The sequence below is a fragment of the Psychrobacter urativorans genome (genome assembly GCF_904846695.1).
Lineage (GTDB): Bacteria > Pseudomonadota > Gammaproteobacteria > Pseudomonadales > Moraxellaceae > Psychrobacter > Psychrobacter urativorans.
Map to the genome: position 1 here is coordinate 1 of NZ_CAJHBR010000001.1, position 230686 is coordinate 230686.

Consider the following 230686-nt stretch of genomic DNA (forward strand, 5'->3'; position numbering starts at 1 on the left):
CAAAGGTCATGCCATTTGCTAAGCTTTTAAGAACTTGTTTGCGATAGTCTAGTGAATAAGTCATGATAATTAAGTATATCTGTTGAGATGTTTTATCTTATAACACTTTTGTATTTGATACACTATAACACTTTTAAAAATTATTGTAGGTTAAATCTACCAGCCTTGAAGATCAAAACCTTTTATATCGGCTAAATGTCCGGTCTTTAGATAGATCGTGACACCATTGCCAGCAGCAGTGATGGTTGAGAGTTCAGCTACTGGTAAGCGCAGCCAACTGCCTGGTTGATAAGTCTGACCATCCTCGATCAACTCGCCCTCTAACACTAATAATTCTGCACCTGCTACTATCTCACTGGTGAATAGCAGTTGATTTGCATCCAGCTTTTGCAAGCTCACTTGTTCACTATTATCTGAGAACAAAGGACAGACTTGACCACTATCTTGCTGCTGCCAGTTTGCTGGATCCTGAGTATTGATGGCCACAGGCTGATCTTCAGCTGTAGACATCTGCCAGAGTTTGACAAAAATAACCGCACCTTCACGACTATAAGGCCTATGACCTGAGGTTGGTGGATTGCGCAGATACCAGCCAGCTGGATAATCGGTATCATCAGCAGAAAAAGTGCCAGATAGCACCAAAATCTCCTCGCCGCCAGGATGTAAATGATGGGGAAAATAAGAATTGGGGGCATAGCGCACAATACTAGTAGCACGGGCTTTTTCGGCACCCACGCGGTCAAGCATAACGCGTTCAACGCCATTCTGTGGGGAATCAATCCAGCGGTAGTCTTCAAAGGCTAACGCTGCACGTTGTAAAAAATCGGCATTAATAAGCATAAGGTTGTTCCCAAAATAAGGTGGAAAGTGACGAATTAGCGTTAGGGCAATTGCCAGCTCTGTGATTTTATAAGTAGAAGCTAGATACTTTTAAGCTAGATGCTATCTCAAAATCAGCGTCTAAAAATAGTAGCTGACGAAAAGGTATAAATACTGTGCTCGAATGGTCAACTTATCCTAAATTATCTACTGATTTACTTGTACTGACAAATCAGATAATATTTATGGCTCTAAAAGAAAATGTTTATCGCTATGACTAATCTTGTTCATTTAAATGCCTTGCGTGCTTTAGAAGCTAGTGCACGTCATCAAAGCTTCTCTGCCGCTGCTGAGGAATTAAAAGTCACACCTGCTGCGGTGGGTCAGCTGGTACGTACTTTAGAGCAATGGGTAGGGGCACCGTTGTTTTATAGGAAAACTAGTGGCAAAGCTCGATTGATAGCTACTGAAAATACTAAATTAGCTCTACCTGATATTAGGGCAGGCTTAGATAACTTAGGGTTGGGGCTAGACAAGTTGCAGGCTGGATCAGATAGCGGGGTACTTACCGTAACTGTAAGTCCAGCCTTTGCTGCTAAATGGTTATTGCCACGTATCGATAGTTTTCAGAGCAGCTGGCCAGATATCGATATGCGTTTAGATATTAGCGCTAAATCAGCTGATTTTGCCCTGCAAGCTGTTGATATAGGAGTGCGCTACGGAGCAGGGGATTGGTCAGGATTGATAAGCGAGAAGTTAATGATAGAAGATGTGTATCCTGTCTGTTCCCCACAACTATTAAAGCAGACTGGCGGGGTAGATTTAACGCAACAAACGCTCATTCATGACTTATCTATGACTGATTATAGTGGCTTGCCTTCATGGGATGAGTGGCTTAAAAAAGCAGCTTTAACAGCAGTAGGCTTAACGGAGATAGATACCTCTCGTGGTATGCAAATTAATAATTCTGCGGCAGTGCTGCAAGCCGTTATTAATGGACATGGGGTAGCGCTGGCTCGTAGTGTTATGGCCCGTGATGATTTGGCGGCTGGCCGCTTAGTTCGACTATTCCCTGAGATTGAGTTTGTCTCTTCACTTGCTTATTACGTGGTCTATCGTCCTGAAAGCGCTAGCATAGTCAAGCTACAAGCATTTCGTGATTGGTTGTTTACGCAGGCTTCAACAGATGATAGCTTTGAAATAAATAAGAATGTCGATAATGCTGGTGGCATTGAGCAAGTGATAAAAAATATTTAACAGAATTAAAAAGCAGTTACATCAGTGTATGAGGAAGTTCTGATAGGTTAAATAATAGACTGCTTTGCTTTGTTGAAGGGGATGCTCTTTTAATTGTGTACTGTTGCCTGACGATTAAAAAATAGCTCTGATTTGTAGGGTTAGCTAATGCAAATTTCACTTAACTGACTAGCTTAGCAACTTACCATTAGTCTTACCGTTCATCTATCCGACCAAGGGTAATTGATTGATTACCTAAAAATCAATATGATGTAGGTCATTCAATAGTTATTGAATAACCTGAGGAGTAGTTTATAAAGATCGAAGGGTTTGTAGTTCAAGCAATAGCGACATGCTTATTAATCATTGCATTAACAGCTGCCATCATAATTAGATTAAATTTGTATCATTTTTCGGTTATATAGCAAAAATAAATAGACAGATCAAAGCCTTAGTAGGGCTTTTTTTTATGCCTAAAATTAACTTCAGCGGCTGAGTGAATAGATGATCGGTCAGCGGTAGATTATCATGAAGCTAAGCTTTTGCTGGTAATTGGCCCCGCTAAAGAAACTAATAGCTAGTTAGCCAATGACTTTGGTGGCTACTTAGATAGATAGATAGTTATTTTCCTCAGCAATACTACAGCAGTCATGAACGTTATAAATAACTATTATCGCAGCTGACTTCTGTGCGGTTTACTTATTACAGAATTTAAACGATGATAGCTATAGAGGGAGAATGGTCTATTGCAACGACATCTAGTTTTTTGCGTGCAGTGCTTACTCGCTCAGTGGTTAGCTCAATGCTTGGCCTCAGTCATTAGCTCGGTTTATTAGCCATAATATAAGAGTAAACTCTATGAAGAAACCAATTATGATTTTGGCTATTGTGTTTTTAGGCCAGAGCACTATTGTCAATGCCACAACTGACTGGAGCCCGTATTTAAAACCAATGCTGTTAGGATGTGGTTATCCTGATCCAACGGATAAGTTACCGACCCATTATAAAGCATCGATTATAAATAAGAAGATAAAAGGCAATGAAAACAATGAGTTTGAAGAAATACTAACTACTTATACCTTAAAAAATGCCACTACGTTTGGCTACCCTTTGGCAGAAGTTGAATATCTACAAGGACAAGAGTGGAGTCATTTAAAGTTATATTTTAAAGATAGTAAATTTACAGCGTTACGTCGGCAATTTAAATTACCAGAACTTAATAAAGATCCAGATTTAATCGCCAAAGTTATTAGCAATAACCTTGAGGGTTACGAAGTGGATGATGGTGTAGGCAGTTTAGTATTAAAACTTGATAGGGCAGAGAAAAGCATCAGTTGTTTTTGGGGGCACTAACTATTTATGAGCAAAGGTACGTTAGCTATTAGCTCTGTCACAGTGATTTATGGCATTCAGTAGCTACTATCCGTAATACTAGCTAGCCGTGCAATACGAATTGGCAAAATAGCATTTTATCCGACAAAAAATTATAAAAACTCTTGTGTTATATTCATGATACGTCCATCTACCGTGCGCTGTATTTTTTCTTCAATTTGACTACATAACGACTCAATCTTGTTTTTAGAAGTTGCTACTATCACTAAGGTGCATTCACTAGCCTCGTGCTTATCAAGTTCACCGCTCTCACAAATTGCCACTGCTGGATTACGTCCAAAGCGCTCATGTAGGCCACCCATACGTTGGCGTTTTTCTTTTAAAGAGCCACACCCCGGTAAAGAAAAACTTATAGTCAAAATACCGATATGCATATTAGTCTCCTCGATATAGTAGGGCTGCACTTACTATCTGCTGGTTGAAAGTCTGCTACCTCAGTCGATAGCTTTAGTTTAAAAGTAACTATAAAAGTATTAGCCTATACACAAACTGGTTATTTAGCAGCAGAAATTATATAGGCGCTATTGTATACACCATAGTTTCAAGGTAATTCTCTATTAAATTTTTTACTCTATCAAGCTCGTTATGCTTGTTGACTATATAAGAGGCCTAAATTACCAGTAGCAGGGCTTGATAAGTTATCCTTTCTTATTCTATTTTCTGATTTCAATACTTTTCTTTAAGCTATCTTTTAGTAAGTAATCGAATATAAATGGACCAAAAGGCAATAACGATCCGAGTACGCCTGCAGGCACAGCCCAAACTGGCATTTTAATTTTGCTAGCGACTAATAGCAGTATTAACAGATAGGCTATGAATAATATACCATGGGTCATACCAGTATATTTGACCGCTTCGGGAATGCCCATCATATATTTTAACGGCATGGCGATGCCGAGTAATAATAAGTAAGAACTGCCTTCTAAATAGCCCATGATAGTGAGTCTTTTCAATGCGGTATCTTGTTGTTTTGTGAGAGGGGGTAGGGGTTGAATAGTTGGCTGAGCCTCTATCACTTTATGTTCCTTTTGCGACTAGTAAGTTTAATGAGATCTTAACCATTATACTGATTTTTGCCAACGTAGATTACCGCTGTGATGGTAGTCACTTGCACTCAGCAGCGAACTATTACTCATTTTGCTAGCAGTATCAATAAATGATCATATAACCAATTCGCCCTACTGCTAAATAGCCAAACCCTAGAGAATAAAAAATCCAATGCCAAACGTTTAGTTCAAACGTCTAACATTGGATTAGTAGCATGATAAGTGAGCTAAATAACTCTATAATTATTTATCTAATTTATCAATCATACCTTGGTATTTTTCTTTTTTGCTAGCAATTTTTTCGCGTTGCTCTTCGGCAGTAGCTACTAAATTTTTAGCAACTTCTAAGCTCTTATCAAAAGCTGCTAGTTCAAAATCAACAGCGTCTAGCAGTTTGCCAAGAGTCATAGCAGCTGCTTTTTCAGTAACATCATGGGTTATGTCAGCAGCTTCAGACTTAAAGTCGTCTTTTAGCTTAGAGGCCCATTGATAGATACCCGCCATAGTTATACCAGATTTATCATCTTCAGAAGACTTGTCTTTTTTACTAGCTTTGTCTTTTTTATCAGATTTATCAGACTTTTCTTCTTTGCTAGATTTGTCATCTTTTTTAGACTTACTGTCCTTCTCAGACTTATCGTCTTTTTCTTCTTTACTAGGTTTCTCAGAACTAGTCTTCTCAGAATTATCGTCTTTTTTATCAAATTTTTCAGAATCTGTGTTAACTTCGTAGTCTTTATCAGCATTATAATCTTCAAAATTACCGTCTTCATAGACCACAGTGTCGTCTTTTACCACTTCTACAGCCGTTACAGCATCGTTGTTAATCGATTTCTTTTCGTTTTTGGCATTATTGTTATTAGAATCATTGTTTGACATTACGGCTTCCCTTTACTTAAGTTTTGGTTAACAGACATTTAATCTCAGTCTTGCTTGAGGTTAATATTAGGCTAGGGCCATTTATTAAGCAATAGGTAGATATAAATGTACTGCTTAAGCTCTACAGAAGAATACATTGTAGTGCTCGTCCCGCTACAAACAGCCCGCAAATGTTATCTAGCGTTAATGACAAGTAAACTATTAGCAAAATATTTTAGCCATTAACTACAGAAAAAGTAGCCTATAGCTGCTCCCGCCATTGTAACCATAACCTAGTATCTAACTCGAACTGATGATATGCAGGTTCCATATGACAACATAATTGATAAAAAGATTTATCATGATCTTTTTCTTTAAAATGTGCTAACTCATGTACCACAATCATCCGCAAAAACTCAGGCGGCGCTTCTTTAAATAGACTCGCAACCGTAATGCTATTATGTGCTTTGAGCTTATTACCTTGTACTCGTGATTGAAAAGTATGGATGCCAAGTGCCTGATTAAGCACTGCCAGCTTACTGTTATACGTCACTTGGGTGAGCGAGCTGGTTTTACGCATATACTGATTTTTTATCTGATTAATATACTGATATAAAGCCTTATCACTTTGTACTTGATGCTTAGTAGGGTAGTTTTTATCGATATAATCACCTAGCTTGCCTTGGCTGATTAACTCAGCTGCTTGGCTTTGAATATGCTCTGGATAATGAGCGATATACTTTAGAGTACTGGCTTGAGTCACGGAGTTTATCCTTGGTTCTTTTCTAATAGGGCTAGGGTTTCTATCTTATTTAATAATAACCGCTAATAGCTATTAATGACTACTAATAACTATTAATGACCGCTAATAACTATTAATGATCACTAATAACTATGCTTGGTTCACTGACTGGTTATAAGCTGCTAAAGCCTTATAGTGGCAAGGTTTAAATCTTAAACTTTACAGTGCCACTAGTACCAGTAGCCATCGCATCACGTGCTAGCTGATCCTCAAGGTGATTTTTAGCGCTGATAGCGTCAGGATCGGGACGATGTTCTGTATGACCACACTTAGTACATTCAATATACTCATCAAGGCTAGGCTCGGTGATATTTACTTGTACTACGGCATCTAAGGCTTGGCATTTAGGACAGCTGACGCCGGCCAAAAACCGACGTTTAGGCTGAGTAGATTGATAGCGCATTTAGCTGGCCTCGCTATTGCTTTTAGCTTCGCTATCAACGTTAGCAGCTTTGATATCTTGAAAGCCGCTATGACGTAGTAACGCCTCAATGTTGGCACTGCGCCCACGGAAGTTCTCAAAGTTGGTTTTAGCAGGTAAGCTACCACCGACTGACAGCACGGTATCACGGAAGGCTTTACCAGTATTAGCATTAAAGATGCCTTCTTCTTCAAACTTACTAAAAGCATCGGCTGATAGTAGCTCGGCCCATTTATAAGAGTAATAGCCTGCTGCATAGCCCCCAGCGAAGATGTGACTAAAGCCATTAGCAAAACGGTTATATTCAGGAGTTTCCATAATAGCAATATCGTTACGTACGGTATCTAAGGTCGCTAAAATACCAGCATAATCAAGCGCTGGTGACTGCGCATGAATCATTAAATCGAACAATGAAAATTCAATTTGACGCAAAGTTTGCATGCCACTTTGGAAGTTCTTAGCCGCTAGTAGCGCATCGAGCTTATCTTTAGGTAACGGCTCGCCAGTCTCAACATGGCTACTAATCAAGGCAATACCTTCAGCATCCCACGCCCAGTTCTCCATAAACTGACTAGGTAATTCAACAGCGTCCCACTCAACCCCATTGACACCAGCGACATCTGCAACGCTTACTTGAGTTAACAGATGGTGCAGACCATGACCAAACTCATGGAACAAAGTTAACACTTCATCATGGGTCAATAAACTAGGCTTGCCTGCTAGCGCTGGGGTAAAGTTACCGACCATAAAGCATACTGGTAACTGCTGATAACCGGTTTCATCATGACGATAGCGTGCCTGAAAGCCACTCATCCAAGCGCCACCACGTTTGCCAGTGCGTGCAAATAAGTCAAAGTAAAAACCACCAATTAAGCTATCGTCAGTATCGAATAACTGATAAAAGCTCACATCCTCGTGCCAAAGTGAAGCGTAGGCATTAGTAGCTGTCTCTTTATCCTGCTTCTGCTCCACTGGTTGCTGTTTTACCGTTATACCATATAACCGCTCGACGATAGCAAATAGACCGTCGACGACTTTTGGTAGTGGGAAGTAAGGACGAATTTCTTCTTGCGACAAGCTAAACTGGTTTTGCTTAACTTTTTCAGCGATATAAGCACTGTCCCAAGGTTGTAATTTAGCGATGCCATACTGTTGGGCACAAGCTTGCAATTGCGCTAAATCTTGCTTGGCGGTCGGTGTTGCTTGTGCCGCTAGATCGCGTAAGAAGCGCTCAACTTCTGGCACATCTTCCGCCATCTTAGTCGATAACGACACTTCAGAATAATTATTAAAGCCTAATAGCTTGGCTTTTTGCTCACGCAATTGCAGGATTTCGCTCATGATATCAGCGTTATTGAACGACTTACCTTCAGTACCTTTACCAGCAGTCTGGCTGTCAAATTCAGAGGCGCGAGTCACATAAGCGTGATACAAGGTTTCGCGTAGCTCACGGTCATCCGCGTGCGTCATCACCGCAATATACAAGGGAATATTTAGGCTAGCCACATAATAAGGGCTAGGTAGCGCATCGATTTCAGCTTGGCTCAAAGTGCCTTTTGATAACGCTTGCGCTTTATATTGCTCACCATTATCAGCTAATAGCGCCAAACCGCTCTCAGTCAGACCTGCTAGCTGTTCTGGTTGTAGTGGCTGCGCAAACGCTTGAGTGGCATCTAAAATATTATCTGAAAAAGTTGCTGATAGGGTAGAGAGTTCGCTTTGGATAGCCGCAAACTTATCTTGCTGGGCTTTAGGTAACGCCACCCCAGATAGCTCAAAACTGTGGATAGCAAGCTCGATAGCCCGAGCTCTTGCAGGCTCAAGCTGTGCAACAAACGCCTCATCAGCGACGATAGCTTTATAACAGTTAAACAGTGCTTGATGTTGGCCAACACGAGTACCGTAGGCTGATAAAGTAGGCAACAGCTCATGATGAATATGGCGAATCTCATCGTTACTCATCACCCCGTTAAGATGCGAGAGTACACCCCAACTACGCTCCAAACCCAAATTGATATGATCAAAGGCTATGACATCTTGCAGCGCTTGCTCAGCACTTATAGAGGTAGACTCTTTGTCTTGGCGTGCTGTTAGATTGTCCAAAAAACCATTGGCTTGATCTATTGCTTGAATAACTTGTGTTTTTAAGGTGTCTGGCGCTGTTTGTAAAAAGTCAACGAGGTGTAGATTAGGATCTAAAGTTGGCATAAGTATTTCCAGTAGGTAAAAATTTAATAAGTGAATATCTAATAGGTAACGCTAAATCAGATTTATTATAGTTTTAACAATTTGTTCAACTCAAAGCGGTCCTATAGCTAGACCATACTTTCAGGGTTTGACTAATTCATACTAGTTACCTAAAAGATGGGTATGGCCGAGTGAAAATACAAGCTAACAGCAAAGGTATACAGTGACAGTAGCTTGTATGAGCTACTATTTTAAATGACTCACTTACAAAGCGTTATCATTTGCTTGCAAACTAACCCTATAGCCGAGATGCCTAAGTTGGTAGGCTAATAGAGATGATGTAGTGATTTATAAAATAACAACATTGTTCGATTAATTTTGTTCTACTGAAGTTAGTTGTACTGAGTAGTATTGAAGAAGTAATATCGGATGAGTAGCATTAGATAATTAGTATCGAGCTAATCTAGTATCGAGACAAGTTAGTATCGAGATAAGTCATAATCACTACAATAATCGTTAGTTTTACTGTTCAACCTCAAAAATCAATGATAATAAAACAAGGAGTGTCCTTTATGAAAGCAACTCTCAAAAGTTTACGTGAGACTAAAGCTGACCCAGCCGTTAGTATCTTTGTTAAAACTCATCGTGAGCATCCTGCTAATGACCAAGATCCTATTGCTCTGAAAAATCAATTAAAAGTAGCCGAAGAGCGTCTGATTAAAGAGTACGATAAGCGTACGGCAACTACTATTCTTGATAACATCCATGCTAAGACTAAAGAGCTAAATCATAATTATAACTTAGACACTTTAGCTATTTTTGCTAGTATTGATGATGTGCAAATCGTTCGTATGCCTTTAGATACTACCGAGCGTGTGGTTATTTCTTATCGCTTTGCTACTCGTGACTTAGTGCGTGATATGGCCAGTGCTGTACATTACTATATTGTAGTATTGACCCGTGATGGTGCGCGTCTGATCGAAGCTTCTAATGACCGTGTGGTTGCAGAGTTCGACAAAGATAACGATAAGCAAAATAATATGGAAAGTATTCCTTTTCCTATCGATAATAACGGCTTATATACTACAGGTGATGGCGGCTCTGACCGCTCATCTAATAACGAAAGTAGCTATCTAAAAGAGTTCTTTAACCAAGTAGATAAGAGTGTGCAAGAGCTGTGGGGCGAGCATAAAATGCCTCTAGTAATCGTTGGCGATATTCGTAACATCGGCTACTATAAAGATGTTTGTGATCGTCCAGAGAACATCATTGCAACGGTATCTAACGTTACAGAGTTAGAAGAAGGCAGTGCGCAGCATATCGTTGATAGCGTACAAGAAGCAGTAGAGAAGTATCGTACGTCATTACATGAAGCTGCACTAGGCGAGATTGATAAAGCTCGTGGTGCCAATATGCTACGTACAGACTTACAAGATGTCTATCGTGCCGCTTTCCAAGGTGCAGGTGAGACTCTGTATGTGCGTCGTGGTTATATCCAATCTGCTAAGATTGATGAGACAGCACAAACACTAACCCTAGTGGATGATGCTGCTGAGGGCGTTACTGATGATGCAGTTGGTGAGATCATCGAACACGTAATACATAATGGTGGTAAAGCGGTATTTATGCCACAAGATATTATGAGTGCCGATCAACCTATTGCTCTAGTAACTCGCTACTAGTACGGTATGATGACTACTGATAAAAGTACTGATAAGAAGTATAGATAAAAAGTACGGATAGATTGGTATTAGTAGATATAAAGTAGAGCATTGGTTCGTTACGGATCAATGCTCTTTTACCTTTGCCCCAGCCATTTATATGGGCAACTTAGGACCAGATAATGATTATTCCCAATAACGCTCTAGGTCATAAACTCAAAAGTGCCCAAGCTTTTACCTCGCTATTGCTACGTGGTGGACGTGGAGTCATGGGCACACCAAAACCTATGCAGCCAGAGCAAGCACTAGTATTATATGAGTATGAGGCTTGTCCTTATTCACGTCGGGTACGAGAAGTGATGACTTTGCTTAATTTAGACTTCGAGAGTCGCCCAAGTCCCCATAAAGGCCAGCTTTATCGTGATGAGTTAAAAGAGCTGGCGGGAAAAGCGCAAGTCCCTTTTTTGCTTGATCAGAACTTTGCTGATGAGCACGAAAATAATAAGATATTAGACTCGCAAGCTATTATCGATCATCTATTTGCTAACTATTCTAAAAAAGGCTCTACACCCGCTAAATATCAGCGTCAAACCAAAAGAGATAATGCATCCTTAGCCAATAAGGCAGCTAGCCTGGCCTCGATGATGCGTGGTGCCATCGCTGACCATCCTAAAAAAAACCATGCTCGTGGTAAGCCGGAGCAATTACTGCATCTATACGGTTTTGAGGCCAGTCCTTTTTGTCGCTTAGTACGCGAAAAACTTAGCGAGCTGGAATTGGGTTATATCAATCATAACGTTGCTCGTGAGCGTCTACAGGATATTGGTGCTTTTGGTTTTCATCTCACCCTAAATGAGTATCAGCCTATCAAAGGCGGCAAGAGAGATCGTCTTATGAATGAGCAGATTAAGGACAAGCTCCTGTTCCCCTATCTGGTAGACCCTAATACAGATACTAAGATGTACGAGTCGCAAGATATTATTGATTATTTAGATACACATTATGCTTGATACGATTCTAGTAGGGTGGCTCTAAAAAGCTTATATAATAATTCTCGCTAGCCTCTGTTATTGGGTTAAGCTGTTATGATTTGATTCTATAACTTTAGTCGGCATGATTCTAATCATCACTATCTATTTTGTCCGACCCCTTATTTTATGACTATAAGCCTATGACTAATACTAAATCCTTTGTTCTAACTAGCTATAACATCCACAAAGGCATGTCACCATTAAACCGCCAAGTCAAAATGCAAGGTATTGCGCAAGCATTAGAAACGGTCGGCGCAGATATCTTATGCCTGCAAGAAGTGCAAGGACAGAATTTAAAACGTAACATGCAATATAACGAATATCCAGATCAGTCGCAACATGAGTGGTTTGGAGAGTTTTTACAGTTGCAAAATAGCTATGGTAAAAATTCAGAGTATGAGAACGGTCATCATGGCAATGCGGTACTGAGCCGCTTTCCTCTTGATCCTAAACACAATGTCAATATCAGCGTCAATAAGCTTGAACAGCGCGGAGTATTGCATTGTGAAGTTCAGCCGATAGGATGGGAGAGACCAGTAGTAGTATTGTGCGCACACCTTAATTTATTTGAGCATGATCGAGTCAAACAGTACCAAGCTATTACTGATTACGTGCGTCATGAAATTAGTGATGATCAGCCCTTGATCTTAGCAGGGGATTTTAATGACTGGAAAAAAATGTCTTGTGATAAGTTGGCTAATAGCTTGGGGCTGACAGAAGCTTTTAAACACCATCATGGCAAGCTATTACCGACTTTTCCAGCCAAGTTGCCAGTACTGAGTTTAGATCGTATTTATGTGCGCAATTTGATAGTCAAAAATGCTTGGGTGCATACTGGAAAACCTTGGTCTACTTTGTCAGATCATTTGCCGATAAGCGCTGAGCTAGCCTTATTGTAGATAGCTCATGTGCTGGCAAGCTATTACCACACTGAAGTTTTTATAACGAAGCTTTTCCATAATGGCCAAATAATGCCATTTTACATAGTGATTAATAACTATAAGGATGACTATTTATGTCTGCCACTACTAACAATCTACCTAATCAGCAACAGGCCGTGCTTATTACCGAGTTTGGTGCCCCTGAGGTCATGAAGTATCAAGATGATGTGGCCATTCCAGAGTTGATGCCTGAGCAGGTATTAATAAAAGTGGCCTACGCCGGAATCAATCCTGTTGATTATAAAACCCGTCAGGGTAAAGGCTGGGGCGCTGATAGTATACGTAAAGAGAAATTCGACAAAAATCAACCAGCAGGATTAGGGTTCGATGTCTCTGGTACTGTGGTCAGGAGTAATAGTGATCAGTTTGCCGTTGGTGCTAGGGTAGCCGCGCTTAACTTTGGCGGTGCTTGTTATGCTCAGTACGTGGCCGTTGATGCAAAGTTGTTAGCTATTGTCCCCGAAGCAGTAAGCTTAGAGCAAGCTGGAGCGCTACCTTGCGTGGGTCAGACAGCATTACAATTTGTCGAGTTTGCCGGTATCAAAGCGGGGGAGCAAGTAGTGATGAATGCGCCAGCAGGGGGCGTTGGTCAATTAGTGATTCAGCTATTGATGGTCAAAGCTGCTAAAGATGATATTAAAGTTACCGTTATTTGCTCGCCAGAAAAGTATGATCAGCTCGATCAGTTAATCAATAAGGATAAGCTGGCAGGTTGGATTGACTACACTCAAGACCAAGCCTTTCCAAAGTTGCAAGCGGATGTGCTATTAGACTTGGTTGGTGATGAGGCGGGCGTAAGGGCACTAGAGACTCTTAAGTCCGATGGTCGAGTTTATGTGCTGCCCTCAATCTGGGTTGATAAACTCAAAGCAGCTGGTAGTGATGAGTTGACTATAGAGGGTTATACGGTCAAACCTAACGGGAACGATATGGCAAAAGTGTTAGCTCAAGTCGCTGACGGCACTCTTAAGTTGCATATCCAACACAGTTATCCTTTGTCAGAAGTGGTTACCGCTCATACTGAACTACAAAAAGGCAATGCTTTTGGCAAAATAGTATTAGCGGTTTGATTATATTTTTTACAGTATTAGCAGTGACAATAGTCTAGCTGATACTGTAGCTAATACTCTAGCTAGTAGTCTAGCTGGCAGGATGGTTTTATGATTAAGCTCGCTTCTTTTAATTTGCTATTATTTTAAGAGTAGCGCTTAAAAAACAGTCTCTGTCAGTGTTCTGCTGGTTGGTCCAACAGTCTTTAAATTAAAGATAAGATAAAACGCAAAATAGAGCTATGCTTGAAGTTGCGTTTTTTTATGGCTAAAATTTTTGTATAGTAGTATTTTTGAATTAGTAAGGCCGCTAAATATTTATCATACGTCGAAAAGTTAAGCTAATACGGCCTTCATTGACAGTCGTCGTCTTGGCTATACTATGCTTCCAATATTGTTGAGTGACACCAGCCATGACTATTAACTGTCCTGAGTTTAGATAGATATCCACTTTATTGGACTTAGGATTGTCTCTAGCTGTCTTATGTCTAAATAGCATTTTACGAGTAGCGCCTAGAGATAAGGCGGCGATTAGTGGTTGCTCACCTAGCTCCTTTTCATCGTCAGCATGGTAGCCCATACCCTCAGAACCTGAAGGATAATAATTCAGCAAGCAAGCGTTAAAATATGAGTGCTGTTTATTACTAGCTTGTCCATCAGTGTTACTCACAGTACCCAACAAAGTACGAATACTATCCTCAATAATTTGTTTCACGTGAAACACGATAGGATGCCAGTCATGAGCGTTATGAGTGTGTCCAGCATAACGATAGCTTAAGCCTTGATCGCCCATCCATACTATTTGACGCTTAGTTATATGAGTTTTACCGAACAAAGTCACTATGTCAGATTGCCAAGGTAGAGTCGCTAATAGCTGCTGATATAATTGTTTATCGCTAGCTGCTACGGTGTCTAAGGCTAGAGTACCCAAGTCATAGAGCTGACCATCAAAGGGCAGTAAATTATCAGTAGCCTCATTGCCAAATAAGTCATTCATAGCGCGGGCTCACAGTTAGATTTTGGCGTTACTTTGATCTAGAGTCTAGTCTAAATTAAGAGACTAGCCTTAATCATTAGTGCCATTAGCCAAAGTAAAGATAGTGTCCGCGCATAATTTTGGTGCTTCAATTGGCAGTAGATGGCCGTAATCTGTCAAAGATACTAAGCGCTCAGTCGGCACAAACTTACACCAGTTATTGCGCACTTTATCGCTAATGAATAAAGTAGGTTTGCCAGTGATTAAGGTATAAGGTAAGTTAAGCCTATTTAAGCTCTTTAGCGCCTTATCGATATAGGGAGTGCCGAAATAGTTAGCCATCTCTTGCTCAGGGCTAAACATTAAAGTATAACTGCCGTCCTGTTGTTGAGTGAGACTGTTCTGAGCGAATATCTGCAAGTGCTCATCACTAATACGGCGATAGGCACGCAGCTTGCGTAGATGGGCATAAAAGTCTGCTACCGTTGACCAGTGGGCTTGTTTAGCAGACGTGCTTTTGAAAGGTTCACGGTTTAGTTTTAGCGAGCGTGGTAGTAAGTTATAAAGCAAGGTTTGGGTTTTAGTGAAAGTCACCGGCTCTATCAAATACAACTGTGAAAACAAATCAGGACGCTTGGCAGCAGCAATAGCGGTAGCAGTAGCCCCTTGTGAATGGCCGATAGCCACGATAGGAGCTTTTTGCGTGCGCTCTAAAAACTCAATCAGCATGTCGGCATCTTGCTCACGAGTTAGGCATTTAGCAGTTGGCTTATCATACCAGTAGCCACGCATAGCAAGCGAAGATAGATCAAATTTTCTTGCAAGGTTAGTTAGTAGTGGGCTATAGACACCTACCGTAAAGCCATTGCCCCCATAAAAATGCGCTGGCTGGCGAGTATCAGCTACTACCGACTTATCAAGCGGCTCTAGTTGATAGTAGCGTGCTTGTTTACCCTTAATCTCGATGCTTTTTTCTAAGGCTTGCATACAGCGACTCATCCTAGTATTTTTCAAATTAAGGTAGCTAATAGCTGATTAAGTCCGTTTAAGGCAGTTGGTACTTAGTAGTTAGCTAACAACTAGTAACCAGCTGATTCTATTCAGACTCGCCTAAGAAGCCACCGCTTTGACGATGCCACAATCCGGCATAAATGCCATTCATATTTAGTAATTCTTCATGGCTGCCTTGTTCGATGATACGACCTTGATCCATTACTACTAGTCTATCGAGGGCGGCAATAGTAGAAAGACGATGGGCGATAGCGATAACCGTTTTGCCAGTCATAATGTCATTGAGGCTCTCAGTAATAGCAAACTCAATCTCAGAATCTAGAGCACTAGTAGCTTCATCGAGTAATAAAATAGGCGCGTTTTTAAGCATGACTCGTGAGATCGCGATACGTTGACGCTGACCGCCAGACAGTTTTACCCCACGTTCACCAACTTGAGTATCCAGACCTTTATTGCCTTTATCGTCATATAAGTCTTTGATAAAGTCCCATGCTTGTGCCTGCTTAGCCGCAAAGATGATCTCTTCATCGCTCGCATCAGGACGACCATAGGCGATGTTTTCGCGTACGGTACGATGTAATAAAGACGTATCTTGAGTCACCATACCGATCTGCTGACGTAATGACTCTTGAGTAACCTCGTCAATAGCCTGGCCATCGATAATGATCTTACCGCTATCGACATCAAAGAAGCGTAATAGTAAGTTAACTAAGGTTGATTTACCGGCACCAGAGCGTCCGACTAAGCCTATTTTTTCGCCTGCTGTGATATCTAAATAAAAGTCATCTAACAGTTTTGTTTGTGAGTTAATAAGCGCTGATTCGACCGTTTGCACTCCATCGACTAGTTCGCCTTCTACATTAACGCCCTCGACATGACCTTCATAGCTAAAATTGACATGATCAAAGACAATATGACCAGCGCTGACTTTTAGTTCTGGAGCATTAGGAATATCAACGATAGTTTGCGGTGCAGAAAGAGTGCGCATACCGTCTTGTACAGTACCGATGCTCTCAAACAAGCTAGCAGTTTGCCACATAATCCACTGGGTTAGGCCATTGAGACGGAGCGCCATCGCTGTCGCAGCGGCAATAGCACCTACTCCGACTGCACCCTGTTGCCACAGATATAAGGCAATACCAGCAGTACTACTAACCAAAATAACACTAATAAGGTGAGTTGAAACCTCAAGATAGCTGACCCAACGCATTTGCGCGTGTACAGTACCTAAGAACTGGCCCATAGCATTTTGGGCATAGCCCAACTCACGCCGCGAATGACTAAATAGCTTGACCGTCATGATGTTGGCATAAGCATCAGTGATACGTCCGACCATCAGTGCACGGGCATCAGCTTGCACAATAGCAGTCAGTTTGAGCTTAGGAATAAAGTACCACATGGTAAGGCCAACTAGCACGAACCAAATAATAAAGGGTATGAGTAGCAAGCTATCTAGATTGAATAAAATAACCCCGGTAGTAATAAAATAAACCGTGACATACATAAACATGTCAGTGACAGTCATCACCGTGTCGCGGACAGCAAGCGCGGTTTGCATCACCTTGGCGGAGACCCGTCCAGAGAACTCATCTTGATAAAACTGCATCGACTGACCAAGCATACGCTGATGGAACCGCCAGCGCATCTGCATTGGAAATACGCCTTGAATAGTCTGAAAGTGAATGAATGACGACAAGGCAATCCAAAAAGGACTGACTATCATGACTGCTAACATCAACAGCATAATATCGCCTTTTTCGGCCCATAAGTTCTGTGGGGTATAAGTACCCAACCAATCAACTATGTTGCCAATCCAAGCGAACAGCATTGCCTCATAAATTCCAATCCCTGCGGATAGAATCATGAACACTAACAGCCAACCACGTAGACCTTTAGTACAAGCCCACAAAAACTTCAACAGTCCATCACGAGATGAAGGTAGTACCATAGGCGTGTCAGGAAAAGCGGACAAACGGTTTTCAAAAAAACGAAATAGAGCATTCATAGGCAATAGCAGTACATCAATAGCAGAACGTCAAGATAAACACCAATATAGGTTATCTTGCGCTGTAACTTGTGGGGTTAAAATAGCTTCTATTTTAACAAAATCTCGAAACTAGTCCTGCATGCTAATTGTAATTTGCACAATATAAAGGGTATATAGGCAGCATACAGCTGAATAGATAGCTTAATATTCATGGTTATAACCAAGGCTACTATTACTGATCAAAAAGTGTGCGTATTGGTATTGAATGGGAAAATATAACCATTGATATTTTTGACATACCTTGTTACATTTGACGACTTTCTATTGGCTATATTGATCTTATAACTAGCAGCAAATAATAGCAGCTAAAAAAATTATAATTTATAAGGTGAAGTTTTATGCTGTATCTAACGATTGCGGTACTTTGTAGTGTCGCCGTCTCCGTCCTGTTAAAACTGCTACGTCAACGCAATATAGATATTCGCCAGACTATTGTAGCTGGTTATCCAGTGGCTTTTTTACTGACTTGGCTGTTATTAAAGCCTGACCTTAGCAGTATTAATACTCTTGGTAGCGCTTGGGGCATTATCATCGCTTTGGCTATCCTATTACCCTTAGTGTTTGTCATTCTGGGTCGAGCAATCGCAGCAGTGGGTATGGTCGCCACTGACGCAGCTCAACGGCTATCGTTAATTATTCCTATTGTTGCGGCCTTTTTGTTATTTGGCGAAGTGCTGACGGGCATTCGCATATTCGGTCTAGCGTTAGGGTTGTTAGCGTTAGCGGCATTAGTCTATCGGCCACAGCAACCATCAACTAATGAAACTATTAATAGTCATGCTACAACGATCAAGGCGATCAATAAACAGGCGCTACGTACCCCTCTATGGCTGTTTGGGGTATGGATAGGCTATGGAGTCATTGATATATTGTTCAAACAAGTGGCCAAGCAAGGCGCTGCATTTCCGCTAACGTTATTTGTTAGCTTTGGCTTGGCAGGCTTGCTATTGCTCATTTATTTGCTGGTCACTCGGGTGCGCTGGCAAGGCAATGCTTTAGCGGCAGGACTGTTATTAGGTGTGCTAAATATGGGCAATATTTATGCGTACGTACGCGCTCATCAGTTACTATCTGAATCACCAAGCATCGTATTTACTGGCATGAATGTTGGGGTCATCACTGTAGCGACGCTTATTGGTGTCGGTGTCTTTAAAGAAACGCTCAATCGTATCAATATGCTTGGCATACTATTGGCTATTAGCTGTGTGACAGTATTATTCTTAGCTTAAGATGTACTGCTCATATCAATATAATTATGGCTGGTGATTTGCTGTTAACTTATTGTATATAGGCACATTGCGCAGCATATGGTAAGGTGATTTACAAATGTAGGATAGTAGCTATTGGCATACTTGCAGCTCTTTAAATTAACGATTTAAGCTAAATTTTTTATTACGATAATAGGATAATTATTCAATGGAATATCAAAAGCAATTACAACGTATAAAAGCAGGTTCAGGATTTATTGCAGCGCTAGATCAAAGTGGCGGCAGCACGCCTAAAGCGCTAGAGAGTTATGGGGTTACTAGTGAAGATTATGACACTGACGAGGCGATGTTTGGTCAAGTGCATGAGATGCGTTCTCGTATTATGACTTGTGACTGCTTCGATAGTACTCGCGTGCTTGGAGCAATCTTATTTGAAGATACTATGGAGCGTGAAGTCGAAGGCAAGCCTACCGCTAACTATCTGTGGGAAGATAAAAATATTGTACCTTTTTTAAAGGTAGATAAAGGTTTAGCAGAGCGAATGAGTGGCGTACAAGTGATGCGTCCGATAACTAATTTAGACTTATTATTAGACAAAGCTAAACAATATCCAGTATTCGGTACTAAAATGCGTTCAGTAATCTATGAGCCAAATGTTGATGGTATCGAGTTAGTGGTGCAGCAGCAATTCGATGTTGCCAAGCAAATTATCTCTAAGGGTCTGATGCCAATCGTTGAGCCAGAAGTTGACATCAATAGCGTTGATAAACATGATTGTGAGCTGTTATTAAAAACCAATCTTTTGCATAATTTGGATCGTTTGGCTGAGGATAAGCAAGTGATACTTAAGCTAACCTTGCCAGAACAAGCAGGCTTCTATCAAGAGTTAATTGACCATCCAAAAGTGTTAAAGGTGGTTGCTCTATCAGGTGGTTACAGCCGTAGCGATGCTTGTGATAAGCTCAAGCAAAACCCAGGGATGATTGCCAGCTTCTCGCGCGCCTTCACTCAAGGCTTAAGCAAGCAGCAGAGTGATAAAGAGTTTGCTGATACTATTAATAATTCGATTGCTGAGATCTATGAGGCTTCGAGAGTTTAGAGTTAACTTAGCAAGCATAAAGTTTATTTTTAAATAAAAAACACCCGTTGCTCAGGCAGTGGGTGTTTTTTTATGCACAAATGATAGTGTATCAATTCACTATGTTCAAAAGGCTTTAATTAATTAAAGGCTATAAAAAAGCTCGAACCTAGGATAACTAGATTCAAGCTTTTACATTTTATAAGCGTATTAATTAATAACGATATTTATGATTAGAACTTGGTTTGCAAGGCAATGCTCGCGCCTTGATCGTCATAATTGTCACGCCACTCGCCGCGATAGCCGACGGACAGCTTAGTATTGATGGTCGGCATATAGCTTAGACCAATACCTGCAATACCAATCTCACGACCGACTTCTTGACCAACAGTCGTGAACTTATCATTAGGCAGACTAACGAAGCTTGCCGTAATATCTGAGTATTTATTACCATTTTCAATAGCAGCTGCTAGCTGACCGGTAATAGCCAGTTTTGGGGTTATTAGCTGTGACATATTTAATCCTGCTGTCCAGCGCATTGACTCATAAGTGTTCTCATCGACATTTAGGTTATAGACGCCAGCGCCCGTTTCGCGATAGCTATCACTTTCAGCACGAGCATAATTCACTTGCGTGAAAGGAGTCACATTACGTAGCTCTGTACCAATACGATGACTCACGCCAAATCCTGCTTGCAAAGTATCGACTGAGTAATCAGAATTTGCAGTAGCGTTAGATAGTATTGACAAATGACGTTCGCCATCAACATTACTATTACCAGCACCAGCATGGAAATTGACATGCGTAGCGTCGCTTGCTGCATAATTACCATAGCCTAATACCTGCCAGCTCTTAGCTTTTAGCTCATGATCTAAGCGGCTATCAGCAGTATCAGCATCACTTTGGATATAAGATACGGCAAGTCCTAGATTTAGGTTGTTACTAACAGGGCTGTCTAAACCAACGATAGCTCCGTAACCTTTAGAGTCATAACCTGTAACGCCATTTTCGGCATCATGACTGCTGTCATTGCCAATTATTTTGGCCCAAATGCTGCTTTGCGATGTGGCTGGACGATGTTCAGTAATAGCGTCGCTTACTGCATAGTTAGCATCGGTAATGATACGATTAGTAGCACCCATAAATAATGGCTGTAATTGATAGACAGTTTTATTCATTCTGATTTGGCGTTGCTCTAACGTCGGGTCATCTACGAGGTCTTCAGTATCGACAATCAGCTGAAGAGCTAATGGACTTTTTTTATTCATCATTGCTTTATCTAATACAGCAGCAAGACTTAACGCCTGTTTATCAGACTGACTAATGGCAGCTACAACAAAAGTGCTATCTGTATCGGTTGGATCAACAACCACTGGTGGCTTAGGTTCAACTGGCTTTTCAGGCTCAACTGGCTTTTCAGGTTCAACTGGCTTTTCAGGTTCAACTGGCTTTTCAGGCTCAACTGGCTTTTCAGGCTCAACTGGCTTTTCAGGTTCAACTGGCTTTTCAGGTTCAACTGGCTTTTCAGGTTCAACTGGCTTTTCAGGCTCAACTGGCTTTTCAGGCTCAACTGGCTTTTCAGGTTCAACCGGCGGTACAATGACTGGTGGTGGAGGCGTTCCCATTCTCAAATGTACAGCATTAGCATCACTATAGTCGGCATAAAAGCTAACCAATGGGCTATTGTCATTTACCGATTTAAATTCGCCCTTACGAGTCGTGGCTTTAACTATGTCCTTCCATTCGTTACTGCCAGTCATATTTTTTATGGCTTCAGAAGCATAGACATTCAATTTGCCTTTACTGATATCTGCATTGCCATTGACGAGTAATTTACCATAACTGTCTAAATTCCCTTCATTCTCGACATCCAGGGCAATACCTAGCGACTCATTTGCCGCCATAATATAGTTGCCGTTTAATTTTAAAACACCTTCTGTAATGAGTGTCTCGCCAGTCCATTGTTTGCTATTAGTAGAGAGCTCCAAAGTACCAGTGCCAACTTTAGCAAAGCCTCCTTTCACACCATCCCAATCTACAGAGCCGACATTGCCTGTTAATACAGCATTTGGATTAATAGTGACATAATTTTCAAGGACATCAAGTATCAGCCCGTTTGAACCAATTTTAATAAGCTGTTTATCAGTAAAGTTCGCAAAAAGATTAGATTGGTCATTTGCAATAGTCAAATTTGCCTGATCGAAATAGACATCAGACAGTGTTGAGTTAACACCACGTGAAATATTATCGACACTTAAAAAGCCGTTGTTAGTAACTTTTAAAGTTCCTGAACCTTCATTACCTACTATAATATTGCTAGCAGAAGCCAAGCTACTGTCAACAGTAAGCTGACCTACGCCTGTTTTCTCATTGCCAATAGTAATATCTTGATTGACATCTAAACCAATACTCCAAGCTGTATCAGCGACATCATAGGTGTTTTTGATGTTCATCACACCTTGACCTGCTCCACCAATTACGAGGTCATAAGCCTGAATGTTATTACCATTTGTATTTGATCCACCGTCAAAATCGACAACGCCAACGCCTGTCATAGCGTCGCCTACAGTCATAAGGCTATTGACAGATACACCACCTCCGTTCTTGACATTAAGAACACCTTTGCCAGACAACCCAACAGCAAGACCATTAGTGCCAATACTAATATTTGATTTATCGACATTGACTATACCTGTAGAGCCCTCGTTATAACCGATACGCATCTGGTTTGCGGTTAATGCAGACTGTCCAGCTAGGTTTAAGCTACCTGTCGTTTCTGCACCGACTAACACTTCATTGGCAATGTTAACTATAGCGTTATTGATATTCACGTTACCTATATTGCCACCTTTAGCATTTAGCTCTTTATTGCCAAGCCAAAGATTAGTTGCAGTAACTGAAGCATTGCTATTTACCAATAAAGCACCACTACCGTCGTTCTGTCCAATAATGATATCTTTTGCGTTGAAAGCACTGTCTTGGTCAGATACCTTAATAGCGGCATTGCCGACCACAGCTGTAATATCCTTTACAGTGACAGTGCCTTTATTAGTAATAGAAAGCTCTGAAGGTTGCCCTGCTTGTGTTTTTTCCAAAATTAATTTATTTACTACTAGCTGCGTTCCCGCATTACTAACGATGTCTTTTTCAACGAAGTACACATCATCACTAATAGTCGTCGTTTGCCCATCATCATAGGTAACTGCCATTGCCGTCCCTGATAAACCAAGCATCGCTACAGTTAGGGGAGCGAGGATAAGCTTAGTAGCAACTTGAGATTTGCCTGAGGATTTGCCACGAGATTTAGCAAGCTCAGATACGCATTGATATACACCTAGAGAATGATTAAAGACTACACGGTAAATATGATTCATACGAAGACCTTAAGAAATAGTTGACAGTTATGTAACATTTTATTAATTATATAAAGATATATTACAATAGAATTTTTTTTGTCTACGTTTGATTACACAAATGTTCATATTCCATAAAAGACGTTTAAAGCCTACTATTTAGTGTTTTATGATTATACGTTTGTTACGATGTTATCTAACTTTGAAGCCTGCTTATTGACAGCTTTGATACTATTGATAGCCTAGTATTAGAGGATAATTTATTTTGCCATTATGGTATTAATTAATTATTAAAAACACAAGAAGCCCTGCTAATTAAAGAGCAGGGCTTTTTCCATAATGAAATAAATCTTATTGACTAGCTAAGTATTTTCTAAAAAAATATTAGGATTTTTTACTCTGCAAACCAGCTGCATACTCCCGCACGTTTTGCGTAATTTTCATCGAACAGAATTTTGGCCCGCACATCGAGCAAAAATGTGCAGACTTATGTGCGTCTTTCGGTAAGGTTTCATCATGGAACTCACGGGCAGTATCGGGATCGAGTGCTAGATTGAACTGGTCATCCCAGCGGAATTCAAAGCGGGCTTTTGATAAGGCATTGTCACGTGCTTGTGCACCAGGATGACCTTTGGCCAGGTCAGCGGCATGAGCAGCAATCTTATAAGTGATAATGCCGTCTTTAACATCCTTCTTATTAGGCAAGCCTAAGTGCTCTTTTGGCGTCACATAACATAGCATAGCGGTACCAAACCAGCCGATCATCGCCGCCCCGATAGCACTAGTAATATGGTCATAACCCGGTGCGATATCCGTGGTCAAAGGCCCTAAAGTGTAGAATGGGGCATCAGCACAGAGCTCAAGTTGTAAGTCCATGTTCTCTTTAATACGGTTCATTGCTACGTGACCTGGACCTTCTACCATCACTTGTACATCATGCTCCCAAGCGATTTTAGTGACTTCACCAAGGGTACGCAGTTCACCAAATTGTGCCGCATCATTAGCGTCTTGTAGACAGCCAGGGCGCAAGCCATCACCCAAACTAAAGGCCACATCATACTGCTTCATAATTTCGCATATGTCTGCAAAATGGGTATATAAAAAATTCTGTTTTTGATGGGCTATGCACCACTGGGCCATGATGGAGCCACCACGTGAGACGATACCAGTCAAGCGTCCAGCAGTTAGCGGTACATATTCCAGTAGCACCCCAGCATGGATAGTAAAATAGTCGACGCCTTGTTCGGCTTGCTCAATTAGAGTATCGCGGAATATCTCCCACGTTAAGTCTTCAGCGACACCATCGACTTTTTCTAGTGCCTGATAAATAGGTACAGTACCAATAGGCACCGGTGAGTTACGAATCAACCATTCACGAGTTTCGTGAATGTGATTACCAGTTGATAAATCCATGATGGTATCTGCGCCCCAACGCGTCGCCCAAGTCATCTTTGACACTTCTTCATCGATTGAAGAGCCTAATGCTGAGTTACCGATATTGGCATTGATTTTAACCAAAAAATTGCGTCCGATAATCATCGGTTCAGATTCAGGGTGGTTAATATTATTAGGAATAATGGCGCGACCAGCGGCTACTTCACTGCGGACAAACTCTGGGGTGATAATCGTAGGAGTATTAGCACCGAAACTTTCGCCGTCATGTTGGCGCATATCGGTTAGCTCGTGCTGCTTTTGGGTTTCGCGAATAGCGATGTATTCCATTTCAGGAGTAATGATACCGCGGCGAGCGTAGTGCATCTGAGTGATGTTGCCGCTGTGGTCAGCGCCAGTCTTAGCACGGCGTGGCTTATCGATATGAGCGAATCTTAAGTTAGCAGTGCTGATATCGCGTGCGCGCGCTAGTCCGTATGAGCTAGATAAACCACTGAGTTGTTCGCTATCAGCACGTTCATTTATCCAGCCTTGACGCAATTTAGGCAGACCACGAGTCAAGTCGATTTGCACACTGGGATCAGTATAGACGCCAGAAGTATCATAGACATAAAACGCTGGGTTCTGCTGCCAATCACTCTCAGGAATGCCTTCTACTGGAGTATTTGCCAAGCTGATTTGACGCATTGGCACTTGGATATCAGGTCTTGAGCCTTCGATATAGACTTTATGCGAGGCGGGTAGGATACGATGCAAGTCGCGAGCATCTTCTTCAAAACGAGCATCAGCCGCGCTGCGATGGGCAGGTGTTTTAAAAGCATCGGCTTTTTTATTTGATTTTTGATCTGAACCGGAGTTAGTTGAGCTGGCTGCATTTGCTAGGTAAGTGCTGGCGCTAGGTGTATTGATGTTTGGAGTGGCTTTTGAGCCAAGGCTTGAAGTAGGTGTTGAGATGGTCATATGCTGTCCTAGGATGTTGTCTAAAAGAAAAGGCAACACCGCCAGTAGCTGCGGAGTAAGCATTGGTCATAGCAACAAATTCAATCACAATTTTGAAAATCACGCCATCACCGCTATTAATAGCGGATAAGCTAAAAAGGATTGGTGGACACTACTGATTATTAACCACAGCTCTACAGCATCAGTATTCTATAACTGAGCAGTAGACTGATAATAAACAGGCATTTCTGCGTGCCCTTTGTATGTATAACATAAGCTTGAGACTTCCCTGCGTCGGTACTAACCGCATCAGGTTCGGCGGGTGATCTCTCAGCGAATGTAGCATGACGGCTTATTATCCAGTCAACTACACCGCACCCCGAGTCTGTCAGTGTTGTAAATCACCTTGATACTAGCAAACTTCTCCCTTAACGGCTAATGCTATTTGTTCATATCACTAATATTAATAACTTTCAGCTCCCCAGCAAAGCTTTTGAGCTGCAATCCTTTGAGTATTGAGCACAGAGCGATTGCTATAAATTTTCTAACCCGCTTTAGCAATCCTAGAGTCAAACCAAGTAGAGGCTGCCAACTACTAGGACTAACTACCCTGCAATAACTTCAAATAGGACTAACTACCCTGCAATGCTTTCAAACTACTTTCCTGTTTATATCTGCTTACATTGTCATTGAACTGTCATAAAACCGTCATCGAACTGTCATCAAAGCTTGGCAAACTAGCTCACATCAATAGTTCACATCATTCGACATCAACAGTCATTATTTATTTTATTGGTCAAACTTTAGGAGCATCACATGCGTTATTCAGTATTGGCAATAGCAGTTAGTTGTACCTTGATGCTTACCGCCTGTAATAAATCAACCGATAGCGTTGAATCAGCCAAAGACAGCGCAGCGGTTACTACTACTGAAAAGACTGGCAGCGAAACTAAGCCAGCAGCAGTAAACGATAACATATCCATGAGCATCACTGGCGCTGGCGCCTCATTTCCACAGCCTATCTATGCCAAGTGGTCAGCCGACTATAACGGTGCTACAGGCGGACAAGTCAATTATCAGTCTATTGGTTCATCAGGTGGTATCAAGCAAATTACTGCTGGCACTGTTGATTTTGGTGCATCAGATGCCCCGTTAACGCCAGAAGAATTGGAAGCAGCAGGGTTGATTCAGTTTCCGATGGTCATCGGTGGCGTAGTACCAGTAGTCAATATTAAAGGTATTGAGCCGGGCGCGCTCAAGCTAGATGGCAAAGTATTGGCTGATATCTATTTAGGCAAGATTAATAAATGGAATGACCCTGCCATCGTGCAATTAAATCCAGATTTAAAATTACCCGATAGCCCAATTACTACCGTATTTCGCTCAGATGGCTCGGGCACGACTTTTAACTTTACTGATTATTTAGCCAAAGTATCGCCAGAGTGGCAGAGTAGTGTTGGTGTCGATAAGACTGTCAAATGGCCAACCTCTGATCGCGGCGCTGCCGGCAAAGGTAATGAAGGCGTTGCCAGTTATGTGAGTCGTATGGCTAACTCTATCGGTTACGTTGAATATGCCTACGCTAAGCAAAATAACATGGCTCATGTAGCGCTTAAAAATGCTGCCGGTAATGTAGTGCAGCCTTCATCGGCAAGCTTTGCAGCAGCAGGGGATATCGATTGGTCACAGCAAGCAGGTTTTTATAAAGTGATAACCAACTCTGAAACTGCTGAAGCTTGGCCAATAGCAGCTGCTACTTTTATCTTGGTACATAAGCAGCCAAAGGATGCTAAGCAAGTGGCCGGCGTGCTGAACTTCTTTAACTGGGCGTATGACCAAGGTGATGCTGCAGCAACTGAGCTTGACTATGTACCATTCTCTGACAAAGCTGTGGCCTTGTTTAAAGATAGCTGGAAACAAGTAGTCGGTACTGATGGTAAGCCTGTCTACACTGCCCCCTAAGCTTGGATACTAGTCTTAGCTGATAGTCATAGCTGATCAAATACTTTTGCTCAGCTATAACTCAAGTATAAGTAGCGCTGTTTGTTGCTAAATGGTGCTTAAGGCGACATTTATAATAATAAATATAATAATTAAAACACAATAAAAACCACATCATCTATCACAGCGATTATTGGGGCAGTTATGGCAGGGTCTAACTTGCAAACGCAATTGAATAAACAAAAGCGTTTAGATGCGATATTTGTTAATACTACTAAAGCGGCGGCACTGTTTGTACTAGCTAGCTTAGGAGCGATTTTACTATCGTTAATTATTGGCGCTTGGCCGAGTATGCAAGCGTTTGGACTAGACTTTTATACTAGTAATAACTGGGATCCAGTGGCTAATGAGTACGGGGCACTAGCTCCTATCTATGGCACGATAGTTACCTCAGTTATGGCGTTAGTCATCGCTGTACCAGTCAGTTTTGGTATCGCTATATTCTTAACTGAGCTTTGTCCTCCTGTACTTAAAAAGCCATTAGGTATCGCCATTGAGTTGCTAGCTGGTATTCCCTCTATCATTTATGGTATGTGGGGTTTATTCGTATTCGCTCCCTTCTTCGGCAATAATATTCAGCCTTGGCTTACCGAAAATTTAGGCAGTCTGCCGATCATAGGTAAGCTATTCATTGGTGCTCCAATGGGCATTGGCTTATTTACCGCCTCTTTAGTACTAGCCATCATGATCATTCCTTTTATTGCGGCTACTATGCGTGACGTATTTTCTGTAGTGCCAGCCCTGCTAAAAGAATCAGCTTATGGCATGGGCGCTACTACTTGGGAAGTGATGTTTAAGATTATCCTTCCTTATACCAAGACTGGGGTAGTCGGTGGCGTGATCTTAGGGTTAGGGCGAGCGTTAGGCGAGACTATGGCAGTAACTTTTTTGATCGGTAATACCTTCAATATTAACTCTAGCATGTTTGCGTCAGGAGTATCTATTACTTCAGCCTTGGCCAACGAGTTTGCCGAGGCGTCAGATCCATTGCATCTATCATCTTTGTTACATTTAGGATTAATCTTATTCATGATTACTTTTGTGGTGCTATCGATTTCGCGCTTGATGTTACGTGGTATGGATAAGCGTGCTGGACAATAAGCATTAATAATAGACTTTTATAACCATTTAATAGACTGGTTTTAAACTTGCTTCAATTAATAAGGAACTTGCAACATGCCAGCGTTATCCACTATTAATCCTGCCAAAAATGCTGCTGCTGTCACTACTGATCGAGGCTTGTATCGTCGCCGACGCTTGCTGAACAAAGTAGGCTTAGGGTTTGCCGCTTCCGCTATGATATTTGGGCTGTTTTGGCTGACGTGGATTTTGATAACTTTAGGCGTTGAAGGGATGCATGGCCTGCTTGAGATGCCAGTATTCACAGCTGATACACCGCCACCGTTGACTGATGGTGGCTTGCGTAACGCCATCATTGGGTCAGTGATGATTGCTGGTTCTGGCCTGTTTATTGGGGCGCCAATTGGGTTGCTGGCTGGGGTTTATTTAGCTGAATTCTCGCACGGTAATCGCTTGGGACAAGTTATACGTTTTTTGAATGATATTTTACTCTCTGCGCCATCGATTGTGATTGGTCTATTTATCTACGCATTATTAGTCAAAAACTATAGCTTTTCAGGCTGGGCTGGCGCTTTTGCCTTGGCACTTATTGTGATACCAGTAGTAGTAAGAACTACCGAAAGTATGCTGCTATTAGTGCCTAATCAACTGCGTGAAGCCGCTTACGCGCTGGGCACACCGAAGTGGAAGTTAGTATTAGGCGTAACTATGAAAGCGGCGCGGGCAGGTCTAACTACTGGGGTATTGCTGGCTTTTGCCCGTATCACTGGTGAGACTGCACCGCTGTTATTTACCGCTTTAAACAACCAATATTTCAGTCTGGATATGGGTAAGGCGATGGGTAATATGCCCAATACTATTTATCAATTCGCTATGAGTCCTTATGATAATTGGCATGCTCTTGCTTGGGCCGCAGCGTTGCTTATTACCTTTACTGTGCTGACCTTGAACGTGGCAGCTCGCTATATAGGTGGCAAAGAATACAGCTAATTTGGCTGGTGCAACCAATGAGCTGTGCTAATCAATGGCTTTAGCACTAGCCAGCAGCGAACTACTACTAGCAGTTACTATAATATTTATTGAAGATGACCCTTAATTAATAACTAATAATCGATATCCAGAATCAGTAATTAGCAATCAGGAGCTAGACCATGACTGACACTATTAAACGCTCTACTAAAAAGACTTCGCCAACTATCGCAGTGCCACGCCCTTTCGTTACTGCGCATAACACTGCCCCAGTAATCAGTAGCAATGCTAGCATTATGGCAGCCGTAGTAGAACCGCAAGCTCCTGCCAAAATTCAAATACGTGATCTTAACTTTTACTACGGTAGCTTTCGTGCGCTAAAAGACATCTCTATTGATATTCCAGAAAAGCAAGTTACCGCGTTTATTGGTCCTTCTGGCTGTGGTAAATCAACGCTACTGCGTACTTTTAACCGCATGTATGATTTGTACCCTAATATGCGCGCCGAAGGGGGAATCTATCTCGATGGTCACGATGTATTAGCAAAATCAATGGATGTTAATTTGCTACGTGCCAAGGTTGGCATGGTATTCCAAAAACCAACCCCCTTCCCAATGTCTATCTTTGACAATGTGGCATTTGGGGTAAGACTGTACGAAAAAATGTCAAAAGCTGAGCTAGTAGATCGGGTTGAGTGGGCGCTTAGAAAAGCGGCATTATGGGACGAAGTAAAAGACAAGTTACAAGCTTCTGGGCTATCACTATCTGGTGGTCAGCAGCAACGGCTCTGTATAGCACGTGGGGTGGCGACTAAGCCTGAAGTCTTGTTACTCGATGAGCCAACTTCTGCGCTAGACCCTATATCGACAGGGGCTATTGAGGATTTGATAGAAGATCTAAAACAGGATTATACCATCGCTATCGTCACCCATAATATGCAGCAAGCGGCACGAATTTCTGATCACACGGCTTATATGTACTTAGGAGATATGGTCGAAATGGGCAAAACCGATCAGATATTTACTAATCCTAGTCAGCAAGCGACAGAAGATTATATTACTGGCCGTTATGGCTAACCGCTGACAACCATTGCTGTTAATAATAGCTTTTATCGACACAGCTTTTATTAACGTAGCTATTTATTAAAACTGCTCTTCATAAATACTATTCTTTATTAAAAAGACCACTTACTGAGAATAATTATGCCTAATCAGATGTCTCATACCTCCAAAAGTTTTGACCAAGACTTGAGCGCAAGCACCGATTTGTTTTTAGAGATGGGGATGCTGGCTAGCAATCAAGTAGCGCAAGCGATGCAAGCTTTGTTAGAGAGTGATATGTTGTTAGCGCGACAAGTAGTTGAGAAGGACAGCGCCATTAATCAGTTAGAAGTGCAGATTGATGAGCATATATTATTACTAGTTGCTAAGCGGCAGCCAGCCGCGCGCGATTTACGTTATGTGATGGCAGTGAGTAAAGGGGTTGTTGACATAGAGCGTATTGGCGATGAAGCGGTAAAAATTGCCCATATGGCGCAGCAAATTGCCAAGGTTAATAGCCATACTTATTGCTACCATGAAGTCCAGCATTTGAGTAACCAAGTAAGAGTCATGCTCAGTAATGCACTGAGGTCATTTGAATACTTAAAGGCAGATAGCGCTTTTGAGGTAATGCGTAGTGACAATGAAGTGGACTTTGAATATCAGTCTGCTATTCGCGCCTTGATGACTTATGTCATGGCAGATGCTAGCCAAATTAGTCAAGTGATCAATTTGATGTGGGTATTGCGTGCGCTGGAACGTATTGGGGATCATGCACGCAATATTGCCGAATTAGTGATTTATATCAGTAGTGGCACTGATGTGCGCCATAGTGACTTTGCCACTGTGCAACAAGCGGTTGATGATGCTGGTAAAGCGGACAGCGATAAAGACAGTGCTGCTAATAATTGCTAATATAGGCTGGCTATTAGCAGTAAATAATATTAGCAGCACAAAGCACTAGCGGTTTGGTTGCCTATAAAACACCAATAAGTAGAGGCTTTGCTAGCTCGCTGTTAAATCTTCATAAGTCTGTTTATTTGGTTTCCGGCGTCCAACCTTGTGGGCGTTCATAATCTTGATTGTCCAAATATTTATCACGCTGCTCAGTCAAGAATTTCTTAGCTTCAGGATCCATCATACTTAAGTGGTTTTCGTTGATCAACATAGTTTGATGCTCAAGCCACTCTTTCCAAGCTTTGTCTGAAACAGTCTGTTGTAGCTCTTGACCCTTTTTATTAGGAAAGGGTGGGTGAGGCATTTTTGGTAAATCTTGCTGATATTTACGGCAAAATACAGTATTAGCTTGTGGGTTAAAGGTCTCGGTCATAAAGGACTCCTAGTTATTCAAAGGGATGTTTAAATAAGTGCTTGCTTCAACGTTACTGAACTATGATAAAGGGGTTAGGGCGCTTAGCAAAGCCTATTCGAGTTATAAAATTTATCTGAGTGACGCTATCCTGAATTTAGAGCTAGTAGTTGAGCACACAAATAAAAACACCTGCAATCGTAGCAGGTGTAATTAGTAATACAGGGATACTTTTAATCAAGCCACTAGGCAAATGCCTAAGCGACTAGTTAAATAACTGCGCCACTAGGCAAATAACCAAGCCATTAAGCAAATAACCAAGCCATTAAGCAAATAACTGAGACATTAAGCAAAAACTTCTAGGCGTGTACGTCCGCGAGCAATAGCTTGCTTAACTTGATTTGGAGCCGTACCCCCTAAGTGATCACGTGCCGCCAATGAACCTTCCAAAGTCAAGTATTCGAACACATCAGTACCGATAGCGGCACTAAACTGCTGTAACTGCGCTAAAGATAAATCGCTCAAATCAACCCCTTCTTTAATACCCAAAGCTACGGCATTGCCGACCACTTCATGAGCATCACGGAATGCGACACCGTTACGTACTAGGTAATCCGCTAGGTCAGTGGCAGTCGCATAACCTTTCATAGTAGCCGCGCGCATATTTTCTTTATTGGGGGTGATATTGGGCAGCATATCTCCAAAAGCTAGTAGCGAACCGGTTAAGGTATCTACGCAATCAAACAGCGGCTCTTTATCTTCTTGGTTATCTTTATTGTAAGCTAGCGGCTGACTCTTCATCAGGCTTAATAAAGTCATCAGCTGACCAAAGACGCGTGCTGCTTTACCACGTACTAACTCAGGTACATCAGGGTTTTTCTTTTGTGGCATGATAGATGAGCCGGTACAAAAGCGATCAGGAATCTGCACAAAATCAAATTGTGCTGACATCCATAAGATAATCTCTTCACTCATGCGTGACAAATGCATCATTAAAATAGAAGCTGCTGAGGTGAATTCAATGGCGAAGTCACGATCGGATACCGCATCTAATGAATTCTGGCAAATACCTTCAAAGCCAAGTAATTCTGCGGTAATAGTGCGATCAATCGGGAAAGTAGTACCAGCAAGGGCAGCGCTACCAAGGGGTAGCTGGTTGATACGACGACGGGCATCAACTAGACGCTCGGTATCACGATAGAGCATTTCAAACCAAGCCATGACATGATGACCGAAGCTAACCGGCTGTGCGGTCTGTAAGTGAGTAAAGCCTGGCATAATAGTATCAGTATGCTGTTCAGCCAAATTAAGAAGACCGGTCTGTAAACGCACTAATAGCGCGATAATGTTATCAGTCTCTTCACGTAACCAAAGACGAATGTCAGTAGCAACTTGATCATTACGACTGCGGCCAGTATGCAGTTTTTTACCAACTGCACCAATGATGTCAGTCAAGCGTGACTCAACATTCATATGCACGTCTTCAAGCTCAATAGACCAGTTAAACTCGCCCAGCTCAATCTCAGCCAATACTTGTTCTAGGCCATCAATGATAGTTGCTACTTCACTTTTAGTGAGAATGTCACATTCACCAAGCATAGTGGCATGCGCAATAGAGCCTTCGATATCATGGCGTGCAAAGCGTTGGTCAAAGCCTACGGAGGCAGTAAAAGCCGCAACGAAACTGTCAGTAGCTTCGCTAAAGCGCCCGCCCCACATTTGCTGACTGGGTGAGGAGCTATTTTTCTCAGGATGGTTAAGGTTAGAAACATCTGTGCTAAAATCAGATGAATTTTCATTTTGCTTAGGATGACTAAGGTTTGAAGAGTTGGCGTTCATATAGGTACAAGACAAATCAGAAGAATAAGGGCTCAAGTATAGCAAATGATGAGGTCGCCTTACTAGCTGAGCGTCTAGAGTTTTTTATTCCAAAGCTCATGGATATAATGGCACTTTGGCAATGGCTGCTGTGCATTGTTTTTTGGTCGTTATTTGTCACCATAATCAACCGCTATGAGCTGATAGCTTGGTCAGATTTTTTAATTTCTTTCTCCAGTCTTATCTTGCAAAATATAATAGCTATTTTGCCTGCTCTATATCTTATCGATTATCTACGCCCAGTCATCAAGTATAGCAACCCTATAAAAGTCAGTTTCTATATTCTACTGTTGTTTTTTACTACTAATGGTATCGCCACATCTTTAGTCATGTTGATGAGGATCACTGTCGGCTGGCTTGAATATATTCCGCAAGATTTTATCATAAATATTTTATTCAATATGTTGATTGCTGGCGGTTTCACTCTATTATTTTTACTATATTTTTTGCGCCGTCATTGTGAGCTTATGGCTTTAAAACAATCTTTTGAATACAAGCTCAGCGTTCAAAACGACCTTATTAAGGCGCGTATTGCCCCCCATTTCTTCTTCAACACTATTAATTCTTTGATGACTCTGGTTGAGTCTGATCCACCCCGTGCAGCTGATTTATTACAGCACATATCAGCGTTGTTTCGTGCCAGCTTTAATGGTGCACGTGAGATAAGTTTTGAGGAAGAGGTAGCGCTATGTGAGCATTATTTGGCTATTGAGTCGAGTCGTCTCGCTGATAAACTAGTGGTTAGATGGGACTTACCAGACGATGATATAATGTACGACATGATCATCACTGCCTTAACCCTGCAGAATATAATTGAAAAGATGCTACTGCATGTAGTAGAGATGACTACTGAGACTATCTTTATTGATATAAAAGTAATTTGGCAACAGCACCGTGTAACCCTTACTGTCACTGCACAGCTACCTAGTAAGACCTTAATGATAAGTTATGACTTGCATAACCATGTTGATTTTCATGTTCAAGATGAACGCCTAAAAACATATTTCGGTAAAAGTGCGTTTATAAAGAGTAAGGTAACTAATAAACAGATAATCACCACTATCGATTACCCTTTACAAGACGTTGCACTTTAATTATATTCACTCTGTTTGCAAATAAGCTAATAAACTGGCATATATATTGCAGTATAATTAGTGGTATAAGTCATAACTATAATTGAAGCTTGAAGAACATCACCTCATGTTATCGATTACCTCTATAGAAGAGGGTCTTTATAAGTATAGATTTTTGATTTATATTAAACTAATGTTCGTAATATTTTTACCTATTTTATTAGGGGTTCAACAGAATAAGATAAGATTGTGTATTTAAATAACTGTTTTATAAAATGGTTCTATAAGTCTACATGCTAATGGGTAGAGTTAGATATACTTAGCGTACAAAATGAGCAAGCGCTGTCTTATCAATACGAACTAAAACTGATTCAATAGGTAGTAATAAGGAGTTTGCATGAGGATTGTAGTTTGTGACGATGAGCCTTTAGCGCGCGAGCGTTTAGTCAGAATCGTACAAGAGTCAGGACATCAAGTGGTGGCTCAAGCTACGACTGGCAAAGAAGCTATTAATGCCGTAAAAGAACAGCAGCCTGATGTGATTCTTTTGGATATTCGCATGCCTGAAATGGATGGAGTAACTTGCGCCCAAGGGTTGAATAAACTGCAACATCCGCCAGCTATCATATTCGTTACCGCTTACGATCACTATGCCATCATTGCATTCAAAGCTAATGCTATTGGTTACTTGCTAAAACCTGCCAATAAAGACGAACTTTTAGAGGCGCTTAGTAAAGCTAAAAATTTAAATGCGGCGCAACTGAATGAAATTCGCAAACTTGAAGATCCTACGGCGCGACCTATTCGCGAACATATTGCGGCGCGTACTCATCGAGGTGTTGAGCTGATTAAGTTGGAAGATATCTATTATTTTACTGCTGATCAAAAATACGTCAAAGTTCGTCACAAAGAGGGTGTTGTACTGATAGATGATACCCTAAAAGAGCTTGAACAAGAGTTTGGTGACCGTCTGTTCCGGGTCCATCGTAATGCTATTATTAACCTAAGCTTTCTGGATTATCTAGAGACCGTTGATTCTGGCCAGTATCAAGTGCGTTTTAAGGGTATCGATGAAAATCTAGCGGTTAGTCGTCGCCACTTACCAGCATTAAGAGAAAAAATCCAAAGCATGTAAATGTTTTTTTTACTAATTTTAAGCTACTAAATAGTAAATAACTTGATATTGATGGCGGTTGTTGCGCTGTAAAGTCATTAAACAATCCTGTCGTATCATCAAACCCTTATTTATGTTTAAATAGGGGTATTTTTCTGTGCCACTATATATTTTCCTATATGTATTTTATATAACTCGTTGTTTTTTAACACTATATAGCACTTATTCTATTGAGGCCTATAATGAGTATTGTCCAGTCATTACCTTTAACTACTCTAAATATTGCCACTCGTCAAAGCCCCTTGGCTCTATGGCAAGCCGAGCACATACGTGATCGCTTATTGGCCTTATATCCTGAGATGACCATCAATTTACTAAAAATCGTCACGAAAGGTGACAAGATTTTGGATACGCCACTAGCGAAAATTGGTGGTAAAGGGTTATTTGTCAAAGAGCTGGAACAAGCGTTATATGAAAACCAGGCAGATATCGCCGTACATTCTTTAAAGGATGTGCCTATGCAATTGCCAGAAGGGCTGGTGTTAGGGGTTTACTGTAAACGTGCTTCACCAACCGATGCTTTTGTGTCCAATACTTATCAAAATATAGACCAATTGCCTCAAGGGGCAGTAGTTGGTACGGCAAGTTTGCGTCGTCAATGCCAGATTAAAGCTTATCGTCCAGATATACAAATCAAAAGCTTGCGTGGCAATGTAGGTACACGCCTGAGTAAGCTGGATGCTGGTGATTATGATGCTATTATATTGGCAACTAGTGGCCTACAGCGCATTGAGTTAGATGCTCGTATACGCAGTGAGCTAGATATTGATACTTGTTTGCCCGCTGTTGGACAAGGCGCTTTAGCAATAGAATGCCGTGAGGAAGACGCTGCAGTATTGGCGTTACTAGCGCCACTAAATGATGACCAAGCCCGTATTCGCTTGATCGCTGAGCGTGCTTTGAATAGACATTTAGAAGGGGGCTGTCAGATACCTATAGCAGCCTTCGCTGTACTACATGATCAGCACGCGACTGACATGAATAATGATGAAGAAGGGGATACTTTATGGTTGCGCGGACGAGTTGGACAACCGGATGGTAGCCAGCTGCTAAAATCTGAAAAGCGCACTATTTTAAGTGGTAGTCAAAGCGAAAAAGAAGCGCAAGCGAATCAGTTGGGTATTGAGGTGGCGAAGTTGTTATTAGCCCAAGGTGCTGGCGTTATATTATCAGAGATTTATCATCCAGAAGCTTAATCATCTATCGGTCGCCATAGTGCAATCGCCACTATACCTTTAGTATAAAAGCGCTAGCTAGTGAGTACAGACTAGTCATTCACTATTAGCGTAAAATGGGTTATCGGTCATGGCATCTTAATAACATGGTGTCTTAATAGTAGGGTGTCTTAATGGATAATCTATTAGCGCAAAAAGTAGCGAAGCCGATGGTCATCAATACTCGTCCCGTAGAGCGCGCCGCACCTTTGACTCAGTGTTTGCAAGCGGCAGGGTTTGAGGTTATTGATATGCCAATGCTAGCATTGCAAGTCAGAGCCATTACTGCAACTGATATAGATATTATGCGTGCTTGGCTGGCAGGAGAGTATCAAGCTTTAGTAATCGTCAGCCCTACAGCGGCGGCGGCGGGCTTAGCTCTATGGCAATCACTTGTTGCCCAGCCAAAGCATAATAAAGCCAATGAAAACCTAGCGCTTGCTAGTAGCCGCAGTTCGCAAGATAGTAATATGGTCAGCAGTACTGACTCTAGTTTGAGGGCTTATGATAGTTCAAATACTGAAGTTAATTTAGATATTAGCAACAGTCAGCTCAGTCAATTGACCGCACCTAGTGAGCTGATTGCGGTAGGGACGGCTACTGCTGAAGTACTACAACAAGCCCATCTGGCTATCAACAGTTACCAAGTGCGCCAGCCGACTATTGCCAATAATGAAGGCATGTTGGCAATGCCAGAAATTGATGGTTTGCGCGCGGGTGATAAGCTGCTGGTGTGGCGTGGTTTAGGGGGTAGACGACTATTAGTAGATACTTTACAAGCACGTGGGGTAACTATCGATAGTATCGCTTGGTACCAACGCACTATACCCAATGAGGCGGCAGCAAACTATCTGCATTGGTGGCAGCAGCACTCATTATCGCAGCCAGCAAAACCGCTACTACCAGTCTCAGCAGAATACTCACCAAGAACTATAGTCATTATCAGCAGCGGTAGTGCATTTGAGAATTGGCAACAAGTGGTTAGCCAAGCGCAGCTTTCTAGCCCAGATCTTGCTATCAATAGCGCTAAGCAATTAAATAGTGACCTGCCCAAATTGACAGATTTTATTTATGTGGTCTTGGGTGTGCGCTTAGCTGCAATGCTTGCTGAGCAGCAGCTTGATTACTTACAAGTAGAGGATCTGTTGCCGGCTACTATTGTTGCTGCCATTCAACATGCTGATTGAAAGCTTACTCTAAGTAGTTATAAACTTATCATTTACGGTGCTAGCCATGTCAACCGAATCTAAGCCATCATCCAAAATGCCAACTGCTGGACAGCAGCGGCAGCAGGCAAATATCTTATTACTGCGTCTACAGTGGTTGATTATTCTATTATTAATCATAGCTTTAGCGTGGCTATATATTAGTCAGCAACGCTTCCAAAATCAAGTCAATGAGCGTTTTAAAAGCAAAGAGCTGGTGACTGCTCGCTTAAATGAAATGGATGATCGCTTATTCGCCATCAGTCAGCAGGCGCTACCAACCCCTAGCACTGCTATCGGTAATCAAGCCCAAAATCAGCTGAACTTATTACGTATTCAACTACAAGCTACTGATAGCTTACTAGTTAATAACGACTATAAAGCAGCGATCGATTTACTGCGAGGCTTACAGTGGCAATTGTCACAGAATGCTAATGAGATTGCACCGGCATTAACCGTAGTGATTAAGCAAAGTCTCAGTGAAGACATTGAGCATTTGCAAGCGCAAAGTGCCCAGCCTAGCTCTTGGCAACTACAGAATCTAGCGATTCAAAATATTCAAGAATTCTTGCATAGTTATGAGGGTAGTACTAGGCAAAATGCTACCAATCCCAATAGTGCTAAGTCAATAAATAATAATAAGACAGTGCAACCACCGAGTAACTTATTAACGCGGCAACAGTTAACTATTCATGAAGTGATCATGACTCTCAATTTGGCCATTCAAGCCAGCAATATGCGTGAACAAGATCAACTGGCAAATTACCTATTGCAAGCACGGACGCAACTGCAGACCCTAACCGGCAAGGTAGCTACTAGCCAACAATTAACAAAACCATCTTTACCCGCCATAGCGAAAACTAAAACAGTAGAAGATAACCCAGTAGACCTCTCAGAAACCGATGGTTTAGATAGTATGGCAACCCCGACTAATATAGCAGAAGTTATCGTCTGGCTCGATAAGCTATTGGCCAATGCACCGACCCCGACCCCGTTAGTAACGGCGCAGATATTACAACAACCTAAAGGTCGAAATGACAAATAAAGTAGGTATTTTATGACTAATAGCCCCATTGTTAATCCCAGTAATGTTGGCCTCAATACTAATAATAGTGCTAGTAAGAGTGCTGATTCAGCAACATCGCTGCCAATTACTACTATTCACGCTATTCCTGAGAGCTTAGCAAATTATGTGGTAATCCATCAGCAGGCTGTACAGTGGGGTGAGATGGATGCCTTTAATCACCTCAACAATGTAGTCTATTATCGTTACGCAGAGTCGGCACGGATTACCTACTTACAAACGCTAGGTATGTTTGATGGCAGTATGATTACTATGCTGGCGCAATCAAGTTGCCAATATTTGCGACCGGTGACTTATCCTGATACCTTATTATTAGGGGTGCGCTGCCAACGTTTGGGTAATACTAGTATCATTATAGAATATGCTTACTATAGCTGTGAGCAACAAGTAATCGTTGCTAATGCGGAAGCGGTCATCGTTCGTCTAGACAGTTCAGGCAGCAAAAAACTACCTTGGACAGCGGCTGAACGCCAAAGATTATTAGCACTAGAGCAAGACTTTGGTCATACGCCACAAGTATAAAAAGTTGAAGAGTTCGCTAGATTAATCAGCCTGTCATAAGCTTGATAACAGCCGTTAATAAAAAAGGCAGGCTAACTTTAGTTAACCTGCCTTTTTTGATATTTGTTAGATTTTGAAGTTTTTAATGGTTAGTCGTGAGAAGGGGAATTAACAAAATCGACCACGTTTAATTCAAACCCTGATAAGGCATAGAACTTCATAGGCGAGGACAGTAAGCGCATATCACGGACGCCTAAATGACGTAGGATTTGGGCGCCAACTCCGATACTACGATAGGGCTGCTGAGTAATAGTTGATAACGACTTATTATCATCTGCTTTATCCAGCGCTTCTCCTAAATCGATAGGCTGATGGCTACCAATCCAGACCAAAACGCCACGTTCAGAGGCACTGATCTCCTGTAGAGCCGATTGCACGCTCCAACCACTACGACCTGTTGTGTCATTCTTGGCTGCGAACAAATCGCGTAAGGGATGAAAACCATGTACACGTACTGTACTTACGCCAGCGCTCACATCTCCTTTAACTAGGGCTAAATGAGTCTCATCAGCCCCAAACTCGCGGAAACGGTGCAGAGTAAAAGTACCGTATTCAGTCTCAAAAGCACGAGTCTCTATCTCTTCTACGGTCTGCTCATTAGCAATACGATAGTTGATCAAATCAGCGATAGTACCTATTTTTATATCATGCTCTTTGGCAAACACTTCTAGATCATCACGGCGCGCCATAGTACCATCAGGATTGATGATTTCGACGATAACTGCTGCTGGCTCAAGCCCTGCTAAGCGTGCAAGGTCACAGCCTGCTTCGGTATGGCCAGCGCGATGTAATACTCCACCATTTTGTGCCATGATTGGAAAAATATGCCCAGGCTGAACAATATCTTCAGGTTTAGCTGATGAAGCGACAGCGGCTTGAATAGTACGCGCGCGATCTGCAGCAGAAATACCAGTAGTTACCCCTTCGGCGGCCTCAATAGATACCGTAAAGTTGGTGCTGAACTTTGCCTCATTGCGATCTGACATTAAAGGTAGAGCGAGCTGCTGACAGCGTGCTTGCGATAAGGTCAGGCATACTAAGCCACGAGCGTGGGTAATCATGAAGTTGATGTCTTCTGGGCGCACATGAGTAGCGGCCATAATAAGATCACCTTCGTTTTCACGATCTTCATCATCCATTAATATAACCATCTTGCCAGCACGGATGTCTTCAATAATTTCAGGAACAGTATTTAAACTCATAAAAGTCTCTATATTTCGTTATTTATCATTATTTAAAAAGCGTAAGGGAATGGCTATGTAGCTATTGTAACAGCTGGCTATATGAGCTGCTGTAAGCATTAATAAATAGTAGTCATTAGTCTTTTTTATTATTAGGGTGGCGAGTTGTTATTGGTCTTGTTATAAGGTGAAGACTCAAACTTAAAGACTTATTAATTACCATAAAGTTATGTTAATAAAAATTATTAGCATATTCTAGCTTGTTTCAGTAGCTACTGCTGCTCCATCGTTAGACCCTTGGGTTTACTGTTTTATTCTATTTCAGCTGTTAGGCCTTGTAAGCGATTAATACCTAGTTCTAGTTCAGTCATTACTGGCAGCTTGGCTTTTTAGCCACTCTATGAACTGCTTACTATGCTGCTCACGTTGATTATCAGCATACTTATAAAACTGGGTATTTATTAAGGAATCAGGTAGATAAGATTGCGCATAGTAGTGATTAGGATAATTATGTGGATAAGCATAGCCAACCCCGTAGCCTTGATCACGCATCAGTTTAGTGACCCCATTACGCAGATGTAAGGGTACAGCAGAGGCATCAGTCTCAGCAAGTTTCATTGCTTCATTGATAGCTTGGTAAGTGCTGTTACTTTTGGCACTAGTGGCTAGATATACTACCACTTGACCTAAGATAATACGGGACTCAGGCATACCAATAGACTGCACACTACGCAAGGCCGCATCGGCAAGAAGCAGGGCATTTGGGTTCGCATTACCGATGTCTTCGCTGGCCAAAATCACCAAACGCCGAGCGATAAAGTCAGCTGGTTCGCCAGCAACTAACATTCTTGCCATCCAATATAGTGCAGCATCAGGATCTGAGCCACGCACTGATTTGATCATCGCAGATATAATGTCATAGTGCTGCTCACCGTCTTTATCGTAACGTACTAGTGCCGTTTGCGCCACACGACCAACCAATTGGTTATCAATGACAATAGAGGCTTGTGACCCTTGGGTGCTAGCCGTATTGTCAGCAGTTTGTACCGCTAGCTCCAACAGATTTAGTGCCTTACGAGCGTCACCATGAGATAACTGATTAATGAAGTCTGATGCTTGCAAATCAATATTTAGCGACTTTAATACTTTGTCTGTACTGATAGCCCGCTGTAATACAACGGCAATTTGCTCAGCGTTTAGTGGCTCTAAGCGATAAACTTGGCAGCGTGATAACAGCGCATTGTTGACACTAAAAGAGGGGTTTTCTGTAGTTGCGCCAATTAAAGTAATATCACCTGATTCTACCGCCCCTAACAAGGCATCTTGCTGGGCTTTATTAAAACGGTGAATTTCATCAATAAAAACTACTGGCGACTCAAAGCTTAATGAGTCCTTAGTATCTAATACTTCTCGCAGCTGTTTTACCCCAGTATTTAACGCTGATAAAGCATGAAAGGGGCGGCCTACTGCAGCGGCCAATAGCATCGCGATAGTAGTTTTTCCGATACCCGCTTCACCATGTAATATAATCGATGGCAGATGATTACGTTCAACCAAGCGTCGCAAAGGTGCGCCGACTGCTAGTAGATGTTCTTGGCCAACAATAGCTTCTAGCGTAGTCGGACGCATGCGCTGGGCAAGCGGTGTATCAGAATGAAAAGATGCAGACATAAGATTCTCTAGCTTATGGATAAAATAGAATTTTTGCCATTATTGGAGCTGTGTAGATTTCTGTACTAACAATAAGCATAGCGGTTGTGTTGCCCATAGGCAAAGTAGTGCTCTACTTATTGGGTTCCTTAAGGCTAATAATAAAATCGCTGGTAGAGGCTTATAGCTATTAGATTGTCACTATAGCAACCATCAGCAATGAGGATTTATAAATTTTATACAATTGTTTAACTGATATTAGGGCATATTGAGTATTCACAAGTCAGCTGCTTTTGGGTTGCTAAATTAAAAAGGTGTTATCGATGGTTTCTCGTCATGCGCTTAGCTTAGCGCTTAAGCAACAGTGGCAAGCGTTTGAGGCTAAGCCACAATCTCGTTATTTAACCTCAGGCGAGATAGCTTTGGCTTATTCAGTTTTTGCCGATAGTTTAGATGTTTCTGAGATACAGCTTAAAACAGCTTGGTGGGTACTCAAAAACTATGCTGTTAGTCCGAATGGCAATATCTATTTTCATCCAGCGGATTGGTGCCCTGACTTCAGTACAGTGTCTATTGGCAAGCAGAGCTGGCTGATTCATGAGCTAACCCATGTTTGGCAATTGCAGCGTGGTTTAAAGGTAGTGCGCGGCGCAATAATCAACCGTCGTTACAACTATATATTACAAACCGGCAAGTCTTTTTTTAACTACGGTATTGAACAGCAAGCGCGCATAGTACAAGACTATTTTGTACGACGTCAGTTGGGAGAGGACTGTAAAGAGTTAGAGGACTGCATTCCGTTTTTGCAAGCTAAAACCGATAATCCTAGTCAAGCTACCGATAACTCGTTTACGATTTAACGGCTCTATTTAAGCTATGTATTCGACTACTATTTTCGGTAAGCTTAGTTGAACGAATGACTTTATTTAGTTAAGGTAGTCAATAATTATATTGATTGAACAGATTTTTGTTCTGTATTTAGCTAAAAATGATTTCTTGTTGAAAGATATTTTAGCTACTTATAATCATTTAAAATTTTTAAACCGTCAATTAGGAGTGCCATTGTGATCTTTAAATTATCAACACTGTTAACAGCTATGCTAACGGGGACACTATTATTGACCGGTTGTCAGCAGCAATCTGCATCAGTGAACGATGATAAAGACAGCCAAACTAGTGAGCAAGTGGATGCCGAGGATAATAAGAAGGCGGTGCAAAGTGACTCGGCTAAAGCACGTATTGAGCAATTCCAACCTTTATATGTTGCTGAGGTAATGAGTCTACAGCGTCGCTTGCAAGCAGAGTATGATGCCTTTGAAGCCGCTGATACCTCAGTTGATGAGACTAGCTTATTGAATACTGATCCGCTTGCTACTGACGATAAAAACCCTACTGCTAGCAAAACTGAGCCAGTAATTCCACTAGCGCTCGACAGTAAAACTGGTAATAATCCTAAAACTATAGAACCTGATACTAGCGCTAATACTGAAATAAATACTAGCACTGAGATAGGTGAACGTGATCTTGAAGTGCTAAAACTTATCAGCTTGGAGCCGCAACAGCCTAGAATACTGACAGAAGCTCAGGCTACTAAACGTTATCAGCAAGCTATGAAAGCCTTGTATCAACCAGTAACGACTGAACTGACCGCCCAAGAAATAGATACTTTGATCACTATAAGTACTCTGCTACCGCAGTTGTTCGAACATGAAGAGATTGCCCAACGGGTTAATGCCAAAAGCCCAGCACTGGCACGGTTGATTGTGCAGTATCAAGTAGGTAAGCAAATAGAAGCCCAACAAGTTTTGGATATGCAGCAGATGAAAGTAACCCAACAACAAGAATTTGAAGGGTTAATGTCAAAGTTTAATGAAACTATTAAAGGCTACGATGAGCAGATCGCTAAATATGAGCAGACTCTAAAAGATTTTAAGTAGTTAGTTCTGACAGTCATTACTGAGTGCGCTAGTGATTCAGCAAATGTAGAAGCCCAAAACGATATTGAAGCTATATAGTAGGTAAGGCGTTAAGCAAAATTATGCTCAATTCATTAAAGGGTACGCATATCTGTTAACTAAGCTTAAACACTATAGAAAATAGAAAATAGAAAATAGAAAATAGAAAATAGAAAATAGAAAATAGAGAATAGAGAATAGAGAATAGAGACTATAGCCCATAAATACTAGTTAAAAATATGCATTGAGTATATCTGTTTGGTAAAAGGAAAGTGTGGTAAAACAAAGCGATAGCAAGACTTATGACAGTGGTGAAAACATAGGCAGTAATTACTAATGGAGACTAAATAACTACTGGTATAAAACCCCAGTTCACAAACATAATGCTGCTATAAAGACAATAAAGTTCTAGAAAATGGTTTTGGAGACCATCCCAGATTCTGTGTAACTGCCATTTAGATTAAATGCTTACTGATACGGTCATCAAACATAATCATAAAACGATTCAGAGCAGACGTCCAGTTACGGATTGGCATCGACCACTTTTTGGATGCCTGCTGGGTTGCCAGATAGACTACCTTGAATGCTGCCTGATCAGATGGAAATACTTTACGCTTATTCACCGCCGTCCGAATCACACTGTTTAGCGACTCTATCGCATTGGTGGTATAAATCACTTTTCTGATGTCTTTCGGGTACTCAAAGAACACCGTTAAGCCCTCCCAGTTATTACGCCAAGACTTGACCACGTGCGGATACTTATCCCCCCACACCTCATCAAAGTGCTCAAGGTTGGCCTCTGCTATCTCAAGCGTATCAGCGCCGTAGATGGCTTTTAAATCAGCTGCTACGGTCTTCTTATCTGTCCACGGTACGAACTTCATTGAGTAACGCACCATGTGTACGATACACAGCTGAACCTGAGCGTTGGGGTAGACGGTGTTGATGGCATCAGGGAAGCCCTTTAAGCCATCGACACAGGCAATGAGTATATCTTGTACCCCACGGTTTTGTAGTTCAGTTAGAACACCCAGCCAGAACTTAGCGCCTTCATTCTCTGAGAGCCACATACCAAGCAGCTCTTTCTTACCGCTAAGATTGACGCCTAGGGCTAAGTAAATGGCCTTGTTGATGATCTGCTTGTCTTGACGTACCTTAACAACAACGCAGTCTAAATAGACGATAGGATAAACACTGCTCAGCGGCCGGTTCTGCCAAGCGGTGATGTCCTCTAATATGTTATCGGTGACTCTTGAGACAAGAGAGCTTGAGATGTCGACATCGTAGAGCTCTTTAATGCTCTCTACGATCTCAGTGGTGGTTTGACCCTTGGCGTAAAGGAATATGATTTTATCATCGAGACCTGAGATACGGGTTTGATGCTTACTAACGAGTACAGGCTCAAAGTCACCATGACGGTCTCTTGGGGTGGATATCTCAAGATCGCCTGTGTCACTGCGGACGGTCTTTTTAGTGTGCCCGTTACGCTTATTAGATTTATCCGCCTTTTCATGTTTGGGGTAGCCGAGATGGTCTTCCATCTCAGCCTCTAAGGCAGTATCGATAAAGGATTGCATGAGCTGCTTTTGGAAGTCTTTGATGTCATCAAAGCTTTTCATGCTACCAGCCATTTGCTCGGCCAGTTTTTTAATGTCAGATTGAGTAGTCATTGCTTATTCTCCGGTTAGTGGATTATAAGCAGTTACACAGTTTTTAGGAAACTCCCTGGTTTTGCGCTCTTAACTCACTAGTTAGTATCAAAATCCTATCTATAATTTCATTCATTTTTTAAAAAATTAACAGAGTCATCATAATATGTCATGTCAATTAATTGATTAGCATCTTTAGGTAATGTATCCGAAGAGTAGTCAGTGATATCTCTGTTGCCAAAATTATAACTTACACCAAGAAGCTGCTTGTCACATTTTATACATTGATATTTATTACCTCTTATACCAATAGGAATTGCTATAGATTTGCAAGGACAATTAACACTGTGCTCTTTTAAAAGCATTACATTCATAAGCATTGGGTCACTAGTATCACCTTTATAATCCACTTTGGATTTATAACTGAATAGCGACAGAAGCCTTTTAGTGAAATCCATAAGAACCTTATTGAAACTGTTGCTTTAACTAAGTTTACTGTATGCTCTACAGATCCTGTAAATTAGACTATATCCTATACCTAATATGAGCTTAATGATAATAATTATTATGCCAATATCATTGGGAAGCTACAGAATAATGATAATAATGAAGCTCTAAAAATACTTCGAAACAGCACTTACTAATCCCGCATAGGCAGCATTTATTACAATTAGTTACTCAGTATACGACTGTAAGTATTGCTAGCCAAGCTATATGCATTTTGCAGATTACAGGCAACAGTATATTATTGACGGTCAAATCAGTGTAGCTTTGAGCAGATAATGGTTACAGTCTGAGTCAAATAAATATTTCAATAAAAGTAATGAATAACCTCGTTGGCTCCCATTACACACTCAAACAGAGCCAAAAAATCCCGCACATGGCGGGATTTTTTGATTTAACAATAGGCTTAATAGAAAGTCATAACCTTACTTACGATCTTTAACTTCTACGAAGTCACGATGAGTCTCACCAGTGTACAACTGACGCGGACGACCGATTTTGAACGGTGCGCTATGCATCTCAAGCCAATGGCTGATCCAACCTGAAGTGCGAGCCAATGAGAAAATAACTGTAAACATTGAAGTTGGGATACCTATGGCTTTTAGAATAATACCAGAGTAAAAATCAACGTTTGGATATAAGTTACGCTCAATGAAGAACGGATCTTCTAAAGCGATTTTCTCTAGAGCCATAGCCAATTCAAGCTTAGGATCGTTAATACCAAGGGCAGTAAGTACTTCATCACAAGTCTCTTTCAATACTTGTGCGCGTGGATCGAAGTTCTTGTAGACACGATGACCAAAGCCCATTAGTTTCACTTCACGGCTTTTTACTTTTTCCATAAAGGCTGGTACGTTTTCTACGGTACCGATCTCATCCAACATCTCTAGGACTGCTTCGTTAGCCCCACCGTGTGATGGACCCCAAAGTGCAGCAATACCAGCAGCGATACAAGCATAAGGATTTGCGCCGGTTGAGCCAGCCAAACGTACAGTAGACGTAGAAGCATTTTGCTCATGATCAGCATGCAAAGTAAAGATTTTATCCATGGCTTTGGCGATGATTGGATTAACCTTGAAATCAACGTCAGCAGGAGTAGCAAACATCATGTAAACGAAGTTTTCAGCATAATTCAAGTCATTACGCGGGTACATGAAAGGTTCGCCTTTTGAGTATTTATAACTCATAGCAGCAAGGGTTGGCATCTTTGCAATCAAACGAATAGCAGTAATTTCGCGATGATGCTCATTATCGACATCTAAGCCTTCATGATAGAACGCTGATAAAGCACCAACGACACCAACCATGATAGCCATAGGATGCGCGTCACGACGGAAACCTTCAAAGAATTTACGTAATTGATCATGTACTGCTGAATGCTTACGAACCTTTTCATAGAAGTCTGCTTTTTGCTCAGCATTGGGCAGTTCGCCATGAACAAGCGCATAGGCCACTTCTAAGTATTCAGCATTGTTAGCCAATTGATCGATAGGATAGCCGCGATATAGTAGTTCGCCTTTACCACCGTCAATAAAAGTTATTTTTGATTCAACAGGAGCAGTTACTTTAAACCCAGGATCATAAGACCAGTAGCCGGCTTCTTGTAAAGCAGCAATATCTAGAACCGGGCGCCCTAAAGACCCCTTGATAACTGGAAATTGGTATTCCTTACCGTCTACATTTAGTGTGGCGTTATTATTAGCTTTGATGTTATCAGCCATAAGTTCCTCTCTATTGGTTTTACATTATTAGCATAAAATACTGGCGATATATGATTATTACATCATGGCCAGATAAACGAACAAACGAACAAACTTAACTATGCTTAGATTGAAGCTATATTAGCAGTAAAGAGTAATGGTTTGAAAAGACTTTTACTAGTAAATCCTCTGATTCACGTGGTTTAATGGGCTTTGCAGCTACTAATTTTTGTATCAAAATATGTCTACTTAGTAATTTTAACTGTTTTCTAATGTTAATCAGTAGTTAAAAAATCCTCTTTAGCTAAATAACCACGCTATATAATTAGTAAGATTTTATTAACTATTATAATTATTATCAAAGCTAGCATAGACAGGATATGCTCAACAGCGAAACACTGAAGCAATAATTCAGCGCAAGTGACATATAATAGTAGCGGCTGAATTTTCTAAATCCAAACTATTTTCGATTCTCTAAAGTATATTCGGTATTTAGGGGATAAATTTGTATTTCAGGCATAAGCATTTTATAATTGGCATAATTTGGCTGATACTAAAGATGCGCAAATAAAAAGTATCTGCTTTAGTTTTAATACTTTATTTTAGCTTGTTAGTAATTGCTGTAAAAACTTATACTTTGTTACGATTAATTGACTAATTTATAGCTTTAACAACGGTTTACGCCTTGAATGTTGAGCCCGATTATCCTATTTTGATAGTGCTGGCTATTTAGTCCTACTTAACAAAAGATGACAAATAAAAGTTATCTTTTTTGCGTTAAAGGGCATAGATAAGATTTAATTAACACTATTATAGAATGGTCACTTGATAATAATGACTGTTATGAATATCAGATTGGTTCTATTAGTTATTCATAATGAGTTACAGTGCTGCTTATAAATAAATTAGACAAAATTAATTTGCGCAAAGTTAGTAAAGTCAGCTAGCTCTTCCTTATTTTATTCGTCCTGTGTAGTGTTAAGTGTGTTTGTAGACGATCATCAAACCATAAGCAGCTACCGGATATAACCACAAAAGGATGCCCGCTGTGAAAAGCAACCGCCCCATAGATCTGCCTTTGAGCCAAGTGATTAGCGTCAATGCAAAGTCGCCTATTGCCGTAGCTTCAATTCTACATCGCGTCTCTGGCATTGTTTTATTTTTACTTATTCCTGTCATGCTTTGGCTATTACAGACTTCATTAGCCTCGCCTGAAAGCTTTGAGACCGTTTTTGATAACGTTCTTGTACGTTTTGTGGCTTGGATATTCGTCGCCGCTATTGCTTATCATTTTGTGATGGGTATGAAGCATTTATTAGCTGACATGGGTATGAATGAGAGCTTAAAATCTGGCCGCACAGCTGCTGTTGTTGGTTTTGTCATCGCCGCGATCTTGATTGCCGCGTCATTTGTATGGGTGATGTTCTAATGATCAAAAATGATTCAGGAATTAAAAGCGCCACTGGTTTAACTGGCTCAGGATCACGCGATTGGATAGTGCAACGCTTCGGTGCTGTGGTATTAGCCGTCTATAGTGTCGTGCTGCTAGGGTTCTTTTTAACGCACAGTGATGTCAGCTTCATTGAATGGTCAGACTTTATGACTAGCTTGCCAATGCGCTTATTTAGTTTAGTGGCTATTATTGCACTGGCTGGCCATGCATGGGTAGGGATGTGGACAGTATTTACTGACTATATTACTACTAATAAGATAGGGCCAAAAGCTAGTGGTCTGCGCCTGATCTTACAAGCTTTGATGATAGCCGCTATTTTAGTTTATGTATTCTGGGGCGTCATGATCTTTTGGGGTAATGGCTTCGGGGTCATTGCGGTTTAACTTTACTAGTTAGAAATATTTTTAATGTATAAATAGTGATGGACTGCCAAGTCAAGTTTATTGAGGATGTGGATGTTTAAAAGCAACTACGCAATACCATATAAGTAAATCAGCATAAGCAACTTGGTAAATATATTATTTGGTAGCCCGTGTATTGACTCCGCAAGCATTAACAAGCATTAGGAAAACCGTAATGGCAACTAGACAAGATAATACTATCAGCAATATAAAAACCCTAAATTACGATGCGATCATCGTTGGTGGTGGCGGGTCAGGTATGCGTGCCTCATTACACCTAGCTGAAGCAGGTATGAATGTCGCGGTACTTACCAAAGTATTTCCAACGCGCTCACACACTGTCGCCGCTCAAGGTGGTATTGGAGCCAGCCTTGGCAACATGAGTAATGATAACTGGCATTTTCACTTTTATGATACTGTCAAAGGTTCAGACTGGTTAGGCGATCAAGACGCTATCGAGTACATGTGCCGCGAAGCACCAAAAGTGGTTTATGAGCTTGAGCATATGGGTATGCCGTTCGATAGAAACGAAGATGGTACGATCTATCAGCGTCCGTTCGGTGGTCATACTTCAAACTATGGTGAAAAAGCCGTACAACGCGCTTGTGCAGCAGCTGACCGTACTGGTCATGCAATGCTACATACTTTATATCAAAAAAACCTTGAACAAGGTACACAATTTTTTATCGAGTGGATTGCGCTTGATTTGATCAAAGATGAAGCTGGTAACATTAATGGCGTTATTGCTCTTGAGCAAGAAACAGGTACAGTCGCCGTATTCCAAGCCCCTATTACTGTATTAGCAACTGGCGGAGCTGGTCGTATCTTTGCCGCCTCTACTAATGCTTATATTAATACTGGTGATGGTATTGGCATGGCGGTTCGTGCTGGTGTCCCTCTACAAGATATGGAGTTCTGGCAGTTTCATCCAACGGGTGTTGCCGGTGCCGGTGTACTGCTGACTGAAGGTTGTCGCGGTGAAGGCGCTATCTTACGCAATAAAGATGGTGAAGCTTTCATGGAGCGTTATGCGCCAACTGTAAAAGACTTGGCGCCTCGTGATTTAGTTTCGCGCTCTATGGATCAAGAAATTAAAGAAGGTCGTGGTTGTGGTCCTAATGGCGATTATATCGTGATGGACATGACGCACTTAGGTGTCGAAACTATTATGAAACGCTTGCCATCAGTGTTCGAGATTGGTAAAAACTTCGCTAACGTAGATATCACTAAAGAGCCTATTCCAGTTATCCCAACCATTCATTATATGATGGGAGGTATTCCTACTACTATCCACGGTCAAGTGATCACCCCTGATCTAGAAGCAGGCACTGATGAAGAGGGCAGATATACTGAAGGCACTGTAGTTAAAGGTCTTTATGCTATTGGTGAATGTGCCTGTGTAAGTGTGCATGGTGCCAACCGTTTAGGCACTAACTCACTGCTTGATTTACTGGTCTTTGGTCGCGCTGCGGGCAAACATATCGTTGACGAATATCATCATGCCGATCATACCTACAAACCGCTTGATCCGCATGTACTTGATTTTACCGTTAACCGTTTAGACAAGTTACAACAATCCACTGAAGGCTACAACGCACAAGATGTGGCTGATGAGATCCGCGAAATCATGCAGAAGCATGCTAGCGTATTCCGTACGCAAGCTATGATGGATGAAGGGGTTGAAAGAATCTTAGCGCTAGGGGATAAGATTGACCAAATTCACCTTACCGATAAGTCACAAGTGTTTAATACTGCGCGTATTGAGGCCTTTGAAGTAGCTAACTTATACGAAGTAGCTAAAGCTACTATGGTATCAGCCGCTCATCGTCATGAAAGCCGTGGTGCGCACAGTGTAGCGGATTATGATCGCCCAGAAGATGATGATTATGCACCAAACGGTCGTAACGACCACGATTGGATGAAGCATACCTTATGGTATTCTAAAGATAATCGGGTGGTTTATAAGCCAGTTCGCACTGTACCCTTGACCGTAGATTATATTGAGCCAAAAGTTCGCGTCTATTAATATTAAGCGTCAACTGATTAGCAGATAAGTAATCATTCATTATTCATTTATTAAAAGATGACCGCCAGCTACAAGTTTATGCCAGCGCCGCGCTTTTATTGATAAGCCTATTGATAAAAGCTGGCGCAACCATAAAGCAATTCTTGTACGCTCGCCCTCACTTAGTGTGGAGTTTAGTATTATGAGCAGAGGTACTCGCACCATCGAAATTTATCGCTACGATCCTGACAAGGACGCAGCGCCACGTATGCAGACTTATACCATTGAGCTATTAGACTCTGATCGTATGTTACTCGACTTGCTATTACGTCTAAAAAAGCAAGATGAAACTATTACTTTCCGTCGCTCTTGTCGTGAAGGTATCTGTGGCTCTGATGGTATGAACATCAATGGTAAGAACGGTTTGGCTTGCTTGCTGAACATGAATACTTTACCTGAGAAAATTACTATCCGTCCCCTCCCAGGTTTACCTGTAGTGCGTGATTTAGTCGTCGATATGAACCAGTTCTATGAGCAGTATGAGAAGGTTCATCCTTACTTAATCAACGATCAGCCAGCACCACCAACTGAGCGTCTACAGTCGCCTGAACAGCGTGATAAACTTAACGGTCTTTACGAGTGTATCTTATGCGCTTGCTGTTCTACTAGCTGCCCATCATTTTGGTGGAACCCTGATAAATTCTTAGGCCCGTCAGCACTGTTGCATGCTTATCGATTTGTAGCAGATAGCCGTGATAATGATACTCAAGCCCGTTTGGCACGTTTAGATGATCCGTTTAGCTTATTCCGCTGCCGTGGCATCATGAACTGTGTATCAGTGTGTCCTAAAGGTTTAAATCCTACACAAGCGATTGGCCATTTGCGTAATATGCTAATTGACCAAGCAGGGTAGTATCTAGCCAATAGTTGCCGGCAACAGGCAATAGAAGCTATCTAAAAAAACACAGCATAAAACATCGTCAGTAAGCTGGCGGTGTTTTTTTTGGTTTCAGGACATTGAGTAGGGTGTGGTAGACGGCAAGAATCTGCTCTAGATAGTTATTGGCAGCTAGCCCTTGAAATTGATTAGAGTTGTTATGGTCAGCTCGAGTACAAGTGACTAGCTTAGTTATCGACACTATTAGCCATAACCAGCTACTATGACTGCTATCTATCTGCTTGTAATTTTATAATAGCGTCGCGTTGATAGCCTGTAAAAATCTATTTTTTCTTAACTAATGAGCAATAGCTAGTAAAATGCTGATTTTCTACACAATATTTATGATTATTACCAATTACCAAAATAATATAGCGAATTAAAGCCACTATTTTTATAATAGCTGTAAAAACATGCAAATAAAAATGTTATCATAGTCACCGTGCTCAATATGAAGGCTATAATGAATATTTATTACATAAATACCTAGTATTGAACAAACAAACTACCTCAGGTAATTTTTGCATGTTACCCTAAGCAGCAATGTATGTTTAGCACAAAAACAGCGTATATTGATCAAGGAAGAATTTTTGCAGCAGGAAATAGCTGATCTATCGGCTAGCTGAATACCTTAACTATCTACCAATTATTTATCAAAGTTATATTGAAGTTACGATGCTAGCTCATCAAGGTTTTAATAGTGAGCTATGATAATAGGATTAGGTATTAATCTATTAGTTATGGCTGCTTTTAGTATATAGCAATCGATTTTGTGAAACGAGGCTGAAAACAAGACCGGACGTTCACAATTAATGATAACTATAAACTTAGTAGTAACTGGTTTGATGTATTTATTAGTAAAATAACCATCAAAGTAAGTGACCACATAGCCACGATAAGCAACTACATTCCGAGTAACTACTTTCTGATGGTATACGCCAACTGTCCAAGTGCTTAGCATATGACGGATCACACAACAATAAGCACAATTCCATTCATTTATCTATCAAATAGACGATTATTATGAATAGCATAACTAAACAAGTAACTGATTCAGGACACACTGAACTCGCTGCTGACAACGCCCTTTATATCGAATCCCTCTACGAGCAATTCCTAATCGACCCTACTAGTGTCGATACGGATTGGCAAGATTACTTTAAACAGTATCAATCGCCAAACGATGCTCATCATAACGCTATCAAAGATCAGTTTTTATTATTAGCTCGTAACCAAACAGCTAATAAAGGATCTGTTGCGTCTACTGATGGGGCAGCTTCTAATGCTACACACCGTGCAGATCCTAAGCAAATGGGCGTTCAACAGCTTATTTCTGCTTATCGTCGCCGTGGTCATCGTTATGCTCAGCTTGATCCTTTAGGCTTACACCCACGTCCGGAAGTTGAAGACCTAACGCTGGCTTATCATAATCTAGCAGAGTCTGATTTGGACACGATATATCCTACTAGCGATTTAAATATCGGTAAGAGTGAAGCATCGTTACGTGAGATTATCGAAATCATGGAACGCGTCTACTGCCGTTATATCGGTGTAGAGTACATGCACGTCACTAGCAGTACTGAAAAACGCTGGATGGAAAAGTATCTTGAATCTAATTTGGGTCATATCGAATTCGATAAAGAAAAACGTTTAGCTATACTCGAGATTTTGACAGCAGCTGAAGGCCTAGAGAAATATCTAGCGCGTAAATATACTGGGGTAAAACGTTTCGGTCTAGAAGGCGGTGAGAGCTTTATTCCGGCAGTTAATGAAATCATCCAACGTGCTGGTAGTTATGGTACTAAAGAGATGGTTATCGGTATGGCGCATCGCGGACGTCTTAACCTGTTGGTTAACGTTTTGGGTAAAAACCCCGCGGATTTATTTGATGAATTCGACGGCAAAGTGCAGCCAGAAAAAGGCTCCGGTGACGTTAAGTATCACAATGGTTACTCATCAAACGTGATGACTCCAGGCGGAGAAGCACATTTAGCTTTAGCCTTTAACCCATCACATCTTGAGATTGTTGCTCCAGTACTAGAAGGCTCAGTACGTGCCCGTCAAGTACGTCGTAACGATACTGATGGTAACTTGGTATTGCCTATCGTAGTTCATGGTGATGCGGCGTTTGCTGGTCAAGGCGTAGTGCAAGAGACCTTCCAGATGTCACAGACTCGTGCTTATACTACGGGTGGCACGCTACATATCGTTATTAATAACCAAGTCGGCTTTACTACTAGCCGTCAAGAAGATGCGCGTTCGACAGAATACTGTACTGACGTAGCAAAAATGGTTCATGCGCCTATATTACACGTGAATGGCGATGACCCTGAATCAGTAGTATTTGCCTCACAATTAGCGTTAGATTATCGCCATGAGTTTGGTAAAGATATTATTATTGATTTGTTCTGCTATCGTCGTAATGGTCATAACGAAGCCGATGAGCCATCAGCAACTCAGCCTTTGATGTATGCCGTTATCAAAAAACTAGCGACTACTCGTACTATCTATGTACAAAAATTAGTTGCAGCGGGCGTGATCAGCGATGCTGAAGCTACCAAATATGAAGACGAATATCGTGAATCGTTAGATCGTGGTGAATACGTAGTAAATGCTTTAGTTCTTGAGCCAAGCGAAGAGTTATTCGTTGACTGGACCCCTTATCTAGGCCATGAGCTACAAGATGATTGGGATACTAGTGTCGATATAGAGAAGCTTAAAGCTTATGGCCGCAAAATGGCTGAGATGCCTGAAGGCTATACTTTACAACGCCAAGTTCAAAAAGTTGTTGAGCAGCGTTTAGCGATGCAAACTGGTACAGAGCCATTGAACTGGGGAGCAGCTGAGACTTTAGCTTATGCTTCTTTAGTTGATAACGATGATATTATGGTGCGTATCACTGGTGAAGATGTGGGTCGTGGTACTTTCTCTCATCGTCATAGCGAACTGTATAATGTCACTGATGGCAGTATGTATGTGCCACTAGCTCACATGAGTGAAAAACAAGCACGCTTTGCTACTTATAACTCTTTGTTATCAGAAGAGGCGGTATTAGCCTTTGAGTATGGTTATGCGACTACGGTTCCTAATGCGGTAGTTATTTGGGAAGCGCAGTTCGGTGACTTTGTTAATGGCGCGCAAGTTGTTATCGATCAGTTCATCGCCAGCGGTGAGACTAAATGGCAGCGCGTTTGTGGTCTGACTATGTTATTGCCACACGGCTTTGAAGGTCAAGGCCCTGAGCATTCTTCAGCCCGTCTTGAGCGTTTCTTGCAGTTATGTGCTGAAGACAATATGCAAGTAATCACCCCAACTACGCCAGCGCAAATATATCATGCGTTACGTCGCCAAGGTGTGCGTCCTATCCGTAAGCCACTGATTGTGATGTCGCCAAAAAGCTTGTTACGTCATAAGCTGGCAACTTCAGAATTAGAAGAGCTGGCTAACGGCAAGTTTGAGACAGTATTGTCAGAGATAGACAATCAAGATGCTAGCAAAGTAACGCGTTTGGTACTTTGTGGTGGTAAGGTTTATTATGACTTACTAGAGCAGCGTCGTGCTTTAGGTCTTGATCATGTGGCTATCGTCCGTATCGAGCAATTGTATCCGCTACCAGAAGCACGCATGGTTGCTGAGATCGAAAAATACAGTAATCTTGAAGAAATAGTTTGGACGCAAGAAGAGCCGTTGAACCAAGGCGCTTGGAATTACTTAGCACCAAATATGTTCCGTATCGTAGTACCGCATCCAACTAAAGCGGAGCTTATGAGACCAGTTGCACGTCCTGCTAGTGCAGCTCCTGCAACAGGATCTGCAAAACTGCATGTCCAGCAGCAGCAAGCTCTAATTGCTGGTGGTCTTGGCATAACAGTCGACCAACTGGCTAAATAGTTAAAAAACTTTGAATGACAGTGATCAGCGTTCTATATAAAACGTTGAACGCTGTTGCTCAAATTATTAGCATTTATAGTATTGGTAAAAACAACACTAGTATCCAAAGTATTAATATCGAGTATTTAAAGCATTAGAATATAGCAGCATCCGTATCAGGCGATAACAGTCAGCAGCTAACTATTTATACTAGTTATTCGCGCTAACTGCCTATCACGACTTTATAATAAATAGTAATATCTAAATCTAAGGAGTATATCGATGGCTGAAATTAAAGCCCCCGTGTTTCCAGAATCGGTTGCCGATGGCACAATCGTTGAATGGCACGTCACTGAAGGTCAACAAGTTAATCGTGATGACCTACTAGCTGAAATCGAAACTGACAAAGTAGTACTAGAAGTAGTTGCGCCAGATAATGGTGTGGTCACTAAAATCGTCAAGCAAGTTGATGATACTGTATTGTCTGACGAAATTATTGGTGAGTTTGAAGCTGGCGCTAGTGCAGCACCAGCTGTAGATCCAAATCTACCAGCTGCTCCTGTACAAGAAAAGCAAGCAACTGATGGCGGTGAGCCAGTACAAGCTACTGCTAACACTAGTGGTCCTGAAGCTGATCATAAAGATCAAAGCCCAGCAGTACGCAAAGCAGCAAAAGAGTCTGGCGTTGATCCAAAAGACGTTGAAGGTAGTGGTCGTGGTGGTCGAGTTACCAAAAGTGACATGAGCAGCCCAACCCTGAAAGCTGATAGTAGTATCAAAACTGACAGCGGCCAACCAGTTGCTGAAGCCGGTGCACGTAGTGAAAAACGTGTTCCTATGACCCGTCTACGTAAGACAGTTGCAAATCGTCTGCTAGCGGCGTCTCAAGAAACGGCTATGTTAACTACGTTTAACGAAGTCAACATGAAGCCATTGATGGAACTTCGTGCTCAATACAAAGATCGTTTTGAGAAGCGTCATGGTGTACGTCTAGGCTTTATGTCATTATTTGTCCGTGCGGCTACTGAAGCGTTAAAACGTTTCCCAGCAGTCAATGCTTCATTAGATGGCGATGATATTGTTTATCATGGTTACTATGATATCGGTGTTGCTGTATCATCAGATCGTGGTCTAGTAGTACCAGTACTACGTGATACTGATCAGATGAGCATGGCTGATGTCGAAAGCCGTATCCGTGAGCTTGGTGGCCTAGCGCAAAAAGGCAAACTAGGTCTAGAAGATATGATGGGTGGTACTTTCACTATCTCTAACGGTGGCGTATTCGGTTCATTGATGTCAACTCCTATCTTGAACCCACCACAAACTGCTATCTTAGGTATGCATGCTATCAATGACCGCCCAATGGCGGTTGATGGTAAAGTTGAAATCCTACCTATGATGTACTTAGCATTGTCTTATGACCATCGTATGATTGATGGTAAAGAAGCAGTACAGTTCTTAGTAACCATCAAAGAATTGGTCGAAGACCCATCACTGCTATTATTAGATTTATAAGCTCATAAGCTTGTATTGGCTAACGTTGATACAAGCTTTTTAGTTATGATCTATGCTGCAACCAGTCTACTTTAGGCTATAAAATCATCTTAGTTATTCTGTAATACTCATTATATAAATCAGCGTTATTGCCAATCTTCGGCACATAAGTCACAGATTAATAGCGATTGCGCTAGAGTTAATAACTCAGATAATTACTATCATTTAAGCTATAAATAAAATATGGAAATCCATTATGAAAGACAATTATGATCTAGTCGTTATCGGCGGCGGTCCTGGTGGTTATGTAGCTGCTATTCGTGCAGCTCAACTAGGTATGAGCGTAGCTTGTATTGAAAAACGTATTTATAAAGGCGCGCCAGCACTTGGCGGTACTTGTTTAAACGTTGGTTGTATCCCTTCAAAAGCTTTGTTAGATACTTCACATCGTTATGAAGCTACTAAACATGACCTTGATGAGCATGGTATTAGTACTGGTGACGTTGCTATCGATATCGAAACGATGATCGGCCGTAAAGAAGCTATCGTTAAGCAGCTAACTGGTGGTATTGCCGCTTTATTCAAAGGTAATGGCATTGACTGGCTACAAGGCTGGGGTACTTTACTCGACGGTAAAGGTAGCGATAAAAAAGTTAAGTTCACAGCTGAAGATGCTGCTGAGTCTACTATTACTGCTAAAAACGTTATTCTTGCTTCAGGTTCTATCCCTATCGATATTTCAGTTGCCAAAACTGATCATGATCGTATAGTTGACTCAACCGGCGCTTTAGATTTCACTGAAACTCCTAAGCGTTTAGGCGTAATTGGTGCTGGTGTTATCGGTCTTGAGCTAGGTTCTGTATGGCGTCGTCTTGGTAGTGAAGTAGTAGTGTATGAAGCATTACCTAGCTTCCTAGCAGCTGCTGATAAAGACATGGCTAAAGAAGCGGCCAAAATGTTCAAAAAGCAAGGCCTTGATATCCGTGTTGATACCAAAGTTATTAAAGCTGAAGTTCAAGGTGATGAAGTTGTGGTCACTAGTGAAAATAAAGGCGAGTCATCAGAGCAGCGTTTTGATAAGCTAATCGTTTGTGTTGGTCGTCGTGCTTATTCTGAAAAATTGCTAGGTGATGACAGCGGTATTAAACTGACTGAACGTGGCCTTATCGATGTCGATGATCAGTGTAAGACTAATCTTGATGGCGTCTATGCTATCGGTGACTTAGTACGTGGTCCAATGCTTGCGCATAAAGCTTCAGAAGAAGGCGTAATGGCGGTTGAACGCATCCATGGCGAAAAAGCACAAGTTAACTATGACACTATTATTAATGTCATTTATACTCATCCAGAAATCGCTTGGGTAGGTATGACTGAGCAAGAAGCTACTGAAGCAGGTTTTGAAGTGAAAACCGGTTCATTTAGCTTAGCGGCTAATGGTCGTGCCTTGGCTCAAAGTGAAGCTGAAGGTTCTATCAAAGTAGTAGCTGATGCTAAGACTGATCGCCTGCTAGGTATGCATGCTATCGCTGCTGGTGCGGGTGATATCGTTCATCAAGGTATGATTGCGATGGAGTTTGTTTCTAGTATCGAAGACTTGCAGTTGATGACGTTTGCTCATCCAACTATATCAGAAGCAGTGCATGAAGCCGCTCTATCAGCGGATGGCCGTGCTATTCATACTATCCAACGTAAAAAACGTAAGTAGAGCATAATCTGCTTATATGAAGTACCAATTATCCCAGACAGTGCTGAAGCGCTCACTATTATCGTAGTGCTTCAGTAGCAGTAGTAAGTGCGCTAGATGGATACTAACGTGCACTTATTTTCACTTTTTATTAATTGTAAAAAATAAAGGATACAATCAATGAATTTACATGAGTATCAAGCAAAAGAGCTATTAAAAAGCTACGGTTTGCCAATTCAAGAAGGCATTATTGCCTATAGTGGCGACGAAGCAGCAGCAGCTTTTGATAAAACCCCAACGGATATTGCGGTTATCAAAGCGCAAGTACATGCTGGTGGCCGTGGTAAAGCGGGTGGCGTTAAATTAGTTAAAACTCGTGAAGAAGCTAAGCAAGTTACTGATGAGCTTATCGGTACTAACTTAGTTACTTTTCAAACTGACGCCGATGGTCAGCCAGTCAACTTCGTATTGGTTGCAGAAGATATGTATCCAGTACAGACTGAGCTATATCTTGGCGCTGTTGTGGATCGTTCTACTCGTCGTGTTACCTTCATGGCATCAACCGAAGGTGGTGTTGATATCGAGGAAGTCGCTAACGAGACTCCAGAAAAAATCTTTAAAGTTAGCGTTGATCCTTTAGTAGGTCTAATGCCTTATCAAGCGCGTGACATTGCGTTTAAATTGGGTCTAGAAGGCAAGCAGATCAATCAGTTTGTAAAAATCATGACTGGCGCTTATCATGCCTTTATTGATAACGACTTTGCTTTGCTTGAAGTTAACCCATTAGCAGTTCGTGAAAACGGCGAGATTGTTTGTGTTGACGGCAAAATCGGTATCGATTCAAACGCTCTTTATCGTTTACCAAAAATCGCTGCTCTTCAAGATAAAACTCAAGAAAATGAGCGCGAGCTAAAAGCAGCTGAGTTTGACCTAAACTATGTGGCTCTAGAAGGTAACATCGGTTGTATGGTTAACGGTGCTGGTCTAGCAATGGCTACCATGGATATCATCAAGTTGTATGGCGGCAAGCCTGCTAACTTCTTGGACGTTGGCGGCGGGGCAACTAAAGATCGTGTTGTTGAAGCTTTCAAAATCATTTTGGAAGACAGCAGCGTTGAAGGTGTTCTAATCAACATCTTCGGTGGTATCGTACGTTGTGACATGATTGCAGAAGCTATTATCGCTGCTATCAAAGAAGTTGACGTAAAAGTACCTGTTGTTGTACGCCTAGAAGGTAACAACGCTGAAAAGGGTTCACAAATTCTAGAAGAGTCTGGTCTGAAACTTATTTCAGCTCAAGGTCTTGCCGACGCTGCCCAAAAAATTGTCGATGCTGTTAAAGCCTAAGCTCCTAAACGCTTAAGCAAACGAGCATAGTAGTCAAAGCGTAATAGCGGCACTTCAATAGAGTAGTTATCAATATTTAGTAACTCTCTATACGAAGGGCTGCTATTACAAGACAACCGCATACAAGGAATAAATAATGAGTGTATTAATCGACAAAGACACCAAAGTATTGGTGCAAGGTTTTACCGGTAAAAACGGTACTTTCCATTCTGAACAAGCTATCGAATATGGTACTAAAGTTGTTGGTGGCGTAACGCCAGGCAAAGGCGGTCAAACGCATTTAGGCTTACCAGTATTTGATACTATGGCTGAAGCTATGGAAGTGACTCAAGCTGACGCTTCTGTTATCTATGTACCAGCTCCATTCGTACTAGATTCAATCATTGAAGCTATCGATGCTGGCGTTAAGCTAATCGTAGTAATCACTGAGGGCGTACCGACTATCGATATGCTAAAAGCCAAGCGTTATCTTGAAGAAGCTGGCGATGTACGTTTAGTTGGTCCTAACTGCCCAGGTGTTATCACTCCAGGTCAGTGCAAAATTGGTATCATGCCAGGCCATATCCATTTACCAGGTAAAGTGGGCATTATCTCACGCTCTGGTACTTTGACTTATGAAGCAGTAGCTCAAACTACTAAGCTTGGTTTTGGTCAGTCAACTTGTATCGGTATCGGTGGTGATCCTATCCCTGGTATGAACCAGATCGATGCATTGAAACTGTTCCAAGATGATCCACAAACTGAAGCTATCATTCTGATCGGTGAAATTGGCGGTACTGCTGAAGAAGAAGCAGCTGCTTACATCAAAGACCATGTCACTAAGCCAGTTGTTGGTTACATCGCTGGTGTTACTGCTCCTGAAGGCAAGCGTATGGGTCATGCCGGCGCTATCATTTCAGGCGGTCAAGGTACAGCTGAAGAGAAATTTAAAGCTTTTGAAGATGCAGGCATTGCTTATACCCGTGATCCTTCTAAACTTGGCGAAAAGCTTAAAGAAGTTACTGGTTGGTAATATAGGCTTTAGTCTATACTGATAACCTATGTAGCTAACTACTATAATGACATTGAAAATTATCAAAGACACCCCTACAATGGGGTGTCTTTTTTTATTCAAAAATTGCTCTAGGTGATGAAATGCAGCAGAAAATATTAGTAACAGGCGGTGCAGGATATATCGGCTCACATACTTGTATAGCGCTGCATGAAGCAGGCTATGGTATCGTTGTTTATGATAATCTAACCAATAGTAGTCGCGAAGCTATCAATCGTGTTGCGCAGCTTATTGATGCTCCTATCGAGTTTATTGAAGGCGATGTGCGTAATGCTGAGCAGCTTCGAGAAGTGTTCGCCGCGCATCAGTTCTTCGGGGTGATTCACTTTGCAGGACTAAAAGCGGTTGGGGAGTCAGTTGCCAAGCCGTTGATGTATTACAATAATAATGTCAGTGGCACTATTGCTTTGCTAGAAGTGATGGCGGATCATCAGGTCAAGAATTTAGTGTTCTCATCCTCTGCTACAGTATATGGTGATCCTGAAACCTTACCTATCGATGAAAGCTCGCCACGTTCTTGTACTAATCCTTACGGTCAAAGCAAGTTAATGGTTGAATATATCTTAGAAGATTTGGCAGTATCTGATGATGATTGGAACTTAGTAACGCTTAGGTACTTCAATCCAGTAGGCGCGCATATATCCGGTCAAATTGGTGAAGATCCTAATGATACCCCTAATAACCTGATGCCGTATATCTCGCAAGTGGCTGTAGGTAAGCTTAAAAAGTTAAGTATCTTTGGTAATGACTATCCTACGGTCGATGGCACAGGGGTTCGCGATTATATTCATGTGGTTGATTTGGCAGCTGGTCATGTGGCGGCTTTGCAATATCTAGAGCAGCAAGCCAACTTAGCAACTAACGATTTAGCAACTAACGATACGGTAACCAACAGTTCGGCGATCAAAACTTCAGTAGGCTTTTTACCTATCAACTTAGGTAGTGGCAAAGGCAGCTCAGTATTAGAGTTAGTCACTGCTTTTAGTGAAGTAACTGCTCAAAGCGTTCCTTATCAGTTTGCGCCCCGTCGCGCTGGTGATATTGCTAGTTGTTATGCCAGTGCAGACAAAGCCAAAGCGCTATTGAATTGGCAAGCCCAGCTCTCGATTACTGATATGTGTGTCGATACTTGGCGTTGGCAGAGTATGAACCCTAATGGCTATCGCCCGACTTAACTTTTATTAGCTGATCTTTATTAGATAGCTTTTATTGAAAAGCTTTTATCAGATAACTTTTTCAGAGAGTTTTATCTAATAAGCTTGCACCACCAGTTATAAATAGTAAGTGACTATCAGTCATCATCCTAATTGATCTTATTTTTAATGTAGCCTAATACTTATGAAAAAAATCACTCACGCTGTTATTCCAGTCGCCGGCTTCGGTACCCGTATGTTGCCTTTGTCTAAAGCGGTTCCTAAGGAATTATTGCCTCTAGGCAATCGTCCTGCTATTCATTACGTAGTCGAAGAAGCTATCGCTGCTGGTATCAAGCATATTGTGTTAGTTGGTCATGCGCAAAAAAGCGCGATTGAAAACTATTTTGATATCAATGCCGAGCTTGATAATCAGTTGCGTCATAAAGGTAAGGATGAGCTGGCGGATAGCTTAAACTGGCTACCAAAAGATGTGACTGTATCAATGATACGTCAAGGCCAAGCTTTAGGCTTAGGCCATGCAGTATTAGCCGCACGACCGATCATTGGTGAGCATGATTTTGCGGTACTGCTACCTGACGTGGTATTAGATCCATTTACTACTGATCTACAGAGCGATAATTTAGCTTTTATGCTCAATGAATTTACTCAGAACGGCTATTCACAGATCCTAGTCGATAAAGTAGCTGATGAAGAAGTGTCTAAATATGGGATAGCTAAACTCAGCGCTGATACCAATTTTGAGGACATTGCTACTGATACTACTACCGTTAACGCTAGCTTTAAAGTAGCGGGCTTTGTAGAGAAACCGAGTCTAGCGGATGCTCCTTCGCGTTTAGCGGTTGTTGGCCGTTACGTGTTTAGCAATCAGATTTTTGACTATTTAGCCAATACCAAGGCCTCCGTCGGTGGAGAAATTCAGTTAACGGATGCTATTGATGCGCTAATTAGTCAGCAAGGTGTTGAAGTGACTACTATGTTGGGTAATAGCTATGATGCTGGCGATATGCAGTCTTATATGCAAGCCTTTATTTATTTTGCTCAACAACAATTATAAGACGATAAATAGCCGATGAATAATTCACTATTTGATAGTAGCGACTTAGCTAGCAGTGAGATTAATAATATCCATCCTAATGCCCGTGGCTCTAAGCACTGGACAACTCTGCAACAGCTTGCTGAGCAGCCTTTGTCATTGGCGGCCTTGTTCGCTCAAGACCAGACTCGCACGCAGCGTTTTAGTAGCCAAGCGGGTGCGCTGTATATGGATTATAGCAAGCAGGGTATCACTGATGAGGTGCTAGCAAGCTTGCTCAACTTAGCGCACAGCTGTGATTTAGAAGCTCGTATAAAAACCCTGATGCAAGGGGCGATGGTTAACACTAGTGAAGAGCGTGCGGCATTACATACAGCGCTGCGCTTGCCTGAAGGGGCCAAACTGCAAGTAGGCAACCAAGATGTAGTGAGTGACGTCCATAATAGTCTAGCGCAAGTAGCCCGCTTATCGCAGCGTATTCGTAGCGGTAACTGGCGTGGATTCTCTGGCAAAGCCATTACTGATGTAGTCAATATCGGCGTTGGTGGTTCCGATTTAGGGCCCTTAATGGCGGCTACGGCTCTTGATGAATGGGCAGATACTGAGATCGTCGTCCACTTTGTGTCGAACATGGATGGCAGTCAACTTGATAATTTGCTTAAACGCTTAAACGCCGAAACTACCTTGTTTATTATTTCTTCTAAGTCTTTTGGTACAGTTGATACGCTGTCTAATGCTAAGACTGCTCTATCTTGGTTGTTGGCTACGGCAACCCTACGTGCTGGTACTCAAGATAGTGTATTGCGTCGGCATTTTATTGGTATATCGGCCAATAACGCTAAAATGACTGCTTGGGGTATCCACCTTGAGAATCAGTTGCAGTTATGGGATTGGGTCGGTGGTCGCTTTTCTTTATGGTCAGCAATTGGCCTAGCTATTGCTATTCGTATTGGTATGCCTCAATTTCGTGAGCTATTAGCCGGTGCGCACAGTATGGACATGCATTTTGCTACTGCTGATTTTTCCGATAATCTGCCAGTGTTGTTAGGCTTACTTGCGGTTTGGAACAGTACTTTTTTACACATTCATGCGCATACGGTATTGCCTTATGATGGGCGCTTGGGTTATTTACCTAGTTACTTAACTCAGTTAGAGATGGAAAGTAATGGCAAATCAGTCACTCTTGGCGGTGAGCATGTAGACTATGATACTTGTCCTATATTATGGGGCGAAATCGGCTCTAACGCCCAGCATGCATTTTATCAGCTGTTGCATCAAGGTACGCAGCATGTCTCCTGTGATTTTATAGCCTGCGTGCGTCACTATAGTGATGAGGTGCAGAACGCATCGTTACAACATCAACATGAGTTATCATTAGCTAATTGTTTGGCCCAAAGTCGAGTGCTAGCATTTGGTAACGCCGCGGTAGCTGATATCACTGATAGTTGTGAGGCTGATAAATACAAGCATTATCGTGGTAATCAGCCATCGACTACTTTGTTGATAGATGAGCTTACACCGCACAGCTTAGGGGCTTTAGTGGCTCTTTATGAACACAAAGTTTACGTGATGGCCAGTATTTGGGATATCAATCCCTTTGATCAGTGGGGCGTTGAGATGGGTAAGCAGATGGCCGAGTCGGTGTATCATGCGCTACAAGATAATAATAGCATTAGCCCTTTTGATAGCTCTACTAATCAGTTATTGGCGCATATTAGACAGCTTTCTTAGGGTATGTCTTCACTACAAAGAGTTATTATTCAATCGTATTAAAACAGCTATGTTTTTGCCACGGTTTGCAAGTTCATAGCTGATAAGGTGCGGTTATTGCTTACAAAACCTCCTTTGAGCCGCAGCAATATAGCCTGTTTTTATCCTTATAACTCAGTTGAAGATACCCCTTATTACTAGCAATAATGCTTTTAACGCTATTCTGATTAAATACAGCTAGGGTTTATGCCAAACTATATAAGTTGTTAAAGCTGTATAAGTTATCTGCATAACAGTAGCTATTCATGCCATAAAAATACAAAAAGGTAGCACTATGCCCTCTGATTCCACCCAAAACTCTACAGCTTATGATGCTGAAAACTTAAAAGTATGCGTTATTATTGGTCATGATATTGAGGCCATTACTAGCGCCGTAGTGCTGGCAAGTTTAGGTCGAAGTGTGCATCTATATGCGGACAGAAAAATATTAAATCAGCAATTACAACAGTATGGCTTTGAGCATCATCTGCAAGCGTTGTGGCAGCTGTATACTCAGCAGCAGCAAATTATCAGTCAAGACTTACCTGAGAGCGCAGATCAGCTAATTAAATGTTATGAGCAAGTGGCTACTACTGATAACACTCATACCCCAGTAGCACTGTACTGGTTATTTTTAGATAGTATCAAGTCTGTCTGGTCGGATGACCATTGGTTAATGGCTTTTAATCATAGCCAACAGCAAAACTTGCCAGTTATTATTAGTGCTATCGAGCCATTAGGTTATATTCCTGCATTGGCTGAGCGCCTACAACGGGCATGGGTTTACTATATACCTTTTGTATTCTTACAAGATGGCGAAGCTTATAGCTCCATGCTGACCCCTTCGCTTTGGTTGCTCGGTGAAAAAACCGCAGATAGTAGCCAGCATCTATCAGCACTACAGCCCTTAATTCAACACGCTCAAGCTCATCATCATGCTGATATTGCCACTATAGAGTTTGCGCGTAGTAGTATTATGGCGATGCTAGCGACGCGCGTCAGTTTTATGAATGAGATGTCGCGTTTGGCAGATAGTCACCAACTTGATATCCAAAAAGTCAGTAGTATTATGGGGCTTGATGCGCGAGTTGGTAGTAGTTATCTGCAGGCTGGCTGGGGGTTTGGTGGTAACACTCTGCCTACAGAGCTTGATAAGCTACAGTGCTCTGCTCAAAATAATAGTGTCAATATGCCCCTACTACAATCGGTTATGCATATTAACGAAGATCAAAAAGAGCTCATATTCCGCAAATTTTGGCAGTATTTTGATGGCTTTATCGATGACAGGACTGTGATGATTTGGGGAGCTAGTTATAAACCCGGCTCAGGACGCACAGCAGGTTCAGCGATACATCCTTTATTAGAGCTGCTATGGTCTTATAATATACGCACTATCATTTATAGCGACAAGGCCAAGAGTGAGCTTGCCGAGCGTTATCGTGAGCAGCCTCTATTAGAGCTAGTAGACAGCCCTTATGAGCAACTTAATGCTGCGCAAGCCGTGTTCATCATTACCTTATCGCCACAGCATAGACTTGATGTGGCGCAGCTTAATCATCAAGCTATCCCTATATTTGATGCTCAAAATGCGCTTTCACGCGCCCAGATTGATGCTTTAGTAGGCGGTTATGTGGGTATCGGCCGTACTAAGTAAGCGCAGAAAATGGTTATGATATAAAGTTTTGATTAATAAACTATAGCAATCCATAGCAAAAAAAACGCCTATCAATCTAGAGTTGACAGGCGTTTTGTTATTATAAACCATAGCTTATATAGAATAGCTTAAGCTGGAACTGCACCTTGTAAAGCTAACCATTGCTGAATATCTTGAGTTTTGCTTGCTAATAATTTCTCATCGCCACGAGTTTCAATATTTAATCGAATCAAGGGTTCGGTGTTAGAAGCGCGCAAATTGAAACGCCAATCCTTGAAGTCAAGACTTAAGCCATCGAGAGTCGACTTAGTAGGGATTTGGCTACTGAATTTTTCTTCTATATCATTGATGATAGTTGCCGCATCATGTTTAGTGAGATGAAAATTTAATTCGCCTGAGCTTGGGTAAGCGGCAATGTAACCAGTGACTAATTGTGAAAGGGTTTTGCCAGTAACTGATAACAGCTCAATGGTCAATAACCACGGAATCATGCCACTATCACAATAGCAGAAATCACGGAAATAGTGATGCGCTGACATCTCACCACCATAAACAGCGCCCGACTCGCGCATTACTTGCTTAATAAATGAATGTCCTGATTTACTAATAACCTTTTGTCCATTATGGGCGTCAATCACCGCTTCGGTATTATAAAGTACCCGTGGATCATAAACGATAGATTGGCCAGGATACTTATTTAAAAAAGCTTGCGCCAGCATACCGACTATATAGCTACCATCAATAAACTCACCATTTTCATCGAATAAAAAGCAGCGGTCAAAATCACCATCAAAAGCTATACCTAAGTCTGCTTTGTGCTCGATAACCGCCTGTTGAGTGGATTGTCTATTGGCCAAAATCATAGGGTTAGGAATACCGTTAGGGAAGCTACCATCAGGCTGATGATGCAGCTTAATGACTTTGATCGGTGCGCCAGCTTGCATTAGTTTGTCGACCAACAAATCGACCACAGGTCCTGCACTGCCATTACCTGAGTTAATAACTAAGGTTAAAGGTTGCAATTTGCTGGTATCAACAAAGCTCATTACATGATCTATATAAGCGCTTTTATCGGTTAATAACTGTCGCTTTCCTAGCCGATAATTTGCGCCTTGTTCATTGCCAGTAGTGAATCGACCAGACTCAGCTAATGCTTGGATCTCAGCTAGACCATCGTCGGCACTAATAGGCTTTGAATGCTCTTTAACCAATTTTAACCCATTATAATTGATAGGGTTATGACTAGCGGTCACTTCGATGCCCCCTAGCGCTTGATAATGGCTAGTAGCAAAATAGACTTCTTCGGTCCCAGTCATACCTAAATCTATGACATCAATACCAGCGTCTAGGATACCAGCGATAGTTGCTTGCTTAAGTTGCTCACTAGAGTCACGGATATCACTGCCGATAACAATAGCCGGTTTGAGTTGTTTTAACTCATTATTAGTAGCACTATCATCATTAGCATCAACGCGCTCAGATAGAATCTGTGCAAAGGCGCGGCCAATACGATAAGCAATATCTTCATCCAAATTGACCCCAAGCTCACCACGAATATCATAAGCCTTAAAGGAATCAATAGTAATAGCTGTAAATTCAGTATGGGGAGAAGTATAGCTTACAGAAGTAGCACTATCAGACATAGACATGGCTAGAACATTCCTTGAGTTAGAACAGTAAAGTGGCTATAAAAATAACAGTTATGAGTATAAGGTAGTAAATATTAAATGATACACTAACTGATGAATCAATAGGGTAAAAGCCTGTCTCTAGCTTAGCTTATTTAGCGTCACTTTACTGCATTTGCTAGTTATAATAATGAGTTTTACAGCTGTTGTTTACCTTGCTATCTTTTATAAAAATTAACTAAAAACACAAGAGTAGCTTTTATGACTGAGCAAAATATCATTAGCGCACCGAAGCCAGTACAAGGAACTCCTGAGGCTAGTGGCGAATTAACTGACTTGTTAGGCTTGATGGCACGGCTGCGTGCGGATTGTCCATGGGATCAAAAGCAGAGCAATCATAGCCTAATACCTTATGCTATCGAAGAAGCTTATGAGCTGGGCGAAGCGGTACAAGCTGATGATGATGAAGATATCAAAAGTGAGCTTGGTGATGTTCTGCTACAAGTTGTTTTTCATTGTCAGCTCTATGCTGAGCAAGGTCGTTTCGATATCAGTGACGTCATAAGCACCTTACAACAGAAGCTGATTCGTCGCCATCCACACGTGTTTGAAGCCGAAAATCTAGTTGATGAAGCGGCAGTCAAAGTCCGTTGGGATGAAATCAAAGCTGAGGAGCATCAGGCTGCTGCTGCTCGCGGCAAACCGCGCCGTCGGTTGGATGCCATAAAAGCTGGTAGTGCCTTGATGCAAGCACAAGAGGTACAAAAGCAAGCGGCAAAGTTAGGCTTTGATTGGCCAGGCATTGAAGGGGCTTTCGATAAGCTTGATGAAGAGATTAACGAATTAAAAGCGGAGGTTAGGGACAAGTCAAAATCGGCTGCTAAATACAATATAAGCAAAGCCAATATTAGAGACATTGAAAAAGAGCTTGGCGATTGTTTTTTTGGCTTAGTCAATGTAGCCCGTAAATTAAACTTGGACGCTGAAGCCGCAGCCCTCACTTGCGTGCACAAATTCAAATCACGCTTTGCTTATATCGAAACCCAATTAGAGCAAGTAGATAAAAGTGTAGAAGATAGTGATTTAACTGAGATGGATAGGCTATGGGAGGCCGCCAAACAGTATGAACGCTGAAAACAGGTCGTTTTATGAGTCTAGTTTCACTAAGTCAGCTACACTGGCTTGGGGCTTAGCTTTTGCCTTATTTTTTAGTTTCGGTACAGTGGTTAATGAGGGACAAGCAGCGCCTTGCTTCGGTAATGCGCAAAGCGCCTATAATTATTTGCTAACCCAAGAAGAGTTGGAAAACCAAGCCCTAAGCCAAAATAGCATTAATATCAATCGTGCTAGTGAAGGTGAGCTGACATCGCTAAAAGGTATTGGTAGCAGTAAAGCACAAGCTATTATCTTATACCGCGAAATGTTCGGCGACTTTAAAAGTATCGATGAATTGGCAAAAGTAACAGGTATTGGGGCTAAAACCATAGAGAAAAATCGATCCCGTTTACAACTATAGAATTAAATATTTTTTAATTGACGATAATTTTGACAAAATTGCGTGTAAGTAAATATCTAAATACACCCACCGTGCATAAAATTTGTTAAACTAGCAGGTACATCCGCCTGACAAACGCTGTGTTGGTCAGGGTGGTTAAGAATATGGCAAGGAGTAGATGCATGGCCGAGCGTGCCGCCAAGCAGTTAGAACTGAATAAATCTGAATTACCTAATTCCATTACTGAAGTAATTGCCACTCTATCCCGAGCTGGGTTTGATGCCTATATCGTCGGCGGAGGAGTGCGTGATACTTTATTAGGACTGCGTCCAAAAGACTTCGACGCGGTTACTGATGCCAAGCCATATGAAATCAAAGATGTGTTTGGTAAGCGTTGCCGCATTATCGGTCGCCGCTTTCAGTTGGCGCATGTGTATTCTGGACGTGAACTGATAGAAGTAGCTACTTTTCGTGGTCCACCCAATAATGATTCCAATACCAATCAAGACGGTATGATCATACGTGACAACGTTTGGGGCGATATCAAACAAGATTTCTCTCGTCGTGATTTCTCTATCAATGCGCTGTATTATCAGCCGCTCAAAGGCGTAGTCCATGATTTTTGTGGTGCTCTTGATGATATCGATAACAAGATAATTCGGTTGTTGGGTAATGCGCCAGTACGTATTGAAGAAGATCCAGTGCGTCTACTGCGGGCCTTACGTTTCAAAGCGAAATTAGGCTTTGAGTTCGATAAAGAGTTAGCCGCGCAGTTTCATGATGGTAATTGGGCATTGTTAGAGCAAATATCACCGCATCGTCTTTATGATGAAACTCAGAAGATGTTTACTGGTGGTTATCTAGTACCGTTGTTACCTTTATTGTTTGAATCAGGAGCGATTGATAGCCTTATCATATATCCGCCTGCTGACCCGAGTCCATTAGTGCAGCAAGTAGCTATTAATACAGACAAGCGTATTGGTGCTGGTAAAAGTATCAATCCAGCCTTCTTTTATGCCGCTCTGCTGTGGGAAAACTACTTACACCAGTTAGAAAAAGCTAAAAAACGCAATATGCCATTCGCTGAAGCACAAATGCAAGCGGCTGGTAAAGTTATTGATCGTCAACGTATCAAAACCGCTATTCCTAAATTTGCTGAGCAGTTCATTCGTGATATTTGGCTATTGCAGCCAAAACTTGCCGCACCGCGTAGTAAGCAAATAGAGCAGTTGGCTGAGCATCCGCGTTTTCGTGCTGGCTTTGACTTCCTGTTATTACGTGAGCAGTGTGGTGATGCTGAGCATCCGTTATCAGAGTCAACCAATGATATGGGGGACTGGTGGCAGACTTATCAGACTTTGTCTGAGTCGCAAAAACAACAAGCAATCGAAGATTTTGATGAAAATATTCGTCGTGGAGCTTATAAGCAAGCGAAAAATGGGCCACGTGGTCGCGGACGTAATCGTCAAAATCAACAAGATAGTAGCGATAACGAGCAAGCACAGCCAAGCGATATTAACAGTCAAAACAACAGTAGTAAAAAAGAGCAATTGATGACGAATGCGCAGCCCACAGCTATTAATGACGCCTCAAACGTACCTTCACGTCGTCGCCGTCGTGCTGATAATGCCTCTGAGGCTTTGGTGACAGCGCCGCAAGCTGACGCCAGTTTACAGTCATCGTCGCCACAATCTGAACCGTCAAAATCCCGCCATAGCAACAGGTCTGCTAATAAGCTGACGCCGCGACAGAAGCATGATAGTAATGAGCTGGCACAATTACAGCAGCTGTCATTGGCTTATAGTAGTGCTGAGTCTAATATAGACCAAGCCTCTAGCCCTGCGCCCCTGTTTGTGATTGAGCATGATAACGTCGTTCCGCCACTGAAAAAGCAACTGGCAGAGCAAACGCAGAAGCCTAATGCCAATTCAAATGCTAATACCCGTGCTGATACTAGTACTAGTGTTGAACAAAAAACGGCAGTATCTAAAGTTAAGCCTAAGCTACAACCTAAGCCGGAGCAAAAACTGGATCAAAAGTCAGCTAAATCTGTAGTTACTGAAGAAAAAGCCAAGCGCCCACTGACTTGTGTAGCAGAAACCCAAGTAGCACAAACGCCAAAATTGGTTAGTACTAATAATGAACCGATACCGCATCAGCGTCGTCGCCGTCAGCCAAGTACCGTAGAGGCAATGCCTACGGTTAATGGTTCAACTACTCGTTATGAGAAAAAACCACCTAAAGTAGTAGTGCCAGTCGATACTGAATCCAAAGCTAATTCTAAGCCTAAGGAAACAACTGCCAAGTTAGCTGGAGGCGGTAAAGCTGGTGAGCAAGCTAAGATCCCTAAAGTGGCTTCTGAAAAACAGGCTAAGGTTAGCGAAAAAACAGCTAGCAATAGTAATGTTAAAGGCGCTGTACCTTCAAAGCGTCGCCGCCGTCAGCCTAGTACTGATATTACGGTGACGGAACAAGAAGGTAAGTAATGCTCATAAAAGCTGAGGCAAATACGGACGGCATTGCTAGCAGTATGAACGCTGAGGCTAGCAGTTGGATTAAATGCTATTTAGGCTTGGGTAGTAACTTGGCCAATGATTTAGGCTCGCCAACTGAACATTTGCAGCAAGCGTTGAGTGCTCTACGTCAGTATAAACAGATTCGCAAGGTAGAAGTCTCTTCGTTTTATAGCTCGGCGCCGATGGGACCGCAAGATCAAGCTGATTTTGTTAATGCTGTGGCGGGACTTGAGACTACGCTGGCGCCACTTGAGCTGCTTGATGTTTGTCAGCAGCTAGAGCAAGGAGCTAAGCGGGCGCGTCTGAGACACTGGGGTGAACGTAGCCTAGATGTAGATATTCTAATTTATGGTCAACAGCAAGTGAGCGAGCCAAGCTTGATAGTGCCGCATGTCGGGCTAAGCGAACGCAATTTTGTCTTAGTTCCATTGCGAGAACTGGCGCCGGAACTGATGATTTTACAGCAGTCTATTAGCGATTACCCTTTAAGTGTAGACTGGACAGCGCTACAGCGTCTAGATGAGCCTAAGCTGCGTTTAGATGATTGTGAGTAATACCCACATTAATAAAGCCTTATCGAGGGTCATATGACGACTTTATCGACTTTAAATAAGTTTAAAAAAGACGGTATCAAATTTACTTGCTTAACTTGTTACGATGCTATGTTCGCACGAATGATGGACAAGGCACAGATAGATACTATCTTGATTGGTGATAGCTTAGGCATGGTGGTACAAGGCCATGACTCGACTTTACCAGTTACAGTAAGCGATATGGCTTATCACACTGCTAATGTCGCTCGTAGCAATAAGCAGGCATTGATTTTAGCTGACTTGCCTTTTATGAGTTATGTTACCTTAGCCGATGCCATCGCTAATAGCCGTCAGCTGATGCAAGCTGGTGCTCATGTGATCAAGGTTGAAGGCGGTAGTGAGCTGTGTGATTTAGTAACTACGTTAGCCAATGCCGGTACACCAACTTGTGTGCATTTAGGGTTAACCCCGCAATCAGTCAATGTCTTTGGGGGTTATAAAATCCAAGGGCGTACTGAGGATGCTGCGGACAAATTACTAGCTGATGCGCAAGCAGTAGTAGCTGCTGGAGCCGCGCTATTAGTCCTAGAGTGCGTTCCTGCCAAGCTTGCCAAACTAGTAACAGCAACTGTTCCAGTACCAGTCATTGGCATAGGTGCTGGCGCGGATACTGATGGTCAAGTACTAGTCATGCATGACATGTTAGGAATGGTGCATGGACGAGTACCACGATTTGTCCATGACTTCTTGACCGATGTGCGCAATAGTGATCATAGTATCGAAGGGGCATTTGCCTTATATCAGCAAGCAGTACGTGAAGGTAGTTTTCCTACTGAGCAGCATCAATTTAATTAGTAGCTGATTGCTTCTGTTATCCTCACTAACTTTTTATAGCATCCTATAACCAGAGTTTATAATGCCTATTATTCATCACCATATTGACTCTTTGCGCGCAGCTTTGCAGCCGTATCGTAGCGAGCAGCGCATTGCTTTAGTGCCGACGATGGGCAACCTACATCAAGGGCATTTGCAGCTAGTAAAGCTGGCCAAACAGCATGCAGATATTGTGGTGGTGAGTATTTTTGTCAATCCTACTCAGTTTGGTGTAGGCGAGGACTTTGATAGCTATCCACGTACCCTTGATGCGGACGTAGGCATGCTAGCTAGTGTGGGTGCTGATTATGTCTTCGCACCTAGTAGTGATGAGATGTATCCAGTGCTACCACCAGCGACTGCGATTACTGCTGGTGCTATTACTAGTCAGTTATGTGGCCAGTCACGACCGACCCATTTCGATGGTGTGGGCATTGTGGTGACTAAGCTGTTCAATATTGTCCAACCTGATGTATCCATATTCGGACAAAAAGACTATCAGCAACTAGCTATTATCAAACAATTAGTTGGTGATTTGAGTTATCCAATTGCGATTATTGGAGCGCCAATAGTTCGTGCCAGTGATGGTTTGGCTTTATCCTCGCGCAATCAATATCTCAATACGGATGAGCGCCAGATAGCGCCTATTTTGCATAGTGAGTTACAACGCCTAGCGCAGCAACTGACTGAGGCACCAGACTATAAGTCCGTATTGCAATCACTGCTAACAGACAGTGCTAAACGTATTAGTGACGCAGGCTTAGTTATTGATTATCTAGAAGTAAAAACTACCGATCTTGCAGCCATAGATACCCAAGACTCTCAGCTTACTAATAGCCAAGATTTAATTATTTTAGTCGCCGCTTGGTTAGGTCGTGCTCGTTTATTAGACAACCAGTTACTGACAGTCAACCCTTAATAATTAACTGTTTAATAGCAATGCTCTACTAATAATCTACAATCTAGCTTGCTATAGATTCAGTAATAGATTTAATAGTTATCAGCAAACAAGCCATAAATAGACCGGGCATAGTAGTGATTCAATGGACTTAATAAGACAGGGTAGTGAGTCATGGAAGCAACAGGTAAAGCTCAACAGCAGAATACAGTAGTAGCGTCGAACTCAGAAGATGCTATCAATGTATTAGTCATCTCTGGTCGTTCAGGATCAGGTAAAACTTCAGTATTAAATATACTAGAGGATTTAGGCTATTATTCTATTGATAATTTGCCATTATCCTTAGTGCCTGAAGCAGCGCATAAGCTGATTAGCGAGAGCGGTCTCAAACGTATTGCTCTAGGTGTTGATATTCGCTCACCGCGTGCCGATTTATCGAATTTCTCTGCCATACACGATACTTTAAAACAGACTTACGATGAAAAAAACGTGCAAGTGATTTATGTCACTGCACAAGAAGGCACCCTAGTTGCGCGCTTCAACGCCACTCGTCGCGTGCATCCGTTGATGGCACAAGATAGTGAAGATTCGGAGCATACTAGCTATAACTTGCCAGCCGCTATCAAAAAAGAGGTTGAGTTATTGCAACCTATTGCTAGTCATGCTGATATTATTATTGATACTACTAAGCTGAATATTCACCAATTAAAAGAGCGTCTACGTGAACAAATAGGTGCTGAAAATAAAATTGTCATTAACCTATTATCTTTCGGCTTTAAGTATGGCAGTCCTATTGACGCCGACTTTGTATTTGATGTTAGAATTTTACCGAATCCGCATTGGAATCCTGCGCTGCGTAGCGCTACTGGACTCGATGGTGAAGTGGCAGAGTTCTTTGCTGATTATCCTGAAGTTGCAGAAATGACGGATGATATCGATAAGTTTCTAAATCGCTGGCTACCAGACTTTTTGCATAATAATCGTCACACAGTGACCATAGGTATAGGCTGTACTGGTGGCAAGCATCGCTCAGTATTTATCACTGAACAGCTACGAAACAGGCTGGCTGCTAGTTTACCAGCAGAGTTAACGGTCATTGCCAAGCATCGTGAAAAGAGTCGTTGGTAAGGGACAGCTGCTAAACGTTGACAATACCTAAGAATAGCTTTGATCAAGCGCTAACTGTTTTTTAGTTGAGCTGGCAAGTACTACCATTTAGCAGTTTCATTAAACATTTTCATGAAACGCTATTACTAGATATTATGATTAATATTGAAATCATTTTTTAACTACTATTTTTTAACTACTATTTTAGAGAGCTTATATGATTGACTGGTCAGAACAGGACATGCGAGTTTCGCGCACTGAACTAAAAAAAGCTCATGAGCGCTTACAAACATTATCTATACCGCTATCAAACTTGTCAAAAAAGCAGCTAAAAAAAATTCCTGCCAGTGAGTACTTTATGGCAGAGTTGATGGCTTTAGCAGATATCACTAGTGCCACTGCTCGCATTCGTCAAACCAAACGTGTTGGCAAGCTTATCAGTGAAGAGAACCGTCATGAGCTAGTAAAAGCGCTGTTTGAGGCTCATTTCGCTAGTGAGCAAGTGGCTAAAATTGAGAGCTGGCATAGCCGATTGAATATCAATGATGAAGGCACCCTCAAGCAGTTTGTGAAGCAGTACAAAATCTCTGAGCGCAATAGTCTTTATCAGTTATTATTATGGATTGAGTATGCCAAACATAATCAAGATGATGAGTTAATGGCAGAGTCGAAAGAAGACCTAGTAAGCTACATCCGTGAAGTCGCTATTTTATCTGATCTTAAGTAATCATGAGCTTACAGGATTATTAGTTAGCAGTATAAGTAACCATAAAAAAGCCAATCATAATAAAATGATTGGCTTTTTTACTGAGTTAATTTTTAACTCATTAGACTAGCAACTGGTTATATTGCGTCTTATTATTTAACTGGCCTACTTAGGACAATTATTTCTTCTCAGTACGAACTTTATTGACTAGATAATCGACTACTTTAGGGACTTCAGCGCTTTCACCTGTGACTACATATTTGCCTTGTATGACTACGGCAGGTACGCCACTCAATTGATAGCGCTTGGCTCCAGCTTGCGAACGACCTATTTTGGTACCCACAGCGAAAGAGTTATAAAGACTATTGAATTTCTTTTGGTCAACGCCTTTAGAAGCATACCATTTGCTTAATGACACTTGGTCAAATATCTGTTTGTTATCTTTATGAATAGCATTGAATAGGGCATCATGAGTTTTGTTCTCATAGCCTAATAATTGCGCAGCATAGAAACCACGAGCACTAGCTTCCCAAACAGGATTTAGAGCTGCTGGAGTTTTAAAGAAGGCTACATCTTTAGCTTTGGTTGCTGCCCACTTTTCCATAAATGGATTTAAGGTAAAGCAGTGTGGACAGCCATACCAAAAGAACTCACGTACAATGATAGCATTACCGCTAATTTTTTCTGGATTATCAAGTACACGGTAGTCTTTACCAGCAACGTAGTCTGCTGCTTGTACGCTCATAGTGGTAAGCCCAATAGCAAAAGCCAAGCCAGTCAATGCGATAACACGTTTCATAATTATTCCTTCAGATACTTAAGGGGTGAGTGCTTAATATTAGCTTTGAGTTATAAAAAGCTTATTTGGAGAGTGGTAATAAATGGCTAACAGCTAGCTATAATCTGCCTATAATAACGTAAAACGCGGTCAGTTGTTAACCGTATTCTTAACCAAAAGTTGCAAAGGTGTAGCCACTATTTAGAGCTGCTTATGGTAACTGACTAAAACTAGCGAGTTAATGAGAGCTTTAGTCGAAAAAATTGAGTAGTGATGTATCAATAATAACCTACATAAACCGTCACTATGTGGTCACGACAAAGCGGTCATGGTCATGCTAACATTGAACAACTATACAAAATATATAATTTTAATGATCCTATTTATTAATGAAACTGAAGGAAAATGCTATGAGTTCAGTTGTACCTCCTAACGCTACTGTAAATGATGCCAATGTAAAGCATGGCAATACTGATGTAAGCCGCCATGATAATGCGGATTTTTATCGGTCAACCACCACTAATGTGGATCCTAGTGAGGTTGATAAATTCAATAAACTGGCTACTGAATGGTGGGATAAAACCGGCGCATTTGCAACCTTGCATGAGATCAATCCACTGCGCCTTAATTGGATAGAGGACAATGTAAAACGCGGTTATCAGGCCGATACGTCCAGCTTAGCTGCAGATCAGAATACAGCAGAGTCAGGCTTATCAGGCAAGAGAATAGTCGATGTAGGTTGTGGTGGTGGTATTTTATCTGAGTCTATGGCGCGTCGTGGAGCACAAGTAATAGGCATTGATTTAGGTACTGAAAACCTAAAGGCTGCTAGCTTACATGCTGAGCAGAGCGGCCTGACTGAGACTTTAAGTTATCAACATATTGCAGTTGAGAGTTTTGCGGCTAAACATGCTGGTCAGTTCGATGTAGTGACTTGTATGGAGATGCTGGAGCATGTGCCAGACCCTAGCGCTATTGTACAAGCTTGCTTCGATATGTTGGCGCCTGGTGGTGTTTGTGTGCTCTCTACCATTAATCGCAATCCTAAGTCTTACCTGTTCGCCATTATTGGTGCTGAGTATGTCTTACGCTTGCTAGATCGTGGTACTCATGATTACGCAAAGTTCATCACTCCAGCTGAGTTGGATAAGATGGCTGCCACTGCAGGCTTTACTCGTCAAGATATCATCGGCCTGCATTATAATCCAATAACTAAGCGCTATTGGTTGGCGCAGAATGTCGATGTAAATTATATGATGGCAGTACAAAAGCCTTTGTCTTAGGCCTAATATCATTGGGCTATAGTATGAACACATGATAAATATTCTAAAATGTCACTTTTAATAAAAGAAGAGCTATTCTCATGACCAATTTTGTAAAAGCAGTGCTGTTCGACCTCGATGGAACTTTAATTGACACTGCTGCTGATTTTGTACGCATTATTGGCAAAATGAGTGATGAAAATAATTGGCTAGCACCCGCTGAGAGTGACATTCGTGAGCAAGTATCTGCTGGCGCTTCTGCCATGGTAAAGCTGATGCTGCGCCATAATCAGCAGTCAGAGGTGACGGAGGAGACTTTGCTAGCTTTTCGTCAGCAGTTTTTAGACGACTATGAAGCAGATATTTGTGTCGATAGCCGCTTGTTTGATAATCTTCAGGAAGTATTGGCTTTTCTGGAAACCAATCAAGTACCTTGGGGCATTGTTACTAATAAGCCGCGCTACTTAGCAGAACAGTTATTAGAGAAAATGCAGTTAACTGAGCGCTGTACGGTGCTAGTGTGCCCGGATGATGTTTCACGCCCTAAGCCTGATCCAGAACCGATGTACTTGGCATTAGAGAAATTGGGTATACCGCGAGGTGGCGCCGCTAGTGTGTTGTACGTAGGCGATCATATTCGGGATATCGAGGCGGGTAATGCTGCTGGCATGCCAACTATTTTGGCAGCTTATGGTTACATTCCACCCCAAGATCAAAAGACCCTTAAAAAGTGGGGTGCTACTTATATTGTTGAGACTCCTATGCAGTTGAATAAGCTGCTACTTAGTTCCGGTAAGTTTGATTATTTATAAACTTGAAAGCTATAAGTAATGAGGCGTTAAGTTATAAGGTACTAAGTTATAACCTCACCGGCTTATGACTCAGTACCTTTAAAAACTGGTATTATTTTACTATATAATCGACTTCTTTTATAAACCCAAGCAATGAGCCAGGCTATGACCAACTATTCTAATAAAGAGGCTAATCAAGCTTCTAGTCAAACTATTAGCAAACCACTAACCTCTGAGGAGGTTCGTAATTTTGTCGCTACAGAAGGATGCCTAAAGGGCAAAACTATCCTAGTAACAGGGGCAGGGGCAGGCATAGGCAGAGTAGCTGCTCTAAGCTATGCTCGTTATGGGGCAACAGTGCTACTCTTAGGCCGCACTAGCAGTAAGCTGGAAGCAGTCTATGACGAAATCGAGAGCAGTGGTGGTCAGCAGCCAGCTATGCTTCCGATGGATTTAGAAAAGGCAAGTTATGCAGAGATGCAGCAGTTAGAAGGCTTGATTAATAAAGAATTTGGTCAGCTTGATGGGGTGTTACATAACGCTGGGATACTCGGTGAGCTAACCCCACTTGAGATGTATGATGTCGATATTTTTGCTAAAGTCATGCAAGTCAACTTTACCTCGACATTTATGCTGACTCAAGCCCTATTACCTCTGCTTAAAGGCGCCAAAAATGCTTCTATTGTCTTCACTTCTAGTACAGTAGGTACTCATCCACGTGCATTTTGGGGTGCTTATGCACTCTCTAAACAAGCGCTTGAAGGTATGAGTGATATCTTTACTCAAGAGACTAAGAACACCACCAATTTGCGTTTTAATTGCATTAATCCAGGCGGTACACGTACTAATATGCGTGCTCATGCCTTCCCAGGTGAAAGCCCATTAAGTTTGCAGACTCCTGAAGACATCATGGCCGGCTATTTGTGTCTGATGAGCGATGCCAGCATCGGGGTACGTGGGCAAGTAGTAGCATTACAGCCGAAGGACTAACAATTAAGCGCAATCAGTATTTGAATAATAAATCAACATGATCTGGACAACCCTTACAGATGTAATAATAGTTTGCTGGTCATTACAGCTTAGCTGAATGTTATGTTGATTTTTAGTCGAAACTATTAATAATCCTAATTAAGGGTAACCCCCATGAAAAAAATTATCTCCGTTGCTGTTCTGCTACTAGGGTGTACTTCAGCTTTTGCCCAAACAGCACTTTTTGATTCCTCCATAGAACACAAACCTAAGGACGGTGTCATTAAAATATATGGTGCAGGCGGACCCCATACTGCTTTGAGAAAAGTTGCCGACTTATGGGAAAAGCAAAGTGCAACCAAAGTTGAGCTAATTGCAGGTCCTGAGAGTCGTTGATCTGCTGCTGCACAAGCTGATGCTGACGCTCTGTGGGGAACTTCTGAGCAAGCCATGACCGCTTTTCTTGAAACCTATAAAACTTTTGATCATGACAAAGTTATTCCTATGTATATTAGCCCAACGGTCATAGCCGTACAAAAGGGCAACCCCAAAAATATACGTGGATTTGATGACTTGTTAAAAAAAGACGTCACAATAATCGTCACTGACGGTAAAGGTATATACAATACCTCTGGAACGGGAACTTGGGAAGATGTTGCAGGTCGCAAAGGCAAGTTAAGTGACATCGCTGGTTTTCGAAAGAATATTGTAGGGTATACGCTAGGTTCTGGCGCCGGTTTTAAAGCATTTAAAGAAACCAAGGCAGATGCTTGGTTAACTTGGCCTAATTGGCCTATTAGCAATGCTAAAGATATGGATATGGTTTACATAGATAAAGATAGAGTGATCTGGCGTGATCTAAACATGGTAGTGTCGCCAAGAGCTGACCCTGAAACACAAGATTTCCTTGACTTTCTGATCACCGAAAAAGCCCAAAAAATCATGAAAACTGAAGGCTGGCAACGTTAAATAAACCAATATAATTATCAGTGTTAAGTTAAGATTCTGACTATTGAATTAAAGTTATCTAACCCCATCTAGTTGTTATAAAACACATTAATTTTGATATATAGCTATAGAATAAATAACAAAGGATAAGATTATGGCAGGTGGATGGTCAAGAGACGGAGCTGAGCACGAGCAAATGGATGCTACGGTTAATGATGCGCTAGATCGAGTACGTAGCTCATTACCAAAAGGGGAGAGTGCTGAGTTCTGTGACGAATGCGGTAACCCTATTCCAGAAGCACGTCGAATAGCAGTAGCGGGCGTGCAGCATTGTATTGGTTGTCAGACGGAGCTTGAGAAAGAGGCTAGAGCTGCCGAGCTATTTAACCGACGCGGTAGTAAGGACAGCCAGCTGCGCTAATAGCTGCTTAATCCTTATAAAAAAGCCAATGCGGCTATCGATAATAGATAGCAACATTGGCTTTTTTTATACTCTAGTTTTCTTCAATAACGGCTGAGATTACTAACGGATTAGACTACTAGGGCCATTAATTGACTATTCCAACTATCCCAAATTTCAAGTTGCTCGATTTTATCCTGAGTTGAGTCAGTATCAGCTGCTAAAATAATCTCTAAACGATTATCCAGCTGGGCATCACTAGTTTCGATAGTTAGACTGTCAGGAGTAAAGTTGAGTTGTAGCCAACCTTCAGTAGTATTTATAAGCCCTTTAATACGCTGCCAGTTAGGCAATTGTAATAACCATAGCTTAAGCTTAGCAAAGTCGAATATCGAAGCTGCAGGCAAGCGCCAACCGCCTACGAGCATATCCTGCCGCTGATCATGATAGTAATAAGGTGGCTGATCAGCTACAACTTTGCGGACATGGTTACTAGAGCTTTTAACTACGCCAGGGTTTATGACACTTGAGTTTATGCGAGTTGAGTTTTGATTAGTAGTAGCTGATTTATTTATAATAACGCTTGGCTGTGTTAATGGCACTATCAACTCTGATAAGTAACGGTCAAAATCAACGCTAGTTTTAGAGTCACTAATGTTTGGGTCAATACGATCAATTTTATCCTGAGATGCCGGTTTAGCCCAAATTATTTGGCTATGAGTATTGAGGGTGCTAATCCATGCTTTAAGCGCTAATAGCTCAGCTTTATTTAATTGCTGGTAGCGATTAATAACTAACACATCAGCGGCTGCAACGTGCGCTTGATAGCCAGTATGACTACGATATTTAGGTTGTTGCCATTGGAGCGCATTGAATACTGTAACCACCGCTTGCATAGATAGCGCTGTTTGCCAATGCGGAGCATTTAATTGACACAGCAACTGGCGAGGATGGGCAAGTCCAGTGGGCTCAATAATAAGACGCTGGGGATGCTGCTCAGTTAATAGACGGCTCAAGGCAACCTGCAAAGGCAATTGACTAGTACAGCAAATACAACCACCGCTGACTTCACTAATAGCAATATTGCTTTTAGCTTTATCCTGACTTTGTGCGTTTGCTAATAACGCCCCATCAATACCAATACGTCCAAACTCGTTGATCAGTAAGGCCCAACGCTCATTGATTGGCTTAAAGTTTAATAGCTGGTTGATAACTGTAGTCTTCCCAGAACCCAAAAACCCTGTCACTAGAGTACAGGGTATATTTTGTAGGATAGATAGTTTGCTCATAGGCATGGCACTATTAAACTGAAGTTATTCAGTTTTAGTGGCTTCTGGCTCAGCCTCGTCAGGAACGAATACATAGCCCACGCCCCAAACTGTTTGAATATAACGGGCTTGTGAGGGATTATCCTCAATCAGGCGACGTAGACGCGAAACTTGTACATCGATAGAGCGTTCCATAGCACCCCATTCACGGCCGCGAGCTAGATTCATCAGCTTATCACGAGTCAACGGCTCACGTGGATGCTGCACTAAGGCTTTTAACACTGAAAACTCACCAGTAGTCAAAGTCACTACATTGCCATCACGCTTTAGAGTACGAGTAGATAGATCTAGCGTCCATGGACCGAATTCGACCACTTCTAACTGATAGCTAGGCGCGCCTGGCAGTTCACGATTTTGACGGCGCAATACCGCTTTGATACGGGCCAGCAACTCTTTAGGGTTAAAAGGCTTTGGTAGATAATCATCAGCGCCCGCTTCTAAACCAGCAATACGATCAGCATCACCACCTTTAGCAGTCAACATAATAATCGGGATATCGCCGTTATCTTCACGTAAGCGCTTACAGATGGTAATCCCATCCTCGCCCGGTAGCATTAGATCTAATACCACCAATGAAAAAAGTTCACGCTGCATCAATTTGTCCATTTGACTGCCATCATGCGCGGTACGGACTACAAAGCCATCATCTTCTAGGAAACGTTGTAGCAAAGAGCGTAAACGAGCGTCATCATCGACGACCAAAATGCGCTGAGTCATAGTATCGGAACTTTTATTTTCAGTCATGAATAGATCCTTTATTGAGCGTTATTATTGTTAAAGACTTGCTGATTGGTAGTTAATTGTTGGCAATTGAAAACCCATAAACTCAAATATTAAATTTTGCCAATAAATCTTAAGAAATTGCCAGTCATTGACTGGTGTTTATAGTATTCCTGCTTTAGTGTATAAGATTGCACCGTCAATTGCATCACTATTAGGCACAAATGCTGTATGCGTTTGTTTAACAAACACAGATAACAACTACTATATTGCCTTTTATCCCCTAAAAATACTTATAAGCAACGAAAAAATAAAAAGAATTTTTATTTATGCAGCTTTTGCTATAATGCCAAACACCATTTCTTAACGATTGATATGTATATGAGTAGCACTGATACCTTAACGTCATCACTAGCCCCGACAAATGCACAGGGCTTAGATGCAACCACACACGCGAATATTCACGACAAGCTTGCTCGCGCGCTTGGCATTAAGACTGCTCAAGTTAAAGCGTTTGTCAAACTTTATGATGAAGGGGACACCGTTCCCTTCATTGCTCGCTATCGCAAAGAGAAAACTCAAAATCTCGATGATGTGCAGCTACGTGCGCTAGAGAAGTCGCTCAATTATGAACGTGACATGGCCACGCGCCGACTGAAGATTACTGAGTTACTCAGCACTCAAGGTAATCTTACCGATGAGCTGCAAAAGCGTATCGATAATGCCACTTCTAAGCTAGAGCTAGAGGATATCTACTTACCCTACCGTCCACGTCGCCGCTCACCAGCTGCTAAAGCACGTGCTGCCGGTTTAGATAACGCAGCTCAAGCAGTATTAGCCACAGAGATTACTCCAGAAGATGCGTTAGCGGATTATCAAGCACCAGCTACTATCACTGATGACAGTGGTAACGAGATTGAAGTTGATTTTGCAGACTTAGATAAGCAGTTGGCAGGGGTACAAGCCATCATCGTTGATGAATGGACGCAAGAATTAGGCTTATTGGATAGCTTACGTAATGGCTTTGCCAAGACAGCTAGTATCGTATCAGCCGTTGCTAGTGATGATAAGCGTGAAGTAGGTGAAAAGTTCAAAGACTACTTTGAGCATAGTGAGAGCCTTGCACGCCTGCCTAATCATCGCCTATTAGCTATGCTACGCGGTCGCCAAGAAAACGTCTTAGGTCTAAAAATAGAAGGCGAAGATGCACCTTTTATTGATAAAATAATTAAGCATTTTGAAATTGATGGTAAAGCTCCAGCAGCCCGTCACCAGTTTCTAGTAGAAGCCGCTAATAGCTTGTGGAAAGAAAAATGGCGTCCGCATATTGAACATCGCTTATTGACTGAAAAGCGTCTAAATGCAGAAGCCGATGCTATTGAAGTTTTCGCTAGCAACCTACAGCATTTATTGATGTCAGCTCCAGCGGGTCGCAAAGTTATCTTAGGGGTCGATCCCGGTATTCGTCATGGGGTCAAAATGGCTATTATTGATAGCCAAGGTCACGTGATGTTGGATAGTAGCGACAAGCCAGTGATTGCCACGGTTTATCCTTTTGCTCCTGATAATAAGATGGATGAAGCCAAAACTGTTATTGATAAGCTATTGGCTACTTATAATGTTGACTTAGTAGCTATCGGTAATGGTACAGCGAGTCGCGAAACCGACGCTATGATTAAAGAGATCCTAGCCGCTAATGAGGCGTTACATGCCAAAGCGGTCATCGTCAATGAGTCAGGTGCTTCGGTTTATTCAGCCAGTGAGCTGGCTAGTGATGAGTTGGCCAACTTAGATGTATCAGTGCGTGGCGCAGTTTCAATCGCTCGTCGCTTGCAAGACCCTTTATCTGAGTTAGTAAAAGTCGATCCAAAAGCTATTGGTGTCGGTCAATATCAGCATGACGTTAACCAAAACCAGCTTGCCGATAGTCTTGATAAAGTTACTCAAGATAGCGTGAACGCGGTTGGGGTTGACGTTAATACGGCTAGTCCTGCAATCTTGACTCATATTGCTGGTTTGAATAAGAATGTTGCGCAGCAGATCATTACTTATCGCTCTGAACATGGTGCTTTTGTCAGTCGTGAAGATCTAAAAAATGTACCACGTTTAGGTACGAAGACTTTTGAACAAGCGGCAGGATTCTTGCGTATCAATGATGGTACTAATCCTCTAGATGCGACTGGTGTACATCCAGAAAGCTATCAGTTAGTAGCGGCATTATTGAGTCAAACTGGTAAAGATTTAGCGGATATTATTGGTAATGACGGTGTGCTAAATAGCATTGACATCACGGCTATTGCTGCTAATGATGACAACATTAGTATTAGCGCTATTATCCAAGAGTTGGCAAAACCTGCCCGTGATCCACGTCCTGAGTTTAAAACGGCCACTTTCCGTGATGACGTCAACAGTATCAAGGATTTGTCTGAAGGCATGACGCTTGAAGGCGTAGTTACTAACGTTACAGCATTTGGTTGCTTCGTCGATGTCGGTGTTCATCAAGATGGCTTAGTGCATATCTCTCAGATGGCTAATGACTTTGTTGCTGACCCTATGAACCGAGTGAAGCCAGGCGATATTATCTCTGTTCGGGTGATCTCTATTGACGAAAAGCGTGGCCGTATCGGTTTTAGTATGAAACCTGAAGCTGAAAAACCAGCTCGCAACGCTAATAAGGTCTCAGCTAATACTGATAGCAAAGGCGCTAATGACAGCACTCAAAACGCTAATAGCAGTGCTGAGCGTAAAACTAGCCGTCCACAAGCCAAACGCCCAGCGTCTGACGATAAGCGCTCTGCAAAACCACGTGGGCCACGTACTGATCGAAATGATAAGCGTAGTACCACTAACACTAGTAGCGCTAATCCTAGCAGCAGCAAGCCTAGTAAAGCAGAAGCTCCTAGCAAGATGGGTACTTTTGGTGCTTTGCTACAAGAAGCTGGTGTGACTAAAGCTAAAAAGTAATTAGGGTTTATTAAAGTATAAAAAAGGCAGCCTGAGGGCTGCCTTTTTTTATGTTCTCAACTCTATCAATTTTATTTTTTGCTAACGCTAGACCAAGCAATAATTGCGTTAGCAAAGTTGACTAGGTGTTGATTTATAAATCGTCTTCTTCTGAAGCTTCTGCTAAGTCTTCTGGTGCCTCTAGCACAGGATCTTCAGATATTATTTCAGTGGTTTGTAATTCTGAATTTTGTAGAGCTTCTGCTGGTGCTTTTATTTCCGTAGTCATCGGTTGCTGACCGTTCGCTGCTTTTATCTCTGTAGTCATCGGCTGTTGACCGTTTGGCGCTTTTATCTCAGTAGTCATTGGCTGTTGACCATCACTACTATTGGCACGTGCACGTGAAACAGTTTTAGTTTCGCTAATAGTAAGCGGAGCGATTTTACTGGTTTTAGAAGTATTTGCATCGTTCTGATTGTCTGTGCTGGCAACAGCCATCTCAGCGGTGGCCGTTGTCTTGTTAGCGGCTTTAGTATTAGCTGGAGCTGCCATTGCCAATGTTGGGATAGTAAGTGCAGCACCAATCAATAATGATAAAGCTAGGTTATGGTTTTTCATTTATTTAATCCTCAATTTATAATTTTATAATGTCAGTTAGAATAGTCGTACAAATAACTCTAATTAAGTACGGCTTAATATAACGAATTTCTATTTAGAATACAGAATATATATATTTAAAATAACTAATATATAACCTATAGAGAAAATAAAATCATGATAATCAATTGGTGACTATCATGACTGATTGGTATAAAAATATTGGTCAGTACACAACGTTGTCTATAAATATAAAAAACAGCGCAAACACTAGGCGCAATAATAACAATTTAAATACCAACCATTCAGTGGTACATCGATGTAAAATCTAACAGGCTCCTACTAATAAGTGATATCGTGCAATTATTGTAGTGTTATTGTTAGGTAAAAACCGCATCTTGTGAGCAAAATGCGGTTATTTTAAGTCTACTAATCACTAGTTCCTAAACAGCTTTTTGAGCTATAGGTTTAGCTATCAATCACATCAAAGCTTAAACCCGCGTGTTTCTCTAAACGCTCAAGTAACTTGTCGCCCATTGCTGAAGCAGGTGTCCAAAAGCCACCTTCCACTTCTTCTTTACTGATATCTTGCGCTAAGCATAAAGCCGATTGCGCTAGCATGCGTGAAGTACTGCCGTAGCCAGGATCTCGGTCACCAGTTACTTTAGTGCTAATAGTATCGCTGTTAGAGGTTTTTCCAAAAAACCTAATATCAAAAAAGCCTTCATCTTGTTCTGATTTAGAAGGACCTGAGCCTGATTTAGGTAACACATGCTTCGATAGCAACTCACGACTTGGCTTAAACATCATCGCTGTCGCAAATCCTAATAAACCGGCGCTTAAACCATAACTCATCAATTTACCTTTGATACCATCTTGCATCCACATAGCTTCATCGTATTTAAAGTCATGCCCATACTGATAGCTTAACAGCTGGTTACTACGATGAACGATACGAGTATTGATACTGGCCATCACAAAAGGAGCTAGCCAGCGTTTATGCTCGCTATCGTATTCAGGCTTGCCAACATTGTCTTGGCGTACACTAGGCGCATCTTTGTCATCGTTCAATAGGTAAGGGTTAGCAACTTGTTTACGACGCGCTTTATCTTGGCCTACCTCTTCAAAGATAGTGGCCATAGAGGCAATAGTACCACCAGATAAGCCACCTTTAGCTGCTTTTACCCGCATATTGATGCTTTGACAAGCTTGACCAAATTTAGCTTCAGCATGCTGCTGAGTGAAGTAGACGCCTAAATCAGAAGGTATAGAATCAAAGCCACAAGAATTGATGATGCGCGCGCCACTTTGCTTGGCTGTCTGTTGATACTTATCTAACATATCTTTGATAAAGATAGCTTCGCCAGTGAGATCAACATAATCAGTACCATTTTCAGCGCAAGATTTGATTAGGGGTTCGCCGTATTTTAGATAAGGACCGACTGTTGAGATAACCACTTGTGTCTGTTTAGTCATAGCGTCAAGGCTAGCTTGGTCGTCACTGTTAGCCATGATTATATCGACCTTATCAATTTTCGTGCCTTGGGCTTGCTGCAATCTATTGATTTCAGTCTGTAGAGTTTCTAGCTTTTGCTGATCACGTCCAGCTAACGCCCAAGAGATCGGCTTTGATTGATTGGCGTTATCAGCTTGCTGCTCAGTTAAAAATTTTGCTAAGTAGTGAGCGGTGATTTGTCCAACAAAGCTAGTAGCGCCATAGAGGACAATAGAATAAGCGCGCTGTGCAGTGTTAGACGCTGCCTCCGTCTGCTGGGTAGTATTTTGCGTAGACTGATTTGCGGTATCTTGGCTAGAATTAGTATCATGGTTCATAATTATTTCCCTTTACAACTAATTAGAAGGCTTATTTAAAATAACCATAAAATGTCGATGACAGCACTTTATAAATGCAGATGGTTATAATGATTTTTATAGCTGAATGCTACGTAACTGTGGCTTGTAATCGTTGCTATAGACGATTAATTAAATAGCTTCATAACTAAGATTTTGTATTAATCGTTCTACAAGCTTGTACAAGCATCACTGCCTAGACTGATTGAATGGTATTTAGTGAATAAAACTAGTTAAGCAAAAATATGTAGACATATAATCTCCTAAAAACCAAGTAAAATCACTTAATGTGATATATTTGCTACAAATATGGCATTATCGCTACACAGGTTACACAATATAGCGTGAAGAATACCAAAATGAACGTATTAAGCTAATAAATGTTGCTACTCTTCTGTTAAGTTAATAACAACAAAGTTAATAACAATATTGAGCATTAAACATAGTAGTTTTCTAAATGGCGTTAAGTATATTTGAATAAATAGCCAATTAGAAAACGGATAGTAGTGAATTTTTAGCTATTTGAGAGCTGTGTTGATGTTTATCTTTTGCGTTTTATATGAGGAGAACGATTATGTTTCGTTGGGCTATTATTTTTGCAGTCATCGCACTGATAGCAAGTTTGTTAGGCTTCGGTGGAGTTGCCGGTTTATCATCTAACTTGGCTTATATCTTCTTAGTTGTTGCCGTAATTCTGTTCATCGTGGCCTTTATTGGTCGCAAAGTGTAATCGGCAGTAATTGACAAAAAGAAAAAAGCCCTCAATTGAGGACTTTTTTTTGCGTTTAATTTTTTGTGTTTAATCAAGATGAGTATTACTGGGCTACTAAATAATATAGCTAAAAGTAGTTACAGACGTTTAGGCTGAATAATATATTCCATGCGTTTGGCCAAACGGATATCGAGACTAGTAATACCACCAGTATCGTGAGTAGTCAAACGTACATCAACTACGTTATAAGTATTATGCCATTCAGGATGATGCTCCAATGCTTCTGCATAAAAAGCCGCTTGATTCATAAAACTCATAGCTTCAATAAAATCACTAAAGTTATAAGTCTTAACAATACTATTACCGTCACGTTGCCAGCCGGCCAAATCTTCTAGCTGCAAGTCGACTTGTTGGTTAGATAAACTACTCATAGCAATATCCTTTATTATTAGGTAAAAGTAAGCTGGCACTGTAAGGCCAATGGCTGGTTAAGATGCTGAACGCTGTTGTTGAGCGCTTTGGATCTAGGGTAACTGAGCAGTTATTTTATAGTATATAAGGTGCAAAAAACCTACCTATATTCTGCAGCTTCCTACTATAATCTAGCGATTAAACTATAAAATATAGTAATAAAGGTAGCAAAATATGGGCAGGTATTGCAACGGTTAAACCGTTATAGCTGTCATCATAAGCTCGAATAGTAGCAGAGTTAGCAATAAATGCTAGTACTACTAATAGTTAATTGTTGCTTAGCAAGGCTAGGCCTTTGTTCTACTTGTCTGTGCTTAGCTAACAAGGTGTTGATACTCAGGGTGCTTATCAATATATGAGGCCACAAATGAGCATTGTGGAAGCACTTTTTTATCATTATCACGGGCATAATTTAGCGCATGCTTCACTAAAGCAGATCCTACGCCTTTACCGCCTAAGGACTGTGGCACGATAGTATGATCATAGATTAAAGTATCATCGCGCTGCTGATAACTTATATAACCAACTTGCCCCTCTACTACAGTTTCAAAACGCTTGGCCTGCTCGTTATGAGTAATAGCTATGGGGTCTGTAGAGGCTTGGTTCATAAAAACTCCTGTAATTATCATTAGGATTTATTTTTCGCTACTAGTCTAAATAGTACAAGTTTATAGCTTATTGGTTAAAAGCCTATTAGTCAAAAACATAGTAATAAAAAGCATAGCAGTTAAAGCTATTATTAAATTTACTTAGCTGAGTTACTAGTAGCTTAACGTGTCTTAAAGTAATAGCAGATAGCTAAATAGTTACTAAGTGTCCATGTTGCGAGCATAAAATAAGGCTTGGCGTACTACTTGCGGCAGATATCTCTTAAAGCCTGTGACTGGGTCAGAAATTCGCTGCTGTTTTTCCATCACTTTATCAGTAGCCGCATCCGCTAGCGTTTGTGCTTGATTATAAGCGGCTAGTTCATCAACACTAGGCTTACTAAAGTGATAAATGCGCTTCAGGACTTGTTTAAACTGACTGCCAAAATTACCAGTATTGTAAGACAGATTATAATCACGGCAGATAGCTTGCACTTGGGGCACGATACTAGCGTAACGATTGGCGGGCATATCTGGGAAGATGTGATGCTCAATCTGATGTGATAGATTACCGGATAAAATATGAAATAATTTACTACCCTCTATATTACTTGATCCTAGAATCTGCCTAACATACCAGTCGCCTTTACTCTCATTTTCAGCAAGATGAGTATAGATATGGGCCTGATCCGTGAAATGACCACAGAATATAATGGCCCAAGTCCATAAGTTACGCACTATGTTAGCAATAGCATTGCCTGTTAGCGTACTAAGCGCACTGCGACTACCCACAGCTAAGCCTACAGTAGCTGGCAATACTAGATAGTCTTTAGCTACTTGCCGAGCTATTTTAGCCCACAGAGCGCGTGATTTCTGCTGTAATATCTGCTGCTTATCTGCGGCGTCTGCGTATTCATCAACACTAATTTGAATGTCATGGAAGGCCACTGCCCACTCAAACCCTAAAGCTAGAATCAAAGTTTTTAGCGGGTTGTAGCGATCTTCTGGTGTCCACGGCTGTTCCGCAGTTACTCGAATCAAGTGATAGCCAACGTCGTGATCACGGCCCACTATGTTAGTAAAAGTATGATGTAAGTAGTTATGCGAGTGCTGCCATAAAGGAGCAGGGCAGACAATATCCCAGTCGAATTTTTGACTGTTTAGATGCGGATGCTGCATCCAATCATACTGACCGTGCATAACATTATGGCCAAGCTCCATATTATTTAAGATTTTGCTAAAGCTAAGCATCGAAGTACCTAACAGCCATATCGCCAGTTGAGCACGTTTGGTTGCTAGACGTCCTGCGATTGCAAGTAGAGCACGTGCTGCGATTTCACTACACACTACGGTTGCGTAAACCCGCTGAATATAGCGCGTGTCACTGACACCTAAAGAGTCCATAACTTGGTTATAAAGAGTATTTAACTCTACTGCTAAGGCTTCGGTTTGCGCTTTTGATAATGGCGTTTGTGTAACAGTAGGATAGAGCGAGCTTTTAGCCAACTTTGCTCGATCTTCTGCTACCTTGAAGTCTTTTTTGACAACATTATTGCTGCGCACACCCTGCTCTTTATGACTGCTAGCTAATGGGTCAGTCAACACAGGAACAGCAGAATGTGCGGTGGATATAGGCGGTAATAGACGCATTAACAATCCTCAGCCAAAACTGCTAATGGTTAGCAGTGACAGCAACAGTAGAGTAAATCAGATGTCCTTCAGCATATAATACAGCTTGGCTTTAGTCTGTTTGAATCTAGTATAACTTGCTGTATTTTTGGTTAGTTTTTCTAATTTCTCAGTAGCAATTATACAATTGAGCTAATCAATAACAGCGGTCAAAATGGCATGCTTTTATCCCAGCCAATACCTGTTTTACTCAATAAAAGCACGGATTGAGAATAATGCTAGCGACTTACTAAGGTTTACAGGTCTAGTACCACATCACTCATCGCCACGCTAAGGCAGGTTTGAATTGAGTCATAACCGTCACCACTTAGTTTGCCTGTTTGGATATTTTTGACTACTCCGCTGACCTTATTACAGCGACACAGTTGGCAAATACCTTGCCGGCAGCCATAATTTAAACGAATACCTGCTTGTTCTGCCGCCAGTAACAAAGTGCTGTCACTACTAAATTGCTGCTGTCGGCTGCGTAAATACACCGTATGGGTTTGGATATTAGACTGCTTACCCATAGCCTCCACTGCTTGTGGCGCTAAGTCGCTCCCGAAGCGTTCTATAATTATATTGTCACGCAATGAGTGCCTTGGCTCCAGCTTACTCTTCGCGACTGACTGTAAATCCCCTAATAAATTTAAATCCTCTGATAGCTTTAAGCCTGCGTCTATTTCGTCTACTGCCTTATACAAACCCGCTAGCAAAGCTGGGGCACCACAAGCAAATATTTGGGTTGCAAGTAAGGGTAAGTTTAGAGCCAATAAGCTACTAGCTTGTAGATGACGGCTATCCCCTAAATAACTAGCTGGGTCTTCAGTATTGATTAGATAATAATTAAAACTAGCATGCTCGGCTGCTAATAGCTGCCAATAGCTCTGTAGTACTGAACCACGATTATAATGTACTAAGGTCACTGGGCGCTGATGCTGCAGTGCTTGTTTGATTAGCCCTAGCATTGGAGTAATACCGCTACCACCAGCTATAAGTAGCAGCGGTGTCTGGCTATTAAAAGTTAGCTTTGCAAGCGTCGGTTGGTCATCAGATAGGCGAGCCTGACTGCTTAAAATAGTCTGCTGTAGAGTGAAGTTGCCACTAGGTACGCTACTAGGAAATATAGTACCAATGGCAGCGTGTCGGGTCAGATAATCTGACACTAAGCCTTGTGGTTTAAGGGCAATAGTAACGGTATGGCGCTGGCTTCCAAGGTTCTTGATAGCAGACTTAGAATGACCAAGCTCAGACCACCATAAAGTCTGTTGCGGTAGACCTACTAACGAATAGCTACGTTGATGATAGATACCATCGATAACCACAGTCAAATTGATATATTGGCCCCCCTGCCAACCGCCATAGCTATCAAAAGCTCGTTGCTTAAAAGCACGATTGACCTCGAACTGTAAGGCTATCAATTCTTCACTAAGCTGATGCCTAGCCACTAAACGCAACTTAGGCACAGTCAATGACCAAAACGGCTGCAAGCGTGAGCCGATAAAATCGACAAAGGCACTTTGGATAATTTCAGGACGATAGCCGGAGGCCATAGATATACTACCTTTTTGTGATGACATAATGATAACTAGACAATTAAAGTAAGCTTTTATCATTAGTTATTGATAACTGATATAACTAACCACTTCTTAAAAACTACTGCATAAAAACCAATGCATAAAAGCTACCTTTGATTATAGCGGTTAAAGAGGGGTTTTCTGGTAAGCTAATTTTTTGGTAAGCTAATATAGTAACTATTAATAGTAAAGGGCATTGATTAATAGTGCGTGAGCTTTGCTGCTATTTTATGCTACATCTGAGGGTATTGTTTAACGATATAGGCAAAAGTATAGCAAGCATAATAGCTTGTCAATATCGATAATAAACTTTTAACTAGCTGCTAATAATTTTAAATAGCTCGTAATAACAAGGTATTGGGTAAAAATCACCAGCTTTTTAGTAAAAAGCCAGTAAACCTGCCGGAAAACTAGCTGTCAGCTTGCAGCCTATGCGCCACAATGCGATAATGAAGGACAACTTGTAATCCTAATTTTGAGGGGCAGCCAACGCAGTCGCCTTGTTTTTTAACAATGCGTTCGCTAATCCTTTCTATGCAGTCCATCGGAGTGTTAATGGCTCAATATATTTACACGATGAACAACGTGTCAAAACTTGTTCCGCCTAAGCGTGAGATTTTAAAAAACATCAACCTATCATTTTTCCCTGGTGCCAAAATTGGGGTCTTAGGTATTAATGGTTCAGGTAAATCAACTTTGCTACGCATTATGGCTGGCGTAGATACCGAGTTTAGCGGTGAAGCACGTGCGCAAACGGGCACCAAAATTGGCTATTTACCACAAGAACCGCAGTTAGATGACAGCAAAGATGTCCGTGGTAATGTCGAAGATGGTATGCGTGAACCTCTAGATGCGCTAGCACGTTTAGATGCTATCTATGCCGAGTATGCTGAACCTGATGCTGACTTCGATAAGCTTGCTGAAGAACAAGGCAAGATGGAAGATATCATTCAGTCTTGGGATGCCCATAACTTAAATAACCAATTAGAAAAAGCCGCCGACGCTCTACGTCTGCCACCATGGGATGCTGACGTTAGCAAACTGTCTGGTGGTGAGAAACGTCGTGTAGCGTTATGTCGTTTGCTATTGTCACGCCCTGATATGCTACTCCTAGATGAACCAACTAACCATTTAGACGCTGAATCAGTCGCATGGCTTGAGCAGTTCTTGCAGAATTATAGCGGTACTATCGTCGCTATTACCCATGACCGTTATTTCTTAGATAACGTTGCCCAGTGGATATTGGAGCTGGATCGTGGCCATGGCTATCCGTATGAAGGTAACTATACTGAGTGGCTAGAGCAAAAGAACACTCGTTTAGAGCAGCAGAATAAGCAAGAAGAGTCATTTGCTAAAGCGCTGAAAAAAGAGCTTGAGTGGATTCGTAAGAATCAAAAAGGCCAACAAGCTAAGTCTAAATCTCGGGTACAACGTTTTGAGGAATTAAACTCACAAGAGTTTCAAAAGCGTAATGAGACCTCTGAGATTTATATTCCACCAGGTCCACGTTTAGGTAATAAAGTCATCGAAGTGAACAATATCTCCAAATCATTTGGCGACCGTTTGCTTTATAAAGACTTGAGCTTTAACGTGCCAGCGGGTGCTATCGTCGGTATCATTGGTCCTAATGGTGCCGGTAAAACCACGCTATTCAACATGATTACCGATCGCGATAAGCCAGATACGGGTTCTGTCGATTTAGGTGAAAGTGTTAGCGTCGCTTATGTCGGTCAGGTTCGTGATAACTTAGACGATACTAAAACGGTTTGGGAAGAAATCTCTGACGGTTTAGATATCATTACGGTTGGCGATTACACAACGCCAAGTCGTGCTTATATCGGCCGCTTTAACTTTAAAGGATCAGATCAGCAGAAGCATGTTGGTCAGTTATCTGGTGGTGAGCGTAACCGTCTACAGTTAGCGAAAACCTTGAAGCAAGGCGCGAACGTTTTATTACTTGATGAGCCCTCTAACGATTTGGATATCGAGACTTTACGTGCGCTTGAGGATGCTATTCAAGTGTTCCCAGGTACGGTCATGGTAGTATCGCATGATCGCTGGTTCCTTGACCGTATTGCTACGCATATTCTAGCCTTTGAAGATGAAGCGCCAATTTGGTTCGATGGTAACTACTCTGAATTTGAGACTTATCGTAAAAAGACTATGGGCGATGATGCAGGTCCTAAGCGTGCAAAATATAAGAAAATTACTAACTAAATGAGCAAATTTTCAGCCTTATAGCATTATATTATGATAAAAAAAGACCACTAATTCATTAGTGGTCTTTTTTTTGAGTGGCGAATAATCAAAATAATCAGTTTAAATATCTATTACTTCACAAGCCATGTTCTCAAGCTTTGATAGCTTGTGGCGTAGATTCTGTTGTAGTAGCTCTAGCTTATCTTCGGACAATTTGCCTTCGATAAACACTTGGATGCAGCTGTCGTCAGCTGTTTTATAGCCAACTTTAATCTCATCAATAAACAAAACATGATCGTAGCCATTAGCATTGTCGCTAGCATTACTACTACTACTAGCACTGAATTCTTCATGCGCACAAGTTCTATGATCAAGAGGGGGTATCAGTAACTGATGATAAAGGTAGCTATTAGCGGATTGATTAGTGCATTGCTCAATAACGGCTGAATAATATTCTATCTGATCCTTAATATAAGCTATACCTTGTGATGATTCAGCTGTGTTATCTGACTTTAGATACTGGTCTAGCTGCTTATATTCCCAAAGATTTAAGCTATTGCCATCTTGCCGTCTGACATAGAAACGTTGCCAGTTGCGATGACGTTGAGTAACGTTTTTCCAAATCAAAGTAGTAAGATTCAGCACCCACATATCAATATTATCAAGGAGTGGGGCTATGTCATCGATCAATAACTGTCCACCAGTGATGATGATTCGGTTATCTTGTAGTCTAGCATGATGATGATTAATCCAGCCCATACTATTACGAGTGGCGACTTGCTGAATCGTAAAATCATGAATATTTAGGCGATAGACAGGAGTGTGATTATAGAGGCGATTATCCGTATAACCTAATGAGCCAATGATGATGATATGCTGCTTATCTGCAGTACCAACTAAAGTAGCCGTATGAAAGTCAGTCGCTGGAAACACAGTTTTTGGATAACTATAAACCTTAATCATCCCATCGGTATTTATAACGCTAACCTCATTATAAATACAAAAATCTGCATCATAGTAATCTTCATATTCACCAGCAATTAGAATAATACGTCCATCTGGCAGTAGGGTTCGGCTTTGGCCCATACGCTCTTGAGACCAGAAAGGTAAGGTTTCAAAGCTGTTATTGCTCACATCATTATCGATGATAATTTTTCTAATACTGTGAGCATTAAGGTTATGCTTAATAACCCATTGATAAAAAGGGTTGGTAAAATCGGTTGGGTTTTGTTTACCATAAATACGATGTTTAAACTTTTGGTAGCTCAGCAAAAACTTTTGGGCTTGCTGAGTATCAAGGTTTGCTAACTCATTATAGATAGCTTGCTGCTTGAGGTGTCTAGGCAGCTGGGGCACGGAGTGAGGTGGGGTGCGATAAGGCGACTTGGGATTGATATAAGGGGATACTATAAATTTAGAGCATCGTAAATTAATAGCCACTACATTAATTAGGCTATGAAAATAAAGAAGTTGAGTGATGTTAGATAAAGAGAAAGGGCGGTTTACTTGATAAAATTCTAGAGTCATATATAGCTGTCGTAGCATGACGACAGGCAAGGGGTCAGATGAGTTTTGAGTACCAGCATACAGGTTAGTATTACTTTATGCTGATCATTAATAGTAACAGAAATTTTTGCCAAAAAAAAGAACTTCATAAAGAAGCCCTTTTTTATACTTATGGTGACTAGCTCGCTTCAACGGCTAGCGCTTACGGCCAAACTTACGCTGTTTTTTATTGCTAATAGCCGTGATAGCATGGGCGATTTCTTCTTCATCTAGGCTCGCCACTTGTTGCAAGATCTGCATCATATCCGTGCTAAGCACATACTTGGCATGATGAGCGATATTATTGATACGCTCATCAAAAGTTAGAACGCCAGTCTCACTATCGGTTTGGATATAGTCCAAACGACTTAGCGCATTGACGAAGCTGGTAAACAGCGAGCGATCAAAGAAGTCAGGAATATCGTCGGCATAGAGTACTGATAGACGCTGACCGAGTAGATGGCATAGATCAACGACCTCTTCTGCAGTCAAGTTACCTGAGCCTTGTTGCGCTAATAAGGCAAGGGTCATAAAGTACCGCTCAAGGCTGTGTTCGACTGGTGTTGCCAATACAGTCAGCTGTTGATAGCTACTGCTATTGGCTTCAGGAATACCGAGTATGCCATCACCCAACTCAACAATTAAGTCATGCGCAATTAGATTGTCTATCTTATCATTGAGCGTATCTTTGAGTCCGTGAGCGGAGTAATGCAAGAACAACTCGCTTTGCAGGAATGGATATAGCTGCGCTACGATATCATCGAGACGATGACGTTTGATACGACCATTACGAGCCACTAATGCTGCTAAGAACGACTGTAAAATAAACACATGCAATATATTATTGCGGAAGTAGCTAAGGAGCGCTGCTTGGCGATCAACGACCTGAATAATGTCCCCTAAGATATGTGGTATACGCTCAATAAGCTTGAGCTTGATACCATAATCAACAATCTGTTGCGGACTCATGTCAGTGATAATAGTATCTTCATCATAAGGCTGCTGGCGAGCAATACTCTGATATAGAGCAATCTGCTCGCGACAAATACTTTCATCTAGCGCCGCTTTTGGCGCTGATAATACTACTAATGACAACAGCGATATTGGATTGACTACCGCCGCTTTATTGATGTGCTGCATGATCTTGACGCCGATATTATCGACCATAGCCGTAGCTTTGGCATCCAATGGCGTATCAGTACGATCAGCGGGTAAGCTTTCAGCAGGAACATCAAATTTCTGCATGAAGTCAGTTAAGTGTAATGGTGTACCAAAGCTTAAATGCACATTACCAAACACCCGTTCAATCTTACGGGTGACTTTGAGTAGCCCTATCAACGACTCCGACTCTTTAGGCTTACCCTTGAGCTCACCAATATAAGTACCGCCTTCCATAATACGTTCATAACCAATATAAGTAGGAATAAAGACTACGGGCTTATTGGTCTTGCGTAATTGGCTATGTACCGTCATCGCTAGCATGCCCATCTTCGGCGGCAACAAGCGGCCTGTGCGCGAACGTCCGCCTTCTATAAAGTATTCAATCGGCGTATTACGAGTGATTAAAGTATGCATATATTCACGCAATACTGCAGTATATAGTGCATTACCACGGAAGCTACGACGGATAAAGAAAGCCACTGCACCGCGTAATAACGGTCCTAATACAGGCACGTCTAGATTGTCGCCCGCCGCCACGTAAGGAATACTCAGTCCACGCTTATAAATAACATAAGACAACAGCAGATAATCGACGTGGCTGCGATGACAAGGCACATAGATGATCTCATAATCCGCTGCCAGCTCACGCACTCGCTCAAAATGGTGTACTTCTACGCCATCATAGAGCTGAGTCCATAACCAAGTCAAAAACCGATCAAAGACTCGAATAATAGGATAAGAGTAATCGTTGACCATCTCATTAGCATAGCTTTTGGCTAAGATATGCGCTTCACGCACACTAGTGCCCGACTGTTTGAATTCGGTCTCTATAGCATGTTTGATAGCTGGGGAGTAGATGAGCTTATCGACTAGATTACGTTTGTCAGATAAGTCGGGTCCCAGCATACTAGCGCGCTGCTTATCGAGATAGACATTCAACTGCTGCTGGATAGTATGGGCCACCTCACGATTGGCATCAGCAGCAGCTACTAAAGAATTCATCGGTGAAGGTTGTAGTATCTCGCTACTAATCTGAGCATTTGACCGATCACTATCAGCTGTTTTTGGCAGTAGATCTTCTTGATCAACATCATCGTTATGCAAGTTGGCGCTTAACTCATCAGTAACGCTAGTCGCTACAGAGTTGTCCTCTTCTTCCTCGCACAAATTATGATAAACGACGGTACGCAGATCTTGTGAAGGATGGAACTGTACAAAAGTATCCCGGCCCATCACCCCAATGTTAAAGAGCTGCTTAGTGATGCTAGGATCTTGCCAGTTATCAGTCATCAGCAATTTGAACAGCGAGTCCTCTTTTTCAGGCGCACGCCCCCATAAAATAGACACTGGCACTAAGCGAATCTGTAACTGTGGGTATTGAAGAGCAGCAGAAATCAAGCGCATTAAACGCGGTGAAACTTGATCCTGTTTAGCCTTTGGATGATGCAAAAATATGATAGCCGCACTCTCATCTATTTGATGGACACTATCTTTTACCCCAACTAAAGCTGGCGGCAGCTTATGCTCTTGGGTTTGTAAATCGATGAGAATACTGTTGGAACGGGAATAATCTTGCAGCACATAAAAGGTGAGGGTTTGATCCTCAGCGGCGAACTCAGGTAACTCACCTAGCAGTTTGGGTTTGACTGCTACATCCAGTATTTGTCCAGATAGCTTACGATAGAGCTGATTGATAGGGGTTTTGGCAGCAGGCTTAACTAGCACTCTTTGACTGTCCAAATTGCCATCAGCACGGCTATCAACGCCGCCAACATCATCACTACCGTCAGCAGTATTGGTTGAAGACGACTTAGCAGCGCGCTCTGTTAAAAACTTGTTTTTTAAAAAACTGGGTATCATAATCAGCAGTCAAACTTTGTTAAATGTAATGCGCTTATGATGCCACAAAAGTCGTTAAAGCGATATATGGTGTCGGTATCTACTAGTATTATTATTTGTAGATGCCAAAAGCTTAACTACACGTTGAGTAAATCCAAGTTATCGCAAAGGTGGAGCTACTACTTTACCTGTCGGCTATCTTTGCTTACTATATAAGCTAGCTGGATTATTTTAGTCTAAGCCTGTTGCTATTACTCTTTAAGTGAGCCGCTATGACCCCTGCTATCGAGCTGGCAAAAAAGCTCAATATCGACTACCAACTTCATGATTATAGTCATGATAGCCAAGCTACCTCTTATGGCTTAGAAGCTGCTGAGAAATTAGGCGTGGCTGCTGAGCAAGTATATAAAACCTTAGTAGTACAGACCGAAACTAATAAGCTAGCCGTAGCGATTGTGCCAGTCAATAGCACAGTCAATCTTAAAAAGATGGCTAAAGCTATCGGCTGCAAAAAAGTACAAATGGCTGATCCTAAGCAAGTCGAGCGCAGTACTGGTTATGTGCTTGGTGGGGTCAGCCCACTCGGTCAAAAAAAGCGTCTAGTAACCGTTATAGAACACTTAGCACAACAACAGCCAACCATCTATGTCAGTGCTGGTCGTCGGGGTTTAGAGCTCGAATTAACCGCACAGCAGTTAGCGGAGACTTTAGATGCGCGCTTTGTAGACATTACAGATATTACCGATAAATAGCCACTTCATCTTAAACTTACTCCAAGGATAGAACTATGCCTCATTTAACCATTCAAGCGACGCCGAACGTCAGCATTCCTCATGAAGAGTCTTTACTTAAAGCTCTTAACCAAGCGCTTTGGGATAGTGGACATTTTGGCAAGGCCAGAGACATTAAGGCCCGAGTCCTACCGGTGAAGACTTTTTTGGTTGGCGTGGAGGATGATGAGCAACAGCAAGGTTTTATTTACGCCCACCTAAAGCTGATGGCAGGACGTGATGATAAGACTCGCAATCAGTTAGCGCAGCTATTAGTAGCAACTTTAGAGCAAAAGCTAGCACCAGAACAATCAGGTCGTGCCAGCCTACAGATATGTGTCGAAGTAGAAGAGATTAGCCCTATTTATCATAAGAAAGTTATGGGTAGCTAAGGGAGCAAGCTACACCTATTTACATAGCGACTCACTAGCATATTTCGGTAGCAGAATAACCTCAACAGTATAACCTGCTGTTCGGCCTTGAGTAGCCATCAAGTTGCGGGCGATACGTAGTCGATAGTGCCCTGTTGTTGGTAGGCAGCCCTGATAGATGATACCGCCCTTAGTGCCATCTTGCTTACCGTTGGGCATCTGTAATACCCCAACATTGGCAGTCTCAGGGGTACCAGAGAGTGGCGCAATATTAATCAAGGCATACTGCAAACCGGTAGCATTGAATTGATACCAATGCTCATTTTGATCAGGATTCAGTTTGCCAGTGATAATGGTACTTACTTGGCTTTTGTTAAAATGAATCGGGGTATCGGTCTTATTAGCAGTACTATTGTTAGGGCGGGCTTGTACGCTACTTATGCTCATTAAAGCAATAATAGCAGCAGTAGGGATAAGGGTTTTATTCATGAATAGATTCATAACGGATGCTCATAAAATTCAAGAGTATTAGCTTATATTATATTACTTTGAGAACTGATAGTGGCAAGTTAGGCCCTATCTGTTGATCGTTTTAAGGTGCGTTAGTGTTTATATGGGCAGCTTATAGTAGCTAAAAATTAATAGCTAAAAATAGCCCAAAAAAAAGCGCCCAGTGATCAATCACTGAGCGCTTTTTTTTGATTGCCATCAACTACAGTTAACGGCAACTAGTTTAAGCTAATGTTAGTCTAGGAAAGCAAAGCTTTCGATATCCATCCCAGTCATACTTTCACTTGGCGCAACCATGCTTTCGGCATGACCTGAAGTACGTGGCAAGATTTTATCGAAATAGAATTCTGCGGTTTGGATTTTGGCTTGATAGAATTCTGGTGATTCCGTACCACCGCTTTCTAACTTCTCATAAGCGACAGCCGCCATACGTGCCCAATGGTAGCCCATCATCACATAACCTGAATACATCAAGAAGTCATCAGAGGCCGCTGAAATAATTTCACGATCTTTACGAGCGATCAACATCAAACGCACGGTTAGAGTGTTCCACTCAGCACATAGCTTAGTCAATGCCCAAACGAATTTACGCATGTCTTTATCAAGCGCGTACTCTCCACACCATCTAATGATAGTAGAAGTATAGTCACGGATGATCTTGCCTTTAGACTGTAAAATAACTTTACGGCCTAATAAGTCTAGGGCTTGAATACCAGTTGTGCCTTCGTACATAGTGGCGATACGGGCATCACGAGCGATCAGCTCCATACCCCATTCTTTAATATAGCCATGACCACCGTAGATCTGCTGACCGTGTTTGGCCGCCTCAATTCCTAGCTCAGTTAAGAAGCCTTTTAGTATAGGAGTGTAGAAGCCTAACTTATCATCCCACTTTTCAAACTCAGCATCATCACCATTAGCGATACCTTGAGACATCTTATCAGCATAGCGTGCTGCATGATAAATCATTGAGCGACCGCCTTCGGCAAAGGCTTTTTGAGTCAACAGCATGCGACGTACATCGGCATGATGGATGATAGCATCGGCTACTTTTTCAGGATCTTTAACCCCTGACAAAGTGCGCATAGAGCGACGATCTTTGGCATAAGGTAGGGCATTTTGGAAAGATAGTTCAGTATGTGCTAAGCCTTGGATACCCGTGCCGATACGAGCAGTGTTCATAAAAGTGAACATAGCTTTTAGGCCTTTATTGGGCTCACCAATCAAATAACCAACCGCTTCATCAAAGTTCAGTACACAAGTGGCTGATGAGTTAATACCCATTTTGTGCTCGATAGAACCACAGCTCATGCTATTACGCTCGCCAATGTCGCCTTCAGCATTTGGCAAGAATTTTGGTACGATAAATAAGGAGATACCGCGCGTGCCTTCTGGTGCATTAGGTAGGCGGGCTAAGACGATATGAATGATGTTTTCAGTTAGATCGTGTTCACCGCTAGAGATAAAGATTTTGGTACCGCTAAGCTTATAGCTACCATCTTCTTGTGGAATCGCTTTTGATTTGACTTGGCCCAAGTCAGTACCGCATTGGGGCTCAGTCAAACACATAGTACCCGCCCAAGAGCCTTCAACCAATTTATGTAGATAGGTTTCTTTTTGCTCATCAGTACCATATTGCATGATGGTATTGATACAACCAGTCGATAGACCAGGATACATCGCCCAAGGCCAGTTCGCCGTACCCATCATTTCAGACTTGATGAGGTTGATTGACATAGGTAGGTTCATACCACCGAACTTCTCAGGGTACGAGATGCCTTGCCAACCGCCGTCTACAAACTGATCGTATGCTTCTTTAAAGCCTTTAGGGGTTGTGACAACACCGTTCTCAAAATGACAACCTTCTGCGTCAGCTGGCTGGTACAAAGGTGCTAAGACATTTTCAGCGAAGTCAGCAAAGCCTTGTAAAATCATATCAATAGTTTCAGGATCCGCGTTGGCGCCGTTGTCCAAATCTTTATAATGAGTTTGGTAGTCAAACACATCATTAATTAAGAACTTGATATCACGTAAAGGTGCTTTGTAAGTTAACATAGTCAGTCTCGCTATTTAATGTGCCAAAATTATTAAATTTAGGGCTTATCAGGTGGTTATATCCAAATGTAATAGTAATATAACTATAAAAATATCTATAACTAGCTATATCAGCAGGTTATGAGTTGAGTGATGGGATATACCCATAAGTTATCACTAGAGAGTAGCAGTGATCACGGCTAGGCGTTTAATCTTAGCCGTCTACTATAAATCTTAGGGGAAGGTGCTTTTTGCCATGTGCGATTAGAGGCACAGCAGACTAAAGACTACTGTAAGGCTTAATCTAGTACAACATTGGCGTTATTATAAGCGTTATAGAGTAATAAATATATGATACATAACTAATATTCATATATCATCATATAAGTTATTAAATTAATTTATATGAGACAATCGATATCAGTATAGCTTAGCTGTTAATTAATCAACAATAAGTAATAATTAACTAGGGTTTGTCTAACCCTAGTCAACAGGAACTTCGTTTTATGAGTCCAGCGCCGCGTATATATCAGTTAAAGTATTGGCTTCAACAAGTGTTGATCAGGCTTAGGTTTTTGATAAAAGGTGAGATTGCGCATTTATTTAGCGTTAAAAAAAGTCAAAGACCTTGGCATATGCCGATTGTAGCGGCTATTGCTATCAGCTTTCCGGTATTCGTTGGGGCTTATTTTGGCGATTTGCCTTCAGGTATTAAAGCCTCATTAGGTGCTATGATTATCCTAAACTTACCGTTAGTCGGGTCATTGCCACATCGATTGGTCACTGTGATGGCATGGGGCTTTGGGATGTCGTTAAGTTTTGCGCTAGGAGCAACAGCGCAGCAGTTACCTTGGCTTAGGTTACCCGTATTTACACTGATGGCTTTTGCGGTGATTGCTTTTGGTCGCTACTATCGCCAGCCGCCACCAGCAGGGCTATTCATTATGATGGCTGGCGCTATTGCTTTATTTATACCTATACCTTTGTCAAAAGTGCTGCCAGCCACAGCTCTAGTGATGTTTGGTAGCGTCTTTTCAATCATTATAGCTTTGTTTTATTCATTACTGTTACTAGCGACAAGGCCTAGCCAACCTGCACCTAGCTACAATTATGAGCCAGATACACTGAGTGAAAGTATTATAGTGACCAGTTTTGTTAGTCTGACTTTATTGATCGCAGTGCTGCTGGAGATGTCTAACCCTTATTGGGCAGCAGTGAGCTGCTTTATTATCATTCAAGGGATTCATCTTCGTACTATTTGGATAAAGCAGTTTCATCGCCTGCTCGGTACTTTGATAGGTGTAGGGCTAGCAGGATGGATGTTATCGTGGGGTTTGAGCGGCTGGCAAGTGGCCTGCGCTATACTAGTGATGATGTTGAGTATTGAATCCTTAATCGATCGTCATTATGGGCTGGCGGTTATCTTTATCACCCCTTTAACTATATTTATTGCTGAGTACGGTAGCGGTAATGCGCTGAACGAGCAAATTTATCAGGAAGTTATGCGCGCCCGCTTGCTCGATACAGCACTCGGCTGTCTGTTAGGTCTTACTGGCGGCTTGATGATGCATTCGATTAAGCTGCGCTTACCCTTGCGAAAGCTAGAAAAACGTCTGCTTATACGTTATGGCTCTAAGCCGTAAATGCCACTTTTGCAGGCTTTATGTCGCCCCTGCTTTTAGGCTGACCGTTGCGCTCTTAACATCGATAGCTTGTCCAGTCCAACGCTCAAAGCTAAGCGCCGCTTGAGCGATAAGCATACCGTAGCCATCAGAAGTCTGCGCGCCACGCTGGGCAAAATGTTGCAAAAACGGTAAGGCTCGTCCATACATTAAATCATAAACATAATGGCTGCTTAAGTCGTCTGCTAATGGCAAAGTATTTCCTGAGAGCCCAATAGAAGTGGCATTAATAATCAAATCAAAAGCTCCAGTTAACTCTTCAGTAGCACAGCTCTTAAGCTTATGACTGTTGATGGTACTACTAGCTGCACTAAGCTCAGAGACTAAGGCCTGCGCTTTACTAACAGTACGATTGGCAATCGTCAGAGTACTGATCCCAGCCTGTATAAGGGGTAGGACTACTCCGCGTGCTGCACCGCCAGCACCAATAATAGCCACGCGTGCACCAGCGAGCGGCCAGCCTAGGCTCTTTATATGATTGACTAAACCTTGACCATCAGTATTATCGCCATATAGCGCCTCATTCTTTAGCAATAAAGTATTTACTGCCCCTGCAACTTTGGCATGTTCAGACAAGCTACCCTGAGTCTGGCAATAATCATAAGCCAGTTGTTTAAAAGGTACCGTAACATTGGCTCCTACACCGCCACCATTAAAAAAAGCCGCAACCACTGCATAAAAGCTTTCAGCATTATCAGGACAGTATTGGCGTTGATAACTGATGTCTAGGCCACTTTGCTTGGCGAATACTTGGTGAATCTCAGGAGATTTGCTATGAGCAATAGGGTTGCCAATGACCATAAAATGTTGCTGAGCTTTGGTAAAAGTTAAAGTTTTATTCATAAGTGCTAGGCTGCCTGTAGTCTGCTATTTATAGGGTTGAGCCTAAGTAGCTAATGCTATAAATAGCGGAGAATAATAAAAACGTAATAAGGATCTTTTTAAAGCAATTTTGTCACCGCAAGCAGTAAAAAGGCAAAGCTAAAAGTGGCTAAAATTTACCCTATAATAGAGTAGAATTAAAGATTTTATAAATCTCAGGCCAACACTTAGTGACTGACACTAATAATAGTAATAGCAAGTTTTAGACAAATACCTAGCTCATAAATACTTAGGTAACAAATATCTCTTAGCGGTGATTGTTATCTGTAACGTAAAGGCTAGTCAATAGCTTGGCAGTTGGGTAAACTATGTTATCAAGTGCGTGACATCTATAACTATTAATACTAGGGCGTGTTGAACATTCGACCACAGCGATGGCGTACTTATTGCAGCAGTTAGCGACATCAACTGCTAATGCATTACTGTTTTTGCTAATACAATTTTGCGATAAACCTAAAAATGTGAGTAAACTGCCCATGTGGAATAAACCTCTACAGACCTTTATGATTGGCATGACTATGGTAGCTAGCCTATCATTAAGCGCCTGCAACAGTGAGAATAAAAGCACTGCAGAAGATGTTGCTGCCACTATTAGTGGTGATGCACCAACATCTGAAAAGGCCGCATCAGATAGCACTGTAGCGCAAAGCGACTTAGATGGTGCAGTTACTGAGCAAGGGATACCAGTCAGTTACGATTTGGCTAGTTGGAATAAGGGCAGTGTAAAACCGATTCAAATAGATGCATTAGACGACATTAACGCCACCTTTGGCAAAGTGGTGAGCAAGGATGAGAATAGCTTAGACTATGCTAGTAATCCAGCGACCAAATATCGCTTTATGACTACCAAATCGCCTTACTTAGATGTCATCGACTCACAAAAATATTTGGAGCTAGGTTGGTATTATGCCAACCCTACTGACTCTGATGAAGAAAAACAGCAAAGTAAATCTCATGCCAAAAAGGCTTATAAAGTAGCGCGCCAGTTGATGGGTGATGAGGGCGGTAAACTGCTAGCAGACATGCTAAATGGTCAAATCATCAAGAATCAGACTATAGGCGGCCAAAAAATAGAGCTGGCTAAATGCGAGTTTTACAGCTGTATGTTAATACTTAATAAAGCTGGTGCCAGCACTTAAGCTTGCTAATCAAATCAAGTCGCTACACCAATGCAAGGGCTAGCAAAGCGATTAGCGACAACCTCAATGCCTATGCTAATAATCTCATCAACAGTCGTACTAACCCTTATCCTTTAAGTCATATTATCAATGATATCAGATAAATACAGCTTATGGTCAGCGTTACCATCCCAGCCTAATAATGGACATACAATGCTGACGCCTAATAATCGTGGGTTGGCTTATGGTGATGGTTTTTTTACTACTATGGCAGTGATTGAGGGCACTATATTATGGCTCGACTATCATAAGCAACGACTCATCTCGCACTCCCAAGCCTTACAACTCGATATCGATAGCGATGAATTGTTGCTCGATCTACAGGCGCAAGCTCAACAGCTGCAACAAGGGATGCTCAAGCTTATCATTACTCGTGCTGAGCAAGCGTTACGTGGTTATGGGTTTAAAACTAGTGAGTCGGGCAGTGGCTGTGAGATTTGGCTTAAAGCTACGCCGATAACTGAGGTTATTGCCGAACAGTTAAGCTTGCCTGATGGACGTTCGCTATTGCTACAGCCGATGACGCAAGCTTGCTGTCTAGCCTCACAGCTTGCTTGCTTGCCACCAACTTTAGCAGGCCTCAAAAGCCTAAACCGCCTCGACAATGTGCTGGCAAGTGGTGAGTTACAAAGTATTAACGCTGAGTTAGATTTAGCTTATAAAAGCTATGGCGAGGGTTTGCTACGTGATATGACAGGCAGTTGGGTTGAAGGTACTATGAGCAATGTCTTCTATCAGTTGACGGAAACTGCATTTGCCAACCGAGCACAAACCTTTTGCAATGTCGTTAATAATAATAAGGCAAAACCTTGTGACTATCTAACTACTGGCCAATGGTACACACCTTCTATGAGCCAATCCGGCGTCGCTGGAGTCATGCGCCAAGTACTAATAGATTCGTTAGCAGTAACTACTAGACCGGTCATCATTCGTCCTCTAACAGATAACGACTTACCTCAACTGTCACAGCTGTTCTTTTGCAATGCGGTACGTGGAGTTATGCCAGTGTCAGCGCTTACTTTGTTGAGTGGTGAGATTGTTAGTTTCTAAATAAAATATTTTGCTGTTCAGAGAAATTATATTTAGAGCGTGTTGAACATTCGACCGTGGCACTTATAGGTTTTTGGCTAGGTTTTTGGCACAGATAATAAATAACAAGCAGTTGGCCAAACTATGTTGATATCAATTTAGATTTTTATGTTCAATAACGAACTTAATTTGAGCAGATATTCGCTGCCAAATCTTCAGTTAAAGCCTATACTAAGTAAATAATATTGAAAAGTAAGCATTTCAGTGCTAAATTCTAGCCAAACTTCTGCCCTGTGAGTTGCCATGAGTAAGCCAACACCTGATACATCTGATAATCAAGCTAATGACATCCCGTCAAACAATCAAGACCTTAGTGTTACTGAGCTTACTGATATTGAGTCCACTAGCGTTGACTCTAATAGCATTAAGCCAACTAATGCAGCGCTAGACTCAGAACCGACAGCGGTTAAAGACGAGCGTGTGGCTTCGATGCCAGCACCAGTGACTGATGTATCATTAATTAGTGGCGCTAGTCCACCTCGACGTTATAAAAAAGACAACCCGTCGTTCTTTATGCAGCGTGGTTACCAGATATTGCTAGTATTAGGACTTATTGCAGCCTTCTTATTAGTAATGGTTTATCAAACCTTGTTTGGCCGTATAAGCCAACCTGAGAAAAAAGTATCTATTGAAAAAGGCGATACTTATTATGGTCTGCTATCGCAGTGGCAAGAGCAGATTCCGCTGTTTTCGGTCACTATTGCTAAGCTATATATCAAGTCACAAATCGACGCACCCCTTCATGCTGGTATTTATCCATTGCCTGAGAACCCTACTATCACTGAAGCGCTGCAAATATTAGGGCAAGGCGCGAAAGTAGCCATGGTAAAAGTACAGATTATCGAAGGTAAGACTTCAAAGGATTTGTATAAGAGCTTGCGAGATAATGACGGTATCACCAAAGAAGTTTTAACTGCTGACGCCGATAATGCTAGTATTGCCAAAGCCTTAGAGCTGACGGGTATATTGCCGGATTCAGTGACTAATAGCAGCGATCCTATTGTCCGTTATAACCTCGAAGGTTGGTTTACTCCTGACACTTATTATTATGCTGAGGGCGCAACTGACAAGCAAGTACTCACCGATCTATATAAACGTCAGCAGCAAGCATTGACTACCGCATGGGAAAATCGGGCGCCAAACTTGCCTTATAATAGTCCTTATGAAGCGCTAGTAATGGCCTCTATCATCGAAAAAGAGACTAGCGTTGCTAGTGAGCGTCCTTTAGTTTCAGCAGTGTTTAATAACCGCTTAAACCAATGTATGCGTATGCAGACTGACCCTACTATTATTTATGGTATGGGTAGCCGTTACCAAGGTAATATTCGTAGAGCTGATATTAATGAAAAGACCTCTTATAATACTTATCAGATCGATGGACTGCCGCCAACGCCGATTGCCTTGCCATCAGCTGCTTCTATAGAAGCCACTTTGCACCCTGCCGATAGCGAAGCTTTATACTTTGTAGCTACTGGTAATGGTGGCCATAAATTTACTAGTAGCTTGGCTGAGCATAACAAAGCGGTAAAAGAGTACCTGCAAGTGATGCGTCAGAAAAAATCACAAACCGCACCTACTCAGCTTAGTGAGTGATAGTTTACTGATAGAGTAATCATTCGCTGCTAAAATAACTGAGTATTGGCTATAAGTTTTAGCACAATTTTATCTGAGCTGGACATCGGCACTACCACCAATAGTATGGGTGGTAGTGCCGATGTTTAGCCGTTATATGTACTACGAGGCGGTATTTATGTCAGCAGTTATAGCTACTGAGATGTCGGATAACACTGATAGCATTATTCCTAAAGTAGGGCGTTTTATTAGCTTTGAAGGGACAGAAGGCGTGGGCAAGACCACCGCTATCGAAACCTTATGCGCGCAATTACAGCACAGCGGCATCGAATATCTAAGGACTCGTGAGCCGGGCGGTAGTCCGTTCGCTGAGCGTCTGAGAGCTATTTTGCTCGATCCTACTACTGAGATCAACGATGACACTGAGCTGTTGCTATTGTTCGCTGCTCGTTGTGATCACTTACAACAAATCATTTTGCCTGCTCTGCAACAAGGTACTTGGGTGATTTGTGATCGCTTTACTGACTCCACTATCGCCTATCAAGGTTATGGCCGTGCCCACGGTGATGCAGCAGTGCTAGCTAAGATTGAAGGGTTGATAGCTCAGTTTATTCCGCAATTACCTGAGCTGACTCTATGGCTTGATCTACCCGTATTAGAAGGAATGGCGCGGGCTGGTAAGCGCAGTGCCGCCGATCGGTTTGAGCAGCAAGCAACAGAGTTTTTTCTGCGTATATATCAGGGCTTTACCGCTGTTGCTGACAAACATCCACAGCGTATAGAGCGCATTGACGCGGTAGGCAGTACTACTGAAGTGAGTGCCCGAATTTGGCAAGTGGTTAGTCAGAGATTCGCTGTTAACTAGTAATAAAAGCTATCACTATAAAAGCTATAGTTATAAAAGACAGCTATTAGCCTAGCGATAATCGCTGCATTAAAAACCCCAGCTCATTTGAATCAATGAGCTGGGGTTTTTTGATGTCTAAAACTATCAGTTGCCTTAGCTTGTAGGGCTATCTTTTAGCTGGTTTGAGCTATCCGAATCGACTTTAAGCTGATTTTTAATATCGTGATCAGCATTACTAGCTGCCTTATCGCTATCACTATCTGGCAAACGATTAGGATCAAGTGAACCGCTTTTGGTCTTCGGTGCACTACCGCTACCATTGCTATTAGGATTGATGAGGGGCTTAGCTTTAGGGTGTACCTCGCTTGCAGTCATACTGTTTTTAGCCGCTGTGGCCTCAGTGATAGCCACTGCTTTAGCTTTAGCGGCATCCGCTGCTGTGAAAGCTTGTAGGGTTTGATCACTTTTAATGCCAGCTTTCGCCTCATCAGCTTTTGTAGCAGAACCATCTATAGAGACTTCATCCAAGCCATCATCTATTATCTCAACTTCTCTGCGTTTTTCTGGGGCTTTAGAGTTGGCTTCAAAATGAGCATCAGCATTTACTCGCGCTTGCTCTTGCTTGGCGGTAACATCTACCGGTTTTGGCTGTACTTCATCTTCAACCACTAAAGCAATAAGCTTGCGATCACGTGCAACTGTACCGTCAAACTTGTCAGTAATGACGTGCAGTTTGCCTTCTTTATCAATAGTATAAAGCGGGACAAATTGCTTGTTATCTGCCTTATATTGCTCAAAACTATAGCTATCAGTAAGGTTAGTAATCTTAATTCTAGCTTTTCTAGATAACATGCTGGCAAGCTTAGTATAAGTGACATCTTTGCCGAACATCCATTGCGAAGAGAAGTTAGACTGCTTATCATCACGCTCACTTCTGACTTTTTCATCACTGAATTTAAGACGATAAAGTTTACGCTCACCGAATTCGTGGCGATAATGAATTTCAGACAAAGTATTCATCTCTTTATCCATGCTCATGGCGAACAGATGGCCAATACCGATAAGGTCGAGATGATGGTCAGCATGATCTGAGATAGGATTGCCGAAATAAGTACGCAGGCCACTCATGCGAGCACGGGCAATATTAGTGTAGTTATTATGGGCAACGATGACATCGAAGCCTTGCTCCTTTAGAGAAGTGGCTATCAATAAGGCCACGGGATTAGAGCCGACAACCAAAATACCGTTAGTCTCAGGTTCACGTACACCCAGCAAGTTGCCTACTACCTTGGCCCCTAAGCCTTGAATCATCACTGTACCGATAATGACCATAAATACTAAGGGAACAAGCAGCTCCACCCCTTGAATATCATATTCTTGTAGGCGAATAGCGAATAAGGATGAGATAGCAGCAGCAACGATACCCCGTGGCCCAATCCAGCTAATCATTAGCTTTTCGCTGGTTTTTAGATTGGAGCCAATAGAGGAGGCCCAAACCGACAGAGGACGCGCGACAAACATAACGATAGCAAGTAATACTAAACCTGCAAAACCGACACTTATTAAGCTGGCTAGCTCAACACGCGCTGCCAAAATAATGAACAATACCGATATCAGTAGGACCGTTAACGATTCATTGAACTCTAAGATAGTATCACGAGGGAATTTAGGCCAGTTGGCTAAAGCTACTCCCAATACAGTGACAGTTAACAGGCCGGATTCGTGCTCTAAATGGTTGGAGATAGAGAACAATAATAGTACGAAAGCTAAAGTGAAGACATTGCGCAAAAACTCAGGAATCATATGCTTGCGCATTAAGAAAGCTAGCGCCCAAGCTCCAGCCAGACCTAATAGAGTTGCTAATACCACAATTTTGGCGAACAGTAGAATACTACTAGCCTCGCCACCAGAGATGATATATTCATAGACTAATACCACCGCAATAGCGCCGATAGGGTCAATGATAATCCCTTCCCATTTTAGGATATTAGAGATGGTCTTATTCGGACGTACACTGCGTAGTAGTGGCATAATCACAGTAGGACCAGTCACGCATACTAGGGCGCCGAACAATAGCGCTATTAACGGATCAACATCGAACAGTAAATAAGTCGACAAAGCCACGATGGCGATAGTGATGAGTACCCCGACGGACACCAACATTTGCACTACCGTACCGTGTTGCTTAATCTCGTCGAACTCTAAAGTTAGGGAGCCCTCAAATAGAATAATCGCTACTCCCAAGGAGATAAAAGGGAACATTAGCTCACCTAATACCAAGTCAGGGTCAAACACACCCAATATAGGGCCAACGACAATACCAATCAGTAATAAAAACAAAATGGACGGTTGCTTTAAGTACCAAGCTAACCATTGGGCCGCAATGCCTATCGCCACCACGCCGGATAGCAGTAGAGCAGTATCCATAAATCAATCCTTTTATAAGCTTTTTGGGCTACGTATTTCACTAGTTGTTGTAGTCAGTATTTTGCTTCAATGGTTAGCTGTTGCTGCTTAGCTTTGCCTTCGTTGATGATAAAAAACGCTGAGCAAGGGTAAAAAGTGAAATGATTACAATTAGCTGTTTATAGCAGCAACAATAGTATCTAAAGGTAAACAGCTTCTAGAGATAAACAGGGATAATCTGTGTTAATGAGCGCCTGCTAATAAGGTGAGTAAAAGCAAATTAAGCGCTAGTAACTTAAACCACTGGATGGCTATAGCAATCTAGTGGGCTGGTTTTATTATTGGTCAATTATAACCAGCCGGAGTAGTATTAGTTATTAACTTTTGTTGGTTAAATAAGGGTTTTAACTTATTATCATAGCATGATTTTATTTTCCTTGCGTCAGGCATGTCTGCCAGTGGATGATGAGTTAGATTGCTCTACTCATATTGTTATGACCATGCTAGCAATAGCTCTTGGCGTAAAGGATGAGCATAGCCATAGCTTAATTTATACGGCATAATACTAGCAAATAGTAGAGTATCAACTTCGTTAATGAGCTGGTACTAATCGATAGTCAATAGTAGATAAGCAGCCATAGACAAGTCAAAATACCGCCTAAGGAAAAGAATATGCACTCTAAAAGCAGCCCTCGTAATTTGAGCTATTGGTTAACTCGCAGTGCGCTGACAGTCGCTATCGCTATGACGATGACTACAGGCGTCACAGTAGCGACAGCGACTAACGCACAAGCGGCAGTGACTACTGCTGACTTCTCAGGTCTGGTGCAGCAAGTCACGCCTGGAGTAGCACGAGTCAATGTTACTAAGACGGTTAGTGAGTCAGAGCTGGCAAAAGCACAGACCGCTGAGTTATTACGTCAGTTCTTTGGTGATCGAATACAGATCCCTGAAGAAGCTACCAAACCAGCTATCGAACATGCTTACGGCACTGCATTTTTTGTAACGGCAGATGGCTATATGCTGACCAATCATCATGTGATCGCAGGCGCGGACAAAATCACTGTCACTCTTAATGATCGCACTGAGCTAGATGCAAAGTTGATAGGTAGTGATGAACGCTCAGATGTGGCAGTACTCAAAGTAGTAGGTACTAATTTTCCGGCATTGCCTATCGGCGACTCGACTGGATTGAGAGTTGGCGAGCCAGTATTAGCTATAGGCTCACCTTTTGGTTTTGATTACTCAGCGTCTGCTGGTATCGTTAGTGCCAAATCACGCAGCTTTTCAAGAGAGACGAGCGTGCCATTTATCCAAACGGATGTGGCGCTGAATCCAGGTAACTCAGGTGGACCTTTATTCAATCAGGGCGGGGAAGTTATAGGTATTAACTCGCGTATCTTTAGTGGTACGGGCGGTTATATGGGCTTGTCGTTTTCAATCCCGATTGATGCGGCTATGGATATCTATGAGCAGCTCAAAACTAATGGGTCAGTGCAGCGTGCTTATTTAGGTATTTATCCACAAGATATCGATCGCAATTTGGCAGAAGTCTATAAGCTTGCGCGGCCCCAAGGAGCGCTGTTGACTCGAGTATCGCCTAATTCACCCGCCCAAAAATCAGGTCTGAAAACTGGCGATATTATTTTACAATATAATGATATTGAGATTATGCGAGCGTCAGATTTATTAAATTTGATCAATCGAGCTCGACCTAATGATACCTTTCGCGCAAAAGTACAGCGTGATGGTAAATCACTATCTATAAGCGGAAAGCTGAGCGATACCCCAGAAGGGGTGCAAGGTGAAGGCATTGATCAGCAAGACAATGTGGTGCGTTTGGGTCTGCGCTTGCGTAATTTGACTGCTGATGAGCAATTGGAGCTAACCGCTGATGAAAAAACTGGTGTACTAGTGACCGCTACTGATCCGACTGGACTTGCCGCGCGCTCAGGTATATTTGCTGGCGATGTGATCACTAAGCTATATCAAAAACCTATTACTAAAGTCACAGACTTTAATAGCGCTATCTCCTCATTACCCAAAAAAGGCGTAGTTACTATAGAAGTCATTCGCCAAGGGATTCCAGCCATCATTGGCTTACGTATCGAGTAAAATAGTAAGCGCATTGATTGGATTTTTTTATAAATTATAGAGTTTTTTAAGTTATTAACGTTTGCTTAACACACAATTGAAGATAGCGACCAAATTAAAATATGCTACACTAGCGGACGTTTATAGCACTATATAGACCGCTAGTATTTCTAGGGTCTCATAGCCTATAAGACAGCACTGTCTATTAGAAATAAGACTACTAAACAAAACCACTAGTGAGCAAAACGACTATCATGCAAGGAAAAATTCCTTGTCCACAACCTATCAGGTGATAGCTTTTACAAAAGCTAGGATAATACAGTAAGGCATGGTTATGAGCACAGCATACGACGAGATAAAAACCCGACTTCAAGGCTCAATGGTAGCTTTGGTAACGCCCATGAACCCTGACGGCACGGTAGATTACAAGCGTCTGGCAGATCTCATAGATTGGCAAATTGAGCAAGGTACGCATTGCTTGGTGGCAGTGGGAACGACAGGTGAATCAGCGACTTTATCCATGCAAGAGCATAGCGCCGTGATTCGCTATTTTGTGCAGCATGTGAAGGGGCGCGTACCAGTCATAGCTGGTACCGGTGCTAATAACACTACTGAAGCCATCAAACTGACGCAAGATGCCAAAGATGCGGGCGCAGATTGTGCATTGCTGGTAGCTCCTTATTATAACAAGCCACCACAAGAAGGCTTATATCAACACTATAAGGCTATTGCTGCCGCTGTTGATATGCCACAAATGCTTTATAATGTCCCTGGTCGTACCATCGTCGATATCGCCCAAGAAACCGTTGAGCGTTTGGCTGATATTGATAATATTGTATCGATTAAAGACGCCACTGGCTCTCTTACTCGTGGCGAACAGCTTATTCAAGCAGTTGGTGACAGACTAGTAGTATTATCTGGCGACGACAGTACGGCGCTAGAGCTAATAAAATTCGGTAGTAAAGGTAATATTTCAGTAACTGCTAACGTAGCGCCAAAAGCCATGAGCGAGAGCTTTAGTGCCGCATTACGTGGTGATTTTACTGCGGCAAACGCTGCGCACGATATGATTAAACATCTGCACCGCGATTTGTTTATCGAATCTAGTCCTATACCAGTCAAATACGCTTTATATAAAATGAGCATGATAGACAAAGGTATTCGTCTACCCCTAGTTTGGTTGGCTGATGAGCATCACGCTACTATCGATAATGCTTTGATAAAAGCAAAGTTGTTATAAAAGCTGCCATTAGTCCCTAAGATCATAGCTATAGAATAACAGTCAAGCTCAGCGTCTATATAGGCGTCGACAGCTAACTCCGTAGGATAATATAGAGATATTATGATGAAAACATCATTCGCCACCCGCAAAATGCTTCCTATCATGCTGACAGTAGTTATGGGCAGCACCTTAGTTTTGACTGGCTGCCAAGCCACAAAAGACTTTATTGGTAAACGTGATAACGGTAGTTTAGAGTATCAAAAAAGCCAAAAGCTTACTCCATTACAATTGCCTGCTGATCAACAAGCTGGGCCTTTTGTGCCTTTATATCCCACGCCAAATGTCGGTGCTAATACTTTGACTTTACAGAATGATGCCGGTAAACAATACCAATTACCAAAACCTGAGCGTGCCGTGCCTACTGCTAATCAGTAGCCGCCACCACTATCATTGTTTATTATGCCAGCTTAAGTGAAAAGGATACTTGTAATGCAAAGACAAAAACTGCTGTATAAAGGTAAAGCTAAATCTGTTTATGAAACCGAAGACAATGATCTGCTGATTTTACACTTCCGTGACGATACCTCAGCGCTTGATGGTAAACGTATCGAACAGTTAGCACGCAAAGGCGTAGTCAACAACCGTTTCAACGCTTTTATTATGCAAAAACTGGCCGATGCTGGTATCGAAACTCATTTTGAAGAGCAGCTGTCTGACGACGAAGTGTTGGTCAAGCGTTTGGAGATGATTCCTGTTGAGTGTGTAGTCCGTAACTTTGCGGCTGGTAGTCTAGTACGTCGTTTAGGTCTAGAAGAAGGCCAAGAGCTTACGCCGCCTACTTATGAGCTGTTCTATAAAGACGATGGCCTTGGTGATCCGATGGTTAATGAGTCGATTTCTATCTCTCTTGGCTGGGCAACTGACGCTCAATTAGCAAAAATGAAAGAGTTAAGCCATCAAGTGAATCAAGTATTAACTGCTTTGTTTGATGCTGGTGACTTGATACTAGTTGATTTCAAACTAGAGTTTGGCGTCTTTCACGACCGTATCGTGTTAGGTGATGAGTTCTCGCCAGATGGTTGCCGCATTTGGGATAAAGTTACTAAGAAAAAACTAGATAAAGACCGCTTCCGTCAGTCACTTGGTGATGTCATTGAAGGCTATGAAGAAGTCGCTAAGCGTATCGGTGTCCCTTTAAGCTAAGAATTTATTCAGCTAATTATCATAATTAAGACAATAAAAAACTGAGCCTTGTGCTCAGTTTTTTTTAAGGTTTTATTAGCAACATATTCTAGTCGGTAATTAGGCTTGGTTGCTGAGACTTGCAGTTTAGATGTGCAAGACTCAAATCAATCCTTTATAAAGGAAAAAACAGCCCACAATGAGTAATAATACGGCAAAACATTTTTTTAGTAGTTGTGGGGATAGCATATGAGCCACTTTTGCGCCAATCTTGGCAGTGAAAAAGCTCATGCTACCAATACCTAAAAAGGCATAAATATGTACAAAGCCAATAGTATTAGGAACATTGACTTGAGCCTGCATACCAAAAATCATAAAGCCTAAAGCGCCAGCTATAGCGATGGGAAGGCCGCATGCCGCTGAAGTACCAACCGCTTTTTGCATCACCACGCCATAACGAGTGAGATAAGGAACGGTCAAGCTGCCACCACCGATACCAAAAATTGCAGAAGCTATTCCTATAACAGCGCCTGCAGTTAATTGCATAGGCGTGGAAGGCAGTACTTTATTAGCATCAATAATCTTTTTGCTACCAGTAAACATAGTAAATGCTACCCACAGCAAAAATAGCCCTACAATCAGTTGCAGATGAACCCCAGAGAGCCATCCGGCAATACCTGCCCCTAAAAAGCAGCCGAGCGCCATTCCTGGTGCCAGATTTTTAAATACTGGCCAGATAACAGCGCCCTTTTTATTATGCGCCATTAAGGAGCTGATAGAGGTGACAACGATAGTCGCCAATGAGGTGCCTAGAGCCAAATGCATAATAGTGTCAGCACTGTAACCCATTTGGGAAAAGACGATATATAACAAAGGCACGATGATGGTTCCACCACCTACGCCAAATAGCCCTGCTGCAAATCCTGCTAGAGCACCTATTGCTAAAAAAATGATTAATTCCACGGGATAGTTACTTCATAGTTTGAGGGTGAATAGTTTAATAGTAATTTGATAATAGCTAGGCAATTGACTTAAGTACTGATTTAAGTGCTGACTTAAGAGAATTGCACTTGTCCAACTTGATGATAAGCACGATTAAAATAAACCAAACTTTCATCTTGTTGACTTTGTTTAATGGCGACAACTCGACAGATAAAAATACTATGAGTGCCAACTTGCTGAATTTGCTCAATCTCACAATCAAAACTTACCAACGCATCTTCTAAAACAGGAGCACCTGTTGCTAGCTCAGTCCAAGACCCCTCTTTAAACCGGTCATCGACACTCAATTTAGAGGCAAATGTATTGGATAGCTGTTCATGCTGTGTACCTAGCACGTTGACCGTTAGAATTTTATTTTCAACGAAATGACCATGTGACCGTGAGGTATGATTCATACAGACCAGCAAAGTTGGCGGGGTGTCTGTGACACTACATACCGCAGAGGCAGTAAAGCCGTATACACCCGATGGGCCTTGGGTAGTGACAACACTGACCGCAGTCGTCAATGAAGACATGGCGTTTCTAAACTCGGTTGCTTCAATCACATCTTTAATCATTACTGCAATCCTAAATTTGACTATAGCTGGTCTGTAGAGGGCGTTTAGGCCGTCAGTTCTTGGCGAATTATTTCTGCACCAGCACTTAAAGCCTTCAGCTTACCTCGAGCAACTTGACGAGACAAAGGTGCCATACCGCAATTGGTTGAAGGATAGAGCTTATCAGCATCAACGAATTGTAGTGCTTTTCGCAGAGTACTGGCAACTTCTTCAGGGGTCTCAATGTTATTGGTGGCCACATCAATAGCCCCGACCATCACTTTTTTACCACGGATTAATTCCAGAAAATCCATTGGTACTTGTGAGTTTTGACATTCGAGTGAGATAATGTCGACCTTAGACTGTTGTAATTTGGGAAAAGCTTGCTCATATTGGCGCCACTCTGAACCTAGAGTCTTTTTCCAATCAGTGTTAGCTTTGATGCCATAACCGTAGCAAATATGCACCGCTGTTTCACACTTTAGACCTTCAAGTGCCCGCTCTAAAGTAGCAACACCCCAGTCATTCACATCGTCGAAGAACACATTAAAAGCAGGCTCATCGAATTGAATAATATCAACCCCAGCTGCCTCTAATTCTCTAGCTTCTTGATTGAGAATTTTAGCAAATTCCCAAGCTAATTTTTCTCGGCTTTTGTAATGACCATCATACAGCGTATCGATCATCGTCATCGGACCGGGTAGTGCCCACTTAATAGGTTGTTTGGTTTGCTGACGTAAAAACTTAGCGTCTTCAACAAAAACAGGCTTTTGACGGCTGACAGCACCGACAACGGAAGGCACACTGGCATCATAGCGATTACGAATTCGTACCGTCTTGCGCTGTTGAAAATCTACACCATCAAGATGTTCGATAAAAGTGGTGACAAAATGCTGACGGGTCTGCTCGCCATCACTAACAATATCAATGCCTGCATGCAGTTGTTCCTGCAATGATACTCGTAGAGCATCTTGTTTGGCTTCAAGTAATTGCTCACCTTCCAAAGCCCAAGGTGACCAGATTTTCTCCGGTTCTGCCAGCCAAGAAGGTTTCGGTAGGCTGCCAGCAGTTGACGTCGGTAATAATAGTTTCATGTTAATCCACTTTTATATTTAAATCTTTATTATTTTGGCTGAATTGCGCTTAGTTAAGCCGCATATTTTTTAACACTATAGTTTGCAGCCCATTGCTCAAGGATAGCTAAGTAGGGTTTGATAAACTGTTCTTCAGTAAATTTACCTTGCTTAACCGCCATCTGGCTACGCTCTTCACGGTCATACACGATTTGCGTCAGTGAATAATCTTGGTACTTCAAACTAGGTTGATACACTTGACCTGCTGTAGAGTTGGCATTGTAAATTTCAGGTCGATAGATTTTTTGGAAAGTTTCCATAGTACTAATAGCACTGATCAGCTCAAGATCAGTGTAATCACTCAACAAGTCCCCAGCAAAATAAAACGCTAAAGGGGCCGCACTACCGGCAGGCATAAAATAACGCACGGTTAAGCCCATCTTGTGGAAATACTCATCGGTCAACGAATAGTCATCTTGTCTGTATTCAACCCCTAATACCGGATGCTGATTAGTAGTGCGATTATAGGTTTTGCTGGTTGATACACTGAGGCAGATCACTGGTTTTTTATTAAAGTTGGCTTGGTAGGCTTCTGAATTCAATAAATACTGAAACAGTTTGCCATGTAAATCACCGAAATGCTCTGGGGTTGGTGATGCTGATTTTTTATTGCTATGTTCTAACAGCAATACGCTAAAGTCATAATCGCGCACATAAGAGGAAAAACTATTACCAATCATACCATCGATACGCTTGTTATGCTTATGGTCAACAATCGTTGTTTTCAAAGTCTCGATGACAGGGAAGGTATTACCATCACCAGCAATATCCATATGGGCAGAAATAATTTCAACTTCAACAGAATAACGGTCTGCTGTTGGATTATCCCAATGCGCTAAAGCGTTAAAACGATTATTTATCATAGTTAACGTTTTGCGTAAGTTTTCTTGACGATGCTCACCACGAGCCAGATTTGCAAAGTTAGTGGTCAGACGTGTGCTATCGGCTGGTTGATAGTTTTCATCGAAACTAATTTTTTTAATTGAACATTTAAATTCTGTACTCATGGCGATTCGCTACCCTAATTATCTGAGATAAAACCAAGTTTCTGTATGAGATAGATCATACCTCAGTCAATACATGAATAAAAACGACTTAATTTAAATTAAAGCTGAGTAAAATTCATCTTAGTAACTTTTTGCTATTAAGCAGGATTAGATAGCGGAAGTTTTGACTGATCATTTGATAGGAAGTCGAATCTATAAAATAGTTTAAAGGCCTTAATAATAACTTCTTAGCAGGAGAAGGGAGGTCTATCTTGCCGCAGTGTAAAGCACATACAAAACATCGTTTAAACACAGGGCGAACATTGTCAGCACTTGCGCGTTATTTTTCTGTGCTACATTATAATTTACAACTTATAAGCCGTTAGCCTCTACCAAATAATAAAAAGGTCTTATTGATGTCAGCTTGCAAATCAGTCGCTACTAAAGAAATAACTTCTCAAACATCGGTATTACTACCAGCATGGTTTGCTCGACCAACTTGTGTGGTCGCTGCTGACTTAGTAGGTAAGGTGTTATGCCGTCAGTTAACAGATAGTGATGGTCAGCATAAGGTTCTGCGTATGCGTATCTCTGAGACTGAGGCTTATATAGGCGATGCTGATGGGTCAGTACAAGCCCATGTGGCAAAGGGCAAAGAAAAATCTGAAATCATGTATCGCCAAGGCGGCCTATTGTATGTCTACCTGACTTATGGGATACATAATATGCTCAACTTGATCACTGGGCCTGCTGACTCTGCAGAATCAGTACTGATAAGGGCTGGTTTTTTGAGTGCTGACAGTGATCGGTTAGTCGACGAGCAGCAGCTTAGTGCTGACAAGCAGCTCACTCATATCAAACAGCTGGCAGGGCCAGGTAAGCTAACTAAGGGTTTACAGATTGACCGTACTCTGTATGGCAAAATTATCAGTCCTGACTCAGAGCTTTGGGTAGAGGAGGACGGTTGTCAGCCACCAGTATCACTGCGACCACGGATAGGTATTGACTATGCAGGCGAGGCCAAAGACTGGCTATTGCGCTATGTATGGACCGATCATCGGTCTTTATCTAAAAAGTAAAAGCCTAATAAGTAAGGCCTGTAGGAATTGACAGCTGTATTTAGTAGCTTTACAAAGTGAGCTGGTACGGTCTTAGTGATTTTTATTGCTTAAATGATTAGTCTTAAATGCTTATTTTCTAAATGCTTGTTTTTTAAAACTTACTTTTTTAAATACTTATCTTTTTAAATACTGATTTTTCTAAATGCTTATAGTTTCAAGGGTGGGGTTGACGGTAGTTTGTATAACGCATTTTAGTCAGCGCTACTTATTAACACTATATCGTAGGACAAGCTTAGGAGACTATCTATGTATAAGCTAACAGTTTTTATTCCAGATGAGGCGCTAGAGCAAGTCAAGTCGGCGCTGTTTGCTGCTGGTGCTGGTAAGATTGGCGATTATGAGCAGTGCTGCTGGCAAGTGCAAGGCAGTGGTCAATTTATGCCCCTAGCTGGCAGTACACCGCATATTGGTAGTCATGATAGCCTAGAGAGCGTTAGCGAATGGCGAGTGGAGATGGTAGTACCGAAGCTGGCTATTATTAAGGTTATCCAAGCGCTAAAAAAGGCTCATCCTTATGAGACTCCCGCATATGATGTACTACAAGTATTAGATTTTTAATGGCAGTATTATTTATTATTGCCAAGATAGCCGCTATAAAAAATAGCATTAAAAAAGCCGAACAAGTCAATAGATGACTTTTCCGACTTTTTGTATCATTAGTATAAACAGGTACCTAACAAGGCAGTAGGGCTGGCTAAATATATCTCGCTACTAATCTTCTTTAATCTTAATTACATTGTAATTAGGGTAGCCCAGCTCGATTTTATAATCCTTATTACCACGCTCAGCTTTGACTTTAATAGTACGGTCACCTTGTTTATAGTTAACGTCTTTGACTCGATAGCCCATGTTGCTGACTATATTAGCGGCACGTTGCTCAATACCAGGACGATAGATCTCTTTATCGATTGTTTCGATAGTCTTCTTATGTTTTTTATACAAGTCAGTATCTTTATAGATATCTTGGTAAATATCTCCATAAGCATTATAGCCACCAGGTTCGGTAACGCAACCGGTAGTAACTGTTAATAAAGCAGCGATAAAGCTACTAGCAGCAACGCTTTTCAATAGAGGCTTAGCGTTCATTATAGAGTGTCCTTATTATTTTTTTATCGTATGAAGTTTAATCGAACGGGGTTTTAGCGCAGGATATTTGATTACAACAGATGATGGCAATGACTAGAGTATAGGTATGAATGTCCTATGCACTTTAGTCATTGCCAGAGTGTTACTAATATTATCTATGGTCATAACGATTGTTGTTTCTGTGCTGAGCTTTGTTTTTATAATTGTCTCTGTTGTTATATCTATTATTATTATTATTGTGATTATTATTTCTTTGGTAGTCATTATCTCGTCTGTTATTAGACCAGTTTATTTTACTCGAGTTGATCAGCTTTAAATTAGGGTAGCTATAGCGTAACTCATAAGCTTGGTTATTCTTTTTAGCATGGACCAAGATCGCCTGATTGCCACGATAGTTATCTTGCCTAATATCCATAACCTGATAACCGTTTCGGCGTAAATCTTGGCGTAACTGCTGACTCAAGCTATTAAAGCTACGATCTTGATAGTTATTATTGCCGCGATATACCGGCTGATTGTTGTAGCCGGGTTCGACAACCGTACAGCCAACAGCAGTACCTAATATAGCGAGAGTAAGACCAGCTGATATGACATGCTTTAATGAGAAATGAGATAAAATTTTCATGATGAAGTTTCCGACCCTAGAGGTTAAATCAATAGTATTGAAGCCACTGTTTAAGCGTTGCGCAGTTACTTTGAATAAGTTTTGAACAACTAAGGTATCAAGAGGAAAAAGGCGACAAAGTGACTATCACTAAACAGAGATAAATTTACAATACTGCTAGTGATGATATTTAAATTAGGCAATGACAATATTACAAAAAACGGCCAAATAAGACCGCAGATGGGCTTATTTGACCAAAGGCATCAATACTAAAACGATGCCAAAACTTCGATAACAGCCGCTGCTGAGCTTAGTCAGTTAAGCTTATTAAGATAGAGCTAGATCAAATCAGTCTTTTTCTATTTTGATTACGTTCAGATCAGGATAGCTGAGTATTATTTCGTAGTCCTGCCCACCACGTTTAGCATCAATTTCAAACACTCCGCGATTGTTTTGCTCATCGATATCAATATCTTTGACTTTATAGCCCATATCGGTAATTTTTCTAATAGCTCGTTGTTTGGTAGCTTGATAACGTGTTTCGTTTTTTATTTTGGTCTCAAGATAATTGTTATTTTTATAGTTACTACCGTTGTGATTATTATTATTATTCTGCCAAACATTAGACCAAGCTTTTTGCTTAGAGCTTATTAACTTTAGACCGGGATAATTATAGACAAGCTCATACGGTCGGTTATCTTTTTTGGCATAAACATTAATTCTATTATTGCCATCGGGCTGAATATCCATGACGTAATAGCCAGCACTACGCAAGTCTTGACGCAGGCGGTTACTGATTTGACCAAAATTACCATCGCGGTAGACTTGTTGACCACGGTTGCTTTCATAGTGGTTACTGGCTATAGCGCTACCACCGATAGCAGTACTCAAAAGGGTGATACTAAGGCTTGTTGCTAGTACATTTTGCAAAGTTTTAGCTTTTATCATGGTTCTCTCTTATTATAAGTAGCAGGTGCTTTGAAATATTTTCTTACATAGCTATGGTAGTCCGCAAAACTTGAGGGTAGATGTCTTAAAAGTTAACGAGTTGTAATTAATACGAGGCCTTGCGTAATAATGCCAAGCATTTAGTGAATGCCCCTTGCCAAACGGCTGCTTTGTCGCTAACTGATTTGGCAGTAACAACAAGGAAAAAAGACTAGGGCGCGTTGACAATTCGACCACAGCACCGATACGATGCTGGCAGAGACTGTTTTCTAGGCGATTCAAAATTAAAAATATCCAAACGAGTTTGCTAAAGAGATAGCCTAATATTATTTAGCTTATCAAAATAGAAGCTAGTGAATACAAAATAGAGGTCAATGATGCTGCTACAACTTATTCTTTTTTCGGGCTTTGCCGGAGCAACCGTATTTATAGGGGGCCTGTTAGCTAACCTATTTGATCACCACATAAAAGACAGTCCAGCAAAATTCCAGATTGTGCACACGCTAATGTCTTTTGGTGCGGGAATAATATTGTCGGCGTTAGCTCTAGTGTTAGTACCTAAAGGCATGGAAGAGCTGAGCATATGGGGCGTGATAGGATCTTTCTCAGCAGGGGCTCTATTATTTATGCTGATTGATAAGCGCTTAGCGAATTCGGGCGGTCAGCAGGCCACGTTACTGGCGATGATGATGGACTTCGTTCCTGAGTCTATTGCTTTGGGTGCAGTATTCGCTATTGAGCCGCAAATGGCCTTGCTGTTAGCGGTGTTTATCGGCTTACAAAATTTGCCTGAGGCTTTTAATTCGTTTCGTGACTTAGTAAAAAGTGGCTTCAGTGTCAAAAAGACTTTGACTATTTTCTTCTTGCTAAGCTTTTTCGGTATCCTCTCTGCATTAATTGGCCATTTTTTATTAAGCCCTTATCCAAATTTGACCGCTCATTTGATGATCTTCGCTAGTGCTGGTATTTTATATTTGCTTATTCAAGACATTATTCCTGAAAGTAAGTTAGATAATAATTATCTCACTTCGCTGGGTGCAACCTTGGGATTCTTAATAGGCGTGGTAGGTGAGATGCTTATTTAGAGCAATAATCATGATGGTTTAGAATTTTTGTAAGCATATGCTTACAAGCAATGACGTTAATGCGACTTAACAATAGAGAAACAATTAGGCACTATAGATACACGGCATCAGGGAGTGTGACTCAAGGATTGAGTTTACCGTGTTAAGGACAATGATTCAGTTACTAGCATCAGGATGATAATAGTAATTGAAGCAAGGACACATGACCTATGCTGGTAGCAGATAATTGCTGACAGCAGTTGCAACAAACGAGCAGGAAGCTCAGCTATTGCCTTATATTTTTATTCTGCAAGGATGCAGTCATAAAAATGGTGATAGGTAACATGGATAGTTAACGATAAAACCGCATAACATTAATTTGTTATGCGGTTTTATCGTGTCTGGCTTAAAATGAAGATATTTTAACTTTAAGCTAACCAGTAGTGAATAGCACTATGCCATAACCTAGCTATAATTGACTAATAGCTTATGGCAAAAAAAACTGCATCATAAAATAATGCAGTTTTTATATTATTAACATAAGCTACTTTAGCGCAGCGTTCTATTACTATTTATCAGTACGTATGTATATCGGTAGTTAGATATATTAGTACTTGTGTTCGCTACGCCAATCATCTACTTCACGCTCTGCAGCATCTTTTGTATGACCATAACGCTCTTGTACACTACCTACTAGCTTGTCACGGCTACCTTCAATATGTAATAAGTCGTCATCAGTTAGGTCAGCCCACTTCTGCTTAACGTTACCTTTAATTTGGTTCCATTCGCCTTTCAAAGTATGTTCGTTCATTATTTTATTCCTTGTTTTAATTATTAATCGTTAGTGCTATTAATCCAACTAGCTAATTCGGTAATTATTATAATTAGTAATTATGAATAATCACCCTATTTAGAGGCTAACTGTTAATAACTAATATAAAGGTCGAATATTACCTTGTCTGTATAACCAGTGTTTATAGTGTTGCTTAACAGCAATTATAGGCTCAGTTATGTTGATGATATATAACTTGTGTTGTCCCTAATAGGGTTTATTGCTGCAACAAGTAAGTGTGGTTATGCTTTTTTAAGCTCATGAATAGGATCTATTAGCTTATGCTCAGTCAGTTGGCTGGTTTTTGACAGTTAGTTACAATCAATGCTAATGAATGATACTTTCAGTACAAAGTTGCCAATAGACTTAATAGCTAAATAGCTATAGCCTTAAAGGGCAATTAAAGAATTAAAGAGCGCAAAAGGGACGTATCTGCTTGAAAATGCTAGCTAATCAAGGCCAGCCGATAATAATGAATAGGAAGCATCACTATGCCTAAATCAACGATAGTTAGCGAACAAACGCATCTAAGAACTTGCACTTTGTGCGAAGCGATGTGTGGCATCGAAATTAAGCATGATGGCAAAAAAGTCTTGTCGATTAAAGGCGATAGCAATGATCCCTTTTCTGAGGGTTACATCTGTCCGAAAGCTACAGCGCTACAGGATTTGCATGAAGACCCTGATCGCTTGCGCCAACCTGTTCAGAGAACGGCCGATGGCTGGAAGCCAATCAGCTGGCCCAAGGCGCTAGATCAAGTAGCCGCAGGTATCGAGTCAGTACAAAAAAAATATGGTCAGGACGCTGTTGGTATCTATTTGGGTAATCCAAACGTACACAATATGGGTGGCATGCTAACCGTCAAGCATCTGTTGAACAGTGTAAAAACTCGCAGTCGGTTTTCAGCTACTTCTATCGATCAGCTGCCCCATCATGTTGTCAGTATGCATCTGTTTGGTCACATGCTGCGTATCCCAGTACCTGATGTCAATCGAACTCACTATATGCTAATCATAGGGGGCAATCCGCTGGCCTCTAACGGCAGTATTATGTCCGCGCCGAATATGCGGCAAAAGTTAAAAGATATCAAAGCTCGTGATGGCAAAGTAGTGGTGATCGATCCAAGGCGTACTGAGACCGCAACTATGGCCAGCGAGCATCACTTTATTCGGCCAGCGACGGATGTGTTATTGCTATTAGCGATGCTTAACGAAATATATTTGCAAGGATATGCTAATAAAGTACCCGCCAGCACTAATAAAGCTGCTGCCTTAGCGCCAGAGATTGAGCGCATAGCGACGTTTGCTCAAGACTACAGCGCAGAGTCAGTGGCTAGGATTACTGGTATTGAAGCTACTGAAATAAAGCGCTTAGTAAAAGAGTTTTGTGAAGCTAAAAGCTCGGTTTGTTATGGTCGTATGGGGGTCTCTGTACAAGAGTTCGGCTTGTTATGTCAGTATTTGATTATGCTGATCAATATAGTCACTGGTCGTTTAGATCAAGTGGGCGGCCTGATGTTTCCTAATCCAGCAGTCGATGTAGTAAATAACACAGGCCCTGGCTATTTAGGTAAGCGCCATAGTCGAGTGAGCAACTTACCGGACTTTAACGGTGAGTATCCAGTTGCTGCTATGAGCGATGAGATGCTAGTAGAAGGTGATGGACAGCTAAAAGCCTTTATTAGCGTTGCTGGTAATCCAGTATTGAGTACGCCTAATGGTGCAAAGCTAGATAAGGCTTTAGGGCAGTTAGAGTTTATGGTAGCAATAGATTACTACGTCAATGAAACTAGCCGCCATGCCAATATTATCTTACCGCCAGTATCACCACTTGAGCGTGAGCATTATGACGTTACCTTTAATAATTTTGCCGTGCATAACGTCGCTAAATATTCACCAGCATTATTTGCTAAGCCCAGTAATGCCAAGCATGACTGGCAGATCTATCTAGAACTAGCAAAACGCTTAGATAAAAAAGCTCCTATCAAAACTAAGATTGAGCGCTCGCTAATATCGGCTTTAGGACCAAAGTTCTTACTCGATCAAGGTCTAAAACGTGGGCCTTATGAAGGACTCACTTTAAAGAAGCTTCTTAAAAACCCGCATGGTATCGATCTAGGGGTTATGCAAAGTATGTTGCCCCAAGCTTTAAAGCATAAAGATAAGCGGATTACTCTTAACGTTGACTTTTATCTAGCGGATTTAGAGCGGGTACAGACTATGGTGCAGCAGTATGATGCGGGGCAAATATTATTGATAGGCCGTCGCCATGTACGTAGCAATAACTCATGGCTGCACAATAGTTATCGACTAGTAAAAGGTAAGTCACGCTGTACTTTAATGTTGCACCCTCAGACGGCTGCTCAACAAGGTATCGAGGATGGACAATTAGTAAAAGTGACTTCTAGGGTAGGTAGCGTGGTGCTCAGCGCCGAAGTGACTAATGAGCTGATGCCAGGCGTAGTTAGCATTCCTCATGGCTTCGGTCATAGTCGCAAAGGCGTCATACAAAGGATCGCGCAAGCGCATGCAGGGGTTAGTGTCAACGATCTCACTGATGATACTTTGATCGATCAATTAAGTGGTAATGCGGCGGTAAATGGTGTGCCTGTGCAGCTAGAAGTCGTTGAGCCACAAAGCATTGAGCCGGCAGCTATTGAGGGACAAAGTTTTACCTCATTAGCTACTGAGCAACAGCAATCAGGCACTAGTATTGCCAGCTAAAGGTACTTGCACGTTATTGCTTTGATTGCTTTAATTGATAAGGGCGCTGACTTATAGCGCCTTTTTTATACCGATAAAATCAAACTTAACGGCTGGGGTTTCGCCTTGCATCAATAAGCTAATAGCTTTGGCCGAGCCACAAGCGTGAGTCCAGCCAAGGCTACCATGACCAGTATTAAGCCATAAATTATCAAAAGTAGCGGGTTCATTCTGACTGCCATGGCGAACTTGCCCACAATGTGCCCGCCCAATCAGCGGCACGTTCGATGGAGTCATCGGCCGTAGCCCAGTCCAGTATTGCGCAGAATTAGCGATAATTCCTTTAGGAAACAGATAACGTACTCGTTCAGTGATAGCTGCACAACGCACGCTATTTAATTCCATGTTATAGCCGTTAAACTCTGCGGTTCCGGCGACACGCAGCTTGTCACCAAGCCGCGACATAACCAGCTTATACTCATCATCAATCAAACTAACAAAAGGCGCTAAATGTGGTGCTCGTGGATTGACTTGATAAGTGGCGGAGTAACCTTTGGCAGGAAAAATAGGCAGATGAACCGCTAGAGGTTTCAGCAAAGCCACACTATAACAGCCCAAAGCTATGACATGACTATCGGCACTAAAGGTTTGAGCATTTTCACCTTTAGGACGGATAGTAATACTGTGAATATGAGGACGACTAGAGTGTGCGTCACTATTTAATGCCAGAATGTCAGTATTATAGAGAAAGGTAACGCCAGCTTCCAAACAGCGCGCGGCCAAGCGCTGAGTAAAAAGATGAGCATTACCAGATTCATCACGACTAGTATAAGTGGCGCCAACCAGCTTATGGGCGATAGGGTAGAGCGCAGGCTCAAGACTGGCCGCATTATTAATATCAATAAAATGCCGCTCACAGCCTAGCTCCTGCATGCGTTCAGTCGGTGCAATAGCAGCGTCGAATTCAGCTTGGCTAGTATAAAAATGCATAATGCCACGCGTTTGCTGCTCGTATTCGATGTCAGTGTTGCGGCGTAACTGTTGCAGTGTTGCCCGCGAATACAATCCTAAGCGCACCATCTGTACTAGATTATCATCGGCCCTATCGGCACGACACTCCTGCAAAAACTGCATAGCCCACTTTAACTGATCTTTATCAGCGCGCAGCCGATACAATAGCGGTGAATTCTCAGAGAACAGTGACTTCAGCGCTTGCAGTGGTGCTCTAGGGTTAGCCCATGGCGTGGCATGTGATACCGATATCTGCCCACCATTAGCAAATGAGGTCTGCATAGCTGCTGCTGATTCACGCTCGATAACAGTGACTTTATAGCCAGCTTTTTGTAGATACCAAGCAGTAGTCACCCCTACTACGCCAGCTCCGAGTACCGCGATATGTGTCATAGCTAAAATTCTCTATAGTGGCTCTACTATTAGTACAACCCGTGTTATTTGGGGCGGGCGACGTCTGCTTGTAGAATAGGCGGTAAGTCGAGAGTGGTTAATTCATTCTCCACCAACTGTTCTGGACGGGCAACTACTAAGGCGATAAAACCATCTACGCAGGGGATAGCATTGACTACTTGTACTTTCCCTAGCTTTTCACCAGCTGCTGGGGCGTTGCCTATACCTTTTACATAGTGTAAAAATGCTTTGGGCGCTGATTTAAAGTAGATACGAGCGATAACTTCTTGCCCTAAATAACAGCCTTTATCATAGTCCATACCGCCGCGCTGATGTAGGCGCAACTCTTGTGGTTGGAACTCGCCTTGAGTGGCGGCTACTATCCAATAATTACCAGTAGCAATACTACACTGCATCCAAGCACTAACATTCTCTACTGTATTATGAGTCTCCTGATGACTAAAAGTTGGCTCATCATCGAGGACGCAAGGGTAGATATCGACAGGAGTGCTAGTCTCAAACTTGGAGAACGCGCCGTATTTTTTTAGATGCGCAGCTAAAGACTCGGCACAATCGGCACTAATTACTACATCGTAATGCTTTTCAGCTTGTTTTTTGATCCATATCCCAAACTCAATACGGCCTTTTAGGTTGCCGATAGCGGCAGCCTGATAGCTAAGACCGAGCTTAGTCACATCACAAGTTAGTTGACCTTGCAGGAATTTTTCTGCGTCTTCACCCTTGATAGTCAGTTGGTTAAAGGCTGGTATTTTTAGCTGGTTACTAAGGTCACTCATTGTTATTATCCTAATTTTGAGAGTTAAATTATCAAAAAAGTTATGTTATAAAAAATACAATTATTATGGAGTAATCGTTGCAGTAAGGTTGTCAAATTAGCACTCAAAAGAGTACCACAAAAACCAGCGCCATAAAAAACACTATAGTTAAGAACTAAATAGGGTTCAGTAGCGGTTTTACAAGCGCAGTGATTGGTCAAAGATAGCGAGTTGAGCTACAATGAAGACTCTAAAATATAGCCGATCTGAACGGCAAACGAGGATGTTATGAGTTTACCCAATTGCCCAAAATGCGCTGCTGAATATACTTATGAAGACGGTGCACTATTAGTATGCCCAATGTGTGCCCATGAGTGGTCAGCGGCTGAAACCGATGCAGTACCAGCCGATGAGCAAGATGCAGTTATCCGTGATGCGGTCGGTAATGAGTTAAAAGATGGCGATGCAGTCACGGTAATCAAAGACCTAAAAGTAAAAGGCTCGTCAACAGTGATCAAAGTCGGTACTAAAGCAAAAAGTATTCGTCTGTTGCCTGATGCTACAGACGGTCACGATATCGACTGTAAACTTGATGGCTATGGCCCGATGAAACTTAAGTCGTCAGTAGTTAAAAAGGCTTAAGGGGTAATCTTGCCTAACTTGATAAGCCTTGAATTGATCGAACCTCTAGTGCGTTGATGTTGTGCTACTAAGGTAGTAATAGCATCACCGTTGTCAAAAGCGTCCGCTAGCTGCTGGTCTTGTTCTTCAGTCCAAGGCTGACCGGCGTTGACAGGCAGATTCGCTCTACGTAGATCGGCTTTGATCATATTCTCAAGCGCTGGAATAGTAGCGTGTAAAGCACGTTGTATATCACTATTTAGGCATAAGCTATTACTAGCTAAAGGTTCATCAGACAGGGGGTTTATACCGTCGATAAGCGCTTCAATCATCTTGATAGCTTCTTGATTATTCATCGGTGCAGGGCTTGCGTTGTCTATAGCTTGGTTAGTTGTAAGGTTTATCATCTCTTGACTCCATTATAAACAAAAGTTTATTACGTCAACTGACTATAGACTATTTTGCTATCTATTAGCAAAAATAACTTAGCAAAAGTAACTTAACAAAAGTAAGTTAACAAAAGTAACTTAGCAAAAAGCACCGAGCTAAAATAAAGCCAATATTAAATAAATACCAACAACTCCCTGTGAGGTTGATAATAAATGGCGCATGGATAGGACGTTTTTAAAGCTTATCGATGCCGATATTTTAGAATTGATAGCTTACAATAATAAAGATATAGCGCCGTCTCTGGATTTTATATGACCAACGTAAGTCGTATTGAATAACTGGAGAGGAGCTCTTAAAATGCATAGTAATTTACCGCTATAAACCGTTAACACCATAATTAAAGGCAATAAGGATAATAGTCATGAGTACTAAAAACGAACAGCTTTTCGCCCAAGCTCGTAAACATATTCCTGGTGGCGTAAACTCGCCAGTGCGAGCCTTTGCTGGTGTCGGTGGCACTCCAGTATTTATGCACCGCGCTAACGGTAGCAAGATCTATGACACTGAAGACAATGCTTACATTGATTATGTCGGCTCTTGGGGACCCATGATCTTAGGCCATGCGCATCCAAAAGTTATCGATGCGGTAAAAAGAGCCGCCGAAGATGGTTTAAGTTTCGGTACGCCAACGCCGTTTGAGACTACTGTTGCCGATAAGATTTGTGACATCGTGCCTAGTGTCGAGATGATAAGAATGACTAGCTCTGGTACTGAAGCGACTATGAGTGCGATTCGCCTAGCACGGGGCTTTACTGGTCGTGACAATATCGTCAAGTTTGAGGGCTGTTATCACGGTCATTCGGACAGTTTGTTAGTTAAAGCTGGTTCAGGCATGCTCGATATTGGTGAACCGACTTCAAAAGGGGTGCCAGCAGACTTTGCCAAGCATACTATTACCTTGCCATACAATAATCCACAAGCGATCAAAGATTGTTTTGAGAAGTGGGGCGATACTATTGCTTGTGTGATTGTTGAGCCTATCGCTGGCAATATGAACATGATTATCCCTGATCAACAGTTTCATGACACTTTGCGTGAGCAGTGTACTGAACATGGTGCGGTACTAGTATTCGATGAAGTAATGACTGGCTTTCGAGTAGGCCTTGGTGGTGCGCAAGCCCACTATAATATCCAGCCTGATCTAACTTGTTTCGGGAAGATTATTGGCGCCGGCTTGCCAGTTGGTGCTTTTGGCGGCAAGCGTGAAATTATGGAATGCATTGCGCCAATGGGCAGCGTCTATCAAGCCGGTACCTTATCAGGTAATCCACTAGCGATGCGTGCTGGTATTGCGATGTTTGAGGACTTAACAGTAGCTGGCTTCTACGATGAGCTGTCAGCGAAAGTGGTGCACTTAGTAGATGGTATTCAAGCTGCTGCTGACAAACATGGCATCCATCTGCGTACTAATAAGCTCGGCGGTATGTTTGGCATGTTCTTCGTCAAAGACAGCGCTACTGCAACGCCACTTAATTTCGATGAAGTGACTGAATGTAATATGGAGCACTTTAATACGTTCTTCCACGGCATGCTAGAGCGTGGTATCTACTTAGCGCCTTCTGCCTATGAAGCAGGCTTTATGTCGATCAAGCATAGTACTGAAGACTTAGAGGCTTCTATCAGAGCAGCTGATGAGATATTTGCAGGAATGGCTAAAGGCTAGTTTTTGACTTGAGCGTTAATCCTTAAAAAAGGCCAACATAGCGACTGATTATTAGTGCTACGTTGGTTTTTTTTACTCAGATCAGGCTAATGCTAAAATCATTCTATTCGTTGTAAATGTCTCTATAAAATCAGCTGTCTAAGCCATTGTTATTTATCTTATATTAACCTGGCAAAAGCGACTAAAGATTGTAGGGTAATAGCAGTAAATATTAGCGACTGCATAGGCGATTTTTATTAGTCTGCCGGTCAGTATATAATAACTAGCGCCTGTTACTTGTCAGGGTTTAGCATAAATGCTTTAATGGCAAAATCTATCTGTATTTCTATCCGTATTTGTAGCTATCTAAAATATGCAAAACATGTAAAAGCTACTATGCTCAAACCTCAGCAATTACCTCACCCATCATACAGGGTCACAAACTCTCCTATGCTCAATATATCTGTTGCAAATCAACCGCTTGCCGATAATGAACTGATGGCCGCTATTGATATTGGCTCGAATAGTTTTCATTTAGCGATAGCTCGCTTAGATCATGGCGAAGTACGCAAAGTAACTTCTATGTCTGAAAAGGTGCAATTGGCTGCCGGTTTGGATGAGAACAATATCTTAAACGCAGCAGCTGAACGCCGTGGTCTTGAATGTCTGAGCCGTTTTGTCGCGCGTTTGGACTCAGTACCGCCAGAGCGTATTCGTATTGTCGCTACTAACGCCTTGCGCCAAGCCAAAAACGCTGAGGACTTTATCAAGCGTGCTAATGCGATCTTGCCAAAACCTATCGAGATTATCGCTGGACGTGAAGAGGCCCGACTCATTCATTTAGGGGTCTCGCATACGAATGCTAGTAGCGATAAGCGCTTAGTAATGGATATCGGTGGTGGCTCTACAGAGTTTATTATTGGTAAAGGCTTTGAGCCGTTATTGACTGAAAGTTTACAAATGGGTTGTGTGGCTTTTACCAAAAAGTTCTTTGCTGATGGTCAGATCACTGAAAAAGCTTTTGCTAATGCTATTGCCGCCGCGCGTAAAGAGATGCTGGCTATCAATGGTCAATATCAGAAGACTGGTTGGAATAGTGTTATTGGTTCTAGTGGTACCATAAAAGCAGTGCGTAATGTGTTGGTATCTAAAGGCTGGTCTGATGAACAAGAGCGTATCACTTATAAAGGCGTCAAAAAGCTAGAAGATCTGCTAATCACTATCGGTGATGTCAATGACATTGAGCTTGAAGGGGTGAAAGAGCATCGAAAAGCAGTCTTTCCAGCAGGCGTAGCAGTATTACGTGCGGCTATGAAAGTGCTAGGTATTGATACTATTGCCTACTCTGATGGGGCGTTACGTGAAGGAGTGATGTATGACATGCTCGGGCGTTTTGCTAGTGAGGATGTACGTGACCGCAGTGTGCTGGCGCTCAATAAACGCTATTCAGTAGATAAAAAGCAAGCTCGACAAGTGGTCAGAACCAGTCGTCATCTATTTAAACAAGTCAAAGATGAGTTGCAGTTGACGAGTGATGATGCTGATTTGTTAAGACGAGCGGCCTATCTGCATGAAATTGGCTTAGCGATCAGTCATAACAACTATCATCGGCACAGCGCTTATCTACTCGAAAACTCAGACATTCCTGGATTCTCACAAGTCGATCAAAAACGTATGTCGCAGTTAATGCTCAGCCACAGACGCAAGCTAAAAAGCGATATGCTCGAGCAAATTTGTCTTATTGGCGGCAATCAGCTGATCTATTTGTGTTTATTGCTCAGACTTGCAGTGTTGGCTCATCATAGTCGTAGTGAATATGAGCTGCCTGATATGCATTTAGTAGTTACCGATACTAATTGCTGGCAAATTACCGTCAGCACTGACAAAAAACACTATGCGTTTTTATTCTCTGATCTCGAAGCTGAGATTGAGCAGTTTGCTAAGTGGGGCATCAAACTTACGGTGATTGAAGCGCAAGCGCAAGCCGAATAATTACTGACTGCTAAAAATATACTAGGCAATGCTAAGCGAGTGGTTATTAGTCCCGGCAAGATAATTATTATTTAATTATTTGTAAATTTTATACTTAGTACAACTGTGCTAATATAGTTTTGTTGAGTTTACAGATGTACTTTGGTTATACTCAAATACACAATAACTGAGAACTTGTATAAAACAATATACTATAAAATGACTAAAAGGATAAGTCTATGAGTACCGTCTGGGATAGCGTTCAGATAGCACGACATGCCAAGCGTCCATTATTTATGGACTATGTTAATCAGCTATTTACTGAGTTTGATACATTGCATGGTGATCGCGCCTTTGCTGATGATAAAGCTATTATTGGTGGCTTAGCACGCTTGGATGGCAAGCCGGTAATGGTCATCGGTCAACATCGTGGTCGTAGTACTCGTGAGCGTATTGCCCACAATTTCGGCATGGCCAATCCTGAAGGCTATCGCAAAGTTATTCGCTTAGTCAAAATGGCCGAGCGCTTTAACTTGCCGGTTATGACCTTTGTTGATACACAAGGAGCTTATCCTGGCATTGGTGCTGAAGAGCGTGGACAAGCCCAAGCAATCGCTGAAAGTATCGCTGTATTCTCCAGTTTAAAAGTACCAATTATCGTTACTATCGTCGGTGAAGGGGGTTCAGGTGGTGCGCTAGCTATAGGTGTCGGCGATAAAGTGAATATGCTACAAAACAGCATCTATTCAGTTATCTCTCCTGAAGGCTGTGCAGCTATTCTGTGGAAAACCGCTGAAAAAGCGCAAGATGCTAGTGAAGCACTAAAATTAAATGCTATTAACTTGTATCAAATGGGCTTGATTGATGCCGTCATCGATGAAGGAGAAGGCGCACATTTACAACCCCAGCCAGTGATGAAAGCCCTTAAATCATTGCTACTTGAGCAGTTAGAAGAGCTGCAAGCAATGGATGCTGATACTCGTACTGAACTGCGTTATGAAAAGCTAAAAACCTTTAACTCAGAAGTTATGCTACCAGCTTAACGTGCTTTAAAGCTTAACCATCGAACAATCATTAACGTGCTCCTTAGTAGCACGTTTTTTTGTAGCTGATTTTTAGCTTATAATTAGACTGGTTGAATATTCATCAATAGACACCTTAATAGACACCTTTAACTAGACATGACTACCTATGACTAATAGCGCCATTAAACCTTATCCTATCAAGCCCATAGCAGCAGAGTTGCCAGTAGATCCGGCGCTGGCACAAGCTTTATTGGCGAGTGTTGATGAACACCGTGAACAGTTACGTGGTCGGCGTATTTGGCTGGCTTGTAGTGGTGGTCGTGATTCTTTGGTTTTAGCCGCACTATGTTTGCAGCTTTATCAGCAAGGTAAGTTAGCATTTTTGCCGCAGCTGCTGCATGTTGATCATAATCTACAGTCAGCTAGTAGTCATTGGGCTAAGCATGTCGCGAAATGGGCACAAGTCCAACAGCTGCCTTGTACTATTTTACGAGCGCAAGTAACCGGTAGCGATGAGCAAGCAGCACGGCAAGCCCGTTATCAAGTGATGCTTGAACATATCAATCAAGGCGACGTTTTATTGTTAGGTCATCATGCTGATGATCAAGCTGAGACCGTATTGATGCGCTTGATGCAGGGTGCTGGGGTGAAAGGTCTAGCTGCTATGCAAGCATGGCGTGAGCAGTCACAAGGCGCGCGACATAATGTCTTATGGCGGCCTTGGTTGTCGGTGCGTCGTGCCAATATCAGTAGCTATGCTGAGCAGTTGCAGCTGCCTTATATTGATGATCCAACTAATGATAATGGTGATAATGTGCGTAGTAGTTTGCGCCGAGATATCATGCCACTGCTGGCAACTTATAACCCTAATGTCATCGCAAACATGGTTCGTAGTGCGCAATTGCTTAGCGATGCGCAGGCAACAGTCAATACGCAAGCGCTGCAAGATTGGCAGCAGACTGCTATCGATGAGCTTGATTATCCTTCAGCTCAGCAGGTAATTGATAGTGATCAACTGCAAGCATTACCACTCTATCGCCAACGGCAATTACTACATTATTGGCTGGCGCAAGATGAGCCGTTACCGCCGAGTAAGCAACTAGTAGATGACGTGTCTAGGCTAGTGCAACGTGATGATAATGACCACCAAACTCAGCTAGATTGGTACGCACACCGCCAACATTACAGGGTAAGTCGTTATCGTCAGCAGTTATATCGACTCAGTCACTCATGGCTTGATTGGCTAGCGTTGCCAGTGCTGGTACAGCAGCAAGTTATTATTAAAGATAGGCTGGAGCCCTTCACGGTAGTATTGCGGGAAAACGCCGCTTACCATTGGCAGTTAAAGGTTACAGCTAGTGAATTAGCACCTTTAATGAGCAACGATACGGATCCGCTAACCTTAAAAATAACACCGTTAGATCGACAACAAAAGTTAAAAACGTCAAGGGCTACTCGAGCACAGTCTGGCAAAAAACTCTATCAAACGTTAGCTATTCCAGTTTGGTTGCGAGACAGTTTACTAGTAGTGAGCGCTGTAAATCTAAACTCAGAAGTTACAGGTTCAAAAGCTGTTAACTCTGAGCATAAAGCCGATAATAACGAGCTGCCACTGTTACTAATCTCTCCCTTTGAGCAGTGGCCGCTGACCGCAGACGGTGCATCACTTAATTTAAGCAATAATGACCCTAAATGGATTGCCAAGATCGTTAATAGCGCATTTAGCAGTACTATTAGCAGTGCTCTATTTGCGGTAAAGTAATGGGTCTTGCTCTAGATTGCCGTTGCGGTTACTGACGCTATAAATGCTGCCGTCGATGAGCTTGTCTATGCCTTAATTACTAGTGTGCTTGCCTGTACTGTTAACTATATGGCTACTACTAATCTGCTATTAGCCAGTATCTAGGATTAATGGTAGGGCTTTTGAGCCACCGTTTGTTCTGTAACCGGCGTATCGATGTTCCATCTTTAGGATGAACTGATAGTCACTGCGTTAACCACCAATTTTTCAAACGCCAATAATGGCAGTATGGTAGACTAGACCTCATTTTAGACCGCCTGCTTGCTAAAAACACTCTATCAAACCCTGCTGTTTAAACGATACTATTTAGCGCTTATTATAAAAAGTAGGCTATGAAAAAACCAATGCTAACAGGCAGTTAGGGTTTTAATAGAGCAGAATTATTAGGAGATTTTATGTCATCAATTAATAATAAGTTAATTAATAAGAAAATAAGCTTTATCGGTGGCGGCAATATGGCGCAGGCCTTAATCAGTGGCCTCATTGGCTGCGGTATGAATCCTGCACTTATTACGGTATCGGCACCGAGTGCTGAGACTCGTGAGCAATACGCTAAGCAGCAAATGCATACTGTTGATGCTAGCCTAGAGCCAAAAGCAGCAGTTATCGATGCTGACGTAGTGGTACTAGCAGTCAAACCACAAATGATGCAGCAAGTAGTTAGCGAATTTTCTGACGCTTTAGAGCATCAACTAGTGATTTCAGTGGCAGCAGGCTTATCGACTGAGCTTTTATCTGAGATGTTAGGGGGCTATAGCAATATCGTCCGCGCTATGCCCAATACTCCCTCGAAAATACAAATGGGAGCAACTGGTCTCTATGCTACCAGTGATATTAATGATCAACAAAAGCAGCTAGCAACGGCAGTAATGGAAGCTTCAGGTTTAGTGATGTGGGTTGATTCTGAGGAACAGATGCATGCCGTTACTGCAGTGGCAGGATCAGCGCCAGCTTATGTGTTTTACTTTATTGAATCGATGATTGATGGCGCAGTGGCTTTAGGTCTAGATAGAGAGCAAGCCTCAGCGTTAGCTATGCAAACTGTGTTAGGCGCAGCGACTATGGCTATTGGTAGTGACGATAGTCCTGCTGAGCTACGTCGTAAAGTAATGTCGCCCAAGGGCACTACACAAGCGGCAATTGAGTCAATGCAACACAATGAGATTGGTCGCCAAATAGGCGAGGCTATGCAAGCGTGCTACGATCGCAGCAAAGCACTCAGTGAAGAGATGAAAAGCGACGATAAAAAGTAAAAGTAATTTACAACTGCCAAAGACTTTTGCAACTTATGCCTTAGCATAACTGCTCAGCAAGCTAGAAAGCTTTGTGAGTCAGTGACATAAATTAGCAGTTATAGCAGCCTACAGTCTCTGTTGTATTTAAAACTACTGGTTTCAAACTGATGATTTCTAACTGATGATTGAAAACTGACTACATTAGTACTGACTATAGCAGCCTTTACTATTGGTAAGTGTTTAACATACCCTAACTTTTATTAGTCCAAATTCTATTACTATAGGCAAATCGAGTAGCACTTAATGAACGATATGTTATTACAAATTTTTGATTTGGTTACCACCTTTGCGATGCTATTGGTGTTTATTCGCTTTATGCTGCAGTTTGCCGGAATGGATGCTAGCGAGCCGCTGATTAGCCCTGCGTATAAAGCTACGCATATCGTCGATGTGTTTGGACGGATTTTTCCAACGGTAGGCCAAGGGCGTATCAGTATTGCCGCTATAGTATTGATGTTCCTTATTCGCTTAATTGACATCGCTGGCAAGGCGGCGCTTGCCAATAAAGGCATTGCACCTATACCGCTATTTTTCCAAGGCTCGTTAAGTCTGATTTTAGACTTTTTGCGCATGTGTCGCTACGTAGTTATAGGCTCTATCATTGTCAGCTGGATTGTAGTGTTTACTCAGTCAGCGCACCCGATTATCGGTATTATCATGCGCTTAGCAGAGCCGATTTTAGAGCCGTTTCGTCGTATTACTCCGAACTTAGGGATGCTCGACTTATCACCAATCATGGCATTTTTTGCCTTCTATTTGATTGAGATTATGGTTGGCGCTATTGCTAATAGCTTGCTACCAATGCTAGGTTAAGCTGGCGAAGAGCAACTCATAAAATCAGCTAGTATTAGTCAATAAAAAGACGCCCTATTCATGAGTAGGGCGTCTTTTTTTTAATGCTAAATGCTAATAATAGCTAAATATCACTTAAATACTAAACAAACCGCTGTATCATCTTCGATTTACATTTTCTACAGCAGCGCTTTGAGCCGCTAGCAGTAAGGTCTACCATTGCAAGTTTAACAAGCTTTAAGACTAGCGCTAGCCGTTACAGTGAGTTGATTGTAGAAACCAAACCGCCAGATTGAAATCAGTTTTTTGCAGCCTCTGTCAACATAGGCACAGCAACCCAGAAAAACTTATCACTGTTTCGCCTGATAAAGTGATTTAGCGGTTTTATTTAGTATCGACTACATTAGTTATAAAGCGATTGGGTATCAGCTGAGCACTAGCATCATCGGGGTGGGGAGCATCTGCCTTGCTCAAGGTTTGACCGATCCACTGGTCGGCCGCCTTAACTGCCTCAATCAGCTTATCACCCTCAGCAAGGCGTCCAGCGATGAAGCTGGCTAGTGAGCAACCAGAGCCATGAAACTCACCTGGTAGGCGTGCTAAGGTGCTTTTATATACCATTTCACCTTGCAGATACAGATACTGCTCAATATCACCGCTATCAAAGTCGTGCGAGGTCTTTACTAGGACCGCCTGAGTACCTTGGGCACATAGCTTTTGTGCGCCAGTATGCAAGTCTTGTTCACCGCTCAAAGCACGCAGCTCATGAGTGTTTGGGGTTAACAAAGTAGCATAAGGCAGCAGTTTTCTAAATGCCGCTACCAAAGTGCGCTCATCACCTAAACTACCGCCACTATTAGCCACTAATACTGGATCTAAAACAAAAGGCGTGCCTTGAGTAATAAGTCCTTGAGCAAACATATCGGTTAACATAGCGATATTGTCTGTAGTACCGAGCATACCTGACTTGATAACGCTCACAGGCAAGTCATCGAGCACGGCGATGGCTTGGGCTTTTACTAAATCTGCGTAACAAGCTTGGAAGCTAAAGACTCGTTGTGAGCTTTGCACAGTGATCGCTGTACAAGCAATGGCAGCATGAGCACCGGCTTGACCGATGGCTTCGATATCTGCTTGTAATCCTGCCCCACCTGAAGGGTCTAATCCTGAAAAGCACAATACTACCGGACGCATGGCTTATCCTTATAAGTTATTATTAGTGATAGTGGTTTGTTTTTCCCTAAAAGCTTCTATTTATATTAACCGCTTCTATTTTTTATCAAAAGATTGTATTTGTCTTCAATGATTTTTAATTTCTGCTACTGACTATAGCTAGCTTGCTGCTAAAAAGCCACAGTAGCCGATTGCTGTTATTTCACTAAAGATCTAAAATTAAGGTTATTAACTGGCTAAGATGATATTTCGCTGCTATTAACACTATTTTAGCGGCGCTAAAAGCCTTAAATTCGCTAATAAACCGTTATTATGCAAAAAGGTTGATTAAAGTGGCATACAACGCTTGCATTTCGTTTGGGCTTTGTTATAATACTCGCCCACGACTAGGACGTATCATTAGCATCGATACTGTATTCTATCTCATAGAAGTCTTATCTCGTTCGGTGAAGTGGGTGAGTGGCTGAAACCAGTTCCCTGCTAAGGAACCATACGTGTAAGCGTATCGAGGGTTCGAATCCCTCCTTCACCGCCATTTATTCAGTTATTATTAGATTTAAAATATAGTTTATCGATGTTAGCTTTTATGATAACCGCTAGATTAAAATAATTTAGCATATATCTTATAATTAGATTGACATCTGCTGTATTATCTATATAATGACCAACCTAATTTACTGCAAAAGTTAATCACTGCGCAGTAGATGATGTGCAATACGCGCCTGTAGCTCAGTTGGATAGAGCACTTGGCTACGAACTAAGGGGTCGGGAGTTCGAATCTCTCCAGGCGCACCATTTGCATTATCACCGCTTTAAAAGCAATACCTAAATCAATCGCCTGTCTTCTGACATTTTGGCGGTTTTTTTATGTCTGTCGATTTTATACGCTGTACAACCAAATACTAGTGTATGTTAATGTCCGCTAAATGAACAATTTACGGTACAATAACAGCACTATTTTCTACTTGCTACGGACTTTATAAAATGCGAAAAAGTAAGTTAAAAGTTGATGTCAGAATAAAAGTTGATGTTGAATCAATCTCTGAAAGTAAAAGTCCTTTGATAGATGAAAGTAAAAGTCCTTTGCTAGATGAAAGAAAACTTTTAAATCGCGTTATGAAGCCTGTAGTTGTCGATGAGCTGAGCATCGCCAAACCATTTGAGCGGGTGATAGCTATTGTCTATGATGGTATGTTGATATTAGCCTTGCTGTTCTTGGTTGGCACGGTGTTGACCGTCATTGGTACTTTACTGACTATGCAAACGGGTACCGACTCAGCGCAAGCGCAGTCACTGCCAACTTGGTATCAGAACTTCATCATGACTCCCTCATTTATCTTAACGCTAGTAGGGTTCTACGGCTTGTTTTGGCGTCGTGGTGGCCAAACCCTAGGAATGCAGACTTGGCGTCTTAAAACGGTTAATAATACCGGTCATCTATTGACTTGGGGACAGTCCTTTAAGCGTATTTTGGCAGCTTGTTTAATGCCTCTATTATGCGGCATAATCGGTAGCCTGATAGGCGGATCGCGCGCAGTACTATTACTCAGTGCGTTCTTTGGCTTAATGTTTAACTACCTTTTTTGTCTATTCAACAGTCGTGGCTTAGCAGTACAAGACATGATATCTAATACTATTACCTTAAAAATGCCAAAAGTAGCACAAGAAGGCCTATGGAGCGGTTTTAGAAACCGTAAGAAAAATAAATAAAGGGTATAACAACTGTATTATAGGCTTAGCGACGGCTTAACTATCGCTTACCACAGCAAAATGTCCCTTGGTTAAAATTAAAAGGGCTAGAAAACATGGTCAATAAAAAGGCATAAAAAAAGCTGAATCAAATGTAGATTCAGCTTTTTTATGCGTGCTTGTTAGGTCTTCAATAGTTATAATTTCTAATAAACTAAAAATATCATTCGGCTCATTAAATAACTATTAAATTTAAACCTGCTTAACGCTCTCAAACAACTACTAAAATAATGATTCGAGAATTACCTAAAATAATAACTGCTGTTAAGCGACTTGTACTGGAATAACGTTAGCAGTATCTCTTACGCTATTATCTTCATTACAATAAACCAGTTTTGGCTGATAAATAGCGGCTTCAACTTCATCGAAATGAGCATAAGCGCAAATAATAACGATATCGCCTAAATCGGCCATATGAGCAGCAGCACCATTCAATGAGATGATGCCTGAACCGGCTTCAGCACGGATAACATAAGTGCGAAAGCGTTTGCCATTAGTGACATTGTAGATATCGATAGATTCGTTTTCGCGCAAACCAGCGAGATCTAATAAATCGCTATCAATACCACACGAGCCTTCATAATGTAACTCGGCATGGGTGACACGAGCGCGATGCAATTTGCATTTAAGCATGTTAAGTAGCATAAGTTGCTTCCTTAGTGTAACTGATATTAAGTAACTGATATTAAATGGATTAACGATAGCTAATAAACGGATTAACTACAGCGTTAATGGGGACATAACTGATAAATTAAAGCTACTATTAAAATTTAAGCTGGTACTAATGGCGCTGCAATAACCACTCAGCGTTAATAGTTGGCTGTACTAACTGGCCACAAATACTAGAGTAGATGGCAACATTGCACAACTTAGATAGTCAACGAAAGTCTAAAAAACAGCGGTTATTAAAACAGGGCATATCATACCGTGTCAAGCAGGTAGTTTAAAGCCATTAATTTGCTCGCGTGCGCGCTCAATCTTACCTTCTAATAATAAGGGTAAGGCTTCAAAAGCCGCTGTCAAAGCGCTATCGATAGCGATCTGCTCATTAGGCGAAGCCTTTGAGAGTACATGACCACTGACTTTAGACTTATGTCCTGGATGACCTATCCCTACACGTAGACGATGAAAATCACTGCCGATATGTGGAGTGATATCACGTAAGCCATTATGACCACCATGACCGCCATCCGTTTTTAACTTGATACTACCTGCAGGAATATCCAGCTCATCATGAGCGATTAGCAGCTGATCGTTATCAATATTATAAAAATTCACCATCGGCACTACCGACTGGCCTGACTTATTCATAAAAGTTAGTGGTAATAACAGGCGTACATCAGAGCCGTGAATCTGACCACGACCAGTAACGCCATGGAATTTTTTGTCAGCAGATAAAGTGATATTGAACTGTTGGGCTAAATGTTGCACAAACCAAAAACCAGCATTATGACGAGTGAACATATACTCTTGACCGGGATTACCAAGACCAACGATAAGCTTTATAGACATAACAATACTCAGTGTAGCTATTAGTAGGAAAGGTGAGAATTACCTTATGCTTAGGACATACGTTTTGAAAAAGTAACGTTAAAATTAGTTTTTCAAAACGTAATTACAAAAACAGCAGGAGATAATTATCTCCTGCTGTTTTCTAACGCAACTAACTTCTGTCATAGGATATTTAACAAAATACTATATCAGAAGATAAGTTCTATTATTCGGCGTCTTTATCTTCGCTAGCTGCTTTATCGCTCTGCTCTGTAGCTGGAACTTCAGCTGCATCAACGTCATCTGCTTCTTCATCAACTTCTTCAACTGTTGGTGGCTGCATGTTAACGATAGTACGGTCGTGCGCATCTTCCATGTCAAGATCAAAGATGATAACGCCTTCAGGCAATTTGATGTCTGATAAACGGAAAAGATCACCAATTTCCATACCAGATACATCTATTTCTAGATATTCAGGTAGCTGTGATGGTAGGCAAACGATTTCGATATCAGTAACTAGCGTTGATAGAATACCACCAGCTTTAGTACCAGGCGCTTCTTCACGACCTGCAAAATGAACAGGGATGTTCATGTTGATTTTTTGACCTTTTACAACGCGCTGAAAGTCAGCATGCATTGGAAAGCCTTTAGCTGGATGACGCTGCAACGCTTTGATAACAACTTGATGCTCATTACCTGTATCAAGAGTAATAGTCAAAATCTGTGAAAAGAAGGCTTCATATTCAAGCGACTTTACTAGTTCATTGATTTTGATTGAAATGGTAGTTGGCTCTTCGCCACCGCCATAAATGATTGCAGGAACTAAATTCTGCTTACGTAGGCGGCGGCTCGCACCTTTACCTTGTTGTTCTGCAGAACGATCAACTGCGTTTATTGCGAAATGGTCAATGCTCATGGTTATAATCCTATAAAGAATAAGTGAAGTATCTGCTAGTAACTCTATGGATTTGCGACCAATCCACTATTGTACTAACAGCACTTTTTTGTGTTACCGGACTTATAAAGCCCAAATGGTTAACACAGGCGCGCATTATACGTGGTTTTGTAGTAATAATAAAGGCTTACAAAAAAATCCAGCGCTAAAGAATAACTCTTAGCGCTGGATTTATAACTAATTTGTCGTCTTTAACCGTCGATACTAGCAATATAAGCGCTAATGATCATAAGTAACTAGTAACTAGTAACTAGTGACTATTAAACATCAAACATAGCACTGATAGATTCTTCGTTATTGATACGACGTAAGCTCTCAGCTAGCATAGGAGCGATAGATATTTGACGTATTTTACTACAAGCGGCAGCCGCTGCAGAAAGTGGAATAGTATCGGTAACTACGATTTCATCCAATGCCGACTCGCTGATGTTCTTCAGTGCATCACCTGATAATACTGGATGAGTGATATAAGCCATTACACGACGAGCGCCGCTATCTTTTAGGGCTTGAGCCGCTTTACATAGCGTTCCCGCTGTATCGACCATATCATCAACAATGACACAATCACGATCACGGACATCACCAATGATGTTCATTACTTGTGATTCGTTAGCGCGCGCACGACGCTTATCAATGATAGCCAAATCACTATCGCCTAATTGCTTGGCCATAGCACGAGCACGTACTACGCCACCAACATCAGGAGAAACTACCATGATGTTGTCATAATCTTGTTTTAATAGGTCATTGAGTAATACAGGAGTAGCGTAGATATTGTCTACTGGAATATCGAAAAAACCCTGAATTTGATCAGAATGTAGATCAACAGTCATCACTCGATCAATACTAACAATGTTGAGCATATCAGCAACAACTTTGGCAGAAATAGGCACTCGAGCAGAACGGGGACGACGATCTTGACGAGCATAACCAAAGTAGGGCATCACTGCAGTGATACGACCAGCACTCGAGCGACGCAAAGCGTCAGCCATCATCATGATTTCCATGAGATTGTCATTAGTAGGGGAGCAAGTAGGCTGCATGATAAACACATCTTTTCCGCGCACGTGTTCTTTGATTTCTACCGCAATTTCGCCGTCAGAAAAACGTGTGATATCAGCTTTACCAAGAGGGATATGGAGGTGGTCGGCTACTGTTTTCGCTAATTCAGGGTGGGCATTACCCGTAAAAATCGCCAAATAAGGCATGACTGAAGTCCTATTGAGTGACTCAAGCAGCGACCGCTAAGCAGTGTCAAACTGCTCAAATTCAGAAAAGAGTGGAGAACGTAGTTAGTGATGTTGTGCACTAAAAAATGGTAGGGGTAGCTGGACTCGAACCAACGGTGTCAGGATCAAAACCTGATGCCTTACCAACTTGGCTATACCCCTGTATTGTACATACAGACACTTTAAATAATAGTTATTTAAAATGCTATTACTTAACAAGTCATCTTATCGCTATTATATAGTAGCTGATAGTCAACTTTCATTAACGGTGTTCGTTGCGAACTATACCGAAAACAGGTGGGTGTTGTCAATTGCTATCATTCAGTTAATCTCTTAACGGATGTCAAAAACTTAGCAAGATAACCCATATAACATGAACTAATAATATGGTAGGGGTAGCTGGACTCGAACCAACGGTGTCAGGATCAAAACCTGATGCCTTACCAACTTGGCTATACCCCTATTGAGGCGACCTATTATAAGTAAATTTTCAGATTTTGCAAGCGCTTTGCGCCTTTTTCTGGCTTTTATTCGTAATAGGGTAAAAATAAAACGGATGTTGAGTTAATGAGAATTTATACACTGCCTTTATAATAATTTTATTTACACGCTATAGACAGTGTTTGGTTGAAGTTTTAGCTTGTATAGGTTAATGATTTGGCAAATCTCTGACATGCATGAACTGTGAACCCAAAAATTGGATATATCTATTTTCCAAACATTTAGGATCTGCTTGTTGCTCAAAATCGTAATCGTAGTTAGGATTGTGTTTTCCGCCGTCTAAGGGTCCATTAGTAAATAGCTCAGTGTTCAAAGGTATATCAACGCCATTGGCTGTCAGAGTCTGTGTCTCTTCATTCCAAGTGGTTATACCCTGAGGAAAAATAGGAACGTTAAGCCTATCAGCGTTTTGGATAAGCAAACATCCATCCTTCATAACTAAAGTACCGTCCATAGCGGGTTCTATTTCCACACCATGCTCATATGGATAGGTAAAAAACTTAGCATATGGCTTATTTTCAGAGTCGTTAATGCTGACATCACTAGCCATACTATCGATAGATACTTTTGGCTCAGGTAACGTGACGTTTTGAGTATCGGGATTGACTACCGAAGAGGGTGAAGGCGAATCGGTATTACTAGTACAGCCAGTCATTGATATTAAGAGAGGGAAGATAATTATAGAGCGTGTAGAACAACCTGTTTTCATTATAAATGACCTTTAGATTAAGAACGTTGCTTTATCACTACCGTCCAAACTCATAAACTGCCAACTATATATCCCGTACAAGGTGCCTCTTCAAGCCACTTTGCCAAAAGCTTTTCATCACTGGCAACAGTTGCATCCAATGGTAAAAACACCGCGCTGCCAGAGCCAGTCATGCGTGCTGTGCCTAATGCTATTTTCTGTAATCTTTGCAAATACTTTAGTGCCTCATCAACCTCAGGAGCGAGTCTCGTCACCACTGGGGTAAATACATTTTCATAAGGCGTTATCAGGTTTTGTGTATAGGCAGTAAATTGATCTTTAATAGTTGCAACCGATATCGACGCCATATCACGCTGCAATTTTGCATGAGCAAATAGCTTAGCAGTATCGACATGAGCGTCAGGTGTCAGTAGTAAATAGTGCTGATCTGGCAAATCGATGGCAGTCAGCTGCTCGCCAATACCCATAGCGATAGCATCTTGACCAAAGATAAATATTGGCACATCGGCGCCAATCGTAGTACCGATTTTTATCTGTTCATTTTTATCAAAGTTAAGCTGCCAAATCTCATTTAATGCTAATAAGGTAGTCGCGGCATTAGATGAGCCACCGCCTAAACCTGCACCCATTGGGAGACGCTTGTCTAAAGTGACTTGTACTTGCGGTAGCTGCTTAGGTAGTTTGTTTGACTGTATGGCAGACGCTACTAGTGCGCGTGCCGCCTTAAAGATTAGATTGTCTTCTACGCTAGTAGTTATCGCATCTGCACCTGTTAACACCAACAACTGACTACATAGTTTATTAATGTCTAAGGAGCCATCAATATTTACTACTTTGTCTGTTAATAAAAAGTGCAGATAATCACCCCAATCAAGCAGCCGGAAAACCGTTTGCAAGTTGTGATAGCCATCAGTACGTTTGCCCGTAATGTGCAAAAACAAATTAATCTTGGCCGGTGACAAACGAGTAATTGAGCTGTTTGAAATGTTATGGTCTGAAATCATAAATAAATATACTAGTAAAAAAGCTTATTGATTTTGATGATTGATAGTCATCACTACTTTATGACCGGCGGGTTGCATGGCACTGATCTTATTAGGCAGCTTGTCATTACCTTTATAGCTGAAGTTAGCCGTCCAATCACCATTGATTGAGCTGATTAATCGGCCTTGACTGTCCAGCTGCGGAGCACTATCTGAGGGTGCAGAACGACCAGAGATCCAATACGGCATTTGCGAGATAGGGGCTTGCCAGCCGGTAGCTTTTTGTAGCAAGGTTTCAGGGTTATCAGCGCTCAAAGTACCAGTCTTTTCACTGACTAAGGTTGCCGTCTTACCATCGTACTGTATGTTGGTCTTGCCGATACCTAGCGCACCGATCAGTTCAATAGCGAAACGATCATTTTGCTGACCCCAAGCATAAAAGGCGCTGCCACCTTGTGCGGTAGTATTATTAGCACTATCAGCCGGAGTAGTCACGCCGATTTTACCGTTGATATTAAAGTCACTTAGCTTTTGCACTGGCATTGTAGTAGGAGTAGTGGCTACTTGGTTTTTGGGTAGCGACTGACAACCGGAAATCATTAACAATGTGGCACTTGCTGCGGCAATAGCCATTAATTTTACTGGTTTATGTTGAGTTATGGTTGGCTGAGCTAGCTTTAATAGTGATGACATCATTATTCCTCAAAAGTGATAGTTCAAGTTTTGCAAAATTAAAAACCCAGCGAACTAGTAGAGTCCGCATAACAAAAAGCTAGCTTAAGCTATTTATGTTACTTATTTATGGATAGTTGTTAGCTTGTTATAACCGGCTTGTGCTAGCACTAGTGAAAATAACGGTTATAACAATCCCTTAATAAAGCTGTACTCGATCATTAAGGTTGCGCTGACCGAAAGAAAAACGTTGCTGTAAATCAGCTAATAAAGCTTCGACTTTCTCATCAGCCCCTAAGCCTTGATAGGCACGTAGCAGTAGCTCACCTGAGCGCAAGGTAGGTAGTACATCGTAAGGGGTTTGCAAATAATTGATAACTTGCGCATAGTTTTCAGTGGCAAGAGCATTGCTAGCAAGCAAATTAAGCGCTTGTAGTTGCAGCTCATTGTCATAACGTGGATCATCATAGCGTATTTGAATAAGGTTCTTAGCTAGCTCTAAGCCTTGCTCTGAGCTACGATTATTAGCTAATAGTAGCTGGGCGTAACTGAGCTGGTAAGACAAGTTGCTAGGGTCTAAGGCTTGCAAATGATTGAGCAAAGTACGTTTTATTAAGTAATCTTTACTATCATCGAGTAGTTGCGCACGGGCGAATAGTATTAGCTCATTGTCTGGATACTTGCGACTGACACGAGTTAATAATTGCAGGGCTTTTTCGGCTTCATTATGCTGCCATAAAATATCAGCTTGCATTACATAACTATCAGGCGCGAACACAGGATACTGTTGGCGCAACAGCTGTAGAGTATTGATCGCTCCCTCGATATTATCGTTAAGCAATTCAAAAGATACCACTTTTTCGCGTGCTGCTAATACTAGATCTTCACGCACTACTGCGTTTAAGTAGTATTTAGCTTGCTCAAAGCGTTGTTGACGCTCAGCGCTTATCCCCAAATAATAATAGGCTTGATCGAGATATGCTGGACTCTTGACCAAAATGTTTAACAGCTGATCGGCAGTACGATATTGCTCGACATCCAAACTTACTAAGGCTGCTAATAAAGTAATCTCGTTGTCATCATTAAAACGATTTTGCGCTTTTAATAGCAGATCCCATGCTTGCTTACTTTGTTTCAGATCGAGCAGATATCTAATTTCGTATAAGTATAAGTTTTTGCTATCAGGGTTACGTAGGCGCGCTTGGTTGACGTAGCTGAGTACCGTTTCAGTGGACTCTATCTTGCGTAAGATATCTGCTTTTAGGGTAATGAAGGGGACGTAATCAGGCTGCGTGAGCAAAGCGCGATTGATATGAATAATCGCATTCTGCGGATCATTAAATTGATTAAGCAAACCAGCTTTCAGTACCGACAATGAAGCATTCTGCTGACTATCAATAGGCTGTAGAGCAGCCAGTAACTCACGCTGATCGTCATCATTTTCAGGATAAATCCCTATTAAAATCTCGCTTAAATCTGCTCGTGGATCATAACGCAAGATGCGATTAAGGGTTTCACCTGCTAAAGTGTAGTCATGCGCTTTTAGCGCTAAGTGCGCCACATAGAACCAAGCAGGTACATGATCAGGGTTTTGGTCTAGCCAGCTCTTAGCAAAATCTAATGACTCATGCACATCTTCATTATTCAATGAAAAGCCAAGAGCACGCTCAAAGACAGCAGTAGCATCCTCTTTAAAGGATTGCTGCTTATATAAAACCAAAGCGCGACGAGTGTTACCACGATTAGCAGCAAACTCAGCGTCCAACAACGCATATAAGCTCGGCTCACTGAGTGGCGGCCGAGGTTGCTTAGTCAACTCTAACTCTACAGCAGGGGCAGTAGTAGCAGAAGGATTACTAAGGTCAGTAGGCAGTATAATTTTAGTATCGCTAGTTACCGTATCAGTAGCAGCGGTGCTAGCTTGAGGTTTTTCAGAACTGCTACGCGGCAGTATGGCTTCGAGCAAAGGGCTAAATATATGAGCATGAGCATAGCAGGGGGCAGCTAAACACAGACAGGCTGCCAACAACAAGGTCAGCTTGCGGCGCTGCTGTAAACGCTTGATAATAGCGTTTAATAAAGTACTAATACCAAACGGATTGTCGTCGGCATAGTCAAACGCTGATCTTGATCGATAAAGAAACTTAAAAAAGTCCATAGACAGTCATACTTATCCATAAAAACAGTCAATAATCAAACCTAAGTATAAAAGCAGATGACTTTGCTAAACAAGAGTACTCCTGTTACTTATAGTCTGTCTTTAGCAAGTTTAGAAAGCTAAGTTGCTAATATATTTTAAAGCTCTAAGGCTTTAGCCTTCGCCCTGATTGCCTTACTGCTGCTATTTGCATCTGTTAAATAGAGCTTAGATTTAAGCCATGCGCTATTAGAGTCAATAGTAATAAAATCTAATTTAGCACTGGCGGTAATGGGTACGTATAGTAGCAATTAAAAGTGCTGTGGCAGTTGATTTGTGCCCTTCGTGCCCAGATAAACACAATCAGTACTGGCGTAGTAGGCTAAGTATTAAATAAAACAACTAACAATGATATAATACCCAGCTTTGTATTTGCTACAACACCTTTTTGAGCAGCGGCTATTTTAGTTAACGCTGCTGTCAACCTATTCAAATTAATAACGTCATAGCTGCTATTACTGACTATTTATCGTATTGTCAGTAGCTAATTAGCGGATTACTGTTGTTAGCTAACCGCTTGCTGTAGCTGGGCTAACAGGTAAAATGAGCGTTATATTTATGGTCTATAAATGATGAGATTAGTGGTCATCGGGGTCAATCACAAAACCGCACCAGTCGCTTTGCGTGAGCGCTTGGCGTTTGTGGGTAACGATTTGAACACTGCTTTGACTGAGTTAAAGGTTTTTACCGATGGTAGCGTCATTGTGTCAACCTGCAACCGTACCGAGATATATGTCCTAGTCCCACAAGCAGTACCGCAATTGGCTGATGCAGACTCTAGCCCTAATAATAGCTCAGCTTCTAATAGTTCAGCTTCTATGACTGCGGCAACGGATGAGCATATTGTCATCGTCAAGCAATGGCTAGCGAAATTCAAAAACATAGCTGTTTCTGAGATTGAGCCTTTTTTGTATGTGCACCGAGATACGCACGCCTTGACGCACTGGCTACGAGTTGCCGCTGGTCTAGACTCTATGATCTTGGGGGAGCCGCAGATATTGGGCCAGATCAAACAAGCGGTACACTTATCACAGACAGAGCATGCGGTCAGCTCTCAGTTAGGTTGGGTGATCGACCAAGTATTTGCGGCCGCCAAACGAGTACGTAATGAAACTAACGTTGGCGCACAAGCCGTATCGCTTGGCTTTGCCGCCGCCAAATTAGTGACTCAAATCTTCGATAACCTGCCCAGTCGGACACTGTTAGTCGTCGCTGCTGGCGAGATGAATCGTTTAGTCACTATGCATATCGCTGGGCTTGGGGTGGGGCGGATCATCATCTGTAACCGCAGTCCTGAGCGAGCAGAAGCACTAGCAGCTGAGCTGCGTCAAGCCAATCGTAGGGTCGAAGTTCGAGGGTTAGACGAGTTACCGCAACTACTAGCAGAAGCTGATATTGTCAGTAGCTGTAGTGGCAGCATGGCGGTACTGATTGACAAAAATATGACCGCACAAGCACTAAAACGTCGCCGTTATCAGCCGATGTTGATGATAGATTTGGCAGTACCTCGTGACATTGACTCTACTATTAGTCGGATGGATGACGTCTATCTTTACTCTATAGATGACTTACAGCATGTGATTGCTGGTAATTTAGAACAGCGCAGACAGGCGGCAGTCGATGCCGAGCTATTAGTCAGCCAATTGGTAGTCGAAATGGAACGCCAGTTTCAAGTACGCAAAGTCGGAGCCGATATACAGCAATATCGCACTAATACTTATGCACAAGTACAGCAGCTACTCACGGCTACTCTTAAGCAAGTTGAGAATGCAGAAGTCGACACTGAAGCGGCGATTATCGAATTGTCACGGCAACTCACTCAGACTTTAACTCATGCTCCTTCGAAGCTAATGCGTAAAGCCGCTCGTGAAGGCGACAGTCAATTGCTTGATTTTGTGGTTTCTGGTCTACATGATGCTTATCGTAAGCGGCGATAACAACAGAGCCTTGTTAAGCCTAATTATCAATGCTAGGATAATAAGCTCAATATTGTTTTCAAAACGCTAATAGTTAATGACAACAGTCTGAAATTCTGTTAATTTAAAGCTTGTTATTAAGCCAATATAGTTCTAATTCTTTAAAAGACTTAGTTAATAGGTTAAGCGGATAGTATTGACTTAGCCCGTGCTAGTGATAGCATCCTATAAGCATTGATAGCATCAGTTAGTAGTATTGATAGCGGTTGTTACTGATGAATAATTGCTAACTTTAATTATAAATCACCAGTCTTCATTGTCCTCTGTTTGCCACTGCGCAACAACTATAATGATGCTGATGCTAAACGCAGCCTTGCGTATAGCATAAATTGCCAACGGCAATAGCGCTAGGATAAAGTGCTATATCGTCAAATCCATGTCGCACCCTCTTTTAATACCCCAGTAGTAACGTCATAAGTATTATCGATAAATAATCAGCAGCACTCATTTTATGTATTTTATTTAATACATCTATGTCTGAAATTTATTGATAACTTAGTTTAAGTTACCAGCAAATAGTAGCTAAACAACTATTGTCTATAAAAACAGTATCTACAAAAACAGTATCTATAAATTAATTGATTATCGGTAAATAACTTAACCACAAACAAGGAACGTCCTATGTCTGCATTACTTAAAGATATTGATCCAGAAGGTTTATTAGAATATTCAGTCGTTTATACTGACCGTGCCCTAAATCATATGTCAGGCTCATTCCAGCAAGTTATGAATGACTTGTCTCGCGATCTAAAAGCAGTTTATAAAGCTGAAGCCGTGGCTATTATTCCAGGTGCTGGTACTTTTGGTATGGAAGCGGTTGCTGCCCAGCTAGCTCGTGATCAAGATTGTTTAATCATTCGTAATGGTTGGTTCAGCTATCGTTGGACGCAAATTTTAGAAAAAAACAACCTTGGCAAAACGACTACTGTTTTGGCTGCTGAACGTACTGATGATAGTGAGGCTCCTAAGCCATTTGCTCCTATCGATATCGAAACGGCGGTTGCTCAAATTAAAGAGCATAAGCCTGGTATCGTTTTTGCCCCACACGTTGAAACGTCAGCTGGTATTATCTTACCGAATCATTATATTAAAGCGTTAGCCGAAGCTACGCATAGCGTTGGTGGCCTACTAGTTATCGATTGTATCGCCTCAGGCTGTATCTGGTTAGATATGAAAGATCTAGGTATTGACGTACTTATTAGTGCCCCGCAAAAAGGTTGGAGCAGTACTCCTTGTGCCGGCATAGTTATGATGAGTGAAGCGGCTGTCAAAAAAGTAGAAACTACTGAATCTAATAGCTTTAGCCTTGACTTAAAGCAGTGGTTGACGATTATGCGTGCCTTTGAAAATGGTGGTCATGCTTATCATGCTACTATGCCAACCGATAGCTTACGTCAGTTCCGTGACACGGTTAATGAAGCCAAAGAAATTGGCTTAGATAAGTTATGTGATGCGCAGTGGGAACTGGGTAACCGTATCCGTCACGTATTAGAGTCTAACGGTTTTGAAAGTGTGGCTGCTGAGGGCTATAAAGCCCCAGGCGTAGTAGTTTCTTATACTGGTCGTGATGATATCCATAAAGGTAGTATCTTCGCTGAACTTGGTATGCAAATCGCTGCTGGTGTACCGCTTAAATGTGGCGAGCCTGATAGCTTCAAGACTTTCCGTCTAGGTCTATTCGGTTTTGATAAGCTACAAGATATCGATGGTACTGTTGAGCGTTTTGAGAAGGTACTTAATCAAGTACTTTCTATGGCTTAATAGCACAGACAGCTTAAAAGTTAGCAGCAAGCTCATTAGTTTGTTTTAACCCTTGTCTTAGCTGAACACCATACTGGGCCTTAATGACTTAAGGTTCAGTATTTTTTTTACCTATTTAATATACTTTGTTATATAATGTATAATTATAAATCGATAATTGGGAAATCGTTACTGTTAATTAACTGATAATCAGCAATTGAGCGGTATGCGCAAACCATAATGTCAATAACAAACTAGGTAGATCGCGATGAGTATCCAAGTAGACTGGCAAGCTTTTACGCCTATCTCGTTAGTTGGAGGTGTCATAATAGGGGTGGCAACCGTCATCTTGTTATTAGGTATTGGCCGAGTAGCTGGTATTAGTGGTATTGCCTCCAGCTTGCTTAAACCTAAACGAGTAGAGGCTTGGCAAGTATTATTTGTATTAGGCCTTATCGTAGCGCCACTTTTATATCAGCTAGTAGCACCGCTAGCGAAGGTAAAAGTAACTAGCTCCTTGCCACTGTTAATTGGTGCCGGATTATTAGTGGGCTTTGGCACTCGCTTAGGATCAGGTTGTACTAGTGGTCATGGTATCTGCGGTAATGCGCGCTTATCCCCACGCTCTATGGCGGCGACAGTGACCTTTATGCTGTTTGGTATTATTACGGTTTATATAGGTCGGCAAGTATTTGGGCTAATTTAGCTAATCTAATAGTTACTGGGCGTTAGATATTGCCGAGCAATAACCATTAACTATAAGCTTTTAACAAATAATCATAAACCATGATAAGCAACGATAAGTAGAAGAGACGACCATGTTAAAAAATATAATTGGCTTGCTGGCAGGATTACTATTTGGTTTTGGACTACTGATATCGGGAATGACTGACCCAGTAAAAGTGCAAGGGTTCTTAGATGTATTTGGCGCTTGGGATATCTCTCTAGCGCTAGTGATGGGTGGCGGCTTGATGGTGGCTATCGTCGGGGTACAACTAGCTAAGCGTCAGGGTAACAGTTGGATAGGCACGCTAATTGAGATGCCAACCAAAACTACAATCAATAAAAAACTGCTAATTGGAGCAATGTTGTTCGGTATCGGTTGGGGCTTAGTCGGTATCTGTCCGGGACCAGGGATTGTGTTGCTCGGTACAGGTCAGTGGCAAGCTTATGTATTTATACCAGCGATGATTATAGGTATGTTGCTATATCAATGGTTAGAGCCCAAGCTAGGCTGATATAAGTCTGCAACCGCTATGACCATTTGTCTGGCGACTAAAAAGCCAGCCTATAAGTTAACTCTAGGCTGGCTTTTTTATCGTCAAAAACCTTATATTATAAAACAAAATTTTAATAGCTTATTTGTTTGAAGGCGTCACCTTAGAGCTTTCATGCGCTAACGACTTAGCCGCTTGGCGCAGTTCAAATTTTTGTACTTTACCGGTGCTGGTTTTTGGAATTTCAGCGAAGATAATATGCTTAGGAACTTGAAAGCCAGCTAGATGCTGCTTGCAATGCTCAATAACTTGGTTACGTTGTAAAACGCTACCAGTATAGATTTCAATAAAAGCGACAGGTACTTCACCCCACTTATCATCGGGTGCAGCAACGACGGCACAGCTTAAAACTTCAGGCATTTTATATAAAACATTCTCAACCTCGATACTGGAGATATTCTCACCACCAGAGATGATAATATCTTTGAGCCTATCCATGATTTTAATATAGCCATCGGGGTATTTGACCCCTAAGTCTCCAGTACGGAACCAGCCATCAGCAAACGCCGCTTCAGTAGCTTTGCGGTTTTTTAGATAGCCTTTCATTATCATATTACCGCGCAGTGCCAGCTCACCTATCTCTTCACCATCAGCTTTGACCAGCTCAGTGCTGCCTTGTTTGAACACTTCAAACCCATTCATCAGATGGGAGGGTACTCCTTGACGAGACTTCTTCTGTGCACGCTCAACGATATTCAAATCAGCCCATTCTGGCTGCTCAGCGCACACAGTTACTGGCCCATACGCTTCGGTCAGACCATAAACGTGAGTGATGTCGAAGCCCATTTCTTCCATTTGAGCCAGCATAGTCTCAGACGGTGGTGCTCCTGCCACCCAGCCTTTAACGGCATGAGTAATGGCAGCTTTATATTCAGCTTTGCCATTAGCAATCATATTATGTACCACCGGCGCTGAACAATAATGGCTCACTTCATATTTAGCAATCAGCTGCAAAATCAAGTCGGCATCCATCTTACGTAAGCAAACATTGACCCCAGCACGCTCAGCAATAGCCCACGGAAAGCACCAGCCATTACAATGAAATAGCGGTAGCGTCCATAAATAGGTGGGATGTTTGGGCATATCCCAATCTAAGATATTGGAGACGGCATTCAGCGTAGCACCACGATGATGATAGACCACGCCTTTTGGGGTGCCAGTAGTGCCAGAAGTATAGTTAAGGGCAATAGCATCCCACTCATCGGCAGGCATCTCCCAATTATCTAAACAGTCTGAGCTGGCTAGCAACTCCTCATAACTCAACTGTCCAAAGCGCTCTACGTCAACAGCGCTATCGGTAGCATGAATAACTATTAGCTTAGGAAAGGTCTCATCAATGATCTTAGCCAAAGCTGAAAACTCACTATCTAGAATCAATACTTTGGCTTCAGAATGCTGCAGACAAAAGGTCAGCGCATTGATATCTAAACGCGTATTTAAGGTGCACAAGACAGCACCTGACATCGGAACGCCAAAGGCACTCTCAACCATCGCCGGAGTATTAGGCATCATCACCGCAACGGTATCGTTTTTATCGATCCCTAGTTTGCGCAGGCCATCTGCCAGTTGTCGACAACGAATGAAGGTCTGCTGCCAAGTTTGAGTCAGGTGATTGGTTTCGAGATCATCATAGATAATGGCAGTCTGAGTGGGATAAGTGTAGGCAGTGCGAATGATAAAATCGATTGGGGTTAGCGGCTGATAGTTAGCTGGGTTCTTGCCAAGACCGGTATGAAAGTCAGTCATGAGATAGTCCTTTGTGTTGTTTTAATTTTAATCGCTGTTAACCGATGGCGAGTGATATCTAGTATAGACAATAGCTGTCAAAAAGTAAGAGTATTTCGGTATGCTCTATAGCGGTTCAGTGCAAGCTAGTCGCCTTATTATTTTATTAATATAATAATCACTCGTCAGTCGCTTGTGCTCGTAGCTGCTAATAATGGCATTATGTTACGATACATCAACTATTGACTGTCAAAGGTATTTGATAGCAGTACCCTATTGATTGATAAGGATAATGACATGAGCGCCAGCACCCATACTGCCAGCCAAGTAACACAGAGCAGCAAACCAACCGACCGTATCGTAACTGCTAATGCCGCTAATGATTCAGAGCACTATCCTCATATATTTGAGCCATTAGATCTAGGCTTTACTACTCTTAAAAACCGCATCGTTATGGGTTCTATGCATACTGGCCTCGAAGATAGATTTTACAACTACCGCAAGCTAGCGGCTTACTTTGCTGAACGTGCCAAAGGTGGCGTGGCGATGATGATCACTGGCGGTATCTCGCCCAACCGTGAAGGCTGGCTGCTACCTGCTGGCGGTACGATGAATAGCAAGATGGATGTCATCAACCATCGACGAGTGACGAGCGCTGTACATAAATATGATAGCAAAATTATCATGCAAATCTTGCACAGTGGGCGCTACGGATATCATCCCTTTGTTGTGTCATCAAGCGCAATCAAATCGCCTATTTCACCGTTTAAACCCCGTAAGATGAGCATCAAAAATATCGAGCAGACTATTGAGGACTATGCCCGCTCAGCACGTCTTGCTAAGCAAGCAGGCTATGACGGTGTAGAGATCATGGGCTCAGAAGGCTATCTGCTTAATCAGTTCCTATCGAGCCACGTTAATAAACGCAGCGATCAATACGGTGGTGATATTTATGGCCGTATGAAGCTAGCTGTCGATATAGTTAAAGCGGTTCGCAAGGCGGCTGGCGATGACTTTATTATCTTATTTCGCTTGTCAGTCATCGACTTAGTCAAAGATGGCAACGTTATGGATGAAGTGATCATCGTTGCCAAAGCGCTAGAAAAAGCGGGCGTAACTATCATGAACACTGGTATCGGCTGGCATGAAGCACGTGTCCCTACTATTGTCACTAGCGTACCACGTGCCGCCTTTGTTGATTTTAGCGCTGAGATAAAAAAACATATCAGTATTCCTATGATGGCGGCCAACCGTATCAATATGCCGGATACTGCTGAAGATATCATCGCTAGCGCTAAAGCAGATTTGATTCAAATGGCGCGTCCTTTCTTAGCTGATCCGAACTGGGTCAATAAAGCGCAAGCGGGTCAAGCCGATCGTATTAACACTTGCATTGCTTGCAACCAAGCTTGTCTAGATCATACCTTTGAAAATAAGCGCTCAACCTGCTTAGTTAATCCACAAGCCTGCTATGAGACTGAGCTGGTCTATATCAAAACCAAGAAGCCTAAGAAGGTGGCGGTCATCGGTGGCGGAGTCGCTGGTATGTCAGCAGCACACGTAGCGGCGCTCCGAGGTCATGAGGTGACTTTATTTGAGGCAAAAGATATTTTAGGGGGCCAGTTTAACTACGCCAAGGTCATCCCAGGTAAAGAAGAATTCTTTGAGACTATCCGCTACTATATTAATGAGCTTGAGCATTTAGGCGTTGATATTAAGCTCAATACTAAAGTCGATAAAGCCATGTTAGAGGCGGCTAAATTTCATCACGTTATTGTCGCAACCGGTGTTGTGCCAAGAAGTTTGGCTGGCAAACTCGAAGGGGCAGATCTGCCACAAGTGATGACTTATGCTGAACTACTCTCTGGTGAGAAGTCAGTGGGTAATACCGTTGCGGTCATCGGTGCTGGCGGTGTTGGCTTCGATGTTAGTGAGTATCTAACCGCTCGTCATGGTCAGCCATTAGATAAGTTAGCGCCTGAAACTCTAAAAGATCCAAGCTATCGTCCAGAGCCACAATCGATTAGTGAGTGGCGTGAGGAATGGGGCGTGACTGAGGATATGGGTTATAAAAGCGATGGTGGCTTAGTGCAGCCTGAAAGTATCACTCCTATACGCCAAGTGTATATGATTCAACGCAGCAAGGGTCGCTTAGGTAGTGGCCTAAATAAAACCTCTGGCTGGGTACATCGTGCTCATGTTAAGTCACATGGGGTCATTCAAGTCTCTGGTGCGCAGTACGAAAAAATCACTGATGAAGGTATTTGGATCACTAATAATCAAGGCCAAAGCCAGCTCTTACGAGTTGATAGCGTAGTGGTATGCGCCGGTCAAGAGTCAGTAGTGGAGCTAATGCCAAATGTCGGTGATGCACCAGACGCGCAATACCACTTGATTGGCGGGGCAAAATTAGCAGCTGAGCTGGATGCCAAACGCGCCATTCGTGATGGGGCTGAGGTTGCAGTTGGGATTTAAGATTTGATATTTTAAGTTAAATAAAAAAGCGGCTAGATTTATTATCTTGCCGCTTTTTTTTGATTGAAATTTAGTAGTTTAAATTTTTATAAGGTGGGTTATCCCAAGCGTAATCCGCCAAGTCTAAGAATTCGATGGTGAGTTACATTTAGTCTTAACTCTCTATGAGAGTTTGAAGAAACTAATTCGTTTTAAATAGACTAGATTTATAATAGTTTTTGTAGGCTGTGGCTTTAGCTCAGCAACTAGGTAACAGTACTTTTTTGAGTAAAAATTTATTGCAAGTGATGAAAAGCAGTTTAGCTAACTGGCGATAAACTACGTGGTGTTGCACGATACTAACAAAAGCGCTGGGCTAAAAGCGCCAGCCTACGGTAAAGCTAGTCTTTATATAGCTAACAAAGTACTAAGCTTAACACTTATATAAATAGCAAAAGTTTTTAGCTTTGTAAAGTTCAATTGCCCTGCTTATTTTGTATAAAACGGTGCGTGGAAAGCACCCTACAAACTTATCGAACAAAGCCATTATTGCCTATATTCAACTTCTAATTTTTGCGTAATATTGACATTAATACACCCAGTTATCTAATTATTTAATCAATCATTTACAGACAAAACAAAACAAAACAAAATCTAAATATGTAAGAGTAATGCAATTAAAAGTAGTAACCCTGCAAAGCTTGTAACTTCTAGAGAACATTCAGACAATTGCTATTTTATCTTTGATACCATCGTAGACTGATTTTTTGCAATATCTAATATAAAAGTCAAAAATTATAACTATTCTACGAGAATATTTAAATTTATAATCATAACTATAAAGGTAAGTACGATGAAATTATTAGCAGATAAAGTTGCGCTAGTCACTGGTGGCTCACAAGGTTTGGGCGAAGCACACGTGCGCAAATTACATGAGGATGGCGCAAAAGTCATTATCACTGACGTCTTAGTTGATAACGGTGAGAAGCTAGCCAAAGAGCTGGGTGATAATGCCACTTTCGTTAAGCTCGATGTGACTGATCCTGACGCTTGGGATGCTGCTATCGAGCATGGCGAAAATACTTTTGGGCCAATAGATATCTTAGTAAATAATGCGGGTATCGATATCATGAAGCCCTTTATCGAGTTTACAGGGGCAGATTTACAAAAGCTGTTAGATGTTAACCTGTTCGGTAACTTCTATGGCATGCAAAAAATCTTGCCATCTATGAAGAAGGCAGGCGGTGGCTCTATCGTCAATATCTCATCGCTAGAAGGCTTGCGTGGTACGGCCGGTAACTCTATCTATAATGCTTCTAAATTTGCCGCTACTGGCCTAACTAAAGCGGTTGCGCAAGAGTATGCTGAATATAACATTCGTGTGAACTCAGTGCATCCAGGCGCCATCCAAACCCCAGGTGTCGAAGCCGATGATATCAAAGATACTGTGCAAAACTATATCCAAAATATCCCGATGAAACGTATCGGTAAGCCTGAAGAAGTGGCCAAGATGGTAGCGTTTTTGGCATCTGATAATTCAAGCTATTCAACGGGTGCAGAATTTATCGTTGACGGCGGTATTATGGCGACCTAATAGGTTTAATTTTTTATAGTTAAACGGCCTTAGATTTTATAATAATTAGGGCATGTCCTAATACATAATGGAAAATTTTTAATATGATTTTAAAAGCGCTCTTCTTTATTGTTGTCGTTACCGGGAGCGCTATTCTCATCGCCCGATTGACCTTTTCCATTCCAGAAATAGAAGGGCGCATAGATACAACCGTGTTGCCAAAAGCGACCAGTGGGCCCTTAGCCGAATCGCTGATTGATCTTGAAGCAGCCCATAAAGGGCTAACTGGGATTGCACCACTACAAAGTGGGGCTGATGCTTTTGCTGCACGGATACTGTTAGCCGATGCGGCTGTCTCAAGCATTGACGCTCAATACTATATTTGGCATGCTGATCTGACGGGGACTTTGCTACTTGATGCTTTGGTTCGCGCCGCCGATAGAGGGGTACGCGTTAGGCTGTTGCTAGATGACAATGGTACAACGGGAATCGATCCTGAGCTAGCAGCGCTTGCTGCCCATCCAAATATCGAAGTACGGCTGTATAATCCCTTTAATCTGCGCACGGCGAAGATATTATCTTATGGGTTTGATTTTTTCCGATTAAACCGAAGAATGCATAACAAATCCTTCACAGTAGATGGGCGCGCGACCATAGTGGGTGGTCGAAACGTCGGTGATGAGTATTTTGGTACTGGTTTAACGCCACTTTTTGTTGATTTTGATGTTATGGCGGTAGGTAATATTGTTCCGCAGATTGCTGCTGATTTTGACCGCTATTGGGCGGCGCTATCTGTTTATCCAGCAGACTTAATTGTTGGAAAACCTAAAGTAAATGACCCGATTGGCACTCGATTGGCTGGATTAAAGAACGATCCACAGATGAGCCAGTACAAGGCCATTTTGGAAAGCTCAGACATCGTGGCGTCCCTTGCAGCAGGGGAGCTTGATTTAGAGTGGACCACGGCTGTGTTAGTGAGTGATGATCCAATAAAAGGCCAAGGCGCCGTGCCTCGTGAAGATTTATTGGCAAGCCGGCTAAAGGATGCGGTAGGTGACATCAAGACCCGCCTCGATGGAGTTTCGGCTTATTTTGTTCCTGGAGCTGGGGGCGTAGAAGCTTTTGCTACGCTTGAGGCGCGCGGTATCGATGTACGCATGCTGACCAACTCTATGCAAGCCACAGATGTACTGCCCGTCCATGCTGGTTATGCCAAGCGCCGCAAAGCCATGCTTGAAAGTGGCGTTGAGCTTTTTGAGCTACGTAGCAAAGCGGCACCTAATGCTAGCTCTAACCGTTTAGGGCCGTTCGGATCGACAGGAGCTAGTCTCCATTCAAAGACCTTTGCGATTGATGGAGAGCGAATTTTTGTGGGATCGTTTAACTTTGACCCTCGCTCTACTAGATTAAATACTGAAATGGGTTTGCTTATCAATAGTGAGCAGATGGCGCAAAAAGTACACAAAGCATTCGATGAACAAATAAATGGACTGGCTTGGCGCGTTGAACAACGCGATGGGAAGTTGGTTTGGATCGATTCTAATACGGGGTCAGTGAGTACTTCGGAGCCTGGATCAAATCTGCTAAACAGTATCATTTTGACAGTCGTCGGCTGGCTACCAGTGGAATGGCTTTTATAATCTAAAAACAGGGCTATATGTAGCCCCCAGCTGCAGAGGACTCACTAACGTCCCTGTTTTCTTATATTGTTTTCTTATGTTGTCTTCTTACATAGCGGTATATGAAAGGCTTCTTATAGCCTACCATGTGCCGATATTCTCCATGGAAATCCAAGGCTCGATGGGTGCCAAGCGCTCGCCACTTTGCAGCAGCTCGATTGAGATATTATTAGGGTCTTTAACAAAGGCCATATAGCCATCTCTAGGTGGTCGCAATATATCGACACCCGCTGCCCTAAATATTTCACATTGCTCATATACGTTATCGACTCTAAAGGCAAAGTGACCAAAGTTATTGCCGTTGCTATATTGTTCTTCATCCCAGTTGTGGGTGACCTCAATCTCTGGCGCTCCTTCATGAGTCGCTAAAAAATATAAGCTAAACCTTCCTGATTCAGAATCCTTTTTTCTTAGCAGTTTAAGTCCCATTAGCTCGCAATAAAAAGCTAAAGTCTCCTCTAGTTTATTGGTGCGAATCATTGCGTGTAAATATTGCATAAATTGCCTTATGATTGATTTATTTAAAGTTCTAACCTGTAATCGCACCGACCAACCAAGCAGAAAAGTCAGTAACTTGCGATGCCATTTCTGGTTGTGCCTCACTTAATGCAGCCAACTTAGCGCCAATAGTATCTTTATTATATTTAACCCCAGTTAGCGACTCTTTTAACGCCTCAATCAACTCCACATTTAAAGCGTCTGAAAAGATAACCGCCTCCGCAATCACCGCCTGTTTTACGTCCAAATGCAAATCAATTAGACCCCAGTCAAAGCGTGTCTCTAAATGATGGCTAAACTCTGGGGTTTTGCCAAAACGCCATTCCCAGTCGGCCATCTGCTGATAGTACTTATTTAAATGCGGCTCTTGTGCGAGAATAGCCTCGTCCAACTCTTCAACCGGTATAGCTTCTACCTCCTGACCATAATGCTCACAGAAAGCTTCGATCATGGCTTGAGAGAGGGTCTCGTGGTTGATAGCGTCATTAAATTCGACCAAATTTGCCACTCGTGAGCGTACTGACTTGATGCCTTTGGCTTGCAGTTTGAGCGGGTGTGGGTTGAGATAGTCGCCGAGCTTTTGCATATCGGCATTAACCAGTAAGGTGCCATGGTGAAAGCTGCGATCGACGCTGTGTTTAAACGCGCTACCGGATATCTTTCTATCGCCCACTTGCATGTCATTGCGGCCTGAGAGAGTAGCGTCGACGCCTAATTTTTTAAGCGCATTAATGATAATAGTAAAGTTGGCGTCTTGGTCATAATCGGCTTTGGGCGATAAAAAGGTAAAATTGGTATTGCCCAAGTCATGGAATACTGCGCCGCCACCACTTTGACGCCGCGCTAAAAAGACGTCGTCCTCTGCCATCTTATCGGTTTTGCATTCTACCCAAGGGTTTTGCGAACGGCCGATAACGACGGTTTCACTATTGCGCCATAAGAATAGGGTGTGCGAGTCGGGGTTGAGCGTATTAAATATCCAATCCTCGGTCGCTAAGTTAAACCATGGGTTAGTGACTTCTGATTTTAATATTCTTAGTTTCATTATCTATCCTTTTTCTCGAATGATTTTCTATATTGAATGTTATAAGTAGATACTGTCATTGTTGCTGATTCGAGGTTGGAATTCAATGGTGGTGTGGTAGAGAGCAGGGTTTTGGGCGTTTGAATATTGTGATGTAGGGGGGAGTTTTGGTTAGATTTTGAGAATAGGGTTTATAGGTTTTTGAGGAATAATTAGTTGCTGTAGCTAATCCTTGAGAAGCGTTGAAAAATTACACTGTAATTTTAGCTTCGCAAGTAAAAAATCTTTAAATAGAGTTTTTTGAGACATCTATACCTAGCTTGTCGATGGCGATGCGGACTATGACTGGTGGTGGTCGCTCGAATGTTGGAACGCCACCAGACAAACTAGTCCGCACGCCACCATCTGCGTTAGGATATCGCTACTATCAGGACTAGCGGTGAGATCTAATACTTCCTATATATCTGTCGTAATTATAATTAAATGAATTTGCAGTAAATCATGATTTTAATTTATAGGTTAGTGCTTTAGCTTATAAAGTTAAAAATAAGAAAAGCTAGGAAAAAGATCCAGTCTAAGGTTTCTTTGCATTAAGATTAGAGAACTACTTATCTAAACTCAATGATCCCTTATTGAAGGATTATACAAGTGTTAAGTAATAATAGTCGAAATAATATAGACTAAATACAATTAGACTTTAAATAAAAATTATTAACTCATATGAATTATTATTTGATACTAAAAGGAGTTAAAAATGGCTAAGAACCTTACGGAATCTTCCCATGACCGTCAAAATATTCTTAATAATCGTTATGCCTTAAAGCAGGCAGAAAAGCGTATGGAACCAGGTGGTACTTTCTATGATGGAGAACTTGTATTTACAAAGCAACAAGTGATGACATTATTCGAAATAGGAGATGCAACTATTGAACGTTATCTTGCATCACATGATGACGAATTAAAAAGTAATGGTTATCAAGTTTTAAGAGGAAATAAACTTAGAAAATTCAAGGATTTAGCTTTTGGTACCCTCATCAATGAGGGTACCAAAACGAGCGTATTAGGTATCTTTTCATTTCGAGCTGTTTTGAATCTTGGTATGCTATTGACAGAAAGTGAACCTGCTAGAATGCTTCGATCTCATTTATTAGATATTGTGTTAGATGTTATGGCAGAAAAAGTTGGAGGACATACAAAATATATTAATCAGCGTGATGAAAACTTTCTATTAGCCTCATTTCAAGAAGATAACTATCGTCAGTTATTTACAGACGCTTTAGATAATTATATAGAGGGTAATAAGTGGAAATATGGAATTTTCACTAATTTAATTTACCAAAGCGTATTTAAGGAAAATGCTACAGAATATAAAAAAATATTAAAACTAGCTAAAAAGGATAAAATTCGTGAAACGATGTATTCTGAAGTGCTGACATTAATTGCTAGTTTTGAGTCTGGAATAGCTCATGAGTTTAAGCTCGCTAGCAATAAAAAAGGAGCTAAGCTTACCCAAAAAGAAGCAAAGGAGCTAATAAGTGGTTTTGAAAACCATCCATTGTTTAGACCTCTAATTACAGACGCTCGTACTAAAATGGCAAGTCGCGATTTGTGTTTTAGAGATGCTCTACATGAAAAGCTAGAAGCATACATTCAAGCTGTTCCAGAAGCAGATTTCGAAAAGTTCTTAGGAGAGAAAAGCCGTTCACTTGAAGAACAGCTAAGCGATCCTGAAACTTTAGCTGTTTTTAAACGTTTGAAGGATAGATGATATGAACGAGGAATATCAATCTAGATTTCTTTACTTCGATGTTTCCCATGCTATTCAAACACATGACTGGATTATAGAAAATTCAGGTGGATTGGCAGGTACAAAAGTCATCGGACAGTTAGAAAGCCCTTTAGAACATATTAAAAATGATTCGTACTATCCGGAACTTGAAGACAAGCTTACTCATTTAGTATTTTCAATCAATAAAAATCATGCCTTTCATGATGGGAATAAACGTTCATCATTAGCGTTAGGTGCATATTTTTTGGAACTAAACGACTTTGATTATATTGTTCATAGTTTTATAGTAGAGATGGAAAATATAGCTGTATGGGTCGCTGATAATGTAATAGATAAAAACTTACTTCATCAGCTTATCACTTCTATATTGTATGATGACGACTATTCGGAATCTCTCAAATTAGAGCTTTATAGAGCTGTCCAGCTTTCAGAAAACAATAAAGGTGATTAATTTGAAGTATGAGCAAAAAGCAGGATCAGCTCCAAATCTAAAACAAAAATAACTTCTCTCAAGAGCGTTCTTTATTCAGCCAATCTCTATAAACCCCAAAACCCTACCCAAAATCCGTCTTCAAAATAGCAGCCATATTACGCTCAGCTAGACCCGTGATAAACACATACGGATTGACGCCAGCACTGCCGAGGATTAATGCGCCATCTTGCACATAGATATTCTTGTGCCCTTTGACACGGCCAAATTCATCGGTCGCCAAACCTAATACGCAGCCGCCGAGTGGATGATAGCAAAAGTTATCACCAAAGCCTTTAGTGAATAATAAGCTTGAGGTAGAGCCACCATTGGCTTTGGCAAGTTTATCTAATAGCTCTTTAGCAGCGTTTACCGAATACTCATTTTGCTCACGTTTCCAGTTTAGTTTGACGGTTTTGGTAGCTTTGTCATAGTAATAATTACCACGTTCCGGATTGTCAGTAATGGCTAAATAGAGCGTCGTCCAAGTCTCAAGCCCTAGCGGTAGTGGCGCAAGCTCGGCAAATATTTTGTATTTCGAGCCACCTCTATCACCGTCCCACATATTGATGCCTTTGACTGGGATAGTAGATTGGATCGTGCCAGCTGCATGAACGAAATTGCGTCCAGTCATGATGTTGCCGTTGGGTCCCCAATGCTGCCCGATATGTTGGTTTAGATGATTAAGATGACCCTCAGCCTGACTCTTTAGTAGCAGCTCTGAAGTGCCGGTACTGCCTGCATTAAGAAATAGCTTATTGCAGGTGTAATGCTCAACTTCATCAATGCCGCCAAATTTATTGATGACATAAACTTCTAATCTGAGCTGGTTATTATCGAGCGCTTGGATAGTATTAACTTTGCGCAGAGTTTTGACCGTGACATTGCCGGTAGCTTCAGCGTCTTTTAGATAAGTTAAATCCAGTGAGAACTTGCCAGCGTTATTACCATAAATTACTTCACCGCCCAGTGCTGACTTATAGACCTCATCTTTGGCCTCGCGCTGCATATAGTCAAAGTCGTAGCTATTACCAAAAAATTCAGTTTTAAGGCCCGCTTTTTCGGCTTGGCGTTCAGCGGCACGAGTAAATTCATAATGCTTGGATTGATTAAAAAAAGCTTCGGGGATTTGACTGACTTTAAGTTCCTTCATAGCTCGGGGAAAGTAGATGTCATACATCTCGTCCGCATTAATCCATGGAAAAATAGCTTCAAAATGCGTGCGTCTTGGCTCAATAGCAATAGCGCCATTGACGATGGAGCCGCCGCCATAAGCACGCCCAGCGAATACTTTCATCTCATCGTATTCGATTAAGTCTAAGACCCCAGGGTATTTTTTGATAGGTATCGGAATGGTGATCGGCGCATTGGGCCAATTGCTAAACCAGCTTGAGCGTTTATCAGCGTTAATCATTTTGCAAAAAGTATCGTGCTCAGGGTTCCTATCCCAGCGCATGCCCATCTCTAATATCAGTACTTCATGCCCCTGTTCGCTCAATCTGAGTGCTGATACTGCGCCGCCATAGCCACTGCCAACGATAATATTACTAAAGTGTCCGGCTTGGATAGCTTTGGTTGGTAGTTTTGACTGCTTGGCTGAGAGCGTTTGACAGCCGCTCATTGCAGCAGAAGTACTAACAGCAGCTATGCCTAAGCCCATTGATTTAATAAGTTGTCGTCGTTGCATACGCTTCCTGTTTTTATCATATTTTGACAACCAACAGTCTAGCGAACATAACTGTCTTTATTATTGCACTGACAGCGCTTACTTAACACTTACTAGTCATTCAGTAGATTTTCATCCTTAAACCTCATCACCAATGCTTGGCAACAACGCCTCAATCTGATGCTGACCAAATGCCTTTGCACCGCGCGAAACAGTAGCAATACCTACGCCTAGCTGAGCACTGATCTCTCTTTGGGTCACGCCTTGATCTAATAATGCGAAAATCCTTATACGATTCACAAGCTCTTGCTGTTCATTTTCGGTCATCAACGCCGCTAATATTTCCGCCAGTTGGGCCTTATCGTTGGTTGCCACGAGCAAATCTAATAGATAGTTGTAGGCTTTACTAGATCGATAATCTTCTTTTGTCATGCTAAATACTTCCTGAATATGAACAGTTAAAAAACGGCTAATAAAAATAAATGCTATCAAGGCATTTTAAGCTACTGCTGACGCTTGACCTAATATAAAACTTACTTTAAAATACGTATCAGTGTACTAGAACATGATAACATTTATTTATAGTAGTAGATAATTTTAAGTTTAAAAACGCTTTAAAAGTGCTTAAAAAATAGCTTTAGACATAGCTTTTAAAATCCATTCGACAAACTAGTTTACTTATATAACCTCCAAAAGCATTAAGGTTCTAATATGACAATTAATAATAAAGTAGAGACCACAAACGGCTATGGCTTACATCAGTTTGTGCTCCCTAGTGATGAGGGTTTATATGGCGAATTCGGTGGCAAAATTGGTCATCCTGAATTAGCCAAAGCCATGGATGAGATAGAAACAGGCTTTCGTGAAATCATCAAAGAGCAAGACTTTATCGATGAGATGAAGCGCTTACGTGAGACTTACGTGGGTAGACCGAGTCCGCTATATCATGCAAAACGCTTAACTGAGCATTGCGGCGGCGCGCAAATTTATTTTAAGCGTGAAGATCTCAATCATACTGGCGCTCACAAAATAAACCATTGCTTAGGTGAAGTCCTACTGGCAAAAAAGCTAGGCAAGACTAAAGTCATTGCTGAAACAGGGGCAGGGCAACACGGTGTGGCGTTAGCAACGGCTGCAGCACTGATGGGCTTGGAGTGTGAAATACACATGGGGGAGGTAGATATTGAGAAGGAACACCCTAATGTGAGTCGAATGAAAATCTTAGGGGCTAATATCATCCCAGTATCTCGTGGCGCTGGCACCTTAAAAGAAGCTGTCGATAGTGCCTTTGAGGCTTATCTTGGCGAGCTAGATACTAGTATGTTTGCCATTGGCTCGGCGCTTGGGCCTGCGCCTTATCCTGAGATAGTCAGCTACTTTCAATCTGTAGTTGGCCATGAAGCACGAGCGCAATTCTTAACCACCACCGGCAAGCTGCCTAATAAAGTGGTGGCCTGCGTTGGTGGCGGCTCTAATGCTATTGGGATATTCAGTGGGTTTTTTGATGATGAGAGCGTGCAGAAGATAGGTGTTGAACCAGCAGGCGAAGGCTTAGAGACAGGTAAGCATGCGGCTACTATGACCTTAGGAGTCAAAGGCGAGATTCATGGTTTTAAGTGTTATGTGCTGCTCGATGACCAAGGTGAACCTGCAGCAGTGCATTCAATTGCTTCGGGCCTAGATTACCCAGGAGTTGGGCCGCAACATTCGCACTTGCGAGACAATAAACTGGCCACTTATGAGTCAGCTACTGACGATGAGTGTTTAGAGGCGTTTATGGCGTTGTCACGATTAGAAGGTATTATTCCTGCTCTAGAGACGGCGCACGCTATAGCTTATGCGATGAAGATTGCCAAAGATATGCCTGCTGATGAGACTATCTTAGTCAATTTATCAGGACGGGGCGATAAAGATATTGATTTTATTTTGGATAAAGTAAAATTGTAATTTAGCCTTAGGGCTAGGGAGTGGCTTACTAAATAGGTAATCCACTCCAAGCTTGTTATTCAACATTATAATCTACACAAATTATGCCATTTGAGCATTCCCTATTACCATCCTCTTCCCAAGGTAGGGATAAAGGTATAGGTAAGGCCATTTTTAGCTGATGGCGTACTTTGGACCATTCCTGTATCTCATCACCATCCTCGTCAAATTCAGGTACTGGATAGGTTTGCTGGCGTTGTGAGTCAGACATCGCCATAAACTTAAATAGGCTACGAGCATCTCGCGCCAAAATACTATTAGCACGTTTGGCTAATTTTTGCATTGCTTGCTCATATTCTGGGCTTATAAACTCATGTACAGCATCATCTGTCCACTGCGTGTTGTCTGAGCCAAAAAACAGCGCATGACGATAGAAGTCGAATAAAATATTGCCATCTGCAATAAAAGAGCTTTTTGGGTAACGTTGGATATAATTTTGCCAAAACTCAGCACGAGCAATCACTTCATCAAACGAGATATCAATCGCCGCATCATTCCAAAAAATCTGTTGGTTGTCTTTTGCCATCTGTTGAATAAAGACTTGTTGATCCTTAGCTAAATAGGGAGTGAAGATATCAGCCATGGCCTTTAAGTCATGATGAAACACAAATATCCCTTCGCCTATATACAGTATGCTAACGTCAGCCTTAGTTTCTACCAATTTCACAAGATACTGTATACGTGGAGCTAAGACTTCTAGCTGCTCTGCCGTTACTTTTTTGCCTGCCTCCATAGTTTCTACTATGGCGTAGAAGTCCTCATCATCCATATAATTGTCAGGGCCCAAAAAACGCTCATATAGCGCTTGATAGTTCTTTAGCAAAGCCAACACTTCGGCATTATTCGCGGTGGATAAGCAAGCTTCTAGTTGCTGCTGAATAGCATAGATCGCTTCGATCTTACTAGTGCTGCCTATTTTTTGCATAGCTTTATTGAGTGCTATACAAGTTTGCGCATCGATAGCTGTGCTTGCAACAGTCGTTGGTTGTGCAACTTCTATAGGGGTTGCTTTTTGTTTTTGTTTGATAGTATTAGTGGCAGTTGAGTCTGATTTTCCAGTGGGGTCAGAGGAGGGCTGGCAAGCACTGAGGGTTAACAGCAGGCTAGTAGCGAGTGTTAATGCTAAAGCAGTCTTTTGCATAATATATCCCCTTGATAGATAACCCGCTACCAGCTTTTAGATAACTAAAGGTAAACGACGCCCAGGCTGTTAACTATTTAGCACAATATATATTACCTTGCCTGCTGTTATTGTTGCCATTAGCTAAACTGTTTGGGTCTATCAGATAGTCAACGACTTGATTATCAACACAGCTACTTAAATCAGATAAGGCTAAAGTATGGCCGTCACTGTTACGAGTTAATAATACTGAATTTAAATACTTTTGCATAGCTAAAGCGTTGATGTAAGGTGTCGCAGGGTCATCAGTTTGAGCTATTAACAACAGGGGTGGTGCAGAAGGCGATAGCTTAGGAACATGCGGTATATCACTACCAGCAATAGGCCAATAGTAGCAAGTGTCTACTATTTCTTTATCAGTAAATTTGCGAAAATCATCCCAAGTTAATAGCGCATCAACACGTTTTATGTCATCGATATAAGCGGCTTTTTTGGTTGAAGTCGGCGCACCGTCAGCACATAAGATAGCAGCAAAAGTCGCAAAATCAGTATTGTCTTTTTGATCGGCGATAAGCTGTTTATAAAGTTCGAAATCCTCATTCTCAAGCTGATGGAATAAAGAGTTTAGCATCGGCCATTGTTCAGGCCACATCAAAGAGTCATAGATTATGCCAGACAAGCTCACTGGTAAAATACGCTGACCATCCAAATCATATAGCTGATGGCTCTCGATATAGTAATAAAGCTTAGCCAGCTTAGCTTCAGCAGCTGCCACAGTATCAGTATCCGCAAAATAACAATCAGACTTTTGACGACAGGCAGTGAGAAAGCGCTCAAAGGTTTTTTGTACAGCTACCGACTGATTTACCGCCATTTGTAGTTCAGTCTCATTTAGGTTGACCACACCGTCGAGCACACCCGCGCGTAGGTATTGAGGAAACTTCTCTGCATATAGGGCAGCAATTTTAGTACCGTAAGAATAACCAATTAGGCTAACCTTCGACACTCCTAGCGCTTGTCGTATGGCCTCGATATCATTAACGGCATAATCTGCCCCTAGCTGTGTCAATAGATCATGGGGAGTGTGCTCCCAACAGCCTTGTGCAAAGCTCTCTGCATCTTCTGGAGTAAGCACCCGATCTACAGTGCTACATTTGACCGTAGGAGTACTAGGGTGCACGCCGCGTGGTGCATAACCAATGATATCGAAGTGCCTAGATAGTTTTTGGTAAGCAGCTGAATTGATAGGCGAGACATCCAGTCCAGATTGGCCTGGACCCCCAGAGATACTTATCAAGGTGCCGAGCTTTTGCTGTTCGCTACCGCTAGCGGGTAAGCGTGATATAGCGAGCTTGATAACGGTAGGTGTTCCGGCATTGATTAGCGGTACTTCAATGGTGGCGCACTGTAAGGTATCTACTTCTGCGTAGCTTGGAAACCAGTTGGCAAAACTGGGCTGGACACAAGGCTGCCAATTAATAGAGCTCTTATTAACATCGTTATCAGGATTCACAGTGCTGTTGCTGGTAGTAACCTTTTGCTCAGTTAACGGAGCATAAGTTGGCGGGAAGCTGGCACAAACAACCGTAGTTAAAGCTAGCAAGGTGCCACGAAATATTTTGGGTAACATGAGTCGGATATACCTATAGGGAAAAGGTGCTGTGCCAGCTTGATTAGTGATGTATTGACATCAATCATATAGCAGCATGAGTCGCCACTTCTGCGACTTAGCTTGAGCGTGTATATGACTGATGTTTTAAGCTTTTATAGTAGTGCTAGCATTACTAACGGCTGCTGTTCATAACAAATACTGATAACAAATATTGATAGCAACTATTTATGCAAACTAGCTAGGCAAAATATTTATACAAACTAGCTAGTTGAGCTATCAACACAAACTATGCCAGTAAAGCAGTTCTTATAGTCACTTTTATGGTCGCTTTGCCAAGGTGACACTATTTGTAAGGCTGATGCTAGCTGATACTTTGCTTTTTGTCGTTTATCTAGTTTATCGCCGTTATCATTTTTACTAGGTGCTGGATACTTTTTCTGACGCTGGCTGGCCGATAAAGCCATAAAATCAATCAAGCCTTGGGCGTCTTGAGCCAGTTGACTGTTTGCAGATTGCGCCAATTGGTTAATGGCTTGCTGCTGTGCTGGATCACGGAATTCTCGTAACTCATCATCTGTCCACTGAGTATTTTCTGAACCGAAAAACAGCAGATAGCGATAGATAGCAAATAAGCTTTTGGCGTCTTCAATAGCATAGCCATTGGGATAACGCTGAATATAATCTTGCCAAAATATAGCGCGTTCAAGTACTTGATCAAAAGGGATGGCAATCGTCGCATCATGCCAAAAGACACTTTGGTTGTCTGTTGCTAGGCGCTGAATAAAGGCACTTTGATCCTTAGGTAAATAAGGAGTGAATAAGTCAGCCATGGCCTTTAGATCATGATGAAAGGTATAGTCCCCTTTGCCAAGATACAGCACGTTAACATCAGCATTACTCTCCACTAGGCTGATAAGATATCGGATGCGAGGGGTGACTTTTTTTAGGGCGGCTAAAGGAAATTTTTCACCGCGTTCAGCTAAGTTCATTAAAGTGTAAAAACTTTGTTCATTGACTGGCTGATTAATCGATAAAAAACGGCCGTACAGCGCTTGATACTCTGCTAGCCATTGCAGTATTTCGGAGTTACCAGTAGTCGGTAGACAAACCTCTAGTTGGCGCTGAATAGTATGAATATCTTCAAATTTACTTTTATTATCAATCTGTTGCATAGTATCGTTAAGCTTAGTACAAATAAGCTCATTAGTCAGTTTGGTCTCAGACAATGCCACGAACGCTTTAGTCAGTGCTTTTGGGGTTTTGACTTCTACCAGCGGTTCGGTTTTAGTCTCATCTATAGTTTGAGTAGCCGCTGACGGTTTCGGTTTATCCGAGTTATTTGCAACCTTTAACTTATCAGATGCAGGCTTAGCAGGTGGCGGCTGGCAAGCACTAGTAGCAAACAATAGGCTGGCCGCTATCATTAGTGCTAAAGGGGTCTTTGGCATTGATTACATCCTTGCTTAGATTAATACTCTAAGCTTATTACTTAATAGTAGTCTGAGTTGCGGTTTGAGCTAACGATCTAATTATCAAACAGGGCTGATTTTTTAAGCAGGATACAACAACGGGGCGCATTGCTCAATGTAATTGTAAAAGCTATGAGCTTAGTTTTATATTGCTGAGATATTTTTGTACTGCCCAGTAGCGTTTTTGTTTGTAAGAGTCAGTTGAATAATGACTCACCTGCCTAATAAAGGATCCCACTCATCTAACTATTCTATTGAATGATGAGTTTTATACTCCTAGATAGATAACAATTAATACCAAAGATAAATAGGATTTACCATGGCATACGATAACTTATTTGAACCAGTAAAAATGGGCAGCCAAACCCTTAAAAACCGTATTATTATGGCGCCATTGACTCGCCTGCGTTCTGTTGAACCAGGCGATGTTCCAACCGCATTAGCAGGTGAATATTATTCACAGCGTGCGGCAGGAGCAGGGCTAGTTATCGCTGAAGCAACGCAAGTCTCTTTTCAAGCTAAAGGCTATGCGGGCGCGCCAGGATTACATACCTTGGACCAGACCACCGCTTGGAAAGTCATCGTCGATGATGTACATTCTAAAGGCGGCAAAATCGTAATACAGCTTTGGCATACCGGTTTGGTTGCGCATAAGAGCGTACAGCCAGATGGCGAAGCCCCTATTTCTGCTTCGGCTGTCAAAGTTAGTGCCCGTACTTCTCTACGAGATAGTGACAATCAAGCGATTCGCGTTGACACCACTCCACCACGTCCAGCGACTGCCGAAGAGATTCAGCAAGTGATCGCTGACTTTGCTCATGCGACTAAGTGCGCGCAACAAGCAGGGTTCGATGGTGTTGAGGTTCATGGCGCTCATGGCTATCTGTTACATCAGTTTTGGGTCGAGCAAACCAACCAGCGTGATGACGAGTTCGGTGGTAGTCGTGAAAACCGTGCCCGTTTGACGTTAGCGGTTATCGATGCTTGTGTCGAGGCTTGGGATAGCGATCATATCGGTGTCCGTGTTTCTCCACAAGGCACTTTTAATAGTGTTGAAGCAGGCTATGATGAAGATGATAATATTTGGCTAATTGAGCAAATCAATAAGCGCAATCTAATGTATTTACATTTATCTGAACCTGATTGGGCAGGCGGCACACCTTATAACGATGGTTTCCGTCAGCGCATTCGTGATGCCTTTGACAATACTATTATTGCCGCTGGTGGTTATACTGCTGAAAAAGCGGTAAGAAATGTTAGCGCCGGCTATATTGATGCCGTCGCTTTTGGCCGTGATTATATTGCTAATCCTGATTTGGCTGAACGTATTCGCCAAGATGCCCCGCTCAATAAGCAGCATCCAGATAGCTTCTATGGTGGCGGTGCTCAAGGCTATACTGACTATCCGTTCTTAGATCAAGCTTAATCTGCCTTTATATTTTAGATAAAGCGTCAAACAAACTGCTTTATCTTTAATAGCTAAAAAGCCCCAATAACTTGATGTTGTTGGGGCTTTTCTAGTATTAGCGGTTAAAACTCTGACAATAAAAAGCAGCCTAGTTATTAATAACTAGGCTGCTTTTTACCGGTATCTGTAGTTAGTTATCCAGTTAGCGCTTAGGTTTGATAGTTAAGCGGCACAGCAAGTTCGCTTAAACGCTTAAACGCTTAAACGCTTAAACGCTTAAGCTACCTCGCCGCAGACAAAACCACTAGCCCAAGCCCACTGAAAGTTGTAACCGCCAAGCCAGCCGGTAACATCAAGCACTTCACCGATAAAATATAGTCCCTGTTGATAGTTACTTTGCATAGTCTTGGAGGAGACCTCATCGGTTTTGACCCCGCCACGAGTGACCTCGGCAGTACGATAGCCTTCGGTACCTGACGGCTTGAGTTGCCAGCCATTGATCGCTGTGCCTATCGCCTCTAAACGCTCGTCTTTGATATTAGCCAGCTCAGTATCTTTTATATCTTCCCATAGACTGCTCTGTAGGGCGGTCAGTAGCTTTTTCGGCAAAGCATTGTCAGTGTGATCAGCCAACACCGTACGAATTAACTGTTTTGGGTGTGACTTTTTATGAGCTATCAACAAGCTGCTAATGTCTATGTCTGGCAGTAGATTAATCGCAATAGGCTCACCGACTTGCCAATAATTTGACAGCTGCAAGATAGCAGGCCCAGAGAGGCCACGATGGGTAAATAACAATGGTAGCTTGAACGAAGTACGAGTGTTACTAGCTACTACTGGTAAGCTAATACCTGCCAGCGCGCGTAGTAGCTCACCGGTCTTATCAGTAAAGGTAAATGGCACTAAACTGGCATCGGTAGTGATCAGCTGATGACCGAATTGCTGCGCCAGCTCATAGCCTAAACCACTAGCGCCCATAGTAGGTATAGATAAGCCGCCAGTAGCCACTACTAGCGACTCACAGCTGTAGCTTGTCTGTACTGATGGCGCGTGCTCTGCTAGTTCTTTTTTACTGAGCTTTTTATTGGTTAATACCTCAAAGCGCACGTTAGCATTTTTTACCTTATTAGTGTTTGTTTGCAGGCTGCTATCTATAGCTTTGACTTGCTCAACTTGAGTATTCAGGCGTACTTGTACTCCCGCAGCATCACATTCATCAAGTAGCATAGTCAAGATATCCTGCGCTGAGTCGTCACAAAACAGCTGCCCATGTTCACGCTCATGATAAGCAATTTTATGCTGCTCAACTAAGCTAATGAACTCCCAACTAGGATAACGACTAAGGGCTGATTTACAAAAATGCTCGTTAGCACCAATGAAGTGCTCAGACTCTACAAAGTAATTGGTAAAATTACAGCGTCCACCGCCTGACATCAGGATTTTTTTACCTGCCTTGTTAGCATGATCCACTACTAGTACACGGCGACCGCGACGACCGGCGGTGAGTGCACAGTATAACCCTGAAGCGCCAGCACCAATAATAATGACATCGAAGTGATGCTGTGGGAGTGTATGGTTAGAGGTCATTGAACATCCAATTAAAAAACGATTATAGTAAAAAACTTAACCTCAGAATAAGCATAAGACCGTAGCGCCTTTGATTACTTGCTAATAGGTAAGTGTACAGATATGCAGGGATTGTTCTTCATTAACGGTTGATGGCTTGCATCGCTAGGGCTTATTTGTCAAACTAGAACTAAGGTATCCTACATTATGGAAGTGGATACCGCACCGCCTGTCGCTATTCTACTAACGCCATTACTATAGAGTTCATAATAGTGATGGATCGCTATCACTAGTACTAGTTTATAAATAGAGTTGGTGTTTTTTACGACTGACTAATTCGACTATTATAACAAATAGCAACTACTATTAAGACGCTATTCTCAGGCATCGTTATACCAGTAATAATAATTAAAAAGGAGTAGGATCATGGCCCAGAAATTATTTCCCATTAGTGCCGAATTTATGGCGGCTGCCAATACTAGTGCCGAGCAATACGCAAAGGATTATCAGCGCTCTATTGCCTCACATGAAGCTACCGATGCTTTTTGGGCTGAGCGTGCTGAAGCTATCGATTGGATCAAAAAACCGACTATTATTAGTAACGTAAACTACGATTTAGACGACTTTCGTATTAAATGGTTCGAAGATGGTGAGTTGAATATTTCAGTAAACTGTCTCGATCGACACCTAGAGACTAACCCTTATAAGCCCGCTATCATTTGGGAAGGTGACCACCCTTCGCTTAACAAGATTATCTCTTTTAAAGAGCTGCATAGTGAAGTCTGCCGCTTAGGTAATGCTATGCGTAAGCTGGGTATTCAAAAAGGCGATCGCGTCACTTTATATATGCCGATGATACCTGAAGCTATGATCGGCATGCTGGCTTGTGCTCGTATCGGTGCTGTACATTCGGTAGTATTCGGCGGCTTCTCCGCTGACAGTCTTGGCAACCGGATTATAGATAGTCAGTCCAAGCTAGTGATCACCGCAGATGAGGGCCTGCGTGGTAACAAGCGTAGCCCACTGAAAGTCAATGTCGATCATGCGTTAGATATGGAAGGCACGGAATGCGTCGAGAAGGTCATCGTGGTCTATCGTACTGGCAACTCAATTCCGATGAGCGGTCGTCGTGATGTCTGGTATCACACTCTAGTTGAGGCTGAGCAAGAGTACTGCGAACCTGAGGTGATGAATGCCGAAGATCCGCTGTTTTTATTGTACACTTCAGGCTCAACCGGCAAGCCTAAAGGGGTGGTGCATACTACTGGCGGCTATATCACTTATGCGCTGTCGACCTTTCGTGATGTGTTCGATATAAAAGAAGATGACATTTACTGGTGTACCGCCGATGTTGGCTGGGTCACTGGTCATACTTATGCCACTTATGCTCCGCTTGCCAATGGCACCACGACGCTGATGTTCGAGGGCGTACCAGATTATCCCACATGGGCAAGAGTTGGCAATATTATTGATAAACACAAAGTTAGTATTTTATATACAGCGCCAACAGCTATCCGCTCAATGATGAAAGAGGGCGATGCGTTTGTCACTGAATCTGATCGCTCAAGTCTGCGCTTGCTCGCCACTGTTGGTGAGCCCATCAATCCTGAAGCTTGGGACTGGTATTACAATGTGGTCGGTAATGGCAACTGCCCGGTGATTGATACTTGGTGGCAGACAGAAACGGGCGGCATATTATTAGCCCCTATTCCAGGTACAGTAGCGCTCAAGCCAGGTGCAGCAATGAATCCACTCTATGGCATCATACCTGATGTGGTAGATAGTGACGATACTATCCTCGAAGGCCCAGCTCATGGTAATTTAGTGATTAGTAGTAGCTGGCCAGGGCAGATGCGTGGTATTTATAACGATCATAAGCGTTTTTTAGAGACCTATTTTAGTGATTATCCGGGACATTATTTCACTGGTGATGGCGTGCAACGTGATGAAGATGAGCATTACTGGATCACTGGTCGAGTTGATGATGTACTGAATGTATCTGGCCATAGGCTAGGTACTGCTGAGGTTGAGAGCTCAATCGATGCCCATCCCTCGATTGTGGAAGCGGCGGTAGTTGGCATGCCTCATGATATTAGAGGGGTAGGCATTGCCGCTTTTGTTATTCTAAATATAGGTGAAAAGGCTGATAATAACTTGAAGCTTGAGCTTAATCGCCATGTGCGTAACGAGATTGGTCCTATCGCTAACTTAGATGCTATCTATATCGTTGAAGCTTTGCCAAAAACTCGCTCTGGCAAAATCATGCGTCGTATTTTGCGTAATCTAGCTGCAGGTCAGTATATTGGCTTAGGAGATCTGTCTACTTTAGCGGACAGCTCAGTGATCAATCAGTTAATTGAGGTAGTAAAAGCGGAGCACAAGGCTAATAATAGCTGAGCTGTTAGCGCTGGCAAGTAAGTCGGTGCTAATAGCTTAAGCTTGATGCTTAAGTATGATGCTTAAGCATCAAGCTTAATTAAATCAGCCGTTTTATGTAGTCATCGAACCTTTATCATTGTTTGAAAAAAGCCATATCGTTAAAGACGGCATGGTTTTTTACTATTAATGATAGTTTTCCTATAAAACGCTATTGATAGCACTACAGTAACTCCACAGCTACCTGTCAGTAGGGTTTTTCTGCTACAACCTTTATCCATGGCTTACCCATCTTCTCAAGCACTGGTAATTACTTTCAATCGTTGCCCTAACTAAAGGCCTACTGTCACTATGACTGATCACTCTGCTAATGCTAATAACTTGTCTTCTAATAATTTATCAACCAGCGCCGCCGCCAACACTAATAGCTCAGCAAGGATAGCTATCATCGGTGGCGGTTTAAGCGGTCTTTTTACGGCTACTTTATTAGAGCGTGCTATTGCTCAGCGCCCTGCTCAAGCACACAATGAAGCAGAAGCTAGTAATAGTGCTAATGCTCAGCATCCGCAAATCACCATCTTTGAGAAGTCTCGTAGCGTTGGTCGTCTAGCGACTCGCTATCGCACTGATAGCCTCACTAATCAGAACTGGCAGTGGGCGTTTGGTGCGCAGTTCTTCACTGCTAAGTCAGACAGTTTCGCCCAGTTTATCGCTCCTTGGTTACAGTCAGGATCATTGCAACCTTGGTGCGCACAAGTGGTCGAGTTAACGCCAACTGATGGCAATGCTGAGCCTATTATCATTAAAAAAGAGCAGTGGGACACTACGCATGCTCGCTATATTAGCAGTCCCAAAATGACTAGTTGGGGTCGGCAGCTAGCCGATAATCTAACTAATAGCAGCCTTAAATTCAAAACCCGTGTGGCCCCATTAAGCACAGAGCATCATCAGTCTACGGACCAGAAAACGGAGCTATTTGACGAGTTTGGCGCCAGTTTAGGTTGCTTTGATTGGGTGATCTGTACAATACCTAATGGGCAAGCTATTGAGCTGTTGGCAGATAGTGGCTGTAGTAAACAGGCGCAAATTAGCCAAGCCAAGATGCTGGCTTGCTATACCTTAATGTTAGGCTGGGATAAAGTCAGTATGCTACCGCAGACGTTGCAAAACAGCGTTGCAGCGACTACTACGCCAATATGGGACGTGGCTTATCCACAACAGTCAATACTCGCTAAAATATTTGTGGAACATCAAAAACCTAACCATAGCGAGCTATTACCTAGTGTCACTATTCATGCTAATAACGACTGGTCAGAGGTGCACGTCAATGATGATCTTGAAATTATCCAAGCGCAATTATTAGTAGCAGCCAAGCGAGCATTAAACTGGAATAACGATACAGCGCCAAGCCAAGTAGATTGCCATCGCTGGCGTTACGCCGCTACTGTGATCAATAAGGGCGGGGAAGGGTTAGGAGTTTTAGTCGATAACGATCGCCACTGGATCGTCAGTGGTGATTGGTGTGGACAAGGTAATATTGAGAGTTGCTACTTGATGGCGGAACAAGTCGTTGAAGTAGTAGTCGCTGCTTTAAGCCTGTAATTGCCTTTATTTATCTGCTATTACAAAGACCATGTATGAGCTTATGCCAGCATAACGCACCACATTCGCACGTATAAACATCACCTCAGTCAAGTGCGTGCCGTCATTAGCAAAGCAACCCTAGGCAAATCAAGCGCAAGATCATTATAGTATTGATTAAGTAGTAACTGAATATGCTGGTCAAATTGGTAGTCAATCCAATACACATGAACATAAGATTCATATCAATAAAGAAATTAGCAGACAAAAAAAGGCCCACAGAGGAGTAACTGTGGGCTGAGGAAAACTGGCCAAATAGCTGGATAGTTAGCTATAGAATCAGTGAGTACTACTTATTATTGTTGGTTTCTTAGTAAAATTATACTTTATACAAAGTCATCAGCTTTGATGGAATTTACATGAGGTTAATCATGATAATTTCAATGTTTATAAATATTCACTTACAACTACCAGTGCACAACTGTAGCTCTGCTATTCATCTATAATAGCCGAGGTATAGCCAATTTTATAGTTCCAGTTACATGCTATTACGTTCGTACAGGTTTTAATACAATGTCTTATTTTGAAACATTTGACCTCTAGTCAAAAGAATACTACCTAATGTCGGATAAATGTTGCTATTAAAGAATTTTAAACTACTTTTTTAGGAGTTTTTATCTGAATAAAGTGAACAGATACAACTACACATAAATAGATGGCATGACGTCATAGATGAAAAATGCTAAGCTAGCAGCCATAATCGCATCTCCTATTATTTATTTTCTTATTAGACTGGTTCTGTCATGACCAAAAGTACAGATATACCTACGCCGCAGTCACAGCCAGTACCGAACGATAAAAGCATTTTTAATCTGCCGAATAACCTGACTATTGCGCGTATTTTGATGATTCCGTTGTTCGTAGCGATCGCTTATTGGCCGCCGGCAATGGGCATCAATATGCCTGCGATAACAGATAACGTTATTGGACGAGTAGGGATGAGTGAGTTTAGCGATAGTTTGCTACGTCACTTGTTGCTGACCGGGGTGTTTATCATCGCCGCTATTACCGATTGGCTCGATGGTTATTTTGCCCGTAAGCTCAATGTGATGTCGGCTTTTGGACGCTTTTTGGACCCTGTCGCTGACAAACTAATGGTAGCGGCGGCGCTGATTATTTTAGTACAGTGGCATCCTAATATTATTATGGCAATAGCGGCTATTGTAATTATTTCGCGCGAGATTGCAGTATCAGCGCTACGTGAATGGATGGCCGAGCTGGGCAATCGTACTAGTGTAGCGGTGTCTTATGTCGGCAAGCTCAAGACCACTTTTCAGATGATCGCTATTACGGTACTGCTACTGAACTGGGAGTCACTGGAATTGGTTGGTTATGGTCTGATGGTGGCAGCAGTGATCTTAACCCTCTGGTCGATGTTTATTTATCTTAAAGCGGCTTGGCCTTATCTTAAGCAAAGCGGCTAACTATAAAAGCTTGGATTGAAGCATTATTGAGTTGGTTTTCGCTAGATATTTATATTAATACTTTAAGTAATGACCTAAGTAATGACCCAAGTAATGAACCGATTTTTTAGCTAGCAGTCATTTAGCTAGTAATAACGTCAGTAGCCTAAGGCTATTGGCGTTTTTTTGGTTTTAGCTAGCACTATAATTTTGGCTATTTTTTAAGTTATTTTAAACTTTGATTGTTATAGTGATTAAGATATACTCAAAAATAATCTACCGAACATTAGTAAGGCTAGTAAAGTGGCGCACGCTATAAGATAGTATCCACACAGCCGACCTTGACTGGTTTATAGGAGTAAAGCGTTATGAAATTATATAAAGGGCAGTGTTTTACTGGCGTTGTATTATTAGCGCTGCTGGCCGGTTGTTCTTCCACGGCTCCTATAAGCGAAAGCTCAATGCAGACGGCTTCAAAATCGGAACGTTTGGGCACTCAATGGGGTGATGAAGTTAATTCGCCAGTGACTAGCGTTAATTTGCGTCGTACTAGTGAGAGACCTATCGAGCAAATGCAGCTTTATTATGCCGATAAAAACTACAGTGGTCGGGCTATAAATAGTATGTCACTAGTGGCTGGAAAAATCGACTTTTCAGTAGCTACTGATAGAGGTAATTTATCGCTTTATCGAGATAATGGTCATTATTACGTTCAAGGTCATGCCGGCCAAGCCTACCGTTTAGTGTATAAAAATAATAGCCCTAATACTTATGAAGTAGTGGCTAGTGTCGATGGCTTAAATGTTATTGACGGTAGTGCAGCCAGTCGTTATGCCACCGGTTATGTGCTAGCTCCCAATAAGCAGCTAGTGATTGAAGGGTTTCGAAAAAATAAAAGTGCGGTAGCCTCGTTTATTTTTAGCAAGCCAGAGAATGCTTATGCGGCGAATACTGATAGTGGCTCTATAAATAATACTGGCGTTATTGGTGCTGTTATTTACCAGCTTTATGATCCTTCTCGTCCTAGAGCACAAAATTTACAAGCCTTTCCAGCAGATAATGGCTATGCCAAGCCACCAAAATAAGCGCTACTATTATTTGATTATGATCAAATCAATGAGTGCTCGGCTGCTAACCGTTATACAGTAATTAAAGCCCCCTAATAGCGTAGCTAATCTAGCAACATTCCTAGCTACCAATTACTTACAAGAGGAAATAAGCATGAAACTAGTCAAAAAACAATCATTGCTTGCCGTCGGTTTAGTAGCGCTATTAACGGGGTGTTCATCGAATACCAGCATGAAAGAGGACTCTGCTCAACCCTCGTCTGAGCCCGTGCAAAATGAGTCTACGCAAGATGCAGCAGTGCAGGATGAGACCGTGCAGAATAATGCTGATTCTATGCAAGAAAAGTCAACGCAAGATGCCAGTGAGTCAGAGCGTTTGGGTACTCAATGGGGCGATGAAGTTGACTCACGAGTGACTATGGTTGATCTGCGTCGTGTCAGTGACCAACCTATTGAGGAGATGCAGGTAAGTTATGCTGATAAGACTTATAAGGGCCGCGCCTTAAATAGCATGTCATTGGTTGCTGGTAAGATTGACTTTTCAGTAACCACGGATGACGGTAATTTATCAATTTATCGTGATGCTAGTAATTACTATTTGCAAGGTAGAGCAGGTCAGGCATACCGTCTGGTTTATAAAAACAATAGCAGCAATACTTATGAGATCGTCGCTAGTGTCGACGGTATCAACGTTTTGGATGGTAGCGAAGCCAGTCGCTATGACGATGGCTATGTGTTAAACCCTAATGAAGAACTGGTTATTGAAGGTTTCCGTAAGAGTGAAGATGCAGTAGCCTCTTTTATCTTTAGCAAACCTGAAAATGCTTATGCCGCCAATACCGATAGTGGTTCTATAGATAATACCGGCATCATCGGTTCAGTCATCTATGAGCTTTATGATCCATCTGAGAGCAAACCAAAAACGCAACAAGCCTTTCCAGCAGATAATGGCTATGCCAAAGCACCAAAATAGTTATTAAAATAGCCGTTAATAAAAGGCTGTTTTGACTAAACCAGTTACAATCTACACTTTATAATAGATAGAAAATGCCAGCGATACGGTTATCGCTGGCATTTTTAATTACTGACTGTTTGCTAACTAAAAGGTACTAATTAACTAAATAGTACTAATTAACCAAAAATTAATGATCCATTAAAAAATATTCGTTCAAATCTATAGCCTTATAACTCGATAGAGAAGTTTTCGCCTAAGCTCTTATCGATAGCAGTATCAGTCACTGCTGCGGCAGTAATTTTAAACACATTAGCGAATGAATTACCATTAGCCCAGTATTCAGCCCCATGAGGCGTTACTTTTATTAGCTGTACTTTAGGATCATCAATACCTTGCTCAAAATAAGCGTTATATATCGGTGACCATAACTCTTTTAGCTTTTCTTCATCAGTAACTAGCTCAGCTTTACCAGTAATGGATAGGTAGTTTTTATCATCTTGACTAGCATAAGCGAGGTTAACTTCTGGATTGTGCTTAATATTGTCAGCCGTGTCAGAAGGACTATGACCAATAAACCAAATTTCTTTAGCGCCAATACTAGTCTCAATAGTATTCATCGGGCAAGAGTGCAAATGATCCTCGCTAGTACGAGTGGTCAGCATGGTATATTTAATATCATTAACCATCGCTTGAATCTTGTCCATTTGCTGTTGTCTGCTCATAAGAGGCTTCCTTGTCATTTGTAGGGGGTGGTTAGAGCAATGTTTATAGCTTACCGTAACTAATATAGCCAAATAGCCTAATCCAACAATAGAGGTAGTCTGTAATAGGCTGTGAAGGTTTGTAAGCTACTATTGGCTTTATTAAAAGTAAAATTTGCAGCATAAAAAACGCCAGTAAAGAGACCCTTACTGACGCTGGTATTCATACTTTATCTGTATCTATCGTTTGCAACTATTTAAAATTTCAGAACTATAGTTAGAACTATAAAGAGATATTGAACTGTTCGCCGACACCTTCAGCAGTTTTACCATCTTGCATAGCTGCTGCTGCCATTTTGAACATATTCACAGTAGAGCTGCCACTGATCCAGCATTCTATACCATGGGGAACCACTTTAATCAATTGCACGTTTTCGTCTTCTTTACCATGTTCAAAGAATGCGCTGTCCATTGGTGACCATAGTTCATCCAATTTATCTTTGTCTACTGGTAACTCAGCATTACCACTGACTGAAACATAATTTTTGGAATCTTGAGTGGCGTAAGTTAAGCCTACTTTTTTGCTATCTTGCAGGTCTTTTACCACGTCTGAAGTCTTATCACCGATGAACCAAATTTCTTTAGCACCGATACTGCTTTCAGTAGTAGTCATTGGCCAAGCATGTAGATCCCCTTTTTTATTCACTGTAGTCATCATAGCGAATTTAACATCTTTGATAACTTCTTGAATCTTATCGATCTGTTGTTGCTTGCTCATAGTGTTTCCCTTTTGATTTTTAATTATTTGCGATGCTAGTAACCGATACTAGTAAATGGCATGCTAATTGAATTCTAACCGTTGTTTTATTAACTGACCCTAGAATAGCGAAGTGCATAGCGGTATTTATATAGTTTGCCAGTAAGGCGATGTGAGCGTTTGTAAGGACTACAATAGTTGCGTAAAAAGTGTGAGTGTTTGCCGAGGTGAATAACTCGCTAACTAAGCTTGCTAACTAACAGAGGAGGGTAAATCTGCACTAAACCTAATGATAAAATAGGCAAAAATCAGCCACTCAATAGCGAGCAAAGAATAAGGGCTTAGTTATATTTGCCACAAACAAGCTGAATTTATCGTGCTTTGCCCCTGCTTATTTCAGGTCTTCTTGTTATAATGCAACGACCAATTACCTCGCATGACCATAATGCCACATCTACCTTATACTCTATGGAACAAGCCTTTATGATGACCATTGCCGGACAACCGTTTTTGACCGACTTCCAGACCCAGCAACTCATTAGTCAGTTTCAACAAAAGACTGCACTCAATGTGACTCAAATTAGTACCCAACAGGTCTATGTGCTCTCAAGAGAATTAGATGGTGATGAGCATAAAAAAGCCTTAGATCTATTGGCAGTCACTAACACAACCGACTTTACCGCAGCGCAAGCGAATCAGCTGCAAGTCATCGTCGGCCCACGTTTTGGTACTATATCGCCATGGGCAAGTAAAGCGACAGATATCTTTAACAACTGTGAGATCAGTATCAAGCGTGTTGAACGAGTGATCGTCTATACTTTAACCGTCAGTGATTATAAGCAGGCTAAGCTGCCTGCCGCTGCTGAGCAATTATTGTTTGACCGCATGACCCAAAGCTTAGTTTATGACTTAGCGGATACTAGTAAGTTATTCGATGATCAGCAACCGGCTTCATTGAACCATGTTGATGTCATTGGTGCAGGGCGCAGCGCTTTAGAGTCTGCTAATACACAATTCGGTTTTGCCTTATCTAGTGAAGATATCGACTATTTAATGAACGCTTATGTTGATGAGCTGCAACGCAATCCGACTGACGTTGAGCTAATGATGTTTGCGCAGGCCAACTCTGAGCATTGCCGTCATAAAATATTCAATGCGGAATGGACAATCGACGGTGAAGTACAAGCCAAATCATTGTTTCAGATGATCAAGAATACTTATAAACAAAATCCACAAGGTATTTTGTCTGCTTATAAAGATAACGCTGCGGTAATGGCTGGCGCTGAAGGCTGGCGCTTTTATCCGGTCCCTAAAAATGCCACTGATATCAATTCAACGCATCCCTATGACTTTCATCAAGAAGATATCGATATTTTAATGAAAGTCGAGACCCATAATCATCCAACCGCTATCGCCCCTTATGCTGGGGCCGCTACAGGCGCTGGTGGTGAGATTCGTGATGAAGGCGCAACTGGTCGTGGTGGTAAGCCTAAAGCAGGTCTAACGGGCTTTCATGTCTCGCATTTGCACATTCCTGAGTTGGCCGAGAAGTGGGAACAATCCGGTACGCTTAGTACCCAAGATTATGGCACACCGGATCGCATGGCCACTAGTTTGGAAATTATGACCCAAGCCCCTTTAGGTAGTGCCAACTTCTCTAATGAGTTTGGTCGTCCTAATCTATGCGGTTATTTCCGTAGCTTTCAGCTAGATACTTCAGCTGCCAAAGACGGAAGTCAAATGCGTGGATATCATAAGCCAATCATGCTGGCTGGTGGTTATGGCAATATCAAACGCAACTTAATCGAAAAAAATACTATCCAACAAGGTGATCTGTTGATCGTCCTTGGTGGCCCAGCGATGCAGATTGGCTTAGGGGGCGGTGCCGCCTCTTCAGTCGATAGCGGCTCATTAGATGAAGGCTTAGACTTTGCTTCAGTACAGCGTGATAACGCCGAAATGGAGCGCCGCTGTCAAGAAGTGATGGATCGCTGCTGGGCACTAGCGGGCAATGATGTCGACGTTAGTAATGGCGGCAAAGACGGTAACCCAATCGTCTCCTTGCATGACGTCGGGGCCGGTGGTTTATCTAATGCTATGCCAGAGCTAGTCAATGATCATGAAATGGGCGCTCATCTCAATCTACGCCGCATTCCTTCGTTAGAAGCTGGCATGTCGCCAATGGCGATTTGGTCAAACGAAGCGCAAGAGCGTTATGTACTGGCGATTCATCCTGAGAGCGAAGCTCAGTTCGATGCAATATGCGAGCGTGAGCGCTGTCCGTATGCCATCTTAGGTACCGCCACTGATATCCGTCAGCTTATCGTTGATGATGAGTTATTAGCTGAGCAGCCAGTCGATATGCCGATGCAAGTATTGCTAGGCGGTACGCCAAAAATGAAGCGTAGCTTTAGCCGTCAACAGGCGACTTTGCCAGCATTACAACTTGATGAGGTGAATTTAGCCGACTCTATCACTGACGTATTACGTCATCCTACTGTCGCTAGTAAGTCATTCTTGATTAGCATTGGTGATCGCTCTATCACTGGTATGGTGGTCCGTGATCAGTATGTCGGTCGCTATCAAGTACCAGTGGCAGATTGTGCAGTAACTGCCACGGGCTTGCGCAGTCTTGCAGGTCAGCCGATGACTGGTGAAGCGATGAGCGTCGGCGAGCGCACGCCAGTGGCTTTGATTAGTCCTACAGCTTCGGCACGTTTAGCGGTTGGCGAAGCGATCACTAACATCGCTGGCGCGTGCATTGCGCAGTTATCCGATATTACTATGTCAGCGAACTGGATGGCAGCTTGTGGTGATGATAGCGAGGATGCAGCGTTGTTCGATGCCGTTTATGCGGTAGGCGAAGAGCTATGCCCAGCCTTGGGTATCGCCATTCCAGTCGGTAAAGATTCGCTGTCTATGCGTGCTAACTGGACAGATGAAGACGCCGAGACAGGCGCACAAGATAAGTCAGTAGTCTCTCCAATGAGCTTAGTGATTACCGCTTTTGCTCCTGTTGTTGATGTGGCAAAAACCTTAACGCCTGAGTTGTTGAATGGTGATAGTGCGTTCTATCGCATTGATTTATCCAAAGGTAAGTTACGTTTAGGCGGTTCTATCTTAGCGCAAACCCTTAGCCAATTAGGTAATGACTGCCCAGATCTTACCCAGCCAAGTGATCTAGTAGATTTCTTTAACTTTATCCAAGCGGGTAATGCCCAAAATGTCATCAGTGCTTATCACGATATCGGCGATGGTGGCCTGCTAGCAACTATTGCTGAGATGCAATTCACTAGTCGTCAAGGTATCAAGCTGTCATTGACTGATGATAATCTATTAGGTCAGTTATTCAGTGAAGAGTTAGGCGCAGTGATTCAGGTGTTACCTGAAAACGTACCTGCATTGATGCAAATGGCCGAAGAATTCAATGTCGGTGATATGTTGAGCTTAGTGGGACACAGCACTGAGGAGGACAGCTTAATTATCCAAACGCCTAAGTTAATCGGTGAGGATACGCTAAGCTTTAGCCGTGGTGAGTTACAACAGCAGTGGAGTCAAGTCAGTTATCAAATCGCTCGTCGCCGTGATAATCCAGCATGTGTACAGCAAGAATACGACTTGATTACTGATAGTAGCCATAAAGGTCTAATCGCTGCACCAAACTTTGATCTCAATCAAAAAGTTGAAGCGCCTTATCTTAATAGCCGTGAAACTAAGCCTAGAGTCGCCATCTTGCGTGAGCAAGGGGTTAACGGCCAGTTAGAAATGGCAGCAGGCTTCACTCAAGCGGGCTTTGAGGCGGTAGACGTGCACATGAGCGACTTACTAAAAGGTCGTATCAACTTGCGTGACTTCGATGGTCTAGTGGCTTGTGGTGGCTTTAGTTACGGTGATGTGTTGGGAGCTGGCTCAGGTTGGGCCAATTCTATCTTGTTCCATGATGATTTGCGTATGCAGTTCGTGCGCTTCTTCGCTCGTCCAGACACCTTCTCACTGGGCGTCTGTAACGGCTGTCAGATGATGGCGCAGCTAAAAGATCTTATCCCTGGTGCTGAGAATTTCCCACGCTTTATCGCTAATAAATCCGCTCGCTTTGAAGGGCGTACGGTCAACGTAAAAATTGAGCGCACTAAGTCTATCCTGTTCAAAGGCATGCAAGACAGTATCTTACCTATTGCTGTGGCACATGGTGAAGGCTTGGCAACTTTGAACTCTACCGAGATCGATGGTATGGCCAAACACGGTCAACTCGCTATGCGTTATGTCGATAGCCAAGGTCATCCAACGGAGACTTATCCGCTCAATCCAAACGGTTCGCTCGGCGGGGTCACGGGTCTGTGTAGCACCGACGGTCGTGTCACTATTATGATGCCGCATCCTGAACGTACGCTAAGCGCTTATAATCATAGCTGGAAACCAGAAGCATGGGATGAGGACGGTGCGTGGATGCGGATGTTCCGTAATGCACGGGCTTGGGTCCGTTAGGATATAGGCTAAGTTAATTTAAAGTATTGTTTTAGACATAAAAAAAAGGTGGGCTCAAAGCTCACCTTTTTTGTGTTTGTGTTTGTGTTTGTGTTTGTGTTTGGGATTTGGGATTTGGTGTTTGGGGATTAAGTTTTAAGTATTTAGGGTAGGTTGGTGTGGAGCTTGCGACACCCAACAACACATTGAGATATCATTAGTAATATACGTCAATGGAGTATATAATAAGTAATGAATAAAAAGGATTCTGGATGTTACATTTTATAGAAACCCCATTGTTTACTAAGCAAGTGCTTAAACTGTTAGACGACGATAACTATAAAGAACTGCAAGCAGATTTAATTAATAATCCAGAACAAGGGGATTTAATTCAAGGCACGGGTGGCGTTAGAAAAACCAGATGGGCGCTAAATCAAGGTAAAAGCGGTGGCGTACGTATTATTTACTATTTTGTTGATAATCACGGCGTATTTTTTATGTTGCTTGCCTATTCCAAAAATAAAAAGGTCAACTTATCAAGCCAAGAGAAGGCAAGCATGTATAAGCTAACCCAGCAAATCAAAGAGGTCTACAACCATGAGTAATGAATTTTATGATGATCTATCTACGTCGTTGAATCAAGCATTAGCGATTGCTAAAGGAGAAGCTGAGCCTAGCCGACAGTTTAGCTATGAGCTACCTGATATAAAGTTAATACGTGGCAAAACAGGACTATCGCAACAACAGTTTGCTCATAAACTCAATATAAGCCCACGTACTTTGCAGAACTGGGAGCAAGGCACGAGAAACCCAACTGGGGCAGCGGTTACTCTGATGCGATTGTTAGACAAGCAGCCTGATCTGATTGGTTTGGCTTAATAAATAAGAGCAGCGTATTATTTTTTTAGCTGCTATCTTGGTAGTTCACTGTTAGGCGAGAGAAAGCAAGTGTCTGAGACATTTGACCCAACGCAAGGGAAAATCTGTGATCTTCTTATGGCTAAGGTGAGAGGCGTTCCAACATTCGAGCGATCACCTCTAGCCAAGCCCCCGCAGCCCAGTGATCAACCAAGGATATCCGCTGCAATCAGGGCTAAAATGATCTTAGAATCGATATTGAGTGATTGCTTTAAAGTATTTTTAGCTTTTTGAAATTTATGTGCCATGCTTATTTTATATAAAACGGAGCACGAGGCGCACCCTACAATTGATTAGCTTAAACTATCGATAAATCCTTAGGTTGGGCGGAGCTTGTGACCCCCAACAGCTTGTGTAATAACCATAACTTGTCACAAAAGCCAAATTTTTAACAGCTTTTGTAGGCTGTGGCTTTAGCCCAGCAGCAGCTATGCAAAAGTACTATTTGAGTTATGAAAAGCCAGTTGTTTAACCAGTGGTAAGTTATGCCATGATAGCTAAAAATCGCTGGGTTAAAAACCCAGCCTACGGTAACTTTTCTATTTTGAATAATGATTTACAGAATTTTGATATTAAAGACTTAATCTGTTAAGCCTCGCACCTCGAAACAAAAGCTATCTCATGCTAAATTCTAATCTGTCTTTGCATTGGGAGGTTGGGCGGAGCTTGCGACCCCCAACATCTCGATAGTGCAATATTCATCTGTTGACTCTCGACACCCACCTAGAATTATTTTTCAATATAAGCTGAGCATAACCTAAAAGTTTATAACCATAGCTGGAAACCAGAAGCGTGGGATAAGGACGGTGCGTGGATACGTATGTTCCGTAACGCTCGTGCTTGGGTTCGTTAAGATATAGGTTAAGTTAACTTAAAGTCTTGTTTTACACATAAAAAAAGATGGGCTCAAAGCTCACCTTTTTTGTGTTTAGTGTATATTGCGATAACTAACTCTCTTGAAATCTGTGAAAGGTTTTATAACTATAGTGAGCAATAAAACACTAATTCATTTTCTTTATGTCTTTCAAAGTATACTTGGGTTTAGCTTGTCCCACCTGAATAACGTTAAATTCTACTGTAACAGGTTTATGCAGGTATTCACGATTTATCACGTCAGGGTCTTCAAATGAAGAGTCAATCTTTCCCTTTATTAAAGTTTTATCAGAATATTCCACAAATTCAAAGGTCCTAGAGTTAGGTAAGACCCCTTGAAAAGCACCCTTATACTCTTCAGTAAATTCAGTAATATTATCTTCTGAAAGGCGTGAAATAAGTTTACTCAAGACTTCTTGCGAATTGATACGTATTAATTTCTTATTAAATTCCATTGCGAACAAAGCTTCACTACGGAGCATTAATTCAAGAAATTCATATACTTTACGAACAGCTCTTGGATGTATCTCATTAATTACATCACTGATTTGCTCGTCTGTGCCATCAATACCATATTGTAGTAGTTTTTGTATATCATCAATAGCTTCCTCAGTTCCATTCCGTCCTGCTAGCAAGTCATAATCAGGTTCTGGCAACTCTAATTCGAAGCCAAATGAACCTGTTGCAGTACCTGTTATCAATAATTGATGCTGCTCTCTATTTGGTATAGGCCCTGAAAAACGCAAATTATTATTCAAACTAGCAACTACACTGGTAATCATATCGTTTAAGCTATCAATAGCTTTACCAGAAAACTCAGCTGTAATACCATAACTTTTATGGACTGGTTTACCTCTGAATGTAAAAATAGTCTTTTTCACTAATCTGTGAGTGTCAACTTTATTAATTGCAGCTTGAACACTCTTTAAACGTGACTCTAGGCTCATCCTATCGACAATAGCATAAGATGGTGTTTCTTCAATTAGGCTTTCAAGTGTACTTTTTTCAGCAAGTAACTTTTTATAGTCAATTTCACGCATGATTAGACTCTATCTTTAATTCAGAAAGATACTTCATAGCTTCGTTATCATCACTGGGAGACAAAGGAATAACAAAGAAACCTTTCCATATATCAGTATCTCTTTGATGAGACCACATACTGTACCAATAAGTACATTTTCTAATACTTGCTTCGTTAAAGCCTAAATCCATATCTACCCAATAAGAATCAACCTTGTATTTATTTTTAGCTGTTGGGTTGTCAAATAAATGGATATTTCTCTGAGCCCAGTTAGGATAGTCAGGTATAGTATGATAGAAGTTGCTAAAAGTTACTATATCGATATCGTTTGGGGCACGGTCAGCAATTGACTCTACATTTTCAGCAAAACTTCCGTTTACCCATTGGAAACCTGTTTCAATACCAGAAGAGTATATTGCTTGCCTATATGCTAAAAAGCCAATGAGTATTTCAATTCGTTCAGATGAAAAGGCAAAGTCTTTTATAAATTTATTGATATTAATGCTGTATGGTGAGCGATTATAACTATGACCTTCTTCATTGAGCGCGACTGGCGGTATTACTCCCCTTATATTCCACATTCTATATCTCTTAAATTTTTATGTAAGTGCCAAATGCCTTTGAAAAACTTATTATAAGTCTCAAGTATAAGCTGATTTTACGGTTTAAGCTAAGCTTATTAAGTGCAATTCCAGTCTAATGCTAAGGCGTAGCGTTTATTTAAGTAATTCTTAATCATAGTATTTAGAATTGTATAATTTCTTAAACCCATTAATTCTATATAAGAATTGTGCAAAATAAACTATCTCATATAATTTTTATAAATATACAGCATCTAATCGAAATGTTTTTCATCTAATTAATTATCCTTTGAACACCTCTGAGCCCCAGCAATCAACTCCCGAACCCGATCACTTTCCCTCAGCACACAAGCATCATAAGCAGAAAGCGGCTCAGACTCTTGTTCTTTCTCCTGATCTTGTTTGGCCTTTTCTGCTAAATATTCTGCAAGTTTATCCGCTTCAGAATCGCCCATAGTTTATCCCTCATATAATTTTTACCCTATAAAAAACGACACTGAAATCAGTGCCGTTTTAGAAGTCGTGACAATTTAAACCCTAACCACCACTCCTCAAATACTGATGCACTAGATTATCAATCCCAGCTTAAAATCACTTTACCGCATTGTCCACTCTCCATGATATCAAAGCCTTCTTGAAAGTCATCAATGTGCATACGATGAGTAATGATGGGCGACAGATCAATACCGCTAATCAGCATTTGCTCCATCTGATACCACGTCTCCCACATCTCACGGCCATAAATACCCTTTAGGGTTAATGCCTTAAAAATAATCTTGCTCCAATCTACCGTAGTAGTGTTAGGCAAAATACCTAAGAGAGAGATTTTAGAGCCGTTATACATATTACTAATCATGGAATCAAAGGCCTGAGGGGAGCCTGACATCTCAAGCCCAATATCGAAGCCGTGCATCTTTAACTCAGCAATAGCACCTTCGATGGTTTCACCCTTGGCTGGGTTTATGGTCATCGTCGCGCCCATTTTTTTGGCAAGTGCTAAGCGATAATCACTGATATCACTGACCACAATATTACGTGCCCCTGCGAAGCGACAAATCGCTGTTGCCATAGAGCCAATCAGTCCTGCACCCGTGATTAGCACATCTTCACCAAGCACAGGGAATGAAAGGGCAGTATGCGTGGCATTACCAAAGGGGTCCATAATGGCGGCCATCTCATCGCTGATACGCTCATCGAGCTTGATGACATTATCAGCAGGTATCACCAAGTATTCAGCAAAAGCGCCATCGCGGTCGACGCCTACGCCTATTGTGTTTTCACACACATGTAGCTTACCACGGCGGCAGTTACGGCAATGCCCGCAAGCGATATGTCCTTCGCCTGTCACTCGATCACCCACCTCAAAATGCTGCACGCCATCGCCTATTTCGCTAATGATACCGACGTATTCGTGTCCGATTATCATCGGCGTCTTGATGGTTCTTTGTGACCATTCATCCCATTTGTAAATGTGCAAATCTGTACCACAAATGGCGGTTTTTTTAATTTTAATTTTAACGTCATTGATGCCAACAGTAGGTTCTGGCATGTCTTGCATCCAAATGCCTTTTTTGGCATGGGTTTTAACTAGTGCTTTCATACTTTTCTCTTATTTAACGGTGTTGTACTTAATGGTTGCCTTTAGATAAATACCGCACCACGCTTAATCAATCACCTTCATTTGCTTGGCGACTTTGATAAAGGCGGTGATACACTTGTCTAGCTGCTCGCGAGTATGGGCGGCAGAGAGCTGGACACGGATGCGAGCCTCGTCTTTGGGTACGACAGGGTAGAAGAAGCCAATCACATAAATGCCCTCGTAGAGCAGTGCATCTGCCATTTGCTGGGAGACGTTGGCATCATAAAGCATAACCGCACAAATTGCCGATGCAGTGGGCTTAATATCGAAGCCCGCATCTTGCATTTTTTTGACAAAATAGGCGGTATTTTCATGCAGTTTATCTTGTAGGGTATTGTCTTGCGCTAGCATCTCAAATGCTTTTACCCCAGCTGCCGCCACCATGGGAGGAATGGAGTTTGAAAACAGATACGGGCGTGAGCGTTGACGCAACATCTCAACGATTTCTTTTTTACCCGTGGTAAAGCCGCCAATAGCACCGCCAAAGGCTTTGCCTAAGGTACCAGTGATCAGCTCAATGTCACCACGTAGATTGAACAATTCAGTCACGCCGCCACCAGTGTGACCGACCACGCCTGCTGAATGCGACTCGTCAATCATTACCATGGCATCATATTTTTGTGCCAACGCATAAATCTCATCCATTGGCGCCACATTACCATCCATCGAAAACACACCATCGGTCACAATCAAACGAAAACGCTGTGCTTGCGCCGCTTGTAACTGAGTCTCTAAATCTTGCATATCTGCATTGGCATAACGATAACGGGCCGCTTTACACAGGCGCACACCATCAATGATTGAAGCATGATTTAGCGAATCAGAAATAATAGCATCCTCGCCGGTTAACAATGGCTCAAAGGCACCACCATTGGCATCGAAACAGGCCGCATAAAGAATCGTATCTTCGGTATTAAAAAACTTAGAAATCGCCGCCTCTAATTGCTTATGCAAATCTTGTGTACCACAAATAAAACGCACCGATGACATGCCATAACCTGAGTTTTCGATAGCTTGGATAGCCGCCTTTTTAATCTCAGGGTGGTCAGACAATCCAAGGTAGTTATTGGCACAGAAGTTAAGCACTTCGCGACCATCGGCGATCTTGATTAGTGCATCTTGCGGAGAGGTGATAACTCGCTCGGTTTTATACAGTCCTGCCGCGCGTATGTCGCTGATTTCTTGTTGTAAGTGTTTCTGAAAGTCTTGATACATAAAGAGGCCTTTTTTAATATTATTGACGTTTGCTTAGGGTCTGTTGAATGTTCAATAGACCCTAATAATGTAGAGGCTAAGACTACTAATAGAATCAAATTATTTGCGTATTAATACGGATTAAGCACAGATATCTAAATACTGACGCACGACGTTATCCATACCTTGCTCTAGCGACTCAATCGTAAATGCATGACCAATCGATACCTCAGCAATATCACTAAGCGCGAGCAGATCAGCCAAATTGTTCAAATTCAAATCATGACCAGCATTGACGCGGATACCGTTTTGATTGGCTAAGGTAATACAATCGCTAAAGCGTTGCTGCACCTCATCGAACTGCTCGCCGCTATATGATCGCGCCCATTCTTCGGTATACATCTCGATCGTCTGTACATCGCTCTCGATGACCGCTTTGATTTGTTCAATATCAGGGTCGATAAACACCGCACAGCGCGTACCAAAGGCTTGTAGCTCTTTGCTTAACGTTGATAAAAATTCATGATGTTTGATGATATCAAAGCCGTGATCAGAGGTCAGCTGATCTTCACTGTCTGGCACAAGCGTACATTGATGCGGCTTTACTTCACGGATAATCTTCAAGAACTGCTCGTTTGGGTTGCCTTCGATATTGAACTCAATCTCTGGGTAATCGGTCAAAAACGCACTGATATCATAGACATCTTGGTATCTGATATGACGCTCATCAGGTCTTGGATGTACGGTAAAGCCTTTGACACCTAGATCAATCAGCTTCTTCACAAAGTACAACAGGTTGGGGTAGTCAGTACCGCGAGAGTTACGGATTAAAGCCAATTTATTCAAATTCACGCTAAACAATGTGCTCATAAAATTCCTTATACAGCTCGTTTATTATTGAAGAAATGATTAATAAAAATCATTGGTATCAGCATACTTCTTATTCAATGCTTTTAAAATAGCATAAGTCTCTAAGTCTACCGTTCCTGTTGGGTTACGGGGTCTAAAATGCAACTGAAAAGCATAAACCACATTGCGACTGGCTTTATCCCACTCATCACTATCATTGAGTTGATAACCATAATCTCTAAGAGCTTGCTTAATCTGAGGTATCGTGGCCGCTGCAAATGCGTTTGTATCCATAAAAGACAATTTATCAGCGTCATCATACCAAGCGCCAATGCCATACTCTGTATACAGTCGGTGCCACGGGAACTTCGCACCGGGGTCTATCTTGCGTGACGGTGCCATATCCGCATGACCAATGATATTCTTTGGTGAGATGCTATATCTGGCTGCCAAGTCTTTTACCAATTGGGCGACTTTTTTAATCTGTAATTCATCGAAGTCAACAAAGTGCTCATAAGGATGATAGTCGAGATTGCCGTTTTTTAAAGCGTTTCGATATTCATGCTTAATGCCGCTATTGACGATCTCAATGCCAATGGAGGTATCGTTAAGTATCGTTCTACCTGCAAAGCCGCCATTACCCGCATGCCAAGCACGTTCGCTTTCAGGCACTAAGTTATAAATCTTGTTATCGTCATGGTCCAAAATCAGATAGTGGGCGCTGACTTGACCCTTGGTCAAGGTATTTATAGATCTAGCATTATCTGAGACAGTGTAGTGCAGGATGATGGATTTGATTCGCTCGCTCTTGCCAGTGGCTTGATAGGTTTGGCTGTCTATAACGTAATTCTCAGTGTTAGCCACTTGGGAGGTTGTTGTCACGCAGCCTATTAAGGGCAATGTTAAGCCCAATGCTAAGAAAATATTTTTTACCATGAAATGCTCGGTGTAGGAATGATGTTTTTTCAAAGGGTAGTTCAGATTATGGTATTGTTAAGATGCTATTAAATGTCTATAGCTGTCTAGATAGACCCGCCAGTTATGCAAGATATTGTCATAGCCTAGCTTTTCAGTATTATCATGAGCAGGCATATAACTGATGAGTTTTTCCATATCTACAGGGTAACGGAAGTCAGCATAAACTTTATTGATTCTATCGTAATCAACACTACTATTTTCCATATTTTCATACAGCCAAAGTAGGATAATGTATCTCCATTTACTGCTTACTGAGTTCCGATCAATGTTCACGTCACTAGATATTAAGCTTAAAGGTTTGATGTCAGTATCTATATAAAAACTATCTAACAGCAGATTAACAGCCAATTCTAATAAGCTCTCATTATTAGGGTATTTAACTAATGACTTATCAACAATGTTAGCTAACTCTCTTAAATCGATTAGCTCATACCTTATGGCAAAACTGATTTCTTCTGCAGATAAAATGACGCTATGTTGTTGTAAAAAAGAAAAGGGAATATCAATACCTTTCATGATGGTTCTAATCTCTAGTTAGTATTGATTAACTCTTAATCTTCTTACGTAAAACCACTTTCCAACTCTCCTCTAAACACTCAATAGCTAGCCACGGCTCAATAACCTCTGCGGCAAACTTCTCTTTGGCGTTCGACAGTTGCCATAGCTTCTCTAACGTGGCAAACGGATAGGGACGCGCTATCAAATACACCGGCAAATCAGCACTAATCATCCCATCACGGACGACCTTAAAATACCAGCCAGCAATACCTTGCTTGCTGATCCATGAAGCGATGTTAGCCACCTCAGTAAACTGGCCGATCTGGTCATTGATTTTGTAACAAGGACGACGGGGTTGTACGATACGTAATTGCACGCTGTCGCTATCATTGCCATACTGAAAAACATCACCAATACAGACCGTTGATTCATCCATATCCGGTAAATCATTCACCGGCTCAGTGATAAGGTTTTCGCCCAAAGTGCCGATACGTACCTTTAAATCAAACTGCTTATTAATGAGACCATAAGTAGCAGTAGGCATCTGATGCACCGCTTTTAATGGGCCGCCATGATGCTTGCGATCGGCTTGCTCGTCAGTCGTCAAGCCCATAAAATTGACAGCAACAGGAGCCTTAACAGGCGCTTTATCAATGGCACTCAGTTGCTCACGGGAGAAGGGCATAGCTTTGCCAGCTCGAACATCGACTAAAGTTGCGATATGTAGCGGCAAGGTTTGATTAAAGTCATTTTTGCTTGGTTGCGTCAATGCTTGGCTTGCTTGGTTGCTCATAGGACCTCCTAAACGACAGTTATTTCATACGACAAATAGGGTTTAAATGATAGTAGCTATCTTAGCCCAACTCATACTGATTTTCAGCTTATTTACTCAGTCAATACAACTCGGTTTTATGCCTTTGGATCTTAGTTAGCTTAGTTATCTTAGTTTTATATACCTTAAGCTTATGCAGCCTAGTTTTAGCCAGCTTACTGTTATATAAATTGACCTTATGCCGCTTAATCTTGTGCAGCCTAAGGTTATACAAATTATAGCCATAAAAAAAGACCGGAATATTAATCCAGTCTTTTTAAGGTTAAAACCGTCAATAGCTAAGCACTAATAAACTAGCACTATAATAAATAGGGCTATTTGTTTTTATTACGGCGACCAGCGGTTTTCTTTTCACGCGGCACTGCAATTAGCTCAGCCAATTGCTCAGGTGATGACCATAGACCTTCAAGATCATAGAACTCACGAGCGGCTGGAATCATCATGTGCACAACTACGGCACCTAGATCTATTAGCGTCCAATCAGAATCGTTGCCACCTTCACGGCCAAGCGGCATAAAGCCTGCTTGTTTGGCATCAGCACCTAGATTGTCAGCCATAGCACGGACATGACGTTTTGATGTACCGTCAGCGATAACGATACGCTCCATAACATCAGTCAAGTCTTCTACATTCATTACAGTGATGTTCTTAGCTTTCATATCTTCTAAAGAATTTTGGACTAGTGCTAAGCACTCTTTTAAACGGTCATTCGACATAGTTGGAATCATAAAGATAAATCTCTTAAATAATCGATCATAATAAAAGTATAAGTAGTCGCTCTACATTAACGAGCTGTATAGGAGCATGCTAAAGGTAAAATGACAAAGATAGTGCAATTTTAACGGAATTAGAGCACAGAATATAGCTGATGAGTAATTATATATTGATAAACTTTAGGATTTAGCCAATTGGCTAAATTATTGCGCTTATTAACTGCGTATTTAGCAGACGGCAATGACTCAAAATCAGGTTTATAAAATTGTTGTCGAATCTCAGTACTAGAGACAGTTATGACTGAGCGAGTATCTATATAAATGCGTCCTTGCTGCTGGCTTTTCAAGGCCTCAAGCGAAAAGGATTTATGGCTCGATGTATTGCTCAATGACGGCTGGGTTAATAGTAACTCGATATACGACTCAGTCACTTGCTGTTGTAACTCATCGGGTAGTTGCAGCTTTAGCACGGCAGTATCCTGCGGTGATTGATTACGCTCAAATATCCATAAATGCAAGTAATCAGTCAATTGTAAGCCGCCTTTCCATTTTGCCAAGCTACGGGCGCTGTCCATACCCATAATAAAGATCAAGCAGTCATGAGGATAGCGCTGGCGCAGTATCCGCACGCTATCGATGCTATAGACTGGCGGCGTTTGCCACAGTTCAAGCTCATCTATCTGCAAGGGAGTGTCCTTAACGGCGAGCTTTAGCATCGCTAAACGATCAGCAGGATCAGTACTTTGCTCCTTAAAAGGAGAACGAGCATTGGGTAACAGCGCCACTTGTAGCTCACGCTGCTGCTCAGTGGCGATAGGCAACAGGCTGTTATAGACGCTCATCGCTATTTGAATATGTCCGCCATGCACTGGATCAAAGGAGCCACCAAGATAGGCACGAATGGCTGGCTGGGGTGTTTCAATAGTTTTAGCGACTGTAGGGCATGTGGCGCATGTAGCGTATGTATCAGGCATAAGTAAAAAGGCTAAATATAAGTCATATAGCGCTATTGTAGTGGGCAAGCAGCTTATTGTCATGTTGTCATGCACTAAAAAGCCGACTATCGTGATGATAATCGGCTGGATGCTATAAGAGATAGGGCTAGGGCACTTGTTCAGCTACACCTTGAATAAATTAAACAGCGTCACTATGCGCTTGAATGGCGGTCAAAGCGATGGTATAGACAATATCATCGACTAGTGCCCCACGTGATAAATCGTTTACCGGCTTATTGAGACCTTGTAGCATTGGCCCTACACTGATGACATTGGCGCTACGTTGTACCGCTTTATAAGTGGTGTTACCAGTGTTCAGATCAGGGAAGATAAATACATTGGCTTGTCCGGCAACTTTTGAGTCTGGGGCTTTTTGTTTGCCAACACTCATCACTGACGCCGCATCATATTGTAGAGGACCATCGACCGCTAGGGTAGGCTCACGCTCACGCACGATTGCTGTGGCACGTTTGACTTTTTCCACGTCAGCGCCAGAGCCTGAGGCACCCGTTGAATAACTGATCATCGCCACTTTAGGCTCAATTCCAAAGGCCGCCGCAGATTGTGCAGACTGAATGGCAATCTCAGCTAGCTCTTCTGCCGTTGGGTCTGGATTGATCGCACAGTCACCATAGACCACCACTTGCTCAGGCAACAGCATAAAGAATACTGACGACACTAGCGAGTACTGCGGTGCAGTCTTAATTAACTGAAACGCTGGCAGTACCGTATTGGCGGTAGTGTGAATAGCTCCAGACACTAAACCATCAACTTCATCTAGTAGCAGCATAACGGTCCCTAAATAGACCGTATCTTTGAGCTTTTCAGCGGCAGCTATATCAGTCGTTTTGCCTTTACGGGCGGCAACCACAGCAGCGATATATCTAGTCATGTCTAAGGTTTCAGGGTCGAGAATCTCTAGCCCTTCTGGTAATACTAAGCTACGGTTTTTGGCCACTTGTTCAACGTCGCTGCGTTTAGCAAGCAATACACAGTTAGCGATACCACGGCTTTGACAGATACAGGCGGCCTCTATTGTGCGCGGCTCAGAACCTTCTGGCAGTACTACCCGTTTTTTGGCTAGCTGTGCTTTTTTAACCACTTGATGGCGAAAGGCAGCAGGAGACAGGCGCGGGGTATACTCACCACTGAAGTACTCTTTGATCCAGCTTAGATCTAAGTGGGCGGCTACGTAGCGCGTGACTTCTTGCGCACGCTCAGTATCATCGCTTGGAATCTCAGAGCTCATATGCAACAGATTCTGTACGGTCTCAAAGCTGTCAGTCTCGACACTCATCACCGGAATACCAGTCTTGAGCGCTGATTGCCATAATTCAGCAACGGTTTCGTTGGGCATCACCCCACCAGTTAGCACAATACCTGCTAGTGGAATGCCGTTAATACAAGCCAATCCAGCGGCTAATAATAGATCATCACGATCACCTGGGACTACAATCAGAGTGCCACGTTTGAATATTTCATCGACACGGGCTACTGAACGGGCGGTTAAACTGATGTTATTGATACGGCGAGTCTTAGCCTCACCGACATTCAACCACGTGGCGTCAAGCTCAGCGGCGATATCCCAAGTGCGAGGTACTGATAGTGAGTCACTAAAAGGCACTACTCCAATCAGGCGGAATTGATCAGTATTAAAATGCGGCGATAAACGCTGGACGTTTTCTATGAATTTTTCATCAAGGCTGAATACCGCTTCACCTGGAGCTACGGGTTGAGCGTCAAAAGTGTTAGGCACATCGACACGCATCAAGATACAGCCTAGCGTACGCTCATCAGCGATACCGCCAAACTCACGACCATGAACATCGAGCTTATCGGCTAACAAGGCAGGATTATTAGTATCAGCCGTACTGACAAAGATAATCTTGGCATCTAAAGCGTGGGCAATAGCACGGTTGATTTGTGAGGCATAAGAAGCTTCAGTGGTGGGCACTAAGCCTTCACAGATGATGACATCTTGATCATTACCGATTGACTGGAAGCTCTCAACGACTTGTTCCATTAGATCATCAAGGTTGCCATCACCGATCATACGTTCAACGTGTTGACGGCTGATAGATTGTGGAGGGTTGAGACCAAAAGCATGCATAATCAAGGCGCTGGAGCTGTCGAGACTATTTTGTTTATCGAGAGTATCATCTTGCAAAAACGGCTTCATAAAAGCAGCTTTAACGCCATTATAATCTAGAGCACGGATGAGACCGAGTGCGGCGGAAGTGACACCGATACCACGGCTAATAGGGACAAGTAAAATGGTTTGCATAGCGTATCCTATAGTTTATTTGGTTTTTTAAACTAACAAGCGCTGCTGTTTTAATAGTATCAGCAGTGTCTACTGGTGACTATTCAACACGCTCTAAACCGAGTGCTTGACGAGTTTCTTGCGCAATGCGGCATTCTTCATCGGTTGGGATAACCCACAGCTCGATACTACTATCAGCACTTTGGAAGCTGCCTTCTGCACCGCCAACCAATGACTTGTTTTTGTCAGTATCGAACTTGATACCGAAGTGACGCATAACCTCTAAGATACGAGCACGAGTGCTTGCCGAGTTCTCACCGATACCGCCAGTAAAGATAATGCCAGTAAATACCGGCATAGCACAGCTGAGGCTGGCTAAGTATTTTCCTACACGGTAGCAAAACATATCAATCGCTAGCTGCGCATCGGCATGGCCTTCACTAGCGGCTTGCTCGATAGTACGCAAGTCATTCGATAACCCTGAGATACCGAGTAGACCGCTTTCACTATTAAGCATCTTATCGATTTCTTCTAGACTCATACCGAGTAGACGCTTTAAATGAATGTGTAGTCCAGGATCGACATCACCACTACGAGTCCCCATCATCAAGCCTTCAAGCGGCGTCAGACCCATGCTAGTGTCTAAGCTCTTGCCATCATAGACCGCCGTCGCAGAACAACCATTACCCAAATGTGCCGTTAACCAGCCATGCGGACCTTTGGCTTCGGTGAGGGCACTGCCACGTTCAGAGACGTAAGCGTGTGAAGTACCATGGAAACCATAGCGACGAATTTTTTCATCTTCATACAGGGCTTTTGGGATCGGGTAGCGATAGGCAACGGGCGGCATAGTTTGGTGAAAGGCGGTATCAAAAACCACCACTTGTGGAATATCAGGATAGATAGCTTGTACTGCTTCAATACCTAAAGCATTAGCAGGGTTATGCAAAGGTGCTAGGATCTTTAGACGTTTTACTTCTGAGAGTACATGATCGTCGACCCGTACAGCTTCTGAGTACTCACGACCACCATGAACGCCGCGATGACCAACAGCAATAAAGTGATACTGCTCAAGCAATTCAAGAATCTTTTGTAACGCCAGCTTATGACGACCGCCAGGGATTGAGATTTCAATCTTTTTGCCATCTAACGTAGTATGCTTAATACGCGCCGTATCTAGGCCCAAGTTTTCTGCAAGACCTGTAATACGAGTAGATTCATCTTCGCTAATTAAGGCATATTTAATCGAAGAAGAACCGCAGTTCAAAACTAGTGTTGGGTTAGTTAATTGGTGAGTACCAGTAGTCTGATCGCTAAAAGTGGAATTGCTGAGGCTGTCACTCATAATCTATCCTTAGATGGTGTTTTATAATTAGGTAATCATAACGGATTAACCGCTGTTGAACAAATAGAAATAAGCGGAGAGTCGACTAATGTATATTAGCTGACAGCCCTTTTATTTCAGGGGTTGACAGTGACTAGTTAATTTCAAATTACTGACATTGTAGGTCATTAAAATGCTTACTGTTTTAGGATCAAAATAGCTAGCAGTAAAGATAAAGTAGAGTAGCTTATTAATTATACCCTGATGACTATAAGGTTTTATCTTGGCGCTCGTCAAGAGTTTAATAGAGCCCGTTATCGGCTAATAGCTTAGCTGGCATAGCAGTACAAGCATTGATCCAAATTGTAAGTAAAGTTGTCCAATAGTTTTTGACTATGCCATATAGCTACTAGCAGCAGCTATAAAATTTATCAGGCTACCCTCAATAGTGAATAAACAGCGGTTGGTAGGGCAATAATTCTTGCTATAATTAGCGACTAAATAAACTCGATCAATGCACAGCTTTATAGATTAATGCTATGATCAATGGCCGTAGAGCGTAGAGTAGGCTAGCTGTTTCAATACTTTCGTAAAGTATCTATAACTGGTCTTTATGATGATTTTTCATAAAGGCTGTTTATCGCTACAGGCTGTTTATGATTAAACGCTATCAATCGTTACTTGCTCTGCACTACTGAATTTACTTATAGCCAAAGGTTATCTGTTGTTAAGGCTAATATTTTGCTCAGTGCAATGTATTATTGAGCAACAGTTCCTGCTATCAATCAGCTCGTCACTCTCTTGGGTACTCCCTTATGATAATAATCAACAAAGCCTTTTTATCTACAAAATATGCCCTTATAGTACTAAGTTTAGCGGTATTAACTATGACTGGCTGTGGTCAAAAGGGCAGCCTATATTTAGCAGATAGCGATAGTCAAATGGTCTCTAATAGCTCTGGGGTTCTACAAAGTACTAGCAACCCACAAGATGCTGCTTTTGCTGGAATTGACGATAATGACTATCAGAAAAATCTCTACTTGGAGCAAGAGCAAGCATTCCCTGAAGTCAGTGATGATCCTAATGATTATTAATAGAGGCTTATCAACAGAAGCTTATTAATATAGGCTTATTAATAAATGATGGTTGTTTATCGATGATTGATAAGTAACTATTACCAAGTATTTATCAATCATAAGCTTATGAGTTACAAAACACTTAGCCATAGGCAGTAATAATCAGTACTCAATAAGCCAGATACTCTTTATCGTTTAATCGGTAAAAATTGCTCCGAGTTAAACACCAGCTGTTGCAAAGCAGCTCGACTATATAACCTTGATGACCTGACCAAATTAGAGATATAACTATGAGTAATTCTACTTCGCCAGCTGATGTGACTAATACGCCAACCTATGCTAGTAACTGCCCTGATGTCACAGTGCAAACCGAGCAAGGCTTGTATATTAACCCTACTGCGCTAACGGCACACTTGCCAGCATTAGCGTATCGCAATAACACTCTGTATATGGAAGATATCAGTATCGATGAATTGGCTAAGCGTTATGCTACGCCTTGCTATATCTATTCAAAACAGGCGATAGTAGCCGTCTATCAGGACTATAGCGATAGTTTTGCAGCTATTGAGCATCAAATTTGTTATGCGGTAAAAGCCAATTCTAATCTTGCTGTTTTAGGAGTGTTAGCGCAAGCAGGTGCTGGCTTCGATATCGTTTCACGTGGTGAGCTGATGCGAGTGTTAGCCGCTGGTGGCAAAGCGTCAAAGGTAGTGTTTTCAGGGGTAGGTAAGACAGCTGATGATATCGAGTTTGCCCTCAATCAAGGCATTAGCTGCTTCAACGTAGAGTCTGTTAATGAGCTGATATTAATCAATAAAGTTGCCCAGCAGCTCAATAAATCGGCACCGATATCATTACGGGTTAATCCAGATGTCGATGCTAATACTCATCCGTATATCTCAACGGGGCTCAAAGATAATAAATTTGGTATTGCCCACGATAAAGCAGTAGCGGTATACCAACAAGCCGCAGCCATGTCACATATCGATATTATTGGTATTGACTGTCATATTGGCTCCCAGCTAACCGAAGTCGCGCCTTTTATTGCCGCTTTAGATAAGTTAATTGAGCTTATTCAAAATTTAGCGGATAAAGGTATTCAACTTAAGCATATTGATTTAGGCGGTGGTCTTGGGGTGCGTTATATCGATGAAGCACCAATTACTATAGCTGAGTTTGCTCAAGCTTTATTACCCAAACTAACAACGCTAGGTCTAAAAGTATTCTTTGAGCCAGGTCGCAGTATGGTCGCTAATGCTGGTATCTTGCTTACTCGTGTCGATATACTAAAGCCCACTGAGCATAAGAACTTCGCTATCGTTGATGCCGCCATGAATGATTTGATTCGTCCGGCACTTTATCAAGCTGAGATGGCAGTGATTCCAGCTGTATTGTCGAGTGTCGATGCAGATATTGAAGCTATGCAGGCGTGGGATATTGTTGGCGCTATCTGTGAGACTGGCGACTTTTTAGCCAAAGATCGTCTATTGAATTTAGCTGGTAATGATCTATTAGCTATTACTGGTGCTGGCGCTTATGGCATGGTGATGAGTAGTAATTATAATACCCGCCCCCGTGCTGCTGAGGTAATGGTGGCAGGTACTCAGCATCAGCTGATTCGTAAACGCGAAAGCATCGAAGAGTTATATGCTTCTGAAACTTTATGGTCAGCTGACCAATAGCCGCTCATAACGAATGCTGCATAAGTCGCGCCTGACGATTAGCAATAAGGCTAGGAGTTTTATAAGCCTAAGGTAGTCAGTGCTATCACCAGTAAGAACCCCATTGTTAAACTAACAGTGGGGATTTTTTTTGCCTAGTTTCAGATGAAAATAAGCTCGCCCAAGCCACTGCGATTGTTATCATTGTGCTATACAGCGTGCTACTATAACGCATACATAAAAATAGAATGGGACACAAGGATATGCTAATAGAATTTACCAAAATGCATGGTCTGGGTAATGATTTTATGGTTATCGATCTGGTGACCCAGCGTTTGGAATTAACCAAAGAGCTAGTACAGCTCCTCGGCGATCGACATTTAGGCATTGGCTTTGATCAGCTATTAGTAGTAGAGCCACCGATGCGCCCTGATGTGGATTTTAGTTATCGTATCTTTAATGCTGATGGCTCAGAAGTTGAGCAGTGCGGTAATGGGGCTCGCTGTTTTGCTCGCTTCGTTCAAGCGCGCAAACTATCGTTTAAGCAGCGTCTACGAGTAGAGACAGCCAGCGGTGTTATTGCTCTAACTACCGATCGCTATGGTTGGGTAGAAGTAGATATGGGTAAACCAAAGTTCGAGCCCAATGAGATTCCTTTTACTCCCAAATCAACTACCAAAATTCAGAACGCCTACCATATTGATGTCGCAGGCACACCAGTACAGTTATACGTGGCCAATATGGGCAACCCCCATGCGGTGATCAAAGTTGACGATATTTTAGCAGTTGATATCGAAAAACTAGGTAAAGCTATCGAGGGGCATCCTGCTTTTCCTAATCGAGTCAATGTCGGCTTTATGCAAGTGATGAACCAGCGTCATATTCGTTTACGTGTGTATGAGCGTGGGGTTGGAGAGACTCAAGCTTGTGGCACTGGTGCTTGTGCGGCAGTGGCCGTTGGGGTGCGTGAAGGCTGGCTCGATGAAGGAGAAGATGTGCGCACGCAGCTGTATGGTGGCAGTTTAGTGGTGCGTTGGCAGCCGGGCTATTCGGTGATGATGACTGGACCGACGGCATTCGTTTATGAAGGTGTATTCAGCCCTGATGGACTGATGGCACAATCGGGAATTAAAGCCAATCCGAGTTAATTTAGTTAGCCCAAGGAGTGCTGATATCTATGGATATTGAATCCCTATTAAGCACAGAACCAGATAATGCTCTAGCCGAATTACTAGTACCAGTACAACGCTGGCTAGAGGTGCTGGCAGTGCGCAACCATTCTGAGCATACTCTTAGTGCTTATTTTGCTGGGGTCAATCAGCTCGCGTTATTTATACGGGGTAAGCGTTTAACTTGGACACGCTGTGACAAGCGTCAATTGGCTCAGCATATCAGTCAGCGCCTTGATGAGGACAAGCTAGCTCTGTCTAGTGTGCAGCAGGAGCTGTCCGCCATTCGGCATTTTTACGGTTGGCTGATTGAAGAAGGGCTGGCCCGTATTAATCCAAGCACTGGCTACCAGCTCAAACGTAGTCCTAGACCCTTACCTTCGATAGCGGATATCGATCTACTAACTCAGTTACTTGATCAGTCCAGCCCTGACACTCCAGAACAAGCCCGCTTATGGTTACGGGATAAAGCGATGTTTGAGCTGCTGTATAGTAGCGGTCTACGAGTAGGTGAGCTTGTGGCTCTAGATAGTAGTGATATCGACTTGGCTGATCTACGAGTACGAGTGACTGGGAAAGGTAATAAGACCCGCTTAGTGCCTATAGGGGCCAAAGCGGCGGCGGCTATCAAGCGTTACTTGCCGCATCGCAACTTATGGGTCGAGCAGCAAGACTCTGCGCTATTTATTAGCGAAAAGCTCGGTACTCGGTTATCCAGTCGTGCGGTACAACAGCGCCTAAAAGTAGCGGCAACCCGAGCCGGTATTGCCCAAAATATGTATCCGCATCTATTACGTCATTGCTTCGCCTCACACTTGTTATCGGGTAGCGGTGATCTACGTGCTGTGCAAGAGATGCTTGGTCATAGCGATATCAGTACTACTCAGATCTATACTCACGTTGACTTTGCTAAGCTCACCCAAGTCTATGATCGCGCTCACCCACGTGCCACTCATCGGCCAACTGATAATGAGCAATACTTGCCTTTATTATAAGGCCCTATTAAAGCTGTACTACAGCAGATTTAGGCCAAGCGATGACAGTGAAAAATAGGCATACTTTGGCGTCCTTGCTGCTGCGCTAGTTTGTCTAAACTGGCGAACACTAGCGCATAGTCGTTGACTTGATTGGCTGCTACTTTGTCAATCTCGCTATGCTGATAGCTAGCGACAATAGTGCCATCGAAAGCGCTAATCGCTGCATGTCCCCAAGTTTGACGCACTGTACCGTTTCTATAATGATGATCACCGCCTTGTGCCGCACCAATCACCATACATTGGCTGTCCAAAGCACGTGCTTGTAATAATAGCGACCAATGCGCTTGACCGGTCATATAAGTAAAGGCCGCAGGCGCACTGAGCAGCTCAGCTCCTGCTTGGCGTAAACGTTGGGCCAGCGCTGGAAAACGTAGATCAAAACACACCATCATACCCAATTGATAAACCTCATTCTTGAGCTCAATCGGTGTCACTACCGTCTGCGTGCCAGGCTCAAAGGTCAAGGCTTCGTTATAGCTGCCTTGCTTGTCAGCGACAGTAGCGGTAAACAGATGGATCTTATCGTAACGTGCGACGACTTTGCCAGCAGGGCTAAACAGTAAGCTGACTTGGCGCATACGACCATCAGGAACGATCACCCCATCAGGACGATAAGGACAAGGTAGAGAACCGGCAAGCACGTATACTTTATGAGCATAAGCGTAGTCAGCGATAGTCGCTGATAACTCATCAAAACGCTGAGCAGTAGCAAGCTGTTCGCCCATACTACAACAGTTCTCTGGGAGTATTACTAGCTGCGCTCCTTGTGCACTAGCCACGCTAATAGCTGACTTTATGGTGGCTAAATTGGCGCTAATATCTTGTTGGCTATTCATCTGTACAGCAGCTACAGTAAGGTTATTCATAGTTGATTCTCAATGGTTATTTTTGCTAGTTGCTTTTAATAAAGCCTTTAATAACTTTTTAATAGAGCCTTTGATAGTTAGCTTTCAATAGACAGTCTTTAACTGAGCGCTAACTATTTAAGATTTTACTAGGATTAGGTTTGCTGTTTTTTGACTATAACTCTCACGATTGAGCTACAAATGAACAGCTAATCACTCAACAATAATAACTTATAACCACTAATTATGGCTCGGCAGGATATAGATTACCATAGCAACAGACGGATAAAAAATGCTATCGTCAAGGCTTATAGGTTGATTACACTGTTAAATCATAGCAACCAACAACCGCTATTACCAAAATTTTATTAATACTGGAGTGCAATAATCTGTCTATGAGTATGTCATTCGGATTGGCAGCCACGCTAAGTACCTCACAGAAACTTACCCCCCAAATGCAGCAGGCGATCAAACTGTTGCAGCTCTCTAGTCTTGAGTTGGCACAAGAGGTTCAAGCCAAATTAGATAACAATCCTTTGCTAGAGCGAGTCGAAGATGATGAAGATAGTAATGAGGACGACTATGAGCTTAGTGTAGCTGATGAGTGTTTGACCTTAGAGATGTGGAATGAGGATAGCTTAGCTGCTTCAGCAACTAATGACTCTGACAGTAGCAATACCGTCAATAGCGCCGATCAACAAGAGATAGATAGCTTGGATAAGTTACAACAAGCCAGTATCGATAACGAGGCTATGGATAACAGTAACGATAGCTACGCCAGTTTAGATAGTGATAACTACGATTATAGTAGTGCTGAGAGCAGCAACTATGCCTCTGTTGCTGGTTCAACGACCAATTATACTGGCTATGACGATCCCGACAGCTACCAAGGCAGCACTAGCGCTACTATTCAAGACTATGTGCGCTGGCAACTAAACTTTAAACGGCTGTCCGATACCGATACCTTGATTGCTGATTATTTAGTGGACTCCATGGATGATATGGGTTTTGTCCGGCTCGATATCGAGGAGCTGCTACAGAGTTTCCAGACTATGGGCAGCTTCTATCAATGGGAGGCTCAAATTCAGGCTGACGAGATAGTGGCGGTACTACGAATTATTCAGTCTTGCGACCCTTTAGGGGTTGGTGCTCGCCATTTGAACGAATGTCTTAGTATCCAGCTACAAAAACTGGATCCTTCTACTGAATTTTTGGCGCAAGCACAAGCCTTACTTAAAGCCAGTGAGCATCTAGTTAGCAATAATATCAAAGCTTTAACCGATATCACAGGCTTAGTGCCAGAAGAGATTACTCCAGCGCTCAGCTTATTACGTACCTTAAACCCTGCGCCCGGCTTAGCTTTTCAAAGCCGTCAGCCAGAATATACTCAGTTGCCAGAGAGCTATGATATTCCAGATGTACTAGTTACGCCGTTACGCCGTGATGTACCAGCAGCTAATGTCAGTGCTAGCAGCAATAACACTAACCAGCAATTAGATAGCAGCCAGAATAACTCAGCTATAATTGAGGGCTGGCATGTGCGCCTCAATCCGGATACTTTGCCTAAACTACGAGTTAATCAAGAGTACGCCAATTTGGTCAAACGTGGTGATGAGAGTCCCGAAAATCAATATTTACGCGATAATCTAATCGATGCTCGCTTATTCATTCGTAGTATTGAAGAGCGTAATCAAAATTTATTAAAAGTATCCACTAGCATTATTTATCGCCAACAAGCGTTTTTGCAATATGGCGCTAAAGCTATGCAGCCTCTAATATTAAAAGCTATTGCCGAAGAGGTAGATCTACACGAATCTACGGTTTCACGACTGACTACTAGTAAGACTATTCTGACTCCACAAGGGTTATTCTCCCTTAAATACTTTTTTTCATCGCATGTCAGTAGTAGCGATGGCGATGTATCTTCTACCGCTATTAGTGCGATGATTAAGCAAATGATTACTGATGAAGATATGAAGAAGCCGCTTTCTGATAGTCGGTTGCAAGCTTGTTTGCATGAAGAAGGTATCGATATTGCTCGGCGCACGGTGGCTAAATATCGTGAAGCTTTAGGTATAGGCTCCTCTACTCAACGCAAACAAAAGTATTAGTTGTGACTAATAATAGAATAAATTAAAACAAAATTTTTTGATTATATAGAATTGAGTAAAAAAGCCTAGCTTCTGTTACATTTAATTACAACAACCTACCTTGCTACTCTCGGGGTTTCATGACAAATTAGAGAGGTATTAATAGCAAAAACCAATACTTTTTAAATGTGGTTTATAAGGGCTTTTAAGAGTAGAGGCTCTCTACATTGAATAAAGAATTGGCGTTATTGATAAGGTAAGGTGGTTAGGCTAGTTTGCCTAATCGCTAGTGATATAAAGTTATGAACATAAGGATAATAATATGAATGTTTCTATCAGTGGTCACCATATCAGCGTAACCGATGCCATGAATACAGCTGTACGCGAAAAATTAGAAAAAATTGAGCGTCATTTTGATCAAATTCAAAGCATCCAAGTAATTTTGTCATTAGACAATAGTGGTGCCAGCGATGGTGGTCAAAAAAGCCATAAAGCCGAAGCTATCATGCGAGTTTCAGGCAAAGAGATGTTTGTACAATCTTTTGATGACGATATGTATAAAGCTATTAACGATATGGCCGATAAGCTTGAGAGACAAGTGCGTAAATACAAGACTCGTCAGGAAGGTAAAAAGACTCAAGGTGCTGGACGTGATGGACGTTACGTAGATAATGACATTGCTGATGCAGAGCCTGTAGTATAAGAGGCAGAGACCTTGTAGTCAGAGTAATAGTAGCAATAGCAGTAGGAGAGACCAACAGTGAGGATGCGACAGTAGTTTTTACAACAACTAAATAGTAAGCCTTTGATCGGTGCGGCACTAGCCACAATTAGTGATAATCATAATACTAAAACATGATTGTAGTCATGCCAAGTCGATCAATCTCTTCACTACCCTGTTATTACCTGTTGATGATAAAAAAAGACCTCAAACGTATAATTCGTTGAGGTCTTTTTTATGGCTGCTATTTTATTTTGCTTGTCGCTGATGAATCACCGAATAAATTTATGAATTAGTCTAAAGCTTAAGCATTATATTAAAGACTCAACCACCGCCTACCGCTTGGACCACTTCAATACTCATACCCTCAGTGATACGTAGCGTAGTAAGCTCGCTTTTAGGAATCAGTTCACCATCGACCTCAACCGCATAACGACCAGTACTCAACCCCAGCTCATTGATTACTAACTGCACGGTCTGATGAGTAGTTTGTAATGTTTTGCCGTTGACTATAATCTTACTCATAATATTTTCCGGTAATGGTTTGATAAGTGACTAGTAGCTAAAAGTAAATCGCTTATTGATGATAGCTGACTAACGATCTTTTGTTAACCGCATTATTAGGATATCTAGCACGCAAAATGATTGGTTTCTATAACGCGTTATTACCTAAACGAAAGGCTGTGACCGCTAGCCATAGCCAGCCTGCAATCATCAGGAGCCCACCGATAGGAGTAATAGCTCCAAACCAACGTGGTGCTCCTAAAGTCATCGCATAGAGACTACCGGCGAATATAATCACCCCCAGCTGTAATAACCAGGCACTAGTTTGGCTAGCATAATTGAGACGAATTAATAGGCCAACTAGCAGTAATCCTAGAGCATGGGCTAATAAATATAGAGTTGCGGTATGCCACCAAGCCAGTTGTTCAGCATTGGCTATACCTTTGAGACCATGAGCGCCGAAAGCACCTAAAGCAACCGCTAGAGCCATATTGAGAGCCGCAATACCTATCCAATTTACCATGGTCTAACCTTTGAAGTGATTATCGACTATCTAGCTATTAACTACCCACTATTAACCAATCTCAGTTGGGGTAGAGGTTTGCTGCTATTAATAAATAGTTAATAACTAGTGCTACTGATCGCTATAGATAGTGATGGCAAGTGCTATTGAATGTCATCGGGCAAAATCACACTATCAATAGTCATCGCATCACGAATTTTATCCATGGCATTCTTCTCGATCTGACGCACTCGCTCTGCTGAGATGGAGTAGACCGCTGCCAACTCATGCAGAGTGGATTTTTGCTCAGTGAGCCAGCGTTGCTCAACAATATCACGTGAGCGATCATCCAAGGTATCCATCGCCGCTATCAGCGCTGATGAGTTATTCTCTTCCCAATCAGCTTCTTCTACCATTTCGGCAGGGTCAATACCATCTTCTAAGAATAACTGCGGTGCGTAGCGACCATCATCGTCATCACTTGATTGGGTCTCAAAAGAAGCATCGTAAGAGGTCAAACGCGATTCCATCTCTAGTACTTGTTTACGAGTAACATTGAGATCGTTGGCAATCGCATCGGCTTCTTCTAAAGTCAGCTGATTATTAGTCTTTTTTAGACTGCGTAGATTGAAGAACAGTTTGCGGTGAGCTTTAGTGGTAGCGACTTTGACGATGCGCCAATTGCGAATCACAAACTCATGTATTTCAGCCTTGATCCAATGCACTGCAAAAGATACTAAGCGTACGCCTTTATTAGGATCAAAGCGTTTGACTGCTTTCATCAAGCCCAAATTACCCTCTTGAATCAAGTCAGCTTGTGGCAGACCATAACCTGAGTAACTACGAGCAATATGAATGACAAAACGCAAATGTGACATCACTAATAATCGTGCTGCCTCAACATCGCCTTCATCGAAATAACGATGAGCCAACTCTTGCTCTTGGGTGGTAGTCAAGATAGGGATTTGATGTACAGTATTGATATAAGCACCCAAATTCACCCCAGGCGCAGACAGATGGGTCGGCATAGCTGGTACTAAATCACGAGTGCTAGTATCTTCTAAAGCACTAGCATCATAAGGCGGACGTTGAGCTGCAGCCTTAAGCGCGGCTTCACGCGCAGGATTTATTTCAGCATCAGGCTGATCATTAGCGGGCTTTTTATCCGCTTTTTTACTAACCGTTTTTTCTACTTTATCTTGTTGCACACTAGTAGCTTTAGCCGTTTTGCTTTGATTATCGTTACCTTCGATTAGCGCATCTTTTAGCTTTGCATCTTTCATTTTAGTATTTTTTGCCTCAGGGCTATTTGGTTTTACAGTTTTTGCTTTTGCACGCTTGGCTTGGGTGCTTTTTACGATTGCGGTCTTAGGATCATTATTTTGAGTTGTCGTCACCGATTCAGTAGCCATATTTTTGACCTTGATTAATAGAAGATAAGTAAACAAAGTTACTGTTTAGATTGAACTTAAAGTTAATGCTTAAAGTTACTGGGCAAATTTGCTATAGAGAGGAAATAGGCAAAATTTTATTATCTTGATTGTAAAGGATAGCAAGGCTTAGTTGCTATCAGTTTTGGTAATGATGAAGTGAAATATTGTATCGAAACTTGCACTAGTCTTAGTTTCAATAGATGCTGGCATAGTTTGGTCAGTAGTGCTTTTATTTAGTATCAGCTGTAACCCTAAAGCATTGCTTGCTTGCTGAGTGTGCTGACAAAAAGCAGTGATATCGGCCCGTGAATTGGGATCAGTAGCAATGACATATAGCGAATCACCGATAGCCAGATTACGTAGTGCTACTTTAGTTTTTAGCAGGGGCATAGGACAAGCCAAACCTCGACCATCGACTAAGGCTTTAATAGTGACCCCATTATTATGTGCTCGTTCAGTGCTTAAACTAGCCGTATCCGACTGAATATCACTGATATAACCTGCTGGCAATAGGCGCAAGTTAGTGACAATCATATCTTTATCAGAGGCTACTAAGGTTGGTGCTAAGCACACTAAGTAGGGCTGGGATGAGATACTATTCGAGCAGTTATCAGCGTTCATAGCAATAGCCTTGGATACCTTGGTTTTATTATGAGGGAGTTACTTGGTAATGCGAAAATGCAAGATCGCTGTTAGTTGTTTATTAGCAGCCAGTCACCAGCAATTAAGGACAAGCTACTAAGCGCAGTAGACTGATTATAACAAACTAGCGCCACAGCAAAGTTGTTGTTTGTGAGCACTACTATTAATACCATTATTAAAATTATCAATGATAGCTAATAGCATTACTGAACAGTAAGGGGATCGAAGACAGTGTTGCACAAAAGTCACGCCGTGCTTAGATATTAGTAGTCAGCAGCAGATTAAAATTGACCTTACGGCAGCAAGCTCTTATAGTCGATTATTGGATACTCCGAATAAAAAGACTTGCTGATAAATTAGGATATGCCCTTGAAGCCTTTTAATCATAGTTATGACCCTAGTGTTTTGCACAGTGCAACAGCTAGCAATCGATTAGATGCTGAGCTGCGCAGCTTTAGTAGTAAAGCGCCGTTGCCAGCTAAGTCAGTTGCTGGCCAGCTTTGGGTGCCTAGCGTAAAGCTATTATTAATTGGCTTAGCCAGTAGTCTTATGTATAACAGTTATGCAGCGCCTACTACTACATCTATCCTGGCAAAAGACAGTGTAGCTTCTGCACCCACTGTGAACTATGGCTCATGGCAGCAGCCTAGCACAGAAGTATTGGCGTTACCCAACTTACGTGGTGACAGTCTTAGCTTCGCTGAACAGTATCAAAACAAGCTGCTGGGAGAATGGTCGCTACAGAGTATCAATGGGCAAGTGAAGATGGAGCATGACCCTTGGATTCAAGAGACGGTCAAGGAGATGACTTGGCGACTTAATGCGCAAGTGCGCCAGCAAGCTCCGATGGCGGTAGTGATCATTGATAGTCCCACTATTAACGCTTTTGCTGCGCCAGGTGGGCTAATCGGCATTAATACGGGCACTATTAGCGCTGCCAAAAGTATGGATGAGCTAGCAAGTGTAGTCGCTCATGAAGTTGCGCATATTAGTCAGCGTCATTATGAGCATAGCGCTGATGAGCGTAAAAAGGCGCTGCTATTGCAAGTAGGCGGTATGATAGCTGCGATAGCGGCTACCGCTGTTGATGGTGACGCCGCCGCCGCCGTGATGATGGGTAGCCAAACAGCAGCTATGAACAGTGGCATGGCGTTTAGTCGTAGCAATGAGCGTGAAGCGGACCGTGTTGGCATGCAAATCATGAATCAGGCTGGCTACAATCCACGGGCGATGGCCAGCTTCTTTGCTACCATGAATGATCAAGGACAGTTAAATCAAGTTGAGAATCAGTTTTTACCTAGCTTTATACGTTCGCATCCGTTAAGCAATGAGCGCTTAAGTGAATCGCAAAGCCGTGCTCAACGTTATCCTAATTTGTCATTGAATCAGCAGCAGCGTCATCAAGCCCTATTTGATTTACTCTATTGGCGGGTACAAAGTACCGGTAAGCGTATGACCCAAACCGCCCTGATGAGCGCTGCTGAAAATAGCGTTGGCGCCAAACTAGCGTTAATGCATTGGTATGGGGAACAGCAACGTTTTGCTGAAGCGCAGCAACTATACAAAGCCCTCAGGGCGTTGCCGCTATCTGAGCAACAGTTGCTAGAGCCGCTGTTATCTATTACTCAAAGCCAAATACTAGTTGAGCAAAATAAATGGGCACAAGCAGCGCAGATTTTGCAGTCGCAACAGAGTCTATATCCCGAGCGCCGTGATTTACGCTTATATTTAGCAGATGCGCTGACCAATAGTGGTAATCCTACGCAAGCACAAGCACTGTTAAAGCCGCTAACGCTGCAGCAGCCTAGTGATCGCTATGCTTGGCAGAGCCTACAATTAGCTAATGAAAAAATAGCTAAAACCTCAACGTCGCCACAATTAGCGAAGATTGCCACTATCAATGCCTTACGTTATCGCAGCCATGACCAGCTATGGACTGGACGCTACGATAGTGCAATGACCTCGTTGACCCAAGCCAAGCAGTTGGCTGAGCAAATGCAGGCAAGTGGGCAAGAGAGTAGTGCTCGACCTTTGCTGGCGAATATTACGCAAGAAATTAGCCAAGTAAAAACCGCTAAAGACTATAAGCCTTAAGCGGTATAATTAAGCAGCCGGTATAATTGAACAGTCAGCTTAGTGAAAAGTGCTTTATCACTCTTTATACAAGCTGTTAACGGTTACCCTTGCAAAGCATCTCTTACTAACTTTGAAATTAACCCAGGATCTGCCCGACCTGCTGTTTTTTTCTTTAGTTCGCCCATCACTGCGCCCATATCACGCATAGAAGTAGCACCTTGCGCAGCGATTTCACTGCTGACTAGCGCGGCAATTTCACTATCATCCATTTGTTTAGGCATGTACTCATTAATAATATCAATCTCGAACTGCTCTTTAACTGCCAAATCTTTGCGATCATTTTCAGTAAAGATAGCTAAAGATTCTTGACGCTGTTTAAGCTGCTTTTGTAGCACATCTAACACATCGGCATCTTCAAGTTCGATACGACGATCAATCTCGATTTGTTTGATTACTGCATGCACATTGCGTAGAACTTTTACACGCTCTATCTCGCGAGCTTTCATAGAAGTGACGATAGTGTCTGCTAAATGCTGTTTAAGTGGACTCATAGCTATTATTATTCCTAATCAGTTAACCGTGTGAAGTAAGATCAAAACTTATTGATACCACTCAGTGATAAAAATTGTAGCATAAAAAACGCCACTGATATCGATAGATAACAGTGGCATTAGTATAACGCTTGTAGTTATTGATAGGCCAATCAGTGATTAGCCTAAATAACTATTAGTACATACGTGTAGTACGTACAGTATCACGTTGTGTTTTTTTCTTATAACGCTTCACAGCAGCGGCTTTCTTGCGCTTGCGCTCTTGCGTTGGTTTTTCATAAAACTCACGCTTACGCACGTCTGATAAAACACCAGCTTTTTCGCAAGCACGCTTAAAGCGGCGGATAGCGATATCAACTGGTTCGTTTTCTTTAACCTTAACTGCAGGCATGAAGACTCCTTATAGGGATGAGATACATAAAGGCATTAGTTTGGCTGTATAGTAATATTTAGTCGCAATATCTCAAGATCGCAGACATCAGCTCAAACTAGGATAGTCTTGCGCAATAGCACAAGGCCGATTATTTTAATCAAAAACCTGAGCAAAGTCAAAGATTTTAATATATGTATTCTACAAAACTAGTATAAATTCCTTACTGACTATAACGATTTATGCTTACTTTATGCTATGATAATTTTAGGCTGACGGTAGCTAAATTCACGCTTTTATGTCAATTTTATTAAGGATGTTGGGATGAGCAAAGCAGTATCAAAATTAGGGTCAAAAAACCCATTAAGCACTGCATTATTGACTACGCTAGTGCTGGCGTTAGGTATTAGCATCAGTGCTTGTAGCAGTGAGCCTGAAGCTGGAGCAGAGTCAGAAGAGATCTTGGCAGTGGATCGCGTTGATCAAGCAGCTGATATTGCTCGCCAGTTAGCGCCAAAAGCAGAAGATATGAAGTTCCCAGCGACTGCTCCTGCCCCTGTAGTTGCGGCCGAAGCCACTCCTGCTGCTGGTGATATGGCCGTAGCAGCAGATGGCGCAGCAGCTCCAGCCGCTGAGCCTACTGAAGATCTAGCGGTCAATGTTGGGGCAGAGCTTTATAATAAGCAATGCATGGCTTGTCATGCCGCTGGTGTTCTTAATGCGCCAAAATATGGTGATGCAGCAGCTTGGGCACCCCGTATTGCTAAAGGTAAAGAGACTTTATACACTCACGCATCAAAAGGCTTCAATCAGATGAATGCGCAAGTAAATGCAGAAGTTAGTGAAGAGCAAGTCCATGCGGCCGTAGACTATATGGTAGCTGCTGCGAGTTAAGGCTAGTTAAGCGCTTGACGCTGCTGCTAAACTCTACCAATCGAACTGCAAAGTTTGCCGCGCTAATGGTTTATTAACTGCGCTAAAATATGCTGACAAAGTAGCTTGGAGCACAAGTATTAGCGAAGATAAAAAAACGCTATATATGCATTCAGCTCAAGGTTTTAATGAGATGCCCGCACAAGTTGTGAATGGCGTTACTAAAGTGCAAGTCAAAGCCTGTGTTGATTATATGTTAGAAGCAGTTAGCTAATATCAGCTGTAGGCTGTTGAAATTTGTTAAACTAACCGTCATTGTAAACTGCGATGACGGTTTTTTTGTGGCTACAATCAGCCACTCTTTAGCTATAAATAACAGTGAAAACCCTATAAAGGCCATAGCATGAAAGTATTAGGTTTAGAGACCTCTTGTGATGAAACTGGTTTGGCTATTTTTGATAGTGAGCAGATCAATAGTGGCAATCAGGGTTTACTCGGACAAGTACTGTACTCACAAATAGAGTTACACGCCCTCTATGGTGGCGTAGTACCGGAGCTGGCTAGTCGGGATCATATACGAAAGTTAGTACCGCTATTTCATGAGTTATTAGAGCAGTGCAAGATCAGTAAAGATGAGATTGATGCGATTGCTTATACTAAGGGCCCGGGGTTAATTGGGGCTTTAATGACTGGGGCATTATTTGGCCGTAGCTTGGCCTATGGCTTAGATATCCCATCGATTGGCATCCATCATATGGAAGGCCATTTACTAGCGCCTTTAATGGGCGCTAATCCGCCAGATTTTCCTTTTGTCTCGCTACTAGTATCTGGTGGTCATACCTTGCTTATCGCCGCTCGAGGAGTAGGCGAGTACGAGATACTTGGTGAGTCTATCGACGATGCGGCAGGGGAGTGCTTTGATAAAGCAGCCAAGATGCTAGGCTTAGCTTATCCGGGTGGCCCCAATATCGCCAAGCTTGCGGAGACTGGTGATGCCAACGCTTATTCGTTGCCTCGACCTATGCTGCATCGTGGTTTAGACTTCTCCTTTAGCGGGATGAAAACCGCCGTGCATAACCTTATCAAAGACACGCCTGGCTCAGGTATGGGCTCTGCTAGTGATCCACAAGTACGTGCCGATATTGCGGCTAGTTTCCAACATGCAGTAGTCGATACTTTAGTGAAGAAATGCGTCAAGGCGCTCAAGCAAGCTGATATGAGTCGCTTAGTAATTGCTGGTGGGGTCAGTGCCAATAGTCATCTGCGCACTACTTTAGAAACTGAATTGGCCAAAATAAATGCCACAGTACATTATGCACCGCCGGCACTCTGTACGGATAATGGGGCGATGATCGCTTATGCCGGTTATCAGCGTTTGCAGGCCGGACAAGCCGATGACTTAGCGGTCAGCTGTGTACCTCGTTGGCCGATGACTGAATTGCCAGCCTTATAGATGGTTGTTAAATTTTTAGAGTTTAAAACTTTACCACCTTAACGATTTAAGATTTTATGACCTTAAAGTTTTATAGTAAAAAGCTGACAATTTTATGGAAAAGGATAGGTTATGCAGTGGTTAGCTATCGGTTTAGGTGCTGCCATAGGCGCTTGTCTACGGGCATGGCTTGGGCGCTTTAATCCATTACACAGTTGGATACCGCTTGGTACTCTTAGTGCTAATATCTTAGGTGGCTTATTAATAGGGCTAGCATTAGTCTGGTTCGAGCGCATGGGCAGCAATGTACCCGTTAATGCAAAACTGTTTATTATTACTGGATTCTGCGGTGGTCTGACAACTTTTAGCACTTTTAGTGCTGAAGTTTTTGCCTTACTCAATGATGGGCGTGTGCTACCCGGCCTTGGTCTAGTGGGCCTACACGTAGGCCTGACTTTATTGGCGACTGCTATTGGCTTTTATTTATTTAAAAGTATTTTATAATTAATAATCAACAGCTATAACGGCTTAACAATCCCTTCTAACAAGCCAGCAAAGCCTTGCATGTAGGCGGTATCTTGGCTGGAGCTGCGCGTCGCAGCATAGAGCTGACAATAGACGCCATTACCTAGTGGACGAGAAACTACCCAGCCTTTTTTCTCATATTCCGCTACTACCCAATCGGGTAAGGCCGCTACTCCACGTTCACTAGCAACCAGCTGTATCAGCATTGCCGTCAGCTCAGTAGTACGAATATTGTTGAAGTTTACTTGTGCAGGGGTCATAAAGTTGGCGATGATATCTAAGCGCTTAACTTCGACTGGATAAGCAATCAGAGTCTCAGTGGTTAGATCATCAGGACGTATAAAGTCTCGCTCGGCTAAATCATGTAAAGGCGATAGCACTAAGCGACTTTCATACTCAAATAATGGCTGATAACTCAGACCTTCTATCGGCAAATTACTAGTAGTAATCAATAGATCAATATCACCTTCCATCAATAGATGATGTGGCTCAGGCTCAAAGCCAGTAGCGAAATCCAACTCTACGTCAGACCACTCACGGCGATAGCGATTAAGTATCGGCATCAACCAATCAAAGCAGCTATGGCACTCCGATGCTAAACGTAGTCTGCCTGCTTGACCGTGAGCTAAACGTTTAAGGTTGGCTTTAGTGCGAGAGACTTGTGGCATTATGCTATCAGCTAGGGCCAATACCGTTTTGCCCGCTGGGGTAAAAGTAAGGGGGCGAGTACGGCGATTAACTAAGCTAATATCGTAGTAGTTTTCCAGCTCCTTTAACTGATGGGAGACAGCAGAGGCTGTCACATGTAGCTCATCAGCTGCAGCCGCTAGCGAACCATGTGCTCGCAAAGCGGTTAAGGTATTAAGATGGCGAAGCTCTAACATAAGATGACCTGAGTTTTATATTTATTTAAATCAGTTGTTAAGCCAGTATTTAAACTAATCCTTGCAACCTCTATTAACGTCGACGTAGTAATAGCTGCGAGATCACTACTAATACTATAGAGGCGGCTAGCAATAAGGTACCAATAGCATTGACTTCAGGTTTAAGCCCTACACGTACCATCGAATAAATCCTTAGCGGCAGAATCTCGTAGCTAGGGCCAGTGACAAAGGTCGATACTACTACATCATCGAGCGATAAGGTGAAAGCGAGCAGCCAACCAGCCATCACTGCTGGCAATATTACTGGGATCAGCACAGTGCGTATCATCGTCGATTCGCTGGCCCCTAAGTCACGTGCAGCCTCCATTAAGCTCTCATCTAAGCTACTCAAACGGGCGAATACGGTAATCACTACAAAGGGCAAACAGAAGGTAATGTGCGCTAGTAACAGCGACACAAAGCCCAGCTCTAAGCCAATCAATAAAAACAGGGTCAACAAAGAAATAGCCAGTACAATCTCAGGCGACATCATCAACACGAATAACAAGCCGTTCAATAGCCCTTTACCGCGAAAATTATAGCGATGCAAGGCCATAGCAGTCAGTACCCCTATCAAAGTTGATACAGTAGCAGCCACTAACCCTAAGATAATAGAGTGCCAAAACGAATCAAGCATTGCCTGATTTTTAAATAGAGATTCGTACCACTTTAAGCTAAAACCGTCCCAGTTATAGCCTGTTTTTGACTTGTTAAAAGACATCACTACTAGCACAATGATAGGCAAATATAGCAAAGCGTAGATCAGTCCTAAATAGCCTTTAGCAGCGATACTACCGATCTTACCGTTCATTTTTATAGGGCGCGAATTAGACATTAGGCCACCTCATTAAAGTCAGTCTTGCCAATTCGGCGACTACTAGCTCGATAAGCCAGTAATAATACCGCCATAGCTAAAGTTAACAGCACACTAGCCGCCGCACCAAATGGCCAATCTCGTGCATCTAGGAATTGGTTTTTTATCACATTCCCGACTAATAAATTACGTGAGCCGCCCAAGATATCAGCGACATAGAACATGCCCATGGCTGGTAGTAATACCAGCAGCACCCCAGAGATAATACCAGGAGTAGTCAAGGGTAGAACGACATGCCAAAAAGTCTGTGATCTTGAGGCACCCAAATCTTGCGAGGCCAATAGCATGTCATCACGCAAGTCAGTAAACACTGCATATAAAGGCAACACCATAAAGGGAAATAGCAAATAAGTCAGGCCAACAATAACTGATCCTTGGGTATATAACATATCGATAGGAGTGTCGATG

The 230686-nt window shown here is 42.1% G+C and carries 191 protein-coding genes, 4 tRNA genes, 1 pseudogene and 1 riboswitch (1 of these 197 cut by a window edge); of the genes and pseudogenes, 105 read left to right on the forward strand and 91 right to left on the reverse strand.

The genetic code is table 11. From position 1 onward, the window contains the following. Positions 1-156 precede the first annotated feature (156 nt). Complete coding sequence (locus JMY09_RS00005) at positions 157-840, reverse strand: cupin domain-containing protein (RefSeq protein WP_201621547.1); 684 nt, start codon at positions 838-840, stop codon at positions 157-159. A 252-nt stretch (positions 841-1092) separates the two neighbouring features. Between JMY09_RS00005 and JMY09_RS00010 the strand changes: the two genes are divergently transcribed. Both JMY09_RS00010 and JMY09_RS00015 read left to right on the forward strand, forming a co-directional pair. Further along, positions 1093-2076: a LysR substrate-binding domain-containing protein gene (locus JMY09_RS00010; protein WP_201621548.1), complete on the forward strand. Its 984-nt coding sequence runs from the start codon at positions 1093-1095 to the stop codon at positions 2074-2076. 837 nt (positions 2077-2913) lie between these two features. After that, positions 2914-3408 carry a hypothetical protein gene (locus tag JMY09_RS00015; RefSeq protein WP_201621549.1) on the forward strand — a complete coding sequence of 165 codons (495 nt, stop codon included), beginning with the start codon at positions 2914-2916 and terminating at the stop codon, positions 3406-3408. 131 nt (positions 3409-3539) lie between these two features. On the opposite strand, the gene JMY09_RS00020 is transcribed toward JMY09_RS00015, so the two are convergent. From JMY09_RS00020 to JMY09_RS00045, 6 genes are all read right to left on the reverse strand, one after another. Continuing rightward, positions 3540-3821, reverse strand: coding sequence for a DUF503 domain-containing protein (locus JMY09_RS00020; protein ID WP_201621550.1), 282 nt, complete (start codon positions 3819-3821; stop codon positions 3540-3542). A gap of 279 nt (positions 3822-4100) precedes the next feature. After that, positions 4101-4460 carry a DUF3817 domain-containing protein gene (locus JMY09_RS00025; RefSeq protein ID WP_379606665.1) on the reverse strand — a complete coding sequence of 120 codons (360 nt, stop codon included), beginning with the start codon at positions 4458-4460 and terminating at the stop codon, positions 4101-4103. Positions 4461-4736: 276 nt separating this feature from the next. Continuing rightward, a complete protein-coding gene (locus JMY09_RS00030) occupies positions 4737-5372 on the reverse strand; it encodes a hypothetical protein (RefSeq protein ID WP_201621552.1) in 636 nt (211 codons plus the stop codon). A gap of 241 nt (positions 5373-5613) precedes the next feature. Beyond that, positions 5614-6114: a M48 metallopeptidase family protein gene (locus JMY09_RS00035; protein WP_201621553.1), complete on the reverse strand. Its 501-nt coding sequence runs from the start codon at positions 6112-6114 to the stop codon at positions 5614-5616. A 184-nt stretch (positions 6115-6298) separates the two neighbouring features. Then, a complete protein-coding gene (locus JMY09_RS00040; RefSeq protein ID WP_201621554.1) occupies positions 6299-6556 on the reverse strand; it encodes a YheV family putative metal-binding protein in 258 nt (85 codons plus the stop codon). Then, positions 6557-8782: a M3 family metallopeptidase gene (locus tag JMY09_RS00045; RefSeq protein ID WP_201621555.1), complete on the reverse strand. Its 2226-nt coding sequence runs from the start codon at positions 8780-8782 to the stop codon at positions 6557-6559. It lies immediately after the preceding gene. Between the two features lie 551 nt (positions 8783-9333). On the opposite strand from JMY09_RS00045, the gene JMY09_RS00050 reads away from it, so the two are divergent. From JMY09_RS00050 to JMY09_RS00065, 4 genes are all read left to right on the forward strand, one after another. Then, positions 9334-10443 carry an AOC03_06830 family ribosome hibernation factor gene (locus tag JMY09_RS00050; RefSeq protein ID WP_201621556.1) on the forward strand — a complete coding sequence of 370 codons (1110 nt, stop codon included), beginning with the start codon at positions 9334-9336 and terminating at the stop codon, positions 10441-10443. A gap of 161 nt (positions 10444-10604) precedes the next feature. Further along, positions 10605-11432 (forward strand): glutathione S-transferase N-terminal domain-containing protein, encoded by an 828-nt coding sequence (locus JMY09_RS00055; RefSeq protein ID WP_201621557.1) that lies wholly within the window; start codon positions 10605-10607, stop codon positions 11430-11432. A 161-nt stretch (positions 11433-11593) separates the two neighbouring features. After that, positions 11594-12352, forward strand: coding sequence for an endonuclease/exonuclease/phosphatase family protein (locus tag JMY09_RS00060; RefSeq protein WP_201621558.1), 759 nt, complete (start codon positions 11594-11596; stop codon positions 12350-12352). 116 nt (positions 12353-12468) lie between these two features. Continuing rightward, complete coding sequence (locus tag JMY09_RS00065) at positions 12469-13464, forward strand: NADP-dependent oxidoreductase (protein WP_201621559.1); 996 nt, start codon at positions 12469-12471, stop codon at positions 13462-13464. A gap of 289 nt (positions 13465-13753) precedes the next feature. Here the strand turns inward: JMY09_RS00065 and JMY09_RS00070 are convergent, their stop codons facing one another. The 3 genes from JMY09_RS00070 to JMY09_RS00080 all read right to left on the reverse strand — a co-directional run bounded on the left by JMY09_RS00070 (position 13754) and on the right by JMY09_RS00080 (position 17435). Further along, the gene (locus tag JMY09_RS00070) at positions 13754-14440 is read right to left on the reverse strand and encodes an alpha-ketoglutarate-dependent dioxygenase AlkB family protein (RefSeq protein ID WP_201621560.1); all 687 of its coding nucleotides are present in this window, start codon (positions 14438-14440) and stop codon (positions 13754-13756) included. A gap of 69 nt (positions 14441-14509) precedes the next feature. Then, positions 14510-15406, reverse strand: coding sequence for an alpha/beta fold hydrolase (locus tag JMY09_RS00075; RefSeq protein ID WP_201621561.1), 897 nt, complete (start codon positions 15404-15406; stop codon positions 14510-14512). Positions 15407-15515: 109 nt separating this feature from the next. Then, a complete protein-coding gene (locus JMY09_RS00080) occupies positions 15516-17435 on the reverse strand; it encodes an ABC transporter ATP-binding protein (RefSeq protein ID WP_201621562.1) in 1920 nt (639 codons plus the stop codon). Between the two features lie 380 nt (positions 17436-17815). Here JMY09_RS00080 and JMY09_RS00085 point away from each other — a divergent pair, with 380 nt between their 5' ends. Further along, entirely contained in the window at positions 17816-18706 is an 891-nt protein-coding gene (locus JMY09_RS00085; RefSeq protein WP_201621563.1) for an EamA/RhaT family transporter, read from the forward strand. 187 nt (positions 18707-18893) lie between these two features. Beyond that, positions 18894-19784 carry a fructose bisphosphate aldolase gene (locus JMY09_RS00090; RefSeq protein WP_201621564.1) on the forward strand — a complete coding sequence of 297 codons (891 nt, stop codon included), beginning with the start codon at positions 18894-18896 and terminating at the stop codon, positions 19782-19784. 212 nt (positions 19785-19996) lie between these two features. Here JMY09_RS00090 and JMY09_RS00095 read toward each other — a convergent pair whose 3' ends face one another. Further along, positions 19997-23137 (reverse strand): autotransporter domain-containing protein, encoded by a 3141-nt coding sequence (locus tag JMY09_RS00095; RefSeq protein WP_201621565.1) that lies wholly within the window; start codon positions 23135-23137, stop codon positions 19997-19999. A gap of 363 nt (positions 23138-23500) precedes the next feature. Next, complete coding sequence (gene thiC, locus JMY09_RS00100; protein ID WP_201621566.1) at positions 23501-25468, reverse strand: phosphomethylpyrimidine synthase ThiC; 1968 nt, start codon at positions 25466-25468, stop codon at positions 23501-23503. A gap of 248 nt (positions 25469-25716) precedes the next feature. Then, positions 25717-25839: riboswitch (TPP riboswitch) on the reverse strand. Between the two features lie 424 nt (positions 25840-26263). Here thiC and pstS point away from each other — a divergent pair. From pstS to phoU, 5 genes are all read left to right on the forward strand, one after another. After that, complete coding sequence (gene pstS / locus JMY09_RS00105) at positions 26264-27409, forward strand: phosphate ABC transporter substrate-binding protein PstS (protein WP_201621567.1); 1146 nt, start codon at positions 26264-26266, stop codon at positions 27407-27409. 183 nt (positions 27410-27592) lie between these two features. Continuing rightward, positions 27593-28549 (forward strand): phosphate ABC transporter permease subunit PstC, encoded by a 957-nt coding sequence (pstC, locus tag JMY09_RS00110; protein ID WP_201621568.1) that lies wholly within the window; start codon positions 27593-27595, stop codon positions 28547-28549. A 75-nt stretch (positions 28550-28624) separates the two neighbouring features. Continuing rightward, entirely contained in the window at positions 28625-29518 is an 894-nt protein-coding gene (gene pstA / locus JMY09_RS00115) for a phosphate ABC transporter permease PstA (protein WP_201621569.1), read from the forward strand. Positions 29519-29793: 275 nt separating this feature from the next. Continuing rightward, the gene (gene pstB / locus JMY09_RS00120; RefSeq protein ID WP_201621926.1) at positions 29794-30573 is read left to right on the forward strand and encodes a phosphate ABC transporter ATP-binding protein PstB; all 780 of its coding nucleotides are present in this window, start codon (positions 29794-29796) and stop codon (positions 30571-30573) included. Positions 30574-30699: 126 nt separating this feature from the next. Further along, entirely contained in the window at positions 30700-31452 is a 753-nt protein-coding gene (phoU, locus tag JMY09_RS00125; RefSeq protein ID WP_201621570.1) for a phosphate signaling complex protein PhoU, read from the forward strand. 121 nt (positions 31453-31573) lie between these two features. Here phoU and JMY09_RS00130 read toward each other — a convergent pair whose 3' ends face one another. Continuing rightward, positions 31574-31867, reverse strand: a complete 294-nt coding sequence (locus JMY09_RS00130) for an oxidative damage protection protein (RefSeq protein ID WP_201621571.1) — start codon at positions 31865-31867, stop codon at positions 31574-31576. 324 nt (positions 31868-32191) lie between these two features. Beyond that, complete coding sequence (argH, locus tag JMY09_RS00135) at positions 32192-33565, reverse strand: argininosuccinate lyase (protein WP_201621927.1); 1374 nt, start codon at positions 33563-33565, stop codon at positions 32192-32194. A gap of 227 nt (positions 33566-33792) precedes the next feature. Between argH and JMY09_RS00140 the strand changes: the two genes are divergently transcribed. From JMY09_RS00140 to JMY09_RS00165, 6 genes are all read left to right on the forward strand, one after another. Further along, entirely contained in the window at positions 33793-34818 is a 1026-nt protein-coding gene (locus JMY09_RS00140) for a histidine kinase (RefSeq protein WP_227677080.1), read from the forward strand. Positions 34819-35194: 376 nt separating this feature from the next. Then, complete coding sequence (locus JMY09_RS00145; RefSeq protein WP_201621573.1) at positions 35195-35932, forward strand: LytR/AlgR family response regulator transcription factor; 738 nt, start codon at positions 35195-35197, stop codon at positions 35930-35932. 221 nt (positions 35933-36153) lie between these two features. After that, the gene (gene hemC, locus JMY09_RS00150) at positions 36154-37167 is read left to right on the forward strand and encodes a hydroxymethylbilane synthase (protein ID WP_201621574.1); all 1014 of its coding nucleotides are present in this window, start codon (positions 36154-36156) and stop codon (positions 37165-37167) included. Between the two features lie 152 nt (positions 37168-37319). Next, positions 37320-38372 (forward strand): uroporphyrinogen-III synthase, encoded by a 1053-nt coding sequence (locus JMY09_RS00155; RefSeq protein WP_201621575.1) that lies wholly within the window; start codon positions 37320-37322, stop codon positions 38370-38372. A 46-nt stretch (positions 38373-38418) separates the two neighbouring features. Next, complete coding sequence (locus JMY09_RS00160) at positions 38419-39435, forward strand: hypothetical protein (protein WP_201621576.1); 1017 nt, start codon at positions 38419-38421, stop codon at positions 39433-39435. A gap of 12 nt (positions 39436-39447) precedes the next feature. Then, entirely contained in the window at positions 39448-39996 is a 549-nt protein-coding gene (locus tag JMY09_RS00165) for an acyl-CoA thioesterase (RefSeq protein WP_201621577.1), read from the forward strand. 128 nt (positions 39997-40124) lie between these two features. Here JMY09_RS00165 and ribBA read toward each other — a convergent pair whose 3' ends face one another. Next, entirely contained in the window at positions 40125-41237 is a 1113-nt protein-coding gene (gene ribBA, locus JMY09_RS00170) for a bifunctional 3,4-dihydroxy-2-butanone-4-phosphate synthase/GTP cyclohydrolase II (RefSeq protein WP_201621578.1), read from the reverse strand. A 342-nt stretch (positions 41238-41579) separates the two neighbouring features. After that, the gene (locus JMY09_RS00175) at positions 41580-42887 is read right to left on the reverse strand and encodes a replication-associated recombination protein A (protein ID WP_201621579.1); all 1308 of its coding nucleotides are present in this window, start codon (positions 42885-42887) and stop codon (positions 41580-41582) included. A gap of 302 nt (positions 42888-43189) precedes the next feature. On the opposite strand from JMY09_RS00175, the gene JMY09_RS00180 reads away from it, so the two are divergent. Together JMY09_RS00180 and JMY09_RS00185 are read left to right on the forward strand one after the other, a co-directional pair. Then, positions 43190-43726, forward strand: coding sequence for a type IV secretion protein Rhs (locus tag JMY09_RS00180; RefSeq protein ID WP_201621580.1), 537 nt, complete (start codon positions 43190-43192; stop codon positions 43724-43726). Between the two features lie 204 nt (positions 43727-43930). Further along, positions 43931-44803 (forward strand): hypothetical protein, encoded by an 873-nt coding sequence (locus tag JMY09_RS00185; RefSeq protein ID WP_201621581.1) that lies wholly within the window; start codon positions 43931-43933, stop codon positions 44801-44803. A 473-nt stretch (positions 44804-45276) separates the two neighbouring features. Here JMY09_RS00185 and JMY09_RS00190 read toward each other — a convergent pair whose 3' ends face one another. The 3 genes from JMY09_RS00190 to gltA form a co-directional block, all read right to left on the reverse strand. Then, positions 45277-46491: an IS256 family transposase gene (locus tag JMY09_RS00190; RefSeq protein WP_201621582.1), complete on the reverse strand. Its 1215-nt coding sequence runs from the start codon at positions 46489-46491 to the stop codon at positions 45277-45279. Between the two features lie 107 nt (positions 46492-46598). Next, a complete protein-coding gene (locus JMY09_RS00195) occupies positions 46599-46928 on the reverse strand; it encodes a hypothetical protein (RefSeq protein WP_201621583.1) in 330 nt (109 codons plus the stop codon). 471 nt (positions 46929-47399) lie between these two features. Then, complete coding sequence (gene gltA, locus JMY09_RS00200; RefSeq protein WP_201621584.1) at positions 47400-48695, reverse strand: citrate synthase; 1296 nt, start codon at positions 48693-48695, stop codon at positions 47400-47402. Positions 48696-49713: 1018 nt separating this feature from the next. Between gltA and sdhC the strand changes: the two genes are divergently transcribed. The 13 genes from sdhC to JMY09_RS00265 all read left to right on the forward strand — a co-directional run bounded on the left by sdhC (position 49714) and on the right by JMY09_RS00265 (position 68509). Beyond that, positions 49714-50103 (forward strand): succinate dehydrogenase, cytochrome b556 subunit, encoded by a 390-nt coding sequence (gene sdhC, locus JMY09_RS00205; RefSeq protein ID WP_201621585.1) that lies wholly within the window; start codon positions 49714-49716, stop codon positions 50101-50103. Positions 50104-50123: 20 nt separating this feature from the next. Beyond that, the gene (sdhD, locus tag JMY09_RS00210; RefSeq protein WP_227677108.1) at positions 50124-50510 is read left to right on the forward strand and encodes a succinate dehydrogenase, hydrophobic membrane anchor protein; all 387 of its coding nucleotides are present in this window, start codon (positions 50124-50126) and stop codon (positions 50508-50510) included. A gap of 193 nt (positions 50511-50703) precedes the next feature. Further along, entirely contained in the window at positions 50704-52554 is a 1851-nt protein-coding gene (sdhA, locus tag JMY09_RS00215) for a succinate dehydrogenase flavoprotein subunit (RefSeq protein ID WP_201621587.1), read from the forward strand. Between the two features lie 181 nt (positions 52555-52735). Next, a complete protein-coding gene (locus JMY09_RS00220; protein ID WP_201621588.1) occupies positions 52736-53446 on the forward strand; it encodes a succinate dehydrogenase iron-sulfur subunit in 711 nt (236 codons plus the stop codon). A 1047-nt stretch (positions 53447-54493) separates the two neighbouring features. Next, the gene (locus JMY09_RS00225; protein ID WP_201621589.1) at positions 54494-57361 is read left to right on the forward strand and encodes a 2-oxoglutarate dehydrogenase E1 component; all 2868 of its coding nucleotides are present in this window, start codon (positions 54494-54496) and stop codon (positions 57359-57361) included. A 261-nt stretch (positions 57362-57622) separates the two neighbouring features. Beyond that, positions 57623-58855, forward strand: a complete 1233-nt coding sequence (gene odhB, locus JMY09_RS00230; RefSeq protein WP_201621590.1) for a 2-oxoglutarate dehydrogenase complex dihydrolipoyllysine-residue succinyltransferase — start codon at positions 57623-57625, stop codon at positions 58853-58855. Positions 58856-59090: 235 nt separating this feature from the next. Then, positions 59091-60539 carry a dihydrolipoyl dehydrogenase gene (gene lpdA / locus JMY09_RS00235; protein WP_201621591.1) on the forward strand — a complete coding sequence of 483 codons (1449 nt, stop codon included), beginning with the start codon at positions 59091-59093 and terminating at the stop codon, positions 60537-60539. A gap of 159 nt (positions 60540-60698) precedes the next feature. Beyond that, a complete protein-coding gene (sucC, locus tag JMY09_RS00240) occupies positions 60699-61865 on the forward strand; it encodes an ADP-forming succinate--CoA ligase subunit beta (protein WP_201621592.1) in 1167 nt (388 codons plus the stop codon). A 136-nt stretch (positions 61866-62001) separates the two neighbouring features. Further along, on the forward strand, positions 62002-62877 hold the full coding sequence (sucD, locus tag JMY09_RS00245) for a succinate--CoA ligase subunit alpha (RefSeq protein WP_201621593.1): 876 nt from the start codon (positions 62002-62004) through the stop codon (positions 62875-62877). A 122-nt stretch (positions 62878-62999) separates the two neighbouring features. Next, positions 63000-64091, forward strand: a complete 1092-nt coding sequence (gene galE, locus JMY09_RS00250) for a UDP-glucose 4-epimerase GalE (protein WP_201621594.1) — start codon at positions 63000-63002, stop codon at positions 64089-64091. Positions 64092-64254: 163 nt separating this feature from the next. After that, entirely contained in the window at positions 64255-65127 is an 873-nt protein-coding gene (locus tag JMY09_RS00255) for a UTP--glucose-1-phosphate uridylyltransferase (protein ID WP_201621595.1), read from the forward strand. Positions 65128-65142: 15 nt separating this feature from the next. Next, a complete protein-coding gene (gene pgi, locus JMY09_RS00260) occupies positions 65143-66837 on the forward strand; it encodes a glucose-6-phosphate isomerase (protein WP_201621596.1) in 1695 nt (564 codons plus the stop codon). A gap of 313 nt (positions 66838-67150) precedes the next feature. Next, a complete protein-coding gene (locus JMY09_RS00265) occupies positions 67151-68509 on the forward strand; it encodes a UDP-glucose/GDP-mannose dehydrogenase family protein (RefSeq protein WP_201621597.1) in 1359 nt (452 codons plus the stop codon). Between the two features lie 128 nt (positions 68510-68637). On the opposite strand, the gene JMY09_RS00270 is transcribed toward JMY09_RS00265, so the two are convergent. Continuing rightward, the gene (locus JMY09_RS00270) at positions 68638-70152 is read right to left on the reverse strand and encodes a phosphohexomutase domain-containing protein (protein WP_201621928.1); all 1515 of its coding nucleotides are present in this window, start codon (positions 70150-70152) and stop codon (positions 68638-68640) included. Between the two features lie 246 nt (positions 70153-70398). Here JMY09_RS00270 and mazG point away from each other — a divergent pair, with 246 nt between their 5' ends. The 8 genes from mazG (at position 70399) to yjgA (ending at position 78286) form a co-directional block, all read left to right on the forward strand. Further along, positions 70399-71271 (forward strand): nucleoside triphosphate pyrophosphohydrolase, encoded by an 873-nt coding sequence (gene mazG / locus JMY09_RS00275; protein ID WP_201621598.1) that lies wholly within the window; start codon positions 70399-70401, stop codon positions 71269-71271. Next, positions 71261-71653: a ComEA family DNA-binding protein gene (locus tag JMY09_RS00280; protein ID WP_201621599.1), complete on the forward strand. Its 393-nt coding sequence runs from the start codon at positions 71261-71263 to the stop codon at positions 71651-71653. The genes mazG and JMY09_RS00280 overlap by 11 nt, the downstream gene beginning before the upstream one ends. A 161-nt stretch (positions 71654-71814) precedes the next feature. Next, complete coding sequence (gene pcnB / locus JMY09_RS00285; protein WP_201621600.1) at positions 71815-74118, forward strand: polynucleotide adenylyltransferase PcnB; 2304 nt, start codon at positions 71815-71817, stop codon at positions 74116-74118. 44 nt (positions 74119-74162) lie between these two features. Next, positions 74163-74702 (forward strand): 2-amino-4-hydroxy-6-hydroxymethyldihydropteridine diphosphokinase, encoded by a 540-nt coding sequence (folK, locus tag JMY09_RS00290; protein WP_201621929.1) that lies wholly within the window; start codon positions 74163-74165, stop codon positions 74700-74702. Positions 74703-74735: 33 nt separating this feature from the next. Further along, positions 74736-75536 (forward strand): 3-methyl-2-oxobutanoate hydroxymethyltransferase, encoded by an 801-nt coding sequence (gene panB / locus JMY09_RS00295; protein ID WP_201621601.1) that lies wholly within the window; start codon positions 74736-74738, stop codon positions 75534-75536. A 61-nt stretch (positions 75537-75597) separates the two neighbouring features. Beyond that, complete coding sequence (gene panC, locus JMY09_RS00300; RefSeq protein WP_201621602.1) at positions 75598-76473, forward strand: pantoate--beta-alanine ligase; 876 nt, start codon at positions 75598-75600, stop codon at positions 76471-76473. Positions 76474-76626: 153 nt separating this feature from the next. Next, positions 76627-77580: an RNase adapter RapZ gene (gene rapZ / locus JMY09_RS00305; RefSeq protein WP_201621603.1), complete on the forward strand. Its 954-nt coding sequence runs from the start codon at positions 76627-76629 to the stop codon at positions 77578-77580. Positions 77581-77776: 196 nt separating this feature from the next. Continuing rightward, positions 77777-78286, forward strand: a complete 510-nt coding sequence (gene yjgA / locus JMY09_RS00310; RefSeq protein ID WP_201621604.1) for a ribosome biogenesis factor YjgA — start codon at positions 77777-77779, stop codon at positions 78284-78286. 157 nt (positions 78287-78443) lie between these two features. On the opposite strand, the gene JMY09_RS00315 is transcribed toward yjgA, so the two are convergent. Next, entirely contained in the window at positions 78444-79064 is a 621-nt protein-coding gene (locus tag JMY09_RS00315; protein WP_201621605.1) for a thiol:disulfide interchange protein DsbA/DsbL, read from the reverse strand. Positions 79065-79453: 389 nt separating this feature from the next. On the opposite strand from JMY09_RS00315, the gene ubiG reads away from it, so the two are divergent. From ubiG to JMY09_RS00345, 6 genes and pseudogenes are all read left to right on the forward strand, one after another. After that, positions 79454-80326, forward strand: a complete 873-nt coding sequence (gene ubiG / locus JMY09_RS00320) for a bifunctional 2-polyprenyl-6-hydroxyphenol methylase/3-demethylubiquinol 3-O-methyltransferase UbiG (RefSeq protein ID WP_201621606.1) — start codon at positions 79454-79456, stop codon at positions 80324-80326. Positions 80327-80406: 80 nt separating this feature from the next. Next, entirely contained in the window at positions 80407-81117 is a 711-nt protein-coding gene (locus tag JMY09_RS00325; protein WP_201621607.1) for an HAD family hydrolase, read from the forward strand. Between the two features lie 144 nt (positions 81118-81261). Next, positions 81262-82086, forward strand: a complete 825-nt coding sequence (locus JMY09_RS00330; RefSeq protein ID WP_379606655.1) for a YciK family oxidoreductase — start codon at positions 81262-81264, stop codon at positions 82084-82086. 153 nt (positions 82087-82239) lie between these two features. Further along, positions 82240-82461, forward strand: coding sequence for a hypothetical protein (locus tag JMY09_RS14640; protein ID WP_201621608.1), 222 nt, complete (start codon positions 82240-82242; stop codon positions 82459-82461). 18 nt (positions 82462-82479) lie between these two features. Beyond that, a pseudogene (locus tag JMY09_RS00340) lies at positions 82480-83034 on the forward strand (substrate-binding domain-containing protein); the annotation flags it as partial. A gap of 133 nt (positions 83035-83167) precedes the next feature. Further along, on the forward strand, positions 83168-83434 hold the full coding sequence (locus JMY09_RS00345; RefSeq protein ID WP_201621609.1) for a DksA/TraR family C4-type zinc finger protein: 267 nt from the start codon (positions 83168-83170) through the stop codon (positions 83432-83434). A 110-nt stretch (positions 83435-83544) separates the two neighbouring features. Here the strand turns inward: JMY09_RS00345 and JMY09_RS00350 are convergent, their stop codons facing one another. Then, the gene (locus JMY09_RS00350) at positions 83545-84702 is read right to left on the reverse strand and encodes a CobW family GTP-binding protein (protein WP_227677081.1); all 1158 of its coding nucleotides are present in this window, start codon (positions 84700-84702) and stop codon (positions 83545-83547) included. A 24-nt stretch (positions 84703-84726) separates the two neighbouring features. Further along, positions 84727-85485 carry an osmolarity response regulator transcription factor OmpR gene (gene ompR, locus JMY09_RS00355; protein WP_227677082.1) on the reverse strand — a complete coding sequence of 253 codons (759 nt, stop codon included), beginning with the start codon at positions 85483-85485 and terminating at the stop codon, positions 84727-84729. A 357-nt stretch (positions 85486-85842) separates the two neighbouring features. On the opposite strand from ompR, the gene JMY09_RS00360 reads away from it, so the two are divergent. Beyond that, positions 85843-88425 (forward strand): Tex family protein, encoded by a 2583-nt coding sequence (locus JMY09_RS00360; protein ID WP_201621611.1) that lies wholly within the window; start codon positions 85843-85845, stop codon positions 88423-88425. 133 nt (positions 88426-88558) lie between these two features. Here JMY09_RS00360 and JMY09_RS00365 read toward each other — a convergent pair whose 3' ends face one another. Both JMY09_RS00365 and JMY09_RS00370 read right to left on the reverse strand, forming a co-directional pair. Continuing rightward, positions 88559-89023 carry a hypothetical protein gene (locus JMY09_RS00365; protein ID WP_201621612.1) on the reverse strand — a complete coding sequence of 155 codons (465 nt, stop codon included), beginning with the start codon at positions 89021-89023 and terminating at the stop codon, positions 88559-88561. Between the two features lie 447 nt (positions 89024-89470). Then, positions 89471-90835, reverse strand: coding sequence for a saccharopine dehydrogenase family protein (locus tag JMY09_RS00370; protein WP_201621613.1), 1365 nt, complete (start codon positions 90833-90835; stop codon positions 89471-89473). A 592-nt stretch (positions 90836-91427) separates the two neighbouring features. On the opposite strand from JMY09_RS00370, the gene JMY09_RS00375 reads away from it, so the two are divergent. After that, positions 91428-91583: a DUF1328 domain-containing protein gene (locus JMY09_RS00375; RefSeq protein WP_201621614.1), complete on the forward strand. Its 156-nt coding sequence runs from the start codon at positions 91428-91430 to the stop codon at positions 91581-91583. A 119-nt stretch (positions 91584-91702) separates the two neighbouring features. Here JMY09_RS00375 and JMY09_RS00380 read toward each other — a convergent pair whose 3' ends face one another. The 4 genes from JMY09_RS00380 to JMY09_RS00395 all read right to left on the reverse strand — a co-directional run bounded on the left by JMY09_RS00380 (position 91703) and on the right by JMY09_RS00395 (position 95871). After that, on the reverse strand, positions 91703-91996 hold the full coding sequence (locus JMY09_RS00380) for a 4a-hydroxytetrahydrobiopterin dehydratase (RefSeq protein ID WP_201621615.1): 294 nt from the start codon (positions 91994-91996) through the stop codon (positions 91703-91705). Between the two features lie 354 nt (positions 91997-92350). Then, positions 92351-92644, reverse strand: coding sequence for a GNAT family N-acetyltransferase (locus tag JMY09_RS00385; protein ID WP_201621616.1), 294 nt, complete (start codon positions 92642-92644; stop codon positions 92351-92353). A 201-nt stretch (positions 92645-92845) separates the two neighbouring features. Then, positions 92846-94273: a fatty acid desaturase family protein gene (locus JMY09_RS00390; protein WP_201621617.1), complete on the reverse strand. Its 1428-nt coding sequence runs from the start codon at positions 94271-94273 to the stop codon at positions 92846-92848. 275 nt (positions 94274-94548) lie between these two features. After that, positions 94549-95871 carry a flavin reductase family protein gene (locus JMY09_RS00395; protein ID WP_227677083.1) on the reverse strand — a complete coding sequence of 441 codons (1323 nt, stop codon included), beginning with the start codon at positions 95869-95871 and terminating at the stop codon, positions 94549-94551. A 552-nt stretch (positions 95872-96423) separates the two neighbouring features. On the opposite strand from JMY09_RS00395, the gene ettA reads away from it, so the two are divergent. Continuing rightward, on the forward strand, positions 96424-98085 hold the full coding sequence (gene ettA / locus JMY09_RS00400; RefSeq protein ID WP_201621618.1) for an energy-dependent translational throttle protein EttA: 1662 nt from the start codon (positions 96424-96426) through the stop codon (positions 98083-98085). Positions 98086-98187: 102 nt separating this feature from the next. On the opposite strand, the gene JMY09_RS00405 is transcribed toward ettA, so the two are convergent. Next, positions 98188-99594, reverse strand: a complete 1407-nt coding sequence (locus tag JMY09_RS00405) for a hypothetical protein (RefSeq protein WP_201621619.1) — start codon at positions 99592-99594, stop codon at positions 98188-98190. Between the two features lie 174 nt (positions 99595-99768). Further along, on the reverse strand, positions 99769-102633 hold the full coding sequence (gene plsB, locus JMY09_RS00410) for a glycerol-3-phosphate 1-O-acyltransferase PlsB (protein ID WP_201621620.1): 2865 nt from the start codon (positions 102631-102633) through the stop codon (positions 99769-99771). Positions 102634-102884: 251 nt separating this feature from the next. Here plsB and ybaK point away from each other — a divergent pair, with 251 nt between their 5' ends. Both ybaK and JMY09_RS00420 read left to right on the forward strand, forming a co-directional pair. Beyond that, entirely contained in the window at positions 102885-103364 is a 480-nt protein-coding gene (gene ybaK / locus JMY09_RS00415) for a Cys-tRNA(Pro) deacylase (protein WP_201621621.1), read from the forward strand. Positions 103365-103399: 35 nt separating this feature from the next. Next, a complete protein-coding gene (locus JMY09_RS00420; RefSeq protein WP_201621622.1) occupies positions 103400-103774 on the forward strand; it encodes a 5-carboxymethyl-2-hydroxymuconate Delta-isomerase in 375 nt (124 codons plus the stop codon). A gap of 15 nt (positions 103775-103789) precedes the next feature. On the opposite strand, the gene JMY09_RS00425 is transcribed toward JMY09_RS00420, so the two are convergent. Both JMY09_RS00425 and JMY09_RS00430 read right to left on the reverse strand, forming a co-directional pair. Further along, positions 103790-104254 carry a hypothetical protein gene (locus JMY09_RS00425; protein ID WP_201621623.1) on the reverse strand — a complete coding sequence of 155 codons (465 nt, stop codon included), beginning with the start codon at positions 104252-104254 and terminating at the stop codon, positions 103790-103792. Between the two features lie 243 nt (positions 104255-104497). Next, complete coding sequence (locus JMY09_RS00430) at positions 104498-106318, reverse strand: acyl-CoA dehydrogenase C-terminal domain-containing protein (RefSeq protein ID WP_201621624.1); 1821 nt, start codon at positions 106316-106318, stop codon at positions 104498-104500. Between the two features lie 485 nt (positions 106319-106803). Between JMY09_RS00430 and JMY09_RS00435 the strand changes: the two genes are divergently transcribed. Further along, complete coding sequence (locus tag JMY09_RS00435; RefSeq protein ID WP_201621625.1) at positions 106804-107940, forward strand: FUSC family protein; 1137 nt, start codon at positions 106804-106806, stop codon at positions 107938-107940. 18 nt (positions 107941-107958) lie between these two features. On the opposite strand, the gene aroE is transcribed toward JMY09_RS00435, so the two are convergent. Next, the gene (aroE, locus tag JMY09_RS00440) at positions 107959-108822 is read right to left on the reverse strand and encodes a shikimate dehydrogenase (RefSeq protein WP_201621626.1); all 864 of its coding nucleotides are present in this window, start codon (positions 108820-108822) and stop codon (positions 107959-107961) included. A gap of 515 nt (positions 108823-109337) precedes the next feature. On the opposite strand from aroE, the gene JMY09_RS00445 reads away from it, so the two are divergent. The 4 genes from JMY09_RS00445 (at position 109338) to tmk (ending at position 113565) form a co-directional block, all read left to right on the forward strand. Next, positions 109338-110000, forward strand: a complete 663-nt coding sequence (locus JMY09_RS00445; RefSeq protein ID WP_201621627.1) for a hypothetical protein — start codon at positions 109338-109340, stop codon at positions 109998-110000. A 192-nt stretch (positions 110001-110192) separates the two neighbouring features. Further along, complete coding sequence (locus JMY09_RS00450; protein ID WP_227677084.1) at positions 110193-111089, forward strand: aminotransferase class IV; 897 nt, start codon at positions 110193-110195, stop codon at positions 111087-111089. Positions 111090-111371: 282 nt separating this feature from the next. After that, positions 111372-112721, forward strand: a complete 1350-nt coding sequence (mltG, locus tag JMY09_RS00455) for an endolytic transglycosylase MltG (protein ID WP_201621629.1) — start codon at positions 111372-111374, stop codon at positions 112719-112721. A 157-nt stretch (positions 112722-112878) separates the two neighbouring features. Next, complete coding sequence (gene tmk / locus JMY09_RS00460; RefSeq protein WP_201621630.1) at positions 112879-113565, forward strand: dTMP kinase; 687 nt, start codon at positions 112879-112881, stop codon at positions 113563-113565. A 135-nt stretch (positions 113566-113700) separates the two neighbouring features. Here the strand turns inward: tmk and JMY09_RS00465 are convergent, their stop codons facing one another. Beyond that, the gene (locus JMY09_RS00465; RefSeq protein WP_201621631.1) at positions 113701-115974 is read right to left on the reverse strand and encodes a cation:proton antiporter; all 2274 of its coding nucleotides are present in this window, start codon (positions 115972-115974) and stop codon (positions 113701-113703) included. A 723-nt stretch (positions 115975-116697) separates the two neighbouring features. On the opposite strand from JMY09_RS00465, the gene JMY09_RS00470 reads away from it, so the two are divergent. The 4 genes from JMY09_RS00470 (at position 116698) to purC (ending at position 120472) form a co-directional block, all read left to right on the forward strand. After that, complete coding sequence (locus JMY09_RS00470) at positions 116698-118068, forward strand: Do family serine endopeptidase (RefSeq protein WP_379606664.1); 1371 nt, start codon at positions 116698-116700, stop codon at positions 118066-118068. A gap of 313 nt (positions 118069-118381) precedes the next feature. Then, a complete protein-coding gene (gene dapA, locus JMY09_RS00475; RefSeq protein WP_201621633.1) occupies positions 118382-119287 on the forward strand; it encodes a 4-hydroxy-tetrahydrodipicolinate synthase in 906 nt (301 codons plus the stop codon). A 102-nt stretch (positions 119288-119389) separates the two neighbouring features. Continuing rightward, positions 119390-119704, forward strand: a complete 315-nt coding sequence (locus tag JMY09_RS00480; protein ID WP_227677085.1) for a hypothetical protein — start codon at positions 119390-119392, stop codon at positions 119702-119704. Positions 119705-119758: 54 nt separating this feature from the next. Continuing rightward, positions 119759-120472: a phosphoribosylaminoimidazolesuccinocarboxamide synthase gene (gene purC, locus JMY09_RS00485; RefSeq protein ID WP_201621634.1), complete on the forward strand. Its 714-nt coding sequence runs from the start codon at positions 119759-119761 to the stop codon at positions 120470-120472. Between the two features lie 141 nt (positions 120473-120613). On the opposite strand, the gene JMY09_RS00490 is transcribed toward purC, so the two are convergent. From JMY09_RS00490 to JMY09_RS00505, 4 genes are all read right to left on the reverse strand, one after another. Next, positions 120614-121414, reverse strand: coding sequence for a sulfite exporter TauE/SafE family protein (locus JMY09_RS00490; RefSeq protein ID WP_201621635.1), 801 nt, complete (start codon positions 121412-121414; stop codon positions 120614-120616). Between the two features lie 92 nt (positions 121415-121506). Continuing rightward, entirely contained in the window at positions 121507-121998 is a 492-nt protein-coding gene (locus JMY09_RS00495; RefSeq protein ID WP_201621935.1) for a flavin reductase, read from the reverse strand. Positions 121999-122054: 56 nt separating this feature from the next. Beyond that, the gene (locus tag JMY09_RS00500; RefSeq protein WP_201621636.1) at positions 122055-123083 is read right to left on the reverse strand and encodes a methionine synthase; all 1029 of its coding nucleotides are present in this window, start codon (positions 123081-123083) and stop codon (positions 122055-122057) included. A 53-nt stretch (positions 123084-123136) separates the two neighbouring features. Then, positions 123137-124129: a DUF1852 domain-containing protein gene (locus tag JMY09_RS00505; protein ID WP_201621637.1), complete on the reverse strand. Its 993-nt coding sequence runs from the start codon at positions 124127-124129 to the stop codon at positions 123137-123139. 395 nt (positions 124130-124524) lie between these two features. Between JMY09_RS00505 and JMY09_RS00510 the strand changes: the two genes are divergently transcribed. Next, positions 124525-125187, forward strand: a complete 663-nt coding sequence (locus JMY09_RS00510; protein ID WP_201621638.1) for a DNA-3-methyladenine glycosylase — start codon at positions 124525-124527, stop codon at positions 125185-125187. A gap of 288 nt (positions 125188-125475) precedes the next feature. Further along, positions 125476-125787, forward strand: a complete 312-nt coding sequence (locus tag JMY09_RS00515; RefSeq protein ID WP_201621639.1) for an NGG1p interacting factor NIF3 — start codon at positions 125476-125478, stop codon at positions 125785-125787. Positions 125788-125940: 153 nt separating this feature from the next. Here JMY09_RS00515 and JMY09_RS00520 read toward each other — a convergent pair whose 3' ends face one another. The 3 genes from JMY09_RS00520 to JMY09_RS00530 all read right to left on the reverse strand — a co-directional run bounded on the left by JMY09_RS00520 (position 125941) and on the right by JMY09_RS00530 (position 127867). After that, positions 125941-126315 carry a hypothetical protein gene (locus JMY09_RS00520; RefSeq protein WP_201621640.1) on the reverse strand — a complete coding sequence of 125 codons (375 nt, stop codon included), beginning with the start codon at positions 126313-126315 and terminating at the stop codon, positions 125941-125943. 151 nt (positions 126316-126466) lie between these two features. Continuing rightward, complete coding sequence (locus JMY09_RS00525) at positions 126467-126940, reverse strand: hypothetical protein (RefSeq protein WP_201621641.1); 474 nt, start codon at positions 126938-126940, stop codon at positions 126467-126469. A gap of 327 nt (positions 126941-127267) precedes the next feature. Further along, the gene (locus JMY09_RS00530) at positions 127268-127867 is read right to left on the reverse strand and encodes a PepSY domain-containing protein (protein WP_201621642.1); all 600 of its coding nucleotides are present in this window, start codon (positions 127865-127867) and stop codon (positions 127268-127270) included. A gap of 374 nt (positions 127868-128241) precedes the next feature. Here JMY09_RS00530 and JMY09_RS00535 point away from each other — a divergent pair, with 374 nt between their 5' ends. Continuing rightward, a complete protein-coding gene (locus JMY09_RS00535; protein WP_265087983.1) occupies positions 128242-128952 on the forward strand; it encodes a ZIP family metal transporter in 711 nt (236 codons plus the stop codon). A 586-nt stretch (positions 128953-129538) separates the two neighbouring features. On the opposite strand, the gene JMY09_RS00540 is transcribed toward JMY09_RS00535, so the two are convergent. Next, complete coding sequence (locus JMY09_RS00540) at positions 129539-129742, reverse strand: CsbD family protein (protein WP_201621643.1); 204 nt, start codon at positions 129740-129742, stop codon at positions 129539-129541. 512 nt (positions 129743-130254) lie between these two features. Here JMY09_RS00540 and JMY09_RS00545 point away from each other — a divergent pair. Next, positions 130255-132486 carry a molybdopterin oxidoreductase family protein gene (locus JMY09_RS00545; protein WP_201621644.1) on the forward strand — a complete coding sequence of 744 codons (2232 nt, stop codon included), beginning with the start codon at positions 130255-130257 and terminating at the stop codon, positions 132484-132486. A 51-nt stretch (positions 132487-132537) separates the two neighbouring features. On the opposite strand, the gene JMY09_RS00550 is transcribed toward JMY09_RS00545, so the two are convergent. Beyond that, positions 132538-133869, reverse strand: a complete 1332-nt coding sequence (locus tag JMY09_RS00550; RefSeq protein WP_201621645.1) for a D-amino acid dehydrogenase — start codon at positions 133867-133869, stop codon at positions 132538-132540. Positions 133870-133913: 44 nt separating this feature from the next. After that, the gene (gene ygfZ, locus JMY09_RS00555; protein WP_201621646.1) at positions 133914-134666 is read right to left on the reverse strand and encodes a CAF17-like 4Fe-4S cluster assembly/insertion protein YgfZ; all 753 of its coding nucleotides are present in this window, start codon (positions 134664-134666) and stop codon (positions 133914-133916) included. Positions 134667-134933: 267 nt separating this feature from the next. On the opposite strand from ygfZ, the gene JMY09_RS00560 reads away from it, so the two are divergent. Further along, positions 134934-135287, forward strand: a complete 354-nt coding sequence (locus JMY09_RS00560; RefSeq protein WP_201621647.1) for a zinc ribbon domain-containing protein YjdM — start codon at positions 134934-134936, stop codon at positions 135285-135287. Here JMY09_RS00560 and JMY09_RS00565 read toward each other — a convergent pair. Further along, positions 135284-135673 carry a hypothetical protein gene (locus JMY09_RS00565; RefSeq protein WP_201621648.1) on the reverse strand — a complete coding sequence of 130 codons (390 nt, stop codon included), beginning with the start codon at positions 135671-135673 and terminating at the stop codon, positions 135284-135286. The genes JMY09_RS00560 and JMY09_RS00565 overlap by 4 nt on opposite strands. A 404-nt stretch (positions 135674-136077) precedes the next feature. Between JMY09_RS00565 and hemL the strand changes: the two genes are divergently transcribed. The 6 genes from hemL (at position 136078) to JMY09_RS00595 (ending at position 144263) form a co-directional block, all read left to right on the forward strand. Next, positions 136078-137379 (forward strand): glutamate-1-semialdehyde 2,1-aminomutase, encoded by a 1302-nt coding sequence (hemL, locus tag JMY09_RS00570; RefSeq protein WP_201621649.1) that lies wholly within the window; start codon positions 136078-136080, stop codon positions 137377-137379. Between the two features lie 429 nt (positions 137380-137808). Then, positions 137809-139350, forward strand: a complete 1542-nt coding sequence (gene ppx, locus JMY09_RS00575) for an exopolyphosphatase (protein WP_201621650.1) — start codon at positions 137809-137811, stop codon at positions 139348-139350. A gap of 218 nt (positions 139351-139568) precedes the next feature. After that, positions 139569-140372, forward strand: coding sequence for an acetyl-CoA carboxylase carboxyltransferase subunit alpha (locus JMY09_RS00580; RefSeq protein ID WP_201621651.1), 804 nt, complete (start codon positions 139569-139571; stop codon positions 140370-140372). Positions 140373-140520: 148 nt separating this feature from the next. Beyond that, positions 140521-142116: a tRNA lysidine(34) synthetase TilS gene (gene tilS / locus JMY09_RS00585; protein ID WP_201621652.1), complete on the forward strand. Its 1596-nt coding sequence runs from the start codon at positions 140521-140523 to the stop codon at positions 142114-142116. Between the two features lie 434 nt (positions 142117-142550). Then, positions 142551-143408 (forward strand): pyrroline-5-carboxylate reductase, encoded by an 858-nt coding sequence (proC, locus tag JMY09_RS00590; RefSeq protein ID WP_201621653.1) that lies wholly within the window; start codon positions 142551-142553, stop codon positions 143406-143408. A 294-nt stretch (positions 143409-143702) separates the two neighbouring features. Next, a complete protein-coding gene (locus JMY09_RS00595) occupies positions 143703-144263 on the forward strand; it encodes a YggT family protein (RefSeq protein ID WP_227677086.1) in 561 nt (186 codons plus the stop codon). A gap of 363 nt (positions 144264-144626) precedes the next feature. Here JMY09_RS00595 and JMY09_RS00600 read toward each other — a convergent pair whose 3' ends face one another. Continuing rightward, complete coding sequence (locus JMY09_RS00600) at positions 144627-145436, reverse strand: hydroxymethylpyrimidine/phosphomethylpyrimidine kinase (RefSeq protein WP_201621655.1); 810 nt, start codon at positions 145434-145436, stop codon at positions 144627-144629. 424 nt (positions 145437-145860) lie between these two features. Between JMY09_RS00600 and JMY09_RS00605 the strand changes: the two genes are divergently transcribed. From JMY09_RS00605 to JMY09_RS00615, 3 genes are all read left to right on the forward strand, one after another. Then, positions 145861-145950, forward strand: a tRNA-Ser gene (locus JMY09_RS00605). A 183-nt stretch (positions 145951-146133) separates the two neighbouring features. After that, positions 146134-146210, forward strand: a tRNA-Arg gene (locus tag JMY09_RS00610). Between the two features lie 321 nt (positions 146211-146531). Further along, positions 146532-147125 (forward strand): RDD family protein, encoded by a 594-nt coding sequence (locus tag JMY09_RS00615; RefSeq protein WP_201621937.1) that lies wholly within the window; start codon positions 146532-146534, stop codon positions 147123-147125. Positions 147126-147428: 303 nt separating this feature from the next. Here JMY09_RS00615 and panD read toward each other — a convergent pair whose 3' ends face one another. From panD to JMY09_RS00665, 10 genes are all read right to left on the reverse strand, one after another. Beyond that, on the reverse strand, positions 147429-147809 hold the full coding sequence (panD, locus tag JMY09_RS00620) for an aspartate 1-decarboxylase (RefSeq protein ID WP_201621656.1): 381 nt from the start codon (positions 147807-147809) through the stop codon (positions 147429-147431). 285 nt (positions 147810-148094) lie between these two features. Next, positions 148095-148676, reverse strand: a complete 582-nt coding sequence (pth, locus tag JMY09_RS00625) for an aminoacyl-tRNA hydrolase (protein ID WP_201621657.1) — start codon at positions 148674-148676, stop codon at positions 148095-148097. Positions 148677-148881: 205 nt separating this feature from the next. Beyond that, positions 148882-149571: a 50S ribosomal protein L25/general stress protein Ctc gene (locus JMY09_RS00630; protein WP_201621658.1), complete on the reverse strand. Its 690-nt coding sequence runs from the start codon at positions 149569-149571 to the stop codon at positions 148882-148884. 299 nt (positions 149572-149870) lie between these two features. Next, entirely contained in the window at positions 149871-150818 is a 948-nt protein-coding gene (locus tag JMY09_RS00635; RefSeq protein WP_201621659.1) for a ribose-phosphate pyrophosphokinase, read from the reverse strand. Positions 150819-150926: 108 nt separating this feature from the next. Next, positions 150927-151001: transfer RNA gene (locus JMY09_RS00640), tRNA-Gln, on the reverse strand. Between the two features lie 225 nt (positions 151002-151226). After that, positions 151227-151301, reverse strand: a tRNA-Gln gene (locus JMY09_RS00645). Between the two features lie 187 nt (positions 151302-151488). Continuing rightward, positions 151489-152049, reverse strand: a complete 561-nt coding sequence (locus JMY09_RS00650; protein WP_201621660.1) for a hypothetical protein — start codon at positions 152047-152049, stop codon at positions 151489-151491. A gap of 50 nt (positions 152050-152099) precedes the next feature. After that, positions 152100-153053: a 4-(cytidine 5'-diphospho)-2-C-methyl-D-erythritol kinase gene (gene ispE / locus JMY09_RS00655; RefSeq protein WP_227677087.1), complete on the reverse strand. Its 954-nt coding sequence runs from the start codon at positions 153051-153053 to the stop codon at positions 152100-152102. A gap of 24 nt (positions 153054-153077) precedes the next feature. Beyond that, positions 153078-153725, reverse strand: coding sequence for a lipoprotein insertase outer membrane protein LolB (gene lolB / locus JMY09_RS00660; RefSeq protein WP_201621661.1), 648 nt, complete (start codon positions 153723-153725; stop codon positions 153078-153080). Between the two features lie 178 nt (positions 153726-153903). Then, positions 153904-155862 carry a tetratricopeptide repeat protein gene (locus JMY09_RS00665; RefSeq protein WP_201621662.1) on the reverse strand — a complete coding sequence of 653 codons (1959 nt, stop codon included), beginning with the start codon at positions 155860-155862 and terminating at the stop codon, positions 153904-153906. Between the two features lie 611 nt (positions 155863-156473). On the opposite strand from JMY09_RS00665, the gene hemA reads away from it, so the two are divergent. The 4 genes from hemA to JMY09_RS00685 all read left to right on the forward strand — a co-directional run bounded on the left by hemA (position 156474) and on the right by JMY09_RS00685 (position 160855). Next, on the forward strand, positions 156474-157838 hold the full coding sequence (hemA, locus tag JMY09_RS00670) for a glutamyl-tRNA reductase (protein WP_201621939.1): 1365 nt from the start codon (positions 156474-156476) through the stop codon (positions 157836-157838). A gap of 660 nt (positions 157839-158498) precedes the next feature. After that, positions 158499-159638, forward strand: a complete 1140-nt coding sequence (locus tag JMY09_RS00675) for an aminotransferase class V-fold PLP-dependent enzyme (protein WP_201621663.1) — start codon at positions 158499-158501, stop codon at positions 159636-159638. A 247-nt stretch (positions 159639-159885) separates the two neighbouring features. Next, positions 159886-160323 (forward strand): YeeE/YedE family protein, encoded by a 438-nt coding sequence (locus JMY09_RS00680; RefSeq protein ID WP_201621664.1) that lies wholly within the window; start codon positions 159886-159888, stop codon positions 160321-160323. Positions 160324-160435: 112 nt separating this feature from the next. Then, entirely contained in the window at positions 160436-160855 is a 420-nt protein-coding gene (locus tag JMY09_RS00685) for a DUF6691 family protein (protein ID WP_201621665.1), read from the forward strand. A 120-nt stretch (positions 160856-160975) separates the two neighbouring features. Here the strand turns inward: JMY09_RS00685 and JMY09_RS00690 are convergent, their stop codons facing one another. After that, a complete protein-coding gene (locus JMY09_RS00690; RefSeq protein ID WP_201621666.1) occupies positions 160976-162640 on the reverse strand; it encodes an AMP-binding protein in 1665 nt (554 codons plus the stop codon). A gap of 276 nt (positions 162641-162916) precedes the next feature. Here JMY09_RS00690 and JMY09_RS00695 point away from each other — a divergent pair, with 276 nt between their 5' ends. From JMY09_RS00695 to JMY09_RS00705, 3 genes are all read left to right on the forward strand, one after another. Beyond that, positions 162917-165094, forward strand: a complete 2178-nt coding sequence (locus JMY09_RS00695) for an NADPH-dependent 2,4-dienoyl-CoA reductase (protein ID WP_201621667.1) — start codon at positions 162917-162919, stop codon at positions 165092-165094. Between the two features lie 832 nt (positions 165095-165926). Then, positions 165927-166667 (forward strand): SDR family NAD(P)-dependent oxidoreductase, encoded by a 741-nt coding sequence (locus tag JMY09_RS00700; protein ID WP_201621668.1) that lies wholly within the window; start codon positions 165927-165929, stop codon positions 166665-166667. Between the two features lie 83 nt (positions 166668-166750). Next, the gene (locus JMY09_RS00705; protein WP_201621669.1) at positions 166751-168286 is read left to right on the forward strand and encodes a phospholipase D family protein; all 1536 of its coding nucleotides are present in this window, start codon (positions 166751-166753) and stop codon (positions 168284-168286) included. A 120-nt stretch (positions 168287-168406) separates the two neighbouring features. Here JMY09_RS00705 and JMY09_RS00710 read toward each other — a convergent pair whose 3' ends face one another. Both JMY09_RS00710 and JMY09_RS00715 read right to left on the reverse strand, forming a co-directional pair. Continuing rightward, positions 168407-168823, reverse strand: a complete 417-nt coding sequence (locus JMY09_RS00710) for a VOC family protein (RefSeq protein ID WP_201621670.1) — start codon at positions 168821-168823, stop codon at positions 168407-168409. Positions 168824-168854: 31 nt separating this feature from the next. Continuing rightward, positions 168855-169868 carry a lipoate--protein ligase gene (locus JMY09_RS00715; RefSeq protein WP_320157825.1) on the reverse strand — a complete coding sequence of 338 codons (1014 nt, stop codon included), beginning with the start codon at positions 169866-169868 and terminating at the stop codon, positions 168855-168857. A gap of 733 nt (positions 169869-170601) precedes the next feature. Between JMY09_RS00715 and JMY09_RS00720 the strand changes: the two genes are divergently transcribed. After that, positions 170602-171615 carry a DNA-binding protein gene (locus tag JMY09_RS00720; protein WP_201621671.1) on the forward strand — a complete coding sequence of 338 codons (1014 nt, stop codon included), beginning with the start codon at positions 170602-170604 and terminating at the stop codon, positions 171613-171615. A 1-nt stretch (position 171616) separates the two neighbouring features. Continuing rightward, the gene (locus JMY09_RS00725) at positions 171617-172087 is read left to right on the forward strand and encodes a type II toxin-antitoxin system death-on-curing family toxin (RefSeq protein ID WP_201621672.1); all 471 of its coding nucleotides are present in this window, start codon (positions 171617-171619) and stop codon (positions 172085-172087) included. A gap of 103 nt (positions 172088-172190) precedes the next feature. Here the strand turns inward: JMY09_RS00725 and JMY09_RS00730 are convergent, their stop codons facing one another. Continuing rightward, positions 172191-173792: a GMC oxidoreductase gene (locus tag JMY09_RS00730; protein WP_201621673.1), complete on the reverse strand. Its 1602-nt coding sequence runs from the start codon at positions 173790-173792 to the stop codon at positions 172191-172193. 117 nt (positions 173793-173909) lie between these two features. Further along, positions 173910-174203 carry a Trp family transcriptional regulator gene (locus JMY09_RS00735; protein ID WP_201621674.1) on the reverse strand — a complete coding sequence of 98 codons (294 nt, stop codon included), beginning with the start codon at positions 174201-174203 and terminating at the stop codon, positions 173910-173912. A gap of 279 nt (positions 174204-174482) precedes the next feature. On the opposite strand from JMY09_RS00735, the gene trpB reads away from it, so the two are divergent. Next, positions 174483-175718 carry a tryptophan synthase subunit beta gene (gene trpB, locus JMY09_RS00740; protein WP_201621675.1) on the forward strand — a complete coding sequence of 412 codons (1236 nt, stop codon included), beginning with the start codon at positions 174483-174485 and terminating at the stop codon, positions 175716-175718. A gap of 55 nt (positions 175719-175773) precedes the next feature. On the opposite strand, the gene JMY09_RS00745 is transcribed toward trpB, so the two are convergent. The 3 genes from JMY09_RS00745 to JMY09_RS00755 form a co-directional block, all read right to left on the reverse strand. After that, the gene (locus tag JMY09_RS00745) at positions 175774-176898 is read right to left on the reverse strand and encodes a hypothetical protein (protein WP_201621676.1); all 1125 of its coding nucleotides are present in this window, start codon (positions 176896-176898) and stop codon (positions 175774-175776) included. A gap of 73 nt (positions 176899-176971) precedes the next feature. Further along, on the reverse strand, positions 176972-178507 hold the full coding sequence (locus tag JMY09_RS00750; protein ID WP_201621677.1) for an alpha/beta hydrolase: 1536 nt from the start codon (positions 178505-178507) through the stop codon (positions 176972-176974). A gap of 242 nt (positions 178508-178749) precedes the next feature. Continuing rightward, entirely contained in the window at positions 178750-179937 is a 1188-nt protein-coding gene (locus JMY09_RS00755) for a hypothetical protein (RefSeq protein ID WP_201621678.1), read from the reverse strand. Between the two features lie 340 nt (positions 179938-180277). Here JMY09_RS00755 and nemA point away from each other — a divergent pair, with 340 nt between their 5' ends. Continuing rightward, positions 180278-181384: an alkene reductase gene (nemA, locus tag JMY09_RS00760; RefSeq protein ID WP_201621679.1), complete on the forward strand. Its 1107-nt coding sequence runs from the start codon at positions 180278-180280 to the stop codon at positions 181382-181384. Positions 181385-181642: 258 nt separating this feature from the next. On the opposite strand, the gene JMY09_RS00765 is transcribed toward nemA, so the two are convergent. Beyond that, positions 181643-182953: a BaiN/RdsA family NAD(P)/FAD-dependent oxidoreductase gene (locus tag JMY09_RS00765; RefSeq protein WP_201621680.1), complete on the reverse strand. Its 1311-nt coding sequence runs from the start codon at positions 182951-182953 to the stop codon at positions 181643-181645. Between the two features lie 405 nt (positions 182954-183358). Here JMY09_RS00765 and acs point away from each other — a divergent pair, with 405 nt between their 5' ends. From acs to JMY09_RS00790, 5 genes are all read left to right on the forward strand, one after another. Then, entirely contained in the window at positions 183359-185329 is a 1971-nt protein-coding gene (gene acs / locus JMY09_RS00770) for an acetate--CoA ligase (RefSeq protein WP_201621681.1), read from the forward strand. A 330-nt stretch (positions 185330-185659) separates the two neighbouring features. Beyond that, positions 185660-186910, forward strand: coding sequence for an NAD(P)/FAD-dependent oxidoreductase (locus tag JMY09_RS00775; RefSeq protein ID WP_227677088.1), 1251 nt, complete (start codon positions 185660-185662; stop codon positions 186908-186910). Between the two features lie 782 nt (positions 186911-187692). Continuing rightward, positions 187693-188373 carry a CDP-diacylglycerol--glycerol-3-phosphate 3-phosphatidyltransferase gene (pgsA, locus tag JMY09_RS00780; RefSeq protein ID WP_201621682.1) on the forward strand — a complete coding sequence of 227 codons (681 nt, stop codon included), beginning with the start codon at positions 187693-187695 and terminating at the stop codon, positions 188371-188373. A gap of 347 nt (positions 188374-188720) precedes the next feature. Next, a complete protein-coding gene (locus JMY09_RS00785) occupies positions 188721-189437 on the forward strand; it encodes a hypothetical protein (protein ID WP_201621683.1) in 717 nt (238 codons plus the stop codon). 136 nt (positions 189438-189573) lie between these two features. Continuing rightward, complete coding sequence (locus JMY09_RS00790) at positions 189574-190392, forward strand: hypothetical protein (RefSeq protein WP_201621684.1); 819 nt, start codon at positions 189574-189576, stop codon at positions 190390-190392. A 209-nt stretch (positions 190393-190601) separates the two neighbouring features. Here JMY09_RS00790 and JMY09_RS00795 read toward each other — a convergent pair whose 3' ends face one another. Continuing rightward, positions 190602-191096, reverse strand: a complete 495-nt coding sequence (locus JMY09_RS00795; protein WP_201621685.1) for a pyridoxamine 5'-phosphate oxidase family protein — start codon at positions 191094-191096, stop codon at positions 190602-190604. 262 nt (positions 191097-191358) lie between these two features. Next, positions 191359-191853: a pyridoxamine 5'-phosphate oxidase family protein gene (locus tag JMY09_RS00800; RefSeq protein ID WP_201621686.1), complete on the reverse strand. Its 495-nt coding sequence runs from the start codon at positions 191851-191853 to the stop codon at positions 191359-191361. A gap of 462 nt (positions 191854-192315) precedes the next feature. On the opposite strand from JMY09_RS00800, the gene purL reads away from it, so the two are divergent. The 3 genes from purL (at position 192316) to nadS (ending at position 197175) form a co-directional block, all read left to right on the forward strand. Beyond that, a complete protein-coding gene (gene purL, locus JMY09_RS00805; RefSeq protein ID WP_201621942.1) occupies positions 192316-196317 on the forward strand; it encodes a phosphoribosylformylglycinamidine synthase in 4002 nt (1333 codons plus the stop codon). Between the two features lie 251 nt (positions 196318-196568). Continuing rightward, complete coding sequence (locus JMY09_RS00810) at positions 196569-196901, forward strand: type II toxin-antitoxin system RelE/ParE family toxin (RefSeq protein WP_201621687.1); 333 nt, start codon at positions 196569-196571, stop codon at positions 196899-196901. Continuing rightward, entirely contained in the window at positions 196894-197175 is a 282-nt protein-coding gene (nadS, locus tag JMY09_RS00815) for a NadS family protein (RefSeq protein WP_201621688.1), read from the forward strand. The genes JMY09_RS00810 and nadS overlap by 8 nt, the downstream gene beginning before the upstream one ends. Before the next feature lie 1040 nt (positions 197176-198215). Here nadS and JMY09_RS00820 read toward each other — a convergent pair. The 13 genes from JMY09_RS00820 to JMY09_RS00880 form a co-directional block, all read right to left on the reverse strand. Then, a complete protein-coding gene (locus tag JMY09_RS00820; protein WP_201621689.1) occupies positions 198216-199127 on the reverse strand; it encodes a hypothetical protein in 912 nt (303 codons plus the stop codon). After that, positions 199120-199689, reverse strand: coding sequence for a DUF6932 family protein (locus JMY09_RS00825; RefSeq protein WP_201621690.1), 570 nt, complete (start codon positions 199687-199689; stop codon positions 199120-199122). Before JMY09_RS00825 ends, JMY09_RS00820 begins: the two co-directional genes overlap by 8 nt. A gap of 278 nt (positions 199690-199967) precedes the next feature. After that, on the reverse strand, positions 199968-200144 hold the full coding sequence (locus JMY09_RS00830; protein WP_201621691.1) for a hypothetical protein: 177 nt from the start codon (positions 200142-200144) through the stop codon (positions 199968-199970). A gap of 119 nt (positions 200145-200263) precedes the next feature. After that, positions 200264-201289, reverse strand: coding sequence for an L-threonine 3-dehydrogenase (tdh, locus tag JMY09_RS00835; protein WP_201621692.1), 1026 nt, complete (start codon positions 201287-201289; stop codon positions 200264-200266). 63 nt (positions 201290-201352) lie between these two features. Continuing rightward, on the reverse strand, positions 201353-202543 hold the full coding sequence (gene kbl, locus JMY09_RS00840) for a glycine C-acetyltransferase (protein WP_201621693.1): 1191 nt from the start codon (positions 202541-202543) through the stop codon (positions 201353-201355). A 120-nt stretch (positions 202544-202663) separates the two neighbouring features. Beyond that, a complete protein-coding gene (locus tag JMY09_RS00845) occupies positions 202664-203392 on the reverse strand; it encodes a pyridoxine 5'-phosphate synthase (protein ID WP_201621694.1) in 729 nt (242 codons plus the stop codon). A gap of 39 nt (positions 203393-203431) precedes the next feature. Further along, positions 203432-204307 (reverse strand): N-acetylmuramoyl-L-alanine amidase, encoded by an 876-nt coding sequence (locus JMY09_RS00850; RefSeq protein ID WP_201621695.1) that lies wholly within the window; start codon positions 204305-204307, stop codon positions 203432-203434. A gap of 57 nt (positions 204308-204364) precedes the next feature. Beyond that, entirely contained in the window at positions 204365-204865 is a 501-nt protein-coding gene (locus JMY09_RS00855; protein ID WP_201621696.1) for a DUF2247 family protein, read from the reverse strand. Between the two features lie 28 nt (positions 204866-204893). Continuing rightward, positions 204894-205640: an MOSC domain-containing protein gene (locus JMY09_RS00860; protein WP_201621697.1), complete on the reverse strand. Its 747-nt coding sequence runs from the start codon at positions 205638-205640 to the stop codon at positions 204894-204896. Between the two features lie 353 nt (positions 205641-205993). Then, a complete protein-coding gene (gene rsfS, locus JMY09_RS00865) occupies positions 205994-206395 on the reverse strand; it encodes a ribosome silencing factor (RefSeq protein WP_373416579.1) in 402 nt (133 codons plus the stop codon). Between the two features lie 131 nt (positions 206396-206526). After that, positions 206527-207366 carry a nicotinate-nicotinamide nucleotide adenylyltransferase gene (locus JMY09_RS00870; protein WP_201621699.1) on the reverse strand — a complete coding sequence of 280 codons (840 nt, stop codon included), beginning with the start codon at positions 207364-207366 and terminating at the stop codon, positions 206527-206529. 160 nt (positions 207367-207526) lie between these two features. After that, positions 207527-209671, reverse strand: a complete 2145-nt coding sequence (gene pta / locus JMY09_RS00875) for a phosphate acetyltransferase (protein ID WP_201621700.1) — start codon at positions 209669-209671, stop codon at positions 207527-207529. A gap of 79 nt (positions 209672-209750) precedes the next feature. Beyond that, a complete protein-coding gene (locus JMY09_RS00880; protein WP_201621701.1) occupies positions 209751-210995 on the reverse strand; it encodes an acetate/propionate family kinase in 1245 nt (414 codons plus the stop codon). 794 nt (positions 210996-211789) lie between these two features. Here JMY09_RS00880 and lptM point away from each other — a divergent pair. From lptM to JMY09_RS00900, 4 genes are all read left to right on the forward strand, one after another. Then, positions 211790-212068: an LPS translocon maturation chaperone LptM gene (lptM, locus tag JMY09_RS00885; RefSeq protein ID WP_201621702.1), complete on the forward strand. Its 279-nt coding sequence runs from the start codon at positions 211790-211792 to the stop codon at positions 212066-212068. Positions 212069-212340: 272 nt separating this feature from the next. Further along, a complete protein-coding gene (lysA, locus tag JMY09_RS00890) occupies positions 212341-213732 on the forward strand; it encodes a diaminopimelate decarboxylase (RefSeq protein ID WP_201621703.1) in 1392 nt (463 codons plus the stop codon). Between the two features lie 242 nt (positions 213733-213974). Beyond that, entirely contained in the window at positions 213975-214859 is an 885-nt protein-coding gene (gene dapF, locus JMY09_RS00895) for a diaminopimelate epimerase (protein ID WP_201621704.1), read from the forward strand. A 29-nt stretch (positions 214860-214888) separates the two neighbouring features. Further along, a complete protein-coding gene (locus tag JMY09_RS00900; protein WP_201621705.1) occupies positions 214889-215875 on the forward strand; it encodes a tyrosine recombinase XerC in 987 nt (328 codons plus the stop codon). A 29-nt stretch (positions 215876-215904) separates the two neighbouring features. Here JMY09_RS00900 and JMY09_RS00905 read toward each other — a convergent pair whose 3' ends face one another. Continuing rightward, the gene (locus JMY09_RS00905) at positions 215905-216783 is read right to left on the reverse strand and encodes a nitrilase-related carbon-nitrogen hydrolase (RefSeq protein WP_201621706.1); all 879 of its coding nucleotides are present in this window, start codon (positions 216781-216783) and stop codon (positions 215905-215907) included. A 374-nt stretch (positions 216784-217157) separates the two neighbouring features. Here JMY09_RS00905 and JMY09_RS00910 point away from each other — a divergent pair, with 374 nt between their 5' ends. Both JMY09_RS00910 and hpf read left to right on the forward strand, forming a co-directional pair. After that, positions 217158-218873 carry an RNA polymerase factor sigma-54 gene (locus JMY09_RS00910; RefSeq protein ID WP_201621707.1) on the forward strand — a complete coding sequence of 572 codons (1716 nt, stop codon included), beginning with the start codon at positions 217158-217160 and terminating at the stop codon, positions 218871-218873. 301 nt (positions 218874-219174) lie between these two features. Continuing rightward, a complete protein-coding gene (gene hpf / locus JMY09_RS00915) occupies positions 219175-219555 on the forward strand; it encodes a ribosome hibernation-promoting factor, HPF/YfiA family (RefSeq protein ID WP_201621708.1) in 381 nt (126 codons plus the stop codon). A 342-nt stretch (positions 219556-219897) separates the two neighbouring features. On the opposite strand, the gene thiS is transcribed toward hpf, so the two are convergent. The 4 genes from thiS to JMY09_RS00935 form a co-directional block, all read right to left on the reverse strand. Further along, entirely contained in the window at positions 219898-220098 is a 201-nt protein-coding gene (thiS, locus tag JMY09_RS00920; RefSeq protein WP_201621709.1) for a sulfur carrier protein ThiS, read from the reverse strand. Positions 220099-220225: 127 nt separating this feature from the next. Next, the gene (locus tag JMY09_RS00925) at positions 220226-220600 is read right to left on the reverse strand and encodes a DUF423 domain-containing protein (protein WP_201621710.1); all 375 of its coding nucleotides are present in this window, start codon (positions 220598-220600) and stop codon (positions 220226-220228) included. A 143-nt stretch (positions 220601-220743) separates the two neighbouring features. Then, positions 220744-221607: an RNA polymerase sigma factor RpoH gene (rpoH, locus tag JMY09_RS00930; RefSeq protein ID WP_201621943.1), complete on the reverse strand. Its 864-nt coding sequence runs from the start codon at positions 221605-221607 to the stop codon at positions 220744-220746. 531 nt (positions 221608-222138) lie between these two features. Beyond that, a complete protein-coding gene (locus JMY09_RS00935; RefSeq protein ID WP_201621711.1) occupies positions 222139-222633 on the reverse strand; it encodes a sulfurtransferase TusA family protein in 495 nt (164 codons plus the stop codon). A 390-nt stretch (positions 222634-223023) separates the two neighbouring features. Here JMY09_RS00935 and JMY09_RS00940 point away from each other — a divergent pair, with 390 nt between their 5' ends. Continuing rightward, positions 223024-224748 carry a M48 family metalloprotease gene (locus JMY09_RS00940; protein WP_227677090.1) on the forward strand — a complete coding sequence of 575 codons (1725 nt, stop codon included), beginning with the start codon at positions 223024-223026 and terminating at the stop codon, positions 224746-224748. A gap of 83 nt (positions 224749-224831) precedes the next feature. Here the strand turns inward: JMY09_RS00940 and JMY09_RS00945 are convergent, their stop codons facing one another. Beyond that, positions 224832-225281, reverse strand: a complete 450-nt coding sequence (locus JMY09_RS00945) for a GatB/YqeY domain-containing protein (RefSeq protein WP_201621712.1) — start codon at positions 225279-225281, stop codon at positions 224832-224834. A gap of 175 nt (positions 225282-225456) precedes the next feature. Next, positions 225457-225672 (reverse strand): 30S ribosomal protein S21, encoded by a 216-nt coding sequence (gene rpsU, locus JMY09_RS00950; protein WP_201571244.1) that lies wholly within the window; start codon positions 225670-225672, stop codon positions 225457-225459. Positions 225673-225975: 303 nt separating this feature from the next. Here rpsU and JMY09_RS00955 point away from each other — a divergent pair, with 303 nt between their 5' ends. The 3 genes from JMY09_RS00955 to crcB all read left to right on the forward strand — a co-directional run bounded on the left by JMY09_RS00955 (position 225976) and on the right by crcB (position 228460). After that, entirely contained in the window at positions 225976-226545 is a 570-nt protein-coding gene (locus tag JMY09_RS00955) for a c-type cytochrome (RefSeq protein ID WP_201621713.1), read from the forward strand. Positions 226546-226927: 382 nt separating this feature from the next. Further along, on the forward strand, positions 226928-227977 hold the full coding sequence (tsaD, locus tag JMY09_RS00960; RefSeq protein ID WP_201621714.1) for a tRNA (adenosine(37)-N6)-threonylcarbamoyltransferase complex transferase subunit TsaD: 1050 nt from the start codon (positions 226928-226930) through the stop codon (positions 227975-227977). 111 nt (positions 227978-228088) lie between these two features. Continuing rightward, the gene (crcB, locus tag JMY09_RS00965; protein ID WP_201621715.1) at positions 228089-228460 is read left to right on the forward strand and encodes a fluoride efflux transporter CrcB; all 372 of its coding nucleotides are present in this window, start codon (positions 228089-228091) and stop codon (positions 228458-228460) included. Positions 228461-228474: 14 nt separating this feature from the next. Here crcB and JMY09_RS00970 read toward each other — a convergent pair whose 3' ends face one another. From JMY09_RS00970 to potB, 3 genes are all read right to left on the reverse strand, one after another. Further along, complete coding sequence (locus JMY09_RS00970; protein WP_201621716.1) at positions 228475-229365, reverse strand: LysR family transcriptional regulator; 891 nt, start codon at positions 229363-229365, stop codon at positions 228475-228477. Between the two features lie 73 nt (positions 229366-229438). Beyond that, positions 229439-230239, reverse strand: coding sequence for a spermidine/putrescine ABC transporter permease PotC (gene potC, locus JMY09_RS00975; protein WP_227677091.1), 801 nt, complete (start codon positions 230237-230239; stop codon positions 229439-229441). Then, positions 230239-230686, reverse strand: the 3' portion of a protein-coding gene (gene potB, locus JMY09_RS00980) for a spermidine/putrescine ABC transporter permease PotB (protein WP_201621717.1). It continues 440 nt past the right edge of the window; the window shows 448 of its 888 coding nt (coding positions 441-888); its start codon lies off the right edge, out of view; the stop codon is at positions 230239-230241. Before potB ends, potC begins: the two co-directional genes overlap by 1 nt.

Excerpts from the sequence above, each read along its gene's own strand:
- JMY09_RS00900 (WP_201621705.1), top strand. The coding sequence starts at position 214,889 with ATGGATATTGAATCCCTATTAAGCACAGAACCAGATAATGCTCTAGCC.
- JMY09_RS00870 (WP_201621699.1), bottom strand. The coding sequence starts at position 207,366 with ATGCCTGATACATACGCTACATGCGCCACATGCCCTACAGTCGCTAAA.
- folK (WP_201621929.1), top strand. The coding sequence starts at position 74,163 with ATGAACGCTGAGGCTAGCAGTTGGATTAAATGCTATTTAGGCTTGGGT.
- proC (WP_201621653.1), top strand. The coding sequence starts at position 142,551 with ATGTCATCAATTAATAATAAGTTAATTAATAAGAAAATAAGCTTTATC.
- JMY09_RS00540 (WP_201621643.1), bottom strand. The coding sequence starts at position 129,742 with ATGAACGAACATACTTTGAAAGGCGAATGGAACCAAATTAAAGGTAAC.
- JMY09_RS00910 (WP_201621707.1), top strand. The coding sequence starts at position 217,158 with ATGAGTATGTCATTCGGATTGGCAGCCACGCTAAGTACCTCACAGAAA.
- hemA (WP_201621939.1), top strand. The coding sequence starts at position 156,474 with ATGAGATTAGTGGTCATCGGGGTCAATCACAAAACCGCACCAGTCGCT.
- JMY09_RS00525 (WP_201621641.1), bottom strand. The coding sequence starts at position 126,940 with ATGAAAATTTTATCTCATTTCTCATTAAAGCATGTCATATCAGCTGGT.
- lptM (WP_201621702.1), top strand. The coding sequence starts at position 211,790 with ATGATAATAATCAACAAAGCCTTTTTATCTACAAAATATGCCCTTATA.
- dapA (WP_201621633.1), top strand. The coding sequence starts at position 118,382 with ATGAGCACAGCATACGACGAGATAAAAACCCGACTTCAAGGCTCAATG.
- JMY09_RS00700 (WP_201621668.1), top strand. The coding sequence starts at position 165,927 with ATGAAATTATTAGCAGATAAAGTTGCGCTAGTCACTGGTGGCTCACAA.
- JMY09_RS00140 (WP_227677080.1), top strand. The coding sequence starts at position 33,793 with ATGGCACTTTGGCAATGGCTGCTGTGCATTGTTTTTTGGTCGTTATTT.
- JMY09_RS00040 (WP_201621554.1), bottom strand. The coding sequence starts at position 6,556 with ATGCGCTATCAATCTACTCAGCCTAAACGTCGGTTTTTGGCCGGCGTC.
- hpf (WP_201621708.1), top strand. The coding sequence starts at position 219,175 with ATGAATGTTTCTATCAGTGGTCACCATATCAGCGTAACCGATGCCATG.
- argH (WP_201621927.1), bottom strand. The coding sequence starts at position 33,565 with ATGTGGGGCGGGCGCTTTAGCGAAGCTACTGACAGTTTCGTTGCGGCT.
- JMY09_RS00795 (WP_201621685.1), bottom strand. The coding sequence starts at position 191,096 with ATGAGCAGACAACAGCAAATGGACAAGATTCAAGCGATGGTTAATGAT.
- JMY09_RS00650 (WP_201621660.1), bottom strand. The coding sequence starts at position 152,049 with ATGAAAACAGGTTGTTCTACACGCTCTATAATTATCTTCCCTCTCTTA.
- JMY09_RS00830 (WP_201621691.1), bottom strand. The coding sequence starts at position 200,144 with ATGGGCGATTCTGAAGCGGATAAACTTGCAGAATATTTAGCAGAAAAG.
- JMY09_RS00220 (WP_201621588.1), top strand. The coding sequence starts at position 52,736 with ATGAGCAGAGGTACTCGCACCATCGAAATTTATCGCTACGATCCTGAC.
- JMY09_RS00800 (WP_201621686.1), bottom strand. The coding sequence starts at position 191,853 with ATGAGCAAGCAACAACAGATCGATAAGATTCAAGAAGTTATCAAAGAT.
- kbl (WP_201621693.1), bottom strand. The coding sequence starts at position 202,543 with ATGTATCAAGACTTTCAGAAACACTTACAACAAGAAATCAGCGACATA.
- ubiG (WP_201621606.1), top strand. The coding sequence starts at position 79,454 with ATGAGTTCAGTTGTACCTCCTAACGCTACTGTAAATGATGCCAATGTA.
- JMY09_RS00665 (WP_201621662.1), bottom strand. The coding sequence starts at position 155,862 with ATGGACTTTTTTAAGTTTCTTTATCGATCAAGATCAGCGTTTGACTAT.
- JMY09_RS00750 (WP_201621677.1), bottom strand. The coding sequence starts at position 178,507 with ATGTTACCCAAAATATTTCGTGGCACCTTGCTAGCTTTAACTACGGTT.
- JMY09_RS00970 (WP_201621716.1), bottom strand. The coding sequence starts at position 229,365 with ATGTTAGAGCTTCGCCATCTTAATACCTTAACCGCTTTGCGAGCACAT.
- JMY09_RS00155 (WP_201621575.1), top strand. The coding sequence starts at position 37,320 with ATGGATAATCTATTAGCGCAAAAAGTAGCGAAGCCGATGGTCATCAAT.
- JMY09_RS00345 (WP_201621609.1), top strand. The coding sequence starts at position 83,168 with ATGGCAGGTGGATGGTCAAGAGACGGAGCTGAGCACGAGCAAATGGAT.
- JMY09_RS00045 (WP_201621555.1), bottom strand. The coding sequence starts at position 8,782 with ATGCCAACTTTAGATCCTAATCTACACCTCGTTGACTTTTTACAAACA.
- rsfS (WP_373416579.1), bottom strand. The coding sequence starts at position 206,395 with ATGTCGAATGACCGTTTAAAAGAGTGCTTAGCACTAGTCCAAAATTCT.
- tsaD (WP_201621714.1), top strand. The coding sequence starts at position 226,928 with ATGAAAGTATTAGGTTTAGAGACCTCTTGTGATGAAACTGGTTTGGCT.
- pcnB (WP_201621600.1), top strand. The coding sequence starts at position 71,815 with ATGGCCGAGCGTGCCGCCAAGCAGTTAGAACTGAATAAATCTGAATTA.
- hemC (WP_201621574.1), top strand. The coding sequence starts at position 36,154 with ATGAGTATTGTCCAGTCATTACCTTTAACTACTCTAAATATTGCCACT.
- JMY09_RS00090 (WP_201621564.1), top strand. The coding sequence starts at position 18,894 with ATGGAATATCAAAAGCAATTACAACGTATAAAAGCAGGTTCAGGATTT.
- JMY09_RS00255 (WP_201621595.1), top strand. The coding sequence starts at position 64,255 with ATGAAAAAAATCACTCACGCTGTTATTCCAGTCGCCGGCTTCGGTACC.
- JMY09_RS00445 (WP_201621627.1), top strand. The coding sequence starts at position 109,338 with ATGTGGAATAAACCTCTACAGACCTTTATGATTGGCATGACTATGGTA.
- JMY09_RS00470 (WP_379606664.1), top strand. The coding sequence starts at position 116,698 with ATGACGATGACTACAGGCGTCACAGTAGCGACAGCGACTAACGCACAA.
- odhB (WP_201621590.1), top strand. The coding sequence starts at position 57,623 with ATGGCTGAAATTAAAGCCCCCGTGTTTCCAGAATCGGTTGCCGATGGC.
- lolB (WP_201621661.1), bottom strand. The coding sequence starts at position 153,725 with ATGTCATCACTATTAAAGCTAGCTCAGCCAACCATAACTCAACATAAA.
- JMY09_RS00775 (WP_227677088.1), top strand. The coding sequence starts at position 185,660 with ATGACTGATCACTCTGCTAATGCTAATAACTTGTCTTCTAATAATTTA.
- JMY09_RS00180 (WP_201621580.1), top strand. The coding sequence starts at position 43,190 with ATGGTTTCTCGTCATGCGCTTAGCTTAGCGCTTAAGCAACAGTGGCAA.
- JMY09_RS00705 (WP_201621669.1), top strand. The coding sequence starts at position 166,751 with ATGATTTTAAAAGCGCTCTTCTTTATTGTTGTCGTTACCGGGAGCGCT.
- JMY09_RS00905 (WP_201621706.1), bottom strand. The coding sequence starts at position 216,783 with ATGAATAACCTTACTGTAGCTGCTGTACAGATGAATAGCCAACAAGAT.
- lpdA (WP_201621591.1), top strand. The coding sequence starts at position 59,091 with ATGAAAGACAATTATGATCTAGTCGTTATCGGCGGCGGTCCTGGTGGT.
- lysA (WP_201621703.1), top strand. The coding sequence starts at position 212,341 with ATGAGTAATTCTACTTCGCCAGCTGATGTGACTAATACGCCAACCTAT.
- plsB (WP_201621620.1), bottom strand. The coding sequence starts at position 102,633 with ATGATACCCAGTTTTTTAAAAAACAAGTTTTTAACAGAGCGCGCTGCT.
- JMY09_RS00395 (WP_227677083.1), bottom strand. The coding sequence starts at position 95,871 with ATGTCATCACAAAAAGGTAGTATATCTATGGCCTCCGGCTATCGTCCT.
- ygfZ (WP_201621646.1), bottom strand. The coding sequence starts at position 134,666 with ATGAGTGACCTTAGTAACCAGCTAAAAATACCAGCCTTTAACCAACTG.
- rapZ (WP_201621603.1), top strand. The coding sequence starts at position 76,627 with ATGGAAGCAACAGGTAAAGCTCAACAGCAGAATACAGTAGTAGCGTCG.
- panD (WP_201621656.1), bottom strand. The coding sequence starts at position 147,809 with ATGCTACTTAACATGCTTAAATGCAAATTGCATCGCGCTCGTGTCACC.
- JMY09_RS00580 (WP_201621651.1), top strand. The coding sequence starts at position 139,569 with ATGAGTACCGTCTGGGATAGCGTTCAGATAGCACGACATGCCAAGCGT.
- ybaK (WP_201621621.1), top strand. The coding sequence starts at position 102,885 with ATGACCCCTGCTATCGAGCTGGCAAAAAAGCTCAATATCGACTACCAA.
- JMY09_RS00385 (WP_201621616.1), bottom strand. The coding sequence starts at position 92,644 with ATGAACCAAGCCTCTACAGACCCCATAGCTATTACTCATAACGAGCAG.
- JMY09_RS00390 (WP_201621617.1), bottom strand. The coding sequence starts at position 94,273 with ATGCGTCTATTACCGCCTATATCCACCGCACATTCTGCTGTTCCTGTG.
- JMY09_RS00015 (WP_201621549.1), top strand. The coding sequence starts at position 2,914 with ATGAAGAAACCAATTATGATTTTGGCTATTGTGTTTTTAGGCCAGAGC.
- JMY09_RS00435 (WP_201621625.1), top strand. The coding sequence starts at position 106,804 with ATGAGTCCAGCGCCGCGTATATATCAGTTAAAGTATTGGCTTCAACAA.
- nemA (WP_201621679.1), top strand. The coding sequence starts at position 180,278 with ATGGCATACGATAACTTATTTGAACCAGTAAAAATGGGCAGCCAAACC.
- sucC (WP_201621592.1), top strand. The coding sequence starts at position 60,699 with ATGAATTTACATGAGTATCAAGCAAAAGAGCTATTAAAAAGCTACGGT.
- crcB (WP_201621715.1), top strand. The coding sequence starts at position 228,089 with ATGCAGTGGTTAGCTATCGGTTTAGGTGCTGCCATAGGCGCTTGTCTA.
- JMY09_RS00360 (WP_201621611.1), top strand. The coding sequence starts at position 85,843 with ATGAGTAGCACTGATACCTTAACGTCATCACTAGCCCCGACAAATGCA.
- JMY09_RS14640 (WP_201621608.1), top strand. The coding sequence starts at position 82,240 with ATGAAAAAAATTATCTCCGTTGCTGTTCTGCTACTAGGGTGTACTTCA.
- thiC (WP_201621566.1), bottom strand. The coding sequence starts at position 25,468 with ATGACCATCTCAACACCTACTTCAAGCCTTGGCTCAAAAGCCACTCCA.
- JMY09_RS00560 (WP_201621647.1), top strand. The coding sequence starts at position 134,934 with ATGAGTTTACCCAATTGCCCAAAATGCGCTGCTGAATATACTTATGAA.
- JMY09_RS00375 (WP_201621614.1), top strand. The coding sequence starts at position 91,428 with ATGTTTCGTTGGGCTATTATTTTTGCAGTCATCGCACTGATAGCAAGT.
- JMY09_RS00745 (WP_201621676.1), bottom strand. The coding sequence starts at position 176,898 with ATGCAAAAGACTGCTTTAGCATTAACACTCGCTACTAGCCTGCTGTTA.
- JMY09_RS00615 (WP_201621937.1), top strand. The coding sequence starts at position 146,532 with ATGAAGCCTGTAGTTGTCGATGAGCTGAGCATCGCCAAACCATTTGAG.
- JMY09_RS00370 (WP_201621613.1), bottom strand. The coding sequence starts at position 90,835 with ATGAACCATGATACTAATTCTAGCCAAGATACCGCAAATCAGTCTACG.
- JMY09_RS00145 (WP_201621573.1), top strand. The coding sequence starts at position 35,195 with ATGAGGATTGTAGTTTGTGACGATGAGCCTTTAGCGCGCGAGCGTTTA.
- phoU (WP_201621570.1), top strand. The coding sequence starts at position 30,700 with ATGCCTAATCAGATGTCTCATACCTCCAAAAGTTTTGACCAAGACTTG.
- JMY09_RS00030 (WP_201621552.1), bottom strand. The coding sequence starts at position 5,372 with ATGTCAAACAATGATTCTAATAACAATAATGCCAAAAACGAAAAGAAA.
- JMY09_RS00505 (WP_201621637.1), bottom strand. The coding sequence starts at position 124,129 with ATGAGTACAGAATTTAAATGTTCAATTAAAAAAATTAGTTTCGATGAA.
- JMY09_RS00725 (WP_201621672.1), top strand. The coding sequence starts at position 171,617 with ATGAACGAGGAATATCAATCTAGATTTCTTTACTTCGATGTTTCCCAT.
- JMY09_RS00020 (WP_201621550.1), bottom strand. The coding sequence starts at position 3,821 with ATGCATATCGGTATTTTGACTATAAGTTTTTCTTTACCGGGGTGTGGC.
- JMY09_RS00925 (WP_201621710.1), bottom strand. The coding sequence starts at position 220,600 with ATGGTAAATTGGATAGGTATTGCGGCTCTCAATATGGCTCTAGCGGTT.
- JMY09_RS00190 (WP_201621582.1), bottom strand. The coding sequence starts at position 46,491 with ATGACTACTCAATCTGACATTAAAAAACTGGCCGAGCAAATGGCTGGT.
- panC (WP_201621602.1), top strand. The coding sequence starts at position 75,598 with ATGCCTATTATTCATCACCATATTGACTCTTTGCGCGCAGCTTTGCAG.
- JMY09_RS00785 (WP_201621683.1), top strand. The coding sequence starts at position 188,721 with ATGAAATTATATAAAGGGCAGTGTTTTACTGGCGTTGTATTATTAGCG.
- sdhA (WP_201621587.1), top strand. The coding sequence starts at position 50,704 with ATGGCAACTAGACAAGATAATACTATCAGCAATATAAAAACCCTAAAT.
- hemL (WP_201621649.1), top strand. The coding sequence starts at position 136,078 with ATGAGTACTAAAAACGAACAGCTTTTCGCCCAAGCTCGTAAACATATT.
- JMY09_RS00720 (WP_201621671.1), top strand. The coding sequence starts at position 170,602 with ATGGCTAAGAACCTTACGGAATCTTCCCATGACCGTCAAAATATTCTT.
- JMY09_RS00095 (WP_201621565.1), bottom strand. The coding sequence starts at position 23,137 with ATGAATCATATTTACCGTGTAGTCTTTAATCATTCTCTAGGTGTATAT.
- JMY09_RS00330 (WP_379606655.1), top strand. The coding sequence starts at position 81,262 with ATGACCAACTATTCTAATAAAGAGGCTAATCAAGCTTCTAGTCAAACT.
- ispE (WP_227677087.1), bottom strand. The coding sequence starts at position 153,053 with ATGATTTCAGACCATAACATTTCAAACAGCTCAATTACTCGTTTGTCA.
- JMY09_RS00550 (WP_201621645.1), bottom strand. The coding sequence starts at position 133,869 with ATGACACATATCGCGGTACTCGGAGCTGGCGTAGTAGGGGTGACTACT.
- aroE (WP_201621626.1), bottom strand. The coding sequence starts at position 108,822 with ATGAATAAAACTTTAACTTTTACCAAAGCTCAGCAACATTTTATGGTC.
- JMY09_RS00690 (WP_201621666.1), bottom strand. The coding sequence starts at position 162,640 with ATGACTGACTTTCATACCGGTCTTGGCAAGAACCCAGCTAACTATCAG.
- JMY09_RS00535 (WP_265087983.1), top strand. The coding sequence starts at position 128,242 with ATGATGCTGCTACAACTTATTCTTTTTTCGGGCTTTGCCGGAGCAACC.
- JMY09_RS00080 (WP_201621562.1), bottom strand. The coding sequence starts at position 17,435 with ATGAATGCTCTATTTCGTTTTTTTGAAAACCGTTTGTCCGCTTTTCCT.
- JMY09_RS00680 (WP_201621664.1), top strand. The coding sequence starts at position 159,886 with ATGAGTATCCAAGTAGACTGGCAAGCTTTTACGCCTATCTCGTTAGTT.
- JMY09_RS00085 (WP_201621563.1), top strand. The coding sequence starts at position 17,816 with ATGCTGTATCTAACGATTGCGGTACTTTGTAGTGTCGCCGTCTCCGTC.
- dapF (WP_201621704.1), top strand. The coding sequence starts at position 213,975 with ATGCTAATAGAATTTACCAAAATGCATGGTCTGGGTAATGATTTTATG.
- JMY09_RS00955 (WP_201621713.1), top strand. The coding sequence starts at position 225,976 with ATGAGCAAAGCAGTATCAAAATTAGGGTCAAAAAACCCATTAAGCACT.
- JMY09_RS00160 (WP_201621576.1), top strand. The coding sequence starts at position 38,419 with ATGTCAACCGAATCTAAGCCATCATCCAAAATGCCAACTGCTGGACAG.
- JMY09_RS00735 (WP_201621674.1), bottom strand. The coding sequence starts at position 174,203 with ATGACAAAAGAAGATTATCGATCTAGTAAAGCCTACAACTATCTATTA.
- JMY09_RS00405 (WP_201621619.1), bottom strand. The coding sequence starts at position 99,594 with ATGACTCTAGAATTTTATCAAGTAAACCGCCCTTTCTCTTTATCTAAC.
- JMY09_RS00065 (WP_201621559.1), top strand. The coding sequence starts at position 12,469 with ATGTCTGCCACTACTAACAATCTACCTAATCAGCAACAGGCCGTGCTT.
- panB (WP_201621601.1), top strand. The coding sequence starts at position 74,736 with ATGACGACTTTATCGACTTTAAATAAGTTTAAAAAAGACGGTATCAAA.
- JMY09_RS00530 (WP_201621642.1), bottom strand. The coding sequence starts at position 127,867 with ATGATAAAAGCTAAAACTTTGCAAAATGTACTAGCAACAAGCCTTAGT.
- ettA (WP_201621618.1), top strand. The coding sequence starts at position 96,424 with ATGGCTCAATATATTTACACGATGAACAACGTGTCAAAACTTGTTCCG.
- JMY09_RS00480 (WP_227677085.1), top strand. The coding sequence starts at position 119,390 with ATGATGAAAACATCATTCGCCACCCGCAAAATGCTTCCTATCATGCTG.
- JMY09_RS00165 (WP_201621577.1), top strand. The coding sequence starts at position 39,448 with ATGACTAATAGCCCCATTGTTAATCCCAGTAATGTTGGCCTCAATACT.
- JMY09_RS00500 (WP_201621636.1), bottom strand. The coding sequence starts at position 123,083 with ATGAAACTATTATTACCGACGTCAACTGCTGGCAGCCTACCGAAACCT.
- JMY09_RS00825 (WP_201621690.1), bottom strand. The coding sequence starts at position 199,689 with ATGTGGAATATAAGGGGAGTAATACCGCCAGTCGCGCTCAATGAAGAA.
- JMY09_RS00465 (WP_201621631.1), bottom strand. The coding sequence starts at position 115,974 with ATGGATACTGCTCTACTGCTATCCGGCGTGGTGGCGATAGGCATTGCG.
- JMY09_RS00820 (WP_201621689.1), bottom strand. The coding sequence starts at position 199,127 with ATGCGTGAAATTGACTATAAAAAGTTACTTGCTGAAAAAAGTACACTT.
- JMY09_RS00710 (WP_201621670.1), bottom strand. The coding sequence starts at position 168,823 with ATGCAATATTTACACGCAATGATTCGCACCAATAAACTAGAGGAGACT.
- JMY09_RS00850 (WP_201621695.1), bottom strand. The coding sequence starts at position 204,307 with ATGGTAAAAAATATTTTCTTAGCATTGGGCTTAACATTGCCCTTAATA.
- nadS (WP_201621688.1), top strand. The coding sequence starts at position 196,894 with ATGAGTAATGAATTTTATGATGATCTATCTACGTCGTTGAATCAAGCA.
- JMY09_RS00935 (WP_201621711.1), bottom strand. The coding sequence starts at position 222,633 with ATGAACGCTGATAACTGCTCGAATAGTATCTCATCCCAGCCCTACTTA.
- pth (WP_201621657.1), bottom strand. The coding sequence starts at position 148,676 with ATGTCTATAAAGCTTATCGTTGGTCTTGGTAATCCCGGTCAAGAGTAT.
- sdhC (WP_201621585.1), top strand. The coding sequence starts at position 49,714 with ATGCCCGCTGTGAAAAGCAACCGCCCCATAGATCTGCCTTTGAGCCAA.
- JMY09_RS00695 (WP_201621667.1), top strand. The coding sequence starts at position 162,917 with ATGAGCGCCAGCACCCATACTGCCAGCCAAGTAACACAGAGCAGCAAA.
- potC (WP_227677091.1), bottom strand. The coding sequence starts at position 230,239 with ATGTCTAATTCGCGCCCTATAAAAATGAACGGTAAGATCGGTAGTATC.
- pta (WP_201621700.1), bottom strand. The coding sequence starts at position 209,671 with ATGCAAACCATTTTACTTGTCCCTATTAGCCGTGGTATCGGTGTCACT.
- pstB (WP_201621926.1), top strand. The coding sequence starts at position 29,794 with ATGGCAGCCGTAGTAGAACCGCAAGCTCCTGCCAAAATTCAAATACGT.
- rpsU (WP_201571244.1), bottom strand. The coding sequence starts at position 225,672 with ATGCCTGCAGTTAAGGTTAAAGAAAACGAACCAGTTGATATCGCTATC.
- pstS (WP_201621567.1), top strand. The coding sequence starts at position 26,264 with ATGCGTTATTCAGTATTGGCAATAGCAGTTAGTTGTACCTTGATGCTT.
- JMY09_RS00715 (WP_320157825.1), bottom strand. The coding sequence starts at position 169,868 with ATGAAACTAAGAATATTAAAATCAGAAGTCACTAACCCATGGTTTAAC.
- JMY09_RS00425 (WP_201621623.1), bottom strand. The coding sequence starts at position 104,254 with ATGAATCTATTCATGAATAAAACCCTTATCCCTACTGCTGCTATTATT.
- JMY09_RS00270 (WP_201621928.1), bottom strand. The coding sequence starts at position 70,152 with ATGTCTGATAGTGCTACTTCTGTAAGCTATACTTCTCCCCATACTGAA.
- JMY09_RS00855 (WP_201621696.1), bottom strand. The coding sequence starts at position 204,865 with ATGAAAGGTATTGATATTCCCTTTTCTTTTTTACAACAACATAGCGTC.
- JMY09_RS00315 (WP_201621605.1), bottom strand. The coding sequence starts at position 79,064 with ATGAAACGTGTTATCGCATTGACTGGCTTGGCTTTTGCTATTGGGCTT.
- JMY09_RS00765 (WP_201621680.1), bottom strand. The coding sequence starts at position 182,953 with ATGACCTCTAACCATACACTCCCACAGCATCACTTCGATGTCATTATT.
- JMY09_RS00350 (WP_227677081.1), bottom strand. The coding sequence starts at position 84,702 with ATGAGCAAACTATCTATCCTACAAAATATACCCTGTACTCTAGTGACA.
- JMY09_RS00280 (WP_201621599.1), top strand. The coding sequence starts at position 71,261 with ATGAACGCTGAAAACAGGTCGTTTTATGAGTCTAGTTTCACTAAGTCA.
- JMY09_RS00055 (WP_201621557.1), top strand. The coding sequence starts at position 10,605 with ATGATTATTCCCAATAACGCTCTAGGTCATAAACTCAAAAGTGCCCAA.
- galE (WP_201621594.1), top strand. The coding sequence starts at position 63,000 with ATGCAGCAGAAAATATTAGTAACAGGCGGTGCAGGATATATCGGCTCA.
- trpB (WP_201621675.1), top strand. The coding sequence starts at position 174,483 with ATGACAATTAATAATAAAGTAGAGACCACAAACGGCTATGGCTTACAT.
- JMY09_RS00075 (WP_201621561.1), bottom strand. The coding sequence starts at position 15,406 with ATGCAAGCCTTAGAAAAAAGCATCGAGATTAAGGGTAAACAAGCACGC.
- JMY09_RS00060 (WP_201621558.1), top strand. The coding sequence starts at position 11,594 with ATGACTAATACTAAATCCTTTGTTCTAACTAGCTATAACATCCACAAA.
- purL (WP_201621942.1), top strand. The coding sequence starts at position 192,316 with ATGATGACCATTGCCGGACAACCGTTTTTGACCGACTTCCAGACCCAG.
- JMY09_RS00945 (WP_201621712.1), bottom strand. The coding sequence starts at position 225,281 with ATGAGTCCACTTAAACAGCATTTAGCAGACACTATCGTCACTTCTATG.
- JMY09_RS00195 (WP_201621583.1), bottom strand. The coding sequence starts at position 46,928 with ATGGATTTCACTAAAAGGCTTCTGTCGCTATTCAGTTATAAATCCAAA.
- ompR (WP_227677082.1), bottom strand. The coding sequence starts at position 85,485 with ATGACTGAAAATAAAAGTTCCGATACTATGACTCAGCGCATTTTGGTC.
- JMY09_RS00175 (WP_201621579.1), bottom strand. The coding sequence starts at position 42,887 with ATGTCTGCATCTTTTCATTCTGATACACCGCTTGCCCAGCGCATGCGT.
- pgi (WP_201621596.1), top strand. The coding sequence starts at position 65,143 with ATGAATAATTCACTATTTGATAGTAGCGACTTAGCTAGCAGTGAGATT.
- JMY09_RS00635 (WP_201621659.1), bottom strand. The coding sequence starts at position 150,818 with ATGCCTTATTTGGCGATTTTTACGGGTAATGCCCACCCTGAATTAGCG.
- JMY09_RS00545 (WP_201621644.1), top strand. The coding sequence starts at position 130,255 with ATGCCTAAATCAACGATAGTTAGCGAACAAACGCATCTAAGAACTTGC.
- rpoH (WP_201621943.1), bottom strand. The coding sequence starts at position 221,607 with ATGCCGACCCATCTGTCTGCGCCTGGGGTGAATTTGGGTGCTTATATC.
- tdh (WP_201621692.1), bottom strand. The coding sequence starts at position 201,289 with ATGAAAGCACTAGTTAAAACCCATGCCAAAAAAGGCATTTGGATGCAA.
- JMY09_RS00510 (WP_201621638.1), top strand. The coding sequence starts at position 124,525 with ATGTCAGCTTGCAAATCAGTCGCTACTAAAGAAATAACTTCTCAAACA.
- pstA (WP_201621569.1), top strand. The coding sequence starts at position 28,625 with ATGCCAGCGTTATCCACTATTAATCCTGCCAAAAATGCTGCTGCTGTC.
- JMY09_RS00685 (WP_201621665.1), top strand. The coding sequence starts at position 160,436 with ATGTTAAAAAATATAATTGGCTTGCTGGCAGGATTACTATTTGGTTTT.
- JMY09_RS00380 (WP_201621615.1), bottom strand. The coding sequence starts at position 91,996 with ATGAGTAGTTTATCTAACCAACAAGTCGACTTGCAGCTAGAAGATTTG.
- sucD (WP_201621593.1), top strand. The coding sequence starts at position 62,002 with ATGAGTGTATTAATCGACAAAGACACCAAAGTATTGGTGCAAGGTTTT.
- JMY09_RS00880 (WP_201621701.1), bottom strand. The coding sequence starts at position 210,995 with ATGAGTGACAGCCTCAGCAATTCCACTTTTAGCGATCAGACTACTGGT.
- JMY09_RS00565 (WP_201621648.1), bottom strand. The coding sequence starts at position 135,673 with ATGATAAACCTTACAACTAACCAAGCTATAGACAACGCAAGCCCTGCA.
- JMY09_RS00010 (WP_201621548.1), top strand. The coding sequence starts at position 1,093 with ATGACTAATCTTGTTCATTTAAATGCCTTGCGTGCTTTAGAAGCTAGT.
- JMY09_RS00225 (WP_201621589.1), top strand. The coding sequence starts at position 54,494 with ATGAATAGCATAACTAAACAAGTAACTGATTCAGGACACACTGAACTC.
- ppx (WP_201621650.1), top strand. The coding sequence starts at position 137,809 with ATGCTCAATATATCTGTTGCAAATCAACCGCTTGCCGATAATGAACTG.
- ribBA (WP_201621578.1), bottom strand. The coding sequence starts at position 41,237 with ATGAGTTTAAATACTGTTCCTGAAATTATTGAAGACATCCGTGCTGGC.
- JMY09_RS00755 (WP_201621678.1), bottom strand. The coding sequence starts at position 179,937 with ATGCCAAAGACCCCTTTAGCACTAATGATAGCGGCCAGCCTATTGTTT.
- JMY09_RS00420 (WP_201621622.1), top strand. The coding sequence starts at position 103,400 with ATGCCTCATTTAACCATTCAAGCGACGCCGAACGTCAGCATTCCTCAT.
- pstC (WP_201621568.1), top strand. The coding sequence starts at position 27,593 with ATGGCAGGGTCTAACTTGCAAACGCAATTGAATAAACAAAAGCGTTTA.
- pgsA (WP_201621682.1), top strand. The coding sequence starts at position 187,693 with ATGACCAAAAGTACAGATATACCTACGCCGCAGTCACAGCCAGTACCG.
- JMY09_RS00325 (WP_201621607.1), top strand. The coding sequence starts at position 80,407 with ATGACCAATTTTGTAAAAGCAGTGCTGTTCGACCTCGATGGAACTTTA.
- JMY09_RS00430 (WP_201621624.1), bottom strand. The coding sequence starts at position 106,318 with ATGTTAACTTACAAAGCACCTTTACGTGATATCAAGTTCTTAATTAAT.
- JMY09_RS00845 (WP_201621694.1), bottom strand. The coding sequence starts at position 203,392 with ATGAGCACATTGTTTAGCGTGAATTTGAATAAATTGGCTTTAATCCGT.
- JMY09_RS00450 (WP_227677084.1), top strand. The coding sequence starts at position 110,193 with ATGCTGACGCCTAATAATCGTGGGTTGGCTTATGGTGATGGTTTTTTT.
- JMY09_RS00675 (WP_201621663.1), top strand. The coding sequence starts at position 158,499 with ATGTCTGCATTACTTAAAGATATTGATCCAGAAGGTTTATTAGAATAT.
- JMY09_RS00595 (WP_227677086.1), top strand. The coding sequence starts at position 143,703 with ATGTTATTACAAATTTTTGATTTGGTTACCACCTTTGCGATGCTATTG.
- JMY09_RS00365 (WP_201621612.1), bottom strand. The coding sequence starts at position 89,023 with ATGAAAAACCATAACCTAGCTTTATCATTATTGATTGGTGCTGCACTT.
- mltG (WP_201621629.1), top strand. The coding sequence starts at position 111,372 with ATGAGTAAGCCAACACCTGATACATCTGATAATCAAGCTAATGACATC.
- tilS (WP_201621652.1), top strand. The coding sequence starts at position 140,521 with ATGACTAATAGCGCCATTAAACCTTATCCTATCAAGCCCATAGCAGCA.
- mazG (WP_201621598.1), top strand. The coding sequence starts at position 70,399 with ATGACTGAGCAAAATATCATTAGCGCACCGAAGCCAGTACAAGGAACT.
- JMY09_RS00600 (WP_201621655.1), bottom strand. The coding sequence starts at position 145,436 with ATGCGTCCGGTAGTATTGTGCTTTTCAGGATTAGACCCTTCAGGTGGG.
- JMY09_RS00630 (WP_201621658.1), bottom strand. The coding sequence starts at position 149,571 with ATGAGCATTGACCATTTCGCAATAAACGCAGTTGATCGTTCTGCAGAA.
- JMY09_RS00515 (WP_201621639.1), top strand. The coding sequence starts at position 125,476 with ATGTATAAGCTAACAGTTTTTATTCCAGATGAGGCGCTAGAGCAAGTC.
- JMY09_RS00265 (WP_201621597.1), top strand. The coding sequence starts at position 67,151 with ATGCCCTCTGATTCCACCCAAAACTCTACAGCTTATGATGCTGAAAAC.
- thiS (WP_201621709.1), bottom strand. The coding sequence starts at position 220,098 with ATGAGTAAGATTATAGTCAACGGCAAAACATTACAAACTACTCATCAG.
- JMY09_RS00810 (WP_201621687.1), top strand. The coding sequence starts at position 196,569 with ATGTTACATTTTATAGAAACCCCATTGTTTACTAAGCAAGTGCTTAAA.
- JMY09_RS00790 (WP_201621684.1), top strand. The coding sequence starts at position 189,574 with ATGAAACTAGTCAAAAAACAATCATTGCTTGCCGTCGGTTTAGTAGCG.
- acs (WP_201621681.1), top strand. The coding sequence starts at position 183,359 with ATGGCCCAGAAATTATTTCCCATTAGTGCCGAATTTATGGCGGCTGCC.
- tmk (WP_201621630.1), top strand. The coding sequence starts at position 112,879 with ATGTCAGCAGTTATAGCTACTGAGATGTCGGATAACACTGATAGCATT.
- JMY09_RS00730 (WP_201621673.1), bottom strand. The coding sequence starts at position 173,792 with ATGCAACGACGACAACTTATTAAATCAATGGGCTTAGGCATAGCTGCT.
- JMY09_RS00050 (WP_201621556.1), top strand. The coding sequence starts at position 9,334 with ATGAAAGCAACTCTCAAAAGTTTACGTGAGACTAAAGCTGACCCAGCC.
- gltA (WP_201621584.1), bottom strand. The coding sequence starts at position 48,695 with ATGGCTGATAACATCAAAGCTAATAATAACGCCACACTAAATGTAGAC.
- JMY09_RS00860 (WP_201621697.1), bottom strand. The coding sequence starts at position 205,640 with ATGAGCAACCAAGCAAGCCAAGCATTGACGCAACCAAGCAAAAATGAC.
- purC (WP_201621634.1), top strand. The coding sequence starts at position 119,759 with ATGCAAAGACAAAAACTGCTGTATAAAGGTAAAGCTAAATCTGTTTAT.
- JMY09_RS00005 (WP_201621547.1), bottom strand. The coding sequence starts at position 840 with ATGCTTATTAATGCCGATTTTTTACAACGTGCAGCGTTAGCCTTTGAA.
- JMY09_RS00070 (WP_201621560.1), bottom strand. The coding sequence starts at position 14,440 with ATGAATGACTTATTTGGCAATGAGGCTACTGATAATTTACTGCCCTTT.
- JMY09_RS00130 (WP_201621571.1), bottom strand. The coding sequence starts at position 31,867 with ATGACCGAGACCTTTAACCCACAAGCTAATACTGTATTTTGCCGTAAA.
- JMY09_RS00520 (WP_201621640.1), bottom strand. The coding sequence starts at position 126,315 with ATGAACGCTAAGCCTCTATTGAAAAGCGTTGCTGCTAGTAGCTTTATC.
- yjgA (WP_201621604.1), top strand. The coding sequence starts at position 77,777 with ATGATTGACTGGTCAGAACAGGACATGCGAGTTTCGCGCACTGAACTA.